We start from the raw sequence: 230,686 nt of genomic DNA, 5'->3' as shown, positions 1-230,686 counted from the left end.
GATTAACAACGCCGGAGCCATCGTGGTCGGTCCATGGGAGAGCATGACCCTGCAGGATTTTGAAGCGCAAATGAAGATTCACCTGTATGCGACGATGAATGCAATCCGCATTGCGCTTCCGTTCTTACGCCAAAAAACAAGCGGTAAACGTATCGTCAATATCTGCTCGATGGGCGGGCGTGTGGCCGTACCGCACATGCTACCCTATGACACCTCTAAGTTTGCCTTGTCAGGTTTTTCGCAGGGGCTGGCGACCGAACTTTACGATGAAGATATTTCGGTGACGACAATTTATCCTGGTCTGATGCGCACCGGATCACCGATCCAGGCCGTGTTTAAGGGTGAGCACGAAAAAGAATTTGCCTGGTTTCAGTCGGCTGATGTGCTACCCGGTTTTTCGACCGCACTAACAGATGCCGCCAAGCAAATTATCGAAGCGGCCCGTGAACGTCGTTTTGAATTGATGCCGTTTCTACCGGCGAAACTACGTTTTGCACTGGCATCGTTCTTTCCGGAGCTGGTTGCTTACACTTTGGTGTTGCTAAACCGCTTAATGCCACAGGGACAATCCGGCGAATATAAAACCGGCGCACAATCGCGCGAAATTTTTGACCGTTCGATTTTAACTAAAGCGTTTAAATCTTCGGCGCAGAAAGCAGAAAAAGATTCTAATCAAACGCCGAAGTACGATGCCAAAGAAAATATGGGACTACTGCATTAGACGGCTGCGTAGCTGAACTAGACCGATTCTAAAATTGCAGCCACACCCATACCGCCTGCGGTACAGATCGAAATAAGGCCACGTTTTTTGCCGCCACTGGCAAGCAATTTTGCAAGTGTACCGGTGATGCGTGCGCCGGTTGCGGCAAATGGATGTCCCATCGCCACCGAGCTTCCGACCACGTTCATTTTCGAACGGTCAATGGCACCGATCGGTGCCTTTAATCCTAATACGTTTTTGCAGTATTCCGCAGACTCCCACGCTTTTAAATTACACAGGACCTGTGCGGCAAAGGCTTCATGAATTTCAAAATAATCAAAATCTTTAAATGTTAACTGATTGCGCGTAAGAAGCTGTGATACCGCTTTGGTCGGCGCCATTAAAAGACCTGCACCGTGCACAAAATCTACCGCTGCCGGCTGCACATCAATAACTTTGGCCATCGGAAACAACCCAAGTTTTTGCGCAGCTGATTCGCTTCCGAGTAACACACTGGCTGCCCCGTCGGTTAACGGTGAGCTGTTACCTGCAGTCAGGGTACCGTTTACCGGATCAAATGAAGGTTTTAGTTTAGCTAGTTTTTCTTTACTGGTATCTGCGCGCAAAGTAGCATCGCGGGTTAAACCGTGAAAAGGAATAACCAGATCATCAAAAAAGCCCGCATCATACGCCTTTGCGCCGTTGATATGACTGTTAAAAGCGACTTCGTCCTGATCTTCACGGGCAATTTTCCATTCTTTGGCCATTAATTCACAGTGCTGGCCCATCGACATGAGGGTTCGCGGTTCAGTCACCGAGGCCGCGCGTGGTTTAAACATACCAATTGAGGCCGAAGACAATGCCGCCATTCGCTGCCCGAAGGTTTTGGCATTATTCATCTTCATTAAAAATTTTCTGAACTTATCAGAAACTTCGATCGGAAAATCACTGTTGGTATCTACACCGCCGGCAATACCTAATTCGATCGCCCCAGTATGAATCTTCATCGCAATCTGCCAGACGTTATCTAAACTGGTCGCACAGGCGCGCTGTGTGTTGTACGCCGGCGAATTCGGATCAAGTTCGGTTTCTAAAACACACTCTCGCGCCAGATTCCAGTCGGCTGAACTGTTCATCAAACAACCTAAAGCCGTATCACCGATAAATTTTCCCTGTAAGTTATTTTTGCGGATCAAGCCGTTTAAGGCGGCCACCATTAATTCTTTTCTGGTCACATCGGCATAGGCCGTCTGGCTTTTGGCAAAAGGGATGCGTGAACTTCCTAAAATAAAGACTTGGTTATTTGCAGTTTTCATACCCTTAATGGTAACACTCTTAAGGCGCGAGTCACCTGCTGACAAAAACTTTATTTACCGACCTTGGTCTTAAGCGGTTTGTCATAAGCTGATCTTCTACGTCATACTGTAAGCTATGAGATTTACATCTATTTTAGCTTGCTGTTTGCTGTTTGTCTTGGGCTGTCAGAAAAAAGAAAACCACGACTTAACCACAGTTACTTTTACCCTGCCGGATTTATCTGGCCGAAGTGCAGAAAACTTGTATCAGCGAGTTGCTTCCGCGCCGGCAACTATTGACGAAGTAAATTGTTTTGCGGTGATGGTCTCGGGCCCGGATGCGCAATTAAGCCGTACCAGTTGTCCGGTAGTCGATGCCGCTAACGCCAATGTGGCCGTACCGAAAAAAATCGGCTTAACGGTAGGCCTTGTGCCGAGTGGCCGCTCAATCACCTTAAGAATTCCTGCCGGCAGCAAGCGCCAATTTACTTTACTGGGGGTAAAAGCCGATCCACTTTCGGCGTGTATGGATTTCGGTGATCCCAACCTGTCACAGGATTACACGTCACAGTTATTTATTGTCGGTGAATCCTCACAAATTGATTTACAACCCAGCACCGAAGTCAGCATACCGATAAAACTTGCTGCAGCCGGCACAGCATTTACCAGCACCAGCCCGCGCATTGGTGAGTGCTCCGGCCCCGATTCTCCTTCAGGCCGCGGCCGCATACTGCCGACCCACGCAAAGGTACAAAAAGATTTTTTTCCGTACAACATTTTGCAATACAACGCATGTAACGGTGTCAACATTGCATTTCTTGATGGCCAGGGACGCAACGGCCCGACCATCGCAGCGCAAAATATGATTTTAGAACGGGCCGAAGTTTATGCCGATAACTCAGTCGGTCCGTTTACGACATTTGCGGCCTATACTAACCCAGATTGTACCGGCACCTTACCGTCTGAATTTTCGGTAGCTGCCAATACCCGCAATCTTGCAGTATTTTTTAATTCGACCGCAGCAGCTTCGGCAACCGGCTTTAGATTTAAAATCAAATCCGGCGTGAATGCGCCACAATCGACTTACCCTGAATTTACTTCTGATGTGATGCCGATCGCTCAGAACACCACCACTTCACTTGAGATCTTCGGAGCCCGCCGTGTGATCGCAGATATGTGCTACAACATGTTGGGACTTTTCAAAACCGTGGATAAAACCACGGTCAGCGGCTCGGCCTACACCCCAAACTACGCCGATATCCAAGGTCAAATTTTTCCTGAAAAATTCTGCAGTAACACTATGCTCGCCGACGGCACGACCCATTCCATTACACCGGACACCAGCTTCAATTTTTCAATGCGTTTTACCCAGGATGTCTTTACCACAACATTTATCTCGTTAACGCCGACAACCACCGCATCAAGCCTTGCCGCAAAATACACCGTGCAAGTGGTCGGTGGATCATATAATCCAACGTTTCTTCGCCCCGAACTACCGCCGTCGTTACCGGCCAATACCCCGGGTTGTTTTGGTCCGTTTCATGTACTGATTGAAAACGAAAAAGGGGCCGCCGTGGTCACTGACGGACAAATCAGCCTTTCGTTTCCAGCGGGCTTTAACCATCCCGACGTAGCAGTTTTTAATAATAATTTATGTAATCAGAATTATGCGGCCAATTTCTTTGATGACTACCGCAAGATTTATTATATCGGCGTAAGTACGACGGCGGTGGGTACAAATACGACCTTGAGTTTACGGTCGCAGGGGCAGATCGATCATCCGTCTAACCCCGGCAGTTCGGCTTTTACGGTAAGCCTGACAACCACAACTAATATATTATTTAAGTAGATTATTTTTTTGTCGGCTGGCGCTTAGCTAACACCGTCAGGGTAAAACTATCCGGACCATCGTCTTCACCAACTGTGATTGACCCGGTTTTACCCTCACTCACGATAATTTCCGGTGTTGATAAAATCTGGCGCACGCCTTTGCTGATCATACCCACGGTAAACTTGATATGCACTTTACCCGCTTCGCCATCAACTTCTTCTGGCGTCACTTCGATAAAACTGCCGTTACCGGCTGCTGACTTTTGCTGGATTTCGGATTTCTCACCATGATTAACGATTAAACCCTGAGATGCGACATGCCTGCCGTTCAAAGTAAGATCGATATTTAATTTATAAGTCGGATTAGCGGCGAATGCCGATGATAGAAATAGAAACGAAAGTAAAAACGTCGCTTTAAACATTGTAACTCCTTAAGACTTTTAGAAAACTTAAGAAAGTTTAAACGACAAACTACGAAAAATCATGCATATCTATGCACTACTTCTTCTCACAAACACATAACACTGTACTAAGGTCCAGTAACACTTCACATGAATTCACAATATTTAGTCACACTTTTCTGCTCCGTTTGAAAGACTCGCAGGCCTTAAGCCCATCTCAAGGCCTGCTCATCCCAAGGATTTTGGAAAAATGTATCTACGTAACTTTCAACTACTTTAGCCTAATAACTTAAGCGCTAGTTGAGTTTGTGTATTGGCTTGTCCCAATACTGAGGTCGCAGCTTGCATAAGAACGTTGTTCTTCGCTAATTCTGTCGACTCGGCTGCGATATCTGTATCACGGATACGAGAGTTCGCTGCTGCATAGTTTTCCTCAGATGTTGCTAAATTCTGAGAAGTTGATTGTAAACGATTCTGGAATGCACCTAAGTTTGCACGAATAGAGTTCACGTTGTTAATCGCGTTATCTATAGATGCTAAGCTTAATTGTGCAGACTCTTTACTCGCCACATTAGCGTCAGTAATTTGCAACGATTCGAGAGTTGCATTCGCCTGATCACTGATGAAGCTAATCCGGTCTAGACTTGGATCGTTCTGTGTACCAATTTGGATATCCAGAACTCCGCCTGTACCATTTAATAATGGCGTACCATTAAATTTTGTCGATTGAGCTATACGCTGCATCTCTTCTTTGAGCTGCTGGTACTCGATGTTTGTCAGCTGTCTCTCACGATCAGAGATCGTGTCTGAAGAAGCTTGCACACCTAGCTCACGCAAACGAACTAACATGTTGGCCATTTCCTGCAAGCCACCTTCGGCAACTTGAACTAATGAAATACCATCGTTCGCATTTCTGTTGGCTTGTCTAAGGCCTCTGATCTGAGCTTTAATATTCTCAGAGATTGCTAAACCTGCGGCATCATCTGCTGCTTGGTTTACACGGAACCCCGATGATAGACGTGCCATCGAAGTGTTTTGTTTGATGCCTAGCGAGTACAGGTTCTTACCTGCATTCAGCGCGGCTACGTTGGTTGCAATACGCATCCCCATTTTATCCTCCTTGTAATGTATTCATCCTTGAATGTCCCTTTCCTTGGTTAAGGCCGAGTCCGTTCGGCTTAAAATTTTAATACATACACTAATAGCATTACTGCTACCCGGATTTCGCCGCTTACACGACTCCATCCAGTAGACAAATTCCAATACGGATTTGTCCTGTTCATCAAACTTTTTTCAGAGAGATTACTCCCTTGTCTGACACCCACTTTCGTGAGTTCTATCCGTTACTCAAAGTTCAAACTATTCAGATCCTTCCGGATAGTTCTAACCTTTGTTCAACAACTGTAGCGCTAAGCCCGGTTGTTGGTTCGCTTGCGCTAACACTGAGGTACCAGCTTGCAGAAGAATATTCTGTTTCGCTAACTCTGTGCTCTCGTCCGCGATGTCCGCATCTCTGATTCGTGAGTTCGATGCTGACAAGTTCTCTAAGTTTGTTTGCAATCCTTCAACAGTTGAGTTCAATCTGTTTTGAATCGCTCCGAAACCCGCTCTCAACTCATTCACTTGGTTGATCGCTGTATCAATACTAGATAAAGAATTCTGTGCCGAAGTCTTATCTAGAATATTCGTCAAATCCAGTCCCAGTGCCGTCGATCCTGCGTCGGCCTGAGCGGCGTTAAAAGAAATACGGTCAAAATCTACCGAGTTCTTTACACCGATTTGGAAGTCCAGTAATCCGCCCGTCCCGTTAAGTAATGGCGTTCCGTTAAACTCTGTGCTTCCTGTGATGCGGTCGATCTCTTCTAATAATTGAGAGTACTCAATATTAGCTAGTCCACGTTCGCGATCACCAATCGTATCAGATGCTGCCTGCACCCCTAATTCACGTAATCTAATGAGCATGTTACTTACTTCACTCAATGCACCCTCTGCGGTCTGAATTAGAGAGATACCGTCTTGCGCGTTTCTGTTCGCTTGCTTTAGACCTCTCATCTGAGCTTTCATGTTTTCAGAAATCGCTAATCCCGCTGCATCGTCAGATGCTTTGTTGATTCTGTTTCCTGAAGACAATCTAGACATCGCAGTATCCATTTTGTTCTTCGTGCCCCATAATGCCTTTTGCGCATTTAGTGCCGTAACATTTGTACCAATTCTTAATCCCATAACTTCCTCCGTGAAGTTGTCCCGGGTTTAACTACTTTGTAAGACTCCTGTCTCACTTCGTTTCACACCGAGGCGGTTTGTTTTGAGAATCCATCCGTGAATTCTCAGAATCGTATTACTCTTGTACACTTTTTCGGATCATCCTGAGAAAACTTGAGACACTTGTTTCAAATAAGTTCATTTTTGGCCTTAAGTCTGTCCTGTAATGCAATTAAACACGTCCTGACAAAACTATTTTCACATTTCAGGTCTAAAGTTAGTGGCGGTTTTTTAACCGTTTTTTAGTGACTCGCGGGGTTAGGACGTTGTAATTTGCTATTCCATATATGGAAATACGCGATCCCATTCACGGTAGTATTTATCTCTCAGACGGCGAAGAAGCGATCATCGAATCGGTTGAATTTCAGCGTCTTAGAGAGATCAAACAATTAGGCTTTTCAGAGTTCAGTTTTCCAGGGGCTACACACAATCGATTTATTCATTCGATCGGTGTGAGCTATGTTGCCGGATTGGTGTTTGACAGTATCTTTAGAGCGTATCCGCTAAAACATTCCAATAAAATTCGCTTCAGACAATTGGTAAAACTTGCAGCGCTACTTCATGATGTGGGCCACGGCCCGTTATCTCACACGACTGAGCAGGTAATGCCTGAACTTTCGAAACTAAAAATCAAACTTTATGAAGAACAGGGCATCGATCAAAACCGTCAGGCCAACCATGAAGATTATACGATTAAGTTCGTAACCGATTCTCATATTGCTGATATCATCAAAAAATATTATTCAGATATTGATCCGTTACATGTGGCCTGCCTCATCGATAAAGGATTAAAGTGTGACCCCGACGTTTTTACTGACGGTATTATCAATTTCAGACCTCTCTTAAGCCAAATTGTATCGAGCGAACTAGACGCTGACCGTATGGACTACTTAGAGCGCGATTCTTATTTCTGCGGCATCAACTACGGAAAAATTGACCGTGACTGGCTTGTGCAGAATTTAACTTTACACATTAAAGACCATAATGCTTACCTGGCTTTAAACCGCCGGGCGCTCTATGCCTTTGACGATTTTTTGATTTCGCGCCATCACATGTACCTTATGGTTTACTTCCACCATAAGAGCATTATTTACGATGAAATGCTGAACCTGTACTTAGGTTCTAACGAAGCTACTTTTAAAATTCCCGCAGAAATTGAAAATTATATTCCGTATACGGACTACAAACTGTATGAACACTTAGATACGGTTTCCAACCAATGGGCTAAGCGCATTTCTGACCGTAAACCGTACCGTGTGGCAATTGAGTTGCACAATCAGGACGCTAGTCGGGTCGAAGATGTGCGCAAGCTTTTAACCAAGGCCGAGATCCATTCAATCTGGGCCAGCTCGCAGGTGCGTTTATCAAAGTACCATCAGACGATTTCAGAAAACGATATGAATATCTACGTAGTTGATCAGTACGACAAATGGGATAAACCATCGCCGATCACCAATGCGACCCAGATCTTTCAGAAATACGAAGGCTCACGCATGATCGACCGCGTATACGTAGCCCCAGAAAACTTCGATCTAGCCAAAAAAATCCTATCCGAAGAACGCTATTAGGTGCCAGGCCTTTTTTGCTACACTTATATTTGATCTGACGTACGCGTCTTAGATCAAATCTTTTGGACCGATAATTGGCAACGTACTATTTCTGCGATTTTTAGATTTAAAAATGGGGCGCTTAAAGCCAGTTCTTGCGGCCTCCCATGCTACAGGATCCGGTGTTCGATTTAACCAGCGCAATACACCTTCCCTGTCAGCATCTAAAAGACTATCTTCGAGGTAGGGAATTTTCTTCTCTGTTAATCCAAGCTTCATACTTAGTGTACTAAAAGGGTAATCTTCAACTTTTTCACATATTTGTGCAGCAACCGGATTTCGATAATTATATTTATAGGCATTCATGTAGTAACTGTACTCATCCAGAACACACTTAAAGTGTCTACCAGCAAAAGTTTCGTTAATACGGTTACCTACACGGGTGAGAGACTTACTTGATCGGGTCATAAATTGATGCATGCATTTACTGATGTTGGCGTTTGGAGTCGATGCTAACAGGTGAAAGTGATTGGTCATCATCACAAAACTATGGATCTGCATACCGTAAGTTTCGTGCACTACTGTTAAATTTTCACAGAATATGTTCCAGACCAAAGGTAGAGGTACATTGAACCACTCTTTGTTAATGCATCTGGCGGAAATTGTGTACGGATATTCGTTTTGCAGTATGGCTTTTGCACGACCCATAGTTCAGAGGAAGTTGCAATGCGAATACAAGATCGCGTGATAAATGATTACTGATTCATCTCGACTTACGTTCGATATCCGGAATTATCTTCTACTCGAGAACACATTTCTTTTTTACACAAACAGCTTTGCGAACCGTGTCTTCTGGGGGCATACAATCAACGAATGGCTTTAATGTTTTTGCGTGCTCTTCAAATACTTTTTTATACTTTTGATTTACAGCTTCAGGGCCGCAGGCTCCCGCAGCAACTACACATTCTGCAGACTTCTTGCAAGTTCTCCAGATCGCCTTTTCGGGTGGTGGTCCAGACTCAGCCAAGGCTACACTTAAAAATAGCAGGATATATATAGATAATAATTTTCGCATAAATAATCCCTATAATTCGGACTATGTCCATACTTCAGATCGATTTTAAGTGTAGCGAAAAAGGCCTGGCACCCCTAAACGCGTTCGATGATCATGGCGATACCTTGACCGCCGCCGATACAGGCCGAACCTAAGGCATACTTGGCATTACGTTTTTGTAATTCATACGCCAGTAAGTTCATGATACGTGTTCCCGATGCCGCCAGCGGATGCCCGACCGCGATCGCTCCACCACGTACGTTGGTTTTTTCTTTGTTTAATTTTAATTCTTTCTCAACGGCTAAATACTGAGCCGCGAAAGCTTCATTTACTTCGACTAAATCCATTTGCTCTAACGTAAGACCTGCACGCTCTAAGGCTTTACGCGCTGCCGGTGCCGGGCCAATACCCATGATCTTCGGATCACAACCAACAGCAGCCCATGAGTGAATGCGCGCCAGCGGTTTTAAGCCGTGAGCTTTAACAAATGATTCACTCGCGATAAGTGATGTGGCTGCGCCGTCTACGATTCCCGAAGCTGTTGCTGCAGTCACCAAACCGTCTTTTTTAAACATAGATTTCATCGTCGCAATTTTTTCTAAGGTCACTTCAGGCTTTGGGTGCTCATCTTTATCAATAATGACCTCACCTTTTTTTGTCGTCACTTTTACAGCGGCGATTTCGTCTTTGAATAAACCCGCATCCAGAGCTTTTTTGTATTTGGCTTGAGTTAATACCGAATACTCATCACATTGTTGTCTGGTGATGCCGTACATCTCACCTAGGTTTTCTGCGGTGATCGCCATGGGTGTTCCGGTGTAAGCATCAGTCAGAGCTGAAGTCATTGCATCTTCTAATTCAAAGTTACCCATGCGCATACCATCAAATCTGACTTTTCTGGCCACATAAGGAATCTGCGACATCTGCTCAACACCGCCAGCCAAAACACACTGAGCATGGCCCATTAAAATCATCTCTGCCGCGTTAGCGATCGACTGAAAACCAGAACCACATAAACGATTTACGATATATGCACCACGATCAACCGGTACGCCCAGTTTTAATCCCACATGACGGGCGACATAAGCTGCATCGGCTCCGCTTTGCACCACATTACCGATAATAGTTTGATCGATTTTATCGGCAGTAACTCCGGCTGCTTCAAGTGTCGCTTTCCCTGCTGCTACAGTTAAATCTGTGGCAGATACATCTTTTAAACCGCCACCGAATGATCCAAAGGCTGTTCTTTTTCCTGATACTAAATATATTTTTTCCATGAAAATAATGATGGCTTGTTTTTGCCGGGATGGCAATGAACAGTAATTTTTAATTCAAATATAAGTGTAGCGAAAAAGGCCTGGCACCTTTTACCACTTCCACTTTAATGATACGGCAGACTTTTGTTCAGTGTTCGACATTTCATGCGAAACCACTAAATCATTTTTATCTGAAATGGCTTCTGAGACCTCTGCTGCTGCGCGCGCAGCTTTTAGATCGTAATTAAGAGCGGCATTAACCCAGCCAGTGTACTGGATTTTAGCTAAGGCCTGAATGGCTAAAACTTTAAAATTAAAACGGTGACTGACTTGGTTATCGTCCTGGTAAACAGCTTCTACATTTAATTTTTTCTCGGCGGTTTCTACCGCTTTTCCGGCAGCAGAATGGCGTAGCGGCGAATGCTTCCAGTATAAAGATAAACTGTTATCGGCCATTTTCGTTAAAAATGACTCTGAGGTTTCACCCGGAGCTACGCTCGTCGGCAAAATTTCAGTCGTAAATACATCGGCCAAAGAATCGGCCCCGGTCTTTTCCGGTAGGATCAATTTTTTGGTATTCTCCAGTTTTACGCGGGCCTGGGCCAAAGAGCCAAAACTCAGACCTATCATCACGGTTAAAATGGTTAAAATGCCTTTGTTTACCATACCAGATATCTATTCAAGTCCCAGGCCACGAAATCGTGGTGGCAATGCGTCTTATTCGATCTAATAGGCACATTATGAGACACCCTGTTTAAGCTCTCGACACCTGTAGCTAATAAAATATTTAATAATTAAATGAACCTTTTGCGCACCCGCGCCGTCTAATGTGCAAAATAACTTAAAGGAGCTTTAATATGCCCTCTTCTTCAAAATCATTTAAAACTTCAGCCCTGGTGGCTGCATTCATGATGGCATTTTTACTTTCCCCACTGGCTGAAGCCGGAAAAAAAGAGGGCCGCGACGGTGGACATGGTCATCATGGCAAACATATTTACGGCAACTTAAAAAAGATCAAAGAACAGCTTAATCTGACTGACGAGCAAAAAACCAAGCTTAAAGAAATGAAAGCCACACACGGCAAAGACGTGATGAAGAAAAAGCAAGAGGCGATGGAACAGGCTCACAAAGATCTGAAAGAGGCGTTAAAAAGTGATGCCAGTGATGAAACCATCCGCGAAAAATTCGCAGCTCTGCAAAAGGTGCAGGAAGATTACGCGAAAACCCGCTTTGAACATATTCTTCTGATCCGCTCGGTATTAACACCTGAGCAGCGTGCGAAATTTAAAACTTTGATCGGTAAAGAATGAAAATCAACGCCGCGGTAGTTTCCTTAACTAACTTGTTTTCTAAATCAGCGAAAAGCGAATCTGAACAGTTCTCTGATTTATACAACAAATACCAAAAACTGGTGCGATCGGTAATCTTTCAGATTGCCGGTCCTTTGCATTTAAGTGATCTGGTGCAGGAAACTTTTATCCGCGTGTGGAACAAACAAACCGAGTTCCGCAAAGAGTCAGAATTGTCATCGTGGATTTACCGGATCGCCGTAAATATCGCCTTAGATCATTTACGCAGCGAAAAAAGACACCCGACAGCAAGCGATGCGTTGTTAGCAACAAAAGCCGGCGACAGTGATATCGAAGCCGACTTAGCCAACCGCGAGCTGGTGTCGGAAAGCCTGATGGCTTTAAGCGTAGAGCACCGAACCGTTGTGGTGCTGGCATTAATTCATGAACTGTCTTTGGCCGAAATCGCCAGCGTTTTAGAACTTTCTGAAGGCACGGTGAAATCAAGACTTCACTACGCCAAAGAACATTTACGACAATTTATTTCTGAACTGTCAGAAAAAAAGAGTCAGCTAAAGAGGTCGTTATGAGCAAATTTAATAATATGAATGACGATGATTTAAAATCATTTCTTAAACAAAATCAGCCGCAGGCACCTCAAGCTGATTCAGGCGAGCTCAATGCACTGATGCGTAAATTAAAAATCAAAAATGAAGACGCAGAATCGTCACCGAATACGGTTTGGCTTTGGCTGGCCACAGGTCTGGCCGCCAGTATATTTATGTTTCAATTTTTATCAACGGGTCCGGTGATGGCTCCGGAGCTACCGGTAACTCCTGTGGCTGCGATAAAACCTGCAGTTGAACCAGAGTTAAAGCCAGCCTCTGAAGCTGCTCCTAAAATTGCAGCGACTGCTGTAAACGAAGAAGATGACGATTTCAGCGAAGAAAGTGTTCCAACTCTGGACATTGGTGAGGAATATTTAACCTTAGCTGGTTTCTAGCAGTTAAATTTTTATAAAAATTTCTGAACTTTTTTCTCATCTGCGTCGTCAAACGTGTATGAAAAACCTTCGGATATATCTAGTCGTAATTCTTGTCGCTCCCTCCCTAGTTTTTGCCCAAACACCGTCGCCGGTTTCAAATCTGGATAGCATTATCGCGCAGGCGACGGCAAAATCCGATAGTTTAAAAAGTTTAGAGTCTTCAATCGAAAGTTTAGAGCACGAAATCAAAGCCCGTGATCTTGAGCTTTCAACCAGACTTAATGCTGAGTTATCCTATTTCAAGGACAAGCGCGAGGTGCCCGGTAGCCTTACCCGCGAAGGCACTTCAAGCTTGTTCGGATTATCTTTAGTTAAACCGTTTGCCACCGGAACAGAACTTTTAGTCGCCGCCGATCACACTCAGCTTGGCAAAGATGACAACTTCGCAGAAAGAAACACGGCGCAGTGGCAGGTTCAGCTTTCACAATCACTGTGGCAGAACTCGTTCGGCAGAAATACCCGCTTACGCCACAAGGCTGAACAGCACGAGCTGTTAAGCCGAAAAGCATCGCTTGAATTTGAGCGCCAGAATTTTTTAATATCAGTCGAAAACGCTTACTGGGATTTAGTGTTGGCCGAAAAAGAACTGGCGATCAGAAAAGATAACGTCAAACGCAGTCAAACTTTGGAATCCTGGGCTTCGCGCCGGGTGCGCCAGTTTGCCGCTGAACGCACGGATCTATTGCAGGTTCAGGCGCTGCTTGCCCAGCGAAAACTGGATTTAACGATTGTTGAAAACGATCTTACCAGCAAACAAAAAAACCTCGAACAGTTGGTGCCCGGTGTAGAATACAAATCCACTGATCTGAGCTCCGGACAAATGAGCGTACTCACGTCTGCCCGCAAAGAACAATTTAAAGAAAAAAAAATCCGCTTGGATACATTCGCTATAGAACAAAAAGCGCTGCAGAATTCCTTCGAAGCCCTGCAGGATGAAGATTCGTTGCGCCCTGATTTAAGTGTGTTTGCCAGCTACACTTCAAATGGTATTGCCGATAAATTTGACCCGTCCTGGGACCGGGCTATCGAAGAAAACCATGCCGAACAAAAAGTGGGCCTAACATTTTCAATGTTATTAGATGGCAACAGTAAAGCCAGCCAGCGAAAAGCATCTGCGAAAGCCGCTGAAGCTGCAAAATACCGATCAATGGCCGCCCAACGCCAGTCAGAAAATTCGTGGGATGAATTACAAAGAAATCTTATCAATATCGAAGAACAGATTAAAATTGCCAAAAACTTATTTGATGTGCAGTCACAGAAATTGCGGGCCGAACAACGGCGCTTTCAACAGGGCCGCACCACTACCTTGCAGATGACCACCTTTGAAATTGATGCTGCCGAAAGCGAACTGCGCCTTTACCGATTATTATCACAGCAGCAAAAACTGATCAGTCAGCTTAGATTATTCGTGGCTGCAGGAAGTGATTTATGAATTTGATCAGTCTTTCAATCCGCCGCCCGGTCTTTGCCTGGATTGTTATGTCGGCCTTGATTATTTTCGGAGCTATCAGCTTTAACCGCCTGGGCGTGAGCCAAATGCCCGATGTGGATTTTCCGGTATTAAGTATTTCAGTCAGTTATGATGGGGCCTCGCCTGAAGTAGTCGAAGCCGAAATTTTAGATCCGATTGAGCAGGCCCTGTTATCTATCGAAGGCATTGAAGAGATGCGTGCCTCAGCCCGCCAGGGAAGCGGTAACGTCACCTTAACGTTTGATATCGACCGAAATGTCGATGTGGCTTTGCAGGAAGTGCAGACCGCGGTTAGCCAGGTGCGTTTACCTGAAGACGTTGATCCTCCCGTCATCAGAAAACGAAATCCCGAAGAGTCACCGATTATGTTCATCGCCGTAACTACAGAGAAACCTTTGCGCGAAACCCTGCAATGGACCGAAAATTATCTCTTAGACCAGTTTCGTTTTATTCCGGGGATCGGTGAAGTCGATGTCGGTGGCTTTAGCTCGCGCAACTTACGTGTCTGGCCGGATTTAGAAAAACTAAAACGCGCCGATCTGACCGTGGTCGATATATTAGACACCATTCAGTCGCAACATTTAGAATCGGCTGCCGGGCAGTTTGCAGATGATAAAAAAGAATACCGTGTGCGTTGGCTGGGTGAAGCGACCACAGCCCAAGAGGTAGGAAATATCCGCATTCTTCGCCGCGGCGGCCAACTTATTCAGGACCGCACTTACAAACTGAGCGACATGGCCTTAATCGAAGATGGTTTAAGTGATATCCGCCGACGTGCTAAAGCTGATGGCAAAGAAGCTATCACGATCGCGGTCCGCAAACAGCGCGGCAGTAACGAAGTCGAACTGAGCGAAAAAGTCCGCGCCCAGGTCGAAAAACTTAAATCAAGCTTACCCAAAGAATATAACCTGATCGTCAATATCGACTTTACTGAATCAACCAAAGCGGTTGTGGATACAACTGTGTATAAACTGATTGGTGCGGCGATCGTCACGATCTTAGTGTGTTTTTTATTTCTGGGAAGCATTCAGGCGGCAGTAAATATTTTATTCTCGATCCCGACTTCGATTATCGGAACACTTACGATATTATACTTTTCGGGATTTACGTTAAATTTGTTCACCCTGTTAGCACTGACGCTTTCGATCTCAATCGTTGTCGATGATGCGATCATGTTGCTCGAAAATATCGTGCGCCATTACCGCATGGGAAAATCCGCTGCACAGGCTGCTTACGACGGCTCGATGGAAATCTTGCCGGCCGCTACCGCCGCAACCTTAGCTGTTGTCGCCGTGTTCTTGCCGGTTGTTTTTATGAGCGGCATTACCGGCAAATTCTTCTTTCAGTTCGGTGTGACAATGTCGGCTGCGGTGATGTTATCGTTACTTGAAGCGGTGACCGTCACACCAATGCGTGCGGCTTTGTTTATGAAGACGGCAAATCATGAATCAAAGTTCGAAACCTATTTAGAAAATCTTTTTCATAAAGCTGCAGAAATGTATCAGAAAGTTCTGCATGTAACCTTATCCTACGCAAAAACGGTCGTCGTCGTTTCAACCTTACTTTTTGTGGTTTCGATGTTTCTCGTTAAATTCGTGAAGCAGGAGTTTGTCCCGCAGCAGGATCAGAATATTATTATATTAAGCGCACAAACGCCGACCGGTACTTCGATTGACCGCACCTATGAAAAAGCAATGGAGATCGAAAATATTATAAAGACGAACAAATACATCGACCGCTTTTTCGTCTCTGTCGGCAGCGGCTTTGGCGGTGGCGGTACCAACAGCATTTCGATGCCGCTCTATCTAAAACCGCGGGAAACACGCAGCGAAACCCACCTGGATATAATGAAAGAATTGCGTAAAGAATTAGGCGCGGTTAAGGGTGTGCGTATTTCAATGCGTGATAACTCTTCGCGCGGCTTGACTTCGGGCCGGCAGGATCCGATCTCGTTTAACTTACGAGGACCAAATCTCAACACCTTAAATGAGAAATCAAAAGAGATCATTGATAGACTTGAAAAAGAGGGCATGACCGCAGAACTCGACACCGATTTTAAATTAGGGTTACCCGAGTTTTTAATCCGCCCCGACCGTGAGGTAATGGCCACCAAAGGTGTGGCGATTGACTCGGTCGCAAGAACACTGACGGCGACAGTGGCCGGCGTGCGCTCAAGCCAGATCACTTCTGATGGCCGCAGGTACGATATCCGCGTCAAACTACCGGATGACAAAGTTACGGATGCGAAGGATATCGAAAAAATCGAAGTCAGAAACAGCTTCGGTTTGCGGGTGCCGTTATCAGAACTGGTGACCACCGAAAACAACGAAACCTACCAGAGCATCACCCGCTTAAACCGCCAACGGGCCATCGGTATTTACGGCCAGCCGGCCCCGGGCAAAGGCCAGGGCGAAGTTTTAACCCGCGCCGAACAAATCGCTAAAGAAGTTTTACCTGAGGGATATTCTTTTAACCTGGAGGGCGCTGCTGCGGGTCTAACAGAGAGCTTTAAGAGTCTGACAACGGCTCTGATCTTAGGGATTTTAGTGGCATATATGATTTTAGCGGTTCAGTTTAACTCCTTCATTCACCCGATCTCGATCTTAGCGGCCCTGCCGTTTAGTGTGACCGGCGCGATGTTGATCTTATGGGGTACAAACCAATCGTTAAATCTTTTTAGCTACATCGGTTTGGTGGTGTTAATGGGTATCGCCAAAAAGAATTCGATCTTGCTGGTCGAATTTACCAACCATGTCCGCAATGAAGGCGAAGCAAATATTTTGCAGGCTTTAACTAAAGCCTGCCCGATTCGTCTGCGTCCGATCCTAATGACTTCGGTCGCAACGATTGCCGCCGCCATTCCGTTAGCCGTGGGCGACAGCATCGGACAAGAGACAAGAACCCCGATGGGCCTTGTGATCATCGGCGGTACCATTGTATCAACGGTCTTTACGTTGTTTGTGGTACCAAGCTTGTATCTGCTGCTTTCAAAACTTGAATCTACGAGCCGCGACGAAATCAACACATAAACAGGGAGGTTTATATGAACAAACGCGTGGTCTTCTTAATGGTAACTTTCTTGATGGCATCTTTCATCACCGGCTGTGCGACGACCGGATCGTCGTCAAATGGCGGCGATGCATCGCGCGCCACTGCAACTGAGCGCGCCCGTTAATATTAATTTGCCCAATCATGCAATCTCATGAAGACTTGAGACTGCATGATTGGTAAATCTTTAAAATATAGTTTATTTCTGAGCATGATCACCATAACGGCCCACGCGCAAATTGGAGTGGGCTTACGCGAATCAGCTCTTGGCAACAGTGGTGTCGCCATTACTGAATCTTCGGCGCCTTCGCACTACAATCCTGCCTTACTTTCTGAACGACAAAACAGCTATTTCAGCCTAACGGGCACCACCCTGTCGTCTTTTAAAACTTCTGACGAAGGCGGAACCTTCAACTCTACAAAATTTGCCCCGAATTACCTTTCCAGCATTCATGCGTTTGATTCGTTCGTTCACGAATTTTCGCTGGCCAACCAGATTTCACTGGATTCACGCGTAACCTCAGCAATCCCCTCTGGCTCGCGAATGGCTCACATCCGGGTAGATCATTATACGCTTGGATACGCTTTTGCTTTCAGGGATTTTCCTTTCGGCTTTCAACTCGGCCTGCGCATTAAAGAACAAAGTGTAAACCTAAGTCAGGATGCAAACGATGGCACTATTGCCAGCGGCATTGATGTTCAGATGTTAGAAAAAAAGGGCAATGTATTTATCGGTTTTGGCGGCATTCACCAGTTTGGCAGCCACTACCGTTTTGGTTATAAGTATGAATCGCAAGGTCTGAAAGTTTACGACAAATTCGAACAATCCGGCGCTTATTATTACTACGACAAAAACACTAATACCTTTTCTACGGGCCAGTCCATGGGACAAATTGAAGAAAGCGGAAGTTTCAACACGCAGATCTTAACTCTAGGTCATAGCTTTAGTGCTGGAGACCACGAATTTCTGACCGATTCGCGCTTTACAGAAACAGACGACCGGGATAATAAATTTGAACACTTTCAAACATTCGGTTATAGACTTAAATTTTCAAATAAAATGCAGTTCATGACCGGCCTGTCTTATGATTTCGGCAATCAGGGAAATTATTTCTCTGCCGGGTTTTCGTGGCTGACCAATACCTTACGCTCAACCGTCAGCGCCTACTACGCTGATGACGATAGTAATATGAAAACCAGCGGTTTAACCTTTGGCAGTGAGTTTGTTTATTAAATCTAATTTAAGTGTAGCAAAAAAGGCCTGGCACCTTTTAATCGTTATCTAAGACGTAGTTGGCAGGATTAACCGCGATACCGTTGACACGCACTTCATAATGCAGATGCGGCCCTGTTGAACGGCCGGTACTTCCGACGGCAGCAATCACGTCATAGCGTGAAACTTTTTGTCCCACCTGCACGAAAATCTGCGAGTTATGCGCAAATCGCGTAAGTACCCCATAGCCGTGATCAATTGAAACCAACTTACCGAACTGGTCATCCCAACCGGCAAAGCTCACAATCCCGTCGGCCGGTGCACGTACCGGTGTGCCCGGAGGTGCGGTTATATCAAGGCCGGCATGCATTTTCTGGCGGCCGTTGATCGGGTCAATACGATAACCAAAACGTGAACCGATCGGACCGCGGGCCGGCTGAATACTCGGAGTTGCGGCCAGTAAACTCTGGCGGTCAGATAAAAGTTCCCACAGTTCGATGACCGATTGTTCTTTTAGGTTTGAATCTTTAACGGCCTGATCGATACGGATAACCAGCGATGCGTAATTGGCAGTTGATTTTTCTGAGGCCACTTCACCCTTCATCGGGTTTAACGGTGTCTCTGTCGGAATAACCGGATCGTCTTTTTCCATATCATCAAGACTCATGCGCGGAACCGGGTCATCCACTCTGGTATCGCTCACCTGCGCTGCCGGAAAATTTAATTTCTCCGGACGGTCTTTCAACTGCACATCGGTGATTAGTTTTAATTTGTTTGAAACATTGGTCACCCGGTCCATCGCCGATTGCAATGAATCCAGCTTGGCTTCAACGACCTGAAACTGATTTTTAAGTTCGATGTTTTCCAGTTTTAATTTTTTATTTTCTAACGACTGCGCCAGTAATCCGAAGTAATCGATAAAACCGGCCATTAATAAAACGACAAACAACCCAACGAAAAATAACGAGATTTTAAAATAGGAAACCGGCAAGCTGATTTTTTTAGTTTCGCTTTCGTTGCTGGTAACAAAATAAAGTGTAATCTGTTTTCGTGGTTCGCTCATTTTATGTTTCGCTAAAGTTCAACACAAGAACCGTAACGTTGTCATCACCGCCATGAGCTAATGCCTCCTGAATAAACAACGTCGTGGTTTTTTCAGGCGGATTTTCATTAAAAATCTGGCACATCTGCTGATCGGTGATCATTCCCGTCAGCCCGTCTGAGCACATCAAGAAAATATCGCCCGGTGAAACTTCACGCTCTAAAATATCCGGATAAACATCCCGCTCGAAACCGACTGATCTGGTGATCACGTTTTTTCCGATGGTCTGTTTGGCTTTCTCTTCGGTTAAAAATCCCAAGCGAATCTGTTCATTAATCAACGAGTGGTCTTCGGTAAGTTGCCACACATAAGGTTTGCGGTACAAATAACAGCGGCTATCGCCGACATTGGCAATATACAGTTTTGAATCACGCAAATAACCCAGCACCATGGTTGTTCCCATGCCGTTCAGTTTGGGTTCCTGTGCTGCTCGGTCAAAAATACGGTGTGAGGCCTCTTGGTATGCCTGCATCAATACTTCGCGCGGCGAAAATTCCATCGCTTTGGGATGTCCCAAAACTTCTCGTACAGTTTCGACTGCCAGGGCAGAAGCGACCTCGCCCCCCATATGACCACCAACGCCATCTGCAACGACGAAAACACCAATCCGTTCATCTATTAAAAAAGAATCCTGATTGCCGGAACGCTTTAGGCCTTTATCTGTTAAACACCAACATTGAAATCTCATCTTTATACATTGTCGTAACGATTACTTTCCGAGTCAAACGGCTCAAATTAAACCTAAACCAATGGTGACACTGGACCACAATCTGGACTCTGGTCCAGTTCTTCAAAAATTAGACGAAAGGTCATCACCTAAAGCTCAATTTCAGGCGTCTTACCTCCGATAGTCTAGTAAGAGATTTGCTTAACTATCTGATGTCAGACGAAACGACGTCAGCAAAACAAAACAAAGGTCGATATGAAAACGAATAGTCGCCTTAAAATTTTTATCACACTGTCTATCGCGATCCACATCGGGCTAGCAGCTGTAGTTTTTGTCTTGCCAAAAATCCAACACCATTTCGCACCGGTTGAAGTAGTGCTGTTGACGCCAGAAGAAACCGAACAAGTCATCCAGGATAAAAAAGAACCTGCCCAGATCGTTGAGACCGATGAAAAAACGGCCAACGAACAGTTAAATGAAAATGCTAAATATCTAAGTGCAAAAAATAATACTGTCGAAAAAGAGACTATCGCCAAAACCGGTGAAACTTTTAAAAACGCGCAACAGGCAGAAAAAAAACCGATGAAGGCTTTAAAAAAATCACAGCCTTCTTTATTCGGTGAAAAATTTAATGCCTACGATGCGATGGCGAAAAAAGCCAACAACGGTAAAGCCGACTTTAACGGTAAACAACAGGATTACTCACAAACCGCACAAAACGGAAATCAGCGCGGTAGCGAAGCCACTTCGACCGATAAACTTGAGCATGTTGAGCAAAGTTTAAAGACCCAATTGAATACCAAAGAGTATAAATACTATGGTTACTATCAGCGCATCAAAACGCAGCTGAACCAATTCTGGCAACCAGAGGTGAAACAAAAAGTATCACGCCTTATGACACAAGGTAGAACAATTGCCTCTGATTCGAACAACAAAGTCACTAAATTGATCATTGTGCTTAACGACGCCGGCACGTTAGTCAAAGTACAGGTCATTGGTGAATCTGGGGTTCGTGACCTCGATGAGGCCGCCGTAGAAGCCTTTAGACAGGCAGCCCCGTTCCCTAATCCCCCTAAAGGGATGCTAGAGAACGACGGGACTATTAAGATCCGCTGGGACTTCGTGGTGGAGTCCTAGAAGCCGGCAAAACAACTAAAGCAAAAAATGAACAATCTGCAGCGCCAGAGCAAATAAAGTCTTTACTCTAAATTGAATAAGTTTTATCTCTATACATCTAAAAAAAGTAAGTAAAACCCTGCACGAAGGAACCACTAAAATGTCAGGAAAAGAAATCACTTTGAAGGATCTAAAAGATCTGAATAAAGACACGTTAGACAGCATCGCTAAACGCGCGCATTACTTAGCGACGCAAATGATTTTCCAAGCGAACATCCGCGAAAAAGATAAAGGCGATCCAAAAATCGGCGGCCACCAATCCGCTTCAGCTTCTGCTTTACATATCATGGGCGCATTACACTTGATCGTAAAATCCGGCTTTGACCACATCGCAAACAAGCCGCACGCCTCACCCACCGATCACTCGTACAACTACCTTTTAGATTTATTCTTAAAATCTGATTTATCTAAACTTTCTGAAGAAGAAAAAAACACAGCAATGATGGGTTTACGTAAGTATTCGAAAAACGGCGAACCGGTTTTCCAGTCTTACCACTCAACCTACGATTCTGATCACCACAACTTCTTCCCGTCGGGTACCGTGGGCATCCCACCGGTTCAGGCCGGTTACATGGCCTTAGCCTACCGCTTTGCTAAAGAACACAACTACGATGTGCCAGATGCTCACTTCTGGGCTTTATCAGGCGACTCTGAATTCCGCGAAGGCTCGATGTACGAAGCTGTACCTGATTTTGCTGAGCGTGAAATCGGAAACCTAACCTGGATGGTCGATTACAACCGTCAATCACTTGATGGCCACCGTATCGTGAATCAAAAAATCATGGAAGGCACTGATGCTGACCGGATCGAAAAATCAATGGCTGCCAACGGCTGGGAAGTTATCCAGGTCCGTCACGGTTCAAAACGTTTAGCTCTTTTCAAAAAACCTGGTGGCGATACTTTTAAAAAATTCTTAGAGCACGAATTATTTGATTACGAATTACAGGCGTTCTTGCTGATCCAAGATCCGAAAACCTTAAAAGCCGGCATGGTGAAAGATCATCCGCAAATCAAAAAATTCTTAGACGGAGTATCGGCTGAAGAATTATATGAAGCTTTACGTGATTTCGGTGGTCACGATATGATTCAAATCGCTGAAGCGATGTTAAAATCAAAAGAATCAAAGCGCAAACCTACGATCATCATCGTTCACACGTTAAAAGGCTGGGGCTTAAAAATGGCCGCCCAACCTGGTAACCACTCGGCTTTAAATACCCAAGAAGAGATGGACGAGTTGCGCGCTAAGCAAGGTATCAAAGGCGATACTTTATTCGCAGGCTTTGATCCTAAATCTGCTGAAGGTAAATACTTAGCTGCCCGTGGCGAAAAATTATATTCTGAAATCAAAGCGCAAAACGCTTTAAAAGAAAAAAATAAAAATTTCTTCGCTCAAGAATTCGAAAAAATCGGCGGCTTTCCGGAAAAATTAGATATCAATACAAAAATGGCGAGCTACCCGCACACCCAATGGATGCTTGGCCAGTTAACAGCAAAATTAACCCGTATCGCAAATGCTGACATTGCAAAATTAAATGACTTTGAAAAACGTTGGAAATTGGCCGGCGAACTATTCATGACAATGGCACCGGATGTAGGAACCTCGACAAATCTTAATCCAGCGATGGATGGTAAGATCTTCGGGGCTCCAACAGTTCACGACGTTGAAGCTGAATTCGGCGTTAAAGATACAAAGTTGCCTGACTTAGTTCCTGGCGAAGAAGAATCAGATCGTTTCTTACGTTTTGAAATCGCTGAAGGTAACGTCATGTCCTGCGTGGGTTCGTTCGGTCGTATCCGCGACACCTTAGGCGTTCCTATCATGCCACTTATGACGGTGTACGATTTCTTTATCAAACGTGCGCTCGATCAGTATTTCTATAACTTATACTGGAAATCATCGTTCATCTGCGTGGGTACGCCATCGGGCGTGACACTTTCACCTGAAGGTGCTCAGCACGGTTGGAAATCTGACTTCCAGATCCCAGGTCAAATTACCTGGGAGCCATTCTTCTGCTTAGAGCTTGATTGGATCTTATGTGACACGTTCAAACGTCACTTGCTATTAGACAACGCTGGCCGTAACGGCACATTGCTTCGCTTAGTTACTCGCGGTGCTGAGCAAAAAGACATGAACAAATACTTAAATAAACAATTACGCTTCAAAGCCAATCCTGAAGCGAAATTAGCGCGCGCTGAATTTCCGGTTGCTGGCGGCGTAAACGAAGAAGAGGTTCCGGCTAAATCTGAAGCGGAAATCCACGCAGTTATCCGCGAAGAAGTTTTAAAAGGCGCTTATTACCTAATCGACTACCGCGGCTACGCTGGTTATGAACCGGGTGACAACGTAGTTAACATCTTCTCAATGGGTTCGTTAACAACTGAAGCAATCAAAGCTTCAGAAGACCTATTGGCCCGTGGTATCTATGCTAACGTGATCGTGGTCACGTCACCTGATTTATTATGCGGTATTTTAGCTCATGAAAATGACTACAACTATCTTCGCAATGAATTAGGCATCACCGCTGATTTATACTTAAACCGCCAAGGTGACGTTGGTTCAGCAGATCTGGTGATGGCTTCTGGCCGTCGCGTTCCTATCGTATCAGTTCACGACGGTGAGCCGGGCTTACTTGATAACTTAGGTTCTATCGTAGGCGTAAGACACGAGTCATGCGCTGTACGCAAACACTCTAAGTGCGGCCGTCCGGTTGAAATCTACCACTTCCATCAGATCGATGCTGAAGCGGTTGTTGAAGCCTGCGGTAAAGTGTTATCTGAAACAGCCTTAGAAAAAGTGATCGTAAATAAAACTACGATGGAAGAAACTGCTCAAGCTACAGCCGCAGGCGAACAACGCCCGCACTGGACAGAGCTATGGCCTTCTAAGACACAGAATCAGAAGCACTAGTTTGTAATGAGTTTTCCTGACAAAGGTGAGTTATTTAAAGCGAGCGAAAAAAAATCAGAACATCTGGTTTTTTTCGCTCACTTTTTTAAAGGCCACAAAAAAGCCTTACGCCGCCATATTGATTTTGTGAACGAACTTGGCTTTGATGCTTACGCGTTTAATCTTAAAGACGATTTAAAAGATCACGGCTTTGTTCCTTTTTCTAAATCCACAAAAAAATTCGGCATGAAGCATGTAATCGCTGACCAGATCGGCCAGCACTTAGATTTGGTTTCAGAATATAAAACTAAAATTATTTTTGCGTTTTCAAATGTAGCCGGCTGTGCGATCGAAGCGCATAGCCGCCGTTTACAACAGGGTAAAAACGACGTGATCGCCATGATTTGCGACAGCGGCCCCGGTGCCGGCAATTTCTTTCAGTCATCATATATGCTGCTGCAAGAACAGATCGGCGTTGAAAGCCTGCCGCTGAAACTTATCGGCACACCAGTCGTAGCCTTTGGCTGGAGCCCTAAATTAAACCAGGATATCCGCCACGATTTAGAAACTTTTCCGGAAGGATTTCCGCTGTTATCTATCCGCGGCTGGCGCGATAAACTAATCAGCCCACAGGATATCGACAAAGTTTTTGATCATCAGAAAAAACTAAACTGGAAAAAACTATCTCTGCCAGAAGCCGGCCACTTGAACGGCTTGCGTGATTTTCCCAGTGAATACAAACCCGGTGTCGAAGATTTTTTAAATCAGTTTCGACACTAAAGCCCTTTAGGAGTTCCCTTAGGGATCGCACTCAATAATTTTTGTGTATAGGCGTGCTGTGGGTTGTGGTAGATATTATCAGCCGTATTCATCTCAACGATCTTACCGCCGTACATAACCGCAACGTCATCAGAAATAAATTTTACCACTGACAAATCGTGCGAGATAAAAATGTAAGATAAATTAAACTCATCCTGTAAATCTAAAAGTAAATTTAAAATCTGCGCCTGGATTGATACGTCTAATGCCGATACTGATTCATCACACACGATAAATTCTGGCTTAACCATTAGCGCTCTTGCAATACTGATACGCTGACGCTGACCGCCCGAGAACTCATGTGGGTAACGGTTCATGACCGCCGGTGATAGACCTACTTTGGTGATCATCTCTTCTGCGGTTTGTCTGCGCTGTTTATCACTGTCACCTAAGTCATGCACCAACATCGGCTCCATCAAGATCGAACCGATAGTCATACGCGGATTTAACGAAGCATACGGATCCTGGAAAATAATCTGCATTTTTTTACGGATCGGCAGCATCTCGCGCGCAGAAAGTTTGGTGATATCCTGACCTTCATAGATAATCTGACCTTTGGTTGATTCTTCAAGACGCATTAAAGTTCTGCCTAACGTCGTCTTACCACAGCCTGACTCACCGACCAGACCTAAAGTTTTACCTTTTTTAAGAGAGAAACTTACGCCGTCAACAGCCTTTGTCCAACCCTGTACACGGCCAAACAAACCACCGTGATGGGCAAAGTGGGTGTGTAAGTCGTTAACCTGTAAAAGCACAGTCTCTTCAGTTTTAACTCCGCCTTGCGGTACACCCATTGGCTCACTGACCTTAACTCTTGGTCCTGCCAGCACTTCTCCGTCTGCTCCCATGAAATCACTTAGTACCGGCAAACGGTAAGCGTCGCTCGATAACGAAGGACGGCAAGCTAACAAACCTTTGGTGTACGGGTGTTGTGGATTATTAAAAATTTCTTTAGCGTTGTTTTGTTCAACGATTACGCCTTTGTTCATGACGATCACTTCATCGGCGATGTCGGCAACAACACCCAGGTCATGTGTGATAAACAATAAACTCATGCCAGTGCGTTTTTGCAGATCTGCCAATAAATCTAAAATTTGCTTTTGAATCGTCACATCAAGTGCCGTTGTCGGCTCATCACAGATAAGCACATCAGGATTACAAGCAATCGCCATTGCAATCATCACACGTTGGCGCTGACCACCGCTGAACTTGTGCGGGTAAAAATACAAACGCTCTTCAGGATGCGGGATACCGACCAGCTTTAATAATTCTAAAGCACGCTCTAGAGCTTTTTCTTTCGTTAAACCTTCGTGCAACATTAAAGTTTCGGTGATTTGATCAGCCACGGTTAACACCGGATTTAGTGAAGTCATCGGCTCTTGGAAGATCATCGAAATTTTCGCGCCACGAATATCGCGCATTTGCGGTTCAGAAAAATTTAACAGGTTTTTACCTTCAAATAAAATTTCACCAGAACTGATTTTACCCGGCTTATCAATAAGACGCATGATCGCCAATGATGTGATACTTTTTCCTGATCCTGACTCACCAACAAGACCTACTGTTTTACCTTTTGGAATACTAAACGAAATTTTTTTCACAGCGTGTACAACGCCATCGTCGGTATGGAAATCTACAGCTAAGTCTTTTACTTCAATGATATTATTCGTACTCATGCGACGACCATACACTAAATCTCGGGCTAGGTAATTCAAAAACCGCAGAAACACCCTCTCTCAGGCCGCTGGTTCCGTCGGTTTATTTTTGCCACTAAATTAATCATTTTAGATAAAAGAATGACCCACTTACTAGGCAAAAAATGCAAAAAAGTCTACTTCTTAACCGCCAAGATCAAACCCTCTTCGGTCGGAACAAAACTTGCGGTGAAATCTGCACTCGCAAACACATCCGCCGTCATCGCTTTTACGGTCTGAATTTGTTTATCGCTGAATTTTTGCTTCGAGGTATCACCCCACACAGCGCCGGCTAAAAACACGTTATCGATTAAAATCATTCCGCCGCTGCGGATATTACTTTTTGCCCACAACCAGTAGTCTTTATAAGCTGCTTTATTGCCGTCAATAAAGATCGCATCAAACGGCCCTTGGGAGCTTAGTTTTGGCAGCTCTTCGCGGGCATCACCGGCTATGATCTGGCATTGGCTTTTAGCAATCCACGGCTGCAAAGCCTGGCTGGCCAGGGCTATATGCTCGTTAGACTTTTCTAACGTGTACACCATGCCATCTGGCTGTAATGACTTAAGAAAATACTGACAAGATAGCCCGGTTAGGGTGCCGATCTCGACAACTTTTTTCGGTTTAATAAGTCCTACTAAAAATCCCATTAAATGCGCTTCGGTCTGCGAAACCGAGATCCCGCCCAGCCCGAGTTGATCGGCAAATTTGCGTGAAAGCTGCATCTGCTCGTTTTCGCGCGGATAGCAGTTTTCAATATATTCATAAGCGGGCTGTGTTTCTTTTCTCATGCACACAATGTATCTGGTTTTGCGGCTGAATGCAAAATGACAACGCCAGCGCAAGCAGTGAAAACTAAAGATATGAAAACTGCATTTACGATCTTAGTGTTTATGGGCTCTTTGGCACAGGCTGAAGAAACTTTACTTGAAAAAGCCGACGCGACGGCAAAATCTGTGGCGCGCGAAATTAAAAAAGGTGCTAACCGCGCCAAAGAAGCAGCCTGTGGTAAATTAACCGGCGACAGCCAAGCGGCCTGTCTGGCTAAAAAGGCCAAAAACCGCGCCTCAGAAACTGTCGAAGCGGTCTCTGATAAAGCCACTGAAATCAAAAACTCTGCTGACTAACAGCGATTATGTTGCGCGTTTTTCAGAGTGAAAACGCGTACTGTCTCAAAGTAAATCACCGAATATCCTAATTTGAGAAACCAAATACTTTCCCTAGTTTTCACATTTTAGGCCCTGTTATCCTAATTACTGAATATTTGGAGGAGTTTTTTATGGGACGTTTAATTGGTAAAATCCAATTGTCACTTTTTGTTGTTACATTCTTATCAATCAGCGCTCTGGCCGGTGGCAGTATTGCCGGTAAAGTGACGATCGTAAAAGGTCAGGTCTTTATCATCCGAGGTTCAGAAAAAATTCAGGTCAAAAAAGATATCACGGTCTTAGAATCTGATGTCATCGAATCACAGGGCGGCGGCACGGCCCGTATTACCATGATCGATTCCAACTTAGTTGACGTCTACCCCAAATCAAAAGTAGAAATCGCCAAATACGTATACAAACCAAACGAAGATAAAAAAGATGTCGAGCTTAAAGTTGATTTCGGTAAAATCAAATCAACCGTTAACCAGAAATACGATGGGGCAAAAAACAAGTATCAGGTAAAAACACCTTCGGCCGTAGCCGGTGTGCGCGGAACGGTATTTACCACAGAGTATGATGCCGCCAAAAAGGTCTCGCGAGTGACTACCATAGAAGGTCTGGTGGCAGTAACAAAGCTGTTAGATCGTGGCGAAAGACAGGCACCACCGGTGTTTGTACGTCCTAACCAAGAAGTTAAACTAGATGCCGAATCAGCCAAAGCCGAACAGCCGCGCGATTTAAAATCTGAAGAGCGTAATGAACGCAAAAAAGAAGACAGCGATTTAGGATACCAGTACGACCCTAAAGCTGAGCCTGCAAAAGACATCAGCGAAACTGCGGCCAACAGTGCACAGCCACCAAAAGAAGTGCAGCCACCAAAAGAAATCCAATTGCCAAAAGAAGCTAGCCGTCCGCCGAAATCAGATGATGGTTCATTTGCAGACCGTGCTAACGGCCGCGGCATCGGCGTTGAGCGCCGTGAAGAGCGAAAAGAAATGCGCGAAGAACTAAAAGAGCGTTTTAAAGAAGCCAGAGAACGTCTCAATGAAGAAAAACAAGAACAACAAGAGCGTCGCCAGACAGCTTCAGAAGACGAACAAGCTAAAAAACAAAAACAATTAGAAGACGAACAAGCTAAAAAACAAAAACAATTAGAAGACGAACAGGCTAAAAAACAAAAACAATTAGAAGACGAACAAGCTAAAAAACAAAAACAGCTGGAAGACGAACAAGCTAAAAAGCAAAAACAGCTGGAAGACGAACAGGCTAAAAAACAAAAACAGTTAGAAGACGAACAAGCTAAAAAACAAAAACATCTTGAAGAAGAGCAGGCTAAAAAACAGCGTTTGATCGAGGAGTTGTTGGCCGCTAAACGTAAACATGCCGAAGAAGCACAGGCTAAACGCGAAGAAGAACAGAAAAAGCGCGCTGAAGAGGATGCCCAACGCAGAGCTGAATTAGCCCGCCGTTTAGCTGAGATCGCTAAACGCGCCGAAGAAATCAACAGACTTCCGTCTGGATCAAGCGGTTCTACGCCTACAACCACCCTTCCAGGCAGCATATTGCCAATTGAAAAATAATGTTCCGGACATGGACTTACTCGGCTTTAGGTAAGTCCAGTCACCTTTAACGATGATCATCGCAAATGCCTTGTGATAAATTTATAGGGTGAAGTATTTCATCCTGATTTTGCTCCTTATTCACTGTGTTTCAATCACGGCTCATGCAGCCAATTTAAAGTATATTAACGGTCTGTATTTTCATAAAAACTGTGAGTACTTTGCCCGTGAACTTAAAAAAAACTGGGATGCAGTTCCTGAAAATGAAAAAAATGATTACCTGGCCAAACTTGCAGACTGTTCGGTCGACCGCGGGCAATTAGAATTTGCCGAGTCCCTGTTTAACGTGCTGGATAAAAAAAATTATAAATCTTCGATCTTAAATCAGGCCAAAGCCAAACTTGATTTATCACGTAGCGATTTTAAACGCATTACCGATGATTACGAAGCTAAAAAGCCAACCAAGGCCACGTTTCAGTATTACATTTATGTAGCGCAGAGCTATTACGAGCAGGAAGAGTACGACTCATCGCTTAAGGTTTTAAATTACATCAGTCCGAAAAAACTTACACCATACCAGAAAAACATTATCCGTTATTGGAAAGCGAAGAACTACTTTCTGAAAGATGAATACGAAAAAACCACGTATTTTCTGGAGCTGATTTTAGATGACGAAGATGAAAAAGGCTGGGTTAAAGATGCAGCCCAAGTATTAAAAAATGCGGTGGTGGCCAAGTACCGCCCGTTTCGCGCAGTTTTATATTTAAATACCACCTATGACACCAACACAAACAAACAGTCAGTGGTAAACACGATTACCGAAGCTGAAAACCCGGACTCTTACATTGCCGACCTCACCTACCGTGTTAACCCTTCTTTAGATTTTTACCTGTTAAAAAACCGCACCACTAAAAAATATATCAATGTCGATCTGAGCTTTTCTTGGTCAAGTGAAGAAACCGCCAACGAATCAGAAACGTATTCAATTAAATTCAGAAACTCAAAAAAAACCGACCCGCGTAACACCTTCTCTTGGGATATTGGCGTACTGAAAACCCAAAGCGAATTTTTGGACACGGCCAACGATATGTTTCTGCGCCTTGGTCTGTTTCATCTGATCACCGATGATAAATTTGCAACCGCAACGTACCGTTTTAGCCGAAATATCGAATTCGGCTACAAAACCAGTCATACCGTAGCCTTGTCATTATTTAAAGTTTACGACACCCAGCTAATCTACGGTACTATTTCACAGAGCCAAACCATTGACCACGCAGCCGATTATGAGTTCGACGGTGTCAACGCCCCTTCGGCAGTGTACGGCAATGTCTTCGGAAACTACGGCATTACCAATATCGATTTAGCCCACAGTATTGATTTTACCGATGAACATGCCTTGCGAACGCAGCTTTCATATTCCAATGTTTCTTATCAGGCCGAAAACTTACCGGCTGGTTCAGAGTCTCTGACCAATTCTTTCGGTAAACGCAGCGATCAGACTTACAGCGCTTCGTTAATCTATGTGCACCGCTGGGATCTGGATCTCAACCTTGAGCTATTTGCTACCACCATAAAAGGCACAACCCGCGGCCACCAAGGATATATTTTCGGTAACGAATTCAGTCACAAAAACTACACTGGCAATCAGTTCGGTATTAACATTGATTGGACTTACGAATAAGGGAGCAAAGCGCATGAGTGAATCTGTAAAATGGTGTTTCTACGATCCACAGACAAAGACTAAAACTGCGGAGTTAGCAACTGAAGAGGCGCAGATGACTATCTTAAAAATGCGTCCGAAGGATATTAACAGCTTCTATTTTTCGCGCAGTGATGAAGCTAACTGGAAACCGCTAAAAATGTTAATGGCCTCAAGCGCTTCACCGTTTGCAGGCCTTGCGCTGCTAACCAGTGGAACTGATCGAGCCGACCATAACTCGGCCAGCAGCAAGTTAAAAATGCAGCCAGTCGATCAGGCCAGCCAGGATGATATCGAACGCACCTTTACCAATTCGTGCATTGATGCACAAAAAACACTGGCAGTAACACAGTATAAAAAACCTACGACAAAAAGTATCGAATTTGTCCTGATGAACAAACAGGGCATGATCTTCCGGGCGGCGGCCGTTAACCCGACCCCAGAAGGCTCATTATGCGCAAAAGTAATTCCGACCCAGTTTCATAACAGTGTCGTTGATGTCGTTGTCATCAATGCGGCAGCGGTAAATAAATACTTTGAAAAGATTAAAATCAGCGGAAAAATCCAGACTACCGGCAACGGACAATATCTGGAGTTTATTTTTTCTACGCCAGCCTTGCGCGGGCAGCTAATCGAAAGCCTGAATTTCTGTGAAAATCATTCGCACCGGAAAAAAGCAGTGTAAACCGTGAAAATCAAATTATACGGGTTTATTTTAATCAGCGTTCTGTTTCTAAGCTTCGCGGTTTTAAACGTGAAGTATAAGAGCATTCAGGATAACCCGGAAACGGTCGAGAACAATCCCGTTTACAGCTTTCTCTTTGAATTTAATAACCAGTTTTACGATAGTTTTTTTAAAAACAAACAGACACGGCAAAAAAATGAAAATGTATTTTTAATAGATATCGATGAAGACTCCGTCCGCGAGCTTGGCCGCTGGCCGTGGTCGCGCGAAGTTATCGCCACCATCTGGGATAACGCCATGAAAAACGGCGTTAAAGTCATCGCCAACGATATTATCTTTTCTGAGCCACAGAGTTCAAAGGCTGATGGACGCTTAGAAGAAGTGTTAAAAAAATATCCGTCGCAGATTATCCTAGGCACCTTTGGTGAAGGCCCGATTCTCTATGAAAATCCGCCTTATCAAGATTTTTGTTTCGTCGAATCTTTCCGCCGTAGCGGCGGCGATAAAATCGTCACCCTGAATGCTACTTTAACTTTTGATGATATTAATTCACAGTTTGAACAGCTGTTTTTTACCAATGAATTAAAAGCGATTTTTGATGACCTTGATCAGAAGTTCGAGAAAGACTACCTTACCCGCAGCCATAAAAACTCACTGCAGGACCTTAACATCTACCAGAAAAACAGTCTTAATGCCGAAAAAAGCCGTAACCTGATTAACTATTGTTACCGCTGGCTTACCCCACAGGATGAGTACCTGATCGGAGCCGGACAGGACTTACTGCAGGCGTACAACCAGTCGCTCAATCGCATTCCTGAATATGCAAAGCTTGGCAGCATCACCGAAAAAATTGAAAAATTTAAAACTGACGTAAACCAGCTGCTGATTCCGCAGTATGCCAGCTGGCCAGCCAATGTGCACGAGCTTCAGACTGCTGCTGAATATACTGCAACATTTAATGCCAATCTGGATTTTGATGGCGTGATCCGGCACTATCCGTTGATCTACCGCGCCGGTAATAAAACCAACCTAAGCTTTATTCCGTCGTTAGCCTTACAGACTTACCTGCTGGCTACCGGCTACCAGGCCGTGTTCTATCCTAAACTTAAAAACAATGTTAAGAGTATCGCAAGTGTGGCGATCAAAGATATCGAAAACGAAAAAGATGTGATGACTCTTCCGGTTGATTCTAACGGCCGACTCATTGTTAACTATTATGGCCGCAAAAACTCGGTTCCATACGTTTCGGCGCGCGATCTATTTCATAATGATAATCCGAAAATGACAGTGTATCTAAACGGTCAGGGTACCGAAGTCGATAAAGCACAATGGCTTAAAGATAAAACCGCCGTGATGGGGCCAACCGCGACCGGAATCTTTGACTTACGAAATACCCCGGTTGAAACCGATTTGCCGGGAGTTGAGATACACCTGTCTATCTTAGGAAATCTTTTTGACCAGAGCTTCATGCGCGTACCTGAGAACGAAATCAAAGTTTCGATTTTTGTTTTATTGTTTTTAGCCGCAAGCTTTGCCGCATTCTTTTTATACACAAATTTACTCATCACATCGCTGTATTTTCTTGCCGCAATCTACGCCATCTACAAAGTGGCCTTACACAATTTTAATTATAATGTATATTTCGAATTGCTCGCGTCGACGATCCTGTTCACCGTTATAACCTATATCATCTTTTTAATTTACATCTACTTCTTTGAAACCAGAAAATCCAAAGAAATTAAAAACACTTTTTCTAAATACGTCTCTAAGGAAATCGTCGAAGAGATCTTAAAAAACCAGGAAAATCTGGAGCTCAAAGGCCAAAAACTTAAGATGACGGTATTCTTTTCTGATATCAGAAGTTTTACCACTTTATCAGAAGAAATGGACCCGCAAGAACTATCGCGGATGTTAAACCGGTATTTTACCCCGATGTCAGAAACGATTTTCGGCACCAATGGTACGATTGACAAGTTTATGGGTGATGCGATCATGGCACTTTTCGGTGCGCCGTTAAATTATCCAGATCACCCAAAAAAGGCCTGCATCGCGGCTCTTAAGTGTTTTGAAAAGCTAACTGAAGTGAATGAAGATTTTAAAAAGCGTAACTGGCCAGAGATCAAAATCGGAATCGGTCTTAACACCGGCGTGATGGTGGCCGGCAATATCGGCTCGGATCAGATTCAAAGTTATACGGTTATCGGTGACGAGGTAAATCTGGCGCAGCGCCTGGAGAGCTTAACCAAAACTTACCACGCCCGCATTCTGATTTCAGAAAACACATACACCGAAGTTAAAAATGAATTTATCGCCCGCGAGGTCGATGTCGTGCGCGTAAAAGGAAAAAACCGCGCCGTTAAAATCTATGAGTTAATCGCCGAGGGAACAACCCATCCAGAGATGCCGTTTTTTAACCGGTATCACCAGGCTTTACAGCTTTATTACGGTAAAAAATTTACCGAAGCCGAAGCCGCGTTTGCTGAGTTATTAAAAGAAAAACCGGATGATTTTTTATCGGCCATGTATTTAGAGCGTTCAAAGTACTGTAAAGACAACGCTATTCCCGATAGCTGGGAAGGCGTATTTGACCGCCGTAAATCTTAAAACCTGGTTAAATACACGTACTGAAAACCAACACTGGCATCACCGTAGGTATAATCTTCGATCGTTGATTCGTTACGGGTAAGCCCGACAAATCCGTTGATCGTCGTACGTTCACTTAAATCCTTATTTACCGAATAAGCAAAGCCGGTAAACGTGTCTCTGCGGCCTAATTCAGACAACGAATAATTTGTCGAACCGTAACTGACTTTAAAAGTTGAAAAGGTGTTCTTAAAGGTCGGCAATTCATAACTTAGATTCGAATAGATTTTATTATAGCTGGCGTTTTCACCGTCGGCATCGTTTAAGATCACACCCAGTTCACCGGTAATACTTTGCATCTGTCGCATAGTGTATTTCAGGGCACCGGATAAGTCATACTTAATGGCCGTCTGATTATCAGCAGCTTCGGTTAAACTGATCTGCGAAGAATCGCGGCCAATGATCAATTGTCCGTCAATATCCCAGTCTGCATTTAACCTGGTGCCCAGATTTTGTTTGACGTAGATCAAGGCAATCGACATTTCGCGCGTCTGTGATTCCGAAGGCAGCATATAAAGCCCCAGATTCATTGAGGTGGTGCTGCGGTAGCCATCAACGATAGTTTTGTACGGAACGCTCGCCAATAACATCGTATAATCGGCGGCCTGAATATCCTCGGTCAGGTTAAGCTTATAATCGATGGTGTGCTGATCAGCCAGATACAGCATAGGCTCAACACTTGAGTCTTTATCCTGAAAGAACTTGTAGGCAAAAAATCCACTCACGTTAAACACATTACCGGTGATCACATCCTGTTGAGGCGCAATATTTAATGCATTGCTGTCGTAGGTATAACCCGCAGTAAAACCCAGGGTATATTTAAGTTTATCTATCTCTAGCTGGTTCTGAATCTGCACGCACTTTTCTATCATGCGGTCAGCACGCTTATCATGTTCGGGGTCTTTTGAAGTATCAATCGATAATTCAAAACTGTTCATTGCGCGTTCGTAATCGGCTTTGTAAAATTGCGATAAACCCAGGTAATAATACGCCAGTGACAACTCCTGCACGCTCTGGGCACGCGTAACCTCACTTAGGTATTTTTCAGATAAATCGTAATTGTTGATTCGGTAGTAATTTAAACCTAACAGGTAATAAATCGACGGCGTTAATGATGAATCTGATTTCAGTTTTTGCAGCACCGCGATCGATGATTCATAAGCTTCTCGTTTATAAAAATCATAGGCCTGCGCAAAGGCCTTGCGGTCTTCACTCTCGACTTGCATATCATTTTTAACCGGTGTCTCTACGACCGAAGTGGCTGAAACCGGCTGCTGCACCTGATTTTTCGGATCAATGCGCAGCGATTTACTGCTCACCTGGGCGTAGGCTTGCAAACTCAAAACACTCAAAATTAGAACTAATGCTACGCTGCTTTTCATGGTTACCGCTCGATGATGATATTAACTTTTGCTGGTTTGGTAATAATATTTTTTGCAGAATCCCCGAGTAAATTATCATTGCGGTCTTTGATCGCGATAATCTGTCCGATATCGTTTTTCGGCGGGTACATCTGCGACGGATCCTGCGGACGATCATCTTTACGTACGGCTGAATCACCATCGACACGTTTAAATTCTATCGGATTAATTTTGACCGGTGTGCCGGGTTTTTTACCGTCAAGATTTTCTGCGGTTTCACCCCGTCTTACCATGACGGCTTCAGTCTGTTTATTCGATAAAGCGTCGATACCGCGAAAAGCCACTTCACCGCGAAATGTCGTCACTGCCGTCATGTTGGTTGCACGTTTATAACTGGTTAAAAACTGCGTGCCGCGCACACCGACCACCGCTGAAGGTGTTTTAATTTCAAAGCGGTTTTCAGAGTTATCATATTTTTGTTCAACGTTGGTACGCACTTTGCCTTCGAACAGGCTTAGGCGCACATTTTTTTCTTTAAGCTCGCTGATGTATTCATCAATGCGCAGTTTGGTTTCCGGCAAGACATTAATAATATTACGGTCGCTCATCACGATTTTGGCGCGCGAATCTTTACCGGTAATAATCGTATCCTGTGGGTAAACTTTGCTGCCGACTTTGGCTCCGACCGGCGTGGCTTTGCTCTTGGCCACTTGCACCTGGCCTTTGACGATCATCATCAGACCGTAAGTTTCCGCAGCCCCCGCCGGACAAAGCGACCCAAAAGCCAACAAAATTACGATTATTTTATTCATGGCTATAATTATCCCTGCATCTTAGACAAAAGTTTACTAGACGATCATCCAGAATTCACTTCAGCGAACAGCTGGTCTTAAATAGGACAGCAGATAAACCGATAAGAAATGCATGTCGACGACCGCAAAAACTTGGGTACTACTTGATGGTATCACTAAAATTCAATCTCAGCCTCTCCCAACAGAACAGCTACAACTGGCTATTCTGAAAATGAACGAACGTGATTGGACAAGATTTTACGTGTGGACAGCGGGTTGGGCCAACTGGCAGCTGTTAAAAGATTTTTTAAGTTCTGATCAGCGCGACTTTGCTCTTCCGGGTGCGCCGGTTTCTGAAGAAAACGTTAAAGCACACATCCAGAACCAGATCAGAAATAAAAACCAGGCACAAGCACAGCCGCAATCATTTTCCTACCAGCAACAAGAGGACACGGTTACTAAAGCTGCGCACAAGCCGGCCAACAAAGCCATGACGATGATCAGCACCGAAGACACTTACTCAGATGTCGCAAATCACATGCAAAAAGACTTTAACGGTGATCACTTAGATATCGAAAAAGCCCACCATAAACCACCAGATCCACTGAATTTTAAAGAAATTAACGAAGCTTATAAAAACCGTGCCGAACGTCACGAGTTAAAGATAGAAATTCTATTGATCTCGCAAAAAGGTAAAACTTTTAAGAGCTATTCAAAAAATATTTCGTTATCGGGTTCGTTATTAGAAGACAATATCCCGTTTGATTTTTACGGCGCGCCTTTTGACCTTGTCGTGGTTAACCGTAACCCGTCTAACCCGCAGTGTGGCCGCGTGCAGTTACGCGCACAGACCGTCGGCGACGGACTTACCCAACGTGTACGCTTTATCAATATGACCGATATGCATAAGCAAAGGCTGATGAACTTGCTGAATGACTATCTGACTCAGCAAACTAAAGTAAGACGCACCAGCTAGCAGCCAGCGGCCTTACCTCTGATTTCTTTCGTTTAAAATTTCTTTGATACGGATCTTTAACTTTTCGATATCGAAAGGTTTTTTGATGTAATCATCAGCGCCGACTTCACGACCTTTTTGTAAATCTTCTTCTTCCGCTGAAGCCGATAAGAAAATTAACGGGATATGTTTTAATTCGCGGTGCTCTTTAAGCATTTGTGCTAACTCAAAACCATTCACCCACGGAAGACCTACATCCATGATGATAAAGCTTACGTCGATGTCTTCATCTAACAACGCTGTTAACTGCGGGGCATCGGCTGCCAGTTTTACCTGGTAACCGTCTGATTCTAGAATTCTTTTTAATGAATTACGCTGCGTCTCTTCATCTTCGATAACCAGTACCGTTGTCGGATGAAGTTTCTGAGAAGCATCACGGAACTGATCTAATTCGACAACTTCCTGACCAGCAATACGCTGCTTGGTCAGTTTTTCGATTTTGCGAATAAGATCAGAGGTGCTTAATTTTTTAGTCATGTAATGCCTTACGCGTGTTGTGCTTCTAGCCATCTTTCACAGTCGATAGCTGCCATACAACCAGTGCCCGCTGCCGTAATCGCTTGGCGATAAATAGCATCCTGCACGTCGCCGGCCGCAAATACGCCCGGAATATTCGTATAGGTCGAACCTGGCTTGGTCTTGATATATCCCACATCATTTAGCTCTAGCAGTCCATGAAAAAGCTTCGTATTAGGCTGATGTCCAATAGCTACAAATAAACCTTGCAGGTTCTTAGTCGTAACATCACCCGTCGTGGTTGATTTTAGACGAAGACCGGTTACCGATTTACCGTCACCTAATACCTCTTCAACCACCGTGTTAGTGATAAATTCGATCTTAGGATTACCTTTAGCGCGATCTAACATAATTTTAGATGCCTTGAAGTTTTCGCTTCGGTGGATCAGATAAACTTTAGTTGCAAAACGAGTCAAGAAGTTGGCTTCTTCCATCGCTGTATCACCACCGCCGACAACGGCCACTTCGACATTTTTGAAAAACGCACCATCACAGGTCGCACAAGCCGATACACCACGGTTCATATATTGTTTTTCAGAAGGTAAACCAATGTACTTAGCTGATGCACCGGTTGAGATGATGATCGATTGAGTTAAGTGCACATCATTACCAACATAAACTTTGAACGGTCTAGATGACGTATCAACTTTTGTGACATTACGAGTGATGTAGCGGGTACCGAAACGCTCAGCCTGTTTGCGCATAACAGCGACTAGCTCAGGGCCAGTTACACCGTGGGCAAAACCAGGAAAGTTTTCAACTTCAGTGGTAATCATTAACTGACCGCCGGCCTCTTCGCCTTCGATCATCAGGGGATTTAAATTAGCGCGGGCTGTGTAAACCGCTGCAGTTAAGCCTGCTGGGCCCGAGCCGATGATAATTACATTTTCTACTTTTTGTGTTTCGCTCATATATACCTCTAATATTCACCAACGATGTTAAAGAATATCGTCAGGAATTGATAGACAAAAGAGATAACGCTTATTGGTTAATTTAAAGAATCGATCAGACACTCAGCAATCAGCCGACTTGCTACATTTTCAGCACTCTCGGCCAAGCCCTGCTGGCGGGGCCAGCTTTGGGCCGGCAACAGGTCAGTTGCCATATACCCGGGAGAAAAAAGGTCGATTTTAAATGCAGATTTATTTTCAGCCTGCAGCGTAGAAACTAAACCACGTAAAGCGTGTTTAGCTGCACAATAGCTCGCTGCCCCTGGGTCGGGTTTATTCTCGGCGATCGCCGAACCAACCACCACAAATTTCTGCAATGACGGAACGTCAATGTGCATAAGATGGTGCAGAAGCTGCGCCGGAAATAAAAAACTCACCTGCAGGGCCCACTGGTGGTCGGCCCATTTTTTATCCTGAAAATTTCCGTAGGGGCCACCGGCGGCAAAATAAATTATTGTGGTCGGCTTAAAATCAAGAATTGCGTTGATAAATTCTGAAGAAAGTTCTTTGGCAAAATCATATTTCAGCGACTTAAAAGGACCTTCACCAATCTTACGCGACACCAGCATAAATTCAGCGGCCGGATATTTTTTAGCTAGGCCCTGATAGGTAGCCCATCCCAACCCGCGGCTGGCTCCTAACAAAATAAATTTGTGTGACGCACGATCTTCATTCATACTTTTCTTATATGCCAACTCTTAAAATTCCACAAAAGAAACTTGAGCTCGCTGTCGAGCCCGGAAAAAACCTGATGGATGCGCTCATCGAAGGTGGATTACCGGTGGCTTCAAGCTGTCTGGGAGAAGGTATCTGCTCTAAATGTGCAGTTAAAATGACACCAGCTGGAACCCCTAGCGAATTAGAAGCCCGCACCCTCGAGCGCAACAAACAAGCCAAAGACCTGCGCCTGTGCTGCCAGGTGTTCGTCGACCAGGATCTGGTTGTCGAAACAACGTATTGGTAAAATGACTAAAATCTAATAGATTCCCTGAATCGAACGTCGTCTGTATGCGACATTAAAATATGAATGGCGGTCCAAGTGATCACACTAAAAAAAATGACACCCGATGAATTTAAACTATTCATAGATAAAAGTATTTTGCTCCACGCCGAATCAAATGCCAAAAACTTAGATATCACGACAGAAGAGGCAACTACACTTGCTCATGAAAATTATAAAGCGTTGCTCCCTCTCGGGCTGGAGACTGAAAATCATTATTTTTTTTCTGCAACTGAATCAATTTCAGACACGGTAATTGGAAGCTTATGGATCGGCAAAAGAACACAATCCTCAAAAGTTTACGCTTTTATTTTTGATATTTTTATTGTTCCCGAGGTCAGAGGCAAAGGCTTCGGAAAACAGTTGTTAATGTTAGCCGAAACTGAGATCAAAAAATTAGGACTCAATTCGATAGGTCTCCATGTCTTCGCACACAATAAAACTGCACTAAGTCTTTACGAAAACTCAGGATACAAAAAGACAAACATTTACATGATGAAAGACATAAATTAAAATTTCCTCCGCATAAGTCGCAACTTCAATGGGAGGAAAATTGCCACACGCAGACGACGTTTGATTCGCGGTTTCGACAAGAAAATCGCTCTTCAGGCAATAAAACTATTCTTTTACTAAACGGATATAATTAATTTCAATGCCCTGTTTGGTAAAGATTTTTTCAAAGCCAGTGGCAAAGTTTTCGTCTTTGTATTTGTTGTTTTCGGCGTACAGATTTAATGTCTGGAATTCGACTTTGTACTTAGACGCTTTAATTTCTTCTAAGGCCCACAAAAAATACTCACGTGAATCGGTTTTAAAATCTAAAAACGAACCTGGGCGCTGCATCTCATAGATCCAGTCTAAAATGATTCTGTTGACCACGCGGTTTTTCGGCTTGTACGGCGATGTCCACGGATCCGGAAAATGAATAAACACGTTATTCACTTCACCTTTATCAAATAACAAATCTAAGTTAAACGCATGATAGCGGCAGATGGCGGCGTTTTTACAGCTGGCCACTTTGGCGCGGCGGATGCTTTGAATTAACGGTTTATATTTTAATTCTAAACCCACCAATAAACGCTCAGGGTGCTTGATCGCCCAGTGCGCGAAGTGGTTGCCGGCACCGGTGCCGATCTCAACATCTAATGGCGTAGATTCAGCGACGTTGAAGACTTTAGAGCGCCATTGGCCTTTATTCTCAGGTGCACGCTCTTCGTTAAAGGCGATGTCTTTATACTCGTTATCCAGGGCTAAAGAGTACTCGGTAGGTTTTGGTAACGTACGGGTTAAATTAACGGCCGGACGTTTTAAAACCTTTACGGTTTTAAAGTAGTCGTCTTTTTCCTGTCTTGATTTAGGTGTGTTGTGTACCGCTGTCTCGCTCATAGCAAGACAGCGTTATGGCATAAGACTATTAGGCTGTCTTCTTATTTTTGTCGAAAAGTGAGATCACAGAAGACTTTTCAAACTTGTGCAGACGGTCGATTTTCTGCGAATAACTGACCACGCGGTTACGGCCCTGGTGCTTAGCTTCGTATAAAGCAGCATCAGCTCTGCGCACGAGTTCTTTACTGGTAATCGTCTGCGTCGGATCGCCATCGTAAGTGGCAAAACCGATTGATAAAGTTAATTTTATTGAATCCGGGCCTGAGCTAAAAGTGTGCTGCTCAACGCGGTTTCTTAACTTTTCACAGAAAAACTCAACACCTGAAAGTGGGATCTCAGATAACACGATTAAAAATTCATCACCGCCGTAGCGGGCCGGAATATCCACGGTACGAGTGTTCTGGCGGATAATTTTACCCACTTCAGCTAACACGAACGAACCAAATAGATGGTCATGACTGTCATTCACGGATTTAAATTTATCCATGTCGATCATGATCACGGTTACGGCACGGCTAAAACGCTGTGCACGCTCGATCTCAAACTCTAATTTCGAATACAACGAGCGCGTATTAAACAGCCCGGTAAGATCATCTATCTCGATCATCTCTTGCAGTTTGGTATTCGATTCGATGAGCTCTTCTTGCATATCACGCATACGTAACTGCGTTCGCACGCGGGCTAAAAATTCCATGGGTACAAACGGGGAACTGATAAAATCAGAAGCTCCCAGGTCTAAAAACTGGGTAATTTTCTCGGTCGTCGGGTTGGTCGAAACTACGATCACCGGCACTTTTTGCGTTGAAGAAAACAGGTTGTTCACAAAATGAAAGCCATTACCTTCAGCAAAATCCGGGTCTAAAATCACTAATTGTGGGCGGATGTAATTAAGAGCTTCGGTGGCTTCGCGCTCCGAAGTAAAACCGTGCACTTCATAGCCTTCCCAGCGCAGCGGTTCAGCCATTAGTTCAAGCGTAGTCGGGTCCTCATCAAGTACGAGAATGGGCCTCTGTTTTGGATCCTTTTTCATAGATGATTTATCGGCAAAAAAGCGAACTTTCTAGAGACAAACTGCACCATTTTTTCTCAGTTTTTTAACAATTCTTCTCATTATGAGATTTTCGGTTTAGTGTAGAGCGCATGAAACACACTGAAATCGAATCAAAATGGCAACAGGCCTGGACAAAAGCGCAAGCTTATAAGGCTGAAAACAACTCTACCAAACCGAAGTATTATGCTTTGGATATGTTTCCGTACCCGTCTGGGTCTGGCTTACATATGGGCCACATCGCCTCTTACACCCCGACCGATATCGTCTCTCGCTATAAACGAGCGATGGGTTTTAATGTGCTTCACCCGATGGGCTATGATGCTTTTGGCCTTCCAGCTGAACAGTATGCTATCCAGACCGGCGTACATCCGGCGATCACCACAGAAAAATCGATTCAGAGTTTCCGTGCCACTTTGCAGCGCTATGGTTTCAGCTTTGACTGGTCTCGCGAAATTTCAACCGCTGACCCGAATTACTACAAGTGGACGCAGATGATTTTCTTAAAACTTTTTGAAAAAGGTTTAGCGTACCAAAAAGAAGTTCCGGTGAACTGGTGTCCGGCTTTAAAAACCGTGCTAGCCAACGACGAAGTAATCGACGGGAAATCTGAGCGCGGCGGTCACCCCGTAATCAGAAAACCGATGAAGCAGTGGATGTTAAAAATCACGGATTACGCCGAACGTTTATTAAATGACTTGGACAAAGTCGACTGGCCAGAGCGCACCAAAGAGGCGCAACGTAACTGGATCGGCAAATCCGAAGGTGCAATCGTCAAATTTAAGATCAAAAATTCAGATGAAGCTTTTGAAATCTTCACGACCCGTCCGGATACTATTTTCGGCGTCACATTTATGGTACTTGCACCGGAGCACCCGCTGGTGATGAAACTGGTTTCGCAGGGACAGGCAAAGGCCGTTGCCGATTACATCGAAGCTTCGGCAAAAAAATCTGAAGTCGACCGTAAAGCCAACACCGAAAAAACCGGTGTTGCCACCGGCGGTTTTGCGGTCAATCCGGTTACCGGCAATGAAATTCCGGTATGGATCGCCGATTATGTGATGATGGATTACGGTACCGGCGCGATCATGGCCGTTCCTGGTCATGACGAACGTGATTTTGAATTTGCAACGCAGTTTAAATTACCAATCGTGCGCGTGTTAGAATCTGATACGGATTTACCATTTACTGGCGAAGGCAAATTAACGAATTCAGCAACTTCAGAAATCAACTTAAACGGTTTAACTAAAACCGAAGCCATCAAAAAAATGAGCCAGTACCTTGAAGAAAAAGGCCTGGGTAAAAAACAGGTGCAGTACAAACTGCGCGACTGGTTATTCTCGCGCCAGCGTTACTGGGGTGAACCCTTCCCTGTTTACCATGAGAACGGCCAGATCAAGCCGGTGCCGATGAATGAATTGCCGGTTTTACTTCCGGAAGTGGCTAACTATGAACCTTCAGATAAAGGTGAAGCTCCGCTGGCCAACAACAAAGACTGGGTTAAATACGGCAATGGCCAGCGTGAAACCGACACTATGCCGGGTGCTGCCGGCTCTTCGTGGTATTTCTTACGCTATGCTGACCCTCACAATGACTTAGCGCCGTTTTCGCCGGAGGCGATCAAGTACTGGCTTCCGGTAGATCTTTATGTCGGCGGTGCCGAGCATACGGTCGGACACCTACTTTACTCACGTTTTTGGACCAAGGTTCTTTTTGATGCCGGCATGATTTCGGTTGATGAACCGTTCAAAAAACTGGCGCACCAAGGGATGATCCTCGGCCCAGATGGTGAAAAAATGTCAAAATCCCGCGGCAATGTCATCCCGGCGGATGAAGTGGCCAAAGATACCGGTGTTGATGCTTTACGCTGTTACGTCACCTTCCTGGGTCCTTTAGATAAAGACAAACCTTGGGCAGAAAACGGTATCGAAGGGGTTCGCCGTTTCTTAGACCGCTTACACCGCCTGGCTGTAAACGAGCAAACCGGCGAAGTGGTCGCAAATGACGCCGCTTTACCTGCTGAGGTGGAAAAATTATTACACAAAACGATTAAAAAAGTTTCACAAGATATCGAAGCGATGAACTTTAATACCTGCATCAGCTCAATGATGATTCTTGTGAATGAGCTTTACAAACACGAGTGCCGCTCGAAAAAAGCGTTATTGCCATTAGCGCAATTATTACAGCCATTTGCTCCGCATTTAGCTGAAGAAATGTGGCATGTGTTGGGCGGCCAAGGCTTAGTGGTCACTGCCGCTTGGCCTAAATTCGACCCGGCGCTTTGCCAGGACGACACCGTCACCATGGGCGTTCAGGTAAACGGCAAAATGCGTGGTACGGTTGAGCTGGCGCTTGCCGCTGACGAAGCCACTGCAGTCGCTGAGGCCTTAAAAATCACGACGGTGGCCGCAGCCTTAAACGGCGTGCCTCCGGCAAAAGTGATCTACAAACCGGGCAAGATTTTAAATTTAATTGCAAAGTAATTTAGGTCTGACGACAGGATGTCGTCAGAAGCTCAGCCAGGAAGGCAGCCTCGTAAATAATTTATTGCACCCCCCTGAAAATTCTGTATAAAAAAGTATTAAAATTTTTAGGGGGATCTTTAATGGAAACAGTTCCGTCAACGTCTTCGGGTTTACAAACTTTCGCGCACGCCAAATCGGCTTCTTGGAGCCCTGAAAAAAGTGCCGCTCTTTACGGAATCAATAACTGGGGTAACGGTTATTTCCGCGTAAACTCAAACGGTAACGTTGTTGTAACTCCCCACGGCTCAACCGGCCCTTCCGTTGACCTTTACGAACTGACGCAAGAATTGCAAGATCGTGGTATCCGCGTACCAATCATGATCCGTTTTCCTGATATCATTAACCAACGTGTACAATTAATTCACTCATGTTTCCAGAAAGCGATCGCTGATCACGCTTACAAAGGCCAGTTCTGCGGTGTTTACCCGATTAAAGTTAACCAACAACGCCACCTGGTTCAGGAATTAGTTCGCTTCGGCAAAAACTGCAAACTAGGTCTTGAGTGCGGTTCTAAACCAGAACTTTTAGTGGTTCTGTCTTTAATGGACACTAAAGATGCCGTTATCGTTTGTAACGGATTTAAAGATGCTGAGTACATCGAAACAGCGCTTTTAGCGCAAAAACTTGGGCGCCAGATCATCATCGTTGTCGATCGTAAAGATGAATTAAAAATCATCATGGATGCTGCTAAAAAATTATCGATCAAACCAAAAATTGGTTTCCGCGCTAAATTAAATACGCAAGGTGCCGGCAAATGGGTTGATTCAGCAGGGGCGCGTTCTAAGTTCGGCTTAACTGCCGCTGAAATCGTTGAAGGTGTCGAAACTCTTCGTTCTAACAACATGTTAGATTGTTTAGAACTACTTCACTACCACATTGGTTCGCAAGTTCCGGCGATCCAATCTATTAAGTCTTCATTAAAAGAAGCCGCTCGCTTCTACGTAGAATTACACAACTTAGGCGCAAACCTTAAGTACATCGACGTAGGCGGAGGTCTTGGTGTTGATTACGACGGCTCTGGCCACTCTGATTCATCAGTCAACTACTCTGAACAAGAGTACGCCAATGACGTGGTATCGACGATCCAAACTTTATGTGACGAAAAAAACATTCCGCACCCAAATATCATCACTGAATCAGGCCGTGCCTTAGTTGCACATCACTCGATCTTAGTTTTTAACGTGATGGGCGTAAATAATCTTTACCGCCAGCAGCCGCCGATGCCTGCAACTAAAAAAGATCCATCAATCATGCAGGATCTTCAGTATATTTTTGAAAAGTTAACTCCCGAGAATATCAACGAGTGCTTTAACGATACAATGCAGGCCAAAAACGAGATTCTAAATTTATTCACTTACGGAGTCTTAAATTTAACTCAACGTGCTTGGTGCGAAAACATGCACTTCACGATCGCCACAAAAATGTTAGAACTCGCACGCCGAACACCTGATTGCGAAGACATCGTTGAACAATTACGTGAAGAATTATGTGATACTTACTTCTGTAATTTTTCAGTGTTCCAATCAGTTCCAGATTCTTGGGCTGTGGGCCAGTTATTTCCGGTGATGCCGATTCATAACTTAAGTAACGAACCACACCACGAAGCAACCATTGCTGACTTAACATGCGATTCTGACGGCAAGATCGAAAAATTCATCGACACTGAAACTGGCGAATTCAAAAAGACTTTAAGAATTCACCCGTTCAAAGAAGGTGATGCTCCTTATTTCTTAGGTATCTTCTTAACGGGTGCTTACCAAGAGATCTTAGGCGATTTACATAACTTATTCGGCGACACTGATGCCGTTCACATTTCTATCCACGAATCTGGTTACACCGTAGATCACTACGTTCCAGGCGATACCGTAACTGAAGTATTAAGCTACGTTCAGTACGGCCGTGCCGAAATGGTTGATAGCGTTCGTCAGTACACTGAAGAATCGATCGCTGCCGGCAACATCTCAAAACAAGAAGCCAAAGCGTTACTTAAACATTACGAAGAAGGCTTATCTGGTTACACTTATCTTGAGGAAATGGAGTAGGAAATTACTCTCTAAAATTATGAATCGATCGAGGGGATATGGAAACATGTCCCTTTTTTTATTTCTGAATCTGGTTCACAAAATGCAAAAGCGAAATGGTCTTACTCCATTTCGCTTTTTTTATTGTCTTAGACTTCCGACTGACAAGGAAGGAGTCCGAATGACGAATTTTACTATCCCTATAGTAACTTCTCGGAATTTTAAGCGAAATTTAAAGTATTACCTACGGCTAGTTTTACTTCTCTTAGAGATTGTAAAACGCCTAGTTGATTTAATGAGATAACGCTACCGGAGACTTTCGCGCTTTTAAATCATCTTACGTACGTTATGATTTAAATTTATCATTGGAATGACTGACAATGAGCTTAACTGAGTGACTGCGGTTTTGTGTGAGATGGAGTAAGCCTTTTATGCAAAAGTTTGATTTCAGACATAAAAAAAACCCAACTCTTTTCAGAGCTGGGTTTCAAATTTAAAACTTAAATTTTAACTTCGACAATTTAGCTTACAGCTAAAATTACTGCTTATCGAAGAAAGTAGCGCGGGTGAATGAAGTCATATCAACCACTGAGCCGATACCTAAATCAAGGCGGCTAGAGTTGTTTGATAAGTTTAATAAATCACCGTCGTTAGTTAAGCCTACTAAAGTGCTGTTCGCTTTTTGTACGCGTTTAATATCTGCATCAACAGATACACCGTTAGCCGCTACAACTTTACCAGCTGAACCTTCACAAGAGATTTTTACTACGCCAGTTGTTGTTTTAACATAAGCATAGTTTTTATCCGGAGTGTAACCTTCTGGGTAGATAACCGATAACGCCTGGCCACCAGAGATCTGAACTTCAGTCGCTTGGGTCGGCTTTTCACGTTTATCACAGAAAAATTTAACTTTGTTTTTCTCGATGCGAGCGTTCCAGTACCAAGCAAAGTAGTAATCAACGACATTAGCACGAGTTGCAACGTTATCATTGTACTCAGAAGACGCAGGAGAAGTCTCACCGGTAGGAAAGATTTTAACCATCGGTAAAGATTTATCTTCAGGTAAGAACATCAAGCCCATTTTACTTTTTGCAAAGTTACCGAAGTTAGCCGCTGTACCGATAAGTTTCGCTTCTTTTAAGTTAGACTCAATTTGGTAGATTTCACGGTCTGTAGTTAAAGCGATAAAAGCTTCTTCTTTGTTGATCTTAACCGGGGTCTGGAAAGACTCAGCCGCGTAAATTAAAGAAGACGCCTGCGCTAAAGCGCGGTGTGCCGGGTGGATATCTTTACCGTATTGGCCAAGCTGTGCGTAAGTTTCAACTGTCACAGCGTAAGAACCTGCATCAGAGATTTTCTTATCACAAGCGCCGTTTAAGTTAGCGCGTGGACCTTGCGAGCAAGTCACGTGCGGGTAACCTTCGATGTGACGGGCTTCGTGCATAAATACCGAAGCTAAATCAAGCGGTGTAAACGCCGGAGTTAAAGCCATCGGGCAAACGTGCATGGTGTTGTTATGGAAAAAACCGTAAACGAAAGCAATAACACCCGTCGGGCAGCTTTTCTCAATCGCGAAAGTTTTTACTAATTTGGTTGTGTATTTGTACCAGTCGCCGGCAAACGTACCGCGGAATAATTCATCCTGGCTGTTGGTCATCGGTTGAGTGAATTGCACTTTACGGATGTAGTGAATACCCGCAAGTAAGTGAGCCTGTTCCGAACCATCATGGCAATATTCTTTGCCTGATAAGCTCGCAAACTGTTTAAAGTCTTTCGCAATCTGCGTCATATCCGCTGCAGAAATACAGTTGCTGGCATCCGTACCTGGATTTGGCTCCTGTGGAACTACTGGGCCAATGCCGATTTGTGCTTGTGCTGATAATGATAAACCAAGCACTACTGCTAGTAATAATTGTTTCATTTGACTGCCCCCCTTGGTGTCGTCAAAGAGTTCACCCCAAAATGGAACCAGTTTCAACAAGATTGTGTTAGCTATTTAGAAATTTCGGCCAGTTTATTCTCAGCGTAATTTTTTAGGTTTAAGTCTTTTACCGTGGCTGCAATTCGCTTTAATTCGGATAAAGCAGATTTCGCCCGCTCAGGCTCACTTCCTTGCGCTAAATCAGCTAAACGGTTGATCGCCAAAACGCGTAATGCGCGCTCCTGTGTCTGCTGGGTTTCGTAGACCGTATGTGGCTTTGGCTCACCGTCCAATTGAATCGGAGATGAGACTAACGCTGCCAAGTCACCGACTGAGGCGTAACCTGCGTACCCTAATAAATACGCCGCTAAAATGCGCTCGTTAATGTTTGGGTTTTTGGTGCGCGCCACCACCGATAACTGCTTAAACTGTTCAGGCGTCATTTTCGCCGTTAACTGTAAATAACGACTCTGCATCAGATCTTCATTTACATTGAACTGATCCATCAATTTTACTTCAGCGTAAAACCATTCTTTAAACTGTACAGGCGTTGCGGTTGCGGGATCTAAAGTAGGTGCCGCCCGTAACGCCGCAGTAGCAGAAACGGCATGCGCCTGAGCCGCGCCGGCAAATCCGCCTGGTTTATTGGTAATTTTTGCACTCACCGCCTGAGCGGCTTCTTTCACCGTGTTTAATTCATGCATCGGGGTGCGTCCGAATAAAATCCAATCAAACAGCGCAAGTAGCGCCACTAAGACCAAAAAACCGAAGAATAATTTTTTGTTAAGCCACTCACTGGAAATTTTCATATTTTACCTCGGCCCAGTAATGAAAGGCCTTTAAATCTTCAGGAGTACCCCACTGAAAAAATTTATTGATCTCATAAGCATGCACTTTTAAATCTCCGCACACATTCATCAGGGCTTTTGCGGCTAACGACGTGAAAAACTCGCCGTTCCAGCTTAAGTTCTGCTTTTGCTGTTCTAGAAGCGCTGCTTTTAATAGTTTGGCTGATTTAAAATAATATCCGCCAGTCGATGCAAAATCGTCTTCGCGGTTTTTCGAAAAACATTCTTTTTCTTTAATATCAGAAATCACATGCCCTTCGGTTTTGGCGTAACAATACATATTGGCTGTTAGATAATGCGCGTGAAAGCCGCGGTATCCGACAAAGCAGATATCTGAATCATTGCGCTTAACAAAACTTAAAAAATCTTCGGCATTCCATTCTTGTCCGTAGTCACAGTAAGTTACAAAGACCGGCCGATGTTCGGGAATAATCTCTAAGCCGGCAATCACCGTCTGCATCGGACCACCGTTATTCGGTGCAATTGTCGCAAACTGCACGTCAGTGCGCTCGGATTTGATAAAAGCAAAATGACGGTCAGAATAATCTGCGCTGTTAAACACACAGACCGTGGGCCAAGATTTCGGAAACAGATCAAGCACACGCTTGATCATTGGTTTTCCTAATACATTTACAAAGGGTTTTGGTTCAGAGTAGCCAGCCTGTTTAAAGCGGAATCCTCTTCCGCCCATGGTTACTAAAACTACGGGGCTACTACTATCGCCTTCCAAGGTAACTAACCTACCGCCGATTTGGCGTCGAACGCATCACGTACCGCTAAGCCGATATTAATTAATAACGTTAACGTAATAATTAAGGCCGCTGACGGGTACCAAACTAACCACTCTGCCGTGGTAAAGTATTTTTGCGCTTGTTGTAATAACTCACCCCAACTTGGAGTCGGAGCACGTAATCCTAAACCTAAATAGTCTAAGAAAGATAAAACTGAAATATTGGCGGCGATATCAAACGGCGAAAACGTCACAACCGGAGTAATCGCATTCGGTAAGATGTGTTTAAAGATCACGCGACGGTCGTTTGAACCTAAGGCTTTTGCCGCTTCAACATACTCACGCTTACGCAATTGTAAGAACTGGGCACGCATGTAAAGAGCCATCTTGGTCCAATCAAACAGCGCCAAGAATAAAACCAACACCAATAAATTAGGCGTAAAGATTGAAATGATGGTAATCAAGATTAACGTGGTCGGCATCGTTTGCACGATCTCAACTGTACGCATACCCAGTAAATCGACTTTACCACCGTAAAAACCGGTAATGGCACCGATCGTAATACCAACAACATAAGCACAGATCCATGCGCCTAAGGCAAAGATAAATGAATAACGAAGTCCGTATAATAAACGTGTTAAAACATCGCGGCCACGGTCATCCGTACCCATTAAGTTATGTTTAGTCGGTGCTGAAGGATAAGATTCAACAGTGGTGTTTGATTCGAACGGATCCCATTGCACCAATGGCCAAGCGGCCCAGTCGCCTTCTTTAAATTCTAACGAACGGTAGTCCATCACATAGATATCTTCGCGGCCGAAAACCGTCGGGTGATAATCTTTAAAAAGCGGAACGTAAATTTCGCCCTGATATTTCATGATGTGTGGTTTGCTGTTAGCCCAGAACTCAGCCGTGAAGCTGAAGAAAATTAACAGCATGATCATCCACGATGAAAATACGGCTAATTTATTTCTCTTAAAACGGCGGTAACGTTTTAAAGTTAATTCATTGGTAATAAGTCTGTTTTCGATGATGTTCATACTTCTGCCGACCTATTTAAAATCAATTCTTGGATCAACTAAGACGTAGATAATATCACTTAAGATATTACCGATTAATAATAACAATGCCGAAATAAACGTTAAGCCCATGATCACGTTGTAATCACGCGCTAAGATTGAGCTGTAACCTAATAAACCGATACCGTCTAAGTTAAAAACGGTCTCGATAATTAAAGATCCCGCTAAAAACACACGTAAAAAACCACCTAAACCAGTTGCCACCGGGATAAGCGCATTACGTAAAGCATGTTTATAATAAACTTTAGCGTCACTCAGACCTTTAGCGCGCGCAGTACGGATGTAGTCAGATTTAATAACGTCTAACATCGAGTTACGCACCAGCATTGATAACTCAGTGAAGTTACCGATCATGTAACATGTCAGCGGTAATACGAAGTGGTAAGCACGGTCACCGATTTTAGCTAACGTCGTCAGATCGTCGTAATTATCAGATTTGATACCGCCAATCGGGAACCAGTCAAAATACGATCCACCGGCAAACCAAACGATCAAAAAGATACCCAACACCAGCGGAGGGATTGAGTACGTGATATAGAGTAAAAAGCCCGAGATTTGGTCAAAAGCGCTACCAGCTTTGATCGCCTTTTTCACGCCGAGCGGGATACAGACCAGATAAGTTAAAAATAGTGAGGCTAAACCGAATGACAAGGACACCGGAAATTTTGATGAAATCACGTCAATCACCGGCTCTTGATAAGAAAAGCTGTCGCCGAAATCAAATTTGGTAATATTTTTAAGCCAGACGAAGTAGCGCTCGTGCAGCGGTTTATCGAAGCCGTATTGTTTTGCTAAATTATCGAGCATTTCTTGCGACACGCCGGTCGAGCGACCACCATCACCGCCACCGCCCATGCGAATTTTTTGCATTTTTTGCTCGATCGGCCCGCCGGGAGCGGCATTGATAATCAAGAATGTAATTAAAGTAATACCGATAAAGGTAGGGATAGCTAATAGAATACGTCTCAGGATGTAAACGAACATGAGAGTCTTATACTGAGCATGCTCTTTGAGGGCAAACCTTTTTACAAAATCGATGACAATTTTCAGGACAAACCGTGGACATATTCAGACTTAAAAAAATGCCAGGATGGCATTTTTTCGCGCGAGCCCCGTAGCGTAGCGCAGGGGTTTAGGGCAGGAGGAGCCCTAAACAAAAAAACCCAAGGCTAATAAAACCTTGGGTTCAAGTAATTTCTTCATTCAAGCGAGAGAGCTGCGTGAAGCAGCTCCCTTTAGAATAAGGTCTGCCGGAGGCAGATCAAAACAAGAGACAAATAGTTCACGAAAGTGAACTATTTCGTCGCAGCCCACCAAGTGCGGAAACCGAAGTCATACTTAAACGTATCACCAGGAGAAACTACTTTAGTTGATTTACCATAATACTCGTACTTACGGTTAAATAAGAAAACGTAAGGAACGTCGTCAGCGATTAAACCGTACATTTTTTTGAAGATCGCCGTACGTTTTGCAGGATCCAATTCTTCACGGCCCTGTTCGATTAATTTATCAACTTCTGGATTTGCGTAAGTTCCGTAGTTAGAACCACCTTTTGAAGCTGAGCTAGAGTGCCAGATTTGTTTAGGATCTGATTCGATGTCGCCACCGCCCCAGCCCATGGCCCAAAGTTGCATTTGGCGGTCGTCAACATTCTTGATGAATGTATTCCACTCCAAAAGTTTTAACTCCAGATCAATACCTGCTTTTTTGCAGTCTTCTTTTACGATCGTCCACTGTTTTTCAGAGTCTTTATTTGCGTAAATGAAAGATAATTTTAACTCTGTTTTTTTACCGTTGATGGTTTTTTCTAACACACCGTTTTTATCAGCATCTGCCCAGCCAGCTTTAGATAATAATTCTTTAGCTTTAGCCGGATTAAATTCGATAGGCTTACGGTCAGGCGATTGTTTAGTTCCAACCGGTACTGGCGAAGTGGCTAAGTGATTTAGGTTTTCAGAAAACTTTTTGTTCATTTCAGCGCGGTTTACTAAGTGAGCAAAAGCTAAACGAACGTTTTTGTCGGCTAAGATTGGATCTTTAAAGTTAAAGCCAATGTAACCGTATGATTTAGGCATATCGTTTTTCACTGCTAAAGCGACGAATTTTTCCGCTGTAAATTTAGGCTTAAATGGCTTGCCAGTCGCTTTTAGGTAAGCGTCTGTAGATTTGATTTCAGCATAGTCGATATCGCCTTTTTTAAGACGCTCAACTAAGATGTTATCGTCTTTGGTAAAACGAAAATTGATTTGGTCAAAATTAAAAAAACCTTTTAAGTGAGGTAAATTCCAGCCGTACCATTTATCGTTACGTTTGATCACGATCATTTGGCCTTTGTCGTATTTTTCTAATTTGTACGGGCCAGCACCGATGGCATCTTTTTGCATTTTAACAGACTTAGCAATATCGCCGTAAACTGATTTAGGTAAGATTGTTAAACCGCAAAGTACTGATAAATTCTGGAAGTATTTTTCAGACGCTGTGAATTTCACCGTGTGTTTATCAACAACTTCGATTTTTGTGATTTTTTCGAAGTACGGAAGTAAATTTAAAGCTTGGTGTTTCGGCTCTCTGATTGTTTCTAAAGAGAACTTAACATCTTCAGCAGTTACCGGATCACCGTTATGGAAAACAGCATCTTTTCTGATCGTGAAAGTAAATGTTAAACCGTCTTTGCTGGTTTCCCATTTTTCAGCGATACGTGGCTCGAAAGCCCAGGTATTGAAATTGTTCGCGCACAGTGAATCTTGCACGTAGTTATTGAAGTATTGGTTGTAAACATCGCCACCCATAATTGGATGTAAGCTTTCTGGCTCAGCATCGAAGTTATAGTTGAACGTTCCGCCTTTAGGAGCAGAAGGATTGGCATTTACCGCTTGAGCAATAGATGCTAAGTGCATTGTAACCGCCGCTACTGTGATTAATTTAAAGAATTTCATGTGAAAACATTCCCCTTTCAATTCGTTAGCTAGATTAAAGGACTCTTTTTTGGGTTCAAGGGATAATTTACTTTTTTCAGCATATTGCCGCAGATAGCTAAAATTTTGAAATCACAATGAAATTTTCGTTGCGGAGGCTTAGGCCACCGAGCTATCTATCCGTAACCAAAAGTGCTAATTTGACTAATATTTTTTTAAACTCTAATGAGGTTTCTATGTCTGCAAACGATACCCCCCGCAAACCAAAATTCGATGCCACCACCACTATTTCTTCTGAATTCGGGATCTTCGGCATCCCGTTATCTGAACAAGAATGCCAATTAGTTATGCTGCCGGTTCCGTGGGAAGTGACCACTTCTTACGGTAAAGGAGCTTCTAACGGCCCGCGCATTATCCGCCAGGCTTCAGAACAAATCGATCTTTTCGACTTCGAAACCAAGACCGCTTATGAGGCCGGTTACTTCATGAAAGAAATTTCTGAAGAAATTAATAATAAATCTAAAAACTTTAAAGAAATCGCGCAAAAAGTAATCGCTATGAAAACCGAGCAGTCTGAAGACAAAGCGACAATGGATAAATTAACCGCACAGGTTAACCAGGCTTCGCGCGAATTAACCGACTGGGTTTACACTGAAACAAAAAAAATCTTAAATGCCGGTAAATTATTTGGTTTAGTCGGCGGCGACCATTCAACTCCGCTTGGTGCGATCAAAGCTATCGCTGAACAACATAAAGACGGTATCGGCGTATTACATATCGATGCTCACTCTGATACCCGCAAAGCCTACCAGGGCTTTGAGCAATCACACGCATCCATCATGTATAACGTGATGAACTTACCTGAAGGCTCGCGCCCAAAAAAATTAGTTCAGGTCGGTATCCGTGATTTCTGCGAAGAAGAATTTGATTTTATCAAATCTCGCTCTGATATTAAAACTTTCTTTGATCTGCCGACAAAACAACGTTTGTTAAAAGGCGAAAGCTGGGCTTCAATTGCCCAGGATATCGTGTCAGAGCTTCCGCAAAAAGTTTACATCTCGTTTGATATCGACGGCTTAGACCCGCGCTTCTGCCCATCAACAGGTACACCGGTGATCGGCGGTTTATCGACTGACGAAGTGTTCTTTTTGTTTTCAACGTTAGCCGCTTCAGGCCGTCAGATCGTGGGTTTTGACTTGAACGAAGTTTCAACCGGCGAAGAAGAAGAATCTGAGTGGGATGGCAACGTCGGCGCACGTATGCTTTATAAACTTTGTAACTGGTCTGTTGTCACGAACAGCAAAAAGCAATTACAATAATCAGCATGTCGACACTGTCAGCGTATTTTGATTCAAGAATACCGTTAATGCTTGAGCTTGGCTTTCGCGAAGACGGTATTGCTACGCTTAAAAAATACGTCGAACTTCTATGGGCGTCGAATGAAGAATTAAATTTATTCAGCCGGAAAATGACTGTGGAAGAGTTAGTGGATAATCACGTGCTTGATTGTTTATTGCCGTTAAAACAGTTTCCCAAAGGCATTAAATACGCCGCCGATCTTGGTGCCGGCGGTGGTTTACCGGGTGTGATTTATGCCATTCAATTTCCTGATACCCGCTACATCCTGTTTGAAAAAAGCGTGTTAAAGCAAAACTTCCTAAAAAAATGTGCAGCTTTAGCGCCAAACCTGGTGGTTAACGGTGAAATCACGCATGACCTTGATAAAGTACAGATTGTCACCGCGCGTGCGTTTAAACCGATCGATGTGATCTTGGATATCACCCGTATTTATTATGGCAAAAAAGGTAAGTATTTCTTACTTAAGGGCCGCCAGGAAAAAATCGATGAGGAATTGCGCGACGCTAAAAAGAAATTCAAAGATTTAAAAATCGAATCCATCCCGCTTAAATCACCAGTCATGGATGTCGAACGCCATTTAGTTTTGATTTAATTTTATCGATGCTCCAAATAAAAAACCCGCTCCTAGAAGCGGGTTTTTTATTTTAATTTCAATTTTGAAAACTATCTCGCGTAACGTTTATCAACTGATTCGCGGATTTCTGCACCTTCGATGCTTAAACGTGTCCATGGGATCGCTTTAAGTCTTTCAGTTTCGATGATTTCTTCAGTCTCTTCGCAAAAGCCGTAAGAACCGTTTTCGATTCTTCCTAAAGCGCTTTCGATTTCCATTAATTGTGAACGTAAACGGTCCGTCTGAGTCATCACTTCTTGTTCAGCAAGGATTCTCATGGTTTGGTCAGCTTCATCACCGCCACGCTCGAACTGATCTAGTTTACCACGCGCTTCTTTTACACGGTTTAATAAGTCTGCTTTAGTTGTTAATAATTTTTCGCGGCACTCAGCAATCAGAGCCTCACTTAATTTCGGAGCCTGGAATTCAACTTTTGGTGCTGCTGCTGGTTTTAATTCAGCTACTTTCGTGGCAGTTGCTTTTGCTTTTGTCGCTTTCGGTTCAACCGTTGCTTTAGCCATGGTACCCTCCTTGTTTCGCCCAAACTCAATAAATTCGTTTTCATAATGAATTTAGAGCCCAGTCTTATCGGCATCTTCGCCAATTTACTTAAGTTCCAAAATGGAACTGCACACATATAAATAGAATTTTGTAATTTATGCAACGAAAATCTTACAGAAAATGAAATCTGCTAAATTATTGATTTCATTATTTTATTTTCAATAGATTGGTCTAGTTGCTAGGCGTTATTTAGCTGATATTGCATAAAAATGATCTGAAGTGACATGCAATACAGACTATTTAAGACAATTTTCAACGCTCTTAATGATCAAATCGGTCTGATCCGCCAGCTTTTCGGCTAGCTCTTGGCCTTTCTCACCGCGTTTACGTAACGAGCTTGCCGCCGTTAACATGCTGTTTGACACCGTCTTATGGGCGCGGCCCGACGACTCCTTAAGCGCATCGGCATAGGAATCCAATGAATCTGCCACCATATCATGGTTCTTAATCAGACTGCCCTGCACGGCCAACTGCGCCTCTTTCATTTGTCGTAATTGTGATACTAAAGCTGAACAATCGCTAGCTTGGGCAAACAACGGGCTGATTACTAATAATAAAATGATGGTTTTCATAACCAGCAGATCATTGCAAAGTAGTGTCCAAACTCTAAAGCGCTCTACTGGCTTATACAGGCCCTGACGGCCATTTTTTGTTTAGCCCTTAATAAAATTTTCAAACTCGTCGCGAGTTTGGCCACTTAAATAAGGCAATAACATTCGCATAATATGACGGCGGGCTTTCTCAAAAGCCTTAGTGCTTGGCACTTCACCGCGGTCCGAGGTTTCAAAAAACTGCATAAAGCTGTTTGAAGAGACGAATAATAACTCACCGATGTATTCCATTTCATATTTTGATTTCATCGGCGTCATGTAACCGGCTTTAACCCAGTGTTTGTACATGATAATCATTAACAGCCCTAATTTTTTCATATGCTGTTTCCACAGTTTTGACAATTCAGGATCTTTTTTTCTTAAGGTAAAGGTCTCGCGGTGAAAGAATCTGTACTTCCAGTATAATGCCAGATTTTTTTCGATAAACTGCTGTAAGTGAATCTGCTGGTTTTTCTTTGCCAGCTTGGTTTGCGGCTTCCACACTTCAACAGTCTCAGCCGATAATTTTTTAAAAATTTCTCTGACGATCTGTTCTTTGTTTTTGTAGTGAAAATATAGATTACCCGGACTCATTTTCAGCTCTTTAGCGATATCATTCGTTGTCACGTCTGTGGCACCGTCTTTATTAAACAATCCTAAAGCCCCTACTAAAATTCTCTCTTTGGTCTTCATATATTCGTCCTCATAAATATTTTGGAGATATCCTAATCATTATGTTAAGATTATTTCTATGATTCAAGGAAGAAGTCTAATCACCAAATGGATTTTGGTGCCAACAACAATAATCGCCGTTTCCGCTCTGTTCTATTTCAGAGATAACTCTACAAATGCAGACGGAACTCATGAAAAAACCACAGCCTTAGGAACCCAGTCAGAAGCGAGAAAAAAACTTTCTGATGCCCTTGGCCGCTCACTTTGGAATAATCAGCTGCCGACCAAGCTTGAAATTGCAGACGAAGGTCCAGTAAACGTGAAATACACGCTGGATAAAGACCTGCAACAGCAATCAGAAAAATTATTATTACGCTACAAACCTGATTATGGCGCGATCGTGATGATGGATGCCACCACCGGAAAAATTCTGGCACTGACCAGTTATGTAAAAGGCCAACCCAAAGCCGAAAACCTGGCTTTACGCGCAACCTTTCCGGCCGCATCGATTTTTAAAATTATCACCGCCGCAACCGCTGTTGACCGCAAAGGTGTTGAACCGCAGGATAAAATCGCTTTTAACGGCGGCAATTACACGCTTTACAAAAAAAACGTGTTATCAGAAAACGTCAACCGCTGGACACGCTTTATCTCACTTAAAGATGCATTTGCCAGATCTATCAATACTGCGTTTGGCCGTTTAACTCTCGAAAACTTAGATCCGAAAGATTTATCTGAGTATTCAAAACGGTTTATGTTTAATAAATTTATCCCTGCCGATTTTTCTCTAGAGCAAAGTCAGGCGCTGGTCCCTGAAGAAAAAGGCTTTGAGATGGCGCAAGTGGCATCCGGCTACAACCGCTTTAACACCATGAGCCCGGTGCACGGGGCGATGATCGCAGCCTCGATCATCAATGACGGTAAAATCGTAGCCCCATACCTGATTGATGAAATAGCCACCGATGACCATGAGCTTGTGTACCGAGGCGAAACTTATGAGATCGGCCAGGCGATCACGGCCGAGTCGGCGGCCAAAGTGCGCGAGATGATGGAGCAAACAGTTCTAACCGGTACATCCCGCAAAACGTTTCGTAAACTGGTGCGCGATAAAAAATACCGCGAGGTTGAAATGGGCGGAAAAACCGGCCACTTCTCGGGCACTAACCCTAAAGGCACCAATGACTGGTTTGTGGGTTATGCTTCTGATGGTGAAAACAAAGTCGCAATCGCAGCAATTACGGTAAATATCCAGAAGTGGACCGTTAAGTCTTCAGCGTTAGCAGAAATGATGTTTCGTGAACACTTTAGACCAGGCCCAAGCTTAAAAGAAGGCACTAAAAACTCAAGTCGACCATCACGGGGCAATGGTCAGAACCTTCTTGCTGGCAAAGGATCTGACAAGTTTTAAGGTTTTTTACCAGGTTCGGCGTAACGCAGATATAGTCGATACGCCAGCCGTTGTTTTTCTTTCTCGCTTCGTCTTTATATGACCACCACGAATAGACATTTTTAGCCTCAGGGTAAAAATGTCTGAAACAATCGACAAATCCCATTTTTAAAAAATCAGAAAACCACGCCCGCTCTTCCGGTAAAAAACCAGATTCGGTCGAAAGCGCTTTTGGCGCATAAACGTCGGCTTCAAGGTGTGCGATATTGTAATCGCCCACGAGTATGATGTCTCTGCCGCGTTTGATCTCAAACGACAGGTGCAGGGCTAAATCTTTTAAGAAATTTTGTTTAAAGGTGTGGCGCTCACCGCCTGAGCCGCCATTGGGAAAATAAATATTATATAAATCAAAATACTGGTGTTGCGTCCACACCACACGGCCCTCATTGTCGTAATCAGGCTTATCAATGCCTTTGATCACATTAATCGGGCTTTGGTTCATAAAGGTGGCGACACCTGAATAGCCTTTGCGTTCGGCTGATGACCAGTACGAGTTTTTATAACCCAGAGTTCTGATCTCGGGCTCAACTTGGTCGATGTGAGCTTTGGTCTCCTGTAAACAAAGAATATCGGGTTTATAGGTTTCAATAAAAGTCGGCAGTGTTTTTTCATAACACGCACGCACTCCATTAACATTCCAGGTCACGATTCTTTGATTCATAGGCAAATATTAAGTATCGTAGAGTAACTATGTCAGTCAAAGATAACTTTATTCAGCACTTAGCCAATACGTTTCCGCAAATTTCCCGCGAGGTGATGACTAATCTTATCTCTGAGCAGCTGATCTGCCCGCACCGCGTGATCTTACCTAAACCTGTACTCGAAGATCTTAAATCTGAAATAAAGCAGCTCTACGCGCTACGCAGTTGGTCCGAAAAAAACTTAAGCGCCCAGTACGAAAATTTCGGTGTAAAGAAAGCTCCGAATTTAAGCGTGTGCACCAGTTTTGATTTTCATCTGGTCAACGGTCACGAACCCAAGCTGATCGAGATCAACACCAACGCCGCTTTCTTGGCATTAGGTATAGCTCTATATGATTTCTGGCAGGTAAAGCCGGCGACTGGTTTTGATTTTGCCAAAATGGTTGCCATGTTTCGTGAAGAAGCGCGTTTGGTCGGACAAAGTTCGCCAAACCTGGCCATCATGGATGAAAAACCAGAACAACAAAGATTGTTTATAGAATTTCTGATTTACCAACAGGTTTTTGCACAGGCTGGCATCGACTGTAAAATAATCGATGTGCCGCAAGTTGCAGAACTTGCGGCGGGCACCTTAATTTACAACCGCTATACTGATTTTTACTTAAAAGAACCGCAGTCGCTGCAATTAAAAGACCTATACAATGCAGGTAAAGTGCATTTATCGCCGACCCCGTGGGAGTATTTTTTAGTTGGCGATAAACAGCGTTTATCCGACTGGCAAAAGCAGACTGAACTGCCGGTGCCTAAGAGCTTACTTAAAATTTATGACTTGGCGACAGCGGATAAAGATCAAATCTGGAATGAGCGCAAAAAACTGTTCTTTAAACCGAAAGCCAGTTTTGGCAGTAAGCAGGCCTATAATGGCGCCAGCATGAGCCGCAAAGTTTTTGATGAAGCCTTTGCCCAGGGCTTTGTCGCACAAGAGTATGCGCCACCGCCTGAAGTCGATGTGCTGCACGACAACCAGAACTTGCGCCTGAAATACGATCTTCGCTGCTATACTTACAAAGATGAATTACAGCTCGTGATCGCCAGACTTTATCAAGGACAAACAACCAATTTAAAAACCATCGGTGGTGGTTTTGCCATTGTTGATTTTGTCTAGGAGTTTATCATGATGAACACATCAAACAATTTTTTGACCGAAAATGTTTTTACCATCGATTCAGAAAAAGACCTGACACAAGCGTTTCGCCTACGCGACCAGAAAAAACTGGTGCTGCCAAATAATTTAAAATTTCCAATGAATATCAGATCCTACTACACCTGGCGCGAATCTTCAGGTGTTTACACCTTTTTACTGTACAAAGCCCCCCACTGGGACCGCCCACGCGGTATCGCTTTTAAGCGCAGCCACCACTCCGGCGAACCGGTCGGTGGATTATGTAACTGGTGCAATGCCTACGGCACCTCAGAAGAAATCGGTATGTTATCAGTAACCATTAACGCCAACACAAGCTATGGATATTTTATCTGCCAGGATTTACGCTGCATCGAAAAAATCGAAGAAGCCGCAGCCCTCGCCGGCCGTAGCCCCGAGAAGTGGATCAGCCAGCTGTACCAGAAGATGAATCGGTTTTTTGAGAATATCAGTAATTACAAGCCGGATTGATCAGCCAAAACCAGATAATCATTAATCACCTGATACGATTCCAGCAACGACGGCTGTAACACCACCTGAATCGCAGGAATCGTGCCCAGTTCTTGTAAATACGCCGCTTGTTCAGCGACCACGTACTTCTGCCATGCAAAGCGCGTCGGAAAGTGTGCTAGGTTCGGGTAAGTAAAATGTTTGATTGAGTACTTGTTAAAACTTTCGATTTTTCTTCCGCCCGGGCCTTTAAGTTCGGCTTTAGCCAGTCCGTTAAATAGGCCTAAGGCGCTGGCGGTCTGCGCATCGAACGGGTCATACAGCTGCGGCTGCAAAATATTGTGCTGTTCGATGTAGATTAATTTTTTGTTGGCCTCTAAGTAGCGGCCCAAGTCCATATCGTTCCAAACGTATAAGAATCTCTCAAAGTGAGCGGCGCGGCGTGGTTCTTTTTGCATTAAGGTTTTATTAAGCGCGATAATCTCATCAAAGCCGCAGGCTGTGTAAGCTAAATGCTGCCAGTAAATATCTGAGTACACGCGCCAGTTACCATCGGCCGTTAAAGATTTAATGCGGTCGATATTGGCTAACAGCAATGCTGGCACCAGCGGTACATCTTTATGAAGTGACTCTAAACGTTTAAAAATATAATGCTGGCGTGAGTCTTTAGGGTACTGATCGGCTAAACCCGCCTGCAGCGCATGCCCCACTGTGACCGACGCCTGCGAACCGGCGGCGATCCAGATGTATTTTACCGTCGGAGTTGGTGTGTTCTGTAATTTTAACGAGTGCGTAAATAATCGGTTGTACGCTGCACTTATCAGTAAATTTCTGATCACCATGACTTCGTCTTGATTTAAATCTTTGATTTTATTCTGCAGCGGTTTTACCGAAATCATCTTCTGTGCGATCGCCTGCCAGGTGTACGGGTTATGACTTTGGCAGTGTTGCTTCATGCCTTCGATATCTAGCTCCCAGTACTGGCTTAGGGTTTCGTCATAATCGGCGTAGGCTGCAAAAGCCGAACTTACAAACGAAATTACAAATAGCATTAACAACAGACGGGTTTTCATAGTGCCACCTTCTCACAAAACGACCACCAATATGGGATTTTTTCACCGGGCTTGCAAGATTTTCCCGAGTCTGTCGGGAAAAATGACATCTCTATTTATAATCTGCGTTCTTAAAAGCCTTGATACAGCCGCGGATTTCAGGGCTTACCAGGATCAGATCTTCTTCTAACTGCCACGGCTCTTTTTTCCAGCGTGAGCTGTGCTTGTATAAAAAGTAATTTACCGTAGCGGTGGCCTTAGTTTCAGCACTGAGGGCTGCGCTAGTCGCCTGTAAACTTAAATTCCATAGCTTTAAATCATTGGGGCACAAAAAATCTTTATAGTTTGATTCTGAGTAAATATTTAACGACGAGGCAAATTGATCTTTCTCATACACCACGGCTTTGATATTGCCGTTTTTTATTTTTACGCGGTTCGCGATCACGGCCGCGATCACCTCAACCAGTTTATCGTTAAGCTCGGCACAGCGTGCGGCTTTGACCTCGGCATACACCAGACGCGCCATTAGCTGTCGGTCGCTATCACTGGCTAAAGCTTTTTTGTAGGCATTGTACTTAGCCTTAGTTTTGCCATTGGCTTTAATCTGGGCGGTGATCGCTGCAACTTTTTTGGCGTTATCAACACAATATGGCAGCGTATCGCCACCCTGGCGGGCCAAGGCACTTTGCAAAAACACTACGGCGAATAGGCACAGAAAAATCTTTATCATCTAAAGACAGGCTATCAATTTAAGATATTTTTAGGTAGCGCTAAAATATTAAAGCCCGCCATCGTCTCACGACTTAACATTACCCGGGTGATATAACTTTTTAACGATTCTTTTTTAACACCCACAATGGCCCGCTCAGCGCGCGGCGATGCAGACCCTTGATTTTTAATACTCAGGTGAAACTTCGTTGCTGTTGTACTGAAGTGCCACAAATGACATCAGTTCGGTACACGACAAGTGATCAACTGCTTTTGAAATCACCGCATCCTGAATGTTCAGGCTATTAACTTTGGTGCAAGACTGCAGCGGCAACACTAAGTTTTTATTCGACGAAACCAGGTTTACCGGTTTGATCGGATTAATAAAATTATTCTGCTCACTTGAATCGCTGGCAATAGCCTCCGGCAACTCTACATCCGGCGTGATCCCGTAAAACTGCGTGGATCTTCCGCTTGGCAACAAATAAAAACCTTTGGTTCTGAAAAAACCGATTTTTTCTGATTTCTCCCAGTGTTCGATCTCTTGAAAAGTACCTTTACCAAAAGTTTTCGCGCCGATCACGATACCGCGGCGGTATTCCTGAATCGCACCGGCAAATAATTCTGCCGCGCTGGCTGAGTTGGTGTTGACCAAGACGGCAAGCGCACCGGAATAAAGTCTCTCGGCACTAGTTAGCACCACTTCGTTAGATTTTGATAAATCAAAATACTGTACTGAATAAATTGTTTTATCCTGACCGATAAATAAACCCGCTAAACACGCAGCTTCTGATAAGCGGCCGCCCGGATTATCACGCAAGTCTAAAACTAAACCGGAGATGTTTTTATCAGCCATGCTTAAGATCGCATCGCGCACTTCATTACAGGTATTTGTCGAAAAACGTGAAATTGAAATCACTCCGAAATTACGCGGACCGGTTACAACTTCGGCATGCACCTGACTTAAAACACGGTAACTGCGCTGGATATTTTTAATCAGCGTTGAACCGTCACGCTTAATATTAAGATTAAAAATACGCACAGAACGGTCACGTAAGATCATAGCTGCATCCGATAAACTTAAGCTATCGGCTTTCTGCCCGTTAAGTGTATTTACGATATCGCCAACCTGTAATCCGGCCTGATCTGCATCTGAGTTACGCACCACTTTTTTAATGCGTAACTGACCACGGCTGTCTTTTTCAAAACTTAAACCCACAAAGTAAGGCGAACGCTCAGACGTAGAACTTACCTGATCAAAATAAGCCATGGGTAAGATATAGGTGTGCGGGTCTTTGCTGACCGACAGATAGCCGTTAATCCCCTGGGCTAGTAAATAGCGCACCGGCGTTTTGGCATCGGCCTTTTTTAAAATCTGATCCCAAAGTTTATCAAATGAAAAACTGCTGTTGATCTGCTCTTTATAGATTTTTGAAAACGGCAGTAAGGTTTCTTTTTCTTTGAAATTATCAAGGCTTGTGGTTTCAGCGTAAGCCGGCCAGATTTCACCGGTTAAGCCCAGACGTTCCTGAGTTAACGAGAGCGCGCTATTTACTGAATTTACGCAGGCTAAAAAGTATTTTTCTGATAAATGGCAGGTCTTATCGTTTACAAGTTTGCGCAGCTCTGCTTCACTTAAATCAGACTTAGCCCAATGCTCTTCGATTTTGCTGGTATCTAATTTAGACTGAGTCTGTGCGGCCTGCAGCCCGGCAGATATCCCCCCGATACCGGCCAACACAAACCCCATCAAAAACCCCATGGCTATGGTAATAACTATTCCCCACGAACGCATTTAATACACCCCTGCAATACCCCGAACATGGTTCTAACAGAACCTCTTCAGTGACAAAATAGAGCAACCTTAAGGCCACCTTTTTTTGCTCTCAGAACCAATAAAATGGCGATCTGCCCCAGTATTAGGAAAGTTTTTCAAAGCTGATCAGAATACAAACACACAAATCCCTTGCGAATGTGAAGTGTCATGCCAGATACTGGCAGGCATCTGCAGGATAGTCGTGCTGAAAGCACGCAAGTGCGTGACCCGGACTTAGGAGTTTAATCTTGATTATCGTTACTGGTGCTAATGGTTTTATTGGAAGTGCAATGGTTTGGCAGCTCAATCAAATGGGCCAAACAAATATTGTTGCCACAGACTCAGTCGACTTAACAAAACGCAATCTTTTACACAAAAGACAGTTTGTTGAATTCTTTCAGGCGCAAGAGCTCTGGAGCTTCTTAGCCACACCGGAAGCCCAGAAAAAAGTAAGCTGGATCATCCATATGGGGGCCTGCTCTTCGACGACCGAAAAAGACTGGGAATACCTGTACGAAAATAATTTCTTGTATTCGCAGCGTTTATTCGATTGGTGTGCCCGTTACAAAAAAAATCTGATCTATGCTTCTTCGGCGGCCACTTACGGTGCCGGTGAAAACGGTTTTGACGACACTTTTGATTCAGAAAAATTAAAACCACTGAACCTTTACGGCGAATCAAAAGTCATTATGGACCGCTGGGCGGTAAAACAAAAAGCCACGCCGGAAAACTGGTACGCTTTAAAATTCTTCAATGTGTTCGGTCCGAACGAATACGAAAAAGGGGCGATGGCCTCAGTCGCGTTTAAGTCTTACCATCACTTACAAAAACATGATTCGTTAGGTTTATTTAAATCTTACAACGCCAACTACATGGATGGCCGCCAGGTACGCGACTTCGTTTATGTCAAAGACGTGGTTCGCTGGATGAGTGAACTGATTGAGAAAAAACCGGCCAGCGGTATTTACAACATGGGTTTCGGCGAAACGCGCTCGTGGCTGGATATGGCCGAATCATTATTTAAAGCTTTGGGTAAAGAGAAGAAAATCAAATGGCTTGATATGCCGGAAGATATTAAAAACCAGTACCAGTATTACACGCTGGCCAACATGACAAAATGGAAACAGGCAGGCCTCAGTGAACCGCAATGGCCGCTGGAAAAAGCCATCGAAGATTATGTTAAAAATTACCTGACGCAAAAAGACCCTTGGTTATAAACATGATGAACGAACTGCCTCAGCATTTAAAAAAATACACTGTCGATCAGAATTACGCGCGCTACACGCCGGTTGATCAGGCCACTTGGCGCTACTGTTTACGCCAATTAAAAGATTTTTTATCTAAAAATGCGCATCCGGTTTATATCGAAGGTTTAGAAAAAACCGGAATCAGCGAAGAGCAGATTCCGAAGATCGAAGAGATGAGCGCCAAACTTAAAAACTTCGGCTGGACGGCAATGCCGGTATCGGGTTTTATCCCGCCAGCAGCGTTTATGGAATTACAGTCATTGTCTATTTTACCGATCGCCTCTGACATGCGCAGTATCGATCACTTACTTTACACGCCAGCGCCGGATATCGTGCACGAAGCCGCGGGCCACGCCCCGATTATCGTAGATCCTGAGTATGCAGCTTACTTAAAAGAATATGCACAGGTCGCGAAAAAAGCGATTATCTCAAAAGAAGATTTAGATTTATACGAAGCGATCCGCGAACTATCCGATGTAAAAGAAAATCCGAACTCAACTGCAGCGCAGATTGCTGACTCTGAAAAAAAATTAGAAGCAACCATTAAGGCTTCCACCCACGTTTCTGAAGCCACAGAGTTATCACGTATGAACTGGTGGACAGCTGAATACGGATTAGTCGGCACAGTTGATAAGCCGAAAATTTTCGGCGCAGGGCTATTATCGTCGGTGGGCGAATCAAAATGGTGCCTGTCAGATAAAGTTAAAAAAATTCCGCTGACTGTTGATTGCATCAAACAGACTTACGATATCACTGAACCGCAGCCGCAATTATTTGTAACTCCGGATTTTAAACACTTAGTCACCGTGTTACATCAGATGGCTGAAAAAATGGCTTACCGTACCGGCGGTAAAGCAGGCCTGGATAAAGCGATTCAGGCCAAATCGGTCAATACGGTTGAATTAGACTCTGGTCTTCAAATCAGCGGTGTCGTGAGCGAATATCTTCAGGATGCTGCAGGCCATGTGATCTACGTTAAGTTTTCCGGCCCTACACAAATCAGTAAAAATGACCAAGAGCTTGCAGGCCACAACAAAGAATACCACCAGCATGGCTACAGCTTTCCGTTGGGGCACTACACGCAAAACGGCAATACCTTAAACTATGACTCTGGTGTAACCGTGACCGGTGATTTGGTAAAAACCGAAAACGGTATTATGACATTTAAAAACTGCACCGTAAAATTTAAGGACCAAGTTCTGTTTCAACCGGAATGGGGTAACTTCGATATTACGGTCGGTAATAAAGTAACTTCGGTCTTCGGTGGCCCTGCTGACCGTAAAGCTTACGGTGATACCGATGATTTTGTAGCGGCACGTGTGCCTACCCCGAATTATTCGGCAGAACAAAAAGCGTTGTTTGCACTTTACCAAACCGTGCGTGATTACCGCAAAGCCCGCCAGGAGTGGTCAGATTCAACGACGATGGCCTTATTTGATAAGTGTTTAAATCAGGCGACGGATCAGTGGCTGTTATTCGTTGAGCTTTTAGAAATTGCGCTGATGAGTAAAATTTCGCCAGTCTTAACGAAAAAAATTGAAACCCACTTACAAACAATCAAATCCAACAACGAAAAATTGACTTCGGTCATAGATGATGGTGTACGTCTAGCTTATGCGCAAGCTTGATGTACGAATTGTTTTAGTCAAATCACTCTACGAACGAAATATCGGCCAGACCTCTCGGGCAATGGCCAATATGGGATTTAAAAATTTAATCCTTCTGGCTCCGCAATGTGATGTGACCTTCGATGCCCAGCAGGCCGCAGCCACCGGTCAGTACGCCCTACAAAACCGTAAAGTTTATAAAGACTGGGCCGAATTTTTTAAAAACGAACCGCAGGGCTTAATGATCGCAACGACGGCGCGCGATGGCCGCGGCCGCCAGGCGCAGGATTTACAAACAACTTTAAATTATTTTTTAGAAACCAATACCGAAATCAAAAAAGCATCGGATGAACCGTTTGTCGTTCATATTGTGTTCGGGCCCGAAGACGCCGGGTTAAGTGCCGAAGATATTGCGCACGCCAACTTTTGCTGTTCAATTCCGACCTTTGGCGACAACACGTCTCTGAATTTAGCCCAGGCCACATTACTTGCGATGTTTATCGCACGCTCAGTGTTTGGCGGCGACCGTACCAAATTAGAGGGGCAGCAAAAACCCAAAGCTTTACAGAAAAAAGAAGAAGGTATTTTTCCTGATGAGACAATGCGTACCTGGCTGACCGAAATGGGCTTTAACTTAGAAAAGAAAAAGATCAACGTGTATACCACTTTAAAGCGCATGCTTTTACAAAACACGCCATCGGCCAAAGAATTTCGCGTGCTGGAGATCGTCATGCAACAAAGCTTGCGCAAATTACGCGAGCTCAAAGAGCTTAAAAACGACGATCCTGCCCAACGCTAACCGGCCAGGGTTCTGACTTTTCTGATTTTTTTATCTAAGACATCAATCGTTTCTGTCAAACTGGCACCCTGCTCATGTAAATCCGCGATACGGTCATGGGCATCCTGGGTGTCTGAACCCACTAACTGCAGGTTTTCGATAACCACTTGGGTCTCTTCGATCTGGGCCTTAACCTCTTCGATTTGCTGAAACAAGGCGTGCTTTTGTTCGCTTAAGTCACGCATCGTTTCAACGAGAAACTCCTGCGGGAGCCCTTGGATTATTTTGGTTGTGGGGTTTTCTTCCTCGACAAAACTGTCTAACAACAGTGTCCACTCAGATTTTAATGTCCCTTTTGGCGAATTATGACTACCATCATCGTTCATAGGTACATTCTAGCAATGCCGTTGACTCTTGGTAACTGGACCATAGACTAGACGAAGTGGCTTTAAAGTATATTGGATCTAAAAAATGAATTTACGACTTTTATTTTTTGCGACAATTTTTAGCGCTGGATGCGCACTGGCTGAAGGTCCAGTTAGCAGCACGACGGCACCGGTAAAATCCGTTTCCGGTAGCGAGGTTCTGCTCGCATTTACCGGTGATTTGATTATCCACCAGGATCTGTACAAGCGTGTAATAAACGATCCGAAACATGATTTTTCGGTGATCTGGAAACAGACGATTCCGCATTTATCTGCTGCCGATTTTACTTACGTTAATCTTGAAGGCCCAACCGCCATGGGCATTACCAACAAACTAAAACGTAAAGGCGATGTCGGCTTTATCTATGATAATGAAGTCTACAGCGGTACGGATTTACTGTTTAACTACCACCCGACTTTAATTGATGCGCTGAAAAAATCCGGCGTTGATATTGTCTCCAACGTCAATAATCACTCCCTGGACCGCGGTTGGCGCGGCATTGATTCAACCATCGATGCCCTTACGCAAAGAGGAATGCCGTATATCGGTGTCCGCAAAGCCGGAAGCGATGAGCCGTTTTATACGCTCACTCATGTTAACGGATTTACCATTGCCTGGGTCGGCTGTACCGAAATGTTAAACGGTTTTAACGACCGTAAAAAACAGGTGCTTTTATGTTATGAGCAGCGAAGTGAACTGCTTAAAACCATCGAGCAGGTGATTGCCTATAAAAAACCGGATCTGGTGATTTTCACCCCGCACTGGGGTAACGAATACAAAGACCGCGCAACCCCGATGCAGATCGCACTGGCGCACGACGTGTTAGAAGCCGGTGCGCATGCTGTTATCGGTTCACACCCGCATGTGCTGCAGCCCATGGAGCGTTACACGACCAAAGATAAACGCGACACCATTATTTTTTATTCACTGGGAAATTTCGTGGCCTACCAGCGTGATATCGACCGTAAAAGTTCGGCGATTGTGTATTTAAAATATGTAAAAGATAAAAACGGCAAAGCGGTATTATCACAGTACTATTATGAGCCAACCACCCGACTTAAAACCGATATCTTTCCGGCCAGACATTTAAAAGATGTGGTCAAGCACGTCGAGAAATACCTAGGTCCACTGACAGCTTCTGTACTAAAATAAATCTCAGAGGTACAGTCATGAAAACGTCAGAAAAACTATTTGTTACTTTTTGCTTAGCAGTTACAACAGTCATTACCGTAGCTACGTCTAAAGTTAAAGACGATGAGCAGGGTATTAGTTATTTTGGCGCTGCTTCAAACTGCGTAAATCCAAATATCAATGAAGTTATCGGCGTAAGCAGCGACATGATTGTGTCTCCGGATGCGGTTGATTTTACCGATCTAGGCTTGCCAGAGCCAACTCTATTAATCGCCACCCAAACTTCGGTTTCAGGCACGGTAAACGGCCAACCGCGTGTTTGTAATTATTCATTAAATACCACCAGCGGCACTTTACATGTCTATGGCTGCTCGGATAACGGCGTACCGGCCTGCCAGGTTACGTTTCTTCCGCAGTAAAATATTTTTTTGCAAACCGGTAGCACAGCACGCTGGATAGTAACGCGATCAGATCGGTCGGGTCACTCTGCACGCTGATTTTAAAAAAGTACCGCGAAAAAAATTCGACAAACTGCGCGGATAAAAACGGATTTAATTTTAGCGCGCAGAAAATTACATCGGTTACGATGATCGCGGTAACCAGCAGCTTTTTCGCAAAAGCCACCCGGTACAAGGTAGCAATCAGCACTAACGCCGATACGAATAACGGAAAATAAAACAGCCCTAAAAAATCACTGAGTTTACCGGTAATAAAACCGGGATACTGATATTTTAAATAATGATCATTCAGCCCGAGCAAAACCACGGCCGTAAGAGGTATCGGATGAATAAAAAAATTAAGTCTGCTTGCAGCCATCTCACCCTAAGGAATAAAAGACATCACTAAATAAGAAAACAGCAGCACTAAATGTGTGGCACCCTGTAATGCGGTCGTTCTGCCGGTACCTAAAGTTAAACCGCCGACCATAAAAGTTAACAGCAAAAACGCCGTACCTTTCGGGTCTAAACCTAAAGTTAGCGTTCTGTTGGTCATCAGCGAAAACACACTCACTACCGGAATCGTGAGCGCAATTGAAGCTGCACCTGATCCCAGTGCCAGGTTAAGACTGGTCTGTAACTGATTGGCACGCGCTGCTGAAACCGCAGCCCAGGTTTCTGGCAATAAGACCAGTAAGGCGATCACAATACCCACTGCCGCGCGCGGAGCGTTCAGCGCCGTTACTCCGGCTTCGATTGCCGGGCTCAGTGCTTTGGCTAAGCCGATCACCACACCCAAGCTGACAAACAGGCAGATAAAACTTAACACTGTTAAACGGCGCGAAGGTTTACTTGGATCTTCACTCTCGGTTGTTGGCTCAACTTCGAAATAATCTTTATGTGTCTTGGTCTGAAAAAAAACCAGCAGCGCATATAATACGATACAGGCCACCGAGACAAAAATTAGCTGCCCGGTGCTGTAGGTAGAAGCGGCCGTTGAAGTGGTGTAGTTTGGTAACACCATGGTGATGCCGGCTAACACCGCTAAGATAGCAAGTAACGAACTGGCTCCCTGCACGTGAAAACCTAATTCACGGTAACGAAGTCCGCCTAATAATAAACACACCCCGACAATACCATTGGTGACGATAATCACCGCAGCAAACACTGTATCACGGGCCACAATCGCTGATTCTGGCGTGTCGTTGGTCATAAGAGATACGATTAATCCCACTTCGATCACCGTAACTGATAGCGCTAAAATCAACGCCCCCAGCGATGGTCCGACCCGTAACGCGATCACTTCCGCATGATGGACTGCTGTCATCACCGCCACACCTAAGAACGCCACTGCGATCGTTAAAAACCAGACATTACTGATACCAACCGAAAAAACCAGCAACATCACCACCGCCGACATGAGCGATAAAAAGTGAGTGGTATCAAAGAGACGTTTGATTTTTGCAGGCATCGTTTATATCCTTCCGGTTAAATAAAGGTCGCGACCAAAAGTTTTATGTTTCACATTTTTAAGTTCGACTTTTTCACTTAAAGTGCTGATGGCAAAATCATTTGACCATGACAGCCCGTTTTTTTGCCCGATTAAGACCGGTGCAACAAAGGCGTGTAGGCGATCGATCAGCTTGGCCTGTAAGAAGCTTGAATAAGTGCGCGCTCCACCTTCGATAAAGACCGATTTAATTTTCATATCCCACATTTGGGAAAGCAGATGATTTAAATCGGTAAATTTAACGACCTGGTAATCCTTTGAAGTCACATCGTTTTGCACGGCAAAAATGATTTTATCTTTCGCACGGGCTTCTGAGAATTTGTAAGATTTTACCTTAGCCAAAATCTTACCCTGCGGATCGATCACGATAAGATAATTTTCTTTTTTAATATGGGGGTGACGGATATCTAAGGACGGATTGTCGGTCTCGATGGTGTTACGCCCGACTAAGACAGCGTCATACCAAGCGCGCAGTTCATGTACATATTCACGCGAAGCTTCGGAGGTGATCCATTTGCTTTCGCCGGTGGCCAGGGCAATCTGCCCGTCTAACGATTGCGCTACTTTAGCGGCAACAAACGTTTTTTTCTCGCGAAAGTTTTTTAAAAACACTTCGGCCACATCTTCAAGATCTGGCTTTAAATCGCCAGTGTATTCTAAACAGCTGATCCCCGTGGCACGGATAATCTCGGCCCCCTGGCCCGCCACTAAAGGATTTGGATCTTGTAAACCGTAAACCACGCGCTTAAGCGGCATTTTCGCCAGCGCTTTTGCACATGATGGTGTCTTACCTTCGTGCGCACACGGTTCTAAGGTCACAAACACCTGAGCATTTTTAAGTTCGTGCGCAGTTAATTTGGCGTAAGCATCAACTTCGGCATGCGGCTCACCGTACTTATGGTGATATCCACTGGCCAAAAATTTACCGTTTTCATCCAGAATCACACAGCCAACCAACGGGTTCGGAGACACAAAAGGCGCACCTTGGTACGCCTCCTTGATAGCTAGCTGCATGGCTTGTTCATCTGAAAGAAAATCGCCTTTTTCAATCAAGGTAAATTCCTTTTATTATTTTTTCATCCATGATTGCCAGTAAGAATTAACTTCCGTTTTTTCAATGAACGGATCTACCTGCAATGGACGTTGAGTATCAATCATGACTGCCACTTCATCAGTGAACGTTTTCGGATTTGCCGCAGCAGCAGCAAAAGCTTTCGGATGCGGCCCATGCGGCATGCCCGCCGGATGAAACGTGATCATGTTAGCGTGTAAGTTATCACGGCTAAAGAAATTACCGGCGTGATAGAACAACACTTCATCATAATCGATATTTTGGTGATAGAACGGAACTTTAAGCGCATCTTTATCAGTTTCGATTAAACGCGGCAAGAACGTACAGACCACAAAACCGTTAGCCGCAAATGTCGTGTGTGTTGACGGCGGTAAGTGCACACGGTGAGACATCATCGGCATCATATCGTCGATGTGTAATGTGAACGGGAAGTAATCCCCTTTCCACGCAACCGTATCATAGACACATTCTTCGTAAGTGAATTTCGTCACGCTACCCGCACGGCGCACGTTGATTTCTAACGATTCAACTTTTTTGTCTTTTTTAAACTGGTACAATTCTTCTAAGTTAGGTTTGCCTAAAGCAGCCAGATCGTAGAACGCATTACGCCCCACCATGCCGCGTTCAGGTTCACGGTACATACCACTCAGTGATTCGATAATTAAAAACTGTGTGTCTTCTTCAAAAATAAACGTGTGGTGTAATGATTTTGGAATCATCACATAACTACCCACTCTAAATTTTAACAAACCGTACTCAGTTAAAACTTTTCCTGATCCGGTATGCACGAAGTATAATGATTCGCCGTCAACATTACGTAACGCCGGCAAAACATTTTTACTTTGCGAAAGATCTGTTTTTTTATTCCATTGTGAGTAGATCACAACTTCAGAGTTAAAAAGTAAACGGTTCCATTTGCCGTTCTCATACTGACAAGGCACTAAGTCGTAAAGATGCGGCTTAAGTGGCCCTTCGATCGCTGTCCAACGGGTTGGCGCTTTATCTTTCAATAAGTGCGACACCGGGCCAAAAAAACCTTTACGGCCGTGCTCTTCTTCGAACTGGCCTTCAGGGATTCCCTTGTGGCCTTGGGTGTGGGCTTTACCTTGTGAATACTGATGCATTATAAATATCCTCGTGCACGCTGGTCAGCTTCGATCGCATCGAATAAGGCCTGAAAGTTTCCGTTACCGAAACCATCGTGACCTTTACGCTGAATCACCTCAAAGAACACCGGACCGATGACGTTTTTCGTGAAGATCTGTAATAAATAACCGTCATGATCACCATCAACTAAGATCGCGTTTTTCTGTAAACGATCAATGTCTTCGGTCACCATCGGCAGACGGTCTTTTAACATCGAATAGTAAGTGCCCGGAGGCGGATTTAAAAATTCGATTTTCTGGGCGCGTAAATCTTCTAACGTCGGAATGATATCATCCGTAGTTAAAGCGATATGCTGGATACCAGAGCCTTTATATTCATCTAAATACTCCTGAATCTGTGATTTAGAATCAGACGGCTCATTGATTGGAATCGAAAATAAACCGCATGGTGAACGCATCGCCTGAGAAAGTAAGCCGGTCGATTTGCCTTTGATATCGAAATATTTAGCTTCATGAAAGTTAAAAATCTTTTCATAGAAGCCGCTCCACTTAGTCATTTCACCTTTAGGAACATTGTTGGTGAAATGATCGACGACCTTCATCCCTAAACCAACCGGGCGAACATTGTCGTTGTCTTTTACGCCGAAAATTTCAGTGTAAAGTTTGTTGTGATTTTTTTCGTCGATAAAATAGACCAATGAATCGCCGATTCCGTAGATCGCTAAAAACGGAGTTGCTCCGCGCGAAGCCTCGTTGCCGTCGTAAGCTTTTGCGCCACGGGCAACGGCATTAGCGAAAGCTTTTTCAGCATCAGCTACGCGAAAGCCCGAAGACGAAACACATGGGCCGTGTTTTTTGGCAAACTCAACCGCGAAGGTGCCCGGCTCAGTGTTTAAGATAAAGTTGATGTCACCCTGGCGGTAAAGTTTAATTTTTTTACCGGCAACAGAACCGATTTCAGTCATTCCTAAACGTTTAAACAAACCTTCGAAATGAGCAGCATCTGGGCCAGAGAATTCCAAGAAATCCACGCCATGAAGACCAATCGGATTTTGTTCAGTGATTTTTGCTTTTGACCAATCGATGGTCACAGGTGTTGGAGCAAATGTAGCAGCCATAGAATACCTCTCTAAAATATGGCTAGAATCTATCAAGCGGCCTAAAGATGGGTCAAAGATTTTGATAGAATTTTTGCACTAACGGATCGACAATAAACGAACGTGGATTCCAGCGCACAATGTGCAATCCCGAAGCATCTCTGAGGCGCGACAAGGCCACGTAGGCATGACCCGGCTCCCACAGAGCGCTTAAATCGCACCACAGCTCATCCAGGGTGGCGCCCTGCGATTTATGAATCGTTGTTGCATACGCTAAAATCAGCGGAAACTGAATGACGCTGGCTCTCACGTTGCCCTCGGCATCGAGTAGCGAAAAGGTCATTTTCTCGACTTTCACTTCGCGGCCGTAGTCTTTACGCACGATCAAGTGCTGATCTTCTTCGCCGACCAAAACCCCGCGCGTGCCGTTAACCCAGCGTTTGTTGACATCGTTTTTCATAAACATCACTCGGCAGCCGGGTTTTAATTTTAACGTCTCGGGCACCGGTGATGATTTTTTTAAACTCTGAACAAACTTTTCTTCACCGAAGTAAATAGCTTCGTATTTGAGCTCTTGTTCGCGGATCTCATTTAGTTTCTTCTGGTTATAATTATCCGATTGATCACGGCGCGGAAACAACCTGGTGCCCGGAAGTTCTTCATCGTGCGCTTTAGTGCGTCCGTTTAAAAAATCGGCCACCTTCTGGTTCATGCGCCCATTGCGGATTTCAGCCAACACATCCAAAAATTCAGAATCCTGCACCCGCTGATTATGCTTTAGCTGGCACACTTGAAAACCGGTCTGATTCCAAACCGGGTTTAAAAAACACCAGTCACGTTTTTGCCCAGCTTTTGCCACCGGCGGCAGTTGGCCAAAATCTCCGACCGCGATGATACGCATGCCACCCCACGGCAATTTTGAACCGCGCGCTTTCTGCGCTAAAGCTTCAGCAATCATCAGGGCATCGCCGGGAATCATCGAAATTTCGTCGATAATACAGCCTTCGACCTGCGCCAGGCGTTTTAACACTTTGCCGTCTTTGCTGACCCGTTCAAAGGTGGCATCCGGACCACCTTCCATAATTCCTAAACCAAAAAATGAATGAAAAGTTCGCCCCCCAAGAAGCACCGCAGCTGCACCGGTACTGGCTAATATCGGCATGGTTTTAGGGTCTAAATCCTTTGTCAGCTCTTTAACGACAAAAGACTTGCCGCTTCCGGCACCACCGGTCAGGAAGACATTTTCGCCAGAACGCAATAGTTCGAGCGCATGCGCCTGTTCCTCGGATAATTGAAAAGAGTCTGATTTTTTCACCACAGCTATACTAACCGTGTTATGACTTCAGTCAAAACGTAATCGCCCTTAGTAAATGTTGTTGCTGCACGTCTTAGCTTTGGCCTATACTAATCAACCGATGGCTTACGAATTTAAACAAAAACTACCTAATCCTAATTTTGACAATGTCTTTGATGTCACAGTTGAAGAAGTCAGCGCCAATGCCGCAAACCTTACTTTGATTGATGTGCGCCAACCGGAAGAATACACCGGCGAACTTGGACATATTCACAATGCTCAATTAGTGGTGTTGGGCGAAATCCCGAATGCCATCAGAAACATTCCCACAGATAAACCGGTAGTCTTTATCTGCCGCTCAGGCGTGCGCTCTGCTCAAGCCAGCGCCTACGCGTATTCGCAGGGAATCAAAAACACCTACAACATGCTTGGTGGCATGTTGTTATGGAATCAACTTTCACTACCAATAGAAAAATAAACTGCAAAGAAAGAAAAGAATGTCGACAGCAAAAGTTTACGTCAACAGAACCCTGAACCTTAAAAAAATCAAGTACATCGGTCTTGATATGGATCACACCTTGGTTCGCTACAATACCGAGAATTTCGAGCGCCTTTCTCACACGACCATCATCGATAAGTTAGTGACTAAAAAAGGCTACCCAGAAGTTATCAGAAAATTTCAGTTCGATTTTAATTTCGCTCTTCGCGGATTAGTGATCGACCGCCAACGCGGAAATCTATTAAAATTAAACCGCTACACGGCGATTCGTAATTCATTTCACGGTTTAAAACCACTGGATTACAAAATTCACAGAAAAATGTATCACTCAACGTATATCGACCTGTCTAAATCTGATTACTTAGCGGTGGATACATCATTCTCGTACTCTCTAGCGCATGCTTACTCGCAGTTAGTGGATTTAAAAGACTCTGAGCCCAGCCTTAAACTACCGGAGTACTCAATCATCGCTGATGACGTGTTAGATGCTTTAGATGAAGCTCACCGTGACGGCTCGTTAAAAGACGCTGTTCGCAAAAACGTTGAACACTACATCATCAAAGATGAAAAAGTTGTCCGCGCTTTAGAAAAGTATAAAAAACACGGTAAAAAAATCTTTATCGTAACTAACTCTGAGTTTCACTACTCGAAATTATTATTGGATTATGCGATTAATCCGTTCTTAAAAGACCACAAATCGTGGGTTGATCTTTTTGAGTTCGTTGTGACGTTTGCGCAGAAACCTAAATTTTTCTACGAAGATTCCAGATTCTTACGCGTAAACCCGGAAGACGGCACCATGACCAACGTTGAAGGTAAGCTTACCCCGGGTGTTTACCAGGGTGGTAATGCCAAAAAATTTACGCAAACCCTAGATCTTGAGGGCGATGACATCCTTTACATCGGTGATCATATCTACGGCGACATCTTACGTTTAAAGAAAGACTGTAACTGGCGCACAGCTATGATCATCGAAGAGCTTGAACACGAGATCAAACAGAACATCAAAGCTGAGCCGTACATGGCTGAAATTGATGCGTTAATGAAACAAAAAGAGCCGTTAGAAGATATTTTAACTGACCTGATGACCCAGAAATACGAGCGCTCTACGAAAGTCGACGAAGCCAAAATCGATCAATTACAAAAAGAGATCGGCGACTTCGACACTCAGATCAGCCAGTTAATTAAAAAACAGCAAGCACTTTACAACCCGAACTGGGGACAGTTAATGCGCGCTGGTAATGAAGAAAGTTATTTTGCGTACCAAATGGAACGTTATGCCTGCGTCTATATGAGTAAAGTCGAAGATCTATTTGATCTTTCGCCGCGTACTTACTTCAGAGCACCGCGACGCCCATTAAGTCACGAAGTACAATAAATATAAAAAAACCAATAGGAAGGATTCTCTGATATGAAAAAAACAATCACTCTTGTAATTACAGCTGCTGCTTTAATGTTTTCAAGCTGTGCAACAGAAAATAAAAACACTGCCAAAGGTGCTGGTATCGGCGCTGCTGCCGGTGCGGCTTTAGGTGCGATCATCGGCCACCAATCAGGTAACCGCGCACAAGGCGCAGTGATCGGCGGTCTATTAGGCGCTGGTATCGGTGGCTACGCAGGACGCCGTATGGATCAACAAGCCAAAGAACTGGAAAAAATCGCAGAAACTAAACGTACAGAGCAAGGTTTAGTGACCAAATTAAAAAGCGATATCTTATTTGAAACCGGTAAAGCAGACCTAAAACCACAGGCCAAAGCTAATCTTAAAGAGATGGCGACCATTATGAAAAAATACCCTGAGAACGTTTTGGCGGTTAAAGGTTACACTGATGCCACTGGTTCAGATAAAACCAACCAAACACTTTCACAAAAACGTGCTGATGCAGTTCGTGCCGAATTAACAGCTAACGGCATGCCAAGCACAACTATTTCTACTGCAGGTTTAGGCCCGGCTAACCCAGTTGGCGACAACACAACCGCCGAAGGTCGCAAACAAAACCGCCGCGTAGAAATCGAAGTAACAGTTGATGAATCAAAAGTTCCAGCTGAGAAAAAATAGTTACAACTTTAAAGCTTTTTGAGGCGCCAATAAAAAACCCACGTAAGATTTACGTGGGTTTTTTTATTTCTTAAATCGAAGGACTCATTTGCACGTTGTAGCGATCGCCACCACGGTGCGGTTTTCGCCTAATGTTTTTTTGATCGTCTCTTTTAACGAAGATCCGTCTTTGGTTTTAACCGAAAACCAAACGCCATACGACAGATTCATATGCTGTAAATCAATTTCAATCGTCGTTGAATTTAACACGCGTGGATTAATACCCTGCTCAAAACGCGACGGCACATCAACCGCATCCATAAATTTTTGAATCGGCATATGGCGATTATAATTATCTGCCCGAATTTCTACGCCGCAGATACCAGAAATACTTGGGCCCGGATAGGAAACACTTAAACCCAGTTCATTTGATTCGACAGCTAAATTTGTTAAACTCACATTCGAGATTAACTCATGCCCTGATGGCGCTGCCTGCGCGATAATTCCTGAGCCGCCTAGAATAATTAACGTTGCTACTGCAATTTCTTTTACTTGCATAAAAACCCCTTTGTTGTAGATGTTTTTAGGCCAGCCCAAAGAATAAATATAATTAATAATGATTTGGATATGATTACTGTTATTTATGGATTACTTGCCGACCAGCACCATATAGTCAAATTTACCTGATGAATCCATCAAGCCGATTTTAAGTGCCGGGTTCTGGCGCAGTTTTTCCAGATCGATGCGTCGACGGATAGCCCGCGATTTATTTAACACCGTACAACCCCATGGCGAAGTGCCGGTTTTATCTTCGGTATCGCAGCGAAACAGGTTGTGGCGTTCGTCATCCGCATGCACCGGAAAATGACCCAGTGAAAATGCCAGCGGTGTAAGTTGCGTCAGGTTTTTAATTTTAGCTTGCGGGTTGGTCGCAATTAAGTTGGTCGAATAAATCGCGGCCGTAATCACGAAGATTTTTTTATCTTTATTGGCTTTAATTAATTCTGAAGCCTCCGCAAAATTTTCTTTTAAAGGAATCTCGTGGGTCTTTCCTAAGTAACTTTCTTTTTCTTCACCTAACATCAGTTCCTGATCGATTAGCACGACGTCAAAAGGCCCGTGTTTTTTTTCTAGTTCCTGTTTTAGCAGCTTCGTGAATTCGATCTGATTTTCTTTTTCTGGTTCGTAGCCGACCCAGTAGTATTTTTGCGTTTCGATATCTGATTGCAAGAAGGTCGTAATCGCCGTCACAAATGCAGCGTTATCGGCGTAATAGCTAAGCCTGATTTTAGGCTGTGTCGATTGCACTTCGCCTTTGCCGAAATACATCACCGCCATCGCGGCACCCAGCGCCAGAATCAGAGTAAATAATAACGGTCTGTAATTAGCTTTTTGTTTTTGCATTTGGCCTAAATCCCTTTAATTCGTTTTAAGCAAAATACTCTATTGCATTTGAAATAAAAAGTGTTAAGTTGCGCCTATAGAGTATACACTCTAAGTAAGTGTTTTATTGGACTTGATCGAAAGTTAGATAGTCGACAGGTACCGGAGAAAATATGAAAACGAATTTAGACCACCCAGTGGTTGCAAAACGAATATTAATTATCGGCGATGGCCGTCTGGCAAAGCATCTATTACATTGGTGCACCCAATTACAAAAACCTGTCCAACATTGGCATCGACGTTCAACAATGCCATTAAATCTGCAAAATATCGATTACGTGTGGCTGGCAATCAGCGACAGTGCTCTGGTTCCTTTTTACCAAAACACACTTAAACCATTGTTAACTGGCCAAAAAGTTGTGCACTTTAGCGGAAGCGTTCATCACAGTGATTTGATCGCGGCTCACCCACTGATGACCTTTCCCCATGACCTTTACGATCTTGAAACTTACAGTAAAATTCACTTTGGCTTAACCGGTGCAGATCAGCTAACTGATGCTTTACCTGGTTTTACCAATGCGTTTTTTAAATTACGTGCCGAAGACAAAGCACTGTACCACGCCCTGTGTGTAGCTGCAGGCAATCTGCCGCAACTACTATGGAGCGAAACAGCGCCACAGTTTGCCGATCTGAAAGTTCCGCCCCAAGCGGTGCAATTATTCTTACAACAAAGTTTAACTAACTTTTTTAACTCTGGTGCACAGGCTGTCACCGGCCCGATCGTGCGTAATGATAAAGAGACGATCAGCAAAAACCTGTCGGCACTGGAAAAAGTAAATTCAAAACTTAAACACATTTACCAAAGTTTTTTACAAGGATAGGGCCATGAAAACGATTTTGGATTTTGCCAGCAAAAAAAATAAAAAAGAAAAAATCTCGATGGTAACTTGCTACGATTACAGCTTTGCTAAAATCGTAGCTGAATCAAAGGTCGATACTATTTTAGTCGGCGATTCACTGGCCCAGGTTATCCACGGATATCCCAACACCTTACATGCAACCATAGAAATGATGGCGCTGCATACGGCAGCTGTGGCCCGTGGCGCGGGAAACAAATTTATCGTGGCCGATATGCCGTTTATGTCGACTCGCAAGGGCTTAGAAACCGCGATGAACGATGTGCAAAAATTAATGGTGGCCGGCGCCCATGCGGTAAAAATTGAAAACGCCGACGGTCACGCTGAACTAATTAAACATATCGTTGAATCCGGCGTGCCGGTGATGGGCCACCTAGGGTTAACGCCGCAATCTATCCACCAATTAGGTGGCCCGAAAATTCAAGGGCGCTCGCAAACTTCGGCCGATAAACTTCTGCATGACGCTTTAATCATGCAACAGGCCGGATGTTTCTCGTTGGTATTAGAATGTATCCCTTCGGTCTTGGCTGAAAAGGTTACCCAAAGCTTGGCTATTCCGACCATCGGTATCGGTGCGGGCTCCGGCACCGACGGCCAGGTTTTGGTTTTACAGGATATGCTGGGCATGAACCCTGAGTTTAACCCTAAATTTTTAAAAAAATTCGCAACCGAACATGGCCACATTTTAACCGCGTTAAACCAATACGCTGATGAAGTTACGGCTGTGACATTTCCGAAACCAGAAAACGGGTACGAATAAGATGAAACAAACCATAGTGATCGAAAAACCGCAGGACCTGATCGAATACCGAAAAAAGTATTCGTCGATCGGTTTTGTCCCAACGATGGGAGCACTGCACGCAGGCCACGCTAGCTTAATGAAAAAAGCGGCCAGTGAAAATGAGCTGACCATTGCCAGCGTGTTTGTTAACCCGACGCAATTTAACAATGCCACTGATTTAGAAAAGTACCCAAAAACTTTTGAAGCCGATTTAAAAACCTGCTCTGATTCCGGTGTGGATGTTTTATTCTTTCCGCAGTTTGCCGATATTTATCCGGATAACTACCGCTTTAAATTAAGCGAAAATGATTTTTCAACCAAACTCTGTGGTGCACACCGACCCGGTCATTTTGACGGTGTATTAACCGTAGTGCTTAAACTTTTACAAATCACCGGCTGCCAGCGTGCTTACTTCGGCATGAAAGATTACCAGCAGTACAAATTAATCTCTGATATGAGTAAGGCACTGTTTTTACCGACAGAAATTATCGGGCTTCCGACGGTGCGTGAAGCCTCAGGTCTGGCGATGAGTTCGCGCAATATGCGTTTATCTGATGCAGGGAAAGACAAAGCGAGCCTGATTTTTAAAACCATATCGCAAAAAATCTCAACCGAAGCCGCACGCGAAATTTTAACCGCTGAGGGTTTCGTCGTGGATTACTTAGAAGATATTGGCAACCGCAGATATGTGGCAGCAACGCTAGAAGGGATTAGGTTAATCGACAATGTTGAAATCTAATACCAACCCTAAATTATTATTTATCCTGACTGGCTCAATTGCTTTATACAAAGTGATGAACGTACTTAGTCATTTAAAAAAACAGAATTATCAGATCAAAGTGGTGGCAACTGATGCGGCATTAAAGTTTGTCGGCCCTTCGACCATTGAAGGTTTAACCGGCGAACAAGTGCACACCGATCTATACGCCAACGGCTCTAATATGGATCACATCAATCTGGTACGCTGGGCCGATGCGATCGTGGTGGCGCCAGCGACAGCTAACTACTTAAATAAACTGGCGTCCGGTATTGCTGATGATTTGGCTTCGACTTTATTTTTAGCGCATGATTTTAATAAACCGTGGGCGGTGTTTCCGGCGATGAATACAAAAATGTATCAGCACCCGTCGACCCAGCAATCAATAGCGAAGCTAAAATCCTGGGGCGTTGATATTTTAGATTCGGCGTCGGGTGTTTTAGCCTGCGGCGAGATCGGTGTCGGCCGATTATTAGAACCAGAGCAAATGATCACCGCGATTGAAGATCTGAAAATGCCAACGGTGGCAAGTAAACCTGCAGCAGTTACACCGGCCAAAGCCAAAAAAATTCTTATCTCTGCCGGAGGCACACAAGAGCCGATTGATGATGTGCGCGTGATCAGTAATAAAAGCACTGGTAAAACAGCTGCCGCTATTGCAGATCAGTTTATCGCAAACGGTTTTACGATCACCTACCTGGCAGCTGAAAATGCAAAACTTCCGGCATTTGAATGTGAAGTTTTAAAATACACTTCATTTAATTCATTAGAAGAAAAACTTCGCGCTCTGCTCCCGTTGGATTACTCGGTTTTTATTCATGCAGCAGCGGTCAGCGACTATTCGGTTATACCAAGTGAAGGAAAAATTAATTCTGACAGCGAAGAGATTACTTTAAAATTAAAGCGTAATCCCAAACTGATCGATTTAGTTAAAAAGTTAAACCCCGCGATTAAACTTATCGGATTTAAATTAACTTCTTCAACTGACGAAAAATTGGTGACGCAAAAAATCACTAAACTTTTTGAGCAGGCTAACTGTGATGTGGTTGTTCACAATGACTGGGCATCGGTAAAATCTGACAACCACACGTTCAATGTATACAGCAAAGACAAAGCTATCCAGCCAAACTTAACACTCGATGATTTATCGAACGAATTAATCAGCATTGCCCTGGAACTTCGTTCGAAGGAGACTTTATGATCTTATCTTTAGATGTTGGTAACACACAAATTTACGGCGGCGTATTTGAAGGCGAAAAAATGCTGCTGTCGTTCCGTAAAAATTCAAAATCAGGTTCATCTTCAGACGAAGTCGGTATCTTTCTTCGCACCGTGATCAAAGAAAATGGTTTAGACCCTAAAAAAATCCAAAAGATTGTTTTATGCTCGGTAGTACCTGAAGTGATTTATTCACTTAAAGGTGCCTGCCAGAAATATTTCGGTATTAATCCATTTATCTTACAAGCTGGTGTAAAAACCGGTTTAAAGATCAAGTACCGCAACCCGCTGGAAGTCGGTGCCGACCGCATTGCCAACGCTGTAGCCGGCACGCAAATGTACCCGCAAAAAAACTTAATCATCGTCGATCTTGGAACAGCGACCACATTTGATGCGGTCACTGCTGAACGCGATTATTTAGGCGGATCAATTATCGCCGGCCTTAGATTAAGCATGGAATCTTTAGAGGCAAAAACCGCTAAGCTTCCCTCGGTAGAAATCGTATCGCGTACCGAAGCTCTGGGCCAATCAACAGTTGAAAGCTTACAGTCGGGCCTTTATTACGGCCACTTAGGCGCTATGAGAGAAATCATCTCTAAGATTACAGATGAATGCTTTAAAGGTGAAAAACCTGTTGTGATCGGCACTGGTGGTTTTTCGTCGTTATTTGAAAAAGAAAAAATATTTGATCTCATTGCCCCGGATTTAGTATTAAAAGGCAACTTGATCGCGTTAGAAAGAAACACGTAAAGGAACTAAAGACTTATGAAAATCGACATGATGTATGCAAAAATTCACCGCGCTACTGTTACTGGTGCTGACTTAATGTATGAAGGATCAGTTTCAATTGATACTTCTTTATTAAAAGAAGCAAAAATGTTTCTTAACCAAAAAGTAGATATCGTCAACTGCAATAACGGCGCACGCTTTAGCACTTATATTATCGCCGGCAAAAAAGGCGAAATTTGCTTAAACGGAGCCGCAGCCCGCTTGGTGCAAAAAGGCGATAAAGTTATTATTATTTCTTACACATCGATTGATCTGGCCGACGCGCACAAACACGAACCAAATGTGGTTTTTGTCGATGATAAAAACCGCGTGGTCGAAAAGAAAAAACAAGAAAAACGCGCGACCAAATCTAAATACTAAGATTCATCTTACTAAATACGAACGCGGGCTGGCTGTAAGTACATCCCGCCTGATTTGATGTAGATGTTCCAGGTTTTCTGCATCGCTTTGATTTCATGACGAAGTAAATCCATCTCGAACTGAAGTTGGGCAATTTTTTCTTCGTAATTTTTCTGGCAACTTAATTTGTATTCAGCCTTGGCCTGGTCAAACCTGATCTGGGCGGCAACTATCTTGGCCGAAAGTGGTTCCAGAGTTTCTTTATAGAATTGTGAATTCTGGAAATTCAGCGATTCAGTTTCTAACTTTGCTCTTAAGATCTCAGAAAATTGAACCGTTTTAAGCTTTTTAGCTAAACCCATAAATGAAGCAATCTGAATTGACCATTTAGTCGGATCCCAGTGGTACCACTTGATCCCGTTGCGGTAATCAAACTGAAACTTATGGTGGAAGTTATGGTAGCCCTCACCATGGGTTAAAAATGCCATGATGATCGAATCTTTTGCTGTCAGGTTTTTCGAGTACGGCGTATTACCCAGGGTGTGGGCTAACGAATTAATAAAGAAGGTCGACTGCTGCGTTAAGAAAATTCTGATGCCGCCAGCAATCACTAATCCTAAGAACGCGTTACCTAAAGCCCAGCCTACAAGAAGCGGCATTAGATAACCTACACCGATGGCCCAGAACAAGTAGTAATCGTGCTGCAATTTAACTAACTTGTTTTTTTCTAAATCCGGCGCATGAATCGGAAGGCTTACTGAATCATGTAACATCATCCAGCCCATATGTGCGTAGAAAAAACCTTTGTTGATTGAATATGGATCTTTATCCGTATCTTCGAAACGGTGGTGAATACGGTGATCACTTGACCATTTTAAACAAGAACCCTGGAAAGCACCGGCACCGATCAGCAGTAAAATCGCTTCTAAGATAGGGTGCGCTTCGTAAGATTTGTGTGAGTATAAACGGTGGTATCCCATCGTGATACTTAAGTTGGTTGCAATGGCGAAAAGTAAACCAAATACGGTAATCCAGCCAATATGGCCCACGGTATAGCTATTAGAAAAAACAAGGTATAACACCAGCGTTACAATTGAAATAATCGGGTTTAAAACCAGAAATAATGTAACCGACCAGCAGATTTTTTTAAGATTTTGCGTCATGTCTCCATGTTACCCTTTTTTGGGCGGATAGTTTAGTAAAATTATCTTTAAGATTTATTTTAGACGTTTTGATCTAATTAGATTTCTGTAGACCATCTACTCTAAAAAACTCGATGGCGTCTATAACCGCTTTTGGCTTATAAAAGTGATATTTTTCGTTCCATTGCACGTCTTGCCAGCCCAGCAATTGGAACTCACGCTGCGTAACGTCCCGATTCTGGACTAACTCAAAGAAGTTTTTGATGTGCTGAAGATCCGCAATTCGTTGCTGCAATGAAGGTAAGTGAAACTGGATGAAAGCCAGTTGAGATTCAGTTTTGGTAAATTCCTGGGCACCGTACTTAAACAGCATATCAAAGGCATAAGAACGGCCACTGTCGCAGCCCTTAATCATTAACAGCTTTTCTGAGCTGCCGGTAAAACGGGCCAAATCAATCTCTTTTAAAATCGGACACGCAAAGAAAACATGCTGGCGGATTTTAACCTGATCAAAAATCTTCAGCGATAAACCACTGCGGGACGGCAGAATCCAGATCTGCCCCTGATCTTTAACTGCAATCTGCAGATTTAAGTTTTGCTTCGATGCCGCCTCTAAAGATTTAAACATTTCAGATGCTGTATTTAAGTTTTCCGGAAACTCGATCAGCACGTCGAAATAGGCTTCAGCAAAGGAGTCCGCAACACCGCGGCTTTGCAGGTACTGATTTAACCGCGCGATAAAACGGCGCTGCGGAAAAGTGGCTTCATGCTTTAAGCTGAACTGGTCAGTAAATACTTTTAAAATGCTTAGACCTTCTTTAAGGGCGTTATCCTGATCGAGCAAAAATTCAATCGCATTTTCAGAATCAATCGAACGTTCACTCACCAGCCGCGGGATCTCCTGTAAAAAACCGTTCTGCTCAGCTCTTGTCAGCGAGTTATAAGCTTCAACCAGACTGGATGTTAACAGCGGACGCAAGCTCATTGTTAAAAGTGCGCGGCGGTTATGCTCTAACTGATCAAGACTGGCACACCGTTCGAAATCTTCCGAGGCTTTCCATGGTGACTCACAGTACACATCTAGGTTTTTTAAAACCTGCGGCCAGCGCGCCAATCCCAGCTCAGGGTAAATTTCTGTGACCGGATCCTGCCGGTCTAATCGACCGAAAGTGGCGTAATAGACCAGATCGGCCAGTGACTGATCCAGTAACTGTGTCTGCTCATCCTGTAAGTTTGTGCTCTGTAACCAGACGCGGATCACTGCAAGTTCGAGGTGCCCGCGCACCGTTACCAGATGTTTACCAATATGGATCTGGTTTTTATCGAGGCGAAACTTCAGCGGGTTATTTTCATCAACAATCACCTGTGCCTTGACCGGCATCGGCTTAATTTTGTTTAGCACCAGTGCCAGCTGATTTAAGCGGCCCTCAATAGCGGTCACATAGTCATCGGCTTTTTGCGAAAAGTCGGCTGCCCGGCGCAGCGAACAAGTAAACAGTGTGGCATTGCCATCGCGGCCGATGACGTCTAACTTTTCGACTAACGTAGAATCAATACAGGGATGGTCTTTACTGAGCTGCAACAGCGTCAGAAAAGATAAGTAAAATCCAATGGTTAGAATCAGGTACAACATCCGCTTCATAGCCTGATAGGAAAAGCAAATCAAAGACCAAGCCTAAAACGGCCACTTTCTAAGGCTCGCTTTATTACGAGCTTTCGACTACGATAAAATGGCTATGAGTTCAAAAATGTTAGAGCGACAATTAAAAATGCTGAACTTCAGCGACACCACGCCGCCACCGACAGCGCAACAGTGGCAAGAATTTTTAAAACTGATCGATGTCGCCTACACAGAACTTGAGGCTAAATCTTCACAGCAGATTCAATCGCTGGATTCAAAACTGCAAAATATCATGGCCACCGCTCCCTGTATCATCATGTGGATCGATACCCAAGGGTATATCGAAGGCTGCAATGAATACTTTCAAAACCTGATGCAATTGAAAGACTCGCCTGATGGTAAAAAAGTATCTTTTGCCGATTTAAATCTACAAAACTTACAGGACCGTTCGCGTGAGTTTATCCGTTCGGCATCAAACCAGATCAGTTTTATCACCCAGATTAATGAATTTTATTTTAAAATCATGTTTAACAAGATGGCGGGACAAGACAAGATTTCGATTCTTGGTTTTGATGTTACCGAAGATATCAATAAGCAAAACACCATCAATCAGATTCAGGCCAAAGCCGTGCAGACGTCTAAGCTTGCAGTACTGGGTGAATTAGCAGCTGGCGTTGCCCACGAAATTAATAACCCGCTGATGATTTTAACATCGGTGGCTTTTGTCGTGCAAAAACACCTCGAACAAAACAAGTACGACTTACTTCCGGAAAAACTGGAAAAGATCCAGAGCACGATTACCCGTATCAGCCGTATCGTCAACGGCTTACGTACTTACGCCCGCGATGGTGAAGATGATCCGATGTTACCGACCAATATCGCCGATGTGATCATCGAGTCGTTAGAGTTATGTGTAGAAAGTATCCGATACCAGAACATTGAAATCACTTTTGAAAACCAGCTGTCTGAACCGGCCATTATTGATTGCCGTGATACCCAGATTTCGCAGGTGATTTTAAATTTAATCAGCAACGCCAAAGATGCGGTTCTGCAACTTAAAGAAAAATGGATTCGCGTCGTTCTATGTAAAAATCAAAAAAATATTCTTATCAAAGTCATCGATTCGGGCAGTGGTATACCGGTTGATATGCGCGAACAGATTTTTAAACCGTTTTTTACCACTAAAGATGTTAAAAGCGGAACCGGCTTAGGTTTAAGTATCTCGGCCGAAATTATCAAGATTCATAAAGGCAAAATGTATATCGACGCATCCAACGCGAACACGTGTTTTACCATTGAATTGCCTCTGGCCGATTAGATTTTAAGGGGGCCGACCCGGCCTACGCGTGATGACAACGGGTGATTCATCTGCGGTTCTAACCAACGGTTGATCGTGCACAGTTTTTCGATATCTAAACCGGTCGCAACATCCATACCATTAAACATATACACCACATCTTCAGTCGCCACATTTCCGGTGGCACCCTTGGCATACGGACAACCGCCCAGGCCACCGATGCTTGAATCAAATATGCGCACCCCGACCTTATAGGCCTCCAGGATATTGGCCAAAGCCTGGCCGCGGGTATCGTGAAAATGCCCGGCCAGTTTTGCCATTGGCACGACTTTTTTTAATTTTTTAAACAACGAATTAACCTGATTAACCGTAGCGACACCGACGGTGTCACCGATTGAAATTTCGTAGCAGCCCATTTTATAAAGGCGTTTGGCAAGTTCAACAACCCGCTTTTCAGGTACAGCCCCTTCAAACGGACAACCAAAGCACACTGATAAATAACCGCGCACTTTGATTTTATTTTTTTTGGCCAATTTCATAATCGGCGCAAAACGTTCAAAACTTTCTTCGATGCTGCAGTTAATATTTTTTTGCGAAAAAGTCTCCGAACAAGAGGCAAAAATCGCCACTTCTTTAATGCCGGTGGCAAGCGCACTGTTCATACCGATTTCATTCGGCACCAGCACACTTGACTGGAATTTTTTTTGATCGGGATATTTACTTAACACCATTTCAGTCAGTTCTTTTGAGACTGCCATTTGCGGCACCCATTTAGGAGACACAAACGCACCAACTTCAAAAGTTTTAGTGCCCGCGGCGATCAATTTTTCTAAAAGCTCAAAGCGCTGCAAAACAGTTAACGGCGTGGATTCGTTCTGCAATCCATCCCGTAATCCGACTTCTACAATTTTAACTTTTGCTTTTGCCACAGCTATAACTCTTTACACTTTTTTAGTTGTCTAATTTTTTTAACTTTACAAGAACTGCGCCAACCTGCACTTGGTCATTTACCTTTGCAGAAACACTTTCAACCGTTGTCGCCAGATCAGATTTCAGTGTGTATTCCATTTTCATGGCTTCCATCACCAATAAAGCCTGGCCAACAGCAACGCTGTCGCCGGCGTTTACAAATACTTTGGTAATTTTACCCGGCATCGGGGCAACAATCACATCCGGTGTCGCCGTGTTAGATTTTTTACGGCGCTGGCCCTCTGCAGATAAATCAATAATATCGTACGACCAGGTTTGATCGCCGGATTTAAACCACAGAGTCTGACCGACTTTTTCAACTTGAACATTATCAATCAATTTCATTAGATACCTCTCCAATGACTGAACCACGGCGAAGTTAAAGTGCCCTGCCCGGCAGACACGCCCTGCGCCGTTTGCCCTGCGCCGGCAGCAATAAATTTCTTATACATTTCCTGGCTGAATTTTTTGCGCTCATCTTCTTTGTGGGTTGATTTCAAGCCATCAGCAAAGTTTTTCTCAATAAAGCGGGTGGTCATCGAGCCATCAACAAATTCAGGGTGTGAGAGAATAGCAATTAAGTATGGAATATTGGTGTGTACACCGAATACAGTTGCGTCTTTTAAAACGCGGATCATTTTTTCGATCGCACGCGGGCGTGACTCATCCCAGACAATTGCTTTGGCGATCATCGGATCGTAGTGTGAAGTAATGGTATCGCCTTTTTCAAAACCGAATTCATAGCGACGGCGCGGACCTTCCGGCCAGTGCACGGTTCCCAATAAACCCGTTGAAGGCACCCCACCCATGTACGAATTTTCTGCGTAAATACGGCATTCGATCGAATGACCGCGCGGAATTCTGACTTCGTTATCATTCCACACGAACTGATTTTGCGCAGTTAAGATCTGCATTTTAACCAGATCAACACCAAGCACTTCTTCTGTCACCGGATGTTCTACCTGCAAGCGCGTGTTAACTTCTAATAAATAAAATTTTCCGTCTTGTAATAAAAATTCGACCGTACCTGCACCCTGATATTTACCAAGCGTACCCAGTGTTACAGCCACCTCGCCCATTTTACGGCGCAATTCTTCAGTTAATGAAGGGGAAGTCGCTTCTTCGATGATTTTTTGGTGGCGGCGCTGCACTGAACATTCGCGGTCAAATAAGTGCATCACTTTTCCGGTGCTATCACCGAAAATCTGAAATTCGATATGTTTAGCGCGGTCTAAGTATTTTTCTAAGAAAACTTTTTCTGATCCGAAAGCTGACTTGGCTTCACGCTGAGCCGATTCAATCTGCTCGGCCGCCTCAGACATTTGTTTAATTAACTTCATCCCACGGCCACCGCCGCCGGCCGCAGCCTTCACGATCACAGGAAGTCCGATCGCCTCAACTTCCTTCATTAAAGTATTTAACGTTTGATCGTCGCCTTCATAACCCGGTACTAACGGCAACCCCGCTTTTTTAGCCAGCGCTTTACAGCTGACCTTATCGCCTAACGTGCGGATTGCATCTGCCGAAGGGCCGATAAAAGTTAAACCAGAATCAACACAGCGTTGAGCGAAGTGCGCGTTTTCAGACAGGAATCCAAAACCTGGGTGAACTGCCTGGGCACCCATTGCTAGGGCACCCTGAATATTAGCTTCGATATTTAAATAACTTTCAGCTGTTGCCGCCGGACCGATACACACTTTATGTGTGGCCATGCGGTAAGCCCGTGAATTCACATCCGCTTCGGAATGTAATAGCACAGTTTCTAAGCCTAATTCTTCACAGGCTTTAATGATACGAACAGCAACTTCTCCACGATTGGCAATAGCGACACGAGTGAATTTTGACATAAAAAAGGTATAATCTTGAATTAAACTTTTGTACAATAATACCTATGAAAATCGGGCTGTATTTAGACCAAGTTGCAATGCATATATTAAACAGAGGCATATTTGTCAGCTGTGAGCCCGTAGATCGCATAGAATCTGCACAACCGGGCCTAGTCGATGAGCGTTTAAGCGAAGTCGGCATGACCTACCTGGTCTGCGATACCGAAAAAGAAATCCAGGGTAAGGCCAAGCTGGTTGATGCCTTTATCACTACTTATGGGGAGCCTGATCCGACCATGCTCGAACATATGGGTTTTAAGGACAATCCTGACAAATTCAAATCAGAGTATGCCGGTCTTTTTAAGCACCAGTTTCCTGAAGACTCCTTAGTTGAAGAGACCGAGTTGTTTGTCTGCATCTACGAACCTGTAAAAGATAGCTGACAATTTTTTCGACAGTCTGAATTTTACAACAGTTGTGTTATAACCTTTCAAAACTTAACGAAAGGTTCCCGCCCATGAAATCCGTTGCCGTTATCTTTTCTTTATTAGCATTATCTTTATCTGCTAACGCCCAGTCGGCGTGTCTTGGTGAAGCGCAAATCATTGCCAAAGTAGATTCTTTAAACACCAACTCTATGACCTTTTGCCGTGTAATGGTCAAAGAAATCAGTTTTTACAATGAAAGCGCAATTTGCCCGTTGAACGTGGCCGATGTTCTTGAACAGGGTATCGAAATCGGTCTTAAAAACGGTCACGATTGTGAATACGATTCAGATACGATCTCTGGCGTAGTCGTAAGAACTAAAGCCGGACACCTTATCCTCGAATAATTTTTTATTGGCACTGTTCCCATTGTAAGTGATAAGCAACGCTATTTTTGGTGTTGCTGTTACTGACAGTGCCATCAATGCTATCAAGGGTGATCATCGCCTGTTCACCGATTGCATTTGAGATCACCGCAATACTCACATCCACTTCTAAATTATAAGTTCCGCCGCAAGTTTTAAGTATGGGATTAACCAATTGGTTAGCCAGAGATCCGACCAGTGGCGCTTTAATTTTTAGTAGCGGTTTACTTTCAATCACCGCGCTCATAAAAAAATCCTGCGTCAGCGGGCCTTCGAAAACCTGTTGGCTTTTTACTCGGTTACCCAGCACTTTTAAACCCTGGTGACGGATTTGATGAATCGCCGATAACTTGGCCCGGGCTTTTGCCGGTAACGCATGAAAGCCGCGGTAATCCAACTGAGCGACAGCCATACGAAATCCTTTCGGGGCTTCGATCGGAATAACCAGGCGGCAGTTTTTTTCGGTGGTTTGCTTCATCGCCACCTGGCCGGCTTCGGACGTGAACTCATCAAAAATAATTGAAACAGCACGGTTATCTCCGGCCATAACAACCGAAGCCGTACCCTGCGGACAACCGCTGCCGGCGTAGTCCGGTTTACCCATAATCACTTTGGCCGGAGCAGGTTTATCTTTAGCGGGCTTTTGTTTTTTATGGCGGTTATCAAAAAACGGGCGGTCTTCTTCTTCTTGCACTGGACCGTGCTGAGGTGGTGGTTTTTGGTGACCAGGCTTGGCCTGCACCAACAGGCCAGCAGTTAAAATAAAAACCAATACGGCAATAGGCGATTTAGATATAAGCATAGTTCCCCCGTAGGAGGTAATAATGCAAGCCGACGGCCAGCCAAGAAGACACCAGTTAGCTCAGTGAACACGCCCGCGATCGATCGAATCATGCCCTTCGAGTTTAACTAATTTATTATAAATACCGATCATTAAAAAACTTTGTCCACAGATACCGGCAAAATTAGCAAGGCGGCTGCGACGGGTAAAAGCCGCAAGACCTGCTGATAACGCAAGACTGCCTAACGCTAATGCCAGGTATCCTACCGAGGGCACTTTAGCCGTATAATCTTCGATTTTTTTCGTTAATTCGCCTTCTTTGGGGATTTTATTCGAATATTGACGCATAAAATTTTGCATGGATGTTTGTTTCATAGAGAGGCCTCCTTCTCTATGAAACACAGCAAAGCTTACGCCAGTAAGTTTTCTATTTTGATTTGTTTATTTTGTCTTGTTTAAAAAAGCTTTCAGACGCTCTTGGCCTTCTTTAGACATTCTGCGTTCGCTGATGACCGTTGTCGTCAGCTTTTTTTGTTCTAACCACGACTTTTCGTTCTTTGATTTTTCAATATTGTTTAATAATTTTTTCGTCGCGCGCGTAGCTTCCGCTCCAAGGGCCGAGAATTTTCTCGCTTCTGTTAAGCCATCATTGGTGTTTTTGATCACATGAACCAAACCCATACGCTGAGCCGCCAGTGAATCAAAAACTTCGGCGTTTAGCATGTACGGGCGCACCTGAGCATCTGCACACTTGCGTACGATAAAAGATGAAATCACCGCCGGCGATAACCCTAAACGCACTTCGCTGAAACAGAATTTCGTCGCTTCATCGGCGATCACGTAATCGCAGGCGGCTATAAGCCCTAAGGCCCCGCCGAACGCAGCGCCATGAACAATACCGATCACCGGTGCTTCGCAAAACGCGATCGCTTCGAACATGTCCCACAGCTTTTCAGAGTCTTTGATGTTTTGTTCAAACGAAAAATCCACCATCGACTTCATCCAGTTTAAATCAGCACCGGCACAAAATGCCGTGCCTGCGCCTTTTAACACCACAGCCCGCACGCTCTGATCCTGCGCTAACTGCTTAAAAGTTTCGGTGATCTCCGCAATCATCTCGGGATTAAAAGCGTTTTTTAATTCCGGCTTGTTCAGTTCAACAATTTTAATCGCACTGTCTTGGTTGTCTGAAGTGAGGGTAATGTTTTTCATATTACATCCTGAAGACACCCTGAAGTTTCGGGCCCCAGTCAGCGTTTAAGCTGGCAGAAATTCCCAGCGCCAGCACCCGGCGGGTATCAACCGGATCAATGATGCCGTCATCCCAGATACGTGCCGTCGAGAAATACGCTGAACTTTCGTAATCGTATTTTTCTAAGGTCGGTTTTTTAAATTCATCCTGCTCGCTCGTTGTCATCGTCTGGCCTTTGGCTGCCAGCTGATCCAGTTTTACCGTCAGTAAAACATTCGCTGCTTGCTCGCCACCCATTACTGAGATGCGCGCGTTTGGCCACATCCAAAGCTGGCGAGGCTGGTACGCACGACCGCACATACCGTAGTTACCGGCACCGTAAGAGCCGCCGATCACCACCGTAAATTTCGGAACCCGTGCATTAGATACAGCCATAACCATTTTAGCACCGTGTTTAGCAATACCTTCCTGCTCGTATTTTTTACCGACCATAAAGCCGGTGATATTTTGTAAGAAAATTAACGGCACTTCACGTTGTTCACATAACTCGATAAAGTGCGCGGCTTTCTGGGCTGACTCAGAAAATAGTACACCGTTGTTGGCGATAATTCCGACCGGCATTCCCCAGATATGGGCAAAACCTGTAACTAAGGTATTGCCGAACAGCGGTTTAAATTCATGAAACTTAGAACCGTCGACGATTCTGGCAATCACTTCACGCACATCAAACGGAATACGTGAATCCGCCGGTAAAATTCCGTACAGCTCGTTGGCATCAAATAACGGCTCTTCGATCGGCTGGGTTTTTAACGACATCACTTTTCGGTGATTTAAATGTTTAACAATCGAACGGGTGATTTCAATTGCGTGCTGATCATCTTCAGCGAAGTGATCAGTTACACCTGACATCTGACAGTGGGTATTGGCGCCACCAAGTTCCTGCGCATCTACGACTTCACCGGTTGCCGCTTTTACGAGCGGAGGTCCACCTAAGAAAATAGTGCCGTTATCTTTAACGATCACGTTTTCATCTGACATCGACGGAACATAAGCGCCACCGGCCGTACATGAACCCATCACCACAGAGATCTGCGGGATATTACGGGCCGACATGCGGGCCTGGTTATAGAAAATTCTTCCGAAGTGGTCTCGGTCCGGAAACACTTCTGATTGTAACGGTAAAAATGCACCGCCACTATCGACTAAATAAATGCAGGGTAAACCGTTTTCTAAGGCCACTTCTTGCGCGCGTAAGTGTTTTTTTACGGTCATCGGAAAATAAGTTCCGCCTTTTACCGTTGCATCATTAGCCACGATCATGCACTCAACACCTTCGATCACACCGATTCCGGTAATCACACCGGCTGCCGGTGCCTGGTCGTCGTACATGCCATAGGCTGCCAAAGTCGAAAACTCTAAAAACGCAGTGCCATGATCAAGCAAGGCTTCGACACGTTCACGCGCTGTTAGTTTACCGCGCGATTTATGTTTTTTAAGTGCCTCTTCGCCGCCGCCTAATTTAACTTTGGCAACACGCGCTCTCCAGTTTTCAACTGTCGACATCATTTGTTTGTAATTTTTTTTAAACTCTTCTGACTGGTTTTGTACGCTGGTTTCTAAAATCACAGTTTCCCCGAACTTTGAAAATCGCTTAAGCCAACAGCTTAAGTTTAATAATATTTAGTTTTAATTTTACAGAATCAGACTGGCTTGAATTCTTCATCGCGATAAAAACCGTGCCCTCAAACGCCACCTGATCATTTTTTTGCAAAGACAGGATAAACTTATCCATGTCCTGCTCGCTGCAAGAGAACTGCAGCGCTAGGTCTTTATCCCATTTTAAATTTTTGCTGAGTTCAAGCTGGTAATTTTTGATTTCCCACAGATTTTTTGCCCAGTGTTTAGATATAAAAGTGCTGATCACTTCTAAGGCGGCATTGACCACCAATCCAGCATGAATCTGACCATGAAAATCGCAATTGGCACGCTGGTAAGGCACTTTGGCCTTAACACACTCGTCATTTACTTCAGTGATCACAAAGCCAGTGCCTAAAAGTTCAGGCGATAGCCACTCTAACGCATAGCTTAATGCGGGTTTTAGCAGAGCCGGCGTATGCAGATCACTCCAGACTTTGAAGTCTCGGATTTTATCGACATAATTCGCTTGTAAATTCCCCACTAATTTCTTTTTCATAGCTTGATTGCCCGACACTAACATGGTGAAGTTTACTTGTATACAGTTTGATCTGCCTCTGGCAGACCATATTTCTAAAGTCATGATAGGAACTTGAACTATGATCAAAATTTTCAGCTTTGTTTTATTCGTTTCAGCGTTTATTTGGACTTGGTGCCTTTTTAACTCACCGTCGCAAATGGGCACGGACATTCATGCTGGCATTCAGAGCAAATTATCAATCCTGATCGAGGAAAGCGTTAAAGCTAAACTGCCATCGATGACCGGTTTCCGTTTGAACAAGATGTTTACCGAAAAAATCGACGACAATAAAGTGAAGGCGCATTTTTCTTACCAGTACGACGATGCCGACGGCACCACCCAAACCATCACTGGCCAAGCGATATTAACTAAAGCTCTTTCCGAAGATCCCGCTGTGCAAAAATGGGCGTTACAATCGGTAACGGCCGGCTCACAGTCGTTAGAATTCAAAGAAGGAACAACCATCTCTTCTGACGGCACACCGGCTTCTGATCCTGTGGTAACGACAGATGAAACTCCGGCGGTTTCTCCGACTGAAACAACTCCGGCAGCTTCAGCTCCGACAGAAAGCCGCTAATTTTTTAATGAATATTCTGACGATTAACGAACACGGCGAATTGTTTTTGGCAGAGAGCGAAAAAGCAATTCCCGATGGCGAAGTGGCGCAAACTCTGTTGCGTAATATGCGCCTGAACAACAGTTTCACACTTGAGACTTCTTTTGAAAAAACCAGATACCTTGTAGAAGCTTTTGATCATCCGTTATTCGCTCACAAAGTTACCGCCCGAGAAAATAAAATATTTATCGAAACACAGCAACAGCTGACGTTTGAAGCCGATCTGACCAAGTTCAGTCTCGATCCGTTTGACCGCATCTGTGGTTTAACCACAACGCACGCCCCGTTTCGTTTAACGGAAAAAGCACAGGCCAAGCTGTTTGATGCCTGCGATGAATTTGATGACGACAGTTTTACTCTCGCTGGCATCAAAGTCGAAACTCCTGAATACTATTTTGAAAATCCGAACATCGAAGATTCTGAATTTTGGACCGGGATTTACAATGAAGGTAATCCCGGATGGGATTTAGGCGAACCTGCTGCGGCCTTTAAAGATATGATCCAGAGAATAAAACTTCCGAAGTCCCGCATTCTGGTTTTAGGTTGCGGGGCCGGTCATGACGCTGCTTTATTTGCGCAAGCAGGTCATGTCGTCACAGCGGTCGATTTTTCTAAAGCGGCCATTGATCAGGCGAAAAAACTGTATGGTCATCTAGAAAACATTTCTTTTATCCAACAGGACATCTTTACGCTGCCGCATGAATGGAACGGCACTTTCGATGTCATCATCGAACACACTTGTTTTTGTGCGATTGACCCTCACCGCAGAAAAGAAATGGTTAAACTTTGGCGCCGTCTTCTTCACGAAGAAGGCCAGTTAATGGCCGTCTTTTTTGCCATGCTTAAACGCGCAGGGCCGCCGTACGGCAGCAGTGAATGGGAAATCCGCGAATTACTTAAAGACAGTTTTCAGTTTTTATTCTGGGGCCGCTGGAGAAAATCAATTCCCCGCCGTGAAGGCCGCGAGCTTTTTGTCTTAGCGAAAAAGAAGGTATAGCTTTTAGCAACTTAATTTGTATTTTTTTCCTGCATAAATCATTACAGGGGCGAATACAGTCACTTTAAAGTAAAAAAGAGTACATTTTATAGGTCATGAGCATGTTAACCAAAAGGTTAATTTTTACGTTCACTATTTACCAAACTGATCTATTATTTCGTGTTTGATTCATTTACTTTGGGCTCATGAATTTAACACCGACTAGGGAGTTTTTTATGAAAACAAAAATTAAGAAATCAATTTTCACTTTTGGAATGGTTTCAACATTAGCATTAACTGCATGTAACCAAAAAGAAACGATTGTTAAAGAGCCTATGAAAATTAAAATCACAGCTTCGGACATGTCGAGTTCTGATGAGTTAGCGCAAGCCGCTGAACAATTGATCAGCCCATACAGTTTTATGTTAGCTTACAAGCTGGCAGCCACAGCATACGAAAAAGATCCTACGAATAAAAAAGCTGAATTTTATTATTTATTCTTAAAAAGATTTGAAGCTTTTCGCGGTGTTTTAACACGCATTTATCCTATCTTAGATGAGCAACAAAAAAATGCTCTTGATGAATACATCAACAAACAGTTACCGACTTCTCCGTTAAAAAGCTTCCTGACTGATAAAAGCTCACCTGCCATTACTAAACCATCTGATATCCAAGACGTATTAGCGCAATACTTCGCAGCTGCTGATGAATTCAGAAAATTTTTAAAAAGAAATGAACAAGCTGAGCTAGATATTAATTTAAATCCCTATGTTTTTGAGGGGGCGATAAAAGAAGAGTTAATGGATTCTTGCAAAATTGTTGAAAGTGAAGATGGTCCATACATTTACGAGTGCGATGCTTCACAAATTGCAGTAAAAAAGCTAAACACTGCCGACTTCATTGCTCTTCGCCAAACAGCAGCCGGCGAAGTTCTTTACGGCATGTTCTATACTGCCTACTCATTAAATGGTCTTGAAAAATTGAAAGAAGTCGACCCACACAATTTAATGACTAACAAATTAAAAACTGAATTTTTATTGTTGCAGCCTGAGTTTGGAAAACTACGTAAAGACAACTCATTAAAGTTAATGCTTGAATTGGGTTCTGATTTATCTGCAGCCACTTCTTGGGCATTAAAATACCAAGACAGTATTTGTAAAAACCGTCAGGGCTACCTATACAAAGACGGTATCTGTATTAATGAGCCCGCCGAAGCCCAAGATTTAGTGAACCAATTAAACGCAGCTCTTGGTGGCATCATTGAGTTAGATTTAAAAACGGTTAACACGAACAATAAAATCAAAACTCAGGTAGATGTTTTTGCTTGGGCTAAAAATCCAATTTCTGATTTACGTCAAGTTAAGCCACAAGCCTGGAATGAGTGCGACCAAGCCACTACAATCAAAGACAACACTCTTGGTGGAATTTTTGTTGAAAACAATGCAAACCTATTCGTACTAAAAACTAGCTGCCAATAATTTCTTGAAAGTGTGCCGTTGCTTATGAAGTTCAAACTTATAACCAACATTCTAAAACTAGCCTGCCTGGGGATGATCTTCCCAGGTATCGTGCATGCTTCGTCTTTTTCAACGATCAAGGGTTTCAATCTTAGAACATGTGTCGCCCAACAATGTCTTGAACTCCATGCCGATAAAGCCCAATCTGGACAGCTCTCGCCGTTGCATACGTTAAAAAATTATAAAGCCTCTTTTTTAAAAAACGGTAAATCTGAAGAATTCATTGGCGATTTTGGTTACATTGATTTTGAAACAAACACGGTCGTTCTGAAAAAGAGAACTCAGGGCGAGATTTTGATTAACCTGAACACACTACAAAAGGAGGAGTTTCAATGAAATTAACAAAACTCCTTCTTGTGGTATATGCAGCTTCGTTTGCTTTAGCTTGTAAAAAGCAAGTTACAATTATTCAAACAGCACCGATAGCAGAAAGTCAGCGCACTGAATTACAGCAAGGTGGAACCGACAGCACTGGCGGCGGCAACGGCATTCAAGGTAAGCCTTTAGATGATTACATTCTTAATATCAGCGAGCTCCCCTCTTATGCTAACCTGGTAAGGCCATTGCTTGCGGATTTAAGCCTGAATTATCCAGAACTGGCTGCTGACTTTTACCATCTTAGCATTGAACGCGACTGGTATTTCGTACCAACCGATCTTGAGCAGATTTCAAAAAACATCTTAGGCGTCTATGCACGTACTGATCAAATAGCCTTACAGGATTTAAATAAAATCATGGTCGACTCACACCTCTTCGCACAAATGCAGGAACGTGACCAGGCTGTTTTACTGGTGCATGAAATTGTAATGGGTATTCGTTTACTAAAATACAAAAAAACACAAGATCTGTGCATGGCTCAAGCCGCACGCGTGATAGTTGCTGAAAACGACTTTGCCAAATATGAAAAATTAAAAAAGAAATGCCGTGAGACTTATCCTTTTATTCCAGGAACACAGAACGAAAAATTCACTTTAAATTCAGATGACTACGATTTTATCAGAAAACTAGTTAAAAAAATTACAGCACCTGTGGTTAATTATCCTGAACTTAAATCTTTAATCGAAGACAATAAATTTCGCGATTACACAAAAGATTAAATTTCAAAATAATCAATATTCAAACAACGGGTCGTCTCTGAAGGTGATGGTTTTACTTCTTTTAAAATATCTTCAACAAATTGAGGTAAACGTTTACGAATCTCTTCGGCTACTTCCTCTGACAGTGCATAGGTGCCTGAATAAAAAAACTGATCATCGTGCTGCATTTGCATTTTATTGAACCCCAGATGTCGCCAATTCATCATATTACGGCTGGCAAGTGGATCAGTCGGGGGCAAATAAATATGTGCCGGACCTAAACTCAGTTTATTATTTTTTTGAATGATGATTTGATGTTTAATTAAAAAATCCAGCGCTTTCAATACATGGTTTTTTGAAACCTGTAGTCTTTCCGCTATTTGCTCTGCCGTGTTTATTTCGGGAATATCTGATAGAATCCTTAAGGCTGGATAAAGCCAACTGGAAAAATAAATCTGCTTGGCCTGTTCATCTAATACATGATCCTTCTTTAAACGATTTTCTAACTTACGGGCTTTGTCCTGGCGCTCTTTAATTTGACGAAGCAGCCTGTTACGAAGTTTGACTGAGCCCGATTTACCAACTTCTACAAGAAGTAAAAAATAATCGCCTTCATCTTCATTTAAATGCAGGTAATCCACCATCTCGCAGGCTAATTCCATACTTAATTCTTTATCAGCATTAAAAATCTGGCTTATCAATGTGGTAGAAACATTCAAAGCCATAGCAAGCCTACGGTATTCACCGTGGCCTTTGTTGGCTTGCTGTTCGACCCATTTATTAAAGAATTTTTTGTACGAATCAAACTGGTAAATAGAAATCATATTTACCAGCTTCAGGCGATGTTAACTAAATTGTCAACACTTGTGTTTACTAAAAAGATGGGTCGGTTTTGCGATAAGCCGAGTTCTGTTCCCTGTGCTTTCTCCCACATTGTCCACACAGTTCGATAATCATTCCTCTAGGCCTGTTATTACTAACAGGCTCAAGCGATCGTACCCGGAACCTTCAGGCGAGCAGCCCTTATTCTCTGTATGTCGGTCACCTTCGCCTTTCGGCAAAATCGAAACCTCCACCAAGAACCACTATTGCTAGTGGGATTCCCTATTTGATCTTGCTTCGCGCACGAGTTTGGCTGTTTTCACTCCGGCGGCTCCCCCGATTTCTCCCGTTCCCGAAATCAGGCTCAATGCCCCGGACATTCTCTCTGTTCCACTGTTCCTCACCTTACGGTGGAGGGGCGTTACCCCAGGCGCTGCTCTGCGAAGCTCGGACTTTCCTCGTATGACTTACGTCACACGCGATCATCTGCAAAACCTTGCTGAGATTTGTAGCACTGAGCGCCGCCAAAATACAAGCTAAATGTGTGAAATTCTTGCCCGTTTAACAATCTCGCATTAGATTAAATCATTCCAGTTTATTTAGGAGATCTGTATGAAGTTTTTAGTGGCCCTAGCGGCGTTTTTATTGGTTTTAGGTTTAAATGTTAAAGCAGTTGCTGCTGGTGGTGGCGGCGATCACGCCAAGGGTGACAGCAAAAATCCTGACTGGAGTCACACTCGCCACAAACAAATCGGCGCTATCTTTCCAGAAAAACAACCAACACCAGGCAAAGCCGTAATCCCGGCAAAAGTGAAATTAACTTCTCCAAAATTTTTAGAAAAAGTTTCTGGCGAAACAGTTAAACTTGAGTGGACAGCTTCTGAAGGTGCTAAAACTTACCACGTGCAGGTTTCGCGTGATGCTGGTTTTAACAACCGCTCTATGTATGTTGCTGAAGACAAAATGGTCTCTGGCACATCTTTCGAAGTTAAAGGTTTAGAAGCCGGTGTTAAGTACTTCTGGCGTGTAGCTGCTCAGAACAACGACCAAGAAGCGATGCGGACTAAATCTAATTTTTCTTTTTCTGAATTTGAAGTGAAGTAAGCATGTCTGCGATCGATAACGAGATTATTCACAAACAGCTTAACTGGCGTTACGCTTGTAAAAAGTTTGACCCAACCAAGATTATTCGTGAACAGGACTGGAACATCCTAACAGAGTCGTTACGCTTAACCGCCTCTTCGTACGGATTACAACCCTGGAAATTCATCGTTGTACAAAATCCCGAGTTAAGACAAAAACTACTGGATCACTCTTACAAACAAACTCCGGTAACGGAAGCATCTCATTTTATCGTTTTCACATACAAAGAACAGTTAGACGAAGCTCATATCGACCGCTTCGTTGCTGAGGCGGCCAAAGCACGAGGAGTTGAACCATCAGCTCTGGTTAAATTCAGAGACATGATGGTTGGCGACCTGATTAAAGGACCGCGCTTTGAAACCATCAAGTGGTGGGCCCAACGCCAGACCTATATTGCCATGGGTTCGTTACTGACTACTGCGGCATTGATGGAAATCGACACCCTGCCGATGGAAGGAATTAACCAAGACGGCTATGACGACGTGTTAAAGCTTGAAGGCACCGGCTGGAAAACTATCGCGGCCGTTGCCTGCGGGTACAGATCAGCTGACGATAAATACCAGCATGCAAAGAAAGTCCGTTTTCCGGCGTCAGATGTTTTCGAATATAGATAAAACATTGTTTTAAAATTTTAATTCTTTAGAATAGAGCTATGAAAAACATCATAGCTCTATTTTTTTGTGCCCTTACCTTTAACGCCTGCTCATTGAAGTCAAATATGTCAAACGACCCCTTATCAAAAGATTTAAGTTACCTCGAAGAAATTGATTCACCTGAAGTGCGCAGATTTTACGAAGTTGAAAATGTGCTGTCGGTAGCCCGCCTAAAAACCGATCCGTTGTTTCCGGTCATCGAAAAAGAAATTTTAGATGTTATCACGGCCAAGGATAAATTGCCGGCAATTTACTTTCACGACAACCAGCTTTACCAGTACTGGCAAGACCAAGTGCATGTGCGCGGCCAATTAAAACGTATTTCTGTTGCCGACTACAACGCGCGCAAAGATAACTGGGAAGTGGTCTTGGATTTAGATGCCATCGCCAAAGCCGAGAATCAAAACTGGGTGTGGAAAGGCCACAATTGTTACAAGAAAAACAACAAGATGTGTCTGGTGTTTCTGTCAAATGGCGGTAAAGATGCGGTTACGGCCCGCGAATACAATCTGGAAACCAAACAGTTTGTCGAAAACGGTTTCTCTTTTCCTGAATCAAAGAGCCAGTTTGAATGGTTTGATGAAAACACCCTGCTTTGGACAGATGCCACTGACCCGGATAAATTGACGACTTCAGGTTACCCGCAGACTTTAAAATATATCAAACGTGGACAAAAACTGGATCAGGCTACATTTATTACTGATGTGCCGAAACACTATGTCAGCATCGACAGCTGGATGGTCTCTGACCAGGACAAGATCCATTTTATTATTTACAAATCGATTTCGTTTTACGAATACGAAGTTTTCTATTTAGCTGATTTAGCAACCCAAAAGTTGGTAAAAGTTCCGATCCCGCAGGATGCCGAAGTCAGAACGATCTTTAAAGACCAGCTGATCTTCTCGGTAAAATCGGATTATAAAATCAAAGATAAAACCGTGCCGCCGGGAACATTGTTATCGTTTCCGCTGTACACCCTGCAAAATGTTAAAGATCCTGAAGTGATTTTTTTACCGAGCCAAACTGAAGTTGTACTGGCCACCACAAAAAACAAAGATCAGTTCTGGATTGCAGGACTTCGTGATGTCAAACGCACCATGATTCCGGTCGATCGTATTAATAACAAATGGGTTACCGGCAAATTCAATCACGGCCTAAAAGGCATGGATAAAGGTAATTGGTCAGCGATAGCGGTAGATCAAGACTCAAACAGAGCCTACTTCAGTTACACAGATTTTTTAACTCCGGCGCAAATCTATTACACCGATTCGGCACAAAATACCAATGTGCAGCTGAAATTTATCCAGGCATCGCCGCAAAGATTTAATGCGAAAAATTTTACTTCGCATCAGTATAAGGCCAAAAGTAAAGACGGAACCCAGATTCCTTACTTTGTCGTGCACGCGAAAAATTTAAAATTAGACGGTAAAAATCCGACATTACAATACGGTTACGGCGGTTTTGAAGCGGCGATGACACCTTACTACTTAGGTGTTCCGGGTAAAGTGTGGTTATCGCGTGGTAACGTGTATGTGCTGGCCAATATTCGCGGCGGCGGTGAATACGGACCGGCATGGCATAAAGCCGCCATCGGCATTAACCGCCAGAAGGCGTTTGATGATTTTATTGCGGTCAGTGAAGATTTAATCCGCAGAAAAATCACGTCTCCGCAACATCTGGGCATCATGGGCGGCTCTAATGGCGGTTTATTAACAAGCGTTATGTTAACCCAGCGGCCGGATCTTTACGGCGCGGTGGTCAGCGAAGTTCCGCTCACCAATATGATTCGCTATAATAAATTATTAGCCGGTGCCAGCTGGCAGGCTGAATACGGAAACCCTGATATTCCGGCTGAGCGTGAAGTGTTAATGAAATACTCCCCGCTTCATAACATTAAGCCGAACGTAAAATACCCAGAGGCCTTTTACATCACCAGCACTAAAGACGACCGCGTACATCCAGGGCACGCCCGTCAGATGGTGGCGCGGTTAAAACAACTGGGCCATCCGGTACTGTATTATGAAAATATTGATGGCGGCCACGGCAGAGCCGCAAACTTAAAAGAGTATGCGACTATGCTAGGCTTAGAGTACACGTACTTGATGCAAAAACTAAGTCCGCTAAGAAAGTAGCTACTTAGATAACCAATCGATAATCTTTTTTGTTTTTTCTTCTGTCTGATCTAAGATGGTTTTACGCCATTCGCGGTCAGACGGAAAAAACATCTCTTGAAAGTCATGTTTAATCTTTTCTGCATCCGCAGGATCATTTGCCGGATGCCAGAAATTCTGATTCTCATATACCATACGGCGCAACGACTCGATTGAACCGGTGGTCTTCTGACTGTCTAAGGTACCGTACTCAAAAGTAATACCTACCGATGCAGGGGCTTTGTCTTTTAATTTGTAATTAATTTCATGAATGAAAAAGCTAAGCATCTCGCCCTGGATCGAATAGAATTTTTTATCCGAACCGTAGTCGATTTCGCCGGGCTCGGTAAACACTTCAGTCAGTGGGTTTCCTTCTTTTTTACCGTTCGCCAGTAAATGTAATTTACCGCGCGCGCCGTAACCGGTGTGCAAATCTATCACAAACACTTTGCTATGGCCGGCAACATATTTATCAATAAGCTGATTCATAAGATCCCATTGTTTAGCGATCGTATTACCACCGTAATAAAGACCTTCGGGATAAGTGTACTGGCCACGTAGAATCGCATTGCGCAGATTTTCTAAACCGTAACGCACCATTTTTACAACAGCATTCCACATAAACTTGATCTCCGACCACAACCCATAGGTAGCGGGATCATTCGGGTTTAAATAATCATACAGATTCTTATAGCCGCTATCATCGCTTTGCCAGGTCGAGCGGTCGACTATAAAATTTCTGTTTAAATCGATATTGTTTTCGTTAACACGGCGTTTGTTTTTAAAACCGTAGACATTAAAACCATGCACCAACAAAATATTTACGTTTTCACGGTTTTGCACAAACGGTTGATCCACCAGCCAGCGCTGCACCGCCGAGCCGACAAAAGCCTCAATGCCGTGTGTACCAGAAAAAATAACCAACAATTTATCACTTTTGTTTTTTGCCGGCCAAAAAACCGACTGAATTGTTCCCTGATCAAAAGTAAATTCGTGCTTTTCGGCTGTCGGCTGCAATGTTTTGATCGTTGCAAAAGACTGCGAAAAGGCCTGATCAGCTTCGTCGAAAGTATTTTTAAAGTAATCGTTAAAGTCTGCTGCTAATAGGCGTAAACCAAAAAATAACGGTAAGATTAAAATTATTTTTTTCATAGGCCTATTAGAGCAACATCAACAAAGCTTTGTCCAGCCTTAGCCTATTGTTTATTAGCAGCTTCCACCGCACACTCAGAGCTAACGATGGTCAGATTGATCTGTTTGGAATTTACCGTGCCGTAGAACTTATCAAAAGTATGAGTTGCTGTAAAACTCGCGACACTTAAAACCTCTTTGGCCTCTTGATCATAGCCTTTTTTGATTTCGATGTGCACATTGCTGGTGTTAGTTCCCACTCTGGTGGCAAAACTTGAGTCTCCGGTCATTACATACTTGTCGTAAGCAAAGGTCAGAGCGATTTTGTTGTAACCAAAACCCTGATCTGAAAAACTGCCGCTATCGATCTGTTGTAAATTTTCAAAAAGCTGGTACTTCAGTGTTTCTTTCCATTTAGGGATTTTTGAAAATTTATCCGGCTCTGCGGTCCACTCTATATTTAGTGAATAAGTTTTTTCGTCTGCCGTTTTGATCTGGCATAAGTACTTTTCGCCGTAATTCACAGACTTATCCACAAGCGTGTCTTGCGCTCCAGCCGCGGTTTTCAGACCAAGCGATAAAAATCCGAAAAGCGTCAGTGTGAGCATATTTATTTTCATAGTTTTTTCCTTTTTATTTTTACTTACAAAAGTTTTCCACACGACATGTGTTGATAACTCTGTTGCTGCGCACTCTAGAAAAAAACAAAGTATTTGTATAATTCATAATTTTGAGTTTATTATGATTTTAAATGAGTTTACTCAGCCCCACCCTAGAGGCTTTTTGGGCAGTTGTCCAAAAGGGCACGGTTCAAGAAGCCTCGCACATTTTAGGGATTACTCAGACTGGAGTAACCCAAAGGATCAGATCTTTAGAAAAGCAGTTGCAAACAACACTTTTCATCAGATCAAGGAAGGGTATGAAGCTGACGAACGAAGGAGAATTTCTTCTTCAGTACGTAAAGCTAAGTTTAGAAAATGAGGGAATGACCCTTTCAAAGATTCAAAAGGCATCTTTTGAACACATCATTGAAATCGGCATCTCGGGACCATCAAGCATTTTGCGATCTCGGGTCATTCCCAACTTACTTTCCCATAAAGCCAGATATCCAAAGGTCAGATTCAGATTTGATCTATCAGACAACAGCGAAAGCCGGGATAAACTTAAGACCGGCCAGTGTGATTTAGCTGTTCTCGAGCACCATGAAGTCACTAAAGAGATGGATTCACGTATTCTTAAAGCTGAGCGCTATAAGCTTTACGTTCCAAAGGCATGGAAGAAACGTAAATTACAGGATATTATTGAAAATGAAGCGATCGTTGATTTTGATCCTGCAGACCGCTTCACGTTTCTCTATCTTGAAAAGTACCGCTTGAAAAACAAAGTACAACCTGGCCGTCATTATGCAAACAATACGGATGCGCTGCTATCAATGATCGTCTTAGGTGGCGGATACTCGGTTTTATCAGAAGAATTCGCCAAGGATGCCGTAAAAAAAGGGGAGATTGTTGATATCTCCCCGGATCAGTACTTTGATTATAAACTTGCTCTGGCCTGGTACTACCGGCCAGAAATGCCGGAATATTTTAAAGCCATCATTAAATCGCTCACTTAAATCAATTATTTCAAACGGTATTCCAAACGAATATCGGTGCCTTCGGCTTTTAACACGCGCACAATTTCAGTTTTACTGAACGCATCTCCGATATCTAAACCATAACAGTCGATTTTTAAACCCTCAGCCGTGATTAACACTAACATCTTTTGTTCAAAACCACGCGTCTCAGTAACCAAGGCTTTACGGCCAGAATAATCAATTGTGCTGTCAGATCGGTTTTCAGCCACACACGAACCTAAAGTAACAAACGACTGCGCCTCAAAGCGTTGTTGCGCAAAATGACTTAAATCGACATAAAGATCTGCATTCGGAAAAATCAACGTCGTTTTATTCTGAACGTAATCGTAAAAGTATTTACGAGAGGTATTACAGCGCTCAGCTAATGATTCTCGCGTATACTGGCGGTTAAGCATCGAGCCATTATCCTGTTTGATGTTTTTCTCGCACGGACGCTTAGCGTGGTAGCTCATTAGCGATTCACACTGTTTAACGGCTAAAGCGGCATCTGTGATCGCCTGGGCATCGTATTTCCACGCACTTTGTGAACCAAGTTTGGCTATCGACTTATTGGCCTTATCCTGTGACGTTGACCACTGTGATAAACGCGAAAACTCATCCTGCGAGCACATAGTTAACGTACCGGCCGGCTGATCAATCACCAGTGGTGGTTCAACCGGATCTACCGGTAGTGGTTGCGGGTTCGGCGCAGGGTTCGGCGTAGGCTGAACCGGAGCCGGTGTTACACCTGGTTGCGGGCGCAACTGATGTTTAGTTAAATAAGTTTCTACTTTTGAGCAATCACGTTTGATAGTAAAAGCGTCGTAAACTTTTACCGTTGTGTTGACGATTGTTTTTTTTGTTTTTTTGCACGGTTGCACTTTATGGTAGGCAAACCGGCTATCGCAGCTCTTAATGGCGTTTAAACTGGCCTGGACCGCGCCTTGAGATTGTTTGCCTTTAACTGTGTCGATTTCACCATTGGCTTTATCAACTGCATTTCGCCAAGAAACTAACTGGGCGAATTCACTGTCGGTGCACTCTCGCACCTGACTGGCGTCAATAGGTTGTAAGACCATGCTGTCATCTTCGCCACCGTTATTATTCTGATCTACCGGTGCTGTCAGATTCGTACCTGAATTACCGCCCGAATCAGCACAACCAGAAGCTGCTAAGATATAAGCGGCCCCGAAAATCATCATCATCGTAAATACGGCTTTAGAATGCTTTTTCATTACTATCCCCCAATGAAAATACTAATTAAAACGACAGGTCTTCCTATCACAATCGGCCCTATATGAGAGCTAGTAGTTTTTTAGACAGTAAAACTTACCCAGAGTGACAATTTTGGAGTGTTTTATTCGTTTTTGAATTATATTCACTAAATGATCAAAAACCGTTTGGAGAAAAATCTAAAAAAACTTAAGCCGTGGGCTGATAAAAACAAAATCGAAGCTTACCGCCTGTATGATAAGGATATTCCGGAATACCCGTTTTTAATCGATATCTACAAAGACTACTGTGTCATTTACGATAAAACCGAACTGATCGACCAAGGTAAAAATAAAGATACCGAAGTCACGCAAGCGGTGGCTGAGGTGTTAAAATTTGCACCGGAGAAAATTCTATTCAAAAAACGTGAAAAACAAAAAGGCACCAACCAGTACAACAAACTTGAATCAACTCAGCGCCGCTTTGCTGTCTTAGAAAACGGCGTACCGGTGCTGGTTAATCTGTGGGATTATCTCGACACAGGGTTATTCATCGACCACCGCCCGATGCGCTATTTTTTCTTAAAAAATGCGAACGGCAAAAAATTGTTAAATCTGTTTTCTTACACCTGTACCGTGTCGCTGATGGCTGCCAAAGCGGGAGCCCAGACTGTCAGTGTCGATATGTCTAAAAATTACCTCGCCTGGGGCAAAGATAACTTTGAATTAAACAACATCGACCCTAATCAGCACCGTTTTATCGAGCAAAATGCGATGGAATTTTTAAAAACAGCCTGTGATTGGCCAGATTATGAGCATTCTTTTGATATGGTATTTTTAGATCCTCCGACGTTTTCGAATTCTAAGGATATGAAGGAAGATTTTGAGGTCGAAAAAGACCAAAAATTTATTATCGAACAATCGATGAAATTTTTAAAACCTGACGGCGTTTTGTATTTCTCGACGAACAAGCGCAAATTTAAGCTGGATCCAGCGCTCGAGGCGGCATTTAGCATCAAAAACACGACTGAAAAAACTATTCCGCAAGACTGTTTCGACCAAAAAATTCACCATTCTTTTGAGATCAGACAAAAAACCTAAAAAAGGCTTGCCTCACACCCCCCTAGGCCTTAGTTTCTCCTCTAAAATTAAACCCGTTTTAGAGAAGGAATCCCAAAGGTATGAAGGCATTAGGAAGTCATATTCTAGTTGAGTTCACAAACTGCAAAGGCGACATTTTAAACGATGTTGGTGCAATTGAAGCTGCAATGGTTAAAGCGGCACAGACTGCAGGTGCCACGGTTATCAACTCAACATTCCACCACTTTTCTCCGTACGGAGTTTCTGGTGTGGTTGTAATCCAAGAATCACATTTAGCGATTCACACCTGGCCTGAATACAACTATGCGGCAGTCGATCTATTTACCTGCGGTGGCTCGGTTGACCCTTGGGTTTCTTTTGAATTTTTAAGATCTGCTTTCGGCGCCAATTACTCAGCTCTAGAAATGAACCGTGGTTCAACTCAGGTCATCAAAAAAGGTGACTCGTTACAGGTTAAACCAAACGATGCTGAAAACTATGATCCGTCTAAAGGCTACAAAATCAGCCGCAATGTTTGGTTCACTGACAAAGATGAAAACCAGGCTTTATCTTTACGCTACACCGGCGAAATTTTATTCGATGAACGTTCTGAATTTCAACGCGTTCGTATTCTAGATTCTTGTGCTTACGGTAAAATGTTAGCCATCGATGACATGGTTATGTGCACTGAGCGTGATGAATACCACTATCACGAAATGATCGCCCACCCTGCTACACAGGCTTTCCAATCAGTGGCTGGTCCGGTAAAAAATATTTTAGTTATCGGTGGCGGTGACGGCGGAACGATCCGTGAATTATTCAAATATCCGTCGGTAGAAAAAATCACGATGGTTGAAATTGACGAAGCGGTTATCCGTGCTTCTAAAGCTCACTTACCACAGATCGCACGTGAATTTTCAAATCCTAAGTTAAACCTAATCATCGGTGACGGTATTAAATTTGCGGCTGAAGCAAAACCTGAATCTTACGATTTAATCGTAGTTGACGGCTCTGACCCGGCTGGCCCTGCAGAAGGTTTATTTACCAAAGAATTTTACACAAACTGCATGAAGGCGTTAAAACCTAACGGTATTTTAGTCACCCAGGGTGAATCACCGATGTTCCATTCAAAAACTTTTGTTGAGTTAAATAACTGCTTAAAATCTGTGTTTGGCCAAAACCAGGTACACACGATGTTGTTCCACCAGCCGACCTACCCATCAGGCATGTGGTCGTTACAAATGGCTATTAAGGGCCAGTACCACCCTGTAAAAGATTTTAATGCATCTCAGGCAGCTCAGTTTGTGAATTCACAACAACTGCACTACTACAACGAAGATCTACATAGTGCGGCGTTTACTCTGCCTACTTTTGTTCGTAATATGCTTAACGGAGTCCCAGTAGACTCTCGGTTCTGTCAATAGAAAGGACAACACAAAATGTTTAAACTACCTCAATTACCGTACGCAAAAACAGGCTTAGCTCCATTATTCAATGAAGAGCAAATGACTTATCACTACGATAAGCACCATAACGCGTACATCGTGAACTTAAACAAATTCATCGAAACAGACGCTTCGTTAAAAGGTAAATCATTAGAAGAAATCGTATTAACTTCTTCTGGTGGTATCTTTAACAACGCGGCTCAAATCTGGAATCACACGTTTTTCTGGTTTGGCATGTCTCCGGCAGGAACTGGCGGCGCGCCTTCAGCTGAATTAGCGGCTCAAATCACTAAAGACTTCGGTTCAATGGACGAGTTAAAAGCTAAATTCGTTGACGGCGGCATGAAAACTTTCGGTTCTGGCTGGATCTGGTTATGCGTAGATAACTCTGGTAAATTATCTTTAGTTTCTACTTCAAATGCAGCGGTACCGTTTACCAACAACGGCCCAACACCGATCCTAACGGCTGACGTTTGGGAACACGCCTACTACGTTGATTACAGAAACTTACGTCAAAAATATCTTGAGACATTCTGGAACCACGTTAACTGGAATTTCGTAAACGAAAATTTCGCATCGAAAAAAGTACGCGATTTAACTAAAACAATGGTTTAAAGCCTTCCAGGCCTTTTTTACTACATTTAAGATCATTTTAAAAAAAAGGGAGCCTACAAGCTCCCTTTTTTATTTCCGAAATACGGAATGTATTTTGTCAAGTAGACGTAAATGATATCTCACGATGCTCGTTCGTTTGCTAAATCTAACTAACGATGACTGCACTTCATAAAAGAATCAAATTTAAAAAAGATACCACCGAATACTTTCATCTGAATTTTGCCATGACGGCACACCCGTATTTTCCGGAACTGGATTGGCTTCTTCTGAATTATCAATTGAAAAAACAGGCTGATCTGCATTCCATTGAAATCCAGGCTCTGGTGATGATGACATCACATATACACATTCTGTTTAAAAGTACTAAAGCTACAGAAAACTATTTTACCGCAGCACTTTTTAAAGAATTAAAAATTAATTTTCCGGAAGAATCACTGGTGGAGCCCATCACAAACATGGCGCAATACTTAAATAGTTATAAATATATATACCGCAATCCTGTCGAAGCCAAAATAACACAAAAGTGCGAAGACTATCGATTTAGTTCTCTACATGGACTACTTGGCAAAGGCGAGATTCTCACACCGGTTATTGATCCCCTCTGCGTAACACAAAATCCGCTGAAAATTCTCAACTGGTTAAATAACAACTTCGAATCACGGCTGTACGGATTTAAAAATTCTTTTTCCACTGTAGAACGGTAGCGACGTAATCTTTCAAATCCTGCTTCTGTTTGTTAATCTCTGCTTCAGAAAGATTTAGTTCCGCTTTAAATACTTCGGCCACGTCATCTAAAAACTGTAAACCGTGCTGTTTATCGGCTAAGAACAACGGGACACGACGAGTATAGAAATCAATCAGGTTTAAACACATGGTGGTATTGATCGCCTGATACGCTTCTAAACACCAGATCTTATCGGTATAGCCGTACTTCTCTAAGATCACTAAATTTTCTTTGCCATAGCGCTCGGCCAACTGCTTTTGCAGTGAATTGGCCGCGGTCTGCATCGACTCAGCGTAGGCATCAACTGTGGTGTATTGGTTTAATGGCTCGTTGGTCTGACAGGGCTTTAGCGACGCTCTGATTTCAAACGGAAAGAGTTTTAAAGCGCAGTTTACGATCTGCTCTGCCATCAGACGGTAGGTCGTATATTTTCCGCCGGCTACGAAAGTAAAGCCTCGCTCATCCGACATAATTGTGTGTTCACGGCTGGTTTTACCTTCAGATGATGAGTCATCTTTTACCAACGGGCGCACGCCGACATAACTTGAAACAATATCCGAAGCCTTAAGTTTTGCTCCCGGAAAATACTGATTAGTAATATTTAATAAATACTCGACATCTTCCGGAGTCACCGTGGCATCCGACGGATTGCCTTTAAAATCCGTGTCGGTAGTTCCGATGATCACCATCTCGTGGCGCGGAATCGCAAATACGATACGGCTTGATTCCTGCGCGGCCATCACAACGGCCGAAGTCAGCGGTAAACGCTCTTTTTCAAAAGTTAAATGAATTCCCTTGGTTGGTCGTAAGATATCTTTCCAGTCGTTGACTACTTTATGGCCGACGATATCCGTCCACGGTCCGACTGAACAGATCACATGTTTGGCCGCGATTTTAATTTTTTTGCCGGTCAATACATCAGTGGCCAGGATGGCCGCGATTTTACCATCGGCTGCGAACTCAGATTTATCTGCAGTCACGTAGTTTACACAGACGGCACCATGCTCATTGGCCGAGCGCAGGGTTTCGTGCACCAGACGGTCATCGTCCATGTAGGCATCCGAATAGATAAACGATCCGTTAAGCCCATGGGCTTTAACGATCGGCATGCGGTCCAAAGTTTCGCTGGCCGTTAACCGTTCATGCATCTCGGGTGTCTGAAACAGCGAAAGCGCATCATACAACCACATGCCCAGGCCCATTTTAAACATACTCACGCGACTGTCAGAAAACAGCGGAATCATAAATCTTAAGGGATGCACTAAATGCGGGGCCATATGAAAAAGTTTTGCTCTTTCATTTAACGCCTCGAAAACCAGACTGAACTCTTTGTTTTCTAAATAGCGGATACCGCCATGAATAAGTTTACTTGAACGCGATGAGGTACCGAAGGCGAAATCATTAGCTTCAATCAAAGCCACTTTTAAACCGCGGGCTGCAGCGTCTCTGGCGACACCGGCACCGGTAATACCACCGCCTAAAACCAAGATATCAAATTGTTCGGTTGCTAGCTTCTGTAAGTTCGTTGTTCTGGTCTTCGGAGAAAAATCTTTCATACTTTGCCTGATTTGCTTTCTACTTAGTTGTCTTTACCCAAACACATTCATCCGACCATTTTTGAAACTTAAACGCGGCATTTTCAAAATGCAGCGTCTCTACTGACTTCGGCAACACCACTTTCTGCAGATGTTTATCACGTGACAGTTTAATGGCAATTTCAGCAAGTTCGGCTTCAATTTTAAAATTAGCAGCTGTCAGCATCTCAATCCAGAGTGTCTGTGTATGGCTCTGAAAAAATAAAAACGGCTGTCCCAAGAAAAACCCCTGGATTTTATTATTTTCGTCATAAGCGATAAAACTCCAGCCCATTTTTAAATAGTGTTCTAGCGCTTCTTTACGAAAGCGTGAGTTCCATACCTGCATCATCAGTTCCATTTCATCAGGAAATTCTTCGCGCAGTTTATCTTCAGCAAACTGGTAAACGGACGGAACATCTTCGATTTGGGCAATGCGGTACTTTATAGACATTTGTCTATTTGAACTTAATTTTTTAGTAGAGCCAAGTCCTAACCAGATGTTACATTAATTGGGTGAATTACAAAGCTTATCCCACCGAATTTTGGACCGAAATCGAAAAAACAATTGTCGAATTAAAGCAGGCACAAAAGCCACTTATTGCCGCCTTTGATGCCGACGGCACCCTCTGGGATACCGATCTGGGTGAAAGTTTCTTTCATTACCAGATCGACAACAAACAGGTGCCACTGCCACCGGATCCTTTTGAGCATTACCTGGAAATGAAAAAGATCAACAGTGATCCGCGCCCGGCCTATATGTGGTTAGCACAGATCAATCAAGGTCAGTCACTGGCTCAGGTCCGCGCCTGGGCACAACAGGCTTTTGCCGATATCAAGCCTAATCCTATTTTTTCAGAGCAAAAGCGTTTAATTGATCTGTTGAAAAATCACGGGGTTAAGATTTATATCGTCACCGCTTCGATTAAATGGGCGGTCGAACCGGGTGCATTGGCTTTGGGCTTATCTGCCGACAATGTCATAGGCGTTGAAACAGAGGTTATTAACGGCGTCGTTACCGATAAACCGGTATTGCCGGTCACTTACAGAGGCGGCAAAGTAGAAGCCCTGCTTAAACACACCGGTAATGTTAAGCCGTTTTTAGCCAGCGGCAATACGATGGGAGATTTTGAATTACTGGAAAATGCTACTCATATCCGATTGGCCGTGAGTGCGGCTTCCCGTGATGATCGTTTATTTAAAACCGAACTGGAGCTGGCAACTGCCGCCAGAGAAAAAAACTGGCTACACCACCGCTTTATTTAAACAAAGTCATGCAAGCTCGCATGCAGAAAGATTTCTTACGTGTTAAACTTAGTCAAAAATCTCTGTATAGTTTTTATCAGCGTAGCCATTGCTTTAATGCTCTATTCGCGCGTTAAAAAAGAATACGCCAAAGATCAGCTTGAAAAAGAAGTTTACACTCGTGCATTACAGGCCAAAAAGCATCTTCTTAAATATAAAAAACCGGCACGTGTAGAGATCGAAAGCTTTACCAAGCGCTATCAAAAAGACATTGCCGAGATTAAAGGTTTAAAAATTCCGATGGATGAAAATGCAAATTTTTATATGCAGATCCAGCTGTTCAGTGAAGACAGCGATGATAGCTCACCGCTAATTATGCAGATCAAATTTAAAGATATTAAATCTCAGAGTTTAATCAAAGAAGAAGGTATTAATCTGGAATAACAGCGACTAGCGGGTCGCTGCCATTAATTTCTCGATCTCATCAACTTCTTTCGGCACCAATGCCGTAAGGTTTTCTGAACCTCTTTCGGTCACAAGAATATTATCTTCAATACGGATACCGATACCGCGCAACTCTTCAGGCGCTGTCATATCGTTAGCCGGGATATAAAGACCTGGCTCAATGGTAAATACCATACCCGCTTCGATCGGACGCGGTTCACCTTTGATCATGTAAAGACCAGAATCATGCACATCCATACCTAACCAGTGACCGATACCGTGCGGATAGTACTTACGGTGCTCGTTGGCTTTCATGATATCTTCTTTACGGCCACGCACTAGTGATAACTCGATCATTAAATCAGTTAACAGGCTTTCACCCATTGCATGCAGGTCTTTAAAGTAAATACCCGGCTTGATATAGTCGATAATTTCTTTCTGAATTTTTAAAACACCTTCATACACTTTTTTCTGCACCGGCGTAAAACGTCCGTTGACCGGAAATGTTCTGGTAATATCACCAGAGTAAAAATTGATTTCACAACCGGCATCAATTAATAACAACTCGCCGTTTTCACAAACCTGGTCGTTAAAGTTGTAGTGTAACGTCGTCGCATTATTACCGCTGGCAACGATAAAATTATAGCCTTCACGGCCCGAACCGTTCGAATAGAAAGCGTGTGACAATACTGCCTGTACCTGGCGCTCGGTTACACCCGGGCGGCAGAATTTCATGGCTTCGACATGCGCTTTAGCCGTGATTTCGCAGGCTGCGCGCTGATTACGTAAATCATCTTCATTTTTACGTAATCTGTATTCGCCTAAAAACGTGTCGGCATCTTTGATTGAAAGCAGACCGTAACCAGAACGGCCATGGGCGCGTTTTAAAGTTAATAAAACGTTTTGTACACGGTGATCAGCCTCAGGGTTTTTAAATAAGCGGTAATACAGATCTTCATAGCCTTTAAGTAATTCAACGGCTTTTTTTTCAAAATCTTCAATCGGGTAAACTTCATCGATTAAAAATTCTTTTTTTGTGCCCTCTGGGCCGAAACGAAAGCCATCCCAGGTTTCACGCTCGACGTTTTTCTGGCGTACGAACATCACTGACTCCGGTGACTTGCCAGGGCGAAGCAACAAGAAACACTCCGGCTCTTCAAAACCGGTTAAGTAATACATATTAGAATCTTGACGGTACGGATAATGAACATCATCATTTCTGACATGTTCAGGATGCGCGGCAACTAACAGGGCTGCGCCGTTAAGTCCGGCCATAACTTTCTGACGGCGGCGTTTAAAAATTTCTGGGTTTTCTGTCGACTTACGGGTCGCTTTACTGACTGCCATAGCACTATTCCTTATAATCTGTATTTATCGGCGATTCGTTTGACCTGACTGTATCCTAATTCAGAGCCTTTGACCATAATATCGCGTCGTTTATCAAAATCATCGATATCATAATCACCGAGATCAATATCAATCACCTCATCAATAGCCGGATTCTTTTTAGCCAAAGAAGCCGCAAACTGGCCCCAGATCTGATTTTCTGGCGCATCCACCGATTTTATAATCGCTGAGTCATTTTTGCCGGCAATCACATTGATCAGAATAATCTTATTTACGCCGGTTGCCTTTAAATGCTGAATGGTTAAATTCAAATCAGTTAAATTAGCCACGCTGTTTCCGTAGGGTTTCGTAATGCCTGCCGATGGAATACAGAAAGGTAAAAACTGGTCTAATTGGCCACGGTTTAACATGTAGCTGGTTTTGGTTTTTAAATTCACCGACGGGCAGACAAACGGCATCTTAAAATCATGCGTGCTCTTACGGGCAAAGGCCGCCTGCACAAACTCCTGCCAATCGTCGATATCTTTAAACTTGTTCATCTCCCACTCAACTTCGTTTACTGAGGCGTTCTGGGCAAAAGTGGCCGCTACTACCGAACCCCATTCAATGCCGGCCACACTAATCACCGGAAACTTAAACTTCTGCATTTCTTTTAATACACCCACGTGGGCCCAGGCTTTTGCCCCACCGGCAGAAAAAATAATACCGAACTTAGGCAGGCCCTTGACCGGTCCGGTGGTAAATTGTGGGGTTACGATCTGCGGAGTAACAATAGCCGGCGCTGCCGGGCTTACAGAGGTTGTTGTTGCCGTAGTTACAGGCGGCACGGCTACCGTCGTAGTAGCGGCACCAGATGTAACGACCTGCGGAGTAAATGGTTTTACCGGCTGAGTTTTACGTAGCGACTGACAGCCCACGAAAAATAAAAAAGGCAGCAATAAGACAAAGTGATTAATTTTTCTTTCCATAGATGAAAAACTCCTTGTTGCCATCTTTACCTGTGATCGAACTGGAAAAATATTCAGCCTCGCAATTAAACGTAGTATCGCACAATGCAGTGATCTGGGTTTGGATGGTTTTGTAGACTTCAGGATCACTGACAATTCCGTTTTTATCAAGGGCCTGTGGGCCACACTCGAACTGGGGCTTCACCAAGAGTAAAAAAAAGCCTTTTGTCTTAAGCAGTGGTTCCAAATAGGCAACGACCTTCGTCAGGGAGATAAACGACACATCACAGACAATACCATCAAATGTTTCTTTGCCTAAAACGTGCGAGGCAATGTCTTTAACATTTAAATTTTCATAATAAGTTACGCGTGAGTCGGCTTTAATTTTTTCGTGCAGCTGGGCCGTACCGACATCAAGACCGGTCACATGTTGTACTCCGCGCTGAAGAAGGGCATCAGTAAATCCACCGGTAGACTGGCCAACATCAAGAATTTTAAGACCGGCAACATTTTGTTTTACGTGGTCCAAAGCGCCGGCCAGCTTAAAACCGGCCCGTGAAACATACTGGCTTAAATTATTTTCGGCGACAGTAATGGCCGCAAACATCTCTTCGCTCACATCAAAGCTTGGCTTGGTCAGAACCTTGTTATTCAACAACACCAGGCCTTGTGCGATCAGCTCCTGCGCTTTTGTGCGTGATTCGATATTTTTATGCTGAACAAGAAACAGGTCTAAACGCATTATTTATTTCGGGTTTGATTGTAAATCACTAGATCTTTTAGCGGCTGGGTATTTAAATGTGCCAGCTTATCCAGTGCCTGCAGTGAAATATCGACCTGCTTTTGTAATTCGGCTTTGGTCTTTTCCATTCCCAGTAAATTGATAAAACTTTTGAAATCCTGATCTTTTTCGCCGGCATCCAGAATATCGTCTTTTATCTGAAAGGCCAAACCGATCGACTGGGCATAGCGGGAAAAAGCTAACGTTTCATCAGCATTTGCATCGCAAATCAATGCACCACCCATGACAGCAGCCTCGATCAGTGCTCCGGTCTTTAACCGGTGCATAAGTTCTAATTGCACAAGCGTAATATCCGCGCTGCTTTTCATATCCAGAACCTGGCCACCGATCATGCCAACAGCTCCGGCTTTGAGTGAAAGTAATTTTATTAATTCAACAGCCAGTTTGGGATGTTCAGAATATTCATGAGCCAGTAACGACAACGCCTGCGTTAAAAAAGCATCGCCGGCCAAGAGCGCAATGTCTTCACCGAAGACTTTGTGATTAGTCGGTTTACCGCGTCTGAAATCGTCATTATCCATGCACGGCAGATCATCGTGAATTAAAGAATAGGTGTGAATCATTTCCGTCGCGAGCGCAAAGGGAAGATAGTTCTGCGACTTACTGTAGGCATTAACGACCAGAGAAGTTAAAAACGGGCGAAAGCGTTTTCCGCCCGATTCAAAAGAATAATTAAGACTCTCCCACAGAACTTTTACCTCGGGCAGCTTGCGCGCAAGCTGGTGCAGTGAATTTGCAGCATACTGGTCAAACTCAGCGATAAAGCGGCTCTGGATCTGTGAAAGTTCAGGGCTCATAGTATTATTCGTCTGCAGAAAATTTTTCTGTTACAGCGTTACCTTTTTCGTCAACAGAAACCAACTTTTTAACCTGCGCTTCGGCGTTGGTTAATTGACCATGGCAATCGCGCGAAAGTTTAACGCCTTCTTCGAACAATTTAAGGGATTCATCTAAAGACAACTCTCCTTTTTCCATTTTTTGTACGATCTCTTCTAAACGATTCAATTTTTTTTCAAAATCCATCCAGGACTCCTTCAGCCGCAGGCTGATAATAATTAGCTAATACTTTTAATTTCTGTTTCAATAACACCGTCGGAAACCTTAACCGAAAGCAGATCGCCCACCTTCACCTGTTTAACCGACTTAACGACTTCATTGCCTTTGGTTACAATACTGTAACCACGGTCGACGACCTTTAGCGGACTCAAAGAATCAAGTAAGGCCATGGCATTTTCTAATCTGAATTTGTACTCAGTTATATTCTTATTAAGGCTGTTGCTCAGTTTTTGCTGGCGCTGCTGTAACGAAACTTTTTTGATTTCGATCACCTGTTTAGGCGAAACCAGGCGTGAACGCAGCAACTGCACATCACGGCGGGCATGGGCCAAATAGTTGTTTACTGCCAGCTCCAGGCGTGAATAAAGATCGTCGTTACGGACAAAGAGATCCTGCAATTTCTTTTTCGGATCGACCAGGCGTTTTGCCTGCAACAGGAGTGACTGTTGTTTATGCTGCAACCGACGGCCGATCGCTAATTTTAACAGTCTTTGCAACTGCTCAAGCTTTTGAATAATTTCATGCGAACTTTTGGCAACCAGCTCTGCAGCTGCCGAAGGTGTCGGAGCACGCAGGTCAGCGACAAAATCACAGATAGTAAAATCAATTTCGTGCCCTACGGCTGAGATCACCGGAATTTTGCTGGCCGCGATAGTGCGCGCCAGCGTCTCATCGTTAAAGCACCACATATCTTCAATTGATCCGCCACCACGGCCGATTATGATCACATCAGGTTTAAGCAGCTCGGCTTTTTTAAAACCCTCAACCAATGACGGCGCGGCTGCCGCCCCTTGGACTATCGCCGGAACGACAATCACCTGCACCCCACGCGCACGGCGGTTCATGATATTTAAAATATCCTGAATCGCGGCTCCGGTTGGAGAAGTTACGATCGCTACGGTTTTTGGATAAGTTGGAATCGGTTGTTTGCGGGCCGGATCAAACAAACCTTCGGCTTTTAATTTGTCGCGCAGTTGTTCAAATTGTTTTTGTAAAGCACCGGCCCCAACCGGCTCCATCATCTCACAGGCGATCGAATAGGTGCCGCGCGGTTCGTAAACGGTAATTTTACCGCGCACGATAACTTCCAGGCCATCGTGTGGTTTGAATTTTAATTTCGAGTTGTAACCACGAAACATCATGGCACTGATCTGGGCTTTAGAATCTTTTAAAGAAAAATAAAAATGACCCGAAGAATGAGGTTTGAAATTCGAAATCTCACCTTTTATCCACACAGTCCCGATATTTTCCTCGATCAGTCCGCGCAAAAGGCCATTGACCTGTTCAACAGAAAAGATCTGCGGCGCTGCGGTGCTATTAGACGAACTTGTACTGGGATTTACCTCTTGCGACATGCAAGAAAAGTATCAAGAAAACCATATATTTTGCAATGACCAAAGTCCGCCAACATAGAGCGAAATTAAGGCGATTTGGCGGTGTCTCTCAAACTGGGCGTGGTACTCAGGCATTCGATCCTGGGCTAATTTTAAAAAAAATGGAATTTCAAGCACAAAAGTGAGCACCAGACCATAAAAGAAAACAAAAAATGGGAAATAGAAATCAATCTGAGAAATCATGCCAACCCTTCGGGCTTTTTTTCGTACTTCTCGAGTCCTGTTTCGTGGACTTTTTTAAAGAATTTGCTATTATTAGAGCTGGGGGTTCGCTGACGTAAAACTCATCGAAAATAAACCTTACAAGCTTATTATACGGGATCTGTCCCTGACAATGGTGTGCAAGCTCACCTCGTAGTGAGAAGCCTAAAGTTGTTAAATGGAAACCCACCTAGCGAAAAGAGGTTTATGTTTCAGAGTGGTCTTCGAGCCTTTTTTTATTTTTCTTAATGATCAATTCCTGGACTTTTTTTCCAGGATCTTTCCATAGTCAATATACTCACTTTAACAACTGTCTCATCCTGAGAAACTGGACCATTTTTTATCCGTAAAAGCGGTCAAATTTATCAATCTTTGCCCGAGTTTAGCCGATAAATACTTGTGATCTTTACCAACAGGATTTTGATTTTAGCGGCCTTATTTTTGTTTGCAGCTTTTACGCAAAGCTGCGGACCGCGTTTAAGTTCAGAAGCCCAGGAATATCTTTCGAAATCAGAAGAAGTGCCCGAGTGTTTAACCGAAACTACTTATTCTGACCCGATGACCGTGTCGGCACGCGCTACTTTTTTTAAACGTACCACCGAACCGGTGGTGATCGATAATAAAATTAAAAACATGATCCTGAGCGATCCGATCATTGAACCGCTTCCGATCCCGTATGCCGAGGTAGCGATTTACACGGCCAGCACAAAACAGCTGGTGCAGTGCGGGCGCACTGACTTTGATGGTAACCTGGTAGGTATTAATGGCGGGGCCTTAGAAATCCCAAAGACCGCACAATCTTACATTATCCGTGTTTATGCGCGGGCAAATATTGAAATGCCAAACAAAGAATTTATGGCACGTGCAGCCGTCAAAGAAGATCCTTACACCAACCGTGTTTACTTCTTAGAAACTACTTTTGACTCGGATGGGGTAAACACCACACCGATCAGCCTGGTGGCCTATGCCCGCCAGACCGAAGATGTAAATATCAAAGGTGGCGCCTTTAATATCTATAATAATTTTATCCAGGCGTATACCTACCTCGATGAAAATCTTTCGGTCGCAAATTCTGAACTTACGTGTCTATCGACTGAGTTCAGCATGTACTGGAAAGCCGGCTTTAACCCGCTTCAGTATGAATACCCGTCATCTGATCCGCAGACTTTAGATAACACCTCTTTTTATAAACCTGACACCAACAGCTTTTATATCTCTGGCGGCCAGTTAGGTGATATCAGCTTATCAAACACAGACCATTTCGATGACTTTGCGACAATCCACGAAATGGGCCATTTTATTGAAGATCAGTGCGGGCGTTTCGATACCCCGGGCGGGTTACATGCCCTGATCATCCGTATGGACGGACGCTTAGTATGGCATGAAGGCTGGGCGAATTATTTTGCCGCCATGGTTACAAACAAAAGACAGGATTATATTAATCCTGAGTTAGCTACAGTGTTGGCGAACAGCCCGACTGATAATTTAAGCTGGAGTTTTTTATTTAACTCTGTTGGTTTTTCAGATTCAGTACAAAACGTCGGGAACGGTTCTGGCTTTATGGTTGATCTTAAAAAACCGGGAACTTCTCCGGGCGAATGGCAAATCGCACCGTATTTCGGTGTACCGTTTGACCAGGTAAATCCGACTCTGTATCCCGGTGAGGGGCATTTTCGTGAAGGTTCAATTACCCGTGCGTTATTTAAGATGTCAGTTGCTCCGGCATCACTCTGTGTTTCGTGCGGCAGCGCTGTCTTTGCTTCAAGCACAGTAACGTTTAATCAAATGTGGCAATCCTTTGATGCTTTTGGTGGTATCGGTGATGCGGCCAATTCGTTTTCTAACTCGAACCAATTTTTAGAAAAGTTAAAAACTCTGATCACCCCGGCCACGTGGGCATCATCAGTTCAAGGTGTGGCGGATGCTGAGGCGATGCATTTATTTTCAGATCAGAATTTAGCCTCGGTTTCTCAGAAATACGTAACTTCGGTAAGCGGCACCCCGCACCTAACATGGGTTCCGGTTGGTCACCGTTTAGTACAGGGCGCATGCTCGAAGCCAACCGTCATACAGGCCCGCAGCGATGATCCGTTTTTTACCGGTATCAACTCGGACCAGCGTTATTCAAATCACTTCTATTTATTAGATCCAAGCACACTGTCTGGATTAAATTCGATCACCGTCTCGTTCGAAAAACTAGCCGGCACGACGACTGATCATGATCTGATTATCTTTGAAGAAGACTACCGTTTTAACGGTGATTACGGCTGCGATGGCGGCGAGGCTGCAGACGGCTCATGCCCTTCGGGCAATTATGTTCCTACACGCACAACCAATTCTTTTGTGGTGGCCTCTAACCGCGCGACCATGGCGAACACTAACCCATATTCAAAGTCGATCTCAAATTTAGCAATTAAACTAAATGCGAATAAAAAATATTTGCTGAATATCCGCGCCTATACAGCGAATAAAAGTTTAAGTAACGCGACCGCTTATAAATACACAATGTCGAGCAACTTGGGGACGTTATGCCCAGAATAACTTTGGCTTTATTGTTAACACTTCTTAGCAGCTGTTATGATGATGAACCGCAGAACAAACACGGCCTTTCGTCGATCCCGCGTACACAGTTTACTTACCGTGGTGTGGTTGACCGTTCGATTAAATTAAAATTCTTCGTCGATAAAGGCCAGGTCAGTAAGCTGATTGCCCGGGTTGAAACCGCTTACGATTACAACCATCCGTTAACTTACGAATGGAAACTCGGCGAAGGTGTAAGCCTTAGCAGCGGTCAGTTAACCGGACAGCTTGAGCGTTTGCAAAAAAACACGCCGCTTGAACTTGAATTAAACGTTAATGGCTTTACCGGCGATATCGCCCGCTTCGTGCGTTTTGAAATTATCGGAAGCAACCAGCAAAAACGTGCTTTTGCCGACGGAATAATTAACTCGCAGGATAAGTCTTTCGAAAGAATAGTTCAGGAAGTCGAACTTTATAAAAAAGATAATCAATAGGATCAAATAGTGAACCGCACAACCCTGAAACTTTTTATTTTAACTTCTTTCGTCTCAGTCATTTCGGCGTGCGGAAAAAGTTTTACTGTTAAAGATGAATACAAAGCACCGACTGTGACCTCTGAAACTGAATTTTGTTCAACTGCAACCAGTTACAGCCCGGGCGTGGCAGTGTCTGGTACGGCCAAATACCTGCGCCGCGGTCTGAATCTGCAGGTCACGATGGGTGTGGCAACCAGTGCTACCACCGGTGCGGTTATCGGTACCGCTTTACCGATAAAGTATGCCGAAATCCGAGTGTTACGTAATGGCACAACCGTACAATGCGGCACTACCAACAGCCTCGGCGAGCTGCGCGCCCTGGATGGCACGTCTCAGCTATATCTGCCAAACGATGCCGGCACCTACACGATTGAGGTGTATGCACGCTCAAATTTTACTTTTCCTTCAACGGGAAAACCTGTAAGTGCGACTCTTAACGCCGCCATCAAAGAAGATATTTACTCAAACACAGTGTATAAAATTTCCGGTACGTTAACATCCAGTGGTTTTGGCGGTGGCAGCAACTCCCCTCTTAACTTAGTTGCACAGGCCGATGAAGCTGTTTCTAGTAAAATAGAAGGCGGAGCCTTTAATATCTATAATGACTGGGTCACGACCTTTGAATATCTGCTAAGCACAAGCAACACAGCAAGCCTGGATGTCAGTTGTTTAAATGAGCGCTTAGATATTTTCTGGAAAGCCGGATTCAATCCTGCGGCCTACGTCGATCCTGATGCCGGCAGCAGCACGCTGTCTTTTTACTTACGTGAAGACAACGAACTTTACATCTGCGGCGGCTACAATGGAAACGTCAGTACCATTGACACCGATCACTGGGATGATGCTGTTATCTTGCATGAAATCGGCCATCATATTGAAAACGTCTGCGGCCGTATGGATTCACCCGGTGGCGCTCACTATGCCCAGCACCGTATCGATCCGCGTTTAGCGTGGTCTGAAGCTTGGGGTAATTTTATGGGTGCGCATATCATCCGTAATAATACCGCAAAAATTAATCCTAACTTGCTTGCGGCCTTACCAAACGGCGAGTGGCTGCACTACAGTGATACCCGCGGCTACATCGAAGGTACACCGACTTTTAACGGCTCAATGATTTTTATGCCAATGAATAAACCCGGTAACGGAGCAGGCTTTGGTAGCATTTATGATCAGGTCGATGCGGCCACATACGTCGGCGAAAGCCATTTTCGCGAAGCCTCAATTGCGCGCGGCTTATTTAAAGGCGTAAACACCTGTGTCGATAACTGCGGAGGCGGTATCGGCTTTGATAAATACTGGACAGCGCTTGGCACCACCATCAACGGCATGGGTTATGCGCTTTCACCGTTTAGCAGTTCGGCGAAATTTTTTGCCAAAGTTTTTGCCGCTAACGGAAATTCATTTTCAGCGTCGATGACTACAATCATGACGAAAGATGAATCCCTGCATTTAGCTGGCAGTGCTTCTTACACCGTAACTGTTACATCTACCTCGAGCGGCAGTGTTTCGGCCAATGCATGGCCAGGCTTTGCCATCAAACTTACAACCTCACCGAGTTGTAACCGCAATGTTTTACAACCGCGTAATTTTACTTACACCAGTGGTTCGTACGAATCGACCTTCGGCCGCGACAGTGATCAGCGTTACAACAACCACTTTTTTACCATCAGAAAATCGGATTTATTCGGTGTAAGCGAAATTCGCCTGGTACCGGATAGCTCGTGCACAGAAGATCTTGATTTAGTTGTCTTAAGTTCGGGATATTATTTTAACGAAGACTGCGCAGCTTATAACGGCAGCGGCACCTGTATTTCATTTGCCAAAGACACCACCAACGATTCAAGCATGGTGCTGAACTCGCGCAGTTCGACAGATTCAGAATCAATAAACTTAAATTCACTGGGCTCGTCTTACTATTTACTAAATGTCCGTGGTTATTCAAGCAACCCAACCGGCATCTCTAACACCAGCAGCTGTGTCTACAAATTAACTGATCAAAACGGAGCAACACTATGTCCAAGCACGTCGTACTAAAAACTATTTGCGTATCGTTAATGGGTATAACCTTTGGTTACGGGATTACCCGCATCATCCACAGTGATTACAGTTTGTCTGAGCGTCAGTTAGCTTCAATCCCGTTGACCAAGCTGGGACTTGATCAGGCTTCGTTTGATTACATTGATCTTAAAATTGAAAACGTTTCGTTGGCCGAAAAAAAGGAAGACACATCGTTAGTGCAGGTCAGATTCACGGCTTTAAAAGACATTCCGACAGCGTTAGATTACCAATGGATCTTAGGCAAAGAAGTGACATCATCAGAAATTTTGATAGGCACCTTAGAGCCGATGGCTAAGGGCGAAACTAAAATAGTTGAACTGCGCGTACAGAATTACTCGAAAGAATGGCAATCACATGTAAGCCTGAGCTTAACCGGTGATTTATCCGGTCATGCTGTTCAGCGTGAAGTGCTCGTCTCTTCACGCCCTGAAGATTCATTTGAGTATGTGGTGCAGCAGGCAGCGATTGCCGAACAGCAAGCACTTAAGAATAACGGTAAAGTACAAAAACTGAGTAACGGAAAATCAGTCAGCGAAAAGTTCCGCAAAGAAAACATTGTTCGCTAACGCCATTGCAATTAAACCGGGATAACTTCGACAGCCGGATCGAATTCTTCTTTTAAGATGCCTTCGATCGCCATTAAAGTGCCGGTTGTCGAACTCGGGCAAGTGCCACAGGCACCCTGGTAAGTAACATACACCTTGTTATCTTCAAATTTTATCACTTCGATATCACCACCGTCGCCCTGCAAACCGGGCCGGATCGTGCGGTCTAGGATTTCTTCGATCTTTTGCTGTTCAGGAGATAAATTCTGGCGCGCCAGTTTCTTCTCATCAACAATTGTCTGATTCGGATTATGCACCGGCATGCGGGTCTGAATCACCGAGCACACTTGCTGTTTGATTTCTTCCGGCTCAACGTCAAACTGGTGGGTTACTGTGATCACATTCTGAAAGTAATGCACCTGTTTAACACCCGGAATCTGAAACAACGATCTGGCTAAGTTGTTATGCTCGGCTTCCTGAATATTTGAATAGGTGGCTTTGCCTTCGGTCAGCACCGGACGGTCCAAAATAAATTTCCAGGCAGCCGGGTTTGGCGTTTCCTGAACACGGATTAAAACTTCACTGCTTTGCATTTGGGTCATAATAACATCCTTTTTGCTTTTTCAACGGCAAGGACCAGTCTTTCGACATCTTCTGTATTGTTATAAATTGAAAATGAAACGCGCACTGTGCCGGTCATACCGAACTTACGCAACAGAGGCTGGGTACAGTGGTGACCGATACGGACAGCGATCCCCATCTTATCAAGGATCTGGCCGACATCGGCATGGTGCACGCCTTTTAAATTAAAACTTAGAATAGCTGCTTTTTCTTTGGCTTCGCCGAAGATCTGAATCTCTGGGATTGCTTTTAATTTTTCGGTCGCCAGTTTTAACAGCTCCTGCTCATGGGCATACACATCGTTAATATCGTATTGACTGAAAAAATCAATCGCTTCAGCCAGCCCTAGAGCACCTGCGATATGCGGGGTACCGGCTTCGAATTTAAAGGGCAGATCGTTGAACGTGGTCTTTTCATAGCGCACTTCGCTGATCATGCTGCCGCCGAACTGATACGGGGGCATTTTTAATAATAATTCTTTTTTACCGTATAAAACGCCAAAGCCATAAGGGCCGAAAAGTTTGTGCGCCGAGAACACCAGGAAATCCACATCTAAATCCACAACGTTTACGGCTTTTTGGGTAACTAACTGGGCCGCATCTAATAAAGTCACTGCGCCGACTGATTTGGCTTTCGCAATAATTTTTTTATACGGAGTGATCGTGCCTAGAATATTAGAACAACCCGAAAGCGCCACTAATTTGGTTTTCGCCGTGATAACTTGGTCGATCGAATTTTCATCTAATGAACCATCGGCATTAACCGCAATATATTTTAATTTTGCTTTTTTAGTCTCGGCAACAATTTGCCAAGGCACTAAATTGGCGTGGTGCTCTAGCTCGGTGATAACAATCTCGTCACCTTCGTTGATAAAAGTCATTCCGTAACAAGAAGCCACCAGATTGATACCTTCAGTGGTGCCTTTGGTGAAAAGGACTTCTTCGGTATGGGCAGCGCCGATAAACTGCTGGATTTTCTGGCGGGCACTTTCAAAATACTTGGTCGCCTGGTCACTTAAATAATGTGAGCCCCGGTGCACGTTTGAGGCCTCATCAGCATAGAACTTTTCAATGCGCTTAACCACGCGCTCTGGTTTTAGGGTGGTGTTTACGCTGTCTAGATAAACCAGCGGATACCCATTAACCATCTGGCGTAAAGATTTAAACTGTTTGCGAACTTCGTTTACGTCGTACATCAAAAAATCTCGTTTAATTTGTTTTCTAAAGTCTGGAACACAAAATTCTCCATAACTTCATTTTCAAGTTTATAAACCAGCTCTTTGGCAAAGCCGTGCGTTAATAAATGTACAGCTTTATTCTCGCTGATACCGCGGCTCAAAAAATAAAAAATTTCGTCTTTATTAAGCTGGCCCACGGTCGATCCGTGGCCGGCCTTAACATCATCGGCGTAAATTTCTAATTGCGGGATACTGGTGGCCTGTGCTGCCTTTGAAATCAGTAAGTTATTATTCAGTTGCTCTGAATTAGCTTTCTGTGCGTCTTGTTCAATACGCACACGGCCGCGAAACACCGATTGCGCCTTGTCGGTTAATATCGATTTATAGTGCTGACTTGAATTATTATGACCGATTTTGTGGTGCACGTAAGTGTATTGGTCACAGTGCTGGTCATCGGCCAACAACGTTAACCCGTAAACACCGGCATTGGCGTTTTCAGCCGTAAATTCAGTGGCCAGGTAATGGCGAGAAGTCTTGCCACCTAACGCTAAGTCTAAGCTAACCAGCTGACTGTCCTGGTTTAACGAAAACTGAATACGCCCAAAAGAGAAGTCTTTCGTATTCGAATTCTGCAAGTTAACACACTTCACATTCGCTGCGCGACCTAGAATAACCTGTAAATCGCTGTTAAAAGCGTGTTGGTTATTTACTTGCGACATTAAACCCAGCGTGTGCTGGATTAATTTTAATTCGCAGTTATCCGCAACCGTAACCTGAACTAATGGCTGAACCAGGGTTGACGCCTTGGCCGAAGCCACATGCACAATCTGTAGCGGCTTATCCAACTGTGATTTTTTATCAATAGTGATCACGGCCTTCTGAAAGCCAAAGCCACGTGATAGATTAATTAGTTTAACATCCGGAAAATCTGCTGCCACTGCAAAATCTGCTTCTTGCAAGTCTTTAAATTCAACCGGCACATCTGAATCTGATAGGGTTTTGTTTAAAAAACCATTTACAAAAACTAAATTGTAAAAGTCTGATGATAACTGTTTAGAAACAAAAACCATTTCGTCATGGCTTAACATGGCCTCTTCTAAGGCTAAATTCCAGTCAATGGCTTTAGCTTCAGATAAAGAGGTAAATTTCCACGCTTCTTCTTTTTTTGTCGGAAAACCTGCAGACTGAAAAGTCTGAAACGCTTTTTCGCGTAGGCCCGCGGCCTTTAGACTTTCCAGAGGATATTTAAGTTTAAATTGATTATAAGTATTTTGATCCAGCATTATACTAACCAGTCGTAGCCTTTTTTCTCTAATTCAAGAGCTAATGTTGCATCACCGGTTTGTACAATTTTACCGTCAGCCAATACATGTACAAAATCCGGTTTGATATAATCCAGTAGACGTTGGTAGTGAGTCACTAAAATGATCGCTTTATCTTTAGAGCGAAGTTTATTAACTCCTTCAGCGACGATTCTTAAAGCATCGATATCAAGACCAGAATCAGTTTCGTCTAAAAGCGCTAGACGCGGCGATAACACTGCCATCTGAAGAATTTCGTTACGCTTTTTTTCGCCGCCCGAGAAGCCAACATTAACCGGTCGCTCTAAGTACTCCGGCTTCATCGAAACTAATTTCATTTTTTGATATAAAAATTCACGGAAATCGCCTTCTGACATCGCCTCAGAACCTTGGTGCTCTAAGATCGAATTAAATGCTGTGTGCAAGAAGGTAAAGTTACTCACGCCCGGAACCTCAACTGGATACTGAAAACCTAAGAAGATGCCTTCTTTGGCGCGCACATCAGGCGTTAACTCTAATAGATTCTGCATAGTAAAGTTGATATCGTATTTGATCTCGCCCGCCGTAACTTCGTAAGCCGGATGCCCTGCTAAGATTTTTGAAAGTGTCGATTTACCGGCACCGTTTGGTCCCATGATCGCATGCACTTCACCGGGCTTAACTGTTAAGTTTAAGCCTTTTAAGATCTCTTTTTCGTCAACTTTAGCTTTTAAGTTTTTTACTTCTAACATGTTCATAGTTATCCCACTGAATTTTCTAATTTCATTTCAATTAATTTAACGGCTTCGACCGAGAACTCCAGAGGCAATTCCTTGAACACCTCTTTACAGAAACCGTTTACCAGCATGGAAATGGATTTTTCTGTGTTTAACCCACGCGACTGAAGATAGAAAAGCTGATCCTCAGAGATGCGTGATGTTGTCGCCTCGTGCTCTAGAACTGCGGTATTGTTTTTAACTTCAATATACGGAAACGTGTGCGCACTCGATCTGTCACCCACAAGCATTGAATCACACTGTGAGTAGTTACGCGCATTTTCAGCTGACGGCATGATCTTTACTAACCCGCGGTACGCATTCGAAGAATGCCCCGCCGAAATCCCTTTTGAAATAATCGTGCTCTTGGTGTTTTTACCGATATGAATCATTTTTGTTCCGGTATCGGCCTGCATGTAATCATGGGTAAGTGCTACTGAATAAAAAGCACCTTCAGAGTTATCACCCTGCAAGATGACCGATGGATATTTCCAGGTAATTGCTGAACCAGATTCAACCTGCGTCCAAGAAATTTTTGAATTTTTGCCTTTGCAGATTCCGCGCTTGGTAACGAAATTGTATATTCCGCCTTTACCTTCTTTGTCGCCGGTGTACCAGTTTTGCACCGTAGAGTATTTAATTTCGGCGTTATCCAAGGCAACAAGTTCAACGATGGCTGAGTGTAACTGGTTTTCATCACGTTGCGGAGCTGTACAGCCTTCAAGATAGTTCACGAAGCTGCCTTCGTCGGCCACGATCAGGGTTCTTTCAAACTGCCCGGTTTCTTTGGCGTTGATACGGAAGTAAGTCGATAGATCAATCGGACAACGAACACCTTTCGGAATGTAAACAAAACTTCCGTCCGAGAATACCGCCGCATTTAAAGCAGCATAGTAGTTGTCGGTAAACGGAACCACTGAGCCGAAATATTTTTCGACTAATTCAGGGTGTTTTTTGATCGCTTCAGAAATAGAGCAAAAAATTACGCCAACTTTTTCTAATTCTTCGTTATGGGTAGTGGCAATAGAGACAGAGTCAAAGACAACATCCATCGCAACACCAGAGATACGTTTTTGCTCCTGTAACGGAATACCTAAACGTTCAAACGTTTTGATCAATTCTGGATCGATTTCATCCATCGATTTTTTGGCTTCAGGTTTTTGCTTGGGAGCCGCGTAGTAAGTCAGATCCTGAAAATCAATCGGCGGATAATTCACTTGCGCCCATTTGTTTTCACTCTGGGCCGGCTCGGTTAAGGTTAACCAGTGGCGGTAGGCCTTTAAGCGGTAATTTAACACCCACTCAGGCTCATTTTTTTTCGCTGAAATTAAACGCAAGATCTCTTCTGAAAGACCTTTTGGTACGGTCTCCATTTCGATATCAGTGGTAAAGCCGTATTTGTATTCGTAAGAGGTTGATTCGCTTTTATTAGACATGGAAGACCTCTTCTACAGAAATCGATTTGTAAAAATCCTGAACTTTTTTATTTAAATTTTCGACCGGTGATACGATGGTGCAATTTTTTAACAGATCACATTCTTTATCAGAGATGCATTTTGCCAAATCCGTTGAACCTTCGATGATGTTCACTAAGTCGTAAACAGAAATTTTTGCTAAGTCTTTGGCTAAGCGGTAACCGCCGTGCAGCCCGTATTCGGCTTTTAAGATACCGTGTGAACTTAAGGTCTGCAGAACCCGCGCCGTCACTTCGGCCGGTGAATGATTGGCTTCGGCAATATCTTTTGCCGAAACTGCAGGTTGCACAGTTCCTTCTTGGTGATTGAGCTCAGAAAAATGTTTTAACGCCATTAGAGCGTATTCAACTTTTTTATTAAGTTTATTCATAAAATCCTAAACACAGGCCACTGAATTAAATGGCGACAAAATTAGTCGGATATTGCATTTACGGGTCCCATTTATACGCCCTTTTAGTTGAAAGGCAAATGAAAAAGGCGACAAATTTAGTCGGGATTTAAACACAGCTAAGTTATTGAAATTATTAGCTATGGCGAATAAGCCACAGACTAAAACTTCAAGCTGTTTTCTTTATCACTAAAGCGGTCTATAGTCGTTTTCAGCTATGAAGCTGCTTAACTTAAGGCTTTTCTTTCTGGCTGTAAGTTGTTTGTTTGCCAGCGCCTGCGCAAACAAGACACTGATTCGCGACAGCGAGTACCATCCTGTTTAATCACAGGCAATAATCAGGTTGAGTTTATCTGGAACCCTGAATAAATTGGCCGCATGAGAATTATTCAGGCGATCTTAGCTTCGTTATTTGTTTGTACTGTTATCTTTTTTACCGTTAAGTTCTGGGGCCTTTCACAACCTTACTCAGATTACAAACACCCGTTTTATGAAACTGCTGACGTTATCATTTTCAAAAAACCGCAGTTTAGCCAGATTGCAAATGCACTTAATTCTTCGACAGACAATCTTTATCTGGATATCGCTAACACCAAAGATCAAAAAGTCGTTATTGTGGCGACCACAGCAAATCAGCCACACGATCACACTAAAAACATCCGCAACAAACTGTACGCTGAAGTTGAAAAAGATGTTTTGCTGTTAAGTCAATTTCAGCAACAGCTGGCAAAACGAAAGATTATTTTTAACATCGTTGAAAATGCGATCGCCGGACATTTGATTTTTACCGACGAGATGAAGCGTCTGGGCCTCGAAAAAGGCGTGAACTTTGTCGTCACTACCCCTTACGAGGTTTTGGCTAAATCCATCAAAGAACAGGCGCCGACCTTTTTATACGGCACGACCCAACCGGAAATTTTGAAGCTAAAAGCCATGGAATCGTTAAAATTAATCGAAGCTGCCACCATGCGCGCCGATATCCTGATTTATCCGTTAAGCTACTATAAACAGCCATTCTACAGCGAAGCCTTACAAACTGAACTGAAGCGCCGTTATAAAAGAATTATCGTAGGTCCGATCAGCGCCGCTGAAATTGAAGAAGCGAAGAAAGTTAATCCGCTGGGAATCATTATCCAGGAATAGGCTATTCAATACAGCGGTTCTGCAAGTGCCGCTTAACCATATCACGCGCCTCAGCCATATTAGCCATATACGGCTGGTTCTGAATAAGCGCGTATTCCATAAATGTTAATTTCTTAATTTTACTTTTTTTAAGTTTGTCACGCATCGCCGGCTGTCTGCGCATGGTCGATCGCATTTCGCTCAAGTTTTGCCAGGTTACAAAATCTGATGACTTAACAACTTGCCCTGCGGCTTTGCGGTTTTTGTAGTAACCATCGATGAGGCGTAAGGTTCCGGTAATCCCGCGGTTATAGGCAAAATACACAAACTGCTCGATCATTTGCGGTGTTAAGATTGGTTCGATTTCAGGACGTAATTTCACTAATTGCTGCTTAAAGAAGATCTGATCACGGAGCGCATGCAAGTAGTGCAGTAAAAATCCACGGTAAGGGTTTTCCGGAAGCGACATCATTGAACAGCGTTTTGCCACCGTAAAAGCATCCATCTCTAATTTACCCACGGTGCTGGCGATACGCTGACAGCTCGGAGAATTACTTTCTAAAAGCACGCGGCGGGTTTTTTCTACCAGGTCGCGTTCAGTTACCCGCAACATCCCGTTTTTTGTCATCTGCGCAACACCTGCATCGAAACCGGTGCGGTTGATTGCGTTAATATGAAACCCGCTTTCAATCATAATTTGTAAAAATGAGCTGCGCGGATCTAGATTAAAACAGTCTTTCACATCATGATAGGCGTTATAAACAAGTCGTGTATAGTTTTCGCTTAAACAAGGACGAGGCGCGCCGACTCTTGGCTTTTCTTCTTCATTGTTACAGTAGGCAAAACTGCCGTTAAAATTTTTCTGCGCAAATTGAATACACTGAATCGGGATTTTTTTATCCCAGTCCTCCGAATGATCAGCCACATATTCAGCTGGCATCCGTAAAATCTGGTCCTCTAAGTAAAGTTTACTGCGGGAGTGACAAATTTCGAACTTCGGTTTTGCATAGCTGGCCTGCGGAACTTTTGCAGCTTTCGGGAGAGGAACTGAGCTGGGCGCACGATCTACAGATTTTTGAACACACTGAATCAAAAAAAATGTACTCAACAACAGAGCAATTAATTTCTGATTCAAGTTGCTTGCACCTTTAAAGTTCACTAAAATATCCTCATGAAAAAAATCAATTCACTATTCTTCATCATTGTAACACTTTTTTTATCTGTTGAAACCGCATTGGCGCAAACTCAGACCTCGACAAACGTCGGACTAAAAGTCGGGCCTCTTGAATCGATTATGCAGGCAAGCCTTCTGGTGCAGGCCGTGATCATGATCCTTATCTCTCTTTCAATTATGTGCTGGGGCATTGCCTGGAATAAATATCAGGACCTAAAGCTGGTTAAAGCGGCCAATGCTACTTTCAATCACATCTTCTGGAAATCAAATTCGCTCGACGAAATCTTTGAAAAAATTGATACCTACAAAGCCTCATCGCATGCCCGAGTTTTCAAATCGGCTTACACTGAAATGAAGAAAATTGCGGATTCACCGATGTTAAACAAAAACCTTCACAGCGAAAATGAACCACCGTTACTTGCAGGGCTTGATAACTTAGAGCGCTCAATGCGCAAAGCCATCGAAAACGAAGTCGAACACATGGAGTCCCGCTTAACCGTGCTAGCATCGACCGGTTCAACCGGCCCGTTCATCGGCTTATTTGGTACCGTCTGGGGTATTATGAATTCATTTCAGATGATCGGTCAGACCGGAAACGCCAGCCTTGCGGCCGTTGCTCCCGGTATTTCTGAAGCCCTGATCACAACCGCGATCGGACTTGCAGCAGCGATTCCGGCAGTTATGATTTACAATCATTTTATCACTGAAATTAAGCGTGAAGAGACACAACTGAATAATTTCGCAGCTGATTTTTTAAATACCGTTAAACGTAATTTCTTTAGAGGTTAATTCTATGGGAATGAGTTCGGGCGGAAACAAAAATTCTAAAATGGCGATGAGTGAGATCAACGTCACCCCGTTTGTCGATGTGATGCTGGTTTTACTTATCATCTTTATGGTGACGGCGCCGATGATGCAGCAAGGGATAGATGTTAATTTACCCAAGACTTCATCAGGCGGAGTTTCTCTGAATGAAGATCCCTTTATTCTGACCGTAGACATTAACGGTAAAGTTAAGATCGCTGACGTTCAGGTGCCAATGGATAACTTAAAGGCAAAATTGAAAGCTATTTTTGCCAATAAAAAGAATAAACAGATCTATATACAAGCCGATAAAAAAGTCGATTACGGCATTGTTGCCGAAGTGATGGGTGAAGCCCGCGCCGCCGGCATTTATAATTTAAGTCTGATCACGATTGCCAAGGAGTAATAATTTTGGCTGTTAATCGTGGTATTTATATTTCATTAATTGCGCATGCTTCGTTGATCTTATTGATGGTCATCAAGGTGTCGTTTTTTAGCAAACCCCAGATTAACTTATCTGAAGCTATCCGCGTAGATATGGTCGGGCTGCCGGAAAAATACAACCCCGGCGAAAAATCCAACGAACTTCCCGAAAAAATCGAAAACCAGGCAGAACCTGTTGTTGAAGTAAAACCGGAAGAAAAAAAACCAGAGCCAAAAGCAGAAACCAAAGCAGAAGAAAAAAAGCAAGAACCCAAAGCCGACAGCAAGCCGGATCCGAAAGCTAAAGCTGATAACGATGCTGTAAGCCTGAATAAATCAAAGCAAAAACAAAAAGCCGCTTTGGAAAAACTTAAAAAAATGTCGGCGATCGAAAAGATCCGTCAGCAGGTGCAAACCGAAAAAAGTGCGGCGGCTGCGGCAAAAACCTATAAAGGCCGTGTGATTTCCAAAGGCACATCCCTTACTGGTTTAGATAAAATCCAGTCAGAAAACTATCTGGTGCAGTTGGACGCTTTGATTAAATCAAATTGGTCGCTGCCACAGTGGTTAATCGGTAAACCGTTAAAGACAAAAATTTTAGTGAAAATTCATCCTGATGGTCGAGTGGCTGACAGAAAAATCGTGCAAACTTCGGGCAACCCAACCTATGATGAATATTGTTTACAGGCTATTGAAAAAGCAGCGCCATTTCCTAAAGTTCCGGAAAAATTTACGGAAGTTTACAGTGAGGATGGCGTTCTATTCGGCTTTCCGGAGTAAGGATTACTTATGCAAAAATTAATTTCATTGTTTGTTATTTTATATACGTCTTTGTCTTTTGCGCAGAATGCCTACATTAAGGTCGGCGATGCCCAGGCTAAAAAAAGTAATTTAGCGTTTCCGGTGATGAACCAGCTTAATGCCACCAAGACCGGCAATCATATCAAACTGGCAGCGCAGATCCACAATACAGCGATGAAGGACTTAGAGCTTTCGACGTATTTTAATATCATGCAGGCCGGCTCGTTTTTAGAAGATACAACTACAACGTCAATTAAATCTAAAACGCTGGATTCTAAAGGCTTTGATTTCAAAACCTGGAAAACCATTGGCGCAGAATTTTTGATCCGCTCTTCATTTGCCCTGATCGGTGATAATATTTCGGTTGAAATGTATCTGTACCAGGTCAGCGAACAAAGAACAATTGTCGGTAAAAAGTATTCTGCTAAAGCCGGCAACACCTCACAGATCGGCCATACTTTAGCCAACGATGTGTTAGAGGCCTTGACCGGACGTCGCGGTGTATTCTTATCTAAGATCGTAGCCACGACTGACCGCACTGGCTATAAAGAAGTCATCACAATGAACTGGGACGGCAGCGATCAGGAAATGGTCACAAAAGATCGCAGTGTCGCCATTGCCCCGAACTGGTCACCGGACGGAAAAAAAATATTGTACTCGATCTACACCCGCCGGGTGGGTTCGGCGCAAATGAATCTGACATTGTTTCAACATGATTTAAGGACAGCTAAACGTTCGATCATCTCAAACCGCAATGGTTTAAATCAGGGCGGCAGTTATTCTCCGGACGGAAAGTATATTTATCTGACGATCTCTCAGGGTGGCTCACCGGATCTATACAAGCTGGATTTAAAAGGTGACATCGTTACCCGCTTAACCAAAGGGCCAGCAGGTGCAATGAACGTCGAAGCTGCGGTCTCTGATGACGGGTCAAAAATTGCTTTTTCATCTGATCGCGGCGGCGCGCCTTCAATTTATGTGATGAACTCTGATGGCAGCAATGTGAAACGTTTAACTTTTCAGGGAAAATATAATTCAACACCGACCTGGTCCCCAGACGGTAAAAAAATCGCCTTCGCAAGCCAGATCGAAAACTACTTTGATATTTTCGTAATGGATGCCGATGGATCTAATTTACGCCGTATCACCACAGCCACTAAGCCTAACGGCAAACGTGCAAGCAACGAAGATCCGAGCTTTTCTCCCGACGGTAGATTTGTGGTTTTTACGAGCAATCGCACGGGCACATTTCAGATTTTTGTGACAAGCGTTGACGGAAATGAAGAACGCCGTGTCACTCACGATTCTTATAACTATTTTAAGCCTAAATGGTCGAATAATCTGGAATAAAAATAAGCACTCTTAATGGGATCTTGACGATCCCTGAGCCACCTCAGGTATAAAAAATACCTATGAAAACACACATGGCCAAAGCCAAAAATTCGCAAGTTAATGTTATCGTTTGGATCTATTTATTAGCCTTTGTTTTAATGACCTGGTCATTCAAAACGCATGCAAAAGAAGTCTCTGCCACTGCTAAAAAAACTGAAGCACCGATTGTCACCATCGACACGTCTTTAGGTAAAATCAAAGTTAAGTTAAATCCGGAAAAAGCCCCGATCAGTACCGAGAACTTTTTAAAGCACGTTGATAAAAAGTTTTATGATAAAACTATTTTTCACCGTGTGATCAAAGATTTCATGATCCAAGGTGGCGGTCATACCGCTGACATGAAAGAAAAAGCCACACCGTTTGCGCCAATTCAAAACGAAGCTAAAAACGGTTTATCTAACCTGCGCGGCACAATCGCCATGGCACGCACTAACGATATCCACTCAGCAACGGCACAGTTCTTTATTAACGTGGTTGATAACCAGCGTTTAGACCACAAATCTGAAGACCGTTACGGTTACGCCGTTTTCGGTGAAGTTGTTGAGGGCATGGATGTAGTTGACAAAATCCGTGACCAAAAAACAAAAACTGTTGGCGACTACGCTGACGTTCCGGAAAAAGTAATCGTTATTAAATCAATCCGTAAAAACTAATAAGGTAAAATTATGATCGCTACATTTGAAACTAACCGCGGCACTTTTAAAGTCAAATTATACAACGACAAGTCTCCGAAAACCGTTGAAAACTTCGTAGGTCTTGCAACCGGCACTAAAGAGTGGACAGATCCTAAATCTGGCGAAAAAGTAAAGCGCCCGTTTTATGACGGCTTAGTCTTTCACCGTGTAATCAAAGATTTTATGATTCAGGGCGGTTGCCCGTTAGGCACAGGCACTGGCGGCCCGGGTTACAGATTTAACGACGAATTCCACCCGGAACTAAAACACTCTAAACCAGGTTTATTATCTATGGCGAATGCCGGCCCTAACACTAACGGTTCACAGTTCTTTATCACGACTGTACCGACACCTTGGTTAGACAACCGTCACGCGATCTTCGGTGAGGTTACTGAAGGTTACGATGTCGTAGATGCTATCGGTAAAACCAAAACTGGCCCGATGGATCGCCCGGTTGAAGCGGTTGTTATCAACAAAGTAACCATCGCTTAAGTCAATTTACATTTTCATTGAAAACTAAAAGGGAGCTTGTTAGCTCCCTTTTTTTTTATTGTTCTAAATTTAGCTCGATGAATGTGGTGTAAGTCGGTCGAAGAGGCATCGTCACTGTTCGTTTTTTGAGTCCCGGAATATCAACTGTCACAGTCACCGGAAACGTTTTTTCAGACCAATCTGTTGGGTTAATCGAAGTTCTTTGCCAGTAAGCATCGGTCGGCTTTACGTTACCGGTAAGCTGAACGTTGACCTGGTTCGTATCCTGAAAATGTTTGGCAACACGCGAGCCCCATTCCTTATAACGACCTAACTGGATACGGTAATCCTGAAAAGGATATTCGCGGCTAACTAAGGCATCTTCATCTTCACCGGCTTTACGGTTTTTCGATTCTTTCGGCCCGTGCTTGTAATTTACCTTAATGTACTTAGCGATACCTTTGGTTTTAAATAAGTCTTTCGGAGGAATAAAATTTTTCGGCAGCTGCAGATTAAAGCTTAGCTGAAACGTGCGCATCTCACTCATTAAAGCTGTATGCGCTGATTTACCGAAGCTTTGATCATCTTTGTGCAGACGCGCGCGCATAAATTCGTAACGTTGCTTATCACACGAGTTGTCTTTAGCCTCGCAACGTGAAAGATGGGTAAAGATCGGCGCATAGGTTGGCTGATTACACTGGGCTGCATCGATACAGCTATGCGGGATAACGGCCATACCTAAATCATCACTCATAGTCGTATGAACTGTTTCCATGAGCTTAAATTCCGGCTCGTTACTGAAGTACTGCGAATAGCCAAAATCCTTCATTTCAATCGTGTCATTTACTTTTTCGTGAATGAATTTATTGATTGAATCACTGTAATAGTAAAAACCTAAACGCGTACTCGGGACGTGCACAACTTTGTCTGATTCCCAGCGCTCGCCTACGTTTAAGCGTTGCGATTTTGAAGAATTAGGCGCAACACCAGAGATATTTAACATATACGGGCTTTGCACCTGCTCATAGGTAGCCATGGCTTTTGCGCGGAAGAATTCAAAAATCTTGTTCGAAGCCAAAGACATATCGCGTACTTCCAGTTTTCCAACTGCCATGATTTTATAAACAAGATTCTGCATCCACTCAAACGGCAATTTATCATTAATGATATGAGCCATACCCGAACCCCAGAAGGGCGTACCTAAAGTAACGATCGCCTTAACTTTGCTGGCAATTTCAATTTGACGCTGATTTGTACCCGCAATCGTTTTAGCGTACCAAAGAGTCGTCACTAAACCGCCTTGCGAATGTGTTACGATCGAAATTTTATCGTCTTTACCCAAAGGAAGATCAGTAAAAAAATCAGAAAGAAATTTTTCGAATGACTCAATAAATTGCGGAACATCCGCATCCATTCTGCCGGTTTGATATAAAAATGTCTGTGTGACCACATCGTATTTTGGATCTACATATTCAAGATGGTTTTTTACCACCGGCAACAGGTCGCCGAATGTTTCCCCGTTACCTGCTAAACCATGCACCGTAAAAATGTAGTGTTTTGCGGGACGTGATTCTTCTGACGAAGGCGCACGGCCAAGCCATTTTGAAAAAGTCTGACAAGAAAAACTGCCTAGTAAGATGAGAATAAGTAGTAAGTGTTTCATAGGTGCTTTATCGTAAACTTTGCTGTGTCAATAGAGTCTAGAACACTGTAGTCCCCTAAATGTCACTTCTCACCCTGATACAATTCTTTGCCTATTTAATCCGATCTGGCGAGCAAGTGGTTTGCTCTATATCTGGTATAGAAGGAGCCTTATCAAAATGAGACACTTAAACCTACTAGTACAGTCTTTAGTTTTATTGACCTCGTTGGCTACCTTCGCGCAAGGCGAACCGATCTTACAACCGGGTAATGCAAATGTGCGCATGACCATCAACGGCCAGCAGGTTAATCCTGCCGAAGTTAATAAATACAACATCGAATCGCAGCCCTATAACAAATTACTGATGACTTCTGATTTCAGCGAGCGTGTAAAAGTTGAGGTAGATAAAGGCGATATGCCGCATTCTAACCCAAGCTTTTTCAGCCGTTTACGCCAAGAGATCAACAAAGTTGAAATGGAAGAAGCCAAGAAAAACCAGGGCGAAGGCACCGCCCATGTCTTACGTCACGTTAAAGCTAATTTCGCTCCGGACAGCATCACTTTTGCAATCGCCGGCGGCTTAGTTTATTTCACCCAGTTACAATTAGTTACGAAATCAGATCCGGCACTAATGGTAAAACATATCGAATCTCTTAAAGATCCTATCGCGCATATTTCATTTGGTGCGTTTATGGTGGCTAACGGTATTTATATCGACATGAAAACGCGTGGCTTAGATCCGTTAACAAAGCAATTAGCCATGAAAACGCTTACATATAAAGGTTTAGCTGTCGGTTCATTCGCATCAAGCTTAACAGCCGATATATTAGTTACTTTGAAAGAGTGCACAAAAGGCTGGATCAACAATAAAAACGATGCCCAGGCACACGCTGCCTGTGACTACTCTTACAAGCAGTGGACATTCAGAAATAAATTCGTTCAGTACGCCCCGCAAATTCTATCACTTTTAGCTGCGCAAAAAGCTTCTGAAGTTGTTGAAGGCGCTGCTAAAGTCGGTGGTCGCTTTTTAAAACCAGGCGTTAAATCCTTAGAATCAATGACCGTTAAAATTTTCAGACTATCAGCAGCTAACATCGACTTGTTATTTGTTGGTGGCGGTTGGACCGTTAAAGCAATCCGTTGGATCGGTAAATTAACTAAGTTTACCATGTTCTTGGCGGTCGACCACTACGTAGCACCGCACATTACCCGTGTTGGTAATAACTTAATTCAGCCGGTATTTTTTGATTTTGATGCACTGGCCATCAATAAATATATCTGGCGCGGTAATGAGTATGGCTGGGATGCTAAAAAAGCCAATGCAGCTGACTACTCTTTCGATAAGTTCCCGAAAGAAATCTACAACTTTACCGAACGTATGGCCGCATGGCGTATGCACTTAAACGCTAAAGCTGAAGCTGATCTTGCCGGCTGGTTAGAAGTGACATCTAAATTACTTCACCAGATTGACTATGCGAAAAACTTTTACTTAAAGTACATCGAAAATCTTTACGACCTGTACAACCGTCAGCACTTAGTGAATCAAGGTGAATTTAAGGATGCTCCAGACCGTGCCTGGGCATTGGAGAGACGTTACCCGCTAAGAATTTTACCATTATACGGCGTCAAGAGCGGTCACGATTACGGTGATGTTCCTGAAAATGATATTTACTTAACTAAACCTTTTGATATCGAACCCTACCAGAGTGCGATGGTAAAAAAAGTTGCGATTTCTTTTTACCCTGACATCGGAGTTTCGTTTGGCTTAAGCGGCAAACACTTAGAAGAAGTTAAAGCATTAATTGCGCCCCTACGCGGTAACTTAACACCATACCAGCAAGGCGTTATCTTAGATAAAATTAATCAGCGCTACAAAAACATTCCGCGTCCGCCGATGCCAACACGTGGTGGTATGATCGTGGAAGATACCAATAAGCCAATCCGTCGTGCACTTTGGGCATTTAAGTCAGCGTTGGGTGATCCGAAGCCGCAATTAAAAGAAGGCAGCGGGTTTAACATGGCTTTTGATACTTATATCGCCCACTACCAAGCGGGCCGTGAAGCCGATTTTGATTTAAAAGACGAAAATTACAAGTTTAACAAACCGTCAGATTTAATGATGTACCAAATGATCTGCGGCGACAGCCAGGCCAAAATCGAAGAAGGCACTTTCTCTGGAATCAACTTCTTAGCGCCCCGTCTTACCAGCTACACAGGCGAACTTAAATTCTGTAAAGACACCTGGATCATGAAAAACGTTAAGTCAGATTCAATGCACAACTGGACGATCGAGTACGGCGGTAAAACGTATGAAAATCCGACTCGCTTTATTATGTCGCGTATGTACGGCCATTTATTAGGTAACTGGCGTGATTTCGATAAAATGGATAAAGGTCAGGGTTTTGACCGCTGGTGGGTAACAAGTATTTTACCTAGCTTACAAACTCAGTTAAAAAAATTAGATGAACGCTATAGCAAAGTCGTAGAAGATGCTGACCGCCAGATCAACGACCATAAAAAATGGTATGATAGGGCTATCGACGCGACTTTTAACGGCAGTTACTACCTGGATAAAAATGTTGGTGATAACTTACGCTTTGAGTTTGAAGTGTATTACAACATCTTAAAAACCGTTTTATTGAATGAAAAAAGCACTTCGAAAAGATGGTCAGATCACTTGTATGATGTGCATGCGCGTTCAATCGAAAGACGAAACGTGATTCCGCAGGTTTCATCTGAGGCCTCAGCCCAGCGCTTAAAACAAAGATACAAATGGTTATTCCGCTTTATGAAGGATGTGCCGGCTGAAGAGATCACGAACCTGGATGAATTTTCTGAAAGACTATTATTACCGGCCCGCGAAAAGTTAAAACTGGTACGCGAGTCGCACTTAAAAACACCGCAACAATGGGTGAAAAATGCGAAATTGCTAAAAAATGTTTTAACGCTTGAAGTAAGTTTAAACGCTTTAACCAAAGAGTTAAATGTGATCCGCATGCAAGAATTTGAAATGAACTTCAAAAACTTCATGGCGCTGATCAAACAGAAAAATTTAAAATTTGACGATATGATCGCGGCAAAAGAAAGATTATTTAAGTCTAACACAATCGTGCTTGGTGGCTTTAAACAAATGGCCGAACTTGTGGGTGCTGAAAACCTACCAACAGAAGTGCAGACGGTTCTGGCCGTGGCCAACGGTTTAGAGGCCCTGGAAATCGAAGTTAACCGCTATCTGATGATGAAAGTAAAATTAACTGACCGCCTAGAGATCGATATGTCACAGTTAAATAACTTTTTAAAGCACCGATCTTTGGCTCCACAGCAAAGACAGGGCGCTAAACCGCACCAAACCGGAGGCTAACAGAATTGTCTAAGCCCTTTACACAGACGCCGCGATTGGTGTTTTAACTGTCTCAGGATGAGAAAAAACCGCCTGCAAACCGGTTAAAAACGATTTAAGCAGGCATTGAAATTGAAAATAACTTTTAACGAAGAATTATAAACGGAGACTTTTTATGAAAAAACTAGTTATCTTAACAATCTTAGTTGTTTCAAATATTGCTTTAGCTCAGGTAAAAGCCAGAGAGGCAACTAAGCCATTAACTTTAGAGCAAGCACGCCGTGTAAATATCGAGCGTAAAGAAACTAAAGAGTATATGGAAGCTGCCAGAAAAGGAAAAGTAAGTGCTCCGATCAAAGCGGCGTTAGTAAAGCTATTAGCAGATGCTACGGCCAAAATCGGTGGTGTTGACTCGACAAACTTAGAATCACTAGCCTCTACCCGCCCGGAAGTCTTAGATAAAGTCACTCAATTAATCAGCATTTCTAAAACCGGCACGCCGGAACAAAAATTTAAAGCTGCAACAGATTTAAAAATCCTAAGCGAAGCTTCTAAATACACTTTAACTAAGGAAAACGTCGAAGTTTTAGAAAAAGTAACTGAAATGTCTGATTACAATGAAGCTGCTAAACAGTTTAAAGCTGAGTTAATCAAGACTTTAAGACTGGGTAAAGCTAAGTCTATCGAAGAGGCTATCAAAATCGCCTCTAACGGTAAAATCACTTTAGAAAAAATTAAGGAATGCATCATCTAATAAATTCATGTAGTCTTTAAGACATGATTGAATGGCTATCAAATTTAGAAAAATCGATTTTGTACTGGATTAACCAAACAGCATCGAATTCTACGTTTGATAGCTTTTTTCCGTTTTATACCGACCTTCACAAAGTGAAGTGGTTCATTATTCCCGCAGTCTTAATTCTGCTTTTTTACTTTATCAAAAATTTTCGCAGGTCCGGCGTTAGTTATTTTATCTTTTTACTTTTAGGCCTTGCTGTCAGCGATTTTACCGGTAAAAACATCAAAGATTATTTTAACCGCCCGCGTCCGTTTACCCAGGCCGAACTCGGTGTAACGCAAAAAAGTCCGGCCGGCGAAGGTCATAGCTTTTTTTCCAACCACACATCTAACATGTTCACCTTTGCCACCTATACCGCGCAGTTTTTTCCGCAAGGTAAAGCAGTTTTCTTCGCTTTCGCTGTACTGACCGGATATTCGCGCATGTATAATGGGGTTCATTACCCTTCAGATGTTTTAGCTGGCGCGCTGCTGGGCTTGCTGATCGGCTGGTTGACTGGCCGGCTGGCCAAAAAAATTGTTTACCGAATACATCTTGCACACCTGGAGACCAAAGAATGAAAGCCATCATTACCGGAGCTAACGGATTTTTAGGATCATGGTTATGTAAACGCCTGTTAGAAGAAGGGCATGACGTAACCGCACTGGTGCGCAAAAGCAGCGATTTAAGTGAAATCGAGCATCTTAAACTTAAATACGAGTACGGCGATGTAACCGACAAAGCTTCGTTACAAACTGCGTTTAAAAACAAAGACTATGTTTTTCACCTGGCCGGTGTGATCGCCTACAAAACCGCTGATCGCCCGCTCATGGACAAAGTAAACATCGGCGGCACGCAAAACGTTGTCGACGTGTTAGCTGAGCAACAGCAGGCTAAATTATTAAATCTTTCTTCGGTGGTCGCGGTTGGCGCCAGCTTTAAACCGGTGGTGTTAACAGAAGAATCGCCGTACACCATTCACGATCTGAATTTAGGTTATTTTGAAACCAAACATGCCGCCGAAAAAATCGTTACAGCTGCCGCACGGAAAAATTTAATTCACGCCGTAAGTGTAAACCCGAGCACCATCTATGGTTTCGGCGACGCCAAAAAAGGCAGCCGTAAAACGCAGGTTAAGGTCGCGCGCGGACAGTTTCCGTTCTACACCGGTGGCGGAGTGAATGTCGTCGCGGCAGAAGATGTCGTCGAAGGAATCTTACAGGCCACCGTTAAAGGTCGTAACGGAGAGCGCTATTTGCTGTGCTCTGAAAATATGACTATCAAAGATTTATTTACAAAAATCGCCGGCTTTGCAGGTGTTCGTCCGCCGAAAATTTTTATGCCGTTTCCGCTGTTAAAACTGATCGGTAAAATCGGTGATTTAACCGGCTCCGGTTTATCAGTTGAAAATGCCTATACCGCTTCAATGTACCACTGGTTTAGCTGTGATAAGGCCAAAAAAGAACTTGGCTTTAGTCCGAGACCGTCTGATATTGCCATCGAAAATAGTGTACGATGGATGAAAGACCACGGTTATTTAAACTAATCCGTAGTAATAAATTACATGAAATTTTTGTTATATAGTTTTCTTTTTGTAGTGATGGTAGCGGCATCAGCGGCGGGTTATGTTTATCTGCAGATCCCCTCTGAACAAACCATCAAAGGCTGTTTTAAAACATCGATGTACGGTATAGACCTGTGTCCGAGCGATAAAACAACATATGTGCCGCTAAAAAAAATTTCTACTCATTTACAGCGCGCGATTATATTAACCGAAGATTCGGCCTTTTATTCGCACCGGGGTTTTGATGAAGAAGGCCTTACCCGCTGTTACGAAAAGCTTAAAGAGACCCACAAAATCACCTGCGGTGGCTCGACAATCTCGCAGCAGCTGGCTAAAAATCTGTTTCTGTACAAAGATAAAACCTTCGTGCGCAAAGGTTTAGAAGCACTGATCACCATTAAGTTGGAAAAAACCCTGAGCAAAAAAGAAATCCTCGAACGCTATCTGAATGTTGTGCAGTTCGGTAAAGATATTTACGGCATCAAACAAGCTGCAAAATACTACTTTAAAAAGCACCCTTCTGAATTAGACGTGGTTGAATCTGCTTTCTTAGCTATGGTATTACCTAACCCAGAAAAATATTCAAAAAGTTACTACCGCAAAGATCTAACAAAATTTGCACGCAAAAGAATTTCTGGTATCGTGCGCGATATGCACCGCTACAAAATGCTCAGTGATGATGACTATTTTATGGCTATGGGAAAACTCGAGTATTTTTTAACGGCCGGACACCAGGAAATCGATACTGATCCGACCGCTTTAAGTTCTGATGAATTAAATGCCATGATTGATGAAGGCTCAGAAGCTGCGGCAGCTGCCACGGCTCTGCCGCCAGTTGATGCACGTTCGGCCGAAGCAGCGCCCGTTCTTGAGGAAGAAACCGCACAGCCAAGCGAAAACTAATTAACTAATTTTTTCTTAAATAAGTGTAAGCCGATCACGCTGAACAATACGACGTACAGTAACAAAACGGCGATATGCACTAAATCCAGTAAACCGATTGTTTTATACAGCACCGATCGCACCAGACTTACCGCGTGTGCCAGCGGAAAAATATATGCAATCGTTTTCATATAGTACGGGATTTCATCTAAAGAAAAATACGTACCGCTGATCATTGACAGGGGAACAATCACTCCTGAAGTCGAAAACACAAAGCTATCGTAGTTTTTAGCAATTGCGATCATAATCATCCCGAACGAAGCAAACACCAGGCTCAGTAAAAACAATACCGGCGCGATCACAAAAAACTTCGGGTTAAATAAACCAAACAGCGAAGATATTAAAAACACTCCCAGTACGCCTAAAAAACCCTTGGTTGCAGCCCACAGCATTTCACCGAAAAAGATCTGCTTGGTCGAAACCGGTGTCAGCAACATGGCATCGTAGGTTTTCTGGTGCGTCAGTTTTGTGTAGTTCGGATATGTTGATTCGAAGTAGGCCACCATCATCGCCGTCGTACACAAGAGTCCGGCAAAGTAAAATTGCAGAAACGACATACCTTCGATCGAGGCAATATAATGCCCAAAGCCAAAACCGAATGCGCCCAGAAACATCAACGGTTCTAAGGTAGTCCAGAAAAGTGAGACAATAAAAGTTTTTCTGAAGAATAGAAAATTGCGCAGCCAAACATTATACATCGTTTAGCTCTTTTCTCGGATCTGATATCCGGCCAGTTTTAAAAATACATCGTTTAAGTTGGCCGCACGGACATAATAATGCGTGTTCTGCACATGGTTGATAAATTTTTGTTTCTCTTCAACCGTCTGAAAAAAGATAAATAAATTTTCTTCGTACTCCTGGTAACGGAGTCCGGCTTGTTCGACGCGGTTAAGCCAGTAACCCTTTTCGCTGCCCACTTCAAGCTCGATCACTTCAGCACCCACATGTTTTTCGATCAGTTCTTTAGCAGTACCCTGGTCTAAAATTACGCCATGATCGATCATGATAATGCGGTCACATAAACGCTCGGCTTCTTCCATGTAGTGAGTTGTTAAAACCAGAGTGGTGTTATTGGCTTTTAAGCGTTCAAAATAATTCCAGATCCATAACCGCGCCTGCGGATCTAAGCCCGTGGTCGGCTCATCCATCAGAATGAATTGCGGTTTATGAATTAACGCCCGGGCAATCGCCAGACGACGTTTCATCCCACCGCTTAAGGCTTCGACCCGTTTATGCTTAAATTCAGCCAACTTCATCTCAGCCAGTAAATGTTCAGCCTGTGCCTGGGCCAGATCGCTGTCCATATTATGGTAGCGGCCAAAAAGTAATAAATTTTCAATCGCCGAAAAATCGGTATCTAAGCAGTCATCTTGTGGGACGACGCCGATGCGTGAACGGATTTGGGTAATATCGTTTTTGGTATTTAAGCCCAACACCAGCAATTCTCCCGAAGTCGGAAGCACCTGCCCGTAAATCATTTTGATGGTTGTACTTTTACCAGCACCGTTAGGACCAAGAATTCCGACACATTCGCCGGGCTTAATATCAAAAGAAATGCCGTTTACGACCGGAATACCATCGTAGGTCTTTTTTAGGTTAATCGCGTTGAGTGCTAAAGACATGCAAGCATCATAGCAGTGGATAAACCTAACAACAAATATAGCCCCTACCTAAGTCGTGCCGTCCGGGTCAACCCGACAGCAACGCAGCTTAGCTTTATCTTCTATTGGATTTTTGCTTAACTTACCGTGCTTAGTTTAATGACGTCTTAGCAAAGGGATAAAAATGAAATCTTTTTTAGCAATAGCTCTACTATTTTCAGCAAATACATTTGCCGCCGAATTGCATTTATCTGCCGGCGAAAGCGCAACCATCTTTGCCAACACCAGAACAACTGTCACCTGTAACGATGGTACTTCTGGCAACCAGTGCCAGGAGAAAATCAATGGCTTAAAAACGCTGGTCGAAGCCTGTGAAAATAACTTCACCCCGGCAAACTGCATGGATAAATACTGGCCCTCGTTTAAACAACAAAACCCCAACTGTGTATCAAAAGCACTTTTATACTGCATCGACCGCTGTTCAGAAAACTACACTCCCGCAGTCTGCGCTGAACGCTGCAACAGATAAAAATAAAAAACCCGGCTGTTACGCCGGGTTTAGTTTAAGACTAATCTTTATTCTTAGGTGGTTTTGGACGTTTGTGCGGATCTAATTCACGACAACGTAAACGGATGTTTTTCGGAGTAACTTCGATAAGCTCAGAATCTTTAATCCATTCCATCGCTTTTTCTAACGTCATCGGTTTAACCGGGATTAAACGGATTGCTTCATCGGCACCCGATGCACGCACGTTCGTTAATTTTTTCTCTTCGCAGATATTAACGATCATGTCGTTATCTTTAGCGTTTTCACCAACGATCATACCTTCGTAAACATCCTGACCAGGTTGTACGAACATCACGCCGCGCTCTTGTTTAAACCAGATCGCATAAGCTGTGGTAACACCTTTACGGTCAGCGATCATCGCGCCGTTAAGACGAGAAGTGATCTCTCCGCGGTAGTCATCCCAACCATCGAAATTCGTATTTAATAAACCTGTACCGCGAGTATCAGTTAAGAATTCAGATCTGTAACCGATTAAACCACGTGAAGGAATACGGAATTCTAAACGTGTACGGCCCGAACCTTTTTGAACCATGTTCGTCATTACACCCTTACGCATACCCAGTTTTTCAGTAACAGCCCCTACGAAAGCATCTTCGATATCGATTACCGCGTGCTCCATTGGTTCAAGCTTTTTGCCGTTTTCTTCTTTAAAGACAACTGTTGGTTTAGAAACTAATAATTCGAAACCTTCGCGGCGCATTTGTTCAATCAATACACCTAATTGTAACTCACCACGGCCAACAACTTTGAAAGCATCTGTCGCGTTTGTCTTTTCTAAACGTAAAGCAACGTTGTGTAGTAATTCTTTTTCTAAACGCTCTAAGATTTTACGTGAAGTAACGTTTTTACCTTCCATGCCGGCAAATGGGCCGTTGTTGACAGAGAAGATCATACCAACTGTAGGCTCATCAACTTTAATACGTGGCATAGGGCGAGGATCAACCGCTGACGTGATGGTGTCACCAATCGTGAAGTCTTCAAGACCCGCAACGATAGCGATATCACCGGCGCCGATTTCCTGAACCGGAATCTGCGAATTTACGTGGTAAGAGAATAACGCCGAAACTTTAACTTTCTTCTGACCGTTTTCTTGAACGCACATCACATCGTCACCGACTTTGATTGTACCAGCGCGAACACGGCCGATCGCTAAACGACCAACGTACTCATTGTAACCAATGTTAGAAACCATGATTTGTAACGGTTCATCTTCTTTGATTTTTGGAGGCGGAACTAAGTTAACGATAGCATCGTATAAGCACTCTAACGAGTTTGTCTTAACGTTTGGATCAAGAGTCGCCATACCTTCACGGGCAATCGTATAGATGGTGTGGAAGTCACATTGTTCTTCGTTGGCATCTAAATCGATGAATAAGTCGAAGATTTCGTTGTGAACTTCTTGGATACGAGAGTCAGGACGGTCGATCTTGTTGATACAAACCATTACTTTTAAATTTTGCTCTAACGCTTTTTTCAAAACGAAACGAGTTTGCGGAAGTGGACCTTCAGAGGCATCGCAAAGTAAGATCGCGCCATCAACCATGTTAAGCACGCGCTCAACTTCTCCACCGAAGTCACTATGGCCCGGAGTATCTACGATATTGATTTTAATATCTTTGTAAGTGAACGACGCATTTTTTGCAGCGATCGTGATACCACGTTCTTTTTCAAGATCCATAGAATCCATCAGACGTTCTTCAACGGCTTGATTTTCACGGAATGTACCCGCTTGTTTGATTAAGTGGTCAACCAGTGTAGTTTTACCGTGGTCGACGTGCGCGATAATCGCGATATTTCTAATTTTCTTTGGATCTTGAACCATGTGTTTCCTTACGTTGTTATAAAATAAAATTAAGCGAGCTTAACGGCTTGCGCGGGATTAACGTTACCCGTGGCCACCCATAAGGAATTCCTCATGCGACGTATCTTCTTGCTCGAAGTCTGAAATTGACCGAAAAAAGCCTAATGCGCAAGTCAGAACTTCGTCATTGCTCTTAAGCTGGAAAATGTCTTTTCTAAACTGAGCCGCCCCTGGATATCCAGTCGAAAACCAAGAAGCAAACTTTTTAAGCTGGATATTCATGATATGCTCTGAACAGTGTGACTGTAAAGCCACATGCAGGTCCTGAAATATACCGTGATAATTGCGTTTAAGGTCCGAACGCACGGGTTCATTCTTCCATAAGCTTAAGGCATCAGCAAAAATCAGTGGGTTTTTAAGGGCACCGCGACCGATGAGCACGCCATCACAACCAGTTTCTTTAAGGCGCTTAACTGCCGCCTGCGGGGTTAAGATATCGCCGTTCCCCAATAAAGGAATTTTTGTTTTAGCTTTTAGATCGGCGATAAAATCCCAGTCAGCCAGTCCCGAATAACCTTGGGCACGGGTACGCCCGTGAATCGCTACCCAAGTAATGCCTTCATCATGGGCTAAGTTACACACATCTAGTGCATTACGCTGGGTCTGATCCCAGCCCGTTCTGATTTTTATCGTCACCGGGATTTTTACGGCCTTAACACAAGAACTTAAAACCTTTTGCATGGTTACAAGATCTTTCATCATGGCCGAGCCAGCACCTTTTTTTACAACTTTAGGAACCGGACAGCCGAAGTTAAGATCTACGAAATCCGCACCCAGTGATTCGGCCACCTGTGCCCCTTTGGCAATTGTTTCCGCATCTTCACCAAATAGCTGAATGCCGATCGGGCGCTGGGTTTCATCATAGCTCATTAACTGCATGGTGCGTTCAGATTTATACTCAATCCCTGTCGCTGAAACGAGCTCTGTCACGACTACCGAAGCGTCGAGCTTTTTCATAAAACTACGGAACGCATGGTCAGTAATGCCGGCCATAGGGGCCAGCACGAAAGGGTTTTTCTTTAGCGCATCTAAAGGGTGAATACGGCTTACGCCTAAGTTATTAAGACTATTGGTATTTGTTGAGGTCGCTGACATTTAAAAATGGTTATGCCCGGGATCAATTTTACGGTCAAGGATTAGACAAATTAGCTCGAAAAGCGGTTTATAACCGTGCATAAATAACAAGGCTGTACTAGGCTTTGCCCCATGAAAAATTTTGTATGCATTTTAATCCTGGTCAGTTCGCTATTTGCCAATGCCGAATCCGTTAAGCCAAAGTACTCAACCATGTTTATTTTAACGCGCATTTTAGAGTACAAAAACTTAAGCTTTAACTCAGAGATTCCCATGCCGGCGGTTATTTTATCAAGTGAAGCCTCACTCAAACAATTTCAGGATGATATCGAACCACAATGGGGATTTAGACCGGATGTGATTACCAATGCCTATGTTGTTCATCTTAACAAAATCTATCTTTATGACGACAAAAACTATTACGCCGGACACCAACGCTGTATTGACGATTCACTGGCACATGAACTTGCACACTATGTTCAGGTGCAGTACCGCAAGTGGGATCTAAACGACGATAGTCTGGAATGGGATGCCATTGATACCCAGAATTGGTTTCGTGAACAGCATTGTTCAAACGAATAGCTATTTTAAACGTCGGCGTCATAACACAAAAACCAAAAAAAGTGTAACTTATATTCAACTATAAAAAGGTCAGTTATTCCGTCTACAAATTGCTAAAATTTGCCGTCCTTGTTAGGATATTCAATTCCCCGGTTGAAAAGACCGGGATTGGAGAAGTGTGAATCAAGATATCGCGGCAATTAAAAAACCTTATTACCACTGGCTAGAGCGGGCACAGTTAGGCCAGCTTGATTTTGCCGTGATTCAGTTGCCGCAGTTTTTAAACGAACAGTACCTGACAACCATTCAAGAGCAGATTTCTACTCTTGGCTTAGAGTTATTTCCGCTTCCCAAATCCCGCTCTTACGAATCTTTCGACACCCGCAGCCACAGCATGATTTCGGATCTGTTAAGAGGCAAAAATTACAGCTTTAACCGCAACACTTATCAGGAGTTAACTGATGTTGTTTCTTTTTACTTACAAAATGAAACACGTCTGTCGTTGGACCAGATCGGAAATTACGATCTGGGTGTAAGCTTAGCGCGTGAGCTGAATCCTGTATTAATCGAAAAGCAATTCGCCTTTCAAACGGCGAAAGAACGCGTGCGTTTAAGAAATTTCATGAAGTTTCTGGGCCGCTTTGAAGCCCAACAAAATGAATACCTGATCGGCTTTGTCCTGCTGGAAATGATTGATAATCTATTTGTTCTTCGCCAGAAATTTCCGAATTTTAAAGTTTATCTGGCTTTGGACGTAGCCGGCATTAAATACGGCTTAGAAATTTCTGAACTCCATGTGCAAAAACCGATGTTTGGCGAGTATTTTATTAAGCCAATTGAAGAAAAAAATCTTCCGTACCTGGGCGGAGCCGCCCTTACCCAGGATCGCGCCGCATCCGAAGCTAAAAATGAACTTCATCTTTACCCATCGACCGTTAATCTTGAGACCGGACTGTTCACTGCAGTGCCTCTGGAAAAAGCCGGCCGCAGTGATGATATTGCTTTTAGTTACTTAGGCCCTGATTTTGAAAAATCAGGCCCCGATCGTATCTACAAAAACCATTCAAGCATTGCGGCGATCAAAAGTTTTTTAAGCGAACACAATATTCACTATTCGTTTACCCAGAACCCGATTGCAGTAAAACCGGATAAATACGGAATTAACCTGCAGCACTACATGGAGCCCGGTTTTGAAAGTGTGTTCTATTCGCTTTGGAGTGAATTTACCTTTCAGGATGATGTGTACCGTGTGCACAATACGCAGCTCACCACCGATCTGTTATTGCAGACGGCTCTCAATGGTATTTCATATTTATCGGATGCCGAAAGAAAAGACCTGGCGTCACAGCGTAAAGGTTTAAAACGTGATAATGACTTACGGCTATTAAAACATCAGGGCGTAGCAAGTCTGATGATCGTTGAAACTTGCCGCCATGTCTTAAACCGGCCACTGACAACCGGTCAGTTTAATTTAACGGACGAACAGTTCTTAGAAATTTTAGAAAATAATATTTTTGATTTGTTTAAACGCTCTATCCTTGTGGATAAATTCGGGGAAATTAACCCGTTCGAACGTAAACTCAGCGCCTTTTTGTCAGAAAAAGTTTATGCGTTTTTTAAATTCGCTTTAAATGAAATTTTAAAAGTCGTGCGCGTAAACACCCGCTACTTAGTGTTAAAAGGCCAGATTCTCGAGCTGACCGAGTTCGATAAATTCACCGCCGAATCACTGCTCGTGTGCTTAGAACCGCTGATGTTTGAATCAAAAGGCGATCTGTTCACCAAATCAACGTCGAAATATCTGGAGCTTGTGGCTGACTCGTTAAAAACCAGCGAAGCCTTTGAACCGATTTACACCGGTTTTAACCTGCAGGCAGAACTGGCCAACCAGTATATCCGAAAAATCAGAATTTCCGATGAGACCCTGCCGCTGCTGTACAACAAAATGTCAGACTTGGCGGCACAGGGCTGGGATGTGTATATCAATGCCAAATCACTGGAAAAGCTGGGTGAAGAAGATTTTAAATCTGAAATTACCGTACAGAATTCAAAAACTGACTGGTTTGAGTTAAGTCCGAAATTATTTTTTAAGGGTATTGAAGTAAATCTGGAAGATGTTAATTTCTCCGGCAAAGGTACGCAGACGTTAAGCGGCATCATGTTCTATAAAGGCCGCCCGTTTTTAATTGATCCGAATTCAATTCCGAAATTTGCCGCCCTAGAAAAATTCTGGGAACGAATTAAGAACGACACCATTAACAAGAGTCAGCGCGGCGAAAAAGAATTCGTGCGTTTACCGAAATCACAGATCTTAGAGCTGCTGGCGCTGGCCGAAACAGGCACGAATATTGTTTCTGATCACCCGTACTGGAATGAAATTCACAACTTTTACAAAAACCTAGGTAAATCCGAAACCAAATTACAGGTTTCAGACAGCTTAAAAAGCATCTTAAAAGAACACCAAGTCGTCGGAACCCAGTGGATACATGATTTATATAAACTTAACCTGGGCGGAATCTTAGCCGACGATATGGGTCTCGGAAAAACCTTACAGGTGCTGGCCTTTTTAGACGAACACCGTAAAGCCAATATCTCTTGGTCACTGGTGGTGGTACCGACGTCGCTTTGTTTTAACTGGGAATCAGAAGCGCGTAAGTTTACGCCGGATCTACAGGTCGAAATTTTCAGCGGCGCCAAGAAAAAAGAGCTTCTAGAAAAAGCCGGCAAAGAGCATAGGGTTATTATCGCCACTTACGGGCTATTAACCGAACACGAAGATTTTTTTGCCAACGTGTTATGGGATGTGATCGTTTTTGACGAGGCCCAGAACCTGAAAAATCTGTCTTCAAAAAGAACATCGTCGTCACGGCTGTTAAAGGCCAGATTTAAGTTAGCCCTTTCAGGTACACCGCTTGAAAATAACTTTATGGATTTCTTTTCGCTGACGGATTTAGTTCTGCCAGGCTCGATGGGAAGTTATAAAATATTTCAGGAGCAATTCGGACCTGGAAAGACCATCGATCCGCAGGATGTACAGTTTTTAAAATTAAAAATGCGTCCGATTGTTTTACGGCGCACCAAAGATTCGGTTAATCTTAATCTTCCGAAAAAACTGGAAGAGTCTATCCGTTTTGATTTCAGCGAAAAGCAGATCGAGATCTATAAAAAACTTGCGATTTCGCATAACGATCAGGTTAATCAGATCATCAGCGAAAAAGGACAGACGTCATCACAGCTGGCGATGTTAACTGCACTCTTACGTTTACGTCAAGCCTGTTCAGACCCAAGTGGCATACCACAGGTTAAGTTCACTGAAAGCCCGCCGAAGATTGCGCATATTCTCGAATGCGTAAAAGAACATATCGAAGAAGGCAAGAGTGTCTTAATTTTTACCCAGTTTTTAGCGACCCTTGAAAAAATATCGAATTTATTTACTGCCGATAAAATCCCGTTCTACACTTTACATGGCAGTGTTGCTAATAAAGCACGCCGTGAAATTTTAGAATCGTTTCAGAATTCAGAAACCCCGAAAGTTCTGCTGATGACGCTAAAAACCGGCGGCGTGGGCTTAAATTTAACCAAAGCCTCGGTCGTCTACCATATCGAACCGTGGTGGAACCCGGCCGTAGAAAATCAGGCTACCGACCGTTCGCACCGACTGGGGCAAAAAAATGATGTCCAAGTCTACCGTCTGTTGATGAAAGATTCGGTCGAAGAAAAGATCGAGATCTTAAAACTTAAGAAAAAATCTTATTTCGACGCGCTATTTTCAGACTCTGAGTCATTTGAAAAAGTGATGAACGGCAGTGGTCAACTCAGCGCCGAAGACTTTAAATTTTTACTGGGCCTGTAACAACAGGCCTATGGTCCAGCTCACTACCGACATTTTCATTGGCTATAAATAAATCTTAATTGATCATTAGTGATAACCAATTTTTATTCAACGGAGGTTAATATGTTGAAGGCGTTTATTACTGTATTTTTCATGGGTTCAATGGCTATGGCTGCTGGCGATGCCGGTTGCGGTTTAGGTAGCATGATCATCACCAAGAACTCGAAATTATTGCAATTATTTGCAGCGACGACAAATGCGTCTTTCGGTTCGCAAACATTTGGTATCACTTTCGGTACATCAAACTGTAATGCCAGCGGTATCGTTCAGAACGACAAACAAATTCAGTACTTCGTAGAAGTTAACCAAGCTGAATTAACGCGTGAAATGGCTCAAGGTCATGGCGAAAAATTATCAACACTAGCTGCATTAAACGGCTGCGCTTCAGAAAACCAAATTTCTGCTTTCAATGCTAAAGCACAATCGAGCTTTGCAACGATCGTTCCGAGTGCAAAAACATCTGCAGTTGACTTTGTAAACAACATGAAGTCTGCTTCAGTAGCAGATGCATGCCACGGTTCGTAATTTAGTTTTTATAATTTTACTATCAGTGAAAGCCTCACCTGCGTGGGGCTTTTCTGTTTCTGACAAAGTCTCGCGGTTAGAAAACTATCTGCAAAAGGCCCAGCAGGACAAACTCTGGCTCGATCCGCGCTGGTTGGCTCTTGGCCACTACGAAAAAAAATACTTTTCCTACAGCTCACCATTTACCGAAGGATTATTTCTTGATGCCAACGGTGCAAGCTCGCCTGAAAAAGAACTATTTACAACCATCCGCCTGCTCTACGGCGATAATGACCAAAAATTACAGTGCCGTTATCTTGCGCGGGCGCAGTGGTTAAACGCGGTTTTACAAACCGACCCGCAGGACCGACTGCCCTGCGAAGAACGCCAAGCCTGGAAAAGACAGCTCAATGTGCAAGCTGTTTCACTGATTTTTGCAGCCAGCGATATGGGAAACGCCTCTTCCAGTTTTGGACATACTTTTTTAAAGATAATTAATCCCGAAAATGCCAAAAACAAAGATCTGATCGATTACGGCGTTAATTACGCTGCCGATGCGGATGCCAGTGAAGGTGTGTTTTACGCACTTAAAGGTTTGTTTGGTATGTACAATGGCCGCTTTACCATGCTTCCGTATCACCAGAAAATCCGCGAGTATATCAATCTCGAAGGCCGCGATATCTGGGAGTATGAACTAAACTTTTCTCCGGAAGAGACTGACTTTCTCGTTAACCACTTAATCGAAATGGAAAACGCGCGTGCTCCGTATTATTTTTTCAGCGACAACTGCTCGTACCAGATTTTAAAAACTTTGGAAGTTGTGCGCCCAGATTTAAAACTGTCGCAGGAATTTCAGTATTTCACGATCCCGATTGATACCGTAAAAAAATTAACGACTCTCCCGTTTACCCCGCTGACCGGACGTAAATACAAAAAATCCCTGAAAACAGATTATCTGGAATCTTTTGGCCAACTGGGTGTCTTACAAAAAAAAGCACTCGATGCAGCGGTAACCGATCTCAATATTCCTGACGACTATGAGTTAAACAAACTGGAAAAAGCTCAGGTCTATGAAACTGCCATGAAGTTTTATTCTTTGCGCGCTTTTACTTCCGATAAAGATTATGATGAACAGAAATACCAGCTGTTTTTAAAACGTGCGGCCATGGGTATCGTTGCCGGAGCTGATGCCAACAATAAACCGGAGCCACCTGAAGACAGTCATGATTCATCAGCTTTGTACTTTGGCATGGGACAGGCAAATTATAAAAACCAGGATGTGACTTATACATCACTGAAGTTTCGTCATGCCTTACATGATTTAGAACAACAGGATTTCGGCACGGTGCCGTTCAGTCAGAATGAAATGGCTTCGATCGAAGCCCGCGCGATCACCAGTGACAGCCATGATAAAAAATTTCATATCCACAAATTAACTTTTTTAAATCTGGTCAATTTAAACCCGGTTACCCAGCTGGATAAAAATTTTTCCTGGAAGTTTCGCGCAGAACTGGTAAATGCCATGGATAATTTTACTGCCGACACTTTTGCCGGCGATGTCGAAGCTTCTGGTGGTTACAGTTATGATCTTGCACTTTTTGCACGCTCGCGTATTGCCTACCTGATGACGGTACGCCACTGGCAGAAAAACTTAAACAGTCTTGGCCCCGAAGTGCTGTTTGTCAGCCGCTTAACCCCGGCTCTGGGCTTTTCATTGAATGTGACCTACTTCACACAAGCTGATCATGCAGATTTTCTTCGCTATCGCAGTAAACTAAACTACACACTGAAAAAAAATTACGATGTGCAGTTCGCGCTAGAAAATGGCTTTCATGACGAAACGCTGATGCAACTACAGTTAGTTTGGAATTTTATTTTATAATTACTCAAGCCACGTCACGCGGTTTTCTAACTGGCGTGGCGCTTTTGGCGGGTTGTGGTCAGGATAACCGATCACGATGCCGCAAAGAAGTTCAAGCTCACCTTTTTTATATTCTGGCAACTCGGTGACACCTAAAAATTTGTCGACGTCTTCTTTAATTTCCAGCGGCGCTCCCATCGTGCAGCAGCCTAATCCTTCAGCCTGACAGGCCAGATTGATATTCTGCACGGCCATGTACACACTGCCGATGCTGGTGTGGTATCGCTCTTCATTGTCATTGTGCGAATACGCAAAAACTAAAACCGGCGCGTCGCCTAAGGTGTAAAAAAAACGCTCTGTGAAATCATACAAAGATGGCTTTAGGCGTTTTTGCAGAATATCTTTAATACCTAACCATGACTTTTGCGAATACGTTAAATACTCATCACGTTTTTTGCCCTGTACGACAAAGAAGCGCCAGTTCTGCCGGTTTTTTCCCGAAGGTGCATGAAATGCGGCCTGCTGAAATATTCTCTCTAAAACATCGCGTGGCACGGGGTCTTTTTTGAATTTGCGGATAGACTTACGACTTTGGACGAGTTCGTAGAATTCTGGTGACGTCATTTGACCCCCTAAGGCTTATAGAACAAAATAATAGCTATGAATCAGGCCGTTGAAAACGAAAAATCCATCTCGATCCCGTTATTAATCAGCGCCTTAGTTGTTGCCTTAGTTTTTGCAATTGGTTCATCCATGACCTCGGTGCGCCGTATTTTTACCCCGAGCACGGAAGAACGTAAAATCCTGGCTAAAGCCTTTGCGCAATATCAGCAAAAGTCATTTGTCATTTTTAAAATCAAAACCAATTCAGGCATTGAAATCGAAATCTATGCTAAGGATCCCGTAAGTAATAATCAGGTGTTCAAACAGCGCTTTCCGTTGAACGACGATGCTGAAGCATACTTAATGGTAAATTCAAATTCGATGAACCTGGGCTTAGTTGATATAAATGCCGATGGCCAGATGGATATCGTCGCACCGACCGCAGATAAAAATGGCAATTCCCGTTTAAATGTATTTCAGTATAATTCGGACTTAGATTCTTTTGTTCCGTATGTAGAAGCGGCACCCTGATTATCTCTTTTTTTCTGAAGCTTCAAGCTCTTTAACCGCGTCTGCCAGATCATCCATACTTGGCGGGGTCACAGTGGCCGAAGCAGTTTCCATTGTTACATGGTAAAGCGGCACGTTCTGAATTTCACTTGGCTCTTGGTCTTCAGGTAATGGTTCGTAAGGAGCAATCACTTCTTTGGCCGCCGTCACATCTTTAGGCGGCCCTTTGTGTTTAAAGAACAAAAAGTAAGAAGAAACACCCAACACTGCCAAAGCAAAAAATATTTTAAGCATTAGTTATTCGTCGTCTTTTTATTTAAATCACGCCAAGATTTGCCCTGACGTGCTTTCGGGTCAATCTGAAATGTTTTTACTGCAGCATTGTGGGCTTCTAAACTTTCTGAAAACTTATGCGTACCATCGTTATGACTTACGAAATAAAGAAACTTCGAAGTCTGTGGCTTTAATGAAGCCAGCAATGCCTCTTTACCCGGATTAGAAATCGGCGTCGGTGGAAGACCGTAGATCGTGTACGTATTATGCTTGGTCGGTGTCAGCAAATCTGTGCGGGTAATGTTTTTTGGCATCGCTCCGCGCACTAATGCAAGCCCATACAACACCGTCGGGTCGGTCTGCAAACGCATGCCTTTATCCAAACGATTATGAAACACCGATGAAACCAAAGGACGTTCGTGTTTGGCACCAGTTTCTTTTTCGACGATACTTGCAAATGTAACCAGTTGATTACGGGTCCACTTACGCTGTGGAAAATTCTGGTTAAAAACCATCAACTCAGGCTGGATCTCGGCGTACACCGTTAAAAATCGTCGCACCATTTGGGTAACGATATCTTTTTGCGTGTCAAATTTTGTAACTTTATAGGTCTCTGGAAATAAATAACCCTCCAGTGAATCCAGGTTTTCGCCAAGTAACGACTGAATAAAATCACGGTCGCGAAAAAGTGCTAATGCTTCTTGTTTGGTGCCGTAGTTGTTCTTTTCTAACAGCTCGGCGATATCCCACATATTCAGACCTTCGGCCACCGTGAAATTACGCGCTACACTTTTTCCGGAAGTTATCACCGCTAAAATTTCATCCGGAGTCATGGCGGCGTTTAAAGCGTATTCACCACGCTTTAATTTGGGGTTCATGCCGCGGTAGCGCGAATACCACTGAAATAATTTGGCATTCTTGATCAGTTTGGCACTTTCTAAGTTAAGCGCCACGGTTTGCATACCCTGCCCCGGGTTTACATCAAATAAAACTTCAGTTTTATCACTGCTGTAACCGGTTTTTAAAAACTGAAATCCGAAAAAAGCCAAAGCAATAAAAACAGAAACGGCAAAGAATGTCGCTGCAGATAGTATCGTCTTCATTTTTTTACTCAAGAGTTACTCCAGGAAGTAGCTTGGTTTTATCAAGTGGGGTCGGATCTTCTAAACTTGCTAACGGCACCGTGGTGTACTGAACCGCGAAGTGTGCAGATGGTCTGTCATTACCTGATTTACCCATTCCGCCGAACGGTAAACGTGAACTTGCACCATTGGTTGTGCGGTTCCAGTTTAAAAGACCCACGCGCGCTTTTAAGATCGCTTCATTATAAAGCTCTTTATTTTTAGTAAATAGCGCCATCGCTAATCCGTAACCCGTTGAATTCACGATATCCATTGTGTTTTCAAAATCACTTGAACGGTAAATAGCCACATTCGGGCCAAAAATTTCTGTTTTCTGGTAAACCGAATTTTTATCAAATGATTTAACCAAATGAATACTCGGAGTCACATAGTGGCCTTTGTATTCTAAATCTAAGGCTTTACCGCGCATTAGGTTTTCACAGTTTTCACGGTTTGCCATCTCTTGGAAGCGGATATATTTTTCAACCGCACCACCGTTGATCAACGGGCCCATAAAAGGATTTTTTGACCAGTGACCAATTGTTAATTTTTTAGCTGTCTTGTAAAAACGGTCGGTAAATTCGTCAGCAATCTTATCGTGTAAAATCACACGCGATGTGCCTGAGCAGCGCTGACCGGTTGACATGTAAGCGCCGACGATTGTTTCGTAAACCGCTTTATCCATATCAGCATCATCCCATACCACTGTGGTATTCTTACCGCCCATTTCAAGGGCTAAGATTTTCCAGTAGTGGTTTAAGGTTTCTTGTTTAATTTTAAGCCCGACTTCGTATGAACCGGTAAATAAAATACCGTCCACCGCTTCATGCGCCACAAGTCTGCGGCCAGTCTCAGCTTCACCGTGAATCATATTGTACACGCCTGCCGGAAACTGCGCTTTTTCAAAAAGTGCCGAATACAGTTGTCCTACGTACGGTGTTTGCTCTGACGGTTTAAAAACTATGGTGTTACCGGTAAGTAATCCCGGAATAATATGGCCATTCGGTAAATGCGCCGGAAAATTAAATGGCCCGATGACAGCCATTACGCCGCGAGATTTAAAACGGATTACCCCTTCAACCTGCGGTAAAGCGTTCGGAATATGTTCTTCCTGCACAAGCTTCAACGATTCATTGATAGTTACATCAATTTTAGCCGATAACGCCTTGGCTTCGCTCGTCGCATCCCATAATGCTTTTCCGGTATCACGGGCAATGGCTTCGGCCATTTCTGCTTCGTGCGCCACAAATAATTCTTTTAAGCGTAAGACATATTTTTTGCGTTCATCCAAAGACAATCTTGCCCAGGGAAGATAAGCTTTTTTTGCCGCCGCAATCGCTTGCTCAACATGATCTAAGCTGTAGCTGACTGTTGTGATTTCATCAGTTAAATCGGCCGGAGAAATATCTTTAAACTGGCCGTCGGATTTGGATCCTTTGATAAATTGGCCATTAATAAAATCACCTAAAAATGGAGTGGTTTTGTATTGCATATCTTACGCCTTCTTCCCGAATTCAAAAGGTGATACCCACACCTCTTGATCTAAATCTAATTTTAAACGATCACGCGTTTTTGCAGGTACGGCCACATTACCATCCTGGATATCATAGCCTGTTAACATACATTTGAAGTCATCACTGCCAAAGCCCACTAAACCCATGGTTTTATATGAGGCCTCTTTGCCTTCAGTCACGCGCAACTTCTTACCCATCTTAATCGGTAAGATTTTTTCTGTTTCGCAACCGTAGTGCGGACCACCGTCAAAGGGGTCAACTTCGTCTAGGTACTGAAAGCCGATGCTTTCCAGTAAATGTTGCGCAGGTTTAGTCGCTTCACCCACCCGGCCAAGCACTAAACGCGCTTTTGAATCCAATAACGCTAAATAAATATCTTCTTCCGGAAATAACGATTCGATAAATTCTTTGTTCGTTTGCGACAGCGCATCGGCTTCTTGGTACGGAAGACCGGTAAATCTGCGGCCCAAAGCCTCCCAGAACTCGCTGCGGCCTTCATCGGTTAACGGTGGTGTTAATTCACATAACACACGCTTTTCAAAACGTTCAGGGTTTAAAGCCATGTACACAAAGCGGCTTAGGGAAATTTGTTTACCCAAGCGCTCGGGACGCCGGCGGTAAGCTTTATCAACGAGTAATCCGCCAATTTCGGTAGGTCCATCGGTGTCCAATTGAAAACGTAACACCTGATGGATAAAACCAATCCCCAGATCCTGCGAAAAATGATCACGCTTTAAAATTTTGAAATAACAATGCGGCACCTCGTCTGAACCATGTTTTGCGATAATTAAAGAACTGCCGACAACGGCCTGCTCTTCAACATCTTCGACCACAAAGATATATTCTGATTTGTGTTTTGGTAAATCCCCAGCGAACGAGGCCTCACTACGGGCAACTTTTTCTGCAATAACCTTACGATCACCCGGTAAATTTAATAAATTAAATTGCTTCGCTAAATCTGTTAATTGCACAACATCGTCTTTGTTAACCGCTCTTACAATAAAGCTCATAAACAAAACCTTTCGATCATTTTTTGGTAAAATGACGTCATTAATTCTAAATGTTTGATTTCGACATGTTCATTGGGCGTATGAACATTGTTTTCTCTTTTGCCCGCACCGATACAGATGCACTCGATCCCGATGCGCGAAAAAAGACTCGCTTCATTTGTAGAAGCTAAACTTGTGCACTGGCTTTTTTGCCCGAGTTTTTCTAATTCTGCCAGCGCCCCTTTTACCAGAACAGATTTTTCATCTGTACGAAACGGGCGTTTATAATCCTGCAGTCTGAATTCTGCGCCAACCTGGGCGCAGGCCTGTGAAATCATCTGCATCCATTTTTCATACTCTTCCTGTTTAACATTAGGAAGAATACGGCAAGAACCGCCAATTAAAATATGATCATCAAAAGTGCGGATAATCCCTACACTGATCGTTGAATACTCCGGCGTAAACACCTTGTCTATGACCAGTTTCATCTGGTTTTGCACATCGTTCATCGTGTTATAGAGAAAATTAATTTTACGGATCACCGGATCCTGAAACGAAGCGGCTACATCCAGTTCAACCATCGCCTGGTTGGGAATCATATTCTGGCGCGTGCCCGCATCCATTTCAACAATCACTACGTTGTCAGGCATTTTTGACAAGTAATCAAAAAGTTTTAGCGCCGCACTTTCCCCCAGGTGAGGTGTAGATGAGTGTGCACTTTTTCCTGAGAAAACTTTTGTCTGAGTGGATGTGTATTCTGACAACGCTTTACTTTTTTTGTATTCAACTTCTTCACGGCTAAACGGAATACGCATTTCTACTGTCGCATAGCCTTTTGCCGCATTCACAATATTTAAATCCGAAGGGTCGCCGATTAAAGCATACTTTGCGTTAATTTTATTTTTACGGATCAACTTTAATGCACCCTGCATTCCGGTTTCTTCACCGAAGGTTCCGACTAAAACCGGCTGTAAAGTGTTAAACTTTTTATCACGCAATTGCGCCAGGGCCAGTAACTTGCATAAAAAATCCAATTTAACTTCAGCAGCACCTAAACCATAAATGCGGCCGTCTTCAATAATTGCATCAAACGGATTAAAATCATTTTTTTTCCATAATGCAAAATTACCCGGATCGGCGGTATCTAAGTGAGCCTGCAGTAAAAATTCACTGCGCCCCGCCTGAAATGGCTCTAGGCGAACAATGATGTTGGCCTGAATCACGCCGCTTTGCATTTCTTGCTGAACTTCAACATCAAACCCAAGACCGCGGGCCAAGGTGGCCAAGTACTCTGCAGCTTCATATGTAGAGGCCTGCGGCGAGCAGTCGATGGCCATAAGCTTTCGACAGCTTCCGATAAAATCAAATGAATCTGCAGCAGAGACTTGGTTAGCCAACAATCTTACAGTCCTTCTTGCACCGTTTTTTCAATCACTTGAAGTGCAATTTCGATATCTGAATCTTGAATAATTGCCGGAACTAAGAAACGGATACGAACCGGATCCTTACCGCAGGTAAACGCAATGATTCCGTTATTAAATAGTTTTTTAACAAATAATTCGGCCTGTTCTTTTTTACCTTCAAACGGCGTAAACGCGATCATTAATCCCATGCCGCCAGCGTCAGTTAACAAACCTTTGCAAGTTGTTTCGTTCAGGCGATTGATACCGTGGATGAAGTGGTTATGAATTTGGTTAATACGCCCGTTAGGTCCGATGTAGCCTTCTTCGAGCATTTCTAAAATTTCCAAACCTGCAGTCATCGAGCTTGAACCGCCTGAGAAAGTTCCGGCGATCAAACCTGGTTTTGGATTGTACTCTTCGGTATAAAGCGTGCAGCCTAACTGAACTGTTTTCGCAATCGTTACGATATCCACGTATTCGCCTAAGTTCATTGTTTCGAACGCGAAGAATTCGCCCGTGCGTGCAAAAGTTTGCACTTCGTCAGCCCATACTGCAATTTTATTTTCTTTACAGAATGCTAACATCGGTTCGTAGAATTCACGCGGAGTTGGCACAAAACCACCTTCACCTAACATCGGCTCAAAAGAAAAAGCGGCGATTTGTTTATCAAATTTAGCAGCGTGTTCTTTTAGGGCGCGCAATGCGTTTTCTGCGGATTTCGGATCTTTTTTGTCATAGTTAGGAATACGTAATACTTCGTTGTACTCTGGCAATCCCTGTTTATACGCCGGATTATCAGTCACTTCAGCCATCATTGTCGAACGACCGGCAAATGCATTTTTCATCGCCACGATCATTTTAGCCGGAGAATTTTTTTGTCTCGCCATTTTGATCGCGTTTTCGTTAGCCATCGTACCGCAGGTTGAAAACCAAGCGTGTTTAAGGCGTGATTTACGGCCGGCGATCTGAACTAATTTTTCTGTCAATTTTAAATATTCGTTATTTGGCTGGATGTTACCTTGCATAACCACATCTGATAAAGCACCGCGGATCGCTGCTTTCATTACGCGTGGGTGTGCATGCCCCATCAAGTGGATACCGATACCGTTGATTAAATCCATTTTTACCGAACCATCTTCCAGTTCTACGTAAACGCCTTGACCAGCACCGGTACCGATATACGGGTGGTAAAGCGGACGGCCACGAAGTTTTGCGATATGATCCATTTTGTTTTTGTTGCGTTCAACTAAGCTCGGTTGTGGCGGTTGAATCGTTTGGATCGCGCTGTTGATCACCATGACTTCATCAACCAAATCGTTGACTAGACCTTCGACAACTGGGTCGTGATCAAGTTTTCTTCCGGTCAATAATTCATCTGTGTTTTGCACTTTGGCAATAGCGCCTTTGATAGCTGATAACATGTTTTTTCCTCATAGTTCTAGGGAGTGTTTTTAGGAGGTTAGAATACCTTGTTGCGACGAGCTATGACAAGGAAAGCACTCCTTCGTTAGACTTTGGCTCTGTGCTTCTAAGAGGCTTTGCCTCTTGTGCAAAAGGAGTCTATGGCGGCAGTGGATTTTACCCAACAGTTTCAAAATGCATTATCTTTGCAGCAAGAGAAAAAATATGACGAAGCGTTAACCGCTTATAAGTCACTTATAGAGCAGAACCCCGACCTAAGCCGTGATCAAATCGCAGATATCAGCTATAATGCAGCTCTCGCCAGCTTCAGCAAGCAAGACTATCTACAAAGTTATGTCTATAACCAAAAAGCGCTTTTACTCCACCCACGCCACAGCCAGGCGACCGAACTGGGAGCTAAAATCAAAACCCACTTTCAGGTAAAAGCCACGCCACATGATATATCGCTGTTAGAAAACTTAAACAAAGCTGGTTTGGAGTCGATGCCGGTCGAAGCCCTGTGGGTTTGTGCCACGATTTTTCTGACCGTGTTTTTACGCAGTATTTTTAATTTCTATCTCGCGCGCAAAAGAGAAATCATGGAGAACCTAAAATTTAGCCGCTATGCTTACAAGAATTATCTGTGGCTGGTTTTGTTCTTAACTTTTTCGCTCGTGGCCGGCATGAAAATATGGGATGAGCGCACGCCAAAAGCTCTTATTAAGACGGAGTATGCCGTGCTGAAAACAGCGGCCGGCGAAAACCAGGCCTCACTTTCTGAGCTTCCGGGCGGTAGCCTTGTGCATATTTTACGCGTTACCAAAATCGGCGATCTTATGTATTATCAAATTAAATATCCGGGCGGAATTTCAGGCTGGGCCAAGAAAGACGATCTTGAACTGATTTTGCCTAAAGACTAACCAAAAATACCCGCGTTAGTGTCTAATTTTTTTGACTTCAAACGCCCCTTGGGTTGTTATGTTTTTTGAGGTCGACTGTGAATGTTATGACAAGTGTTAAATCATTGAAATTATTTGTAGTTTCTTTAATGGCGTGGGGCTTTCTTTTTTCCTGCGCAACCCAAGAAAAAGATTTAAACACGGCTGAAGGTTTATTTGCCTACGCTAAAGAATTTCAGGATGCCGAACGCTACGAAGTAGCACTTACCAAATACGCCGAAGTTCGCAATAAATTTCCGTACAGTAACCTGGCCACCGAAGCCGAACTGGCGATAGCTGATGTTCATTACTTACGGGAATCTTACACCGAAGCCGAAGTGGCTTACCAAAATTTTCGCGACCTTCACCCCAAACATGCCAAATCAGACTACGTTCTATATCGCATTGCCATGAGCTATTACATGCAGTTACCCGAAACAATCGATCGCGATTTGTCGGTAGGTAAAGATGCGATTTACCACTTTATCGAGCTGAATAAACTTTACCCGAAATCTGAATTTGCAGCTGACAGCAAAGCCAAGCGTGAAGACGTTTACAATCGTTTGGCACAAAAAGAACTTTACATCGCTGATTTTTATTATCAGCAGGAAAAATACAATGCCGCCTTACGCAGATACGAATCTGCACTGGTTAAATTTCCGGGAATCGGTTACGACCCACGCGCCCACCTAGGCGCAGCCAAGAGTGCAAAAATGGTTTCTGATAAAAAGAAACAGGATCTGCACGCCAAGGCCTTAACGACGAAATATCCGAATTCTGAAGAAGCACGACAGTTGAAAAGCGAGGGGCTATAAACATGAGATCTTTTTCTGGACAGCTTTTAGACGAAGCCCGTGAAGCGTTTATCGACGGCAAATACCAACAGGCCGAGCCCCTGTTGATGCAACCGACCTTAATCAACTCAAACAATCCTGAAATTTATCAGATGTTAGCCACAATTTATTACAACCGTGGCCAGTTCAATAAAGCGATCAAAACTTTTAAACGCGCTTTGGAAATTGATCCGACTTACAGCGATGCTGCAGTCGGATTATCGATTATTTTAAATGACCTGGGTAAATACGATGAAGCCAAAAAAGTTTTCGAACAGGCCCAGTCAATCGTGGATAAGAAAAAATCTTTTCATCAAAGTTCAAACCTTGAAGAAAAAATCGCTTCTAAACACATCGAAACTGCCGATCTGTACTTACAGGTTCGCCGCTTTGATGAGGCTTTAGAGCAATACATGAAGGCCTATCACCTGACTGCGAAAAAAGGTGATGTCGCTTTACTTATTTCTGAGTGCTACGTGCAGGCGGGACAAAAAGACAAAGCGATCAAAGAATTAAAAGCGGTTATCCAGTACGACAGCAAACTGATCAAACCTCGTCTTAAGCTGGGATTAATCCTGTACAACTCACATATGGTTGCCGAAGCCGTTGAACAGTGGGAAAATATTATTCGCTTAGAGCCGAAAAACACTGAAGCACTACGCTACTTAAAAATGGCTCAGACAACAGGTATTACTAATTTAGAATTTTAATTTAGACTTGATTAAAAGGATTTTAAACTATGAAACAGATTCGCGATGAAATGGCCGCTTTTTTAAAACAAGAAGACATCCAAAAATTAGTCGGAAAGCTTGCCGCACAAATTGAAAACGATTACGAAGGCCGCGAAATTATTTTTATCTGCCCTTTGCGCGGTTCGGTGCACTTAACTGCAGACTTAATGCGTAGAATCTCTCTACCCCAACAAGTTGATTTTGTATTTGTGCGCTCGACTGAAAAAGGCGGTGCAATCAGCATGCAAAAAGATATTTCGATCAATATCACCGGAAAAGATGTGATCATCGTTGAAGAAATCATTGATACCGGCCGCACACTGTCTTACTTAAAAGACCGCTTATTGGCATCAAAACCAGCTTCATTAAAAATCGTAACGTTATTAGATAAACCGGCGCGCCGCGAATTACCGATTCGCGCAGACTACATCGGTAAAACGATCGAAGATCGCTACGTGGTAGGCTACGGCATGGACAGCGATGAAAAAGGCCGTAACTATTCTGAAATTTACGTCTTAAAAAACTAAATGTCTTTAAATGGGTTTTCGCCTTAAGCGAAAACCGCATTCACCACAAATAGAGTTAATACACACACGACGTACAATAGTACGAAATTTTTTGGAATCATCCTTGATCTCCTCGTTAGCTTGTCTTCCCGTTAATTAGCGTATCGTTATGGTACTTTTTAAGCAAGCTAGCTGGACCATGGTCTTGCCTTGTCTTTACAGAGTACTCTTGCTTTCGGTTTACATTTTTTGTAAACCCAAATCCCGATCGTTAAATTCCGGACACCGAATTCTGATTTCAGTATTTACCGCTTTCAATCCTGATTAAGCGAGTACAGGTTTTGAAATCCATGACCACATGGAAAAGAAATTTTTAGTTCAACAGCAATATTTTGATTTATACGGATATCTCAATTCATCAAACCCCGTAAAAAATCAACCAAAGCCAATGTATTTTTATACCAAATATATAGATGGCGAAGAGTATCTATTTGCAGCAGTATCCGATTGGCAAAAGCTTTCACTTTGCAAAAAACTTAAATCTCATCATTGGGTAGGAGCTGGCGATATTCAATATGAAGATTTAAAAACAGAAGTTGCTAAATTTCTCCCTCGCTGCTTGCAACCACAAATCGATTTAACTAAGTGTATTCAAAGGCGAATTTTAGGGCCCTTTACTTAAGATACTTACTAATTCGAAAAGTTTCTAATCCAGGCAGCGTACGCATAGACTGGTTGAACATATATTCAAACAGGCGATAACTCACAACCATGTTTTCATCAGTACGATTCAGTAACAGATTCTGACCATACAAGTGAAAATTCCCGTCAAAGTATTGCATATGTACTTCTTCGTCTTGAATCCATATGCGGCAATTCGGTAATGTTCGATGCCATTGGCTTTGCTGATGGTATTCATGAATCTTTCTTACTTCATCAACCCAATCTTTCATTTTAAAATAGCGAATTTCGAAGTCATTATGACTGGTGAAGTGAAAATTAATAACCCACTCCTCATCAGAAGCCCACATCAAATTTTTAAGTTTGTCTATCATCACTAAACTTTGTTCATATGTCATAACAACGGTATCGGTTATCTAGAAATTTCCAGGATAATTTATATTTGATATGGCTGAATTTATAACTCGACTGTCGTCGTGTTATATTAGGTCTAGGATTCACAGTCTCAAAATGAAACGTCAAACTAATAGATGGAGTAACAATATTGGTCTCTACATTGCTGACTAATTACTTAAAGGGGAGAAATCAAATGAATACAAATACAATCACTAAGTTTTTTACACTTGTTAGTATTTTTGTAGTCAGTGCTTTCACAATAACGACCTATGCAAACCCTACAACAACTAGCGCACAGCCTGTAGCTTACGCCACAGAGTCATCTGATGCTAGAGCTGAAGCCGCAATTAAGAGAATTTGCGTTGGTGATGTTAAGAAAATCGGATACACAGATATGAGTCACTGTAGCCAATGTGTTGGCGCACAAACTTCAGGTGTTTCAGTACAGGGTTGTCCATCTGGTAGTTCGGATTCAGATTCAGCTTGTGAAACTGCGTTCAAAGAGTTTAAAGACGGCTTAGCTGATTCATTGAGTGCTTGCGAAGGCTTAGTTGGCAAATCCGCAGATTCAAAACAACGATGTTCGCAAAAGATCCAGGAATGTAAAGAGATGGCAGCTCAAACATCGTCACAAACTCCGCAAAGTGATAATGGCATCGGCAGCACGATAAATATCTTTCGTGCGGTGATCGGTGGCGAAGACTCACTAGGAACCTCTTCTGCCGGCAGCTGTTTAATTGATATCGACAGTAAAGAAGCGCGCGATGCAGAAAAAGAATTTCGTGACCGTCGCAAAGAATTACAGGATGAAAAGAAAAAAATCGAAGACGATGCGATCAAAGATAAAGAAGATAACGATAAAGAAATCACGCGTATCACTAAAGAAATCCAGGAATTACAGCGTGATAACAAAAAAACTCTGGCTGAAGCTGATGTCAGAATGCGTGAAGAATTAAACCGGTCACAAAAAGATATGGTTGATTCAGCAGCGCGGTTACGTAATTTAACGACCCAGATCTCTAAGAAAAACGATTCGTTGCGCGCATTAAATTTTGCGTACGCAGACCGCATGTTAGATACATCGGCGCAAAAAGCCAACTTACGCTGTAAACAGGTATTAGATACAGCTAAAACCTGTATGATCAAATCAGCCAAAAATATCCAGGATCCGGCATGTAAAGATTTTCCGTTCACAATCAAGTCGAAAGGTCCGAAAGCTACCGCTGAGTTAAAAGCGCAGTTACAGGTCGTAAACGATGCCTGCTACGAAAAAGAAGACCGCGAAAGAAAGAAACTTCAGTTTGACCAGCAAGAGCAACAGAAAAAAGTGGCTGACGAAATGACCGAATTACAAGCGCAAGCCAAAGAAGAAGGTCAGCGCCAGCAGATTCAGTCAGAAAACTCGACGAAGATTTCTCAGGAAGCTGAGCGCGAAAAACAAGAAGCGCAGGCCAATATGGCTGAACAGATCGCAACTTTACAAGGAGAAATGGCCCAGTTTGCCCAAAGACTTGAAGCTAAAAACTACCGTTCGCAGGAGCGTTTAGCTAAGTTAACCGAAGATTTACAAAAATTAGAACTTGAAGAAAAAACCGGTAAACGTTCAAAAACAAGTTTAGCTTCAGCTGCGGTAAGAAAATCAAACGCAAATTTTGAAGAAGTCATTGGCACCTGCGACTGTAACCCAAAGCTTGCAGAAGCTAAAGACGATAATGTTGGCGGTACTTCAAACAAAACTAGAAGAATTTGCGCCAGCACCAAACGCTTGATTCCAAGTGCTAGCTCAAGCTCAACAAGAAAACGCGGAGGAAGTACGTCTTCCGGCGGCGCTTTATAACAATAATTAGTTACGCAAGACTTTAAGCCAGTTACGATTACCCAGAAGCGCATTTTTTTGATAGGCTAAACGCCTATGTTAAAAAAAGTACTTCTGGGTTTTTTTGCACTTATTTTTCTATCAACTGCCGGCGTGTTTTTTATTTATAAGTCGGTCAAAGCTTCACTTCCCGAAGTGATCAAACTTGAAGATTATAAGCCACTGCTCGTATCACAAGTTTTTGACCGCAACGGTAAAAAGATCGGCGAGTTCTCACGCGAGCGCCGCGTACTGATCCCTTACAAGGATATTCCTGACCTGGTTATTAAAGCTTTTATCGCTGCCGAAGATGATACTTTCTTTGAACATAAGGGCATTAATCTGCAGGCCATGATCCGTGCTTTTATTGCTAATATGCGTGCTGGAAGAAACGTTCAGGGTGGATCAACGATTACCCAGCAGGTTGCTAAGACCTTGATTTTACAGGCAAGTGAGAAAACTTATACTCGTAAACTGCGTGATATGTTACTGGCCATCCAGATGGAAGAAAATTTATCTAAAGGTGATATTTTATACCTTTATTTAAACCAGATCTATTTCGGTCAAAGTGCCTACGGGATCGAGATGGCCGCACAAACCTACTTCAGAAAACCGGCAAAAAATCTGACCATTCCAGAAGCGGCGATGTTAGCGGGATTACCAAAAGCCCCGTCTGATTATTCGCCGGTTAAAAATCCGATCCGCGCCAAAGAACGCCAGGTGTATGTGTTAAACCGCCTCCACGACATCGGTTACATCACCAAAGAACAGGCCAAAGAGTTTATTAAAACGCCGATCAAAGTTTACCTTAAAGAAGAATACGAAATCTTGGCGCCGTTTTACTTAGAAACATTACGTCAGCTGTTAGTGCAACAACTTGGCGAAGATGTGATTTTAAACCAAGGTGTTAAAATTCAGACCGGTCTTGATTTAAACAAACAGATCGCAGCCAACGAAGCCGTGGTTAAAGGCTTAAAAGAGCTGGATAAGCGCCAGGGCTTTCGTGGCCCTTTAAAAGTTTTAGAAGACGATTCTGAGTACGCCGAATTTTTAGAAAAGCAGAAAAAATCGATCATTATGGAATCAAACCCGGAACGCACGATCTTAGAGGATGGAACGTTTGCTGAGGTTGATATTATTAAAAAGGGTAAAATCATTACTAAAAAAGTTAATGAAAAAACCACAGCTTCAAATTTACCGAGCTATTTGGAAGTCGGCAAAAATTATGAGGCCGTGGTTGTCAACGTTAACGACGCCGAAGCTTTTGTTGAAGTATTGCTACCGGAATCACGCGGCATTATCGAGCTTGAAAGCATGACCTGGGCACGCAAAGTTAATTTCGATGTCAAACCCGAAGGTAACGAAATTAAAAAACCATCATCAGCACTGAAAAAAGGTGATGTAATCTTAGTTAAGATTTTAGGTGATAAATTTAATTGGCGCAAAACACGCGGCAAGAATGTTCCGAAAATAGATATCAGCAAACATCTGGCGCTAGAGTTAGATCAAGAACCACTGGTTGAAGGCGCCTTACTTTCCATCGACCAGCAGACCCAGGATGTTTTAGCTATGGTCGGCGGTTACAGCTTTGTCAGAAATGAATACAATCGTGCCCTGCAGGCTGCCCGCCAAACCGGCTCGTCATTTAAAGCTCTGGTTTACGCAGCGGCTTTAGAAAAAGGTTACAACGCCTCTACTAAAATTATCGATGCTCCACTGGTTTACAAACAGGCCAGCGGCGATGAAGGCCAGGGTGATGAAAAAATCTGGAAGCCATCAAATCACGGCCGCGAATTCAGCGGTGAAATCACGATGCGAAATGCACTGGTCAAATCGCTGAATATTCCGAGTGTAAAAATTGTTGAAGATATCGGTGTAGATTTTGCCACTGACTTTGCCCAGCGCTTGGGGATTTTTTCTAAGTTAAATCCGGATTACACACTGGTGCTGGGTTCAAGTTCGGTCACGTTATACGAAATGACCAAGGCATTTTCAGAGTTCGGAAGACTTGGCAAACGCACCCGCCCGATTATCGTTAAAAAAGTGATCGATACTAAAGGCAAAGTGCTGTTAGAAAATCTATCCCTGGATGCGCGCTTTATGAATGAAACCATGCCGCTTGATGAAAAGTTTGCGCAAAAAAGAAAAGAATTTGAAGGTCAGGATAACGACGCTGAAAACGCACCGGCCTCGCCGTTTTTCTTTAACGATCCAGAGCAGTTGATCCGCCCGGAAGTCGCTGCCACCATCACACATATGCTGCGCGGGACTGTTGAAGACCCGAATGGCACTGGCGGACGCGCTGCTCAATTAGGACGCGAAGTAGCAGGAAAAACCGGCACAACAAATGGGTACGTTGACGCTTGGTTTATTGCTTATACCCCTCAAATCGCTACCGGCGTTTGGGTCGGCTTTGATAAAGAACAAACAATCGGCCGTGGAGAAGTGGGCGGAAAATCAGCGCTACCGATCTGGCTCGATTATATGAAGGCTGCCCATACTGGTTTACCCCCTATGTCATTTCCGATGCCTGAGGGAGTTAAACTCGTGAAAGTCGACGCTGAAAGTGGTAAGTTAGCTAACTCGGCCAGCCAGCGTACGATCATGCAAGCCTATATTGAAGGAACTGAACCTACTGCTGCTGAAAGCCGAAGTGAAGAAACAACGGACTTTCTAAAGCGGGACATGGAAGAATGAAAAATATCCACATTTGGGGTATCAAACAGAACAACTTAAAAAATATTGAAGTTGAAATTCCATTGGGCCAGATGACCGTGATCTGCGGCCCCTCTGGCTCGGGAAAAAGTTCTTTAGCTTTTGAGACGTTATTCGCCGAAGGACAGCGTCGTTTTATCGAGAGCATGTCCAATTATGCCCGCCAGTTTTTGAATAAAGCACCTAAGCCGGATATCGAAGGTATCAATAATATTCCACCGGCAATTTCAATCGAACAGAAAAACACCGTAAAGTCTTCACGCTCAACCGTGGGTACCACAACTGAACTGATTGATTACCTGCGTTTGTTTTTTGAAAAAATCGGAACTCCTTACTGCCCGACCCATCATATTCCGGCCACTAAACTTTCAACTACCGAAGCCTCTGATTTGGTTCTGGAAAAGTTTAAAGATAAACGCGGTTATATCTTGGTTGAAATTCCTGCCGGCCAGCGCGTGCTGGAAGGAAAAAAATTACATTCACTGTTGCTACAAGACGGCTACCTGCGCATCACAACGCTTAAAGAAAAAAAAGGAAAGAAAAAATCTGACCCGATCACTTTTGAAGTCGGAGAAATGATCGATATCGGTGAAAAGTCGAATATCAAAAAAGGAATTCCGGCGGATACGTTTTTCCTGGTAATCGACCGCATGGCTTTTAACGACGATGAAAAAGGCCGTCTGACCGATTCAATCACCCAGGCGTATGATGTAAGCCTTAAATACATTACCGGCACAATGATACGCCGTGCGCTGGTCGTTACTACCGACGGTGAATTTTTAAAACTCTCGGAAGAGCCGGCCTGCTCGGTCTGCGGTTATACACCTCCGGCGATGTCATCAAAATTATTTTCGTTCAACTCACCGATCGGCGCCTGCCCGACCTGCAAAGGTTTTGGTAATGTGCTTGAGCTGGATGAAGCTAAGGTTATTCCCAACCCTGAGCTGTCGATTGCAGAAGGCGCCTTAAATCCCTTTACCATGCCGTCAGCTGAGCAGGATAAAAAATCGCTGTTTGCATTCTGTAAGAAATATAAAATCGACATGCGCACGCCATGGAAAGACTTGCCGCAAGAACAACGCGATCTAATCTGGAAAGGCAATAAAGATTTTTTCGGTGTTGTCGGTTTATTTGAATACTTAGATCAGATTAAATATAAAATGCACGTACGGGTTTTTATTTCGCGTTACCGTTCAGGCCGCAAGTGCCCGGATTGTAACGGCTCACGCCTGCGCAAAGAAGTGCATCATATTTTGGTAAATAACAAATCTATTACGGATTTAAGCGCGTTCACAATTGAAGAACTAAATAAATACTTTGAAGGCGTAAAGCTTACTAAACACCAGCAGGAAGTCGCCGGCGAAGTGTTAAAACAACTGCGTTCTCGGTTAAATTTTTTAGTCCGTGTCGGTGTTAACTATCTGACTGTTGACCGCGAGACCAGAACATTATCCGGCGGTGAATACCAACGTTTAATTCTGGCAAACCAGTTGGGAATGGGCCTGTCACAGACCCTCTACGTGCTTGATGAGCCGACGGTGGGTCTGCATCCGCGTGATAACGACCGGTTGATTTCAATTCTGAAAGATCTGAAAGACCTGGGAAATACTTTGGTCATTGTCGAACATGATCACGATGTGATCAAAAACGCCGAAAATATTATCGAGATGGGGCCGGGTTCGGGTTATCTCGGTGGTCAGGTTGTCTACTCCGGCGATACCGAAAGCTTTTACAAGGCGCCGCAGTCAAACACGGCCAGCTATTTAAAACCAGGCAAAGAAAAATTATTGCGCACGGTTCGTCCGGTTGAGATTACGAACTACAAATACAAATTAGAACTTAAGGGCTGCAGCGGTCATAACTTAAAGAATGTCGATGTAAGTATTCCGTTAAACCGTCTTGTGGCTGTGACTGGCGTCAGCGGTTCCGGCAAATCTACACTCGTGACAAAAACTTTATATCCGGCACTGGCACGTAAATTAGAATTAGAATTTTTGCCGGCACAGAATTTTGATAAAATTGAGGGTTGGGAATCGGTTAAAAATGTTTTGTTAATCGATCAGTCGCCAATCGGTAAATCGGCACGCAGTTCGCCGATCACTTATTTAAAAGCCTTTGATTCAATCCGTAATGTGATGGCGGCTACACCTGAATCGGTATCACGTGGTTACACAGCCGGAACGTTCAGCTTAAACGTTGATGGCGGCAGATGCCCAGCCTGCCGCGGGACCGGTTTTGAAGAAATCGACATGCAGTTTATGGATAACGTCATTATCCCTTGTGATGTCTGCGACGGCAAAAAATACCGCCCGGAAATTTTGGAAGTTACGTTCCAGGGTAAGAATGTACACGAAATTTTATCGATGACCGTACAGGAAGCGATGAATTTTTTTGTTGCCCATCCGCATATCCGTAAGCCGCTGTCAGTGCTTAAAGAAGTCGGTCTTGATTATTTAACTTTAGGTCAGCCGGCCAATTCATTAAGCGGCGGAGAATCGCAACGTTTAAAAATCGCCAAAGAGTTGTCACAGGTATCGCAAAAATCTACGCTTTACATCCTTGATGAGCCAACTACCGGTTTACACTTTAAAGAGATCGACCTTTTAATGAAGGTGTTACATAAGCTGATTGAAGCCGGTGGCTCTGTCGTTGTTGTTGAGCACAATTTAGATGTGATAAAGTCGGCAGACTACATCATAGATCTTGGCCCAGATGCAGGCAAACTGGGTGGCCAGATCGTCGTAGCCGGAACTCCAGAAGATGTTATGGCCCAAGCCAAGAAAAGTTTAACTGGCCAATATCTTAAGGATTATTTACGATAAGTTATGCAGTCTGATATCCGTTACGTTTGGTCTAAATTATTAAAGTATAAAACAACACTGGTTGTTGTTGCCGTCACGGGTATTTTGTATTCAGCCTCAAAAGCACTCATCGCCCACTACGTAAAAGATCTTATGGATGCGGCAGCAATGCCGGATAATTTACAACAACTGATCTGGGTCGGTGTGAGCCTTGCTTTTGTTATCTCAATTTCGCGCTATTTTCATATTTTTTTAATGAACATGGTAAGTGAAAAAGTTACCCAGGATATTCGTCAGCAGCTGCAGCAGAAATTTTTGCGTTTAAATTTAAAATTTCATAACACTTACGCCTCTGGCTCGGGCGGGTTATTAAGCCGAACATTTAATGATGTTAAAATCGTGCAGGACGGCCTACGCCTTTTTGCCGATATTTTTACTGCGCCATTAATGTTTGTAGCGGTGATCTTTAACTTGTTCTACTTTGATCCAACGCTGGCGTTTTCAGTACTGGTGATCACGCCCGTCATTTTGCTTGCCTTGCGCCAGTTATCTAAAACCATCAAAAAATATTCAGTCTTCGGCGTTGAGCAGTTAGAAAAAATAACCGGTACCATCAAAGAATCACTGGATGGCGTAAGAACCATCCAGGCATTTAATTTAGAAAACTTTTTTAAAAACCGTCTGGTCGCGCAGGGTGACCGCTTTATCGAAATGCGCCGCAAAGTGCACGGGCGCGTAGAGCTGATCGGCCCGATCAATGAATTCGTTGCCACCTTGATCCTGGTTGCAATCGTTTATTATTTCTCGTCTCGAATTGCCGCTGGCAAATCTTCATTCGGCGTATTGATGGCCTACTTAACAACGATTATGCAAGCCAACGAACCGATTAAAAAATTTCAGGAAGCCATTGTGCGTATCCAAGAAAGTCGCGTCTGTGCTGACCGCATCGAAAAGATGTTAAACGAAGACAGTGAGGTTCCTGAATCCGGCAAAAACCTGGAGTTTCCGAAGACCTGGGACATGATTGAATACAAAAATATCAATTTCTCCTACGATCAAACACCGCTGATTCAGAATTTTAATCTACAGATCAAAAAAGGTCAGACCGTAGCATTCGTTGGCGAATCAGGCAGCGGTAAAACAACATTAGCTAACCTGCTGGCGCGCTTTTACGACGCCCAATCGGGTGAGATCTGCATCGGTGGCGTAAACACCCGAGATATTTCACTTCATGACTTAAGAAAAAATATCGGCTTAGTCTCGCAGGAAGTTTTTTTATTTTCAGATACGATCGAAACCAATATCATTGCCGGAACTGAGACTGGCGGCCATCATGTTCATGAGAAAGTTGTCGCATCTGCACGTGCGGCTCATGCTTTAAATTTTATCGAAAAAAATCCGGACAAGTTTAACACCCTGGTGGGCGAACGCGGTGGCAACTTTTCGGGCGGCGAAAAACAACGTTTGGCCATTGCGCGTGCTTTGTATAAAGATGCGCCGATTTTAATCTTAGATGAAGCCACCAGCGCACTTGATTCTGTCAGTGAAGAGCAAGTACAGCGTGGTCTTGATGAATTAATGCAGGGACGCACCACTTTAGTGATTGCTCACCGTCTATCAACTATACAAAATGCTGACTTAATCTTAGTCATGAAACGCGGTCAGATCGTGGAAAAAGGTGTTCATCAAGAGCTCTTAGAGAAAAATGGCGAGTACGCCAGACTGTACTATACGCAAAATAAAGCCTAACCAAATCAAAATGCCGGACTAAAGTCCGGGCTTGTCAAATCTTTAAACAAAATTCCAATTGCGCACTCAAGTCTGTCAACAAAGTTGACGATAAACAATTATACAAAAAAGACAACAAGAGGTGTCGTATGATTAATTGGAATGAATTCGAACATATTCACGTGATCAAAAAATTGAAGCACGTTCTGCAAGCTTGGTGGAATGTAGATACAGTTTTTACTGATGAACGTGGACAAATCAAAGGCTTAGACGAGAAACTAACTTTCGCCAACCCGGCAGTTAATTATCTTATTCATAAAGATGCAACTCAATCGAGCTTAGCTGATTTAGTTTCACAATCAATCAACGACCTACGCCAGTCAAACAATGCTTACGCGTTCAAAAAATGGGATGCAGCAGGTTTTGATGTTTGTGTCTTCCCGATTGTGATCGAAAACGATTTCGTCGGAACCGTTGTGGCAATGGGTTTCTTCAAAGAAGAAAATACAGCGCACAGAATTTCTGAGATCCGTGACCGTTTAGCCGCTTACGGTTGTTCGACAGAGCTCATTGAAAAATCATTGTCTAAATTCCAGTATCTTGACGATGTTAACCGCACTCACTTTACTGAATTAGTGGAGTTAGTGGCACAGGAAATCGTTACCCTTCACGTTGAAATCGCGTCACGTGAATCTAAGATCAGCCAGTTAAACTCTGAGTTAGGTAACCGTTTTAAGTACGACAACATGATCGGTAAATCTAAACCAATGCAGTCATTATATGCGTTACTGGATAAAATCAAATTTGCTGATTCAACAGTAATGATTCAGGGTGAAAACGGTACCGGTAAAGAGTTGATCGCTAAGTCTATTCACTATAATTCAAACCGCAAATCGAACAACTTCGTTATCCAGAACTGTTCTGCATTCAATGATAATTTATTAGAATCAGAATTATTCGGTCACGTTAAGGGGTCTTTCACCGGTGCTTTAAAAGACAAAAAAGGTCTTTTCGAAATTGCTGACAAAGGAACTTTCTTTCTGGACGAGATCGGTGATACCTCACCGCAAATGCAGGTAAAGTTACTTCGTGTTTTACAAGAAGGTACTTTCACACCAGTTGGTTCTACTGAAATGAAAAAAGTTGATGTACGTATCGTTGCCGCAACCAACCGAAATTTACGTGAAATGGTTGAACAAGGCACGTTCCGTGAAGATCTTTACTACCGCTTAAATGTTATCAATATCCGCGTTCCGCCTTTACGCGAACGTAAAGAAGATATCCCGGTTTTAGTGGATTTTTTCTTAGGTAAAGTGGCTGAACAATCGGGCAAACCTAAAAAACAATTAATGGGCCGTGCAGTTGAAAAACTATATGACTACGCTTGGCCGGGTAACGTGCGTGAATTACAGAACGAAATCGAACGTCTGTGCGTTTTAGCTGGCGACGAAGGTAAAATCGGTCATGAAATCCTGTCTCCGAAAATCTTAGAAATCGGCGAAAAAGCCAAAGTACAGGGTTCTCGTTTACAGGGTAAACTAAAAGATGCTTTAGAAGATCTAGAGCGCGAAATGATCAAAGAAGGTTTACGCCGTACTGGCTGGAATAAGTCTAAATTAGCTAAAGAACTTGGTATTTCACGTGCCGGCCTTATCATGAAAGTTGAAAAATACGGTCTTGATAAGCGTAAGATAGCGCGCTAACTATCAATACACATCGAGAAATAAATTCAGCCCGTGGCTTAAAAACCACGGGTTTTTTTCGTCTAAAGTTTTGTCACATCCTTTTTTCAGTGCCATTTTCTCCTCTGAAAACAGGCATTTACCCCTAGTGCATCAGCTCCCTATCCAAGTTGTTGTCAGCATGCCAAACCGAACAAATTTCGGCATAAGACTTGTATTAATTCTTAACCAGGAAGGCGATTTAAAACGCCGGGGTAACTATTAGCCGTGGGGATATGTATATGATGAAGGACGTTGTTGAAAATGCAGTTTGGACTAAAACACAAGCTTTAATACAGGACAAATACGGAAAAAAAATTGCATTTAAAACTATTGATCTAGCCAATTCAGCGATGCCATCTTTTTTAGAAGGTGATGATCTGATTGTACCGCTGAATACGAAATCAGTTTACTTAGGCGAAGTGATCGTTAACCGCGGCTCACTTCTGTCGACAGAACAGCGAGAAGAAGTAATCGATTTAATCCGCTTTCTGGTTGAACCACATGTCTATAATAAACACTTAAAACTTAAAGAAGAGATCGACGCTTATAAGCGCCAGATGGCTGCAGAAGCTGTTGAAAACGAAGAGTCTAATGTTTTATCGTTATTCAGTGAAGACGAAGAAGAAAATTCTTTAGTTAAATTAATTAACTCAGTTATTCACTTACGTTCAACATCTGCCCTTATCCGCAAAAAAGTGGCCTTAAAAATCCACGATATGGCAGAGCAGAATTTATTTGTGTCGTTCACGGATATCGCTCGCCAGATGCACTCTGCCGATGAATTTAAATCTTTCGATAAAACAACGGTTTTTGTTGAAGATATTCAGCAATTAAATGACCAGCAATTATCTTTGCTTAACGCCGCTTGTGAACTAAAAGTAGATGGTCTAGTTTTTATCATCGGTAGTGCGTTGACCGACAAACAGGTTGATGCGTTAGAGCTATCAAAAGAATTAAAAGCAGACATGAATGCAATTTTATTTGATATCGACCGTTTGCCATTTGCGCAACAAACCAGTACTGACGTGCTGGAACTGTTGTTCTTTTCCAGCTCTAATCCGAACACGCAAAACTAATTGCTCACGCCTGCGGTTCATGCCAGCATATTGGTATGACCGCACAAATCGATCAGTTTCTACAGGACTATTTTAAAAACTCTCTTTACAAAGTTTACCAGCTTGCGGGCGATGCTTCAGCCCGTAAGTACTATCGCGTAATCTACGAACAGGACACGTACGTGCTGATGGCGTGGGAGCCATTTGATGCCGACAAGTACCCGTTCATTAGTGTGCTCCGGCATTTTGAGGCCAGCGGAGTAAATGTACCTAAAATTAAGAAAATCGGCGCCGAAGTCGGCATGCTTCTTTTAGAAGACTTAGGTGATTTAACTTTAGAGAGAAAGTTCTGGGAGTCAGCCAATCAGGAGCTGTCGTGGGATTTTTATCAAAAATCTTTAGACGAAATTATCAAGATCCACACCACGGCGACAAAATCAGATAGACCGACAATAGCCAAAGAAATCATGTTTGATACCGCAAAGTTCTTATGGGAACTAAACTATGCACGCGAACATCTGATTGAAGGTGTTTTAAAGTTTCAGCTTAAAGATAAAGTAGCCACTGACTTACAAAAAGCATTTACCGATATTGCCGAACGGTTGCATAACGAGCCAAAAGTTATTTGCCACCGCGATTACCACTCACGCAATCTAATGATTAAACTTGATCAGGTGTACGTGATCGATTTTCAGGATGCCCGCTTAGGCCCGATCCAGTATGACTTAGTCAGCCTGATCAAAGATTCGTACGTTGATATCAACGATAATTACGCGGCTAAAATGTTAAATTACTATTTTGATAACACTACTTTCTTACAGGACCGCGCTTTATCCAAAGAGCAGTTTAACGTGATTTACGAATTACAATCGGTGCAGCGCTGTTTTAAAGCTTGCGGAAGTTTTGCCAGCTTTATGAATATGCGCGAAGATAAACGTTATTTAAAATATTTAAACGGCACGCTTAAACGCGTGATGAAGTCGTTGTTGCAGTTTCCTGAATACAAAGTGTTGCTGGATGTGCTGATTGATGCGGGAGCATTTGATAAAAACTATGAGCGACTCTAAAGTAAATGTTCTTTTATTCGCCGCTGGTCTTGGCACCCGCTTACGCCCGGCGACACTTGAGAATCCGAAACCTGTTATTCCGTTGTTTGGCATTCCGATGGGTTATTATTTATTACCCTACATCATTGAAATGCCTGTGGATAAGTTTGTGGTTAACACTTTTCACTTACCTGAAAAAATCCATGACTGCTACAGCCGTCTCCGTCACGGCATTCTGTTCTCGGATGAAACTGATTTTATTAAAGGCAGCGGCGGTGGTCTAAAACAGGCAGAAGCGCTGTTAGGAAATAAGCTGCCGGTGTTAGCCGGTAATGCTGATGAAGTTTTTTTTACGGCTGATTCACAGTTCTTAAAACGAGCTTTAGATAAACACCTCGCTGAAAAAGCTCTCGCAACCCTGATCGTAATGAATCACCCCGAAGCGGGTAAAAAATTCGGCGGCATCTGGACCGAATCACACTCAAGCGATAAAGTCGTCGCAATCGGCAAAGAAGCACCATCTGCTAATGCACGTCCTTGGCACTTTATCGGTTTACAGATCTTATCGCCTGAAATATTCACTATGATTGAGGCCGGTAAAGAACTGAATATTTTTTATGATGTGTTGATCCACAAACTTCCAGCCCACAAGGTACAGATTTTTCCGGTTGATATGGATTGGTATGAGCTGGGCAATGCCGCGGATTACAGCGCAGCTAAAAAAGAAATAGCTGCACAAAAAGAGTCAAATCCAGTTTATAAAAAACACTTCACTAAGCTAAATGCCTTACCGCAATCAAAGCTCAGTGATCTGGCCTAAGACGACTTTTTTCTTGGCGTTGGTGGCCTTTGGCAAGTTTGCCGGAATCTTCCAGATGCAGCAGGCTGCCAGTAAGGCAAATGCCGCACCTTCAATGCTTTGTGAGGGCCAGCCGTGATCTTCTACGGTACTTACTTTAATGCTCTCTAATTCTTCATCGATACGCTTGATCAAGAATTTATTCTTAGCACCGCCGCCGCAAAAAATAATTTCATGCGGCTGTGGTTTACAAAACTGAATATATGATTTGGCAATCGACTGCACGGTAAACGCGGTCAGGGTAGCCACGCGGTCTTCTAAAGTCATGCGCGTAAGGCCGGCTTCAAACCTGGCATAAAAATCTTTACCAAACTGTTCACGTCCACAGCTTTTTGGCGGCTTCTGCGCAAAGTAAGGGTCGTTTAACATCTCTGCCAGCATCGGAATATTAACTTTACCGCGGGCCGCAAGTCTTCCTTCTTTATCATACAACTGCGAAGAATGCGTTGAACGGCGAACCTCTTCATCGATCAGCATATTGGCAGGACCCGTATCAAAACCCAGCTTAAGCTCGCCTTTAACGATTAAACTTAAATTGCTGATGCCACCCAGGTTATGCAGACTGATCGTTCGTTTTTTATCACCGAACACGACCTGGTGAAAAAATGGCGCCAGGGGTGCGCCTTCGCCTCCGGCTGCGATATCAGCTGAGCGAAAATTAGAGACAACTTTTTTACCTGACACATGCGCCAGATAACTCGGCTCACCGATCTGTGCCGTGGCGACTCTTCCCTGATGAAATACGGTCTGCCCGTGTAAGCCGATCAGATCGACGGATTTAAATTTTTGCGGTAACTGTTTAAAACAGTCCGCATAGAAACGCCCCAATTCATGATTGAGCAGCGATAGTTCGGCCACATTCATCTCGTTCTGTGCAGCCCGTAATAGCTTTTTCTTTAACAACGCCGGAAAGGTAAATGATTCCATACCCTGGTAAGTACAATGAAGCTTGGATTTAGAGATTTTAACTTTTACAAAATCAACACCGTCTAAACTGGTGCCGCTCATGATGCCTAAAACTTTTAAGGTCGCCACTTTATACTCCGCAGGACTGCGTCCTGCCTTAATTATGGCGACCTTAAACAAATTTGACAAAATATTTTATATAAGGACCAGATCAGACTACTTCATATCCGCAGCGATAAAAGAGTCCTGCTCGCTTTTAAGTTTATAACGACGATTCATCATCAAGAAGATATCATCGCCGGCAACACCGATCAGCTCACCGTTAAACTCTTTAGCTAGACCTTCAGACGAAGGCTTGCGGTCGTCTGAAAATTCTTTTCCGTCACCTTTAGCAGCTTCCAGCGGATCAGTAAATTTTTTATCCGATGTCACGCCACCGCTCGAATCAACCACCGTTGTGCCACCGCCGGAATCACCGAATGCACCACCTAGGTTTTCTCGATAAACTTTTTCTTTAGATTTCAGATCAGCGGCACCGACCTTCGCTAAACTATCGCCGCCGTTACTACCCATCGATTTTAACAGATCATTGGCTGCACCGGCAGACATGCCCAATGCCATTAACGAATTAGCGTCTTTAAAATCGCTCTCTTTATAAACTTTGCCGTTTTTAAGTTTAATACTGCCATCGTCCAGAAGCGTAAATGGATCGTTGATCGATTTACCTGAAGCAAAACCACTCTTCGTTAAAGCGTCTTTTACGTTAGGTGCTGCCACGCCTATAGACGGATTTGCCGCGCAAGCTTCAGAACCTTCTGGTAAACATTTACCGGTTACCGGGTCATACGAAATAGTTGTAGTCGAGCCTGGTGCAGAGCTCGAATCACAGCTTGTCTGCGTTGACGATAACTGGTTTAACGACTTACAGGCATTGGCCGAAGAGGCCGCGTGCTGTGCTGATTGTTTTTTTGATTTCGAATTTAATAAAAACATGGCTGCCGCTGTAATAAAAAATGCAGGCGCAGCGCTACAACAACCAGTCGGGCAAGACGACGCACAGGCCGTGCCTTTAACCGTCGCCGCAACGCCTAAACCCATAGTAATCGCCGCCGTGATATCAAAGCTCTTTTTACCTTTGTCGTTCTTTTGTTTAATCTCTTCTAAAGTTTCGGCTGCTGATTTACTTTTCTGATCTTCCATCGCTTTTAATTCATCAGCTTTTTGCTTATCGCCAGCAGCATTTTGAGCCTGATTATAAACTGCTAAGTCTTTTTGATATTGCTTGTTAGCCGCATCATAAGTGCTCTTACAAGAATAGTATTCCGTCGAATGCACATCCATGCTGCCGCAATTAAATGCCGGAGCTTTTGGTGCTACTAGTTCGGTACCGTCACCAGTACTTGAACGGGCTGTTTGTTGTTGTACGGCTGCCGCACTCGCGCGGACTCTTGCACGGCGGTTATTTTCCGCCACACACTTAGGGTCATCAACCAATGGCGCTGTTTCGCTCATTGCCGGATTCCAATACGGTGATGGTACTTTTTGACAGACTAGTGGTTGTAATTCGGCTGCCGCATTGACTTCAGAATTTGTCTGTTTACCGTAATTTTCAGCTACTGCAATATTCGTTTGAAAGAAAACGGCCGCTAAAAGTATTTTTGCTAAGCTAGAATTTCGTTTCATGTATCCCCCGATACCTTATTATTGCTCGAAGCTGCTAACATTTGATTGATAGCGGCTTTTAATTTTATCAAAATTTGATTTACCCGATGCCGTCGTAATTTGTGAACGGATTTGCTCAGACGCCACTTTACGTTTGATCGCCTGCTCCTGTTCATATCCACGGATCGCAGCTTTAGCGGCTTGCGATGGCTTACTGCCGCCGCTGAACATTGAACCGATGCTCGACATCAGACTGAATCTTGGTTTTGCTTTATCATCTTTATCAGCACCTGCTTTAGCTTCCGGTGCCGATTCACCTGAACCGCCACCGCCGCCGGCAGCAGCAGCGACAGAACCAGCTGAATCTAAACCTAGAGCTTCACGTGCAGCTTCACTTAAACCCGCACCTGGAGCCGGTTCTTCAGAATTATCACCGGCTTTTTTGGCCGCATCTGCTAATGTGTTACCATTACCTTTACCTGGGCCGGCAAAACCTGAAAGTGTGCCGTTAGTATTTACTTTTCCTAAAGCTAAACCTGAGCCTGCAGCTGAACCTATACAGCCATCAGCCGTTGGATTCGCCGTACATTTACACATTACGCTGCTCGCATTACTTGGTTGGCTACAGTACTCGGCGGTTGTAAGTTGCGCGCCCGCCATGGCCGACGTTGAATTTTTACCGCCGTTACCGGAACCGGCCTCTAGCTGCTCTTTACATTTTTGTGCATCTAAATGCGCAGATAATAAGCCAAGTGCGGTCGCACCCATCATCATCACGTCAGCTTTAGCTTTAATTCCACAACGTGCCGTTGCATTCATGCGCTCTGAACCACCGGCGACTTCTTTACCTGATGGTTTACCGTCTTCACCCATTTTATCTGTAACTGTTGCAGGCTTTTTTTCGTCGGCGATGATGGCATCGTAATCTAATGCTGCTTTAACCACTGAATTCGAGTGCTGCATCTCATTGTTGGCCTCAACATTTAATTGTGGATTGTTTGTAGTGGTAGCAGTCGTATTTTTAAGTACAGCCGAGGCTTTTACTTTTTCAGAGCATGTTTTAAAAGTATTATTTGCAGTTTCTAATGCGGTTAACGCTTTTTCAGCGGCAGCACAGCCTTTATCACAGGTTAATTTCACTGTTGAACACGTTAATTGCGCAGCCAATACACCGGCCTGAGCCACTTTACTAAGTGTCGACGTCGTACCGCAGGCTTCAGAGGCCGCTGTAACTTTTGAAAGTACTGCACTACCGATGACCATGTACTGTTGCACTTGCATCAGGCCCGGACTTCTCGCTTTATCGCAAAAGTTTTCTGCCGTATTCGCAGCTTTTACACAGATCGTTTTTTTCAACGAATAACTTTTGTATGCGCTCTCTAAGGCTTGCAATTCAACAGCACAGTTGACGGGTGCTACGGCTGCATCGGCTTTAGGTTGTGCCGCAGCAGTTTCTGCCTTAGCATCACCAGCTTTTGCAGCGGTTTCAGCAGCTTGATCCGCCTTGCCAGTAACGGCATCTGGTTTTGCTGCTGCTGCCTGTGCACCTTCGCCTAAGACTTGTTGATTAGCTGTATCACGCATACTGTCCGGTGCATCTTTTAATTTAGCTTCAGCTTCTTTGGTTGTCAGAGCTACTTGCTCTTTCTGAGCTTCGAGTTGTTGCTCTTTCAACGTTGTAAGTTCTTGTTCTTTGTTGGCAATGCCTTTATCGTAGCTTGCACACTTTGATTGATCATATAGAGAATTACCGCAAACTTGATTACGATTATCTTTCATCATATCAAGTTGTTGTTGGCTATCTTCAATTTTTTTATTGTACTCTGCGATTTTTACATTGGCGGCATCAATAGCTGCGTTTGTTGCTGGCGCCACATTATTACCATGAATATTCGTCGATCCAATCTTAGGAATTTCTGCAATTTTACCGTCATTTTTATCATCTTCTTTACCGGTAATTTTGTTCCAGACTTTTGAAGCTTTTTCTTCGTATTTCTCGCGGTTGTCATAAACCTTGTCGATCTTCTTGTACAAATCACGGCCTTCCTTAACCATACTAGATAACGACGGTTTTTTGGCATCTCCGCCACTCTGACCAGAAGCCACAGCAGCCTGTTGTTTTGCAGCGGCGGCCTGTTGCTGGGCTATAAATTTTTCTTGTTGCACGGCCGCTGTGTTGGCACACAGGGATTGAACTTTAGTATCAACAGTGGCTTTAACGAAGATTTCACCGCATTCGGATTTAACGCCACTGATAAACGGTTCACCATTTGAAGTGCTTCTGATTAAACACTTGGGCTCAAGTTCAGCGAGAAAGCGTGTCTTGGTCGCATCATCTACAGAACATTTCGGCGACTGGTCTTTGTAGAGCACTTTATTGAAGTACGTCACCAATACCTGGTCGACACTAGCATGAGCTAGCGGTGATAAGAGAAGTAATGCACCCAGTGCGACACTTTTAATAAAGATATGATTTTTAGTCACAGTTCCCCCTGACTGGTCTTCATATCGGTCCAAAAGTCCAGAAACTTAAATTTGTTAAATGAAAAATCCTGACCAACAGCCAGTTGGAACTGAACGTATTATTTTGAGAAATTAAAAAAAATGCTTTTTAGAAATTGAAAAATTCATCCGGAACCGGATTTATAATCGGACCATCCACCCCGGAGCCACCAAGGTTCGGAAACGAGATTCCAGAGCGCAGTAAATCGCCCGAAACCAGTTTTACTGAATACCCCGTGCGTCCGCCAGTCACACAATTGCCCTGCGCCGGTGGTTTGTTATCATCACCATCGTACGGTGCACCAAAGCTGTCACTCCACGGATTTTTTTTGTCATCGCAAGTGCCAAACAACATACTGTGCGGTCCACCCATGCCCGGCGCCGGGAACATCGTAAAACCGTTTTGATCCGGATTATTGGTAGTCGTCAGATTCAAAAAAGTCCAACCGGTTAACAAAGATGACTGTTTCGTCGCTAGCACATCCAGCGCAAAGCGCAGTCTTTCGATACCCGCAGAGCCTACGCCCGTTGCCATCGCCAGAATCTCACTTTGTGCTTTTTTAAATAAATCGTGAGTAACCTGCATTTGATTGCGCACATTAAAATGGGTCGGAATCCCGTCAATGGGTGTTGCCCCCTTGTGGCCAAAATCCAGAGGTATAATCGGCACCGGGCCGTTGAAGCTGGCATTGGATGCAATTTTTGCGATCACAGTCGGCGTTAATTTTTCGCGCACATAATTACGCCAGAAATCCGGCTCGATTGAATAATAAGTCACATCAAATTGATTCGGTGATACCACCGAAATTTCGATATCGCGCATATAAGAATTTTTGGCGGTCGATGTTGTGCGGTCTACAGCCAAGGGGTCATAATTTGGATCACCGACATTTGCAGCCAAGTGATACCACTCCGCATAGCGTGGCCAGTTCTTAGGCTTGGTGTACGTACCCATCTCGGGCTCTTGTGATTTATTGGCCGACGAAGCCGAAGTCTTAGAGTTTAAGCCGTATTTGTTGGCCAACAGGTTATGATAAAAAGCAACGATATTGGTGTTGCCTAATCCACCTTTATTATCAGCTGCAGCGTTACCGTGCGACTCTTCATCTCCTAAATGAGTTGAGTAGTTAAAGAAATACTCACGAGCCAGTTTTAGTGCTGAGCCTGACGGCAGAGCATTGGTATTTCGGCGCGGTAAATTTATATCAGTGCGATTAATCCAGTCCGTGCGCCCAGAACTATCGGTTTCGCCAGGGTTCCAGGTTTTAAAATAGCGTGGACCGATCGTACCGCCAAATGGTTTAGCAAAAGAAATTGCATGCAGTTTTACTTTGGCTAAAGGTAAAAATGGAATTTTTGGTTCTGCACTTGCCTTAACTCCGTAATATACCTGCACCCACGGATTTTTTTCATAGCCTATGGTGTTCACATTATCGAGGCCATTCATTTCCAGTAAGTCGGTAATGGCCTGCACCGTTGCCCCGTCCATTCCCGGTAACGTTAACATCTGGCTTTTGATAATACTATCGACCTTCGTATCATCTTGATAGAGTGACTTAAGTTTAATGATCTTTTGTGCATCTTCAGCAGCCGTTTCACAGGCAATCATAAAAAACATCAGCCGCTTAAAGGTAATCTCTTTCATCATACCTTCAGCAAAACTGTTGCCGCCGCTGTTAAAGTTTTTAACCCCGTTAAATGCTGTTATCGAGTTGGCATTCATCGAAGCTAAATTGGCTTCGGTTAAATTATTTTGTAAGGTTTTTCTAACACCATCTAAAACCAGGTTACCTTCAAGATCCAACATCTTATCTTCAGACAGACCTAGGTTTTTCGTTAACATCCAGATAAAGTTTTTTCGATTCGTGGTGTCTTTAATGTAGTTACCATAGTAAAGCGCCAGCATCTGGGTGGTGATCGGAGCAAGCTTATTACAGACATTAAAAACTGTTTTATTGGCCAAGCCGATCGCGGTGTTAATCGACTGACCCATCGAGTTTCCGTAGATCGTCGAGGTGCCTACTGACGGGACAGCGTCGATTTTAAACGGCTCCATTGACTGCATACCTTGGCAATTCACTTTACAAAATGTCTCATCACCAGTAGCAGCTGAAATCCAGTCACCGAATCCGTTGTGGCCCATACACATAAACGGAATATCCGAAATTGTTAACCCGGCCACATCTGCCCCGGCACTCGCAGGGCAGGCAAAGTCATACGACGCGCCCTGATACACCGGCTTTTTCACGCCGCCGACCGCCGGCCAGTGCATTGGAAAAATCACGGGAGTGGTGCCGCTCTTGTTGTCATTTTCAATACCAAATGTTCCCAGAACTCGGTAACGCCAAGCCATCAACTTCCATGCCTGGCGAATCTGATAGTTCACATGCGCCATCACATTCATAATTTCAGCCTGCTTCATAGCGCCATAGTACGCGGCCAGATCCGTCGATTGCTGAAGGTTAATTTTGTGGTGCACTACTAATCCGACATTAACAAGCATCGCAAAAAAAACAAAGATCACCTGAAAAATCAACGCCACAAAAATGCCGACTTGGCCTTTTTGGTTTCGCAACGTTAGGACGAAGCGCTTTTTCTGTGTTTGCTCTGCTTGCATCATGATCTATACAGGGTATCTGTTTTTAGCTTAAGCGTCCAGTCCAGACCAAGGTCATAAAATCGTCGTGCAAGTAATGGTGTGATGATGTCAATAATGAGACAATCAATTAAATTAGAAAGACGTTTTTTCACGAAAGGTTCGTTAAGTTATGTTTAGCCGCTTATTGTTTGCTGCCATTATCCAGATCGCATTTTTAAATATCGCCCAAGCCGAAGTCTTATTCGAAGGTTATTACAAAGTAAGTCAGTTTAAAAAACATATCGGTTTTTTTATCTTACGTAACGAAATTGATGGCAAAACCAAAGAATTTAAAACCACTTCTTTCCTGCGCTTAGGTAAAAACGGTTTTAATATGACCGAGTCATTGACTGCGATTTCAACAACTGATTTTAAACCAATCAGTTATTCGTACTTGGCCACCGATGGCGGTAAAAGCAAAACCATCGATATGACTTTTAAAGGCGACAACATGACGGGCATCGTGATGGAAAACGGCGAAAAATCAAAAGTTACGAAAAAAATCCCGAAAGGCACATTTTTATCAAGTTCACTTTACTACATGATGTTAAACAGCAAAGACGGTTTAAAAACCGGAACCAAATTTGAATTTACCGCAGTCGCTGAAGAGCTTGCCGATGTGACCAAAGGCACTTCAAGCATCGAGAAAAAAATGGTTTCGCGCGGCATCTTACAACTTTTAAAAGCCAATAATTCATTCGCCGGCATGGAATACGAAAACTATATCACTAACCAAGGGCAGAATATTTCAGCGTTCACTCCGGCAACCGGTATTGAAACCGAGTTAATGAAAAATTCTGAAGAAGCTGTGCAAGGAGTTAAGGTTTCTGCTGGCACATTAGAAAAAGTATTTGGTAACATACCTAAAGGTAAAACTAACGTTCTAAACAACTAGGCATTTCACATAAGGCATAGACAATGAAACTAAACGAACTTATCGGTCAGCATATGCTGATCGGTGTATCTGGACACTCACTGACCGAATCTGAAAAAAGCTTCATCGTAGAAAATAATATTTCCGGTGTGGTGTTATTTGCTCGTAATCTTTCGACGCCGGAACAGATTCGTGAGCTGTGCGCCGAAATTCAGTCGTTACGCCACAAAACGGTTTCTAAAGCGCCGCTGTTTATCGGTATCGACATGGAAGGCGGAAGAGTTCACCGCTTAAAGGCCCCATTTACCCAGTGGCCACCGCTTAAAACGGTCGGTGACTTAGATGCTCCGACAGTGGCGTTTCACTTCGCCCACCGCATGGGTTTAGAAATGATGGCCGTTGGAATTAATTTAGATTTCGCCCCGTGTGTAGATGTTTACACTAATCCGCAAAATACCGTAATCGGTGATCGTGCTGTCAGCACCGACCCGCATCAGGTCGAAAAAATGGCGTCAGCATTGGTGCGCGGCTACATTAAATCCGGCATTTTGTCCTGTGCAAAACACTTTCCCGGCCACGGCCACACCATCATCGATTCGCACGAAGAATTACCGATCGAAGAAGCCGACCTTAAACGTTTACATCAAGTAGAATTGGTCCCGTTTAAAAAAGCGCTGCGCAGCCGTGTTGATATGGTCATGACCGCACACATCTTATATAAATCGATTGATAAAGACTGGCCGGCAACGTTGTCAGAATTTTTCTTAAAAAAAATGCTGCGTGATGAATTAAAATACAAAGGTTTAATCATCACTGATGATCTGGATATGAAAGCAATGGCTAAACACTACGACACCGGATTTATCCCGGTTCGCGCATTACAGGCCGGTGCAGAATTATTGCTTTACTGTAACGAGCCGACTTCGCCTCCGGTAGCGATCGAATCCATTATGAGTGCTGTAGCCCAGGGCCAGCATTCAAAAGCCGAACTAGAGTACACGTTAAAAAGAATCTTAGATGTAAAGAAAATTAAATTATTAAACCCGGATCCACGCCCGCTCAACGAGGCGATGGAAATTATAGGGCACCCCGATCACCAATACCTGGCGGATTGCTTGCGTAAACAGATCATGCCTGAAGGCCTAGTCGATAACAGCGAAACCGCTTAGACTGACAAAAGGTGAAACAACCTTGTAAAATGTTCCCAAAGTTTCGGATGAAGCCAAACCCATTGCATTAGGGCTGGCGCGGGACTTGAAACATCTCAGATTGAATTTTTCTATTGGGGTGTATTATGTCATCAGGGCTTTACGATTATTATTTTGAAGAATCAGTGAATTATCGCAACCGCGATTCTTCGAAATATTTCGGTATGTCTGTGGTTATCCACGCAGCCTTAGCCATTGCTGCTCTATTTGTAACTGTACCGGTTATGGAAAAGCTAAAATCAGAACCGATTCTTGTCGAGTTCGAAGCTGTACAGGAACTACCGCCAATGCCGGTAAGGCCGATCCAGCCAGAAGTTGCCAAAGGTGAAAAAGTTAAACCAACCCGCGGCGGAAAAACCAGCTTCGCACCGGCACCCGCAGCACCACTGGATGCCAAAGACGATGTTGTCGTTAAAGGCCCGGTAAAAACGTCGCGCGTTTCAAAAGCAAAAATGGCAACCGTTAAAACCGCTACTTCCGGCGGTGCAGCCAAGACGGCGACCTATGCCCCTTCACGCTCCGGTGTACCTGAAACCCTGGAAGATATACCGGCACCGAAACTGGATTTCGACGGCGTTGAAGCCGCACAAGTCGGTAAATTCGGCGACGATGAATTAGAAAATGAATTTAAAAATATCGATCTCGCCAATGAGGCCGCGATTCGTGCTGAGAGATCCCGAATGGACGATCAGGCCCGCGAAATCGGCGATCAGCAGGATCAATCCCTTAAAGCCTTAGAAGATAAAATTGCCGCTGATTCGCGTGCGATGAACGATGATTTAATGGCCACACGTACAAAGAACGCAGCCGCAGTTGCAAGAATGCGGGCCGCTGAAAATGCAGCCTTAGCAGAGCGCGCCGCTCGTGAAAAAGCTGAGGCCATGGCTGCCTTATCACGTGGCCGCGGTACCGGCGATGCCGGTATTGGCCGTGGTTCTTCGGGCGCTAACGAAGCTTCGGTTGCTGCTGCCGGTGCACCGAATGGTGTGCGTTCGATCGATCAGCTTCGCCAGATGCCGGGCAATCCAAAACCTAGTTATTCAATCGAAGAACGCTTAAACCGCCAACAAGGCCGCGTGATTTTCCAGGCCTATGTAACTAAAGAAGGTGGCTTAACGAACTTTCGCTTATTGTCTTCAACCGGTTATAAAAATTTGGATGGAAAAACTTTAGCTGCTTTAAGAAAATGGCGCTTTTATCCAGGCCAACAAGGCTGGGTTGAAATTCCGCAAGTATGGACGTTAAAAGGTGATGTGCAGCAGATGCCAGCCACGTTACGCCGCAGAGCTGCTCTTCGTTAGAAAATTAAATCAGAATTTAAAAATAAAAAAGCCGAATGAAAAATTCGGCTTTTTTATTTATTTTAGGCTTTTAAATTTAAGGTCAAAAGACCTTAAAAACTAGTCGCCGAATAATTCTTTTTTAGATTTAGTCGAACCTTTAGTGCGAATAGTGGCTTTTCTTTTTTTGCCAGAAGTCGACTTTTTACGTTCACGAATAAACTCAAGTTTTTTAGTTTTTGAAGCCATGTCATCCCACCTTGTTAATTAAATAAGCAAATTTAGAGAACTAGGATTATCAAAACGGAACTGCTAAGTCAATTGAGTGATGGGTTTCTTTTTCAAATTCAGACTCTTTTATATAGGCATAATGTAGCCCAAATTGAGGGCCGCCAAAGCCTAAACCTGCCGTAAAATAGTTCTGAGAGATAATATTGTTGTTTTGGTAGCCCAAACGTAACTGAATCCATTCATTCATCAGGATTTCAAGGCCGCCTTTCACAATCGCCCGTTGGTCAGAATTGGCGTTTTTACCGGTTTCATACTCGCCGCGAACATTCACCAGCTCGTCGTATTTAGCCTCAAAACCCACAGCCTGGGTCGGTCGGTCATCTACGCTGTTCGGCAGATCAGTATCGTTAAGGGGTTGGTTTTTAACAGCCGCACCCACCGAAAACCAAGCGTTCGGGCGGTACACCACACCCACATCAACTAAATTTTGTCTGAATTTATCGTCGTCGGCCGGTAGCTGTGTCTCCTGAAAACCAAAATTCGCACCAAACGAAAGCTTGGGGCTTAAAGCGTAAGCTAACCCTAAATAGAACGCCTTAATTTTTACATCATCGATATCACTTTGGCTGTAGCCTAACATCGCCGGAAACAATGCATCCGCACCGTTATCGGCCAGCGAAATACGAAATGCACCTTTGGCAAAACTTAAGTCGGCTGCGCGCTGATCAAAAAGCGCAAATGTTGCCGGGTTATTAAAGGCACCATCAACCGGATTGATAGCACCGACGCCGGCGCCGCCCAGAGATGAGGCCACCGAGCCTAAATTTTCAAAAGATTGCGCGTAAGTAGCGCACGAAAAAAATAAAATGAATAAATACTTCATGTGCATAAGACTAAACACAATTTTTTGAAAAACCAAGAAGTTCTGGTTAGAAATTTGTCGACGTGCGCGTGCACACACTTAAATAGTTTGCACAACGTCCCAACAGTCGTTTCTCGTCTGCAGAAGAAGCCGTTGTGTAAGTGACACCCATTAAATTGTATGCAGTTAAATAACACTCTTTACTGGTGTCATACTGAATTCCGGCATTGGCACCTGCATTGGCTGGCGAGAAGATATTGGTCGTCGGCAAATAACAACTTGAATTAACCGGGGATACACAAATCTGATAGTTAGCGCGGTTAGCAATGCGGTCGGCCACAGTCACGCCCAGAGCGGTATCTTTCGGAATAAATAAGCCGATATTCCAATCCTGGGCCGAATGCTGGCGACGGATTTTTTTGACTGCCAACTGACGGGCTTCGGTCATATCGGTTGCGATTAACGGGCTGCAGGTAGGTTCGTTAAGAGCTTTGTTGTTCCAGTGTGCAGGTAAAACGATCACAAAGTTTTCACAAGACCATTGCACACCTTGCACGGTCGTGCCGGTAGACAAATCAATTTCTGTCACCGCAGTTCCGGACATCACATTGTTCATCCAGCCGGCAACATTTTTGTTCTTTGATTCGAATTTCAAAGTATAACCGCGACCAAATGCTTTTGACAGATCTGAAGTCTGACGGCGGATCTGACTGACCGTTTCGGCTGTCGGAGGCTCACCGCTGGTTGAGTCTAACTCTTTACCGCCGAACACGGCTGTTAGCAAGATTCGATCTGCCCCGGTCGAATTAAATTTTTTACGGACAAAATCAGAATAGTATTCACCCACTCCGAATTTGATTTCAGGATTCGAGTTGTTAGAATCATTTTCTTGTACCAGCGTGGCATCGGCTGTCTGGTTTACCCCGAATGTACCCTGTATCGGGGTTGGATCTGCTGTATCCGATAAGTTGTAAATGCGCGGTCCTTCTGAAAGCACCGTGCCTGTGTTGGTGAACTTAACTTCTTTAGTTAAGGTTGTGCCAACATAGCCCGAAGTTAAATCCTTCAAAAACAAATACACATCACGGCCCGGTATCGGGATTTTGGTGTTCGGATCATTATTGGCACCCGGCGAGATCAAATCAATATTCACAGATAGGTCAGTTTTTTTTCTGATTGAAAATTGTAAAAAGGCACCAGCGTTTGCCGTCGAATTTTGTAATGTGTATTTAACCTGATCAGGCGTAATAGTTGTTGAAGGCGCCTGCGGCTTAACAAAACGCCCGATATGCTGTAGAAAAGCAGTTCTTAATTTTAAACCGCCCTTAACGGCACCGTTACCGTTATTCGTTACAAAACCTTCGTTTACACCGATAGTTAAACTTGGAAAGTTGGTGGCAACTGCACCTTCTGCAACATAGTTCACGCAGGAATTATATGAAATGGTATCAGCGGCGATATCGTAAGCAAATGGCGCCTGTTTAGTCACATTATCCACTGTCTGTGAAATAGTACTTTGATTGTTTAAAATACCCTCACCTTTTGGTGTACACGAAAACACCAAAAATGGGATGATTAACAACAAATTTTGTAAGACGTGAGTCTGCTTCATCTCTTCACCATTATACCAGATAACCTAACACGAATTGTTAGTTATCTTTTGGACTAAACTTCCTGTCTCATTATGATATATTTTTCGTATGAAATCAGCTCTACGCCTGACTTTGGTCACTACAATTTTAGCATTTTCTTTCATTATTCCTTCAACGGGCTGGACTTTCGTTCTGCCGCTGGATTTCGTGGTAAAAAAGACAGTTGCAAAAACAGGCCGCAGTCCGATTTCAATCGACCAGGAAATCACCTTCAAAGCCGGTAAAGATTCACTGAAAACCCAGGAAAACTGGCTTATTGAAGGTGATCGTAACTTAAAGGTTTCAGCTTTCGGACTTGAACCGTACAAAGAAAACATCAAAGTAAATTCACTATTTAATTCAAAACAAAAAACGCAGGTTTTGGGAAAAACCAAAACACAAACGGCCGTTGGTAATGATTTTTACCAACGTTTATTGTTTATCCGTTCGAGTGATTCGTTTATGCAGTATCTTCGCGAGCTGGGCATCAGCGAAAAAACCAGATTATCACGTGCTGATGGGCGGGTCAGTATTGCCATCGGAAGACCTTCGCAGGGCGAAGACAAAAGCCCGCAAATCTGGATTGATCAGGACGAATTCTTAATCCGCAAAATCAGAATGCCGTCTGGCACTGAAATCAGTCTATCAGATTACGTTAAAGTGAGCGATGATTTCTGGATCGCCAAAACGCAGGTCATCAAATGGGCCGGCGTTACCGCTACTGTAAAGGTTAAAAACTTTTCTGTAAAAAACGCTGTAACTATTCAACAGTTTTATCCACAGAACTTTGAAGCTCCGACTGAGCTTGCCTTTAACGAATCAAGCAGCATTGCTCAGGTGGTTGAAGACTTCTATAAGAGGTTTAGATGAATATAGTTAAGGTCGCAGTCGATGCGCCTTTACTTGAACCTCTGACCTACCTGCAAAACCCCGATTTTCAAGTTTCACGCGGCGACGTCGTAAATGTCACTTTAGGAAAACGGAACGTTAAAGGCTATGTTCTGGCCGCGCATACCTCCACGCAAGAAGAACTCAATAAAGAATTCGGTAAAGAAGTAAAACTAAAAGCTGTCGTTTCAATTGACGAAGACTGGGTCAAATTAAAAGATCCGTATCTTACCTGGCTTGAATGGGTGGCCGAATATTATATTCATCCCATCGGGCAAGTGATCAATCTGGCTTTTCCGCCACTTGGAAGACAAACCAAAGCCCGCGCTTCAAAACGCCCGCCGGTTATTCCTGTTCTTGCACCGAAAGCCAAGCCGGAGCTGACACCCGAGCAAAAAAACTGTGTTGAGAGCATCTCTCTAAATACAGGTTTTAAAACCCACTTAATTCACGGGGTCACCGGTTCTGGTAAAACCGAAATTTACCTGCGTCTGTTTGAACAATGTTTAGACAAAAAACAAAAAGGTTTGTTTTTGCTGCCTGAAATTTCATTGACACCGCAGCTTGTAAACCGCTTCGTTGAACGCTTCGGTGATCAGGTGGCAGTGCTGCATTCACAGTTAACCGACCGTGAACGCACCAATCAGTGGTGGGAAATCATTCAGGGTGAAAAAAATATTTTAATCGGCGCACGGTCAGCGCTATTCTGCCCCGTTGATAATATCGGCTTAATCGTGGTCGACGAAGAGCACGAAACCAGCTTCAAACAAGACGAAAAATTAAAATACAATGGCCGCGACTGCGCTATTATGCTTGCGAAACACAACAACTGCGCGGTGATTCTGGGCTCTGCTACACCAAGTTTAGAATCCTGGAAGAATGCTACAGAAAAAAAATACCAGCTGCATACGCTGGTATCGCGTGTAGCCGATCGGCCGCTACCGGATGTAACAATCACTGATATGCGTTTAGAAAAAGATAATCCGGAACGCAAAAGCACCACCCCGTTTTGGTTATCTACCGAGTTACTGAACAGAATGACGATTTCTCTCGCTAACGACGAACAGGTGGCGCTGTTATTAAACCGTCGGGGAATGGCCCAGGTGGTGTTTTGCCAAAGCTGCGGCTACACTGCCGACTGCCCGAACTGCGATATCAGTTTAACTTTACACGCCCGTCACCATCTGGTGTGCCACTACTGCGACTATCACCAGAACTTTGAAGTGAAATGTCCAGATTGCTCCGAGGGTGAATTAACGCCGTTAGGCTTAGGTACCGAGCGCGTTGAAGAAGATTTAAAAAATTTATTTCCGGATAAAAAAATAGCCCGCGCCGACCGTGATGAGATCACCAACCGTGTTGAAATGGAAGAGCTGATCGACAACATGGAAAAAGGCGAAATCGATATCTTGATCGGCACGCAGATGATTGCTAAGGGTTTGGATTTTCCTAAATTAAAGCTGGTCGGCCTTCTATTGGCCGATGTTGGCTTTAATTTACCGGACTTCAGATCGAGTGAAAAAAGCTTTCAGTTGATCACCCAGATGTCGGGTCGCGCCGGCCGCCATGTCAGTGGTGACGAATCCCCTGGAGCAGTTGTGATTCAGGCGTACAACACCGAACATGAATCATTACAATTTGCCAAGTCACATGATTATATCGGTTTTGCTGAACACGAATTATTAAACCGTTCGCCGTTGAAATACCCGCCGTTTCAAAAAATGCTGTCTTTCCGGATCACGTCGATGTCGCAGGATAAATCACAGACAACCGCTAAATATATTTTGGCACGCGCCCAAGCGTTAAAAGAAAAATACCCCCAGTTTTATTCTCAAATTGAAGTCTTAGGTCCAGCTGCTTCGCCGTTATCTCGATTAAAAAACCAATACAGGTATCATTTAATCTTAAAAGGTTTAAAAGCAGTCGAACTGAATCAATTAGCACGGCAGATTTTATCTGACGAAAAATGGATTCCTGCCCAAGTGAAAGTCCTGGTCGATGTTGACCCCATGAGTCTATTGTAAAATAATGAAGCGTGGCTGATGAAAAGCAGGGAAAACCTCAAAATTTAACCGTGGTTGAAAGAGCCAAACAAGAACGCAATGAAAAGATGTGGCAAATGCGCTTGTCTATGGTCAAACAAGGCCAGCGAGCTATGCAAAATAAAAGATACAGCGACGCTGTCGTCAGTTACGAAAAATACATCCGCATTCTTGAATTAATTTTCGATGTTCAAAAAGGTCAGAATTTAACACCAGAAGTTTTTAAAGAATCCGCCAAGACATCAGAAATGTCGATCCTATCCGGCGTTTACTGGGACTTAGTTCGCATATACGACACCAACTCGCAGTATGGAGAGCGACAAACCAAATGCGCGACCCAGCTAGCGCTGTTTGCTCCATTAACCCCGGTGTACAACGACATTGTTAAACAAGCTCAAGAATTTGTAAAAACGGCGCGCCAGCCTGAACGTGTCAAAATCTTTTTAGCTTCGGCAGGAAAAACTTCGCGCTGTTTTATCGCCACCGCCGCTTATCAGTCGCCGAACCATAGCGATGTTATGTTCCTACGCAATTACCGTGACTCTGTCTTAAAACAATCATTTTTAGGCAGAAAATTTATTTATTTTTACTACCGCTACTCCCCAAAAGTAGCCTGCATTCTTGATCGGCACGAATTCCTGAAAGCGCCTACCCGCTGGGCTTTGAAGTTTGTGATCAAATGCGTTAGACAAAAAAATCCCCGTACATAATCCCCTTTTTTGTTGCATCAACTGCAAAGTTTTCTGATCGTATTGGTATGCACATCTACGATTATATCATCATTGGAAGCGGCTTAACCGGCCAAACAATTGCAACTCAAGTTTCTCAAGAAACACAAAACGTGTTATTGATCGAAGCCGAAGCTTTCACCGGCGGATCAAATCGTCAGGCCATGTTAAACGGAAATGTGATCGATGCGGGTTTACGCTTTTTGCCGGCCACTGATCTTTCGGTTAAAGCCGTTGAACAAATGGAAAACCTGTTAGGTTTAAAATTAATTAAATCTGAAAAAGAAAACCACCCGCAAACGTACGATGCCTCAGGTTTTAAATCGTTCGTTGGCTTCGGCGACAAATCTCCGGCGTTCTACGATCAGTTTTCTTATTTTTTAAATCCAAAAGAGTTAGAATTAACTTTACCGGTTCACCAGATCATGGAGTTATTGAAAAATAAATACCAAGGTGAAACATTAATGCGTTCGCATGTAACTAAATTCGGTTTTGCTGAACAAGAAGAAGGCTCAAAAGCTGATCCGCAATTAACACATGTGGTTGTGAACGGCTCTAAAAACTACTACGCCAATAATTTTATCTACGCAGGACCGGTGCGTGATTTAGCGTTAATCATGCCAGATGATGTGTTAAATGCCCGCGCCAAGGCTAAACTTAAAAAAGATTCTTACTGGATGGCGATCTGCTTAGATTTATTCCACCAGGATTTAACGACAGAACAAGAAGGCTTATTCGTTCTTGATGGCACAACTGATGATGGCATCGGACCATGCGCGGGCCGCTTTTTACCGGCTGTAGCAGCTGAGGTGTCACCGACCCAAAAAGCGCAACAAATCTCGCAATGGATCAGCTTTATCGATTTAACAACCGCTGAAGAAACCGAAAATGTCGGCGAAGTGTTAAAGAAAATGAAACGTCAGATTAAACGCGCATTCCCGGAAATGTCTGAAGCGATTAAAGCCGAAAGAATTTTTATGAGCCCACCGTTAACCGGCGGCGAATTAAAAATGAATTCAAACGGGACCTTACACAAAGTAAATAACCTGTGGATCGCCTCAGCTTCTATGAATCAGTATCCGAATTTATTAGGTTCGTTGTTACAATCACAAATGACATTAGCTTCTTTAGGCTTTGGCGGCTTCCAGATGGCCAACGCTAACTTTGCTGAAGAACAAGCTGAACAAAACGAAGAAACTCAAACACAGGCGGAATTATAAACACAATCATTCAAGCATTAGTATTGTTGATCGCAGCATTGCACATTTACTTTCTGGTGCTTGAAATGTTTTTGTGGACCACGCCAGTGGGCCTTAAAACCTTCCGCTTAACCAAAGAATTCGCTGAACAATCTAAAACCCTGGCTGCTAACCAAGGCCTGTATAACGGCTTTTTAGCGGCCGGTTTATTATGGGCGTTCTTTCACACAAATCCCGAATTCGCCCAGCAACTACGTCAGTTTTTCTTGATGTGTGTTGTGATCGCCGGGGTTTACGGTGCCATGACCGCATCAAAAAAGATTCTCTACATTCAGGCGATGCCGGCAGTAATCGCTTTGTTATTAACCCTGTTATAATTCGATATTATTAATAGAAATTCGGTACGGATAATCAAAGGCACCGTTGCGGATTTTGATTTCGACATTATCGCCTACTTCTGCTGAGTTATAAACATCCTGAGTAACTTTAAGCGATTCGATTCCACGGCTGCTATTCGGCTCATTATAATGCCAGTGATAAGTATAACTGCGTCCACCTTTACGGCTGCGATGCACGCGCACCTCTTTATGGGTAATCTGCAAACGCTGAATACTCACTGGCGATTGATCTAACAGCTGATTTAAATCGACAAACGTTTTAGTGCCCCAGAACGGTGACCCAAAAAGCAAAAATAAAAAATTACCAATCATTACAATATGTCCGCGCGCGGATTCACGGAAATATTTATAAAAAACAGCCAACAGAATTCCGACAATGGATAACCCGACGAATATCCCTGGCAAAAAGATTTTCCACGGACTATCTAAAACATATTGATCTTGAATTACATGCTCAAACAACGCTTCAACTGCATATAAGGTCAAAGCTAATATGACCGATTCAAAAATTAACAACTTCGCAATAAACGGATCTTTATAAGCTTGAAATTTTGAAGTCTGCGAGATTGGTTTAATTTTTTCAGCCAGGCTATGCAACATCTGAACAACACGCTCAGTTTGCGGAACAGTTGTCTTGCTTTCAACAAAAAGCGATCTTCCATCACATTCGATAAATTTAATATTATCGCAGGTTACAATGATATCGTGAATTAGCTTACGAATAACAGGGTCACTCCGCAAAGCCTGATTAAAATGAAAGTGATCTGAACCAATGTAATACTGCCCATCAAAAGCTATATCACCGGTCTGAAGTTCAGCGGCAAATCCGATATCTTTTAACAATTTATTCCACTGATTTTCTCTCTGGATTTTAAACACGGCATCGCTTTCAATCGCAACCGCCAGCCAATAACTGACTACTCGGCCTTTATGTTTACCTTCGTGAACCGCATAGGCAAGTGTACCGATACTTTGATTAAAATTAAAACGGTTACGATTAAACCTTAAATAACGAAGATAAAATCCACCAACTAAGACTATTAAACGTGCGACAATCCACATGGATTAATTTTTTACCGTTAACCCATGAATTGTTAGTCTAGTTTTTGTTTTTAAAAGCTTCGTCTAAAACCCGGCCGCTAGCTTTGGCCGGCGGCAATACTCCTGAGATAAATGACAGCGTCGGCGCAATATCAACAATGCGCGAGCCTGCGTAAACTCCGGCGCTAAACCATTTCGGACCCCACATAATCACCGGCACCGAGTTGTCATAGTTCCAGTTGGTCATATGATTTACGGTGGCCCCGGTTTTTTGCGCATAAAATGGCTCCGGCACTAAAATTAAATCCCCGGCCACATCATCAACAAAACTATTTTCTGCCGGAAAACGTAAATCCAAATACGGAATCTGTGCTTTCATAATCTGTTCACGGGTAAGTACTTTATAAATTCCCGGAAGCTGCGCAAATACTTCTTTGGCCAGCTCCTGCGCTTTAGCAGCATCAATTTTTTTCTCGGCCAAACGGGTGCGGTTTAAATACACATGCGAAGCAAATACCCCTTCGATCCAACCTGAGCTTCCGCTTGAGCCGAATTCTTTTGAGAGTTTTTCATTGGCCTGTTTAATGGCCGCTAAAAAGTCTAATTCGCCAGTGGCGATTTTGCCTGCGCGTAAGATTTCACCAGCCGGCGGAATGCCGTGATCGGCCGTTAATACAACCACAGTTTTATCTAAAAGATTTTTCTGCTTTAACACGGTAAAAAGTTTGGCCAACATTTTATCTTCAAATAATGTTAAGGTTTTTAAATTCGGTGAATCCGGTCCTTCTTTGTGACCTAAGATATCGTGATTCGACAGACTCACACCTAAAACATCAGGGCCATTCGTATTACGTTGCCCCAGTTTTTCTTCAACTAATGCCGTAATCGCCACATCCATCGTTGCTTCCACACCGCGCTTTGAAGCTTCAAGATTTTTCGCTTCCAGATCACCTTGAGTTTTTTGTTTGGCGTTGATTTTTTCTAACCACTTAGGTGTTTTTCCGTCGTTGTAGTATTTAGTCGTTACCCACTCATTCGGTTTATATTCATACCACAAAGCCATATCTGCTCTGTGCCCGCCTAAGAAAATCGCCGAGCGGTCTTTTAACGAAACGGTAAATACTTTGCTGTCGGGATAAATATTTTTGATTTCATCGCCATACGTGGTGGTTTTTAAACGGCGTGGAGACAGCCCAAACTCTGCATCATCGGCACAGTAGGCGCGTTTTTTATTTTTAATATCATACCACTCGTTGATCTGAATACTGGTCTGCGCCGGGTATGAACCCGTTAAAATCATCGCATGCCCCGGGCAAGTCATCGCCTGCAAAATCCCGTACGTGCTTTGCGCAAAATAAGCGCCCGTGCTCATCATATGGTTAAAACCCAAAGCTGATGCCGGTAAGAAGTCTTTCTGATAGCGACTTAAGAAGTCTGAACGAAACTGATCGATCACGACAACCACCACTAATTTGGGCTTTTGTTTGTAAGTTTCAAAAGATAGGTTTTTGGCCTGTGCGGGCACCAAAGCCAGCGCGAATGTGATTGCTAAAAGTAGACTGTTTTTCATGGGTTAGACTATAATAGAGGAAATTTCAGTTGTCCTGCAATTAAACTGGTCTATAAGTCCTAAAAATAAGGATTTCCCGCTTGCCTTACCCCCCTTTGGTTTGCTATCTCTGATCCTCACTAAAACACACGGGATGGTAATACCTGGTCTGATGCTTAAATTGGTTGCATCGGAAACACTCGCAAAAATAGATTCTAGCGAATCTATGCAGTCCAACTGCACGAGCTCTGCCACCCGGAGGCTTAACCAGAAAAAAAGGAAGTAATACATGGCACAAGTTACCATGAAAGAAATGTTAGACGCTGGCGTACACTTTGGTCACCAAACACAACGCTGGAACCCAAAAATGAAACCGTATGTTTATACAGCTCGCGGTGGAATCCATATCATCGATCTTCAAAAAACAGTTGTTCGCGCTAACCAAGCTGCTGAATTTGTAAAACAAATCGCTGCTGACGGTGGCACAATGATCATGGTTGGTACTAAAAAACAAGCTATCGAACCAATCCAAGAAGCTGCAAAAAAATCTGGCCAATACTTTGTTACTAAACGTTGGTTAGGTGGTATGTTAACTAACTTCGAAACGATCAAACAATCTATCGACCGTTTACGTAAAATCGACAAAATGAAAGAATCAGGCGATTTCAATCTTTTAACTAAGAAAGAGCGCGCTGGTTTAGATAACGAATACATCCGTTTAACTGAGTACTTAGAAGGTATCCGCGAAATGAAGCAGATTCCTGCGGTTATGTTCGTAGTTGATCTTCCTAAAGAACACATCGCTGTATTAGAAGCGAAAAAATTAGGTATCAAAGTTGTTGCGATTGCTGATACTAACTCTGATCCAGAATTAGTTGATTTCCCAATCCCAGGTAACGACGATGCTATCCGTTCTATCAAATTATTCTCTAACTTAATCGCTGACGCTTACATTGAAGGTGCTAAAGTTTGGGAACAAAAAGCCCGCACTATGACTGATAAAGCTTCTGACAACAAAGAAGCAGCTGCAGCTACTGAAGCTCCAGCTAAACGTGGTCCTCGTGCTCCAGGCCCTAAAGGTGATAAAGCCGCTCCAGCGGCAGCAGCTAAATCTGCTGGCCCATCAGTTGTTAAAGCCAACAAATCTCGTAAATTAGTTGCAGCTGGTACAGCTGATCTAGTTGAAATCGAAGCAGAATTAAACGAAGAGAAAAAGGATGATTCAGCTGAGTAATCTCAGCTGATGTCATAAGTAAGGAGAAAAGCATGTCTATCTCTGCATCAATGGTTAAAGAACTGCGTGAAAAAACAAACGCGGGTATGATGGATTGTAAAAAAGCTTTAGAAGAATCTAAAGGTGACTTTAACGCTGCCGTTGAATGGTTACGCGTAAAAGGTTTATCTGCAGCTGCTAAAAAAGCTGACCGTGTTGCCGCTGAAGGTACTGTTGCAGCGAAAACTTCTGGTAAAACTGCTGCAGTTGTTGAAGTTAACTCTGAAACAGACTTCGTAGCTCGTAATGATGGCTTTAAAGCTTTCGTTAACGAAGTTGTTGATCACGTGATCGCTTCTAACTCGACAGGTGATTTATTAACTCAGCCATTCAAAGGCGCTACTGTTGGTGACGCTCTTAAAAACGCGATCGCTACAATCGGTGAAAATATCGTTATCCGCCGTACTGAAAAGTACACTACTAACGACACAGGCTTAGTTCACACCTACATCCACGGTGAAGGCAAAATCGGCGTAATGATTGAAGTACAAGGCTCTACAGCTGCTGTAGCTTCTTCTGCTGATGCCAAAACTTTTGCTTCTGACGTTTGCTTACATATCGCTGCGATGAACCCAATGGCTTTATCTTCTGCTGATATGAACCCAGAAACAGTGGCTAAAGAAAAAGAAATCTTAAAACAAAAGAACTTAGAATCGGGCAAAAAACCTGAAATGATCGAAAAAATCGTTGAAGGTCAAATCCGTAAATTCTTAGCTGAGAACTGCTTAGTAGACCAAGCGTTCGTAAAAAATCCAGACTTAACAATCTCTGCTTACGCTAAAGAAGCAGGTAAAAAAGCTGGCGGCGAATTAACTATCAAACGTTTCACACGTTTTGAGTTAGGCGCTGGTATCGAGAAAAAAGTGAACGACTTCGCAGCTGAAGTTGCATCAATGCAAGGTCACTAAGATCTTGCAGAATAAAAAAAGCTCTCTTCGGAGGGCTTTTTTTTTGCCGAACTTAATCATCCACATCACTGAAAGGATCTACTTGTGAAAAAACCTGTCTTCAAACGTATCTTGCTAAAACTGAGTGGCGAGGCCTTAGCCGGCGCCCAGGGAACAGGAATCAACGCGCAAGTGATCGCGCAAATCGCCCAGGACGTTAAAGCGGCATTTGATACCGGTGTACAAATCGGTGTTGTTATCGGTGGTGGTAATATCTTCCGCGGTGTTGCCGCTTCGGCACAAGGTATGGATCGTGCAAGTTCTGATTACATGGGAATGCTTGCAACTTGTATCAACGCCTTAGCTTTACAAGACGCATTTGAAAAAGCAGGAATTCCGACTCGCGTACAATCAGCAATCGAAATGGCCGAAATCGCAGAACCTTACATCCGTCGCCGCGCTATTCGCCACCTTGAAAAAGGCCGCTTAGTGATCTTTGGTGCCGGTACTGGTAATCCATACTTCACAACGGATACTGCCGCTTCATTACGTGCGATGGAAATCAACGCCGAAGTTATCATGAAAGCGACTAAAGTTGATGGCATCTACGACAAAGACCCTAAAAAGCACGCTGATGCTAAAAAATACGATGAAATCAGCTACATCGAAGTCTTAAAACAAGGTTTACAGGTTATGGATTCAACGGCGATCAGCCTTTGTATGGATAACAAATTACCTATTATGACGTTCGACTTGGCTAAATCAGGCAACATCTTAAAAGCCGTATCAGGTGAGAATATCGGCACTATCGTAAAATAAAGAGTGCAGTTTAAATTAGTTTATTGTTTAAATACTTAAGTAAACGGAGAAATTTATGATCGAAACTTCAAAAACAAATGCAAAAGCGAAAATGGAAAAAGCAGTTAACTCGCTGGTTGAAGAGTTAAAAAAAGTTCGCACAGGTAAAGCTCAGGTTTCTATGCTTGATGCCGTACGCGTAAATTACTACGGAAATTTGGCTCCATTAAACCAGGTAGCTTCTGTTTCAACTCCGGATGCGACAACGTTCTTAATCGCTCCTTGGGAGACTTCAATCCTTAAAGAAATCGAAATGGGTATCGTTAAATCTGATATCGGTATGGCGCCGATCAATGACGGTAAAGTTATTCGTTTAAAAGTACCTGCTTTAACCGAAGAGCGCCGTAAAGACTTAGCTAAGCAAGTTAAAAAGATCGCTGAAGATGCGCGTGTTGCTGTTCGTTTAATCCGCCGTGATGCCAACGAAGAAGTTAAAAAACTTTTAAAAGATAAAGCCGTTTCTGAAGATGAAGCTAAAAAAGGCGAAGCAGACATTCAAAAATTAACTGACGACACGATTAAAAAAGTTGATCAGTTAGCTGACGAAAAAGAAAAATCAATCCTTACAATCTAAGGCTTATTTTACTGATGTCGCAAATCAAACATGTCGCAATTATTATGGATGGAAACGGTCGCTGGGCACAGCTGCGCGGCCGTCCCCGTACCTACGGGCATGTTAAGGGCGTGCGTGTCGCAAAAAAAATTATCACGCATGCTGCGAATTTAGAATTACCACACTTAACTTTATACGCTTTCAGCTCTGAAAACTGGTTTCGTCCGCAGGAAGAAGTTTCTGTACTGATGAAACTAATGGAGCGCTATTTAATCCGCGAAACCGAAAACCTCATTAAAAAGAATATTCAGTTTCACACGATTGGTGATTTATCCAAAGTTCCGGCTAATGTCAGAAAACTGATTAATGAGGCCAAAGTTAAAACAGCGCATTGTTCGGGACTGAAGCTGACGTTTGCTATCAGTTACGGATCCCGCCAGGAAATGGTCGGCGCTGTTCAGGCTATCGCGACCGATCTTAAAGACGGCGTCATCACGGTTAACGAAATCAACGAAGAGATGATCAATAAACGTTTAATGACGTCTCATTGCCCAGACCCGGATCTAATTATCCGCACCAGCGGTGAATACCGCTTATCAAACTTTTTAATGTGGCAGGCCTCGTACAGCGAATTGTATTTCAGCCCTATCTTGTGGCCTGACTTTAAAGAAAATGACTTCAACACTGCCCTGACTGATTTCAAAAACCGTAATCGTCGTTTTGGCCGCATCGAAGGTGTTCTAAAAACTCTATTTAACAAAAAAGAAAAAAACAAAAATGCCGAACTTAATTTCTAGAACTCTTTCGGCAGTCGTTGCTTTAAGTATTTTGGTTTCAATGGTTTATTTTTTTAACGAAAAAGGAATCTATGCCTTAATCCTGTTTGCATCACTGCGCGGTTCTTATGAAATCGCCCGTATGGTCTTTAAAGCGCACTACCCTAAGTTTGCGACGCATGCGTTTGTGGTAATTAATCTGGCTACCTTTTTACTGTTAACTTTGGTGGCCAATAAAGACTTTCAGATGTTTTTTGTGCTGTTAAGTTTTGTTGCCAGCATCGCTGTCGCCATCCTGTTTCATAAAAAGTTCAACGATTTGCAGGCTATTTTTGACTATGTTTCACAGTCAGCATTCGGTACCGTTTATACCGCAGTTATTCCGGCAATCGTCAGCGGTTTAGTCTACTCGCAACACGGTATGCACTGGTTTTTCTGTTTGCTGGCGGTGGTGTTTGCCGGCGATATCGGTGCTTACTTGTTCGGTGTTACCCTGGGTAACAAAAAAGTGGCTCCGACACTATCCCCTAAAAAAAGTGTCGAGGGTGCCATCGGCGGTTTGATCTTTTCGACTTTAACAGCTTATGCGTTTTCATTTATTCTGACAGATGTTGCCCTGCCGGTGTTATTAGCCTGCGGCTTTTTCGGTGGTTTACTAGGCCAGATTGGTGATTTTTTCGAATCTCTGGTTAAACGAGTTTCTGGTGTTAAAGACTCAGGAACGATCATGCCGGGCCATGGTGGTGTCTTAGATCGAATCGATGGCGTGCTTTTAGCTTCACCTTTGTTTTATTTTGCTGCGAATTATCATAGTCTTTGGTCTTAAGTCTGCACATCTAGTTACTTAATAGTTTATATAATGCTAAAATATTGCTTTAAACCACGAGGGTTTTTACATGACGTATTTATTCAGTATTTTGGGCTTTCTCTATTCTAACGTTTTGCCATTCATTATTCTTTTAGGGATCCTGGTTTTCGTCCACGAATTAGGCCACTTCTTAGTTGCCCGTGCCTGCGGTGTTCGTGTTGAAGTGTTTTCATTGGGCTTTGGTAAAAAAATCTTAAGTTTTAAAAAAGGTTACACCACTTACTGTATCTCAATTGTTCCGTTGGGCGGATACGTTAAGATGTTCGGCGAACAATCAACTGATGCCGAAAGCTTATCGGCCGAAGACCGTAAAGTGTCTTACACGCACAAAACCGTATGGCAGCGTATTGCTATTGTTTTTGCCGGCCCACTGATGAATTTCTTATTTGCCGTGCTGGTGTTTGGTTTTATCGCTTACACCGGCGAAGAAACCCGCGCTGCTCGTATCTCGGAAGTAACTGCCGGTTCTCCAGCCGAAGCGGCAGGATTAAAATCACAAGATCTGGTCTTAGCCGTTAACGACATCAAAGTCAGAAGTTACGAAGAATTTCAAAATGCCTTAAACACAGTAAAAAACCAATCCGCACAGATTCAGGTGCAACAAGACGGCGAACAACCGCGCACCGTGACTGCGCAGGTGACCACTGCTGATAACCCGAATATTTTTGCCGGCACTAAAACTATCGGCTCGATTACCGGTGTTTTACCGTACACCAAAGGCAGCTTAATCGCAGTTAAACCGGATTCTGTGGCCTTCAAAGCCGGTCTACGCACCGGAGACGAAATCTCTAAAATTGCTGACCGCAAAGTTCAGTCATGGACTGATTTAGCCCGCTTAACTCAGAGCCAGACGTCAACCCTGACAGTGATGCGCACAACTGACGGCAAAACTGCTCCGGTTGATTTAACTCTGACCCTGCCGGCGGAAACAACGTATGCATCTGTTGCAGACCTAGGCATCGACAACACCGAGCTTTACCTTGAACAAATCGTTCCAGGTTCACCTGCTGCTCAGGCTGATTTACAGAAGCATGATAAGATCGTGGCTATTAATGGCCAGGAGATGACGGCCTGGGAAAACGTATTAACGACCATTAAAAGCTACGACGGCAAAGAAGCTTTAGAATTTAAAATCTCACGTGAAGGCACTGAAATCATCAAGAAAATTACCCCGCAAGTTACATCACAAATGACCAGCATGGGTAAAGAAGACAAGCGCTTCACAATTGGTATTATGCCAATGATGAACATCGCCCAGCCCGAAGTGGTAACCGTTAAAGACGATTCTTTGATCGCCGCAACAGTTAAAGGCTTTGACCGCTCTTGGGATATTTCGGTGATGACGGTGATGTCGTTTGTGCGTCTATTTCAGGGCGAAGTATCGCATAAAAATATCGGAGGCATGATCTCAATCGGCAAAGCAGCAAGTGATGCTTACGCGATGGGTGTGCAGCAGTTCTTAATGACGATGGGTATTTTATCAATTAGTTTATTCATCTTAAACTTATTACCGGTTCCGGTTTTAGATGGCGGACACTTAGTGTTTTATGCTATTGAAATCGTGAAAGGTTCACCGCTTAGCGGAAGAAAATTAGAAATCGCCCACCAAATCGGTTTTGCCCTGTTAATGGGTTTAATGGTGCTGGCGTTATTTAACGACTTTACTAAGTTTATTTTTAAATCGTAATTATGATCATTTTATCCTGCGAAACCAGCACTTTACTAGGAAGTGTGGCCATTCATAAAGATGGCCAGCTACTTTCACAAAAGTCGCTGTTTCGTCAGGGATCGCACGCGGAATCCTTAAATATCTTAGTTCAGGACTGTCTGGCTGAAGCAAAGCTTAGCTTAAGCGATTTCGATCACTTCGTAACTGGACTTGGGCCCGGGAGTTTTACCGGCATTCGTATCAGTTTTAACACCATTAAAACTTTTTCTGAGATTTTTGCTAAAACTATGGCCGGCGTTGATAGTTTAAAAAGTCTGGCTTTTTTAAACCGCGATCTGGCGCTTTCCTTATCCGGCGGCGAAATCGCCTGCGCGATCAATGCTTTTAAAAACATGGTCTATATTGCTACATATAAAGTAGAAAATAATTCTCTCGTTGAAACAAGACCTCCGCAGGTTGTGCGGGTACAGGAATTAAATTCGTTTATTAGCGCACCGATTTTATTTGTTGGTGATGCGTTTTCTTCCTATGAAACTTACTTAACAAAAAATTGTGCGGGCAAACTTATCCGCAATGAAAATGTTCACGACTATCCGACAGCGGTTGCTGTCGGTCACATCGCCAGTCTAGAAAATAAATTTTTTCATTGGTCTAAACTTTTACCTCTTTATTTGCGCGCATCCGAAGCCGAAGAGAACCTGAACGGAATCAAGTATCAACCTCTGTAGTATCTTCGGGAGTATGCAAAATGTCGGAAATTTGGTGTGTTGCTAGCGGTAAAGGTGGCGTAGGTAAAACATTTGTAGCCTCTGGCCTTGGAATCAGTTTAGCAAAATTAAGAAAAAAAGTTTTGTTAGTCGACTTCGACATATCCGGCGCAAATCTGCACACCGTTTTAGGACTTAAAGAATTTAAAAAATCGATCGTTGATGGTTTGGCTTCGGCAGAAAACTGCAGCGATATGATTATGCGTTCTCCGTTTTCGAATTTAGATTTTATTCCCGGCTTTATTGTTCCGCAATTAGGCCAAGAACTATCCACCTTTAAAGTGGATTCCCTGTTACAGCAGCTTAAAAAATTGCACTATGATGTAATAATTTTCGACCTCGGCCCCGGCGCTCAAAAAGCTAATTTTAGTTTAATGGCCTATGCCGGCCGCAATTTTATTGTTACCAACTGCGAACCAACTTCGATCGAAAAGACGTATTCTTTCATCGAACAGTATGTCGCCTTTGATGGTAACACGAAAAATTTACACCTTTTGGTGAATTTCTGCCGTTCACAGCAACATCAGGCCCTAGGAAAATCCTTTGAGTCGGTTTTATTCAAAAAGCACGATATCAATGTGCGCTTTTCCGCTCCGATTCGCTTTGATAATGCTGTGTGGCAATCGACTTTTATGAGCACATCGAATTTGCAAAATGTTTTTGCATTAATGCCGTATTCCGAGGTCTGTCATGATTTTTACAAAATCTGTAAACATTTGATTGATCCGAGTGAACTACGGGCCGTATCATAATTTAAGATGAGCACAGATTCGAAAAATAATTATTACGAAATTTTAGAAGTTTCAAACACAGCAACTCAACACGAGATTACTGTGGCCTACGAAAAAGCAAAAAGAACTTACTCTGCTCAAAATGCGGCTTTATACAGTGTATTTACTGAAGCAGAAGCCGCAGCCCTACGCGATCTTATTGAAGAGGCGTATTCGGTACTAAGCAACCAAAACTACCGCAATATTTACGAAAAACGTTTATTATCAAAATCATATTCAGCATCAGATCTTTCTTTAGATGCTGTGAAAAAAGCCAGCACTGAACTTTTTAATGAGAACAGTCTGCTTACAACTGCTCCAATTGAAGCTTCAGAAACTGAAAAACCTGCCTATGAAAAAGATCAGAGTTTAGAAACTGAAATCGAATCTTGTGATCAGTGGGACGGGGATTTTCTTAAAAAAGTTCGTGAATACAAAAAGTATTCTTTAGAGCTTCTTCACGAAAAAACCAAAGTTAACCCTTGGTATTTAGCCGCTTTAGAAAGAATGGAGCCAGAAAACTTACCGGCTCCGGTATTTGTTCGCGGTTACGTGACACAGTTTGCGAAAACTCTAGGACTTAACGAAAAACAAGTTGCTGAATCTTACATGAAGATTTACAAGTCAAAACTTGAGCAACAAAAAACTAAATAACATTACATACAAAGTTCCGGCCGAATACGCCGGGTCAAGACTTGATAAAGTTCTGGTCGACGAGAGTTTCTTTAAAGACATTATTTCTACGCGCAGTTTCGCGCAAAACATGATTGAAAAAGGCTATATCGCGATTAACGGCGAACGCACCAAAGCTTCTTACGCGCTGAAAGAAGCGGATAGTATTGATATTATTATCCCCGAAGTAAAACCGACTGAACTTGTTCCGTACGACTATAAGTTAGATATTCTCTTTGAAGACAACGATGTGATTGTTATTAACAAACCGGCCGGGCTGGTTGTTCACCCGTCTGCAGGTCACGAACAAAACACGCTGGTCAATGCCCTTCTTCATCACACCAAAAATCTTTCAATGAAAAACGAAGAACGCCCCGGTATCGTCCATCGTATCGACAAAGAAACCAGTGGTTTACTCGTTGTCGCTAAAAACGACCAGGCGCATGACAACTTATCTATCCAGTTTAAAAATAAAACCACTCACCGTATTTACTATGCCGTGGTCGACGGTCGTCCGCGCGTGGGAAAAGGCACGATTCAAAGTTATCTTGCCCGGCACCCGAATGACCGCAAAAAATTTGCCTCGGTACGTTTGAATAACCGGATTGTTACTGAATTCGATGAAACTTTTGAAAAAGGCAAATGGGCGGTCACTCATTATCAAACTTTACAAAGTTCACAGTCAAAATCGCTGGTGCGCGTGCAGCTTGAGACCGGCCGCACCCACCAGATCCGTGTGCATATGTCAGAACTGGGTCACCCTCTGGTCGGCGACCTTACCTACGGCTACTCGGCCAAAAAGGCCAAAGAGCACGGTGTTTCCCGCTTTTACCTACACGCAGCTGAACTTGGATTTACGCATCCAAAAACCAAAGAACCGATGAAATTTATGATCGATTGGCCGCGCGCTGATCTAGAAAAAATTAAATCGTGGGGCTTTATCGTATGAGCTTTACTGAATCTGACTTAGGTTTTTTTCTTGTACAAGACAATCATATGATCTTTTTCGGCAAGAACAACGCGACCCTCGATAAGCTTAAACAATCCTATCCAGATATTGAGTTTCGCACCGTCCACCAAAAACACACCGATATCTGTGTAACTTCAAAACCCGAATCACAGGAAATAGTTGCCGATGCCCATTATACGACAGAAGCCGGTGTAGGATTGGTGGTTAAAACCGCAGACTGCCTGCCAATACTTGCTTTTAGCAAATCCCAACAACTGCTTGTCGCAATCCATGCCGGCTGGCGGGGCGTAGAAAATCAACTCACCGCAAAGTCTTTGCTTACGGCAAAACTGAACGAAGCCGAGATTTTCATCGGGCCGCATATTCTGCAAAAAAGTTTTGAAGTCGATCTTGACGTAAAAGAACAGTTAGAAAAAGTATATCTGCTGCATACACAAAATCCGGATACAGCAGTCTTTACTGCCAAAGAAAATAAATACTACATTGATTTAAAAGCCATCGTCAGAAAACAGATCGACTCTGTTTCGATCCCTTATCACCTGCATGAATTAGCTCTTGATACCGTTTCAGACCCGCGCCTGCACTCGTACCGCCGTGACCGGCAAACCAGCGGGCGCAATCTAAGTTTTATTGCCAGACTTAAGTCGTAAGACCAGCCAAACCTAGTCTTTTAATTTAAAAAACGTTTGAGATACTGAAGGTATGAAAAAACTTATACTTTCTTTCTGCTTATTAGCGTCGTCGTGTACCTCTTTTGATAGCTCTAGCCGCCTGCCAAATGATGTCGGCCAGTGCCCGGTCTCAGAAAAACATCCACCATTATTTAATGTGTTGCAGACATCGTCTGACAGAATCGTTGTCCGCCTGGATAATTTTGAAAAGTATTTCAACCTTAGCTCTCCCGGTTATGATTATAAAGTTACGTACACCGAAACTAAAATTTTAGACCGCGACGGAAGAAAATCTCTGACTAATCACGAAGTTTCAGTCGGGCCAGTCGAATCTGAACCATACAACTTACAGATCCCGGTAACCTATGGCGGTCTTTATCACGTTGAACTCTCTAAAGACGGCAAGGTTTTCTGGAAACAAAAAGTTTTTGCGTTAAACAAAGCAGAAAATACTTTATCACTTCAGGAAAAAGAAGCTCTGGCAGCTCAGTTCGCGCCAGTGATCGAGATGAGTCCGGATGAAATGTACTACCCGGCTTCGCTGGAATATATTTTCAACAAAGTTGATGTTGATCCCCAGTTGGCTGCTGAGCCGTTTCGCTTAACCACGTTAAACACCAATATCAGCAAAAATTCGACCGGCTTGATCGGAAGCCTATTTGGAAAAAAATATGGCATCAACCACGAATTTACCTTCGGAGAAATCGATCAGATTTTTCCGTACTATGGTCATCAGGAAGCGGTGTTAAAATCAAATCTAAGTGATGATACCAAAACACGCCTGAAGCTGCGTTCAGGTAAAAACCATTTAACAATTTATTATTCAGTTTTTGAAAACAAACAGTGGAACGAAATTTATATCAACTACCACATGTTCTACGCCTTCGATTCTAAAAATGGCACCCAGGATAAATCTGTGATGGCTGCGCATATTTTTGACCGCGAAAGTGTGACTGTCGTTTTACGTGCTTCTACAAAACGTCCGTTACATACTTTCTACGGCGCCCATTTACCATCTCAGACGATGGCGCTACTGGATTCAAAGAAGAACGTAGTGCAGAGCTGGGACACCGGCCGCGTGTTTGTGAACTGGAACAAAATTATTACCGAAAACGGCCGCCTAAAAGCAGTGGCGGCCAAAGGGTCGCACGGCATGTATCCAGTGCGCGGCCTTTATGCGGTTATGGCTAATCAAAATTATGCCTTACTTCTGGAGCCGGCCGGCGGCGGAGAAAAACTCTATCCGGATTTTGACCCAGCCGCGGGAAATAACCTGAAATATGCTTTAAAACCTCTTCACTTAGATAATGTTTCTTCAAGCTGCTTAAGTCAGAACCGCATGCTGGCGTTCTCGGGTTCGACCGTTGATGTGCTTGGCCCGATCAATGCGACTTTTCCACCATTTACCGACCGTGAAGGTGATTATAAGAACTATGCTGATCCCAATGCGCCGCTTTTTGATATGGATCAGGCTCTGAAAGTTAAGTAACAAAACGTTGAAACGTGCCAAATCTGGGACATGGCTCGCCGCTATGGCTTCTAACGCTTTGTTCCCATTGGTACAACTGCAATTTCGCATTGTGTTTTCAATGCGAAATCAGCTATTTTTAACCTATCGAGTTTCTAATTTTATGGGGTATTAAATGGCAACAAATTTTTTAATCACAATCGCACTTTTATTATCAGTAACATCAGCGCACGCGATGCCAAAGGTCAATTCAGACGTTTTACCCAACGGCTCTGTGGCCCGCTGTAAAGAAGGCGGCGATACCGGAACCCGAGCTTTTCGTTTAACAGTTAAAGAAGTTGCGGTGACGACGTTAAAACTACAAGTTGATACCCTGGTCTGTATTCGCTTAGAAGGCAAAATGGCTTTAGTGCCCTTTGCGCTTTCTGAAAAACAGGTTTTTAAGAATAACGGCCATGTGATCAGTTACGAAAATATTGAAGCAAGCCTTGCGATCACCAATACCGAAGCGACAGCGTTGTTGGACCGCGTATTTTTGGATTTAACTCAATTTTCTCAGGAAATTACCTTGCACACAGACAAAATGCGTACCCGCGTGTTTGACGTAAGCTTACAATCTTTAGAAGTGATCCGCATCGATGGCAAAGCCGTCGATCAGGGCATGAGATTTAGCGGCTCATACCGAATTTCTTTACAAGATTAATCTACTGGCCGGTACTTACGCCGTTAGAATTACCCATCCCGTTATTAGCCACATTGACCGGGTTTACGCAGGTATTTGCCACAACAACATCGCTTTCCAGATATGAACAGCGGTGTGAAGTCGTACGCGGAATACATTCTGCCCGCAGCGGCTCATCATCAAGATCTCTTCCCCTTGAATATTCATTCGGATCACTTGCCAAGACTGAACCATCAGCACCGCTGGACTGATTTGAACCTCTCGAAGCGCTCGTAATCTTAAATAAGCCGGCAAAAAGTAGCCCGATCGCCGCAATTTTTGCACCTAGTGAATCGAACAAACCTGCCTGTGCTTTCGGAGCCTGTAACATCGAAACAGCTAATACAAAAATAATCAGATTTTTTCTATTCATTGTTTACCCCGTTTTTGGCCAATAAAAATTCAGTGTACACAGCAAATGCCTCGAAGCGATCCGGAGTATTGGCATTCGCACCTGAATCCATTGAATCGAGCTTTCCATTCTTGTAGTTAAAATTAACTTTACTTACTCCGGCGATAGAGAGCTCGACCAAACGCTGATTATTGTACTTAGTGAAAACCGTTGTTTTACTGTTGTCAGCCACCAGTGTCTTTTTAATTTGCGTTACATTGCCGAGCTGGTCGACCTGATAATCCCAGACAGCGGTTTTAGTTTTAATCTTGTTCCAACCCTTTTCATCTTTTAACAAATCCGGGCTAATAGCGGCCGGAGTCCGGTACAAGGCCGCCGTATCGACACGGTTTTTAGAAAAAAGCGGCGAACTGGAGCTGGAAAATTTTTTCGTCGTTTTTTTACAGAGATCTTTTACGGTGGTTTCTAATTTTGCCGAATTAATATCGGCCTGGTAAGAAAATTCATAACCGCACTGGTTCTGATCCTGAATTTTAGCTATCGCATCAAGTTTACCGTCGTAAGTGATGGTGTGTTTATCACCATTCGGCAACACGAATGAAGACATACGGCCACTTTCGTCGTAACTATAAGACATTTTTTTTGCCCAGGCATTTTCAACTTTGATCAAATTGCCTTTTTTGTCGTATTCGTACATTACTTTTACTTTTGTAGGGCCTTCAATTTTTTCAATAAGCTTATCGGTCTTTTTAAAAGTAAACATATAGTGATCTTTGCCGTTATGGACAACCCGGTCGATTAATCCGTGTTTGCTGTGAAAAATACGCAGGTAAGGCTTTTCAGGCTGGCCTTTATGCGCAATCATGCTGAGCAAACCCTGTTCGTTGTATGCAAAAATATTGTCAGCGGCAATTCGGATAAAACCGACACTGTTCGGAAGTTCCTGCATTACTTCGGTACCCAGCGCATTAACAAAAGCGCCATCAGCTTTGATAAAAACACTGCCGGTTGTCTGCCCGCAGGTTCTGATTTCTAAACCTTTTGTAGTGCGCACAACTGATTCCTCAATCTGCGAGCACCAGTTATTGCCGAACAAACCGAAACTTTTACGCTTATTGCTGTAATAGCGCTGTATTTTAAACGGCGTCAAAACATCTTTGGTCTGAAGATCAATCGGATTTAAACTCAGCTCACCACTCAGTGGATTAATTACAGCCTGGGAAACTTGCCCGGCAAAAAATAGACTCAGAAAAAGTATTTTGTTTTTCACAGATACAATTTTAAAATGAATGCGTTTCGAGAGGTAGACCAATAAAAAAAAGTTTAAAATACTGGACTATCGACGGCCTAGGTGCAGTTCTCTTTTATTGAAAAAAAACCTACCATAATTAAATGAAAATTATCGTAAATTTTTTTATTATGTGTTTTTCAATTTCTCTGTTTGCAGCTGGCACGGACGAGTGTGGATTGGCAAAGATCAGCTATAAAGCCGGTGGTAAAGTTACCTCTTTTGAAGCTGAAGTTTGTAAGAATGAGTACAGCCAATACTATTCGAAAAAATGTGCTGACGGCTGCGATTTTGCCAAAGCTTTGAAAACTAAAAATATTGAAATCGAAGATGCTATGATCGGTTCGCCGGGCGGACAGATTTGCAATGAGTTAAATTTTAAATCACGCATTGTCGACATCGAATTTAAAGGTAAAAAAACTTCTTACATTGACCTTTGTTTTAATGCCGATCAGACAAATTTTGTCTCAACTGGCTTCTTACGCGATCTGCAAGGCGGTGACGAATGAAATCTTTGATCGTCGTCGGCCTGCTTGCCGCTGCTGAATCGGTTTTTGCTGCCGGGTCATGCCAGAATATTGATTTACGATCGCAACTTGGCCCGGTGCTAAACCAGGATGGTGCCGGTTACTGTTATGCCTATACAGCAGCCGACTTGATTTCACATAAACTGGGAAAACAAGTTTCTGCCGTAGACATTGCACTGCAGTACACCAAACGCCACGACCGCTTAATGTATAATGCTGAAGGCAGAAATTACTTAAACAAAGTCAGCAGTGAACGGTCTGACGATGTTGATCACGGTGGCTGGGTCAGATATGCACTTCCTTACGCCCAGGAAGCTGGCTTTTGCTCAGAAGAAAAAGTAAATTCAAATGATTTCACCAATGACAAAGACATGATCAACAGTCTGGTGAATCTAAATCAGCTCGCACTTAAAGAATACAGTCTCGATACGGCGAATGGATCAGATTGTGCCAAGTTTGCAAAAATTCAACGTGTGTTCCCGGGCGTGAGCATGCGCGAACTGCAGGACACAGCCAATAAAAGTACGGTCATGAACGTCGGCACCAACGTGGCTGATATCGCCTGCGAACCGCGCATCAAACCCGAAACACCAATGCGTTTCAAAAATATTTACGGCTCAGATCGTAAAGATGGTGTCATTAACTCTACTCAGTTTAACCAATTAGACAGCGTTTTAAATTCGGGTAAACCGCTTTCACTGACCTTGAGCATGGAATCACTGTACGAATTCAGAAACGCACGCGTTAAACGCCAACCGATTCACGCGATCACGCTTGCTGGCCGCCAGTACAATCCTCGCACCGGCAAATGTGAATATATCTTAAAAAATTCATGGGGACCTGAATGCGACAGCAAATACAAAGTGCGCTGTGAAAACGGTTATATGTTCGTGCCGGAAGAAGTGTTGCGTAGAATAATTATGCAAGCGGATTATATTGAGTAATCAATTTGAATTTATCTGTGGCTCACAGTCGGTAGGCGACCAACATAGACGGCACTGCCGACGATCACCAGACCGCCGAGCACCTTTACTGCAAGTGGTGCCTCTGAAACCATTAACAAAATAATTCCGAGAGACATTCCCGCAAACGCCAGGTTTTTACTTCCGGCTGTCATCGCGCGGTGTTCTCTCCAGGTGCGCAGAGTTTTTCCGAAGCGCGGGTGCTGCAACAGCCATTGCTCCAGACGTTGCGAACTGCGACCGAAACAGTACGCCGCCAGGATAAAAAAGATGGTCGATGGCAATACCGGCAAAAACGCGCCAACTATTCCGACACCGACCATACCTAATCCTAAAGTTAGAAACACAGCTTTTTTCATTTTAGTTTAATGATTCAAAAATTCTTTCATTCAATTTAAATGCGGTGATTGCCTCGCGGCAAAGCTCATCTGCAAACTGTGGTACCTGCTCACCGATAAAATCTAACTGGGAACGATACACGTTTTTTCGCTCAGTAAAATCAGAAAAATCATAATTGTAAAAATTTAACCCTTTTCCCTCGGGAAAACGCTTACTTAGGATCTTTCCTAGGATTTGCCCGCCCGAAAGATCTCCCATATAGCGAACATAGGCGTGACTGACAAGTAAATAAGGTTTTGATTGCTGAAGCCGCACTAGGTGATCTTTATAATCATCGACAGACATTTTAAGTGCACCGCTTAGTTCGCCCTGGGACCAAAATTTTAAATCATTGTTCAGGGGCTCTGTGCGAAAGAGCTCCGGATAAAACAAATAGCTCACTTGAGGTTGTTTTTTATGGGCCGTCATTGCAGCTTCTAATGTCTGATAAACTTCACGCAGAGCCCACAGGTACTGGGCATATTTTTCAGGCGAGCATTTTCCTTGAAATAAATTTTGAATAAACGATGAACCTTCAGCATTTTTATGTGCAGTCATCGATGACTCCCGTAATCGGGTCGATAACGAAACTTCAGGCATATGACCTCCAGCGAGAATAAACTTACCTATTGTCATTTCACATTTACAGCAAGAATCAGTCCGCCCCGTTAAATCACCAATCAACTGAAAACAAGTTGATCGCCAGCTGAAAAGATACAGCTCGTCAAAATAATTAGCAGCGTTACTGGCAGCCACCACATGTCATCTTGTTTTAACCTTTAGCATCAATTAGTCTTTAGATATGTCGAAAGCTACTGTCTCATTTAAACACCGTATATCTCTGGCGTCGCTTGTTTTGGTTTGCGGCTTTCTGGCGTATCGATTTTTAGAAAAAAATTCTACTGGCCAACAGCAAGCTCCCTTTTCACAGCCACTCACCGTCAATCCTTTAGTCAAAGATTCAGAAGTCGCCACCGGAAACTTACAAACACCGATAAGTTCTGCATCGGCGACTGTCGCCAATTTCGCAGCCGGCTCCGACTGCCTTGAAAAAGTTGAGCATGAACTTTTCGCCGGTGAGAACTATACGCAATACCAAAAAAGACTTAAGCAGGCTCTTCGCAGCAGCGTCGGAGAATGGTTTTATATTGCCAACGCAGCTGCAGATTTAACTCAAATTCAAAGTAAGAGCGAAAAATTTTTTTACGCACTGGCTTCGGCAAATCTCTTAATCGGCCTAAAAACCAAAGTTCCGCTGAATCATGATTTGGCATTAAAACTACTTACCGAAGTCTATTCTGAAGACCGTAATAATTCGGCTCCCTTGCTTTACGCGGCCATTGTCTATGAACAGCTTGGAAAATTTTCTGTTGCCAGAGAGCTCATTAATCGGGCTCTCGAGCAAAGTACATACTTCGACACTTATGTGCTCAATTTCTCAAGAACCCTGGCCCTGGCTTCAGAGTCTGCCGAAGATTTTTATCGCAGCACCACTATCCTGGCTTCACATCCGGTGCCAGACCATTTGAAACTGCGTGATTTAATTTTAAAGTATAAACTCAGAAAAATTTCAGAGCAGTTAATCCAAGATGCGCTCGATAAAAATAAATTACTCGCTGAATATGAGTGGTCATTAATCGACTACACCATAGGAGTTGCGACATTAAAAAAACTAAGCCCTGAATACAAGTTACCCAGATTTCAAGATTTGATGTCTCAAAAAAATAGAATGAATGACTTTAATCCTGAAAAATTTTTTGAAGAATTTCAAAAAAATTGTGACATGAAATTTGTGGAGAATGAGTTTCTATTTTTAAAATCACGACTGAATAGAAATTAAGTGTAAGGCCAGGAGTTTTACTTTTTCAGATTTTAATGCAAAGTCTGTGTACCTAAGCTGTTATAGGCATGATTCATTTCTTCTGTGGTTGCCGCTCGTGCGTCTAGAACTTCAATTTCAAAAATCAGATCTTGCCCCGCTAAGGGATGATTGCCGTCCAAGCTGACCATGTCCTTATGAAACTGTACAATAGTGTACGTTCTTAATACTCCGCTTTTTCCGGTTATGGTCACTGTTTGACCAACACGAATGCCTTTAGGTAATTTTTGGACAGGATAAAGTATAATTTTTTTTGGATCGTAGAATCCATAGGCTTCTGCCGCTGAAATAGAAATTTTTCTTTTTTCACCTTTTTTGAGATTTTCCATGCCTTTTGCAAGACCTAGTAGGTGAATATCATTAACAGAGGGCATTGTTAAAACATCGCGATTATAGGTTGAACTGATAACCAGGCCAGCTCGATTTTTCAGAAGACAATTAAACGAAATGACTTGCGGGTTCACAGAGGCTCCCTATTTCTAAAAAATAAAAAGTCGATCTTTTGAATCGACTTTAAAATAGAAAAACTTATTTTAATTAGTATGAACGACGATCTGTGCGCGGAACCATGGGCTTTGCCACAGCTACGCTGATCGAACGGCCGTCTAAATCTGTGCCGTTGAAGCGATTAATTGTGTTTTGCGCTTCAGCCGAAGACGACATTTCAACAAAGGCGAAACCTTTGCTGCGTCCCGAATCACGGTCCATAATTACTTTTGAAGATGTTACTGTTCCGCATTCAGAAAATTTATCACCAAGTGATTGATCAGTTGCAGAATATGGCAGATTGCCAATATATAGTTTTGTACTCATTTTTTACCTCCTACAGGCTTGAGCGCTAAATCGGAGGAGTTGAACAGAATGAACAAAAAACTCTAACTAGCTAATAACGTATCGGATAGATAACACACTTATATAAGAACACCTAACATTATATTTTCTCAGATCGCTCCTGTCGTATATAGCTGAGAATCTTTGTGATCGATCTGTAATGCATCATGATCGCATAGAAATTCATTCTCTAAACAACTGGGCCAGTTCATTATTGTGTTATAATTAAAACATGAAGAATGACCCTGTAGTCCTAGTGACCGGTTGTGGTTCGGGTATTGGCCTGGCATTAGCTGACAATCTTTACGAAAAGACTGTGTATCGTGTAGTTATTACCGCGCGTGCAAGTTCAATTTCATTTCTGAAATCAAGATTTACAGAAAATGAACGATTTATAATTCGTGAATTAGATGTCATCAACGAATCGCAGAGAAAAAATTTAGTAGCTGAAATTGCTGCTCGCTGGTCGGGTATAAATATTCTCATTAACAATGCGGGCGTAAGTTACCGGGCCGTTGTTGAGCACATGAGTGCCGACGAGGAACAACATCAATTTGCTACAAATTATTTCGGGCCCGTAGGTTTAATCAGGGCAGTGCTCCCGCACATGAGAAAACTCGGAAGCGGTAAAATAATAAATGTTTCTTCTGTAAGTGGCATGTTAGCCATGCCGACCATGGGATCCTACAGTGCTTCGAAATATGCACTTGAAGGTTTGAGTGAAGCTCTTTGGTATGAGTTAAAGCCGCTCGGCATAAATGTAAGCTTAATACAGACCGGATTTGTCCATTCAAAATCATTTTTAAATGTAAAGTATTCGGTTTTATCTAACCCTGGAAATGATATTGAAGGAGTTTATGCAGACTACTACCAGTACATGACGCCGTTTATCGAAAGACTAATGAAGCTGAGCCTGACTTCCCCAAAAGATGTGGCCGTAAGGATCTTGAAAGTCATAGATAATAAAAATCCACCCCTTTGGATTCCTGCGACTCTGGACGCGAAAAATTTTTATTATCTGCGCCGTTTTATTCCCAGACGTATTTTACTTAATCTACTTTTTTCAGTTCTGCCAAGTTCACGAAAATGGGCCAGAAAGTATACGAATCGTTCAGCGACAGACGCCTGATGTGTCATTAAAAAATATTTTCATCCAGCTTCCCAACTGCTCAAAGATGATAAACAATTAATAAAAGATAACGCAGAAAATTTTATCGAAAAAGGATGAATATGAGCTTGCATGCCCAGTCTGAAAAACACAAAACCACCAACATAGGCTGGTTAAGAGCTGCCGTTTTGGGAGCCAATGATGGTATCGTCTCAACTGCAAGTTTAATTGTTGGTGTCGCTTCTGCTAATGCTTCTTATGAAAATATTTTTGTCAGCGGCGTTGCTGGGCTAGCCGCAGGAGCCTTATCGATGGCAGCGGGTGAATACGTTTCAGTAAGTTCGCAAGCAGATACCGAGGCCGCAGATCTGGCCCGCGAAGTGATCGAACTAGAGACCGATCCTGAATTTGAACTTAAAGAGCTGGAACAAATTTATGTCGAACGTGGTCTGCCAACCGATCTGGCCAAACAAGTTGCCATAGCACTGACGAAACATGATGCCTTAGGCAGTCACGCACGCGATGAGTTGGGTATCACCGAAATTCATAAAGCGCGCCCAATCCAAGCGGCTTTCTCCTCCGCCATCACTTTCGCGGCAGGCGCGGCACTCCCACTTTTGGTTGTTGTTATATCCCCGATGTCTCACCTGTCACTGGTTGTATCCATGGCCTCTATTCTGTTTTTATTTTCTCTTGGAATACTTTCAGCAATTGCAGGTGGTGCTAGTATTGGAAAAGCAGCACTCCGTATTACATTTTGGGGTGCTTTTGCAATGGCTATCACTGCGATGATAGGACACTTCTTCGGAACCGTTGTGTAAATGTTTGGGATCTCCACACTAGACCGTATAAGGCAACGAGTCAAAAAAGTAAGCATAGTTAA

General features: G+C 43.4%; 220 protein-coding genes and 2 other RNA genes (1 of these 222 cut by a window edge). 123 read left to right on the top strand and 99 right to left on the bottom strand.

Annotated elements, in window-relative coordinates:
- A protein-coding gene (locus tag AC04MM_RS06665; RefSeq protein ID WP_475379552.1) for an SDR family NAD(P)-dependent oxidoreductase crosses the window boundary here: on the top strand, positions 1-721 show its 3' portion. 410 nt of this gene lie to the left of the window's left edge; 721 of the gene's 1,131 nt are visible here — the last part of the coding sequence; its start codon lies off the left edge, out of view; the stop codon is at positions 719-721.
- A gap of 17 nt (positions 722-738) precedes the next feature.
- Here the strand turns inward: AC04MM_RS06665 and AC04MM_RS06660 are convergent, their stop codons facing one another.
- On the bottom strand, positions 739-2,016 hold the full coding sequence (locus AC04MM_RS06660) for an acetyl-CoA C-acetyltransferase (protein WP_475379551.1): 1,278 nt from the start codon (positions 2,014-2,016) through the stop codon (positions 739-741).
- A gap of 115 nt (positions 2,017-2,131) precedes the next feature.
- On the opposite strand from AC04MM_RS06660, the gene AC04MM_RS06655 reads away from it, so the two are divergent.
- On the top strand, positions 2,132-3,844 hold the full coding sequence (locus AC04MM_RS06655) for a hypothetical protein (RefSeq protein WP_475379550.1): 1,713 nt from the start codon (positions 2,132-2,134) through the stop codon (positions 3,842-3,844).
- 1 nt (position 3,845) lies between these two features.
- On the opposite strand, the gene AC04MM_RS06650 is transcribed toward AC04MM_RS06655, so the two are convergent.
- The 3 genes from AC04MM_RS06650 to AC04MM_RS06640 all read right to left on the bottom strand — a co-directional run bounded on the left by AC04MM_RS06650 (position 3,846) and on the right by AC04MM_RS06640 (position 6,449).
- A complete protein-coding gene (locus tag AC04MM_RS06650) occupies positions 3,846-4,247 on the bottom strand; it encodes a hypothetical protein (protein ID WP_475379549.1) in 402 nt (133 codons plus the stop codon).
- Between the two features lie 255 nt (positions 4,248-4,502).
- On the bottom strand, positions 4,503-5,336 hold the full coding sequence (locus AC04MM_RS06645) for a flagellin N-terminal helical domain-containing protein (RefSeq protein WP_475379548.1): 834 nt from the start codon (positions 5,334-5,336) through the stop codon (positions 4,503-4,505).
- Between the two features lie 273 nt (positions 5,337-5,609).
- Positions 5,610-6,449, bottom strand: coding sequence for a flagellin N-terminal helical domain-containing protein (locus tag AC04MM_RS06640; protein WP_475379547.1), 840 nt, complete (start codon positions 6,447-6,449; stop codon positions 5,610-5,612).
- Positions 6,450-6,775: 326 nt separating this feature from the next.
- Here AC04MM_RS06640 and AC04MM_RS06635 point away from each other — a divergent pair, with 326 nt between their 5' ends.
- Positions 6,776-8,056 carry an HD domain-containing protein gene (locus tag AC04MM_RS06635; RefSeq protein ID WP_475379546.1) on the top strand — a complete coding sequence of 427 codons (1,281 nt, stop codon included), beginning with the start codon at positions 6,776-6,778 and terminating at the stop codon, positions 8,054-8,056.
- Positions 8,057-8,104: 48 nt separating this feature from the next.
- On the opposite strand, the gene AC04MM_RS06630 is transcribed toward AC04MM_RS06635, so the two are convergent.
- The 4 genes from AC04MM_RS06630 to AC04MM_RS06615 form a co-directional block, all read right to left on the bottom strand.
- Positions 8,105-8,743 (bottom strand): transposase, encoded by a 639-nt coding sequence (locus AC04MM_RS06630; protein ID WP_475379545.1) that lies wholly within the window; start codon positions 8,741-8,743, stop codon positions 8,105-8,107.
- Between the two features lie 91 nt (positions 8,744-8,834).
- A complete protein-coding gene (locus AC04MM_RS06625) occupies positions 8,835-9,110 on the bottom strand; it encodes a hypothetical protein (RefSeq protein ID WP_475379544.1) in 276 nt (91 codons plus the stop codon).
- A 74-nt stretch (positions 9,111-9,184) separates the two neighbouring features.
- Entirely contained in the window at positions 9,185-10,366 is a 1,182-nt protein-coding gene (locus AC04MM_RS06620) for an acetyl-CoA C-acetyltransferase (protein WP_475379543.1), read from the bottom strand.
- A 90-nt stretch (positions 10,367-10,456) separates the two neighbouring features.
- On the bottom strand, positions 10,457-11,011 hold the full coding sequence (locus AC04MM_RS06615; protein ID WP_475379542.1) for a hypothetical protein: 555 nt from the start codon (positions 11,009-11,011) through the stop codon (positions 10,457-10,459).
- 191 nt (positions 11,012-11,202) lie between these two features.
- Here AC04MM_RS06615 and AC04MM_RS06610 point away from each other — a divergent pair, with 191 nt between their 5' ends.
- The 7 genes from AC04MM_RS06610 (at position 11,203) to AC04MM_RS06580 (ending at position 18,432) form a co-directional block, all read left to right on the top strand.
- On the top strand, positions 11,203-11,655 hold the full coding sequence (locus AC04MM_RS06610; protein ID WP_475379541.1) for a Spy/CpxP family protein refolding chaperone: 453 nt from the start codon (positions 11,203-11,205) through the stop codon (positions 11,653-11,655).
- Entirely contained in the window at positions 11,652-12,224 is a 573-nt protein-coding gene (locus AC04MM_RS06605) for an RNA polymerase sigma factor (RefSeq protein WP_475379540.1), read from the top strand. The genes AC04MM_RS06610 and AC04MM_RS06605 overlap by 4 nt, the downstream gene beginning before the upstream one ends.
- Complete coding sequence (locus AC04MM_RS06600) at positions 12,221-12,637, top strand: hypothetical protein (protein ID WP_475379539.1); 417 nt, start codon at positions 12,221-12,223, stop codon at positions 12,635-12,637. Before AC04MM_RS06605 ends, AC04MM_RS06600 begins: the two co-directional genes overlap by 4 nt.
- A 58-nt stretch (positions 12,638-12,695) precedes the next feature.
- On the top strand, positions 12,696-14,111 hold the full coding sequence (locus tag AC04MM_RS06595; protein WP_475379538.1) for a TolC family protein: 1,416 nt from the start codon (positions 12,696-12,698) through the stop codon (positions 14,109-14,111).
- Positions 14,108-17,179: an efflux RND transporter permease subunit gene (locus tag AC04MM_RS06590; protein ID WP_475379537.1), complete on the top strand. Its 3,072-nt coding sequence runs from the start codon at positions 14,108-14,110 to the stop codon at positions 17,177-17,179. The genes AC04MM_RS06595 and AC04MM_RS06590 overlap by 4 nt, the downstream gene beginning before the upstream one ends.
- A 14-nt stretch (positions 17,180-17,193) precedes the next feature.
- Positions 17,194-17,325, top strand: coding sequence for a hypothetical protein (locus AC04MM_RS06585; protein WP_475379536.1), 132 nt, complete (start codon positions 17,194-17,196; stop codon positions 17,323-17,325).
- Between the two features lie 84 nt (positions 17,326-17,409).
- The gene (locus AC04MM_RS06580) at positions 17,410-18,432 is read left to right on the top strand and encodes a hypothetical protein (protein ID WP_475379535.1); all 1,023 of its coding nucleotides are present in this window, start codon (positions 17,410-17,412) and stop codon (positions 18,430-18,432) included.
- Between the two features lie 37 nt (positions 18,433-18,469).
- On the opposite strand, the gene AC04MM_RS06575 is transcribed toward AC04MM_RS06580, so the two are convergent.
- Together AC04MM_RS06575 and AC04MM_RS06570 are read right to left on the bottom strand one after the other, a co-directional pair.
- Positions 18,470-19,474 carry a M23 family metallopeptidase gene (locus AC04MM_RS06575; protein ID WP_475379534.1) on the bottom strand — a complete coding sequence of 335 codons (1,005 nt, stop codon included), beginning with the start codon at positions 19,472-19,474 and terminating at the stop codon, positions 18,470-18,472.
- A 1-nt stretch (position 19,475) separates the two neighbouring features.
- Positions 19,476-20,201: a Stp1/IreP family PP2C-type Ser/Thr phosphatase gene (locus tag AC04MM_RS06570; protein WP_475379533.1), complete on the bottom strand. Its 726-nt coding sequence runs from the start codon at positions 20,199-20,201 to the stop codon at positions 19,476-19,478.
- A 234-nt stretch (positions 20,202-20,435) separates the two neighbouring features.
- Here AC04MM_RS06570 and AC04MM_RS06565 point away from each other — a divergent pair, with 234 nt between their 5' ends.
- From AC04MM_RS06565 to AC04MM_RS06555, 3 genes are all read left to right on the top strand, one after another.
- On the top strand, positions 20,436-21,317 hold the full coding sequence (locus AC04MM_RS06565; protein ID WP_475379532.1) for an energy transducer TonB family protein: 882 nt from the start codon (positions 20,436-20,438) through the stop codon (positions 21,315-21,317).
- Between the two features lie 139 nt (positions 21,318-21,456).
- On the top strand, positions 21,457-24,264 hold the full coding sequence (locus AC04MM_RS06560) for a thiamine pyrophosphate-dependent enzyme (protein WP_475379531.1): 2,808 nt from the start codon (positions 21,457-21,459) through the stop codon (positions 24,262-24,264).
- Positions 24,265-24,270: 6 nt separating this feature from the next.
- Positions 24,271-25,023 carry a TMEM53 family protein gene (locus tag AC04MM_RS06555; protein ID WP_475379530.1) on the top strand — a complete coding sequence of 251 codons (753 nt, stop codon included), beginning with the start codon at positions 24,271-24,273 and terminating at the stop codon, positions 25,021-25,023.
- Here AC04MM_RS06555 and AC04MM_RS06550 read toward each other — a convergent pair.
- A complete protein-coding gene (locus AC04MM_RS06550) occupies positions 25,020-26,738 on the bottom strand; it encodes an ABC transporter ATP-binding protein (protein ID WP_475379529.1) in 1,719 nt (572 codons plus the stop codon). The two genes, AC04MM_RS06555 and AC04MM_RS06550, sit on opposite strands and share 4 nt — an antisense overlap.
- 155 nt (positions 26,739-26,893) lie before the next feature.
- Positions 26,894-27,547, bottom strand: a complete 654-nt coding sequence (locus tag AC04MM_RS06545) for an O-methyltransferase (RefSeq protein WP_475379528.1) — start codon at positions 27,545-27,547, stop codon at positions 26,894-26,896.
- A 72-nt stretch (positions 27,548-27,619) separates the two neighbouring features.
- On the opposite strand from AC04MM_RS06545, the gene AC04MM_RS06540 reads away from it, so the two are divergent.
- From AC04MM_RS06540 to AC04MM_RS06520, 5 genes are all read left to right on the top strand, one after another.
- On the top strand, positions 27,620-27,883 hold the full coding sequence (locus AC04MM_RS06540) for a hypothetical protein (protein ID WP_475379527.1): 264 nt from the start codon (positions 27,620-27,622) through the stop codon (positions 27,881-27,883).
- Positions 27,884-28,035: 152 nt separating this feature from the next.
- Positions 28,036-29,484: a FecR family protein gene (locus AC04MM_RS06535; protein ID WP_475379526.1), complete on the top strand. Its 1,449-nt coding sequence runs from the start codon at positions 28,036-28,038 to the stop codon at positions 29,482-29,484.
- An 88-nt stretch (positions 29,485-29,572) separates the two neighbouring features.
- Positions 29,573-31,144 carry a hypothetical protein gene (locus AC04MM_RS06530; RefSeq protein ID WP_475379525.1) on the top strand — a complete coding sequence of 524 codons (1,572 nt, stop codon included), beginning with the start codon at positions 29,573-29,575 and terminating at the stop codon, positions 31,142-31,144.
- A gap of 13 nt (positions 31,145-31,157) precedes the next feature.
- Positions 31,158-31,847: a hypothetical protein gene (locus tag AC04MM_RS06525; RefSeq protein ID WP_475379524.1), complete on the top strand. Its 690-nt coding sequence runs from the start codon at positions 31,158-31,160 to the stop codon at positions 31,845-31,847.
- Between the two features lie 3 nt (positions 31,848-31,850).
- Positions 31,851-34,451: a CHASE2 domain-containing protein gene (locus tag AC04MM_RS06520; protein WP_475379523.1), complete on the top strand. Its 2,601-nt coding sequence runs from the start codon at positions 31,851-31,853 to the stop codon at positions 34,449-34,451.
- Here the strand turns inward: AC04MM_RS06520 and AC04MM_RS06515 are convergent.
- Together AC04MM_RS06515 and AC04MM_RS06510 are read right to left on the bottom strand one after the other, a co-directional pair.
- On the bottom strand, positions 34,448-35,872 hold the full coding sequence (locus AC04MM_RS06515) for a tetratricopeptide repeat protein (protein ID WP_475379522.1): 1,425 nt from the start codon (positions 35,870-35,872) through the stop codon (positions 34,448-34,450). The genes AC04MM_RS06520 and AC04MM_RS06515 overlap by 4 nt on opposite strands.
- A 2-nt stretch (positions 35,873-35,874) precedes the next feature.
- Positions 35,875-36,663 carry a FecR family protein gene (locus AC04MM_RS06510; RefSeq protein ID WP_475379521.1) on the bottom strand — a complete coding sequence of 263 codons (789 nt, stop codon included), beginning with the start codon at positions 36,661-36,663 and terminating at the stop codon, positions 35,875-35,877.
- A 112-nt stretch (positions 36,664-36,775) separates the two neighbouring features.
- On the opposite strand from AC04MM_RS06510, the gene AC04MM_RS06505 reads away from it, so the two are divergent.
- The gene (locus AC04MM_RS06505; RefSeq protein WP_475379520.1) at positions 36,776-37,618 is read left to right on the top strand and encodes a PilZ domain-containing protein; all 843 of its coding nucleotides are present in this window, start codon (positions 36,776-36,778) and stop codon (positions 37,616-37,618) included.
- A 12-nt stretch (positions 37,619-37,630) separates the two neighbouring features.
- Here AC04MM_RS06505 and AC04MM_RS06500 read toward each other — a convergent pair whose 3' ends face one another.
- The 3 genes from AC04MM_RS06500 to AC04MM_RS06490 all read right to left on the bottom strand — a co-directional run bounded on the left by AC04MM_RS06500 (position 37,631) and on the right by AC04MM_RS06490 (position 39,800).
- The gene (locus AC04MM_RS06500; RefSeq protein ID WP_475379519.1) at positions 37,631-38,134 is read right to left on the bottom strand and encodes a response regulator; all 504 of its coding nucleotides are present in this window, start codon (positions 38,132-38,134) and stop codon (positions 37,631-37,633) included.
- 8 nt (positions 38,135-38,142) lie between these two features.
- Positions 38,143-39,084, bottom strand: coding sequence for a thioredoxin-disulfide reductase (trxB, locus tag AC04MM_RS06495; protein WP_475379518.1), 942 nt, complete (start codon positions 39,082-39,084; stop codon positions 38,143-38,145).
- 77 nt (positions 39,085-39,161) lie between these two features.
- Positions 39,162-39,800 carry an SDR family NAD(P)-dependent oxidoreductase gene (locus AC04MM_RS06490; protein WP_475379517.1) on the bottom strand — a complete coding sequence of 213 codons (639 nt, stop codon included), beginning with the start codon at positions 39,798-39,800 and terminating at the stop codon, positions 39,162-39,164.
- Positions 39,801-39,811: 11 nt separating this feature from the next.
- Here AC04MM_RS06490 and AC04MM_RS06485 point away from each other — a divergent pair, with 11 nt between their 5' ends.
- Positions 39,812-40,087: a 2Fe-2S iron-sulfur cluster-binding protein gene (locus AC04MM_RS06485; RefSeq protein ID WP_475379516.1), complete on the top strand. Its 276-nt coding sequence runs from the start codon at positions 39,812-39,814 to the stop codon at positions 40,085-40,087.
- 63 nt (positions 40,088-40,150) lie between these two features.
- Positions 40,151-40,636: a GNAT family N-acetyltransferase gene (locus AC04MM_RS06480; protein WP_475379515.1), complete on the top strand. Its 486-nt coding sequence runs from the start codon at positions 40,151-40,153 to the stop codon at positions 40,634-40,636.
- Between the two features lie 105 nt (positions 40,637-40,741).
- Here the strand turns inward: AC04MM_RS06480 and trmB are convergent, their stop codons facing one another.
- Together trmB and AC04MM_RS06470 are read right to left on the bottom strand one after the other, a co-directional pair.
- Positions 40,742-41,509 (bottom strand): tRNA (guanine(46)-N(7))-methyltransferase TrmB, encoded by a 768-nt coding sequence (gene trmB, locus AC04MM_RS06475; RefSeq protein ID WP_475379514.1) that lies wholly within the window; start codon positions 41,507-41,509, stop codon positions 40,742-40,744.
- A 28-nt stretch (positions 41,510-41,537) separates the two neighbouring features.
- The gene (locus AC04MM_RS06470) at positions 41,538-42,539 is read right to left on the bottom strand and encodes a GGDEF domain-containing response regulator (RefSeq protein WP_475379513.1); all 1,002 of its coding nucleotides are present in this window, start codon (positions 42,537-42,539) and stop codon (positions 41,538-41,540) included.
- 110 nt (positions 42,540-42,649) lie between these two features.
- Here AC04MM_RS06470 and leuS point away from each other — a divergent pair, with 110 nt between their 5' ends.
- Positions 42,650-45,040 carry a leucine--tRNA ligase gene (gene leuS / locus AC04MM_RS06465; protein ID WP_475379512.1) on the top strand — a complete coding sequence of 797 codons (2,391 nt, stop codon included), beginning with the start codon at positions 42,650-42,652 and terminating at the stop codon, positions 45,038-45,040.
- A gap of 122 nt (positions 45,041-45,162) precedes the next feature.
- Positions 45,163-47,124, top strand: a complete 1,962-nt coding sequence (gene speA / locus AC04MM_RS06460; protein WP_475379511.1) for a biosynthetic arginine decarboxylase — start codon at positions 45,163-45,165, stop codon at positions 47,122-47,124.
- Between the two features lie 517 nt (positions 47,125-47,641).
- On the opposite strand, the gene AC04MM_RS06455 is transcribed toward speA, so the two are convergent.
- From AC04MM_RS06455 to AC04MM_RS06430, 6 genes are all read right to left on the bottom strand, one after another.
- Positions 47,642-49,024 carry a hypothetical protein gene (locus tag AC04MM_RS06455; RefSeq protein WP_475379510.1) on the bottom strand — a complete coding sequence of 461 codons (1,383 nt, stop codon included), beginning with the start codon at positions 49,022-49,024 and terminating at the stop codon, positions 47,642-47,644.
- A 71-nt stretch (positions 49,025-49,095) separates the two neighbouring features.
- On the bottom strand, positions 49,096-49,833 hold the full coding sequence (locus tag AC04MM_RS06450) for a hypothetical protein (RefSeq protein ID WP_475379509.1): 738 nt from the start codon (positions 49,831-49,833) through the stop codon (positions 49,096-49,098).
- Positions 49,817-50,563 carry an NTP transferase domain-containing protein gene (locus AC04MM_RS06445; protein ID WP_475379572.1) on the bottom strand — a complete coding sequence of 249 codons (747 nt, stop codon included), beginning with the start codon at positions 50,561-50,563 and terminating at the stop codon, positions 49,817-49,819. The genes AC04MM_RS06450 and AC04MM_RS06445 overlap by 17 nt, the downstream gene beginning before the upstream one ends.
- A 44-nt stretch (positions 50,564-50,607) precedes the next feature.
- Positions 50,608-51,642, bottom strand: a complete 1,035-nt coding sequence (locus tag AC04MM_RS06440; protein ID WP_475379508.1) for an ABC transporter permease subunit — start codon at positions 51,640-51,642, stop codon at positions 50,608-50,610.
- Positions 51,643-51,654: 12 nt separating this feature from the next.
- Positions 51,655-52,665: an ABC transporter permease subunit gene (locus AC04MM_RS06435; protein ID WP_475379507.1), complete on the bottom strand. Its 1,011-nt coding sequence runs from the start codon at positions 52,663-52,665 to the stop codon at positions 51,655-51,657.
- A gap of 311 nt (positions 52,666-52,976) precedes the next feature.
- The gene (locus AC04MM_RS06430) at positions 52,977-54,617 is read right to left on the bottom strand and encodes an ABC transporter substrate-binding protein (protein WP_475379506.1); all 1,641 of its coding nucleotides are present in this window, start codon (positions 54,615-54,617) and stop codon (positions 52,977-52,979) included.
- 215 nt (positions 54,618-54,832) lie between these two features.
- Between AC04MM_RS06430 and AC04MM_RS06425 the strand changes: the two genes are divergently transcribed.
- Positions 54,833-55,915, top strand: coding sequence for an agmatinase family protein (locus AC04MM_RS06425; RefSeq protein WP_475379505.1), 1,083 nt, complete (start codon positions 54,833-54,835; stop codon positions 55,913-55,915).
- Positions 55,916-55,920: 5 nt separating this feature from the next.
- Positions 55,921-56,547 carry a 16S rRNA (guanine(527)-N(7))-methyltransferase RsmG gene (locus tag AC04MM_RS06420; RefSeq protein ID WP_475379504.1) on the top strand — a complete coding sequence of 209 codons (627 nt, stop codon included), beginning with the start codon at positions 55,921-55,923 and terminating at the stop codon, positions 56,545-56,547.
- Between the two features lie 71 nt (positions 56,548-56,618).
- On the opposite strand, the gene AC04MM_RS06415 is transcribed toward AC04MM_RS06420, so the two are convergent.
- The 3 genes from AC04MM_RS06415 to AC04MM_RS06405 all read right to left on the bottom strand — a co-directional run bounded on the left by AC04MM_RS06415 (position 56,619) and on the right by AC04MM_RS06405 (position 58,412).
- Positions 56,619-57,089 (bottom strand): TraR/DksA family transcriptional regulator, encoded by a 471-nt coding sequence (locus tag AC04MM_RS06415; protein WP_475379503.1) that lies wholly within the window; start codon positions 57,087-57,089, stop codon positions 56,619-56,621.
- A 276-nt stretch (positions 57,090-57,365) separates the two neighbouring features.
- Positions 57,366-57,701, bottom strand: a complete 336-nt coding sequence (locus tag AC04MM_RS06410) for a hypothetical protein (protein ID WP_475379502.1) — start codon at positions 57,699-57,701, stop codon at positions 57,366-57,368.
- An 81-nt stretch (positions 57,702-57,782) separates the two neighbouring features.
- Positions 57,783-58,412: a TetR/AcrR family transcriptional regulator gene (locus AC04MM_RS06405; protein ID WP_475379501.1), complete on the bottom strand. Its 630-nt coding sequence runs from the start codon at positions 58,410-58,412 to the stop codon at positions 57,783-57,785.
- Between the two features lie 58 nt (positions 58,413-58,470).
- On the opposite strand from AC04MM_RS06405, the gene AC04MM_RS06400 reads away from it, so the two are divergent.
- Positions 58,471-59,799 carry a penicillin-binding transpeptidase domain-containing protein gene (locus AC04MM_RS06400; RefSeq protein WP_475379500.1) on the top strand — a complete coding sequence of 443 codons (1,329 nt, stop codon included), beginning with the start codon at positions 58,471-58,473 and terminating at the stop codon, positions 59,797-59,799.
- Here the strand turns inward: AC04MM_RS06400 and AC04MM_RS06395 are convergent.
- The gene (locus AC04MM_RS06395) at positions 59,726-60,499 is read right to left on the bottom strand and encodes an exodeoxyribonuclease III (RefSeq protein ID WP_475379499.1); all 774 of its coding nucleotides are present in this window, start codon (positions 60,497-60,499) and stop codon (positions 59,726-59,728) included. The genes AC04MM_RS06400 and AC04MM_RS06395 overlap by 74 nt on opposite strands.
- A 29-nt stretch (positions 60,500-60,528) precedes the next feature.
- Here AC04MM_RS06395 and AC04MM_RS06390 point away from each other — a divergent pair, with 29 nt between their 5' ends.
- Positions 60,529-61,644 (top strand): hypothetical protein, encoded by a 1,116-nt coding sequence (locus tag AC04MM_RS06390; RefSeq protein WP_475379498.1) that lies wholly within the window; start codon positions 60,529-60,531, stop codon positions 61,642-61,644.
- 9 nt (positions 61,645-61,653) lie between these two features.
- Entirely contained in the window at positions 61,654-62,151 is a 498-nt protein-coding gene (locus tag AC04MM_RS06385) for an FBP domain-containing protein (RefSeq protein WP_475379497.1), read from the top strand.
- On the opposite strand, the gene AC04MM_RS06380 is transcribed toward AC04MM_RS06385, so the two are convergent.
- The 3 genes from AC04MM_RS06380 to AC04MM_RS06370 form a co-directional block, all read right to left on the bottom strand.
- Positions 62,136-63,203 (bottom strand): DUF2515 family protein, encoded by a 1,068-nt coding sequence (locus tag AC04MM_RS06380; RefSeq protein WP_475379496.1) that lies wholly within the window; start codon positions 63,201-63,203, stop codon positions 62,136-62,138. The two genes, AC04MM_RS06385 and AC04MM_RS06380, sit on opposite strands and share 16 nt — an antisense overlap.
- Before the next feature lie 91 nt (positions 63,204-63,294).
- A complete protein-coding gene (locus AC04MM_RS06375; RefSeq protein ID WP_475379495.1) occupies positions 63,295-63,879 on the bottom strand; it encodes a hypothetical protein in 585 nt (194 codons plus the stop codon).
- 198 nt (positions 63,880-64,077) lie between these two features.
- Positions 64,078-65,685: a S41 family peptidase gene (locus AC04MM_RS06370; protein ID WP_475379494.1), complete on the bottom strand. Its 1,608-nt coding sequence runs from the start codon at positions 65,683-65,685 to the stop codon at positions 64,078-64,080.
- Between the two features lie 269 nt (positions 65,686-65,954).
- Here AC04MM_RS06370 and rfaD point away from each other — a divergent pair, with 269 nt between their 5' ends.
- From rfaD to AC04MM_RS06355, 3 genes are read left to right on the top strand one after another with little or no spacing between them, the layout of a single operon-like run.
- Positions 65,955-66,923, top strand: a complete 969-nt coding sequence (rfaD, locus tag AC04MM_RS06365) for an ADP-glyceromanno-heptose 6-epimerase (protein ID WP_475379493.1) — start codon at positions 65,955-65,957, stop codon at positions 66,921-66,923.
- 2 nt (positions 66,924-66,925) lie between these two features.
- The gene (locus AC04MM_RS06360; protein WP_475379492.1) at positions 66,926-68,581 is read left to right on the top strand and encodes an aromatic amino acid hydroxylase; all 1,656 of its coding nucleotides are present in this window, start codon (positions 66,926-66,928) and stop codon (positions 68,579-68,581) included.
- Complete coding sequence (locus AC04MM_RS06355) at positions 68,568-69,359, top strand: RNA methyltransferase (protein WP_475379491.1); 792 nt, start codon at positions 68,568-68,570, stop codon at positions 69,357-69,359. The genes AC04MM_RS06360 and AC04MM_RS06355 overlap by 14 nt, the downstream gene beginning before the upstream one ends.
- Here AC04MM_RS06355 and AC04MM_RS06350 read toward each other — a convergent pair.
- Positions 69,356-69,724: a hypothetical protein gene (locus tag AC04MM_RS06350; protein WP_475379490.1), complete on the bottom strand. Its 369-nt coding sequence runs from the start codon at positions 69,722-69,724 to the stop codon at positions 69,356-69,358. The genes AC04MM_RS06355 and AC04MM_RS06350 overlap by 4 nt on opposite strands.
- Positions 69,725-69,809: 85 nt before the next feature.
- On the opposite strand from AC04MM_RS06350, the gene AC04MM_RS06345 reads away from it, so the two are divergent.
- Both AC04MM_RS06345 and AC04MM_RS06340 read left to right on the top strand, forming a co-directional pair.
- Positions 69,810-70,916 (top strand): CapA family protein, encoded by a 1,107-nt coding sequence (locus AC04MM_RS06345; protein WP_475379489.1) that lies wholly within the window; start codon positions 69,810-69,812, stop codon positions 70,914-70,916.
- A 17-nt stretch (positions 70,917-70,933) separates the two neighbouring features.
- Positions 70,934-71,314: a hypothetical protein gene (locus AC04MM_RS06340; RefSeq protein ID WP_475379488.1), complete on the top strand. Its 381-nt coding sequence runs from the start codon at positions 70,934-70,936 to the stop codon at positions 71,312-71,314.
- Here AC04MM_RS06340 and AC04MM_RS06335 read toward each other — a convergent pair.
- From AC04MM_RS06335 to AC04MM_RS06310, 6 genes are read right to left on the bottom strand one after another with little or no spacing between them, the layout of a single operon-like run.
- Positions 71,295-71,711: a hypothetical protein gene (locus AC04MM_RS06335; protein ID WP_475379487.1), complete on the bottom strand. Its 417-nt coding sequence runs from the start codon at positions 71,709-71,711 to the stop codon at positions 71,295-71,297. The genes AC04MM_RS06340 and AC04MM_RS06335 overlap by 20 nt on opposite strands.
- 6 nt (positions 71,712-71,717) lie before the next feature.
- A complete protein-coding gene (locus AC04MM_RS06330; RefSeq protein ID WP_475379486.1) occupies positions 71,718-72,803 on the bottom strand; it encodes a calcium:cation antiporter in 1,086 nt (361 codons plus the stop codon).
- 3 nt (positions 72,804-72,806) lie between these two features.
- On the bottom strand, positions 72,807-73,895 hold the full coding sequence (gene ribD / locus AC04MM_RS06325) for a bifunctional diaminohydroxyphosphoribosylaminopyrimidine deaminase/5-amino-6-(5-phosphoribosylamino)uracil reductase RibD (protein ID WP_475379485.1): 1,089 nt from the start codon (positions 73,893-73,895) through the stop codon (positions 72,807-72,809).
- A gap of 15 nt (positions 73,896-73,910) precedes the next feature.
- Positions 73,911-75,038 carry a homogentisate 1,2-dioxygenase gene (locus AC04MM_RS06320; protein WP_475379484.1) on the bottom strand — a complete coding sequence of 376 codons (1,128 nt, stop codon included), beginning with the start codon at positions 75,036-75,038 and terminating at the stop codon, positions 73,911-73,913.
- Complete coding sequence (gene hppD / locus AC04MM_RS06315; RefSeq protein ID WP_475379483.1) at positions 75,038-76,138, bottom strand: 4-hydroxyphenylpyruvate dioxygenase; 1,101 nt, start codon at positions 76,136-76,138, stop codon at positions 75,038-75,040. The genes AC04MM_RS06320 and hppD overlap by 1 nt, the downstream gene beginning before the upstream one ends.
- Positions 76,139-76,190: 52 nt before the next feature.
- Positions 76,191-77,432, bottom strand: a complete 1,242-nt coding sequence (locus AC04MM_RS06310; RefSeq protein WP_475379482.1) for a DEAD/DEAH box helicase — start codon at positions 77,430-77,432, stop codon at positions 76,191-76,193.
- Between the two features lie 55 nt (positions 77,433-77,487).
- Here AC04MM_RS06310 and AC04MM_RS06305 point away from each other — a divergent pair, with 55 nt between their 5' ends.
- Genes AC04MM_RS06305 through AC04MM_RS06295 form a run of 3 tightly spaced genes read left to right on the top strand, consistent with a single transcriptional unit; the run spans position 77,488 to position 79,969 of the window.
- Complete coding sequence (locus AC04MM_RS06305) at positions 77,488-77,889, top strand: rhodanese-like domain-containing protein (protein WP_475379481.1); 402 nt, start codon at positions 77,488-77,490, stop codon at positions 77,887-77,889.
- Positions 77,890-77,908: 19 nt separating this feature from the next.
- On the top strand, positions 77,909-79,288 hold the full coding sequence (locus AC04MM_RS06300; RefSeq protein ID WP_475379480.1) for an HAD-IG family 5'-nucleotidase: 1,380 nt from the start codon (positions 77,909-77,911) through the stop codon (positions 79,286-79,288).
- Between the two features lie 33 nt (positions 79,289-79,321).
- Positions 79,322-79,969, top strand: coding sequence for a YiaD family glycine zipper/OmpA-like lipoprotein (locus AC04MM_RS06295; protein ID WP_475379479.1), 648 nt, complete (start codon positions 79,322-79,324; stop codon positions 79,967-79,969).
- An 84-nt stretch (positions 79,970-80,053) separates the two neighbouring features.
- Here AC04MM_RS06295 and AC04MM_RS06290 read toward each other — a convergent pair whose 3' ends face one another.
- Both AC04MM_RS06290 and AC04MM_RS06285 read right to left on the bottom strand, forming a co-directional pair.
- A complete protein-coding gene (locus tag AC04MM_RS06290) occupies positions 80,054-80,506 on the bottom strand; it encodes a hypothetical protein (protein ID WP_475379478.1) in 453 nt (150 codons plus the stop codon).
- 90 nt (positions 80,507-80,596) lie between these two features.
- Entirely contained in the window at positions 80,597-81,352 is a 756-nt protein-coding gene (locus AC04MM_RS06285; RefSeq protein WP_475379477.1) for a hypothetical protein, read from the bottom strand.
- A 152-nt stretch (positions 81,353-81,504) separates the two neighbouring features.
- Here AC04MM_RS06285 and AC04MM_RS06280 point away from each other — a divergent pair, with 152 nt between their 5' ends.
- The 6 genes from AC04MM_RS06280 to panD are packed head-to-tail and all read left to right on the top strand — an operon-like array spanning position 81,505 to position 86,153.
- On the top strand, positions 81,505-82,212 hold the full coding sequence (locus AC04MM_RS06280; RefSeq protein WP_475379476.1) for a DUF2520 domain-containing protein: 708 nt from the start codon (positions 81,505-81,507) through the stop codon (positions 82,210-82,212).
- 4 nt (positions 82,213-82,216) lie between these two features.
- Positions 82,217-83,008, top strand: coding sequence for a 3-methyl-2-oxobutanoate hydroxymethyltransferase (gene panB / locus AC04MM_RS06275; RefSeq protein ID WP_475379475.1), 792 nt, complete (start codon positions 82,217-82,219; stop codon positions 83,006-83,008).
- A 1-nt stretch (position 83,009) separates the two neighbouring features.
- Positions 83,010-83,768 carry a pantoate--beta-alanine ligase gene (gene panC, locus AC04MM_RS06270; RefSeq protein ID WP_475379474.1) on the top strand — a complete coding sequence of 253 codons (759 nt, stop codon included), beginning with the start codon at positions 83,010-83,012 and terminating at the stop codon, positions 83,766-83,768.
- Entirely contained in the window at positions 83,755-84,987 is a 1,233-nt protein-coding gene (gene coaBC, locus AC04MM_RS06265; protein ID WP_475379473.1) for a bifunctional phosphopantothenoylcysteine decarboxylase/phosphopantothenate--cysteine ligase CoaBC, read from the top strand. The genes panC and coaBC overlap by 14 nt, the downstream gene beginning before the upstream one ends.
- The gene (locus tag AC04MM_RS06260; RefSeq protein ID WP_475379472.1) at positions 84,984-85,754 is read left to right on the top strand and encodes a type III pantothenate kinase; all 771 of its coding nucleotides are present in this window, start codon (positions 84,984-84,986) and stop codon (positions 85,752-85,754) included. The genes coaBC and AC04MM_RS06260 overlap by 4 nt, the downstream gene beginning before the upstream one ends.
- Before the next feature lie 15 nt (positions 85,755-85,769).
- Entirely contained in the window at positions 85,770-86,153 is a 384-nt protein-coding gene (gene panD, locus AC04MM_RS06255; protein ID WP_475379471.1) for an aspartate 1-decarboxylase, read from the top strand.
- A gap of 11 nt (positions 86,154-86,164) precedes the next feature.
- Here the strand turns inward: panD and AC04MM_RS06250 are convergent, their stop codons facing one another.
- Positions 86,165-87,295: an acyl-CoA desaturase gene (locus AC04MM_RS06250; RefSeq protein ID WP_475379470.1), complete on the bottom strand. Its 1,131-nt coding sequence runs from the start codon at positions 87,293-87,295 to the stop codon at positions 86,165-86,167.
- A 73-nt stretch (positions 87,296-87,368) separates the two neighbouring features.
- On the bottom strand, positions 87,369-88,916 hold the full coding sequence (locus tag AC04MM_RS06245) for a hypothetical protein (RefSeq protein WP_475379469.1): 1,548 nt from the start codon (positions 88,914-88,916) through the stop codon (positions 87,369-87,371).
- A 94-nt stretch (positions 88,917-89,010) separates the two neighbouring features.
- Here AC04MM_RS06245 and AC04MM_RS06240 point away from each other — a divergent pair, with 94 nt between their 5' ends.
- Positions 89,011-90,213 (top strand): sensor histidine kinase, encoded by a 1,203-nt coding sequence (locus tag AC04MM_RS06240; protein ID WP_475379468.1) that lies wholly within the window; start codon positions 89,011-89,013, stop codon positions 90,211-90,213.
- On the opposite strand, the gene AC04MM_RS06235 is transcribed toward AC04MM_RS06240, so the two are convergent.
- From AC04MM_RS06235 to AC04MM_RS06225, 3 genes are read right to left on the bottom strand one after another with little or no spacing between them, the layout of a single operon-like run.
- The gene (locus AC04MM_RS06235) at positions 90,210-91,121 is read right to left on the bottom strand and encodes a hydroxymethylglutaryl-CoA lyase (protein ID WP_475379467.1); all 912 of its coding nucleotides are present in this window, start codon (positions 91,119-91,121) and stop codon (positions 90,210-90,212) included. The genes AC04MM_RS06240 and AC04MM_RS06235 overlap by 4 nt on opposite strands.
- 22 nt (positions 91,122-91,143) lie before the next feature.
- Positions 91,144-91,506, bottom strand: coding sequence for a biotin/lipoyl-containing protein (locus AC04MM_RS06230; protein ID WP_475379466.1), 363 nt, complete (start codon positions 91,504-91,506; stop codon positions 91,144-91,146).
- Positions 91,506-93,008 carry an acetyl-CoA carboxylase biotin carboxylase subunit gene (locus tag AC04MM_RS06225; protein WP_475379465.1) on the bottom strand — a complete coding sequence of 501 codons (1,503 nt, stop codon included), beginning with the start codon at positions 93,006-93,008 and terminating at the stop codon, positions 91,506-91,508. Before AC04MM_RS06225 ends, AC04MM_RS06230 begins: the two co-directional genes overlap by 1 nt.
- Positions 93,009-93,052: 44 nt before the next feature.
- Here AC04MM_RS06225 and AC04MM_RS06220 point away from each other — a divergent pair, with 44 nt between their 5' ends.
- On the top strand, positions 93,053-93,430 hold the full coding sequence (locus AC04MM_RS06220) for a hypothetical protein (RefSeq protein ID WP_475379464.1): 378 nt from the start codon (positions 93,053-93,055) through the stop codon (positions 93,428-93,430).
- Between the two features lie 74 nt (positions 93,431-93,504).
- A complete protein-coding gene (locus tag AC04MM_RS06215; RefSeq protein WP_475379463.1) occupies positions 93,505-93,819 on the top strand; it encodes a hypothetical protein in 315 nt (104 codons plus the stop codon).
- A 4-nt stretch (positions 93,820-93,823) separates the two neighbouring features.
- On the opposite strand, the gene AC04MM_RS06210 is transcribed toward AC04MM_RS06215, so the two are convergent.
- The 5 genes from AC04MM_RS06210 to AC04MM_RS06190 all read right to left on the bottom strand — a co-directional run bounded on the left by AC04MM_RS06210 (position 93,824) and on the right by AC04MM_RS06190 (position 98,004).
- A complete protein-coding gene (locus AC04MM_RS06210; protein WP_475379462.1) occupies positions 93,824-94,639 on the bottom strand; it encodes a DUF4360 domain-containing protein in 816 nt (271 codons plus the stop codon).
- Positions 94,640-94,699: 60 nt separating this feature from the next.
- Positions 94,700-94,993: a hypothetical protein gene (locus tag AC04MM_RS06205; RefSeq protein WP_475379461.1), complete on the bottom strand. Its 294-nt coding sequence runs from the start codon at positions 94,991-94,993 to the stop codon at positions 94,700-94,702.
- 66 nt (positions 94,994-95,059) lie between these two features.
- Positions 95,060-95,830: an enoyl-CoA hydratase-related protein gene (locus AC04MM_RS06200; protein WP_475379460.1), complete on the bottom strand. Its 771-nt coding sequence runs from the start codon at positions 95,828-95,830 to the stop codon at positions 95,060-95,062.
- Position 95,831: 1 nt separating this feature from the next.
- Entirely contained in the window at positions 95,832-97,376 is a 1,545-nt protein-coding gene (locus AC04MM_RS06195; protein ID WP_475379571.1) for a carboxyl transferase domain-containing protein, read from the bottom strand.
- An 85-nt stretch (positions 97,377-97,461) separates the two neighbouring features.
- Positions 97,462-98,004, bottom strand: coding sequence for a hypothetical protein (locus AC04MM_RS06190; RefSeq protein ID WP_475379459.1), 543 nt, complete (start codon positions 98,002-98,004; stop codon positions 97,462-97,464).
- 100 nt (positions 98,005-98,104) lie between these two features.
- Between AC04MM_RS06190 and AC04MM_RS06185 the strand changes: the two genes are divergently transcribed.
- The 5 genes from AC04MM_RS06185 to AC04MM_RS06165 all read left to right on the top strand — a co-directional run bounded on the left by AC04MM_RS06185 (position 98,105) and on the right by AC04MM_RS06165 (position 102,231).
- Positions 98,105-98,602 (top strand): hypothetical protein, encoded by a 498-nt coding sequence (locus AC04MM_RS06185; RefSeq protein WP_475379458.1) that lies wholly within the window; start codon positions 98,105-98,107, stop codon positions 98,600-98,602.
- Positions 98,603-98,609: 7 nt separating this feature from the next.
- Positions 98,610-99,638: a class I SAM-dependent methyltransferase gene (locus AC04MM_RS06180; RefSeq protein ID WP_475379457.1), complete on the top strand. Its 1,029-nt coding sequence runs from the start codon at positions 98,610-98,612 to the stop codon at positions 99,636-99,638.
- A gap of 215 nt (positions 99,639-99,853) precedes the next feature.
- Positions 99,854-101,095 carry a hypothetical protein gene (locus AC04MM_RS06175; RefSeq protein WP_475379456.1) on the top strand — a complete coding sequence of 414 codons (1,242 nt, stop codon included), beginning with the start codon at positions 99,854-99,856 and terminating at the stop codon, positions 101,093-101,095.
- Between the two features lie 24 nt (positions 101,096-101,119).
- The gene (locus AC04MM_RS06170) at positions 101,120-101,470 is read left to right on the top strand and encodes a hypothetical protein (RefSeq protein ID WP_475379455.1); all 351 of its coding nucleotides are present in this window, start codon (positions 101,120-101,122) and stop codon (positions 101,468-101,470) included.
- Positions 101,467-102,231 (top strand): hypothetical protein, encoded by a 765-nt coding sequence (locus AC04MM_RS06165; RefSeq protein WP_475379454.1) that lies wholly within the window; start codon positions 101,467-101,469, stop codon positions 102,229-102,231. Before AC04MM_RS06170 ends, AC04MM_RS06165 begins: the two co-directional genes overlap by 4 nt.
- On the opposite strand, the gene AC04MM_RS06160 is transcribed toward AC04MM_RS06165, so the two are convergent.
- Positions 102,228-103,034, bottom strand: coding sequence for a TIGR02147 family protein (locus AC04MM_RS06160; protein WP_475379453.1), 807 nt, complete (start codon positions 103,032-103,034; stop codon positions 102,228-102,230). The genes AC04MM_RS06165 and AC04MM_RS06160 overlap by 4 nt on opposite strands.
- A gap of 58 nt (positions 103,035-103,092) precedes the next feature.
- Positions 103,093-103,530: RNase P RNA component class A (gene rnpB / locus AC04MM_RS06155), an RNA gene on the bottom strand.
- A gap of 114 nt (positions 103,531-103,644) precedes the next feature.
- On the opposite strand from rnpB, the gene AC04MM_RS06150 reads away from it, so the two are divergent.
- From AC04MM_RS06150 to AC04MM_RS06140, 3 genes are all read left to right on the top strand, one after another.
- Positions 103,645-104,136: a fibronectin type III domain-containing protein gene (locus AC04MM_RS06150; RefSeq protein WP_475379452.1), complete on the top strand. Its 492-nt coding sequence runs from the start codon at positions 103,645-103,647 to the stop codon at positions 104,134-104,136.
- Positions 104,137-104,138: 2 nt separating this feature from the next.
- Positions 104,139-104,789 carry an NAD(P)H-dependent oxidoreductase gene (locus AC04MM_RS06145; RefSeq protein WP_475379451.1) on the top strand — a complete coding sequence of 217 codons (651 nt, stop codon included), beginning with the start codon at positions 104,139-104,141 and terminating at the stop codon, positions 104,787-104,789.
- Between the two features lie 104 nt (positions 104,790-104,893).
- Positions 104,894-106,960 carry a prolyl oligopeptidase family serine peptidase gene (locus AC04MM_RS06140; RefSeq protein ID WP_475379450.1) on the top strand — a complete coding sequence of 689 codons (2,067 nt, stop codon included), beginning with the start codon at positions 104,894-104,896 and terminating at the stop codon, positions 106,958-106,960.
- On the opposite strand, the gene AC04MM_RS06135 is transcribed toward AC04MM_RS06140, so the two are convergent.
- On the bottom strand, positions 106,961-108,130 hold the full coding sequence (locus tag AC04MM_RS06135) for a M14 family metallopeptidase (protein WP_475379449.1): 1,170 nt from the start codon (positions 108,128-108,130) through the stop codon (positions 106,961-106,963).
- Positions 108,131-108,174: 44 nt separating this feature from the next.
- Positions 108,175-108,729 carry a hypothetical protein gene (locus tag AC04MM_RS06130; RefSeq protein WP_475379448.1) on the bottom strand — a complete coding sequence of 185 codons (555 nt, stop codon included), beginning with the start codon at positions 108,727-108,729 and terminating at the stop codon, positions 108,175-108,177.
- Positions 108,730-108,860: 131 nt separating this feature from the next.
- Here AC04MM_RS06130 and AC04MM_RS06125 point away from each other — a divergent pair, with 131 nt between their 5' ends.
- Positions 108,861-109,724 (top strand): LysR family transcriptional regulator, encoded by an 864-nt coding sequence (locus AC04MM_RS06125; protein ID WP_475379447.1) that lies wholly within the window; start codon positions 108,861-108,863, stop codon positions 109,722-109,724.
- A gap of 5 nt (positions 109,725-109,729) precedes the next feature.
- Here the strand turns inward: AC04MM_RS06125 and AC04MM_RS06120 are convergent, their stop codons facing one another.
- Positions 109,730-110,959 carry a hypothetical protein gene (locus AC04MM_RS06120; RefSeq protein ID WP_475379446.1) on the bottom strand — a complete coding sequence of 410 codons (1,230 nt, stop codon included), beginning with the start codon at positions 110,957-110,959 and terminating at the stop codon, positions 109,730-109,732.
- Positions 110,960-111,109: 150 nt separating this feature from the next.
- On the opposite strand from AC04MM_RS06120, the gene AC04MM_RS06115 reads away from it, so the two are divergent.
- The 4 genes from AC04MM_RS06115 to AC04MM_RS06100 all read left to right on the top strand — a co-directional run bounded on the left by AC04MM_RS06115 (position 111,110) and on the right by AC04MM_RS06100 (position 114,779).
- The gene (locus AC04MM_RS06115) at positions 111,110-112,036 is read left to right on the top strand and encodes a class I SAM-dependent methyltransferase (protein ID WP_475379445.1); all 927 of its coding nucleotides are present in this window, start codon (positions 111,110-111,112) and stop codon (positions 112,034-112,036) included.
- An 80-nt stretch (positions 112,037-112,116) separates the two neighbouring features.
- Positions 112,117-113,439, top strand: coding sequence for a polyamine aminopropyltransferase (gene speE / locus AC04MM_RS06110; RefSeq protein WP_475379444.1), 1,323 nt, complete (start codon positions 112,117-112,119; stop codon positions 113,437-113,439).
- Between the two features lie 15 nt (positions 113,440-113,454).
- On the top strand, positions 113,455-114,075 hold the full coding sequence (locus AC04MM_RS06105; protein ID WP_475379443.1) for a superoxide dismutase: 621 nt from the start codon (positions 113,455-113,457) through the stop codon (positions 114,073-114,075).
- Positions 114,076-114,230: 155 nt separating this feature from the next.
- A complete protein-coding gene (locus tag AC04MM_RS06100) occupies positions 114,231-114,779 on the top strand; it encodes a transposase (RefSeq protein WP_475379442.1) in 549 nt (182 codons plus the stop codon).
- Here the strand turns inward: AC04MM_RS06100 and AC04MM_RS06095 are convergent.
- Complete coding sequence (locus tag AC04MM_RS06095) at positions 114,748-116,355, bottom strand: glycerol-3-phosphate dehydrogenase/oxidase (RefSeq protein ID WP_475379441.1); 1,608 nt, start codon at positions 116,353-116,355, stop codon at positions 114,748-114,750. The genes AC04MM_RS06100 and AC04MM_RS06095 overlap by 32 nt on opposite strands.
- A 19-nt stretch (positions 116,356-116,374) precedes the next feature.
- Complete coding sequence (locus tag AC04MM_RS06090) at positions 116,375-116,827, bottom strand: hypothetical protein (protein ID WP_475379440.1); 453 nt, start codon at positions 116,825-116,827, stop codon at positions 116,375-116,377.
- Positions 116,828-116,889: 62 nt separating this feature from the next.
- On the opposite strand from AC04MM_RS06090, the gene AC04MM_RS06085 reads away from it, so the two are divergent.
- Entirely contained in the window at positions 116,890-117,639 is a 750-nt protein-coding gene (locus AC04MM_RS06085; RefSeq protein WP_475379439.1) for an HAD family hydrolase, read from the top strand.
- A gap of 39 nt (positions 117,640-117,678) precedes the next feature.
- A complete protein-coding gene (locus AC04MM_RS06080) occupies positions 117,679-118,062 on the top strand; it encodes a hypothetical protein (protein ID WP_475379438.1) in 384 nt (127 codons plus the stop codon).
- Between the two features lie 6 nt (positions 118,063-118,068).
- On the opposite strand, the gene AC04MM_RS06075 is transcribed toward AC04MM_RS06080, so the two are convergent.
- From AC04MM_RS06075 to xseA, 6 genes are read right to left on the bottom strand one after another with little or no spacing between them, the layout of a single operon-like run.
- The gene (locus AC04MM_RS06075) at positions 118,069-119,409 is read right to left on the bottom strand and encodes an aminopeptidase P N-terminal domain-containing protein (protein WP_475379437.1); all 1,341 of its coding nucleotides are present in this window, start codon (positions 119,407-119,409) and stop codon (positions 118,069-118,071) included.
- Between the two features lie 11 nt (positions 119,410-119,420).
- A complete protein-coding gene (locus AC04MM_RS06070) occupies positions 119,421-120,377 on the bottom strand; it encodes a patatin-like phospholipase family protein (RefSeq protein ID WP_475379436.1) in 957 nt (318 codons plus the stop codon).
- A complete protein-coding gene (locus tag AC04MM_RS06065) occupies positions 120,361-121,098 on the bottom strand; it encodes a TlyA family RNA methyltransferase (protein WP_475379435.1) in 738 nt (245 codons plus the stop codon). Before AC04MM_RS06065 ends, AC04MM_RS06070 begins: the two co-directional genes overlap by 17 nt.
- The gene (locus AC04MM_RS06060) at positions 121,098-121,955 is read right to left on the bottom strand and encodes a polyprenyl synthetase family protein (protein ID WP_475379434.1); all 858 of its coding nucleotides are present in this window, start codon (positions 121,953-121,955) and stop codon (positions 121,098-121,100) included. The genes AC04MM_RS06065 and AC04MM_RS06060 overlap by 1 nt, the downstream gene beginning before the upstream one ends.
- 4 nt (positions 121,956-121,959) lie before the next feature.
- Positions 121,960-122,181 (bottom strand): exodeoxyribonuclease VII small subunit, encoded by a 222-nt coding sequence (gene xseB / locus AC04MM_RS06055; RefSeq protein WP_475379433.1) that lies wholly within the window; start codon positions 122,179-122,181, stop codon positions 121,960-121,962.
- A 32-nt stretch (positions 122,182-122,213) separates the two neighbouring features.
- Positions 122,214-123,569 (bottom strand): exodeoxyribonuclease VII large subunit, encoded by a 1,356-nt coding sequence (gene xseA, locus AC04MM_RS06050; protein WP_475379432.1) that lies wholly within the window; start codon positions 123,567-123,569, stop codon positions 122,214-122,216.
- A 300-nt stretch (positions 123,570-123,869) separates the two neighbouring features.
- On the opposite strand from xseA, the gene ssrS reads away from it, so the two are divergent.
- The 5 genes from ssrS (at position 123,870) to AC04MM_RS06025 (ending at position 129,489) form a co-directional block, all read left to right on the top strand.
- Positions 123,870-124,046: non-coding RNA, 6S RNA (gene ssrS, locus AC04MM_RS06045), on the top strand.
- Between the two features lie 183 nt (positions 124,047-124,229).
- Positions 124,230-126,350, top strand: coding sequence for a hypothetical protein (locus AC04MM_RS06040; protein ID WP_475379431.1), 2,121 nt, complete (start codon positions 124,230-124,232; stop codon positions 126,348-126,350).
- Complete coding sequence (locus AC04MM_RS06035; RefSeq protein WP_475379430.1) at positions 126,338-126,823, top strand: hypothetical protein; 486 nt, start codon at positions 126,338-126,340, stop codon at positions 126,821-126,823. Before AC04MM_RS06040 ends, AC04MM_RS06035 begins: the two co-directional genes overlap by 13 nt.
- Before the next feature lie 9 nt (positions 126,824-126,832).
- Positions 126,833-128,899: a hypothetical protein gene (locus tag AC04MM_RS06030; protein WP_475379429.1), complete on the top strand. Its 2,067-nt coding sequence runs from the start codon at positions 126,833-126,835 to the stop codon at positions 128,897-128,899.
- Positions 128,878-129,489, top strand: coding sequence for a hypothetical protein (locus AC04MM_RS06025; protein ID WP_475379428.1), 612 nt, complete (start codon positions 128,878-128,880; stop codon positions 129,487-129,489). The genes AC04MM_RS06030 and AC04MM_RS06025 overlap by 22 nt, the downstream gene beginning before the upstream one ends.
- 11 nt (positions 129,490-129,500) lie before the next feature.
- Here the strand turns inward: AC04MM_RS06025 and AC04MM_RS06020 are convergent, their stop codons facing one another.
- From AC04MM_RS06020 to AC04MM_RS05995, 6 genes are read right to left on the bottom strand one after another with little or no spacing between them, the layout of a single operon-like run.
- Positions 129,501-130,070 (bottom strand): NifU family protein, encoded by a 570-nt coding sequence (locus AC04MM_RS06020; RefSeq protein WP_475379427.1) that lies wholly within the window; start codon positions 130,068-130,070, stop codon positions 129,501-129,503.
- Positions 130,067-131,284 (bottom strand): aminotransferase class V-fold PLP-dependent enzyme, encoded by a 1,218-nt coding sequence (locus AC04MM_RS06015; protein ID WP_475379426.1) that lies wholly within the window; start codon positions 131,282-131,284, stop codon positions 130,067-130,069. The genes AC04MM_RS06020 and AC04MM_RS06015 overlap by 4 nt, the downstream gene beginning before the upstream one ends.
- A complete protein-coding gene (sufD, locus tag AC04MM_RS06010) occupies positions 131,284-132,549 on the bottom strand; it encodes a Fe-S cluster assembly protein SufD (RefSeq protein ID WP_475379425.1) in 1,266 nt (421 codons plus the stop codon). Before sufD ends, AC04MM_RS06015 begins: the two co-directional genes overlap by 1 nt.
- On the bottom strand, positions 132,549-133,304 hold the full coding sequence (gene sufC, locus AC04MM_RS06005; protein WP_475379424.1) for a Fe-S cluster assembly ATPase SufC: 756 nt from the start codon (positions 133,302-133,304) through the stop codon (positions 132,549-132,551). The genes sufD and sufC overlap by 1 nt, the downstream gene beginning before the upstream one ends.
- Before the next feature lie 2 nt (positions 133,305-133,306).
- Positions 133,307-134,758 (bottom strand): Fe-S cluster assembly protein SufB, encoded by a 1,452-nt coding sequence (sufB, locus tag AC04MM_RS06000; protein WP_475379423.1) that lies wholly within the window; start codon positions 134,756-134,758, stop codon positions 133,307-133,309.
- Positions 134,751-135,167, bottom strand: coding sequence for an RrF2 family transcriptional regulator (locus AC04MM_RS05995; RefSeq protein ID WP_475379422.1), 417 nt, complete (start codon positions 135,165-135,167; stop codon positions 134,751-134,753). The genes sufB and AC04MM_RS05995 overlap by 8 nt, the downstream gene beginning before the upstream one ends.
- A 396-nt stretch (positions 135,168-135,563) precedes the next feature.
- Between AC04MM_RS05995 and AC04MM_RS05990 the strand changes: the two genes are divergently transcribed.
- Positions 135,564-136,328, top strand: a complete 765-nt coding sequence (locus AC04MM_RS05990; protein WP_475379421.1) for a hypothetical protein — start codon at positions 135,564-135,566, stop codon at positions 136,326-136,328.
- A 1-nt stretch (position 136,329) separates the two neighbouring features.
- Here AC04MM_RS05990 and AC04MM_RS05985 read toward each other — a convergent pair whose 3' ends face one another.
- The gene (locus AC04MM_RS05985; protein ID WP_475379420.1) at positions 136,330-137,442 is read right to left on the bottom strand and encodes a hypothetical protein; all 1,113 of its coding nucleotides are present in this window, start codon (positions 137,440-137,442) and stop codon (positions 136,330-136,332) included.
- 36 nt (positions 137,443-137,478) lie between these two features.
- Here AC04MM_RS05985 and tolQ point away from each other — a divergent pair, with 36 nt between their 5' ends.
- From tolQ to AC04MM_RS05955, 6 genes are all read left to right on the top strand, one after another.
- Complete coding sequence (gene tolQ, locus AC04MM_RS05980) at positions 137,479-138,270, top strand: protein TolQ (protein ID WP_475379419.1); 792 nt, start codon at positions 137,479-137,481, stop codon at positions 138,268-138,270.
- Positions 138,271-138,274: 4 nt separating this feature from the next.
- The gene (locus AC04MM_RS05975) at positions 138,275-138,691 is read left to right on the top strand and encodes an ExbD/TolR family protein (RefSeq protein WP_475379418.1); all 417 of its coding nucleotides are present in this window, start codon (positions 138,275-138,277) and stop codon (positions 138,689-138,691) included.
- A 5-nt stretch (positions 138,692-138,696) separates the two neighbouring features.
- A complete protein-coding gene (tolA, locus tag AC04MM_RS05970; RefSeq protein WP_475379417.1) occupies positions 138,697-139,488 on the top strand; it encodes a cell envelope integrity protein TolA in 792 nt (263 codons plus the stop codon).
- 9 nt (positions 139,489-139,497) lie between these two features.
- A complete protein-coding gene (locus AC04MM_RS05965) occupies positions 139,498-140,859 on the top strand; it encodes a translocation protein TolB (protein ID WP_475379416.1) in 1,362 nt (453 codons plus the stop codon).
- Between the two features lie 62 nt (positions 140,860-140,921).
- Positions 140,922-141,554: a peptidylprolyl isomerase gene (locus tag AC04MM_RS05960; protein WP_475379415.1), complete on the top strand. Its 633-nt coding sequence runs from the start codon at positions 140,922-140,924 to the stop codon at positions 141,552-141,554.
- 12 nt (positions 141,555-141,566) lie between these two features.
- Positions 141,567-142,067: a peptidylprolyl isomerase gene (locus AC04MM_RS05955; protein ID WP_475379414.1), complete on the top strand. Its 501-nt coding sequence runs from the start codon at positions 141,567-141,569 to the stop codon at positions 142,065-142,067.
- 55 nt (positions 142,068-142,122) lie between these two features.
- Here the strand turns inward: AC04MM_RS05955 and AC04MM_RS05950 are convergent, their stop codons facing one another.
- The gene (locus AC04MM_RS05950; protein WP_475379413.1) at positions 142,123-143,709 is read right to left on the bottom strand and encodes an esterase/lipase family protein; all 1,587 of its coding nucleotides are present in this window, start codon (positions 143,707-143,709) and stop codon (positions 142,123-142,125) included.
- 157 nt (positions 143,710-143,866) lie between these two features.
- On the opposite strand from AC04MM_RS05950, the gene AC04MM_RS05945 reads away from it, so the two are divergent.
- The 5 genes from AC04MM_RS05945 to mtgA all read left to right on the top strand — a co-directional run bounded on the left by AC04MM_RS05945 (position 143,867) and on the right by mtgA (position 150,273).
- Complete coding sequence (locus AC04MM_RS05945; protein WP_475379412.1) at positions 143,867-147,049, top strand: hypothetical protein; 3,183 nt, start codon at positions 143,867-143,869, stop codon at positions 147,047-147,049.
- A 154-nt stretch (positions 147,050-147,203) separates the two neighbouring features.
- Entirely contained in the window at positions 147,204-147,782 is a 579-nt protein-coding gene (locus AC04MM_RS05940) for a hypothetical protein (protein WP_475379411.1), read from the top strand.
- A 23-nt stretch (positions 147,783-147,805) separates the two neighbouring features.
- Complete coding sequence (locus AC04MM_RS05935; protein ID WP_475379410.1) at positions 147,806-148,387, top strand: phosphatase PAP2 family protein; 582 nt, start codon at positions 147,806-147,808, stop codon at positions 148,385-148,387.
- Positions 148,384-149,352: an NAD-dependent epimerase/dehydratase family protein gene (locus AC04MM_RS05930; protein WP_475379409.1), complete on the top strand. Its 969-nt coding sequence runs from the start codon at positions 148,384-148,386 to the stop codon at positions 149,350-149,352. The genes AC04MM_RS05935 and AC04MM_RS05930 overlap by 4 nt, the downstream gene beginning before the upstream one ends.
- Positions 149,353-149,370: 18 nt before the next feature.
- The gene (gene mtgA / locus AC04MM_RS05925) at positions 149,371-150,273 is read left to right on the top strand and encodes a monofunctional biosynthetic peptidoglycan transglycosylase (RefSeq protein WP_475379408.1); all 903 of its coding nucleotides are present in this window, start codon (positions 149,371-149,373) and stop codon (positions 150,271-150,273) included.
- Here the strand turns inward: mtgA and AC04MM_RS05920 are convergent.
- Together AC04MM_RS05920 and AC04MM_RS05915 are read right to left on the bottom strand one after the other, a co-directional pair.
- Positions 150,270-151,010 carry an ABC transporter permease gene (locus AC04MM_RS05920; RefSeq protein WP_475379407.1) on the bottom strand — a complete coding sequence of 247 codons (741 nt, stop codon included), beginning with the start codon at positions 151,008-151,010 and terminating at the stop codon, positions 150,270-150,272. The two genes, mtgA and AC04MM_RS05920, sit on opposite strands and share 4 nt — an antisense overlap.
- Positions 151,011-151,013: 3 nt before the next feature.
- Positions 151,014-151,934 carry an ABC transporter ATP-binding protein gene (locus AC04MM_RS05915; RefSeq protein WP_475379406.1) on the bottom strand — a complete coding sequence of 307 codons (921 nt, stop codon included), beginning with the start codon at positions 151,932-151,934 and terminating at the stop codon, positions 151,014-151,016.
- 163 nt (positions 151,935-152,097) lie between these two features.
- Between AC04MM_RS05915 and AC04MM_RS05910 the strand changes: the two genes are divergently transcribed.
- On the top strand, positions 152,098-152,442 hold the full coding sequence (locus AC04MM_RS05910) for a hypothetical protein (protein ID WP_475379405.1): 345 nt from the start codon (positions 152,098-152,100) through the stop codon (positions 152,440-152,442).
- Positions 152,443-152,482: 40 nt separating this feature from the next.
- Here AC04MM_RS05910 and typA read toward each other — a convergent pair whose 3' ends face one another.
- Together typA and dusB are read right to left on the bottom strand one after the other, a co-directional pair.
- Positions 152,483-154,303, bottom strand: a complete 1,821-nt coding sequence (gene typA, locus AC04MM_RS05905; protein ID WP_475379404.1) for a translational GTPase TypA — start codon at positions 154,301-154,303, stop codon at positions 152,483-152,485.
- A 63-nt stretch (positions 154,304-154,366) separates the two neighbouring features.
- Positions 154,367-155,437, bottom strand: coding sequence for a tRNA dihydrouridine synthase DusB (dusB, locus tag AC04MM_RS05900; RefSeq protein WP_475379403.1), 1,071 nt, complete (start codon positions 155,435-155,437; stop codon positions 154,367-154,369).
- A 111-nt stretch (positions 155,438-155,548) separates the two neighbouring features.
- Between dusB and AC04MM_RS05895 the strand changes: the two genes are divergently transcribed.
- The 4 genes from AC04MM_RS05895 to AC04MM_RS05880 all read left to right on the top strand — a co-directional run bounded on the left by AC04MM_RS05895 (position 155,549) and on the right by AC04MM_RS05880 (position 162,255).
- Positions 155,549-155,998: a hypothetical protein gene (locus AC04MM_RS05895; RefSeq protein WP_475379402.1), complete on the top strand. Its 450-nt coding sequence runs from the start codon at positions 155,549-155,551 to the stop codon at positions 155,996-155,998.
- A gap of 157 nt (positions 155,999-156,155) precedes the next feature.
- Entirely contained in the window at positions 156,156-159,830 is a 3,675-nt protein-coding gene (locus AC04MM_RS05890) for a DEAD/DEAH box helicase (RefSeq protein ID WP_475379401.1), read from the top strand.
- Between the two features lie 102 nt (positions 159,831-159,932).
- Positions 159,933-160,394 carry a DUF3015 family protein gene (locus AC04MM_RS05885; RefSeq protein ID WP_475379400.1) on the top strand — a complete coding sequence of 154 codons (462 nt, stop codon included), beginning with the start codon at positions 159,933-159,935 and terminating at the stop codon, positions 160,392-160,394.
- A gap of 25 nt (positions 160,395-160,419) precedes the next feature.
- Positions 160,420-162,255 carry an Lnb N-terminal periplasmic domain-containing protein gene (locus AC04MM_RS05880; RefSeq protein ID WP_475379399.1) on the top strand — a complete coding sequence of 612 codons (1,836 nt, stop codon included), beginning with the start codon at positions 160,420-160,422 and terminating at the stop codon, positions 162,253-162,255.
- Here the strand turns inward: AC04MM_RS05880 and AC04MM_RS05875 are convergent, their stop codons facing one another.
- On the bottom strand, positions 162,256-162,858 hold the full coding sequence (locus AC04MM_RS05875) for a nitroreductase family protein (protein ID WP_475379398.1): 603 nt from the start codon (positions 162,856-162,858) through the stop codon (positions 162,256-162,258).
- A 36-nt stretch (positions 162,859-162,894) separates the two neighbouring features.
- Here AC04MM_RS05875 and AC04MM_RS05870 point away from each other — a divergent pair, with 36 nt between their 5' ends.
- On the top strand, positions 162,895-163,368 hold the full coding sequence (locus AC04MM_RS05870; RefSeq protein ID WP_475379397.1) for a hypothetical protein: 474 nt from the start codon (positions 162,895-162,897) through the stop codon (positions 163,366-163,368).
- On the opposite strand, the gene AC04MM_RS05865 is transcribed toward AC04MM_RS05870, so the two are convergent.
- From AC04MM_RS05865 to AC04MM_RS05840, 6 genes are read right to left on the bottom strand one after another with little or no spacing between them, the layout of a single operon-like run.
- Positions 163,369-163,641, bottom strand: a complete 273-nt coding sequence (locus AC04MM_RS05865) for a hypothetical protein (RefSeq protein WP_475379396.1) — start codon at positions 163,639-163,641, stop codon at positions 163,369-163,371. It lies immediately after the preceding gene.
- The gene (gene mltG / locus AC04MM_RS05860) at positions 163,641-164,723 is read right to left on the bottom strand and encodes an endolytic transglycosylase MltG (protein WP_475379395.1); all 1,083 of its coding nucleotides are present in this window, start codon (positions 164,721-164,723) and stop codon (positions 163,641-163,643) included. The genes AC04MM_RS05865 and mltG overlap by 1 nt, the downstream gene beginning before the upstream one ends.
- A 4-nt stretch (positions 164,724-164,727) precedes the next feature.
- Positions 164,728-166,233, bottom strand: a complete 1,506-nt coding sequence (locus AC04MM_RS05855; RefSeq protein WP_475379394.1) for a succinylglutamate-semialdehyde dehydrogenase — start codon at positions 166,231-166,233, stop codon at positions 164,728-164,730.
- Positions 166,234-166,236: 3 nt separating this feature from the next.
- Positions 166,237-167,265, bottom strand: coding sequence for an arginine N-succinyltransferase (locus AC04MM_RS05850; protein WP_475379393.1), 1,029 nt, complete (start codon positions 167,263-167,265; stop codon positions 166,237-166,239).
- Positions 167,262-168,641, bottom strand: coding sequence for a M20 family metallopeptidase (locus AC04MM_RS05845; protein ID WP_475379392.1), 1,380 nt, complete (start codon positions 168,639-168,641; stop codon positions 167,262-167,264). Before AC04MM_RS05845 ends, AC04MM_RS05850 begins: the two co-directional genes overlap by 4 nt.
- Positions 168,642-168,646: 5 nt before the next feature.
- Positions 168,647-170,068: an aminotransferase class III-fold pyridoxal phosphate-dependent enzyme gene (locus AC04MM_RS05840; protein WP_475379391.1), complete on the bottom strand. Its 1,422-nt coding sequence runs from the start codon at positions 170,066-170,068 to the stop codon at positions 168,647-168,649.
- A gap of 141 nt (positions 170,069-170,209) precedes the next feature.
- Here AC04MM_RS05840 and AC04MM_RS05835 point away from each other — a divergent pair, with 141 nt between their 5' ends.
- The 5 genes from AC04MM_RS05835 to AC04MM_RS05815 all read left to right on the top strand — a co-directional run bounded on the left by AC04MM_RS05835 (position 170,210) and on the right by AC04MM_RS05815 (position 173,738).
- Positions 170,210-170,968, top strand: a complete 759-nt coding sequence (locus AC04MM_RS05835; RefSeq protein WP_475379390.1) for an SH3 domain-containing protein — start codon at positions 170,210-170,212, stop codon at positions 170,966-170,968.
- A gap of 86 nt (positions 170,969-171,054) precedes the next feature.
- The gene (gene bamD, locus AC04MM_RS05830; protein ID WP_475379389.1) at positions 171,055-171,801 is read left to right on the top strand and encodes an outer membrane protein assembly factor BamD; all 747 of its coding nucleotides are present in this window, start codon (positions 171,055-171,057) and stop codon (positions 171,799-171,801) included.
- A gap of 2 nt (positions 171,802-171,803) precedes the next feature.
- Positions 171,804-172,529: a tetratricopeptide repeat protein gene (locus AC04MM_RS05825; protein WP_475379388.1), complete on the top strand. Its 726-nt coding sequence runs from the start codon at positions 171,804-171,806 to the stop codon at positions 172,527-172,529.
- A 29-nt stretch (positions 172,530-172,558) separates the two neighbouring features.
- Complete coding sequence (gene hpt, locus AC04MM_RS05820; RefSeq protein ID WP_475379387.1) at positions 172,559-173,077, top strand: hypoxanthine phosphoribosyltransferase; 519 nt, start codon at positions 172,559-172,561, stop codon at positions 173,075-173,077.
- A gap of 337 nt (positions 173,078-173,414) precedes the next feature.
- Positions 173,415-173,738 carry a hypothetical protein gene (locus tag AC04MM_RS05815; RefSeq protein ID WP_475379386.1) on the top strand — a complete coding sequence of 108 codons (324 nt, stop codon included), beginning with the start codon at positions 173,415-173,417 and terminating at the stop codon, positions 173,736-173,738.
- Here AC04MM_RS05815 and AC04MM_RS05810 read toward each other — a convergent pair.
- Positions 173,731-174,135 carry a hypothetical protein gene (locus AC04MM_RS05810; RefSeq protein WP_475379385.1) on the bottom strand — a complete coding sequence of 135 codons (405 nt, stop codon included), beginning with the start codon at positions 174,133-174,135 and terminating at the stop codon, positions 173,731-173,733. The genes AC04MM_RS05815 and AC04MM_RS05810 overlap by 8 nt on opposite strands.
- A gap of 191 nt (positions 174,136-174,326) precedes the next feature.
- Between AC04MM_RS05810 and AC04MM_RS05805 the strand changes: the two genes are divergently transcribed.
- From AC04MM_RS05805 to AC04MM_RS05770, 8 genes are all read left to right on the top strand, one after another.
- The gene (locus tag AC04MM_RS05805) at positions 174,327-175,970 is read left to right on the top strand and encodes a hypothetical protein (RefSeq protein WP_475379384.1); all 1,644 of its coding nucleotides are present in this window, start codon (positions 174,327-174,329) and stop codon (positions 175,968-175,970) included.
- A 75-nt stretch (positions 175,971-176,045) separates the two neighbouring features.
- Positions 176,046-178,685: a penicillin-binding protein 1A gene (locus AC04MM_RS05800; RefSeq protein ID WP_475379383.1), complete on the top strand. Its 2,640-nt coding sequence runs from the start codon at positions 176,046-176,048 to the stop codon at positions 178,683-178,685.
- Positions 178,682-181,525 carry an excinuclease ABC subunit UvrA gene (gene uvrA / locus AC04MM_RS05795; RefSeq protein ID WP_475379382.1) on the top strand — a complete coding sequence of 948 codons (2,844 nt, stop codon included), beginning with the start codon at positions 178,682-178,684 and terminating at the stop codon, positions 181,523-181,525. Before AC04MM_RS05800 ends, uvrA begins: the two co-directional genes overlap by 4 nt.
- A gap of 3 nt (positions 181,526-181,528) precedes the next feature.
- Positions 181,529-183,253 (top strand): ABC transporter ATP-binding protein, encoded by a 1,725-nt coding sequence (locus tag AC04MM_RS05790; protein WP_475379381.1) that lies wholly within the window; start codon positions 181,529-181,531, stop codon positions 183,251-183,253.
- 128 nt (positions 183,254-183,381) lie between these two features.
- Positions 183,382-184,935, top strand: a complete 1,554-nt coding sequence (locus tag AC04MM_RS05785; RefSeq protein ID WP_475379380.1) for a sigma-54 interaction domain-containing protein — start codon at positions 183,382-183,384, stop codon at positions 184,933-184,935.
- A 260-nt stretch (positions 184,936-185,195) separates the two neighbouring features.
- A complete protein-coding gene (locus AC04MM_RS05780; protein ID WP_475379379.1) occupies positions 185,196-186,032 on the top strand; it encodes a hypothetical protein in 837 nt (278 codons plus the stop codon).
- A 35-nt stretch (positions 186,033-186,067) separates the two neighbouring features.
- On the top strand, positions 186,068-187,078 hold the full coding sequence (locus AC04MM_RS05775) for an aminoglycoside phosphotransferase family protein (RefSeq protein WP_475379378.1): 1,011 nt from the start codon (positions 186,068-186,070) through the stop codon (positions 187,076-187,078).
- The gene (locus AC04MM_RS05770; protein ID WP_475379377.1) at positions 187,065-187,877 is read left to right on the top strand and encodes a nucleotidyltransferase family protein; all 813 of its coding nucleotides are present in this window, start codon (positions 187,065-187,067) and stop codon (positions 187,875-187,877) included. The genes AC04MM_RS05775 and AC04MM_RS05770 overlap by 14 nt, the downstream gene beginning before the upstream one ends.
- On the opposite strand, the gene AC04MM_RS05765 is transcribed toward AC04MM_RS05770, so the two are convergent.
- From AC04MM_RS05765 to AC04MM_RS05750, 4 genes are all read right to left on the bottom strand, one after another.
- Positions 187,854-188,951, bottom strand: a complete 1,098-nt coding sequence (locus tag AC04MM_RS05765) for an anhydro-N-acetylmuramic acid kinase (protein ID WP_475379376.1) — start codon at positions 188,949-188,951, stop codon at positions 187,854-187,856. The two genes, AC04MM_RS05770 and AC04MM_RS05765, sit on opposite strands and share 24 nt — an antisense overlap.
- Before the next feature lie 87 nt (positions 188,952-189,038).
- Positions 189,039-190,505, bottom strand: a complete 1,467-nt coding sequence (locus AC04MM_RS05760; protein WP_475379375.1) for a hypothetical protein — start codon at positions 190,503-190,505, stop codon at positions 189,039-189,041.
- An 18-nt stretch (positions 190,506-190,523) separates the two neighbouring features.
- Positions 190,524-192,968 (bottom strand): hypothetical protein, encoded by a 2,445-nt coding sequence (locus AC04MM_RS05755; protein ID WP_475379374.1) that lies wholly within the window; start codon positions 192,966-192,968, stop codon positions 190,524-190,526.
- A 127-nt stretch (positions 192,969-193,095) separates the two neighbouring features.
- Positions 193,096-195,606, bottom strand: a complete 2,511-nt coding sequence (locus AC04MM_RS05750) for a Tad domain-containing protein (protein WP_475379373.1) — start codon at positions 195,604-195,606, stop codon at positions 193,096-193,098.
- 148 nt (positions 195,607-195,754) lie between these two features.
- Between AC04MM_RS05750 and AC04MM_RS05745 the strand changes: the two genes are divergently transcribed.
- The 3 genes from AC04MM_RS05745 to AC04MM_RS05735 all read left to right on the top strand — a co-directional run bounded on the left by AC04MM_RS05745 (position 195,755) and on the right by AC04MM_RS05735 (position 199,007).
- Positions 195,755-196,519 (top strand): DUF3108 domain-containing protein, encoded by a 765-nt coding sequence (locus AC04MM_RS05745; RefSeq protein WP_475379372.1) that lies wholly within the window; start codon positions 195,755-195,757, stop codon positions 196,517-196,519.
- Positions 196,520-196,542: 23 nt separating this feature from the next.
- Positions 196,543-197,667 (top strand): beta-N-acetylhexosaminidase, encoded by a 1,125-nt coding sequence (gene nagZ / locus AC04MM_RS05740; RefSeq protein WP_475379371.1) that lies wholly within the window; start codon positions 196,543-196,545, stop codon positions 197,665-197,667.
- A gap of 125 nt (positions 197,668-197,792) precedes the next feature.
- The gene (locus AC04MM_RS05735; RefSeq protein ID WP_475379370.1) at positions 197,793-199,007 is read left to right on the top strand and encodes an energy transducer TonB; all 1,215 of its coding nucleotides are present in this window, start codon (positions 197,793-197,795) and stop codon (positions 199,005-199,007) included.
- Positions 199,008-199,106: 99 nt separating this feature from the next.
- Here AC04MM_RS05735 and AC04MM_RS05730 read toward each other — a convergent pair whose 3' ends face one another.
- The 3 genes from AC04MM_RS05730 to AC04MM_RS05720 are packed head-to-tail and all read right to left on the bottom strand — an operon-like array spanning position 199,107 to position 201,691.
- On the bottom strand, positions 199,107-199,235 hold the full coding sequence (locus AC04MM_RS05730; RefSeq protein ID WP_475379369.1) for a hypothetical protein: 129 nt from the start codon (positions 199,233-199,235) through the stop codon (positions 199,107-199,109).
- A gap of 49 nt (positions 199,236-199,284) precedes the next feature.
- A complete protein-coding gene (locus tag AC04MM_RS05725; RefSeq protein WP_475379368.1) occupies positions 199,285-200,100 on the bottom strand; it encodes a hypothetical protein in 816 nt (271 codons plus the stop codon).
- A gap of 46 nt (positions 200,101-200,146) precedes the next feature.
- The gene (locus AC04MM_RS05720; protein ID WP_475379367.1) at positions 200,147-201,691 is read right to left on the bottom strand and encodes a hypothetical protein; all 1,545 of its coding nucleotides are present in this window, start codon (positions 201,689-201,691) and stop codon (positions 200,147-200,149) included.
- Between the two features lie 88 nt (positions 201,692-201,779).
- Here AC04MM_RS05720 and AC04MM_RS05715 point away from each other — a divergent pair, with 88 nt between their 5' ends.
- The 5 genes from AC04MM_RS05715 to AC04MM_RS05695 are packed head-to-tail and all read left to right on the top strand — an operon-like array spanning position 201,780 to position 206,944.
- Complete coding sequence (locus tag AC04MM_RS05715; RefSeq protein ID WP_475379366.1) at positions 201,780-202,580, top strand: hypothetical protein; 801 nt, start codon at positions 201,780-201,782, stop codon at positions 202,578-202,580.
- The gene (gene priA, locus AC04MM_RS05710; RefSeq protein WP_475379365.1) at positions 202,577-204,622 is read left to right on the top strand and encodes a replication restart helicase PriA; all 2,046 of its coding nucleotides are present in this window, start codon (positions 202,577-202,579) and stop codon (positions 204,620-204,622) included. Before AC04MM_RS05715 ends, priA begins: the two co-directional genes overlap by 4 nt.
- An 11-nt stretch (positions 204,623-204,633) precedes the next feature.
- Entirely contained in the window at positions 204,634-205,350 is a 717-nt protein-coding gene (locus AC04MM_RS05705) for a CFI-box-CTERM domain-containing protein (RefSeq protein ID WP_475379364.1), read from the top strand.
- A 47-nt stretch (positions 205,351-205,397) separates the two neighbouring features.
- A complete protein-coding gene (locus tag AC04MM_RS05700) occupies positions 205,398-206,588 on the top strand; it encodes an NAD(P)-binding protein (protein ID WP_475379363.1) in 1,191 nt (396 codons plus the stop codon).
- Positions 206,585-206,944, top strand: a complete 360-nt coding sequence (locus AC04MM_RS05695; RefSeq protein ID WP_475379570.1) for a DUF1304 domain-containing protein — start codon at positions 206,585-206,587, stop codon at positions 206,942-206,944. Before AC04MM_RS05700 ends, AC04MM_RS05695 begins: the two co-directional genes overlap by 4 nt.
- On the opposite strand, the gene AC04MM_RS05690 is transcribed toward AC04MM_RS05695, so the two are convergent.
- Both AC04MM_RS05690 and AC04MM_RS05685 read right to left on the bottom strand, forming a co-directional pair.
- Positions 206,939-208,027: a hypothetical protein gene (locus AC04MM_RS05690; RefSeq protein ID WP_475379362.1), complete on the bottom strand. Its 1,089-nt coding sequence runs from the start codon at positions 208,025-208,027 to the stop codon at positions 206,939-206,941. The genes AC04MM_RS05695 and AC04MM_RS05690 overlap by 6 nt on opposite strands.
- A 37-nt stretch (positions 208,028-208,064) precedes the next feature.
- On the bottom strand, positions 208,065-209,576 hold the full coding sequence (locus AC04MM_RS05685) for an alkaline phosphatase family protein (RefSeq protein WP_475379361.1): 1,512 nt from the start codon (positions 209,574-209,576) through the stop codon (positions 208,065-208,067).
- A gap of 268 nt (positions 209,577-209,844) precedes the next feature.
- On the opposite strand from AC04MM_RS05685, the gene rpsB reads away from it, so the two are divergent.
- From rpsB to AC04MM_RS05615, 14 genes are all read left to right on the top strand, one after another.
- Positions 209,845-210,789: a 30S ribosomal protein S2 gene (rpsB, locus tag AC04MM_RS05680; protein WP_475379360.1), complete on the top strand. Its 945-nt coding sequence runs from the start codon at positions 209,845-209,847 to the stop codon at positions 210,787-210,789.
- Between the two features lie 32 nt (positions 210,790-210,821).
- Complete coding sequence (tsf, locus tag AC04MM_RS05675; RefSeq protein ID WP_475379359.1) at positions 210,822-211,736, top strand: translation elongation factor Ts; 915 nt, start codon at positions 210,822-210,824, stop codon at positions 211,734-211,736.
- An 84-nt stretch (positions 211,737-211,820) separates the two neighbouring features.
- Positions 211,821-212,534, top strand: coding sequence for a UMP kinase (pyrH, locus tag AC04MM_RS05670; protein WP_475379358.1), 714 nt, complete (start codon positions 211,821-211,823; stop codon positions 212,532-212,534).
- Positions 212,535-212,589: 55 nt separating this feature from the next.
- Positions 212,590-213,147, top strand: a complete 558-nt coding sequence (frr, locus tag AC04MM_RS05665) for a ribosome recycling factor (protein ID WP_475379357.1) — start codon at positions 212,590-212,592, stop codon at positions 213,145-213,147.
- 14 nt (positions 213,148-213,161) lie between these two features.
- Positions 213,162-213,923, top strand: a complete 762-nt coding sequence (locus AC04MM_RS05660; protein WP_475379356.1) for an isoprenyl transferase — start codon at positions 213,162-213,164, stop codon at positions 213,921-213,923.
- Positions 213,904-214,728, top strand: coding sequence for a phosphatidate cytidylyltransferase (locus AC04MM_RS05655; protein ID WP_475379355.1), 825 nt, complete (start codon positions 213,904-213,906; stop codon positions 214,726-214,728). Before AC04MM_RS05660 ends, AC04MM_RS05655 begins: the two co-directional genes overlap by 20 nt.
- A 70-nt stretch (positions 214,729-214,798) precedes the next feature.
- Complete coding sequence (rseP, locus tag AC04MM_RS05650; RefSeq protein ID WP_475379354.1) at positions 214,799-216,457, top strand: RIP metalloprotease RseP; 1,659 nt, start codon at positions 214,799-214,801, stop codon at positions 216,455-216,457.
- A 2-nt stretch (positions 216,458-216,459) separates the two neighbouring features.
- Positions 216,460-217,167 carry a tRNA (adenosine(37)-N6)-threonylcarbamoyltransferase complex dimerization subunit type 1 TsaB gene (gene tsaB, locus AC04MM_RS05645; protein WP_475379353.1) on the top strand — a complete coding sequence of 236 codons (708 nt, stop codon included), beginning with the start codon at positions 216,460-216,462 and terminating at the stop codon, positions 217,165-217,167.
- A 20-nt stretch (positions 217,168-217,187) separates the two neighbouring features.
- Positions 217,188-217,958 carry an AAA family ATPase gene (locus tag AC04MM_RS05640; protein WP_475379352.1) on the top strand — a complete coding sequence of 257 codons (771 nt, stop codon included), beginning with the start codon at positions 217,188-217,190 and terminating at the stop codon, positions 217,956-217,958.
- 6 nt (positions 217,959-217,964) lie between these two features.
- Positions 217,965-218,630 (top strand): helix-turn-helix domain-containing protein, encoded by a 666-nt coding sequence (locus AC04MM_RS05635; protein ID WP_475379351.1) that lies wholly within the window; start codon positions 217,965-217,967, stop codon positions 218,628-218,630.
- Positions 218,608-219,597: an RluA family pseudouridine synthase gene (locus tag AC04MM_RS05630; RefSeq protein WP_475379350.1), complete on the top strand. Its 990-nt coding sequence runs from the start codon at positions 218,608-218,610 to the stop codon at positions 219,595-219,597. The genes AC04MM_RS05635 and AC04MM_RS05630 overlap by 23 nt, the downstream gene beginning before the upstream one ends.
- On the top strand, positions 219,594-220,268 hold the full coding sequence (locus AC04MM_RS05625; RefSeq protein WP_475379349.1) for a purine nucleoside phosphorylase YfiH/LACC1 family protein: 675 nt from the start codon (positions 219,594-219,596) through the stop codon (positions 220,266-220,268). Before AC04MM_RS05630 ends, AC04MM_RS05625 begins: the two co-directional genes overlap by 4 nt.
- A 52-nt stretch (positions 220,269-220,320) precedes the next feature.
- Positions 220,321-221,778: a hypothetical protein gene (locus AC04MM_RS05620; protein WP_475379348.1), complete on the top strand. Its 1,458-nt coding sequence runs from the start codon at positions 220,321-220,323 to the stop codon at positions 221,776-221,778.
- A gap of 154 nt (positions 221,779-221,932) precedes the next feature.
- Positions 221,933-222,460: a hypothetical protein gene (locus tag AC04MM_RS05615; RefSeq protein ID WP_475379347.1), complete on the top strand. Its 528-nt coding sequence runs from the start codon at positions 221,933-221,935 to the stop codon at positions 222,458-222,460.
- A 1-nt stretch (position 222,461) separates the two neighbouring features.
- On the opposite strand, the gene AC04MM_RS05610 is transcribed toward AC04MM_RS05615, so the two are convergent.
- The gene (locus AC04MM_RS05610) at positions 222,462-222,851 is read right to left on the bottom strand and encodes a hypothetical protein (protein WP_475379346.1); all 390 of its coding nucleotides are present in this window, start codon (positions 222,849-222,851) and stop codon (positions 222,462-222,464) included.
- Positions 222,844-224,100, bottom strand: coding sequence for a DUF6531 domain-containing protein (locus tag AC04MM_RS05605; protein WP_475379345.1), 1,257 nt, complete (start codon positions 224,098-224,100; stop codon positions 222,844-222,846). Before AC04MM_RS05605 ends, AC04MM_RS05610 begins: the two co-directional genes overlap by 8 nt.
- A 122-nt stretch (positions 224,101-224,222) precedes the next feature.
- Between AC04MM_RS05605 and AC04MM_RS05600 the strand changes: the two genes are divergently transcribed.
- Both AC04MM_RS05600 and AC04MM_RS05595 read left to right on the top strand, forming a co-directional pair.
- A complete protein-coding gene (locus AC04MM_RS05600; protein ID WP_475379344.1) occupies positions 224,223-224,627 on the top strand; it encodes a hypothetical protein in 405 nt (134 codons plus the stop codon).
- The gene (locus tag AC04MM_RS05595; RefSeq protein WP_475379343.1) at positions 224,624-225,589 is read left to right on the top strand and encodes a C1 family peptidase; all 966 of its coding nucleotides are present in this window, start codon (positions 224,624-224,626) and stop codon (positions 225,587-225,589) included. The genes AC04MM_RS05600 and AC04MM_RS05595 overlap by 4 nt, the downstream gene beginning before the upstream one ends.
- A gap of 11 nt (positions 225,590-225,600) precedes the next feature.
- Here the strand turns inward: AC04MM_RS05595 and AC04MM_RS05590 are convergent, their stop codons facing one another.
- Both AC04MM_RS05590 and AC04MM_RS05585 read right to left on the bottom strand, forming a co-directional pair.
- Positions 225,601-225,966 (bottom strand): YbaN family protein, encoded by a 366-nt coding sequence (locus tag AC04MM_RS05590; RefSeq protein ID WP_475379342.1) that lies wholly within the window; start codon positions 225,964-225,966, stop codon positions 225,601-225,603.
- A 1-nt stretch (position 225,967) separates the two neighbouring features.
- A complete protein-coding gene (locus AC04MM_RS05585) occupies positions 225,968-226,585 on the bottom strand; it encodes a biliverdin-producing heme oxygenase (RefSeq protein ID WP_475379341.1) in 618 nt (205 codons plus the stop codon).
- Between the two features lie 202 nt (positions 226,586-226,787).
- Here AC04MM_RS05585 and AC04MM_RS05580 point away from each other — a divergent pair, with 202 nt between their 5' ends.
- Positions 226,788-227,825, top strand: a complete 1,038-nt coding sequence (locus AC04MM_RS05580; protein ID WP_475379340.1) for a tetratricopeptide repeat protein — start codon at positions 226,788-226,790, stop codon at positions 227,823-227,825.
- 32 nt (positions 227,826-227,857) lie between these two features.
- On the opposite strand, the gene AC04MM_RS05575 is transcribed toward AC04MM_RS05580, so the two are convergent.
- On the bottom strand, positions 227,858-228,328 hold the full coding sequence (locus tag AC04MM_RS05575) for an FKBP-type peptidyl-prolyl cis-trans isomerase (protein WP_475379339.1): 471 nt from the start codon (positions 228,326-228,328) through the stop codon (positions 227,858-227,860).
- 73 nt (positions 228,329-228,401) lie between these two features.
- The gene (locus AC04MM_RS05570; protein WP_475379338.1) at positions 228,402-228,677 is read right to left on the bottom strand and encodes an RNA recognition motif domain-containing protein; all 276 of its coding nucleotides are present in this window, start codon (positions 228,675-228,677) and stop codon (positions 228,402-228,404) included.
- Positions 228,678-228,927: 250 nt separating this feature from the next.
- On the opposite strand from AC04MM_RS05570, the gene AC04MM_RS05565 reads away from it, so the two are divergent.
- Positions 228,928-229,824, top strand: coding sequence for an SDR family oxidoreductase (locus tag AC04MM_RS05565; RefSeq protein ID WP_475379337.1), 897 nt, complete (start codon positions 228,928-228,930; stop codon positions 229,822-229,824).
- A 101-nt stretch (positions 229,825-229,925) separates the two neighbouring features.
- Positions 229,926-230,624 (top strand): VIT1/CCC1 transporter family protein, encoded by a 699-nt coding sequence (locus AC04MM_RS05560; protein ID WP_475379336.1) that lies wholly within the window; start codon positions 229,926-229,928, stop codon positions 230,622-230,624.
- Positions 230,625-230,686: the final 62 nt, after the last annotated feature.

It is taken from the genome of Bdellovibrio sp. SBM16 (assembly GCF_056175625.1).
Note: the sequence above shows the minus strand (reverse complement) of the source record. Positions and strands in the feature narration are given on the sequence as shown.

Coding starts and splice junctions, on each gene's coding strand:
- AC04MM_RS06395 (WP_475379499.1), bottom strand. CDS start 60,499: ATGAATCAAAGAATCGTGACCTGGAATGTTAATGGAGTGCGTGCGTGT.
- hpt (WP_475379387.1), top strand. CDS start 172,559: ATGAAACAGATTCGCGATGAAATGGCCGCTTTTTTAAAACAAGAAGAC.
- AC04MM_RS05730 (WP_475379369.1), bottom strand. CDS start 199,235: ATGGCTTCAAAAACTAAAAAACTTGAGTTTATTCGTGAACGTAAAAAG.
- AC04MM_RS06575 (WP_475379534.1), bottom strand. CDS start 19,474: ATGAGCGAACCACGAAAACAGATTACACTTTATTTTGTTACCAGCAAC.
- AC04MM_RS06170 (WP_475379455.1), top strand. CDS start 101,120: ATGAAGTTCAAACTTATAACCAACATTCTAAAACTAGCCTGCCTGGGG.
- AC04MM_RS05735 (WP_475379370.1), top strand. CDS start 197,793: ATGTCATCAGGGCTTTACGATTATTATTTTGAAGAATCAGTGAATTAT.
- AC04MM_RS05910 (WP_475379405.1), top strand. CDS start 152,098: ATGAAATCTTTTTTAGCAATAGCTCTACTATTTTCAGCAAATACATTT.
- AC04MM_RS05620 (WP_475379348.1), top strand. CDS start 220,321: ATGAAAAAACTTATACTTTCTTTCTGCTTATTAGCGTCGTCGTGTACC.
- speA (WP_475379511.1), top strand. CDS start 45,163: ATGGAAACAGTTCCGTCAACGTCTTCGGGTTTACAAACTTTCGCGCAC.
- AC04MM_RS05565 (WP_475379337.1), top strand. CDS start 228,928: ATGAAGAATGACCCTGTAGTCCTAGTGACCGGTTGTGGTTCGGGTATT.
- AC04MM_RS05920 (WP_475379407.1), bottom strand. CDS start 151,010: ATGTATAATGTTTGGCTGCGCAATTTTCTATTCTTCAGAAAAACTTTT.
- AC04MM_RS06340 (WP_475379488.1), top strand. CDS start 70,934: ATGAAAACGTCAGAAAAACTATTTGTTACTTTTTGCTTAGCAGTTACA.
- AC04MM_RS05850 (WP_475379393.1), bottom strand. CDS start 167,265: ATGAGCTTTATTGTAAGAGCGGTTAACAAAGACGATGTTGTGCAATTA.
- AC04MM_RS06140 (WP_475379450.1), top strand. CDS start 104,894: ATGTCAAACGACCCCTTATCAAAAGATTTAAGTTACCTCGAAGAAATT.
- AC04MM_RS05585 (WP_475379341.1), bottom strand. CDS start 226,585: ATGCCTGAAGTTTCGTTATCGACCCGATTACGGGAGTCATCGATGACT.
- AC04MM_RS05625 (WP_475379349.1), top strand. CDS start 219,594: ATGAGCTTTACTGAATCTGACTTAGGTTTTTTTCTTGTACAAGACAAT.
- AC04MM_RS05840 (WP_475379391.1), bottom strand. CDS start 170,068: ATGTTATCAGCTATCAAAGGCGCTATTGCCAAAGTGCAAAACACAGAT.
- AC04MM_RS05615 (WP_475379347.1), top strand. CDS start 221,933: ATGGCAACAAATTTTTTAATCACAATCGCACTTTTATTATCAGTAACA.
- AC04MM_RS06445 (WP_475379572.1), bottom strand. CDS start 50,563: ATGGGCGGAAGAGGATTCCGCTTTAAACAGGCTGGCTACTCTGAACCA.
- panB (WP_475379475.1), top strand. CDS start 82,217: ATGAAAACGATTTTGGATTTTGCCAGCAAAAAAAATAAAAAAGAAAAA.
- AC04MM_RS05825 (WP_475379388.1), top strand. CDS start 171,804: ATGAGATCTTTTTCTGGACAGCTTTTAGACGAAGCCCGTGAAGCGTTT.
- AC04MM_RS05885 (WP_475379400.1), top strand. CDS start 159,933: ATGTTGAAGGCGTTTATTACTGTATTTTTCATGGGTTCAATGGCTATG.
- leuS (WP_475379512.1), top strand. CDS start 42,650: ATGAAACACACTGAAATCGAATCAAAATGGCAACAGGCCTGGACAAAA.
- frr (WP_475379357.1), top strand. CDS start 212,590: ATGATCGAAACTTCAAAAACAAATGCAAAAGCGAAAATGGAAAAAGCA.
- AC04MM_RS06410 (WP_475379502.1), bottom strand. CDS start 57,701: ATGAAAACCATCATTTTATTATTAGTAATCAGCCCGTTGTTTGCCCAA.
- AC04MM_RS06400 (WP_475379500.1), top strand. CDS start 58,471: ATGATTCAAGGAAGAAGTCTAATCACCAAATGGATTTTGGTGCCAACA.
- AC04MM_RS05875 (WP_475379398.1), bottom strand. CDS start 162,858: ATGACGTCACCAGAATTCTACGAACTCGTCCAAAGTCGTAAGTCTATC.
- nagZ (WP_475379371.1), top strand. CDS start 196,543: ATGAAACTAAACGAACTTATCGGTCAGCATATGCTGATCGGTGTATCT.
- AC04MM_RS05810 (WP_475379385.1), bottom strand. CDS start 174,135: ATGACATATGAACAAAGTTTAGTGATGATAGACAAACTTAAAAATTTG.
- AC04MM_RS06290 (WP_475379478.1), bottom strand. CDS start 80,506: ATGCAAGTAAAAGAAATTGCAGTAGCAACGTTAATTATTCTAGGCGGC.
- AC04MM_RS06405 (WP_475379501.1), bottom strand. CDS start 58,412: ATGAAGACCAAAGAGAGAATTTTAGTAGGGGCTTTAGGATTGTTTAAT.
- AC04MM_RS06330 (WP_475379486.1), bottom strand. CDS start 72,803: ATGCCTGCAAAAATCAAACGTCTCTTTGATACCACTCACTTTTTATCG.
- AC04MM_RS06150 (WP_475379452.1), top strand. CDS start 103,645: ATGAAGTTTTTAGTGGCCCTAGCGGCGTTTTTATTGGTTTTAGGTTTA.
- AC04MM_RS05720 (WP_475379367.1), bottom strand. CDS start 201,691: ATGAAGCAGACTCACGTCTTACAAAATTTGTTGTTAATCATCCCATTT.
- AC04MM_RS06550 (WP_475379529.1), bottom strand. CDS start 26,738: ATGAGTACGAATAATATCATTGAAGTAAAAGACTTAGCTGTAGATTTC.
- AC04MM_RS06225 (WP_475379465.1), bottom strand. CDS start 93,008: ATGTCAAAATTCACTCGTGTCGCTATTGCCAATCGTGGAGAAGTTGCT.
- AC04MM_RS06610 (WP_475379541.1), top strand. CDS start 11,203: ATGCCCTCTTCTTCAAAATCATTTAAAACTTCAGCCCTGGTGGCTGCA.
- AC04MM_RS06260 (WP_475379472.1), top strand. CDS start 84,984: ATGATCTTATCTTTAGATGTTGGTAACACACAAATTTACGGCGGCGTA.
- AC04MM_RS06100 (WP_475379442.1), top strand. CDS start 114,231: ATGACTGCACTTCATAAAAGAATCAAATTTAAAAAAGATACCACCGAA.
- AC04MM_RS05855 (WP_475379394.1), bottom strand. CDS start 166,233: ATGCAATACAAAACCACTCCATTTTTAGGTGATTTTATTAATGGCCAA.
- dusB (WP_475379403.1), bottom strand. CDS start 155,437: ATGTCAGCGACCTCAACAAATACCAATAGTCTTAATAACTTAGGCGTA.
- AC04MM_RS06220 (WP_475379464.1), top strand. CDS start 93,053: ATGAAAATCGGGCTGTATTTAGACCAAGTTGCAATGCATATATTAAAC.
- AC04MM_RS06205 (WP_475379461.1), bottom strand. CDS start 94,993: ATGAAACAAACATCCATGCAAAATTTTATGCGTCAATATTCGAATAAA.
- AC04MM_RS06595 (WP_475379538.1), top strand. CDS start 12,696: ATGAAAAACCTTCGGATATATCTAGTCGTAATTCTTGTCGCTCCCTCC.
- panC (WP_475379474.1), top strand. CDS start 83,010: ATGAAACAAACCATAGTGATCGAAAAACCGCAGGACCTGATCGAATAC.
- AC04MM_RS06285 (WP_475379477.1), bottom strand. CDS start 81,352: ATGCAAAAACAAAAAGCTAATTACAGACCGTTATTATTTACTCTGATT.
- rseP (WP_475379354.1), top strand. CDS start 214,799: ATGACGTATTTATTCAGTATTTTGGGCTTTCTCTATTCTAACGTTTTG.
- AC04MM_RS06370 (WP_475379494.1), bottom strand. CDS start 65,685: ATGCGTTCGTGGGGAATAGTTATTACCATAGCCATGGGGTTTTTGATG.
- sufD (WP_475379425.1), bottom strand. CDS start 132,549: ATGCTGGATCAAAATACTTATAATCAATTTAAACTTAAATATCCTCTG.
- hppD (WP_475379483.1), bottom strand. CDS start 76,138: ATGGCTGCTACATTTGCTCCAACACCTGTGACCATCGATTGGTCAAAA.
- AC04MM_RS06620 (WP_475379543.1), bottom strand. CDS start 10,366: ATGGAAAAAATATATTTAGTATCAGGAAAAAGAACAGCCTTTGGATCA.
- AC04MM_RS05560 (WP_475379336.1), top strand. CDS start 229,926: ATGAGCTTGCATGCCCAGTCTGAAAAACACAAAACCACCAACATAGGC.
- AC04MM_RS06470 (WP_475379513.1), bottom strand. CDS start 42,539: ATGAAAAAGGATCCAAAACAGAGGCCCATTCTCGTACTTGATGAGGAC.
- AC04MM_RS06165 (WP_475379454.1), top strand. CDS start 101,467: ATGAAATTAACAAAACTCCTTCTTGTGGTATATGCAGCTTCGTTTGCT.
- rpsB (WP_475379360.1), top strand. CDS start 209,845: ATGGCACAAGTTACCATGAAAGAAATGTTAGACGCTGGCGTACACTTT.
- tolQ (WP_475379419.1), top strand. CDS start 137,479: ATGAAAAAAATCAATTCACTATTCTTCATCATTGTAACACTTTTTTTA.
- AC04MM_RS05870 (WP_475379397.1), top strand. CDS start 162,895: ATGAATCAGGCCGTTGAAAACGAAAAATCCATCTCGATCCCGTTATTA.
- AC04MM_RS05655 (WP_475379355.1), top strand. CDS start 213,904: ATGCCGAACTTAATTTCTAGAACTCTTTCGGCAGTCGTTGCTTTAAGT.
- AC04MM_RS06025 (WP_475379428.1), top strand. CDS start 128,878: ATGTCCAAGCACGTCGTACTAAAAACTATTTGCGTATCGTTAATGGGT.
- AC04MM_RS06540 (WP_475379527.1), top strand. CDS start 27,620: ATGAAAACTGCATTTACGATCTTAGTGTTTATGGGCTCTTTGGCACAG.
- AC04MM_RS05690 (WP_475379362.1), bottom strand. CDS start 208,027: ATGTGGATTGTCGCACGTTTAATAGTCTTAGTTGGTGGATTTTATCTT.
- AC04MM_RS06420 (WP_475379504.1), top strand. CDS start 55,921: ATGTCGACACTGTCAGCGTATTTTGATTCAAGAATACCGTTAATGCTT.
- AC04MM_RS05950 (WP_475379413.1), bottom strand. CDS start 143,709: ATGAAACACTTACTACTTATTCTCATCTTACTAGGCAGTTTTTCTTGT.
- AC04MM_RS05805 (WP_475379384.1), top strand. CDS start 174,327: ATGAATACAAATACAATCACTAAGTTTTTTACACTTGTTAGTATTTTT.
- AC04MM_RS06630 (WP_475379545.1), bottom strand. CDS start 8,743: ATGGGTCGTGCAAAAGCCATACTGCAAAACGAATATCCGTACACAATT.
- AC04MM_RS06660 (WP_475379551.1), bottom strand. CDS start 2,016: ATGAAAACTGCAAATAACCAAGTCTTTATTTTAGGAAGTTCACGCATC.
- AC04MM_RS06065 (WP_475379435.1), bottom strand. CDS start 121,098: ATGCGTTTAGACCTGTTTCTTGTTCAGCATAAAAATATCGAATCACGC.
- panD (WP_475379471.1), top strand. CDS start 85,770: ATGAAAATCGACATGATGTATGCAAAAATTCACCGCGCTACTGTTACT.
- AC04MM_RS05780 (WP_475379379.1), top strand. CDS start 185,196: ATGATGAAGGACGTTGTTGAAAATGCAGTTTGGACTAAAACACAAGCT.
- AC04MM_RS06210 (WP_475379462.1), bottom strand. CDS start 94,639: ATGCTTATATCTAAATCGCCTATTGCCGTATTGGTTTTTATTTTAACT.
- AC04MM_RS06450 (WP_475379509.1), bottom strand. CDS start 49,833: ATGAAAATTTCCAGTGAGTGGCTTAACAAAAAATTATTCTTCGGTTTT.
- AC04MM_RS06215 (WP_475379463.1), top strand. CDS start 93,505: ATGAAATCCGTTGCCGTTATCTTTTCTTTATTAGCATTATCTTTATCT.
- AC04MM_RS06615 (WP_475379542.1), bottom strand. CDS start 11,011: ATGGTAAACAAAGGCATTTTAACCATTTTAACCGTGATGATAGGTCTG.
- AC04MM_RS06250 (WP_475379470.1), bottom strand. CDS start 87,295: ATGACGCAAAATCTTAAAAAAATCTGCTGGTCGGTTACATTATTTCTG.
- AC04MM_RS05930 (WP_475379409.1), top strand. CDS start 148,384: ATGAAAGCCATCATTACCGGAGCTAACGGATTTTTAGGATCATGGTTA.
- AC04MM_RS06280 (WP_475379476.1), top strand. CDS start 81,505: ATGAAAACGAATTTAGACCACCCAGTGGTTGCAAAACGAATATTAATT.
- uvrA (WP_475379382.1), top strand. CDS start 178,682: ATGAAAAATATCCACATTTGGGGTATCAAACAGAACAACTTAAAAAAT.
- AC04MM_RS05590 (WP_475379342.1), bottom strand. CDS start 225,966: ATGAAAAAAGCTGTGTTTCTAACTTTAGGATTAGGTATGGTCGGTGTC.
- AC04MM_RS05915 (WP_475379406.1), bottom strand. CDS start 151,934: ATGTCTTTAGCACTCAACGCGATTAACCTAAAAAAGACCTACGATGGT.
- AC04MM_RS06035 (WP_475379430.1), top strand. CDS start 126,338: ATGCCCAGAATAACTTTGGCTTTATTGTTAACACTTCTTAGCAGCTGT.
- AC04MM_RS05815 (WP_475379386.1), top strand. CDS start 173,415: ATGGAAAAGAAATTTTTAGTTCAACAGCAATATTTTGATTTATACGGA.
- AC04MM_RS06135 (WP_475379449.1), bottom strand. CDS start 108,130: ATGAAAAAAATAATTTTAATCTTACCGTTATTTTTTGGTTTACGCCTA.
- AC04MM_RS05940 (WP_475379411.1), top strand. CDS start 147,204: ATGAAAAAACTAGTTATCTTAACAATCTTAGTTGTTTCAAATATTGCT.
- sufB (WP_475379423.1), bottom strand. CDS start 134,758: ATGTCTAATAAAAGCGAATCAACCTCTTACGAATACAAATACGGCTTT.
- xseA (WP_475379432.1), bottom strand. CDS start 123,569: ATGTCGCAAGAGGTAAATCCCAGTACAAGTTCGTCTAATAGCACCGCA.
- AC04MM_RS06360 (WP_475379492.1), top strand. CDS start 66,926: ATGATGAACGAACTGCCTCAGCATTTAAAAAAATACACTGTCGATCAG.
- AC04MM_RS06605 (WP_475379540.1), top strand. CDS start 11,652: ATGAAAATCAACGCCGCGGTAGTTTCCTTAACTAACTTGTTTTCTAAA.
- trxB (WP_475379518.1), bottom strand. CDS start 39,084: ATGAGCGAAACACAAAAAGTAGAAAATGTAATTATCATCGGCTCGGGC.
- mltG (WP_475379395.1), bottom strand. CDS start 164,723: ATGAAGACGATACTATCTGCAGCGACATTCTTTGCCGTTTCTGTTTTT.
- AC04MM_RS06415 (WP_475379503.1), bottom strand. CDS start 57,089: ATGGCTAAAGCAACGGTTGAACCGAAAGCGACAAAAGCAAAAGCAACT.
- AC04MM_RS06105 (WP_475379443.1), top strand. CDS start 113,455: ATGTTTAAACTACCTCAATTACCGTACGCAAAAACAGGCTTAGCTCCA.
- AC04MM_RS06190 (WP_475379459.1), bottom strand. CDS start 98,004: ATGAAAAAGAAATTAGTGGGGAATTTACAAGCGAATTATGTCGATAAA.
- AC04MM_RS06385 (WP_475379497.1), top strand. CDS start 61,654: ATGATGAACACATCAAACAATTTTTTGACCGAAAATGTTTTTACCATC.
- AC04MM_RS06455 (WP_475379510.1), bottom strand. CDS start 49,024: ATGAAACAATTATTACTAGCAGTAGTGCTTGGTTTATCATTATCAGCA.
- AC04MM_RS06145 (WP_475379451.1), top strand. CDS start 104,139: ATGTCTGCGATCGATAACGAGATTATTCACAAACAGCTTAACTGGCGT.
- AC04MM_RS06160 (WP_475379453.1), bottom strand. CDS start 103,034: ATGATTTCTATTTACCAGTTTGATTCGTACAAAAAATTCTTTAATAAA.
- AC04MM_RS06515 (WP_475379522.1), bottom strand. CDS start 35,872: ATGAAAAGCAGCGTAGCATTAGTTCTAATTTTGAGTGTTTTGAGTTTG.
- AC04MM_RS06195 (WP_475379571.1), bottom strand. CDS start 97,376: ATGATGTCGACAGTTGAAAACTGGAGAGCGCGTGTTGCCAAAGTTAAA.
- AC04MM_RS06175 (WP_475379456.1), top strand. CDS start 99,854: ATGAAAACAAAAATTAAGAAATCAATTTTCACTTTTGGAATGGTTTCA.
- AC04MM_RS05785 (WP_475379380.1), top strand. CDS start 183,382: ATGATTAATTGGAATGAATTCGAACATATTCACGTGATCAAAAAATTG.
- AC04MM_RS06625 (WP_475379544.1), bottom strand. CDS start 9,110: ATGCGAAAATTATTATCTATATATATCCTGCTATTTTTAAGTGTAGCC.
- AC04MM_RS05995 (WP_475379422.1), bottom strand. CDS start 135,167: ATGAATAAACTTAATAAAAAAGTTGAATACGCTCTAATGGCGTTAAAA.
- AC04MM_RS05570 (WP_475379338.1), bottom strand. CDS start 228,677: ATGAGTACAAAACTATATATTGGCAATCTGCCATATTCTGCAACTGAT.
- AC04MM_RS06480 (WP_475379515.1), top strand. CDS start 40,151: ATGGCGGTCCAAGTGATCACACTAAAAAAAATGACACCCGATGAATTT.
- AC04MM_RS06645 (WP_475379548.1), bottom strand. CDS start 5,336: ATGGGGATGCGTATTGCAACCAACGTAGCCGCGCTGAATGCAGGTAAG.
- AC04MM_RS06390 (WP_475379498.1), top strand. CDS start 60,529: ATGTCAGTCAAAGATAACTTTATTCAGCACTTAGCCAATACGTTTCCG.
- AC04MM_RS05750 (WP_475379373.1), bottom strand. CDS start 195,606: ATGATGCAAGCAGAGCAAACACAGAAAAAGCGCTTCGTCCTAACGTTG.
- AC04MM_RS05865 (WP_475379396.1), bottom strand. CDS start 163,641: ATGCTTAAAATATTTTTTGCTTTGGCAGTGTTGGGTGTTTCTTCTTAC.
- AC04MM_RS06535 (WP_475379526.1), top strand. CDS start 28,036: ATGGGACGTTTAATTGGTAAAATCCAATTGTCACTTTTTGTTGTTACA.
- AC04MM_RS06295 (WP_475379479.1), top strand. CDS start 79,322: ATGAAAAAAACAATCACTCTTGTAATTACAGCTGCTGCTTTAATGTTT.
- AC04MM_RS06070 (WP_475379436.1), bottom strand. CDS start 120,377: ATGGAAAGAAAAATTAATCACTTTGTCTTATTGCTGCCTTTTTTATTT.
- AC04MM_RS06490 (WP_475379517.1), bottom strand. CDS start 39,800: ATGAATGAAGATCGTGCGTCACACAAATTTATTTTGTTAGGAGCCAGC.
- AC04MM_RS05685 (WP_475379361.1), bottom strand. CDS start 209,576: ATGAAAAACAGTCTACTTTTAGCAATCACATTCGCGCTGGCTTTGGTG.
- AC04MM_RS06120 (WP_475379446.1), bottom strand. CDS start 110,959: ATGAAAAAGCATTCTAAAGCCGTATTTACGATGATGATGATTTTCGGG.
- AC04MM_RS05770 (WP_475379377.1), top strand. CDS start 187,065: ATGAGCGACTCTAAAGTAAATGTTCTTTTATTCGCCGCTGGTCTTGGC.
- AC04MM_RS06585 (WP_475379536.1), top strand. CDS start 17,194: ATGAACAAACGCGTGGTCTTCTTAATGGTAACTTTCTTGATGGCATCT.
- AC04MM_RS06350 (WP_475379490.1), bottom strand. CDS start 69,724: ATGAACGATGATGGTAGTCATAATTCGCCAAAAGGGACATTAAAATCT.
- AC04MM_RS06635 (WP_475379546.1), top strand. CDS start 6,776: ATGGAAATACGCGATCCCATTCACGGTAGTATTTATCTCTCAGACGGC.
- AC04MM_RS05640 (WP_475379352.1), top strand. CDS start 217,188: ATGTCGGAAATTTGGTGTGTTGCTAGCGGTAAAGGTGGCGTAGGTAAA.
- AC04MM_RS06430 (WP_475379506.1), bottom strand. CDS start 54,617: ATGAAATTCTTTAAATTAATCACAGTAGCGGCGGTTACAATGCACTTA.
- AC04MM_RS06355 (WP_475379491.1), top strand. CDS start 68,568: ATGCGCAAGCTTGATGTACGAATTGTTTTAGTCAAATCACTCTACGAA.
- bamD (WP_475379389.1), top strand. CDS start 171,055: ATGACAAGTGTTAAATCATTGAAATTATTTGTAGTTTCTTTAATGGCG.
- AC04MM_RS06580 (WP_475379535.1), top strand. CDS start 17,410: ATGATCACCATAACGGCCCACGCGCAAATTGGAGTGGGCTTACGCGAA.
- AC04MM_RS06200 (WP_475379460.1), bottom strand. CDS start 95,830: ATGAAAAACATTACCCTCACTTCAGACAACCAAGACAGTGCGATTAAA.
- AC04MM_RS05600 (WP_475379344.1), top strand. CDS start 224,223: ATGAAAATTATCGTAAATTTTTTTATTATGTGTTTTTCAATTTCTCTG.
- AC04MM_RS05790 (WP_475379381.1), top strand. CDS start 181,529: ATGCAGTCTGATATCCGTTACGTTTGGTCTAAATTATTAAAGTATAAA.
- AC04MM_RS06655 (WP_475379550.1), top strand. CDS start 2,132: ATGAGATTTACATCTATTTTAGCTTGCTGTTTGCTGTTTGTCTTGGGC.
- AC04MM_RS05700 (WP_475379363.1), top strand. CDS start 205,398: ATGCACATCTACGATTATATCATCATTGGAAGCGGCTTAACCGGCCAA.
- tsaB (WP_475379353.1), top strand. CDS start 216,460: ATGATCATTTTATCCTGCGAAACCAGCACTTTACTAGGAAGTGTGGCC.
- AC04MM_RS06060 (WP_475379434.1), bottom strand. CDS start 121,955: ATGAGCCCTGAACTTTCACAGATCCAGAGCCGCTTTATCGCTGAGTTT.
- AC04MM_RS06545 (WP_475379528.1), bottom strand. CDS start 27,547: ATGAGAAAAGAAACACAGCCCGCTTATGAATATATTGAAAACTGCTAT.
- AC04MM_RS06015 (WP_475379426.1), bottom strand. CDS start 131,284: ATGTACGACGTAAACGAAGTTCGCAAACAGTTTAAATCTTTACGCCAG.
- AC04MM_RS05580 (WP_475379340.1), top strand. CDS start 226,788: ATGTCGAAAGCTACTGTCTCATTTAAACACCGTATATCTCTGGCGTCG.
- AC04MM_RS06525 (WP_475379524.1), top strand. CDS start 31,158: ATGAGTGAATCTGTAAAATGGTGTTTCTACGATCCACAGACAAAGACT.
- AC04MM_RS06230 (WP_475379466.1), bottom strand. CDS start 91,506: ATGAAATTGATTGATAATGTTCAAGTTGAAAAAGTCGGTCAGACTCTG.
- AC04MM_RS05635 (WP_475379351.1), top strand. CDS start 217,965: ATGAGCACAGATTCGAAAAATAATTATTACGAAATTTTAGAAGTTTCA.
- AC04MM_RS06180 (WP_475379457.1), top strand. CDS start 98,610: ATGAATATTCTGACGATTAACGAACACGGCGAATTGTTTTTGGCAGAG.
- AC04MM_RS06090 (WP_475379440.1), bottom strand. CDS start 116,827: ATGTCTATAAAGTACCGCATTGCCCAAATCGAAGATGTTCCGTCCGTT.
- AC04MM_RS06650 (WP_475379549.1), bottom strand. CDS start 4,247: ATGTTTAAAGCGACGTTTTTACTTTCGTTTCTATTTCTATCATCGGCA.
- typA (WP_475379404.1), bottom strand. CDS start 154,303: ATGGTTCAAGATCCAAAGAAAATTAGAAATATCGCGATTATCGCGCAC.
- AC04MM_RS05745 (WP_475379372.1), top strand. CDS start 195,755: ATGTTTAGCCGCTTATTGTTTGCTGCCATTATCCAGATCGCATTTTTA.
- tsf (WP_475379359.1), top strand. CDS start 210,822: ATGTCTATCTCTGCATCAATGGTTAAAGAACTGCGTGAAAAAACAAAC.
- AC04MM_RS06435 (WP_475379507.1), bottom strand. CDS start 52,665: ATGTTCGTTTACATCCTGAGACGTATTCTATTAGCTATCCCTACCTTT.
- AC04MM_RS05895 (WP_475379402.1), top strand. CDS start 155,549: ATGAAAAATTTTGTATGCATTTTAATCCTGGTCAGTTCGCTATTTGCC.
- AC04MM_RS05660 (WP_475379356.1), top strand. CDS start 213,162: ATGTCGCAAATCAAACATGTCGCAATTATTATGGATGGAAACGGTCGC.
- AC04MM_RS06600 (WP_475379539.1), top strand. CDS start 12,221: ATGAGCAAATTTAATAATATGAATGACGATGATTTAAAATCATTTCTT.
- AC04MM_RS06510 (WP_475379521.1), bottom strand. CDS start 36,663: ATGAATAAAATAATCGTAATTTTGTTGGCTTTTGGGTCGCTTTGTCCG.
- AC04MM_RS06440 (WP_475379508.1), bottom strand. CDS start 51,642: ATGAACATCATCGAAAACAGACTTATTACCAATGAATTAACTTTAAAA.
- sufC (WP_475379424.1), bottom strand. CDS start 133,304: ATGAACATGTTAGAAGTAAAAAACTTAAAAGCTAAAGTTGACGAAAAA.
- AC04MM_RS06130 (WP_475379448.1), bottom strand. CDS start 108,729: ATGAAAATAAATATGCTCACACTGACGCTTTTCGGATTTTTATCGCTT.
- AC04MM_RS05965 (WP_475379416.1), top strand. CDS start 139,498: ATGCAAAAATTAATTTCATTGTTTGTTATTTTATATACGTCTTTGTCT.
- AC04MM_RS05800 (WP_475379383.1), top strand. CDS start 176,046: ATGTTAAAAAAAGTACTTCTGGGTTTTTTTGCACTTATTTTTCTATCA.
- AC04MM_RS06185 (WP_475379458.1), top strand. CDS start 98,105: ATGATCAAAATTTTCAGCTTTGTTTTATTCGTTTCAGCGTTTATTTGG.
- AC04MM_RS05835 (WP_475379390.1), top strand. CDS start 170,210: ATGGCGGCAGTGGATTTTACCCAACAGTTTCAAAATGCATTATCTTTG.
- AC04MM_RS06320 (WP_475379484.1), bottom strand. CDS start 75,038: ATGCATCAGTATTCACAAGGTAAAGCCCACACCCAAGGCCACAAGGGA.
- AC04MM_RS06485 (WP_475379516.1), top strand. CDS start 39,812: ATGCCAACTCTTAAAATTCCACAAAAGAAACTTGAGCTCGCTGTCGAG.
- AC04MM_RS06245 (WP_475379469.1), bottom strand. CDS start 88,916: ATGAAGCGGATGTTGTACCTGATTCTAACCATTGGATTTTACTTATCT.
- AC04MM_RS06125 (WP_475379447.1), top strand. CDS start 108,861: ATGAGTTTACTCAGCCCCACCCTAGAGGCTTTTTGGGCAGTTGTCCAA.
- AC04MM_RS05715 (WP_475379366.1), top strand. CDS start 201,780: ATGAAATCAGCTCTACGCCTGACTTTGGTCACTACAATTTTAGCATTT.
- AC04MM_RS06300 (WP_475379480.1), top strand. CDS start 77,909: ATGTCGACAGCAAAAGTTTACGTCAACAGAACCCTGAACCTTAAAAAA.
- AC04MM_RS05975 (WP_475379418.1), top strand. CDS start 138,275: ATGGGAATGAGTTCGGGCGGAAACAAAAATTCTAAAATGGCGATGAGT.
- AC04MM_RS05595 (WP_475379343.1), top strand. CDS start 224,624: ATGAAATCTTTGATCGTCGTCGGCCTGCTTGCCGCTGCTGAATCGGTT.
- priA (WP_475379365.1), top strand. CDS start 202,577: ATGAATATAGTTAAGGTCGCAGTCGATGCGCCTTTACTTGAACCTCTG.
- coaBC (WP_475379473.1), top strand. CDS start 83,755: ATGTTGAAATCTAATACCAACCCTAAATTATTATTTATCCTGACTGGC.
- AC04MM_RS06115 (WP_475379445.1), top strand. CDS start 111,110: ATGATCAAAAACCGTTTGGAGAAAAATCTAAAAAAACTTAAGCCGTGG.
- trmB (WP_475379514.1), bottom strand. CDS start 41,509: ATGAGCGAGACAGCGGTACACAACACACCTAAATCAAGACAGGAAAAA.
- AC04MM_RS05760 (WP_475379375.1), bottom strand. CDS start 190,505: ATGAAACGAAATTCTAGCTTAGCAAAAATACTTTTAGCGGCCGTTTTC.
- AC04MM_RS06095 (WP_475379441.1), bottom strand. CDS start 116,355: ATGAAAGATTTTTCTCCGAAGACCAGAACAACGAACTTACAGAAGCTA.
- AC04MM_RS06565 (WP_475379532.1), top strand. CDS start 20,436: ATGAAAACGAATAGTCGCCTTAAAATTTTTATCACACTGTCTATCGCG.
- xseB (WP_475379433.1), bottom strand. CDS start 122,181: ATGGATTTTGAAAAAAAATTGAATCGTTTAGAAGAGATCGTACAAAAA.
- AC04MM_RS06240 (WP_475379468.1), top strand. CDS start 89,011: ATGAGTTCAAAAATGTTAGAGCGACAATTAAAAATGCTGAACTTCAGC.
- AC04MM_RS06590 (WP_475379537.1), top strand. CDS start 14,108: ATGAATTTGATCAGTCTTTCAATCCGCCGCCCGGTCTTTGCCTGGATT.
- mtgA (WP_475379408.1), top strand. CDS start 149,371: ATGAAATTTTTGTTATATAGTTTTCTTTTTGTAGTGATGGTAGCGGCA.
- AC04MM_RS05945 (WP_475379412.1), top strand. CDS start 143,867: ATGAGACACTTAAACCTACTAGTACAGTCTTTAGTTTTATTGACCTCG.
- AC04MM_RS06305 (WP_475379481.1), top strand. CDS start 77,488: ATGTTGTTGCTGCACGTCTTAGCTTTGGCCTATACTAATCAACCGATG.
- AC04MM_RS06425 (WP_475379505.1), top strand. CDS start 54,833: ATGTCTGCAAACGATACCCCCCGCAAACCAAAATTCGATGCCACCACC.
- AC04MM_RS05725 (WP_475379368.1), bottom strand. CDS start 200,100: ATGAAGTATTTATTCATTTTATTTTTTTCGTGCGCTACTTACGCGCAA.
- AC04MM_RS05955 (WP_475379414.1), top strand. CDS start 141,567: ATGATCGCTACATTTGAAACTAACCGCGGCACTTTTAAAGTCAAATTA.
- AC04MM_RS06555 (WP_475379530.1), top strand. CDS start 24,271: ATGAGTTTTCCTGACAAAGGTGAGTTATTTAAAGCGAGCGAAAAAAAA.
- speE (WP_475379444.1), top strand. CDS start 112,117: ATGAAGGCATTAGGAAGTCATATTCTAGTTGAGTTCACAAACTGCAAA.
- AC04MM_RS06570 (WP_475379533.1), bottom strand. CDS start 20,201: ATGAGATTTCAATGTTGGTGTTTAACAGATAAAGGCCTAAAGCGTTCC.
- AC04MM_RS06020 (WP_475379427.1), bottom strand. CDS start 130,070: ATGACCCAAATGCAAAGCAGTGAAGTTTTAATCCGTGTTCAGGAAACG.
- AC04MM_RS05935 (WP_475379410.1), top strand. CDS start 147,806: ATGATTGAATGGCTATCAAATTTAGAAAAATCGATTTTGTACTGGATT.
- AC04MM_RS05990 (WP_475379421.1), top strand. CDS start 135,564: ATGAGAATTATTCAGGCGATCTTAGCTTCGTTATTTGTTTGTACTGTT.
- AC04MM_RS05610 (WP_475379346.1), bottom strand. CDS start 222,851: ATGAATAGAAAAAATCTGATTATTTTTGTATTAGCTGTTTCGATGTTA.
- AC04MM_RS06560 (WP_475379531.1), top strand. CDS start 21,457: ATGTCAGGAAAAGAAATCACTTTGAAGGATCTAAAAGATCTGAATAAA.
- AC04MM_RS06640 (WP_475379547.1), bottom strand. CDS start 6,449: ATGGGATTAAGAATTGGTACAAATGTTACGGCACTAAATGCGCAAAAG.
- AC04MM_RS06500 (WP_475379519.1), bottom strand. CDS start 38,134: ATGACTAAAAAATTAAGCACCTCTGATCTTATTCGCAAAATCGAAAAA.
- AC04MM_RS06380 (WP_475379496.1), bottom strand. CDS start 63,203: ATGAAAACCCGTCTGTTGTTAATGCTATTTGTAATTTCGTTTGTAAGT.
- AC04MM_RS06505 (WP_475379520.1), top strand. CDS start 36,776: ATGTCGACGACCGCAAAAACTTGGGTACTACTTGATGGTATCACTAAA.
- AC04MM_RS06335 (WP_475379487.1), bottom strand. CDS start 71,711: ATGGCTGCAAGCAGACTTAATTTTTTTATTCATCCGATACCTCTTACG.
- AC04MM_RS05775 (WP_475379378.1), top strand. CDS start 186,068: ATGACCGCACAAATCGATCAGTTTCTACAGGACTATTTTAAAAACTCT.
- AC04MM_RS06345 (WP_475379489.1), top strand. CDS start 69,810: ATGAATTTACGACTTTTATTTTTTGCGACAATTTTTAGCGCTGGATGC.
- AC04MM_RS06075 (WP_475379437.1), bottom strand. CDS start 119,409: ATGGCAGTCAGTAAAGCGACCCGTAAGTCGACAGAAAACCCAGAAATT.
- AC04MM_RS05960 (WP_475379415.1), top strand. CDS start 140,922: ATGAAAACACACATGGCCAAAGCCAAAAATTCGCAAGTTAATGTTATC.